At 68.1% G+C, this 205,759-nt stretch carries 191 protein-coding genes, 1 tRNA gene, 1 other RNA gene, 3 pseudogenes and 1 riboswitch; of the genes and pseudogenes, 97 read left to right on the plus strand and 99 right to left on the minus strand.

What is annotated here, in order from left to right; all coding sequences use genetic code 11:
* Positions 1-81 precede the first annotated feature (81 nt).
* From WS61_RS25505 to WS61_RS25525, 5 genes are all read left to right on the plus strand, one after another.
* Positions 82-1,407: a sugar ABC transporter substrate-binding protein gene (locus WS61_RS25505; RefSeq protein ID WP_059504614.1), complete on the plus strand. Its 1,326-nt coding sequence runs from the start codon at positions 82-84 to the stop codon at positions 1,405-1,407.
* Between the two features lie 114 nt (positions 1,408-1,521).
* Positions 1,522-2,469 (plus strand): carbohydrate ABC transporter permease, encoded by a 948-nt coding sequence (locus tag WS61_RS25510; RefSeq protein ID WP_059504615.1) that lies wholly within the window; start codon positions 1,522-1,524, stop codon positions 2,467-2,469.
* Entirely contained in the window at positions 2,466-3,317 is an 852-nt protein-coding gene (locus WS61_RS25515) for a carbohydrate ABC transporter permease (RefSeq protein WP_059504617.1), read from the plus strand. The genes WS61_RS25510 and WS61_RS25515 overlap by 4 nt, the downstream gene beginning before the upstream one ends.
* Positions 3,314-4,012 (plus strand): HAD family phosphatase, encoded by a 699-nt coding sequence (locus tag WS61_RS25520; protein ID WP_059504618.1) that lies wholly within the window; start codon positions 3,314-3,316, stop codon positions 4,010-4,012. Before WS61_RS25515 ends, WS61_RS25520 begins: the two co-directional genes overlap by 4 nt.
* Before the next feature lie 55 nt (positions 4,013-4,067).
* Entirely contained in the window at positions 4,068-5,177 is a 1,110-nt protein-coding gene (locus WS61_RS25525; RefSeq protein WP_034208252.1) for an ABC transporter ATP-binding protein, read from the plus strand.
* A 14-nt stretch (positions 5,178-5,191) separates the two neighbouring features.
* Here the strand turns inward: WS61_RS25525 and WS61_RS25530 are convergent, their stop codons facing one another.
* A complete protein-coding gene (locus WS61_RS25530; RefSeq protein WP_059504621.1) occupies positions 5,192-6,076 on the minus strand; it encodes a LysR family transcriptional regulator in 885 nt (294 codons plus the stop codon).
* Positions 6,077-6,189: 113 nt separating this feature from the next.
* On the opposite strand from WS61_RS25530, the gene WS61_RS25535 reads away from it, so the two are divergent.
* Both WS61_RS25535 and WS61_RS25540 read left to right on the plus strand, forming a co-directional pair.
* Complete coding sequence (locus WS61_RS25535) at positions 6,190-7,386, plus strand: serine hydrolase (protein ID WP_059504623.1); 1,197 nt, start codon at positions 6,190-6,192, stop codon at positions 7,384-7,386.
* On the plus strand, positions 7,383-8,606 hold the full coding sequence (locus tag WS61_RS25540; RefSeq protein ID WP_059504624.1) for an MFS transporter: 1,224 nt from the start codon (positions 7,383-7,385) through the stop codon (positions 8,604-8,606). The genes WS61_RS25535 and WS61_RS25540 overlap by 4 nt, the downstream gene beginning before the upstream one ends.
* A 23-nt stretch (positions 8,607-8,629) precedes the next feature.
* Here the strand turns inward: WS61_RS25540 and WS61_RS25545 are convergent, their stop codons facing one another.
* From WS61_RS25545 to WS61_RS25560, 4 genes and pseudogenes are all read right to left on the minus strand, one after another.
* On the minus strand, positions 8,630-9,586 hold the full coding sequence (locus WS61_RS25545) for a sugar-binding transcriptional regulator (RefSeq protein WP_059504626.1): 957 nt from the start codon (positions 9,584-9,586) through the stop codon (positions 8,630-8,632).
* 121 nt (positions 9,587-9,707) lie between these two features.
* Positions 9,708-11,189 carry a xylulokinase gene (gene xylB / locus WS61_RS25550; protein ID WP_059504628.1) on the minus strand — a complete coding sequence of 494 codons (1,482 nt, stop codon included), beginning with the start codon at positions 11,187-11,189 and terminating at the stop codon, positions 9,708-9,710.
* A gap of 105 nt (positions 11,190-11,294) precedes the next feature.
* Positions 11,295-12,689 carry a D-arabinitol 4-dehydrogenase gene (gene dalD, locus WS61_RS25555; protein ID WP_059504630.1) on the minus strand — a complete coding sequence of 465 codons (1,395 nt, stop codon included), beginning with the start codon at positions 12,687-12,689 and terminating at the stop codon, positions 11,295-11,297.
* 192 nt (positions 12,690-12,881) lie between these two features.
* Positions 12,882-13,238: pseudogene (locus tag WS61_RS25560) on the minus strand (LysR substrate-binding domain-containing protein); the annotation flags it as partial.
* Between WS61_RS25560 and WS61_RS25565 the strand changes: the two are divergent.
* Positions 13,234-13,695 (plus strand): annotated as a pseudogene (locus tag WS61_RS25565) (MFS transporter); the annotation flags it as partial. The pseudogenes WS61_RS25560 and WS61_RS25565 overlap by 5 nt on opposite strands.
* Positions 13,696-13,715: 20 nt before the next feature.
* On the opposite strand, the gene kynA reads toward WS61_RS25565, so the two are convergent.
* From kynA to kynB, 3 genes are all read right to left on the minus strand, one after another.
* A complete protein-coding gene (kynA, locus tag WS61_RS25570) occupies positions 13,716-14,648 on the minus strand; it encodes a tryptophan 2,3-dioxygenase (RefSeq protein WP_059504632.1) in 933 nt (310 codons plus the stop codon).
* 81 nt (positions 14,649-14,729) lie between these two features.
* On the minus strand, positions 14,730-15,983 hold the full coding sequence (gene kynU, locus WS61_RS25575) for a kynureninase (RefSeq protein WP_373557137.1): 1,254 nt from the start codon (positions 15,981-15,983) through the stop codon (positions 14,730-14,732).
* A 26-nt stretch (positions 15,984-16,009) separates the two neighbouring features.
* Positions 16,010-16,663, minus strand: a complete 654-nt coding sequence (gene kynB, locus WS61_RS25580; protein ID WP_059504635.1) for an arylformamidase — start codon at positions 16,661-16,663, stop codon at positions 16,010-16,012.
* 129 nt (positions 16,664-16,792) lie between these two features.
* On the opposite strand from kynB, the gene WS61_RS25585 reads away from it, so the two are divergent.
* Positions 16,793-17,293, plus strand: a complete 501-nt coding sequence (locus WS61_RS25585) for an Lrp/AsnC family transcriptional regulator (protein ID WP_006477992.1) — start codon at positions 16,793-16,795, stop codon at positions 17,291-17,293.
* Here the strand turns inward: WS61_RS25585 and WS61_RS25590 are convergent.
* The 4 genes from WS61_RS25590 to WS61_RS35835 all read right to left on the minus strand — a co-directional run bounded on the left by WS61_RS25590 (position 17,280) and on the right by WS61_RS35835 (position 20,358).
* Positions 17,280-17,789 (minus strand): flavin reductase family protein, encoded by a 510-nt coding sequence (locus WS61_RS25590; protein ID WP_034208238.1) that lies wholly within the window; start codon positions 17,787-17,789, stop codon positions 17,280-17,282. The genes WS61_RS25585 and WS61_RS25590 overlap by 14 nt on opposite strands.
* Positions 17,790-18,072: 283 nt before the next feature.
* Complete coding sequence (locus tag WS61_RS25595) at positions 18,073-18,738, minus strand: hypothetical protein (protein ID WP_059504638.1); 666 nt, start codon at positions 18,736-18,738, stop codon at positions 18,073-18,075.
* On the minus strand, positions 18,735-20,141 hold the full coding sequence (locus WS61_RS25600) for a selenium-binding protein SBP56-related protein (protein ID WP_059504639.1): 1,407 nt from the start codon (positions 20,139-20,141) through the stop codon (positions 18,735-18,737). The genes WS61_RS25595 and WS61_RS25600 overlap by 4 nt, the downstream gene beginning before the upstream one ends.
* A gap of 85 nt (positions 20,142-20,226) precedes the next feature.
* The gene (locus tag WS61_RS35835) at positions 20,227-20,358 is read right to left on the minus strand and encodes a hypothetical protein (protein ID WP_257127360.1); all 132 of its coding nucleotides are present in this window, start codon (positions 20,356-20,358) and stop codon (positions 20,227-20,229) included.
* 343 nt (positions 20,359-20,701) lie between these two features.
* On the opposite strand from WS61_RS35835, the gene msrA reads away from it, so the two are divergent.
* The gene (gene msrA, locus WS61_RS25605; RefSeq protein WP_059504641.1) at positions 20,702-21,262 is read left to right on the plus strand and encodes a peptide-methionine (S)-S-oxide reductase MsrA; all 561 of its coding nucleotides are present in this window, start codon (positions 20,702-20,704) and stop codon (positions 21,260-21,262) included.
* Positions 21,263-21,290: 28 nt separating this feature from the next.
* Here the strand turns inward: msrA and WS61_RS25610 are convergent, their stop codons facing one another.
* The 3 genes from WS61_RS25610 to pdxH all read right to left on the minus strand — a co-directional run bounded on the left by WS61_RS25610 (position 21,291) and on the right by pdxH (position 24,599).
* Positions 21,291-22,589, minus strand: coding sequence for a DUF72 domain-containing protein (locus WS61_RS25610; RefSeq protein ID WP_059504643.1), 1,299 nt, complete (start codon positions 22,587-22,589; stop codon positions 21,291-21,293).
* A 23-nt stretch (positions 22,590-22,612) separates the two neighbouring features.
* A complete protein-coding gene (locus WS61_RS25615) occupies positions 22,613-23,833 on the minus strand; it encodes a cyclopropane-fatty-acyl-phospholipid synthase family protein (protein WP_034208233.1) in 1,221 nt (406 codons plus the stop codon).
* A gap of 121 nt (positions 23,834-23,954) precedes the next feature.
* Positions 23,955-24,599, minus strand: coding sequence for a pyridoxamine 5'-phosphate oxidase (gene pdxH / locus WS61_RS25620; RefSeq protein ID WP_034208232.1), 645 nt, complete (start codon positions 24,597-24,599; stop codon positions 23,955-23,957).
* Positions 24,600-24,727: 128 nt separating this feature from the next.
* On the opposite strand from pdxH, the gene tcdA reads away from it, so the two are divergent.
* On the plus strand, positions 24,728-25,585 hold the full coding sequence (tcdA, locus tag WS61_RS25625) for a tRNA cyclic N6-threonylcarbamoyladenosine(37) synthase TcdA (protein WP_059504645.1): 858 nt from the start codon (positions 24,728-24,730) through the stop codon (positions 25,583-25,585).
* A 107-nt stretch (positions 25,586-25,692) separates the two neighbouring features.
* On the opposite strand, the gene trxA is transcribed toward tcdA, so the two are convergent.
* Positions 25,693-26,541 carry a thioredoxin gene (trxA, locus tag WS61_RS25630; RefSeq protein ID WP_059504648.1) on the minus strand — a complete coding sequence of 283 codons (849 nt, stop codon included), beginning with the start codon at positions 26,539-26,541 and terminating at the stop codon, positions 25,693-25,695.
* 52 nt (positions 26,542-26,593) lie between these two features.
* Positions 26,594-27,475 carry a pirin family protein gene (locus WS61_RS25635; protein ID WP_059504650.1) on the minus strand — a complete coding sequence of 294 codons (882 nt, stop codon included), beginning with the start codon at positions 27,473-27,475 and terminating at the stop codon, positions 26,594-26,596.
* A gap of 277 nt (positions 27,476-27,752) precedes the next feature.
* Between WS61_RS25635 and WS61_RS25640 the strand changes: the two genes are divergently transcribed.
* Positions 27,753-28,631 carry an EamA family transporter gene (locus tag WS61_RS25640; protein ID WP_179949706.1) on the plus strand — a complete coding sequence of 293 codons (879 nt, stop codon included), beginning with the start codon at positions 27,753-27,755 and terminating at the stop codon, positions 28,629-28,631.
* 45 nt (positions 28,632-28,676) lie between these two features.
* On the opposite strand, the gene WS61_RS25645 is transcribed toward WS61_RS25640, so the two are convergent.
* Both WS61_RS25645 and tsaE read right to left on the minus strand, forming a co-directional pair.
* Positions 28,677-30,203 carry an N-acetylmuramoyl-L-alanine amidase gene (locus WS61_RS25645; RefSeq protein ID WP_059504653.1) on the minus strand — a complete coding sequence of 509 codons (1,527 nt, stop codon included), beginning with the start codon at positions 30,201-30,203 and terminating at the stop codon, positions 28,677-28,679.
* Positions 30,185-30,736 (minus strand): tRNA (adenosine(37)-N6)-threonylcarbamoyltransferase complex ATPase subunit type 1 TsaE, encoded by a 552-nt coding sequence (tsaE, locus tag WS61_RS25650; protein ID WP_059504655.1) that lies wholly within the window; start codon positions 30,734-30,736, stop codon positions 30,185-30,187. The genes WS61_RS25645 and tsaE overlap by 19 nt, the downstream gene beginning before the upstream one ends.
* A 17-nt stretch (positions 30,737-30,753) precedes the next feature.
* Here tsaE and queG point away from each other — a divergent pair, with 17 nt between their 5' ends.
* From queG to xerD, 3 genes are all read left to right on the plus strand, one after another.
* Entirely contained in the window at positions 30,754-31,989 is a 1,236-nt protein-coding gene (gene queG, locus WS61_RS25655) for a tRNA epoxyqueuosine(34) reductase QueG (protein WP_059504657.1), read from the plus strand.
* Positions 31,990-32,054: 65 nt separating this feature from the next.
* Positions 32,055-32,525: a methylated-DNA--[protein]-cysteine S-methyltransferase gene (locus WS61_RS25660; protein ID WP_059504659.1), complete on the plus strand. Its 471-nt coding sequence runs from the start codon at positions 32,055-32,057 to the stop codon at positions 32,523-32,525.
* Positions 32,522-33,472, plus strand: coding sequence for a site-specific tyrosine recombinase XerD (gene xerD, locus WS61_RS25665; RefSeq protein ID WP_059504661.1), 951 nt, complete (start codon positions 32,522-32,524; stop codon positions 33,470-33,472). The genes WS61_RS25660 and xerD overlap by 4 nt, the downstream gene beginning before the upstream one ends.
* A 63-nt stretch (positions 33,473-33,535) precedes the next feature.
* Here xerD and WS61_RS25670 read toward each other — a convergent pair whose 3' ends face one another.
* Complete coding sequence (locus WS61_RS25670) at positions 33,536-35,098, minus strand: class I adenylate-forming enzyme family protein (protein WP_059504663.1); 1,563 nt, start codon at positions 35,096-35,098, stop codon at positions 33,536-33,538.
* 240 nt (positions 35,099-35,338) lie between these two features.
* On the opposite strand from WS61_RS25670, the gene ybaK reads away from it, so the two are divergent.
* Both ybaK and plsY read left to right on the plus strand, forming a co-directional pair.
* Positions 35,339-35,830: a Cys-tRNA(Pro) deacylase gene (gene ybaK / locus WS61_RS25675; RefSeq protein ID WP_059504665.1), complete on the plus strand. Its 492-nt coding sequence runs from the start codon at positions 35,339-35,341 to the stop codon at positions 35,828-35,830.
* 116 nt (positions 35,831-35,946) lie between these two features.
* Positions 35,947-36,588 (plus strand): glycerol-3-phosphate 1-O-acyltransferase PlsY, encoded by a 642-nt coding sequence (plsY, locus tag WS61_RS25680; protein ID WP_059504667.1) that lies wholly within the window; start codon positions 35,947-35,949, stop codon positions 36,586-36,588.
* A 79-nt stretch (positions 36,589-36,667) separates the two neighbouring features.
* On the opposite strand, the gene WS61_RS25685 is transcribed toward plsY, so the two are convergent.
* Positions 36,668-37,153 carry a YajQ family cyclic di-GMP-binding protein gene (locus WS61_RS25685; RefSeq protein ID WP_034208219.1) on the minus strand — a complete coding sequence of 162 codons (486 nt, stop codon included), beginning with the start codon at positions 37,151-37,153 and terminating at the stop codon, positions 36,668-36,670.
* A gap of 136 nt (positions 37,154-37,289) precedes the next feature.
* Here WS61_RS25685 and murB point away from each other — a divergent pair, with 136 nt between their 5' ends.
* Entirely contained in the window at positions 37,290-38,339 is a 1,050-nt protein-coding gene (gene murB / locus WS61_RS25690) for a UDP-N-acetylmuramate dehydrogenase (RefSeq protein ID WP_059504669.1), read from the plus strand.
* Positions 38,340-38,427: 88 nt separating this feature from the next.
* Here murB and argF read toward each other — a convergent pair whose 3' ends face one another.
* Positions 38,428-39,357, minus strand: coding sequence for an ornithine carbamoyltransferase (gene argF, locus WS61_RS25695; protein ID WP_059504670.1), 930 nt, complete (start codon positions 39,355-39,357; stop codon positions 38,428-38,430).
* A gap of 412 nt (positions 39,358-39,769) precedes the next feature.
* Between argF and WS61_RS25700 the strand changes: the two genes are divergently transcribed.
* Complete coding sequence (locus WS61_RS25700; RefSeq protein ID WP_011546046.1) at positions 39,770-40,090, plus strand: DUF3579 domain-containing protein; 321 nt, start codon at positions 39,770-39,772, stop codon at positions 40,088-40,090.
* A gap of 155 nt (positions 40,091-40,245) precedes the next feature.
* Here the strand turns inward: WS61_RS25700 and rpsT are convergent, their stop codons facing one another.
* The gene (rpsT, locus tag WS61_RS25705; protein ID WP_006482211.1) at positions 40,246-40,518 is read right to left on the minus strand and encodes a 30S ribosomal protein S20; all 273 of its coding nucleotides are present in this window, start codon (positions 40,516-40,518) and stop codon (positions 40,246-40,248) included.
* A gap of 246 nt (positions 40,519-40,764) precedes the next feature.
* On the opposite strand from rpsT, the gene murJ reads away from it, so the two are divergent.
* The gene (gene murJ, locus WS61_RS25710) at positions 40,765-42,375 is read left to right on the plus strand and encodes a murein biosynthesis integral membrane protein MurJ (RefSeq protein WP_306459582.1); all 1,611 of its coding nucleotides are present in this window, start codon (positions 40,765-40,767) and stop codon (positions 42,373-42,375) included.
* Between the two features lie 8 nt (positions 42,376-42,383).
* Positions 42,384-43,226: a SirB1 family protein gene (locus WS61_RS25715; protein WP_011546044.1), complete on the plus strand. Its 843-nt coding sequence runs from the start codon at positions 42,384-42,386 to the stop codon at positions 43,224-43,226.
* Positions 43,227-43,464: 238 nt separating this feature from the next.
* Here WS61_RS25715 and adk read toward each other — a convergent pair whose 3' ends face one another.
* The 4 genes from adk to lpxK all read right to left on the minus strand — a co-directional run bounded on the left by adk (position 43,465) and on the right by lpxK (position 46,455).
* Positions 43,465-44,127 (minus strand): adenylate kinase, encoded by a 663-nt coding sequence (gene adk / locus WS61_RS25720; protein ID WP_059504675.1) that lies wholly within the window; start codon positions 44,125-44,127, stop codon positions 43,465-43,467.
* 208 nt (positions 44,128-44,335) lie between these two features.
* Positions 44,336-45,127, minus strand: a complete 792-nt coding sequence (kdsB, locus tag WS61_RS25725; RefSeq protein WP_059504676.1) for a 3-deoxy-manno-octulosonate cytidylyltransferase — start codon at positions 45,125-45,127, stop codon at positions 44,336-44,338.
* A gap of 124 nt (positions 45,128-45,251) precedes the next feature.
* Positions 45,252-45,446 carry a Trm112 family protein gene (locus tag WS61_RS25730; RefSeq protein ID WP_059504678.1) on the minus strand — a complete coding sequence of 65 codons (195 nt, stop codon included), beginning with the start codon at positions 45,444-45,446 and terminating at the stop codon, positions 45,252-45,254.
* Positions 45,427-46,455, minus strand: a complete 1,029-nt coding sequence (gene lpxK, locus WS61_RS25735; RefSeq protein ID WP_027812762.1) for a tetraacyldisaccharide 4'-kinase — start codon at positions 46,453-46,455, stop codon at positions 45,427-45,429. The genes WS61_RS25730 and lpxK overlap by 20 nt, the downstream gene beginning before the upstream one ends.
* A 451-nt stretch (positions 46,456-46,906) precedes the next feature.
* On the opposite strand from lpxK, the gene xseA reads away from it, so the two are divergent.
* Both xseA and sodB read left to right on the plus strand, forming a co-directional pair.
* Complete coding sequence (xseA, locus tag WS61_RS25740; RefSeq protein WP_059504680.1) at positions 46,907-48,289, plus strand: exodeoxyribonuclease VII large subunit; 1,383 nt, start codon at positions 46,907-46,909, stop codon at positions 48,287-48,289.
* 230 nt (positions 48,290-48,519) lie between these two features.
* Positions 48,520-49,098 carry a superoxide dismutase [Fe] gene (sodB, locus tag WS61_RS25745; protein ID WP_006489396.1) on the plus strand — a complete coding sequence of 193 codons (579 nt, stop codon included), beginning with the start codon at positions 48,520-48,522 and terminating at the stop codon, positions 49,096-49,098.
* Positions 49,099-49,201: 103 nt separating this feature from the next.
* On the opposite strand, the gene chrA is transcribed toward sodB, so the two are convergent.
* Positions 49,202-50,413: a chromate efflux transporter gene (gene chrA / locus WS61_RS25750; protein ID WP_059504682.1), complete on the minus strand. Its 1,212-nt coding sequence runs from the start codon at positions 50,411-50,413 to the stop codon at positions 49,202-49,204.
* Positions 50,414-50,519: 106 nt separating this feature from the next.
* Positions 50,520-51,227 (minus strand): Crp/Fnr family transcriptional regulator, encoded by a 708-nt coding sequence (locus tag WS61_RS25755; RefSeq protein ID WP_059504684.1) that lies wholly within the window; start codon positions 51,225-51,227, stop codon positions 50,520-50,522.
* 81 nt (positions 51,228-51,308) lie between these two features.
* Between WS61_RS25755 and WS61_RS25760 the strand changes: the two genes are divergently transcribed.
* From WS61_RS25760 to WS61_RS25770, 3 genes and pseudogenes are all read left to right on the plus strand, one after another.
* A complete protein-coding gene (locus tag WS61_RS25760; protein WP_059504686.1) occupies positions 51,309-51,833 on the plus strand; it encodes a DUF962 domain-containing protein in 525 nt (174 codons plus the stop codon).
* Positions 51,834-51,897: 64 nt separating this feature from the next.
* Positions 51,898-52,113 (plus strand): annotated as a pseudogene (locus tag WS61_RS25765) (ketopantoate reductase C-terminal domain-containing protein); the annotation flags it as partial.
* A 91-nt stretch (positions 52,114-52,204) separates the two neighbouring features.
* Positions 52,205-52,810 carry a bifunctional 2-polyprenyl-6-hydroxyphenol methylase/3-demethylubiquinol 3-O-methyltransferase UbiG gene (locus WS61_RS25770; RefSeq protein WP_059504691.1) on the plus strand — a complete coding sequence of 202 codons (606 nt, stop codon included), beginning with the start codon at positions 52,205-52,207 and terminating at the stop codon, positions 52,808-52,810.
* 19 nt (positions 52,811-52,829) lie between these two features.
* On the opposite strand, the gene WS61_RS25775 is transcribed toward WS61_RS25770, so the two are convergent.
* Together WS61_RS25775 and mdtD are read right to left on the minus strand one after the other, a co-directional pair.
* Entirely contained in the window at positions 52,830-54,104 is a 1,275-nt protein-coding gene (locus WS61_RS25775; protein ID WP_034208206.1) for an EAL domain-containing protein, read from the minus strand.
* A gap of 168 nt (positions 54,105-54,272) precedes the next feature.
* Positions 54,273-55,709, minus strand: a complete 1,437-nt coding sequence (gene mdtD / locus WS61_RS25780) for a multidrug transporter subunit MdtD (protein ID WP_034208205.1) — start codon at positions 55,707-55,709, stop codon at positions 54,273-54,275.
* Between the two features lie 226 nt (positions 55,710-55,935).
* Here mdtD and WS61_RS25785 point away from each other — a divergent pair, with 226 nt between their 5' ends.
* The gene (locus tag WS61_RS25785; RefSeq protein WP_059504694.1) at positions 55,936-56,259 is read left to right on the plus strand and encodes a DUF2917 domain-containing protein; all 324 of its coding nucleotides are present in this window, start codon (positions 55,936-55,938) and stop codon (positions 56,257-56,259) included.
* Here the strand turns inward: WS61_RS25785 and WS61_RS25790 are convergent.
* The gene (locus WS61_RS25790; RefSeq protein WP_059504696.1) at positions 56,232-57,464 is read right to left on the minus strand and encodes a citrate/2-methylcitrate synthase; all 1,233 of its coding nucleotides are present in this window, start codon (positions 57,462-57,464) and stop codon (positions 56,232-56,234) included. The genes WS61_RS25785 and WS61_RS25790 overlap by 28 nt on opposite strands.
* 140 nt (positions 57,465-57,604) lie before the next feature.
* On the opposite strand from WS61_RS25790, the gene WS61_RS25795 reads away from it, so the two are divergent.
* The gene (locus WS61_RS25795) at positions 57,605-58,996 is read left to right on the plus strand and encodes a CoA transferase (protein WP_059504698.1); all 1,392 of its coding nucleotides are present in this window, start codon (positions 57,605-57,607) and stop codon (positions 58,994-58,996) included.
* 22 nt (positions 58,997-59,018) lie between these two features.
* Here the strand turns inward: WS61_RS25795 and WS61_RS25800 are convergent, their stop codons facing one another.
* The gene (locus tag WS61_RS25800; protein WP_006489667.1) at positions 59,019-59,765 is read right to left on the minus strand and encodes a GntR family transcriptional regulator; all 747 of its coding nucleotides are present in this window, start codon (positions 59,763-59,765) and stop codon (positions 59,019-59,021) included.
* A gap of 166 nt (positions 59,766-59,931) precedes the next feature.
* On the opposite strand from WS61_RS25800, the gene WS61_RS25805 reads away from it, so the two are divergent.
* Positions 59,932-60,777 (plus strand): aldo/keto reductase, encoded by an 846-nt coding sequence (locus tag WS61_RS25805; protein WP_059504699.1) that lies wholly within the window; start codon positions 59,932-59,934, stop codon positions 60,775-60,777.
* A 30-nt stretch (positions 60,778-60,807) separates the two neighbouring features.
* Here the strand turns inward: WS61_RS25805 and WS61_RS35840 are convergent, their stop codons facing one another.
* The 6 genes from WS61_RS35840 to WS61_RS25830 all read right to left on the minus strand — a co-directional run bounded on the left by WS61_RS35840 (position 60,808) and on the right by WS61_RS25830 (position 67,587).
* On the minus strand, positions 60,808-62,046 hold the full coding sequence (locus WS61_RS35840) for a hypothetical protein (protein ID WP_257127366.1): 1,239 nt from the start codon (positions 62,044-62,046) through the stop codon (positions 60,808-60,810).
* A 291-nt stretch (positions 62,047-62,337) separates the two neighbouring features.
* Positions 62,338-63,348, minus strand: a complete 1,011-nt coding sequence (locus WS61_RS25815; protein WP_179949704.1) for a HoxN/HupN/NixA family nickel/cobalt transporter — start codon at positions 63,346-63,348, stop codon at positions 62,338-62,340.
* Between the two features lie 162 nt (positions 63,349-63,510).
* Positions 63,511-65,622: an elongation factor G gene (gene fusA, locus WS61_RS25820; protein WP_059504705.1), complete on the minus strand. Its 2,112-nt coding sequence runs from the start codon at positions 65,620-65,622 to the stop codon at positions 63,511-63,513.
* A 227-nt stretch (positions 65,623-65,849) separates the two neighbouring features.
* On the minus strand, positions 65,850-66,350 hold the full coding sequence (locus tag WS61_RS25825) for a DUF192 domain-containing protein (RefSeq protein ID WP_059504707.1): 501 nt from the start codon (positions 66,348-66,350) through the stop codon (positions 65,850-65,852).
* Positions 66,351-66,510: 160 nt separating this feature from the next.
* A complete protein-coding gene (locus tag WS61_RS34250; protein WP_011352970.1) occupies positions 66,511-66,726 on the minus strand; it encodes a hypothetical protein in 216 nt (71 codons plus the stop codon).
* A gap of 282 nt (positions 66,727-67,008) precedes the next feature.
* Positions 67,009-67,587, minus strand: a complete 579-nt coding sequence (locus tag WS61_RS25830) for a pseudouridine synthase (protein WP_006490892.1) — start codon at positions 67,585-67,587, stop codon at positions 67,009-67,011.
* Positions 67,588-67,862: 275 nt separating this feature from the next.
* Here WS61_RS25830 and icd point away from each other — a divergent pair, with 275 nt between their 5' ends.
* Together icd and WS61_RS25845 are read left to right on the plus strand one after the other, a co-directional pair.
* Positions 67,863-69,119: an NADP-dependent isocitrate dehydrogenase gene (gene icd / locus WS61_RS25840; RefSeq protein ID WP_059504712.1), complete on the plus strand. Its 1,257-nt coding sequence runs from the start codon at positions 67,863-67,865 to the stop codon at positions 69,117-69,119.
* Between the two features lie 283 nt (positions 69,120-69,402).
* A complete protein-coding gene (locus tag WS61_RS25845; protein WP_059504713.1) occupies positions 69,403-71,631 on the plus strand; it encodes an NADP-dependent isocitrate dehydrogenase in 2,229 nt (742 codons plus the stop codon).
* Positions 71,632-71,754: 123 nt separating this feature from the next.
* On the opposite strand, the gene WS61_RS25850 is transcribed toward WS61_RS25845, so the two are convergent.
* Entirely contained in the window at positions 71,755-71,979 is a 225-nt protein-coding gene (locus WS61_RS25850) for a hypothetical protein (RefSeq protein ID WP_034208193.1), read from the minus strand.
* 613 nt (positions 71,980-72,592) lie between these two features.
* Here WS61_RS25850 and WS61_RS25855 point away from each other — a divergent pair.
* Positions 72,593-74,209, plus strand: a complete 1,617-nt coding sequence (locus WS61_RS25855) for a multicopper oxidase family protein (RefSeq protein ID WP_059504876.1) — start codon at positions 72,593-72,595, stop codon at positions 74,207-74,209.
* Between the two features lie 180 nt (positions 74,210-74,389).
* On the opposite strand, the gene WS61_RS25860 is transcribed toward WS61_RS25855, so the two are convergent.
* Entirely contained in the window at positions 74,390-74,593 is a 204-nt protein-coding gene (locus WS61_RS25860; RefSeq protein ID WP_034208192.1) for a cold-shock protein, read from the minus strand.
* Between the two features lie 545 nt (positions 74,594-75,138).
* Between WS61_RS25860 and clpS the strand changes: the two genes are divergently transcribed.
* From clpS to WS61_RS25875, 3 genes are all read left to right on the plus strand, one after another.
* Positions 75,139-75,453 (plus strand): ATP-dependent Clp protease adapter ClpS, encoded by a 315-nt coding sequence (gene clpS / locus WS61_RS25865; protein ID WP_006398529.1) that lies wholly within the window; start codon positions 75,139-75,141, stop codon positions 75,451-75,453.
* Positions 75,450-77,750 (plus strand): ATP-dependent Clp protease ATP-binding subunit ClpA, encoded by a 2,301-nt coding sequence (gene clpA / locus WS61_RS25870; RefSeq protein WP_059504715.1) that lies wholly within the window; start codon positions 75,450-75,452, stop codon positions 77,748-77,750. The genes clpS and clpA overlap by 4 nt, the downstream gene beginning before the upstream one ends.
* Before the next feature lie 106 nt (positions 77,751-77,856).
* Positions 77,857-79,236 (plus strand): amino acid permease, encoded by a 1,380-nt coding sequence (locus WS61_RS25875; RefSeq protein WP_059504878.1) that lies wholly within the window; start codon positions 77,857-77,859, stop codon positions 79,234-79,236.
* Between the two features lie 212 nt (positions 79,237-79,448).
* Here WS61_RS25875 and dut read toward each other — a convergent pair whose 3' ends face one another.
* From dut to WS61_RS25900, 5 genes are all read right to left on the minus strand, one after another.
* Positions 79,449-79,895 carry a dUTP diphosphatase gene (gene dut / locus WS61_RS25880; protein WP_059504717.1) on the minus strand — a complete coding sequence of 149 codons (447 nt, stop codon included), beginning with the start codon at positions 79,893-79,895 and terminating at the stop codon, positions 79,449-79,451.
* Positions 79,896-79,949: 54 nt separating this feature from the next.
* Positions 79,950-81,161 carry a bifunctional phosphopantothenoylcysteine decarboxylase/phosphopantothenate--cysteine ligase CoaBC gene (gene coaBC / locus WS61_RS25885; RefSeq protein WP_027808191.1) on the minus strand — a complete coding sequence of 404 codons (1,212 nt, stop codon included), beginning with the start codon at positions 81,159-81,161 and terminating at the stop codon, positions 79,950-79,952.
* A 67-nt stretch (positions 81,162-81,228) separates the two neighbouring features.
* On the minus strand, positions 81,229-81,729 hold the full coding sequence (lspA, locus tag WS61_RS25890; protein WP_034208186.1) for a signal peptidase II: 501 nt from the start codon (positions 81,727-81,729) through the stop codon (positions 81,229-81,231).
* Between the two features lie 3 nt (positions 81,730-81,732).
* On the minus strand, positions 81,733-84,570 hold the full coding sequence (ileS, locus tag WS61_RS25895) for an isoleucine--tRNA ligase (RefSeq protein ID WP_059504719.1): 2,838 nt from the start codon (positions 84,568-84,570) through the stop codon (positions 81,733-81,735).
* Positions 84,571-84,672: 102 nt separating this feature from the next.
* Entirely contained in the window at positions 84,673-85,665 is a 993-nt protein-coding gene (locus WS61_RS25900; RefSeq protein ID WP_059504721.1) for a bifunctional riboflavin kinase/FAD synthetase, read from the minus strand.
* A 122-nt stretch (positions 85,666-85,787) separates the two neighbouring features.
* Here WS61_RS25900 and purN point away from each other — a divergent pair, with 122 nt between their 5' ends.
* The 6 genes from purN (at position 85,788) to nadC (ending at position 92,931) form a co-directional block, all read left to right on the plus strand.
* A complete protein-coding gene (purN, locus tag WS61_RS25905; RefSeq protein WP_059504723.1) occupies positions 85,788-86,450 on the plus strand; it encodes a phosphoribosylglycinamide formyltransferase in 663 nt (220 codons plus the stop codon).
* Positions 86,447-87,712: an RsmB/NOP family class I SAM-dependent RNA methyltransferase gene (locus WS61_RS25910; protein WP_059504725.1), complete on the plus strand. Its 1,266-nt coding sequence runs from the start codon at positions 86,447-86,449 to the stop codon at positions 87,710-87,712. The genes purN and WS61_RS25910 overlap by 4 nt, the downstream gene beginning before the upstream one ends.
* A 17-nt stretch (positions 87,713-87,729) precedes the next feature.
* A complete protein-coding gene (locus tag WS61_RS25915) occupies positions 87,730-89,112 on the plus strand; it encodes a mechanosensitive ion channel family protein (RefSeq protein WP_059504727.1) in 1,383 nt (460 codons plus the stop codon).
* A 220-nt stretch (positions 89,113-89,332) separates the two neighbouring features.
* Positions 89,333-90,529: an acyl-CoA desaturase gene (locus WS61_RS25920; protein ID WP_059504729.1), complete on the plus strand. Its 1,197-nt coding sequence runs from the start codon at positions 89,333-89,335 to the stop codon at positions 90,527-90,529.
* 303 nt (positions 90,530-90,832) lie between these two features.
* Positions 90,833-91,969, plus strand: coding sequence for a quinolinate synthase NadA (gene nadA / locus WS61_RS25925; RefSeq protein WP_059504880.1), 1,137 nt, complete (start codon positions 90,833-90,835; stop codon positions 91,967-91,969).
* Positions 91,969-92,931: a carboxylating nicotinate-nucleotide diphosphorylase gene (gene nadC, locus WS61_RS25930; protein ID WP_082742015.1), complete on the plus strand. Its 963-nt coding sequence runs from the start codon at positions 91,969-91,971 to the stop codon at positions 92,929-92,931. The genes nadA and nadC overlap by 1 nt, the downstream gene beginning before the upstream one ends.
* Before the next feature lie 97 nt (positions 92,932-93,028).
* Here nadC and nadB read toward each other — a convergent pair whose 3' ends face one another.
* From nadB to radC, 4 genes are all read right to left on the minus strand, one after another.
* On the minus strand, positions 93,029-94,615 hold the full coding sequence (nadB, locus tag WS61_RS25935) for an L-aspartate oxidase (RefSeq protein WP_059504730.1): 1,587 nt from the start codon (positions 94,613-94,615) through the stop codon (positions 93,029-93,031).
* A 161-nt stretch (positions 94,616-94,776) separates the two neighbouring features.
* Positions 94,777-94,944 carry a 50S ribosomal protein L33 gene (gene rpmG, locus WS61_RS25940; protein WP_006478046.1) on the minus strand — a complete coding sequence of 56 codons (168 nt, stop codon included), beginning with the start codon at positions 94,942-94,944 and terminating at the stop codon, positions 94,777-94,779.
* A gap of 17 nt (positions 94,945-94,961) precedes the next feature.
* Positions 94,962-95,195 carry a 50S ribosomal protein L28 gene (rpmB, locus tag WS61_RS25945; RefSeq protein ID WP_004186391.1) on the minus strand — a complete coding sequence of 78 codons (234 nt, stop codon included), beginning with the start codon at positions 95,193-95,195 and terminating at the stop codon, positions 94,962-94,964.
* Between the two features lie 237 nt (positions 95,196-95,432).
* On the minus strand, positions 95,433-96,206 hold the full coding sequence (radC, locus tag WS61_RS25950) for a DNA repair protein RadC (RefSeq protein ID WP_059504732.1): 774 nt from the start codon (positions 96,204-96,206) through the stop codon (positions 95,433-95,435).
* Between the two features lie 135 nt (positions 96,207-96,341).
* Here radC and WS61_RS25955 point away from each other — a divergent pair, with 135 nt between their 5' ends.
* From WS61_RS25955 to WS61_RS25990, 8 genes are all read left to right on the plus strand, one after another.
* Positions 96,342-96,797 carry a peptidylprolyl isomerase gene (locus WS61_RS25955; protein WP_034208176.1) on the plus strand — a complete coding sequence of 152 codons (456 nt, stop codon included), beginning with the start codon at positions 96,342-96,344 and terminating at the stop codon, positions 96,795-96,797.
* A gap of 2 nt (positions 96,798-96,799) precedes the next feature.
* The gene (gene ispH, locus WS61_RS25960) at positions 96,800-97,780 is read left to right on the plus strand and encodes a 4-hydroxy-3-methylbut-2-enyl diphosphate reductase (RefSeq protein ID WP_059504734.1); all 981 of its coding nucleotides are present in this window, start codon (positions 96,800-96,802) and stop codon (positions 97,778-97,780) included.
* A 268-nt stretch (positions 97,781-98,048) separates the two neighbouring features.
* A complete protein-coding gene (locus WS61_RS25965) occupies positions 98,049-98,693 on the plus strand; it encodes a hypothetical protein (protein WP_059504736.1) in 645 nt (214 codons plus the stop codon).
* Positions 98,694-98,905: 212 nt separating this feature from the next.
* A complete protein-coding gene (locus tag WS61_RS25970; protein WP_034208173.1) occupies positions 98,906-99,856 on the plus strand; it encodes a branched-chain amino acid ABC transporter permease in 951 nt (316 codons plus the stop codon).
* A gap of 19 nt (positions 99,857-99,875) precedes the next feature.
* Positions 99,876-101,045 carry an ABC transporter ATP-binding protein gene (locus tag WS61_RS25975; protein ID WP_059504738.1) on the plus strand — a complete coding sequence of 390 codons (1,170 nt, stop codon included), beginning with the start codon at positions 99,876-99,878 and terminating at the stop codon, positions 101,043-101,045.
* Positions 101,046-101,068: 23 nt separating this feature from the next.
* Entirely contained in the window at positions 101,069-101,845 is a 777-nt protein-coding gene (locus tag WS61_RS25980; protein ID WP_034178806.1) for an ABC transporter ATP-binding protein, read from the plus strand.
* Positions 101,845-102,561, plus strand: coding sequence for an ABC transporter ATP-binding protein (locus WS61_RS25985; RefSeq protein WP_006750046.1), 717 nt, complete (start codon positions 101,845-101,847; stop codon positions 102,559-102,561). The genes WS61_RS25980 and WS61_RS25985 overlap by 1 nt, the downstream gene beginning before the upstream one ends.
* Before the next feature lie 290 nt (positions 102,562-102,851).
* On the plus strand, positions 102,852-103,523 hold the full coding sequence (locus WS61_RS25990) for a DUF2278 family protein (RefSeq protein WP_059504740.1): 672 nt from the start codon (positions 102,852-102,854) through the stop codon (positions 103,521-103,523).
* Between the two features lie 24 nt (positions 103,524-103,547).
* On the opposite strand, the gene WS61_RS25995 is transcribed toward WS61_RS25990, so the two are convergent.
* The 3 genes from WS61_RS25995 to WS61_RS26005 form a co-directional block, all read right to left on the minus strand.
* Entirely contained in the window at positions 103,548-104,003 is a 456-nt protein-coding gene (locus tag WS61_RS25995) for a GNAT family acetyltransferase (RefSeq protein ID WP_034208170.1), read from the minus strand.
* Positions 104,004-104,016: 13 nt separating this feature from the next.
* Positions 104,017-105,201 (minus strand): acetylornithine transaminase, encoded by a 1,185-nt coding sequence (locus tag WS61_RS26000; RefSeq protein WP_059504742.1) that lies wholly within the window; start codon positions 105,199-105,201, stop codon positions 104,017-104,019.
* Between the two features lie 290 nt (positions 105,202-105,491).
* Positions 105,492-106,523 carry a CDP-6-deoxy-delta-3,4-glucoseen reductase gene (locus WS61_RS26005; RefSeq protein ID WP_059504744.1) on the minus strand — a complete coding sequence of 344 codons (1,032 nt, stop codon included), beginning with the start codon at positions 106,521-106,523 and terminating at the stop codon, positions 105,492-105,494.
* A 107-nt stretch (positions 106,524-106,630) separates the two neighbouring features.
* On the opposite strand from WS61_RS26005, the gene WS61_RS26010 reads away from it, so the two are divergent.
* Positions 106,631-107,668, plus strand: coding sequence for an NAD-dependent epimerase/dehydratase family protein (locus WS61_RS26010; protein WP_059504746.1), 1,038 nt, complete (start codon positions 106,631-106,633; stop codon positions 107,666-107,668).
* On the opposite strand, the gene WS61_RS26015 is transcribed toward WS61_RS26010, so the two are convergent.
* Positions 107,651-107,839 carry a hypothetical protein gene (locus WS61_RS26015; protein WP_059504749.1) on the minus strand — a complete coding sequence of 63 codons (189 nt, stop codon included), beginning with the start codon at positions 107,837-107,839 and terminating at the stop codon, positions 107,651-107,653. The genes WS61_RS26010 and WS61_RS26015 overlap by 18 nt on opposite strands.
* A gap of 105 nt (positions 107,840-107,944) precedes the next feature.
* The gene (locus WS61_RS26020; RefSeq protein ID WP_059504751.1) at positions 107,945-108,661 is read right to left on the minus strand and encodes a pseudouridine synthase; all 717 of its coding nucleotides are present in this window, start codon (positions 108,659-108,661) and stop codon (positions 107,945-107,947) included.
* Positions 108,662-108,773: 112 nt separating this feature from the next.
* Between WS61_RS26020 and copC the strand changes: the two genes are divergently transcribed.
* The 4 genes from copC to WS61_RS26040 all read left to right on the plus strand — a co-directional run bounded on the left by copC (position 108,774) and on the right by WS61_RS26040 (position 111,781).
* A complete protein-coding gene (gene copC / locus WS61_RS26025; RefSeq protein WP_059504752.1) occupies positions 108,774-109,148 on the plus strand; it encodes a copper homeostasis periplasmic binding protein CopC in 375 nt (124 codons plus the stop codon).
* A 64-nt stretch (positions 109,149-109,212) separates the two neighbouring features.
* A complete protein-coding gene (locus tag WS61_RS26030) occupies positions 109,213-109,713 on the plus strand; it encodes a DinB family protein (protein ID WP_059504754.1) in 501 nt (166 codons plus the stop codon).
* Positions 109,714-109,892: 179 nt separating this feature from the next.
* On the plus strand, positions 109,893-110,666 hold the full coding sequence (locus WS61_RS26035; protein ID WP_027785181.1) for an SDR family oxidoreductase: 774 nt from the start codon (positions 109,893-109,895) through the stop codon (positions 110,664-110,666).
* 185 nt (positions 110,667-110,851) lie between these two features.
* Complete coding sequence (locus WS61_RS26040; protein WP_059504756.1) at positions 110,852-111,781, plus strand: LysR family transcriptional regulator; 930 nt, start codon at positions 110,852-110,854, stop codon at positions 111,779-111,781.
* Between the two features lie 107 nt (positions 111,782-111,888).
* Here the strand turns inward: WS61_RS26040 and WS61_RS26045 are convergent, their stop codons facing one another.
* Entirely contained in the window at positions 111,889-112,776 is an 888-nt protein-coding gene (locus tag WS61_RS26045) for a LysR family transcriptional regulator (protein WP_059504758.1), read from the minus strand.
* A gap of 112 nt (positions 112,777-112,888) precedes the next feature.
* On the opposite strand from WS61_RS26045, the gene WS61_RS26050 reads away from it, so the two are divergent.
* Positions 112,889-113,779, plus strand: a complete 891-nt coding sequence (locus WS61_RS26050; protein WP_059504883.1) for an alpha/beta fold hydrolase — start codon at positions 112,889-112,891, stop codon at positions 113,777-113,779.
* 35 nt (positions 113,780-113,814) lie between these two features.
* On the opposite strand, the gene WS61_RS26055 is transcribed toward WS61_RS26050, so the two are convergent.
* The gene (locus WS61_RS26055; RefSeq protein ID WP_059504760.1) at positions 113,815-114,714 is read right to left on the minus strand and encodes an SDR family oxidoreductase; all 900 of its coding nucleotides are present in this window, start codon (positions 114,712-114,714) and stop codon (positions 113,815-113,817) included.
* 44 nt (positions 114,715-114,758) lie between these two features.
* Positions 114,759-115,496: an SDR family oxidoreductase gene (locus WS61_RS26060; protein WP_059504762.1), complete on the minus strand. Its 738-nt coding sequence runs from the start codon at positions 115,494-115,496 to the stop codon at positions 114,759-114,761.
* A gap of 120 nt (positions 115,497-115,616) precedes the next feature.
* On the opposite strand from WS61_RS26060, the gene WS61_RS26065 reads away from it, so the two are divergent.
* Complete coding sequence (locus WS61_RS26065) at positions 115,617-116,519, plus strand: LysR family transcriptional regulator (RefSeq protein ID WP_059504764.1); 903 nt, start codon at positions 115,617-115,619, stop codon at positions 116,517-116,519.
* Between the two features lie 345 nt (positions 116,520-116,864).
* Here the strand turns inward: WS61_RS26065 and WS61_RS26075 are convergent.
* The 3 genes from WS61_RS26075 to WS61_RS26085 all read right to left on the minus strand — a co-directional run bounded on the left by WS61_RS26075 (position 116,865) and on the right by WS61_RS26085 (position 119,214).
* Positions 116,865-116,949, minus strand: a tRNA-Leu gene (locus WS61_RS26075).
* Positions 116,950-117,044: 95 nt separating this feature from the next.
* On the minus strand, positions 117,045-118,202 hold the full coding sequence (locus WS61_RS26080; protein ID WP_059504767.1) for an ABC transporter substrate-binding protein: 1,158 nt from the start codon (positions 118,200-118,202) through the stop codon (positions 117,045-117,047).
* Positions 118,203-118,272: 70 nt separating this feature from the next.
* Complete coding sequence (locus WS61_RS26085) at positions 118,273-119,214, minus strand: CysB family HTH-type transcriptional regulator (RefSeq protein ID WP_027785173.1); 942 nt, start codon at positions 119,212-119,214, stop codon at positions 118,273-118,275.
* A 214-nt stretch (positions 119,215-119,428) separates the two neighbouring features.
* Here WS61_RS26085 and WS61_RS26090 point away from each other — a divergent pair, with 214 nt between their 5' ends.
* The 6 genes from WS61_RS26090 (at position 119,429) to cobA (ending at position 125,612) form a co-directional block, all read left to right on the plus strand.
* Complete coding sequence (locus WS61_RS26090) at positions 119,429-121,108, plus strand: nitrite/sulfite reductase (RefSeq protein ID WP_059504769.1); 1,680 nt, start codon at positions 119,429-119,431, stop codon at positions 121,106-121,108.
* A 25-nt stretch (positions 121,109-121,133) separates the two neighbouring features.
* Positions 121,134-121,676 (plus strand): DUF934 domain-containing protein, encoded by a 543-nt coding sequence (locus tag WS61_RS26095; protein WP_059504770.1) that lies wholly within the window; start codon positions 121,134-121,136, stop codon positions 121,674-121,676.
* Positions 121,673-122,425, plus strand: coding sequence for a phosphoadenylyl-sulfate reductase (locus WS61_RS26100; protein ID WP_059504772.1), 753 nt, complete (start codon positions 121,673-121,675; stop codon positions 122,423-122,425). The genes WS61_RS26095 and WS61_RS26100 overlap by 4 nt, the downstream gene beginning before the upstream one ends.
* 75 nt (positions 122,426-122,500) lie before the next feature.
* A complete protein-coding gene (gene cysD, locus WS61_RS26105; protein ID WP_006478076.1) occupies positions 122,501-123,463 on the plus strand; it encodes a sulfate adenylyltransferase subunit CysD in 963 nt (320 codons plus the stop codon).
* 22 nt (positions 123,464-123,485) lie between these two features.
* Entirely contained in the window at positions 123,486-124,802 is a 1,317-nt protein-coding gene (locus WS61_RS26110) for a sulfate adenylyltransferase subunit 1 (RefSeq protein ID WP_059504774.1), read from the plus strand.
* A 60-nt stretch (positions 124,803-124,862) separates the two neighbouring features.
* A complete protein-coding gene (gene cobA / locus WS61_RS26115; RefSeq protein WP_059504776.1) occupies positions 124,863-125,612 on the plus strand; it encodes a uroporphyrinogen-III C-methyltransferase in 750 nt (249 codons plus the stop codon).
* A gap of 81 nt (positions 125,613-125,693) precedes the next feature.
* Here the strand turns inward: cobA and WS61_RS26120 are convergent, their stop codons facing one another.
* The 3 genes from WS61_RS26120 to lptF are packed head-to-tail and all read right to left on the minus strand — an operon-like array spanning position 125,694 to position 128,351.
* Positions 125,694-126,077 carry a sirohydrochlorin chelatase gene (locus tag WS61_RS26120; protein ID WP_027785167.1) on the minus strand — a complete coding sequence of 128 codons (384 nt, stop codon included), beginning with the start codon at positions 126,075-126,077 and terminating at the stop codon, positions 125,694-125,696.
* Positions 126,078-126,104: 27 nt separating this feature from the next.
* Positions 126,105-127,253, minus strand: coding sequence for an LPS export ABC transporter permease LptG (lptG, locus tag WS61_RS26125; protein WP_059504778.1), 1,149 nt, complete (start codon positions 127,251-127,253; stop codon positions 126,105-126,107).
* Between the two features lie 3 nt (positions 127,254-127,256).
* Complete coding sequence (gene lptF / locus WS61_RS26130) at positions 127,257-128,351, minus strand: LPS export ABC transporter permease LptF (RefSeq protein ID WP_059504780.1); 1,095 nt, start codon at positions 128,349-128,351, stop codon at positions 127,257-127,259.
* A gap of 122 nt (positions 128,352-128,473) precedes the next feature.
* Here lptF and WS61_RS26135 point away from each other — a divergent pair, with 122 nt between their 5' ends.
* From WS61_RS26135 to WS61_RS26145, 3 genes are read left to right on the plus strand one after another with little or no spacing between them, the layout of a single operon-like run.
* Positions 128,474-129,985: a leucyl aminopeptidase gene (locus WS61_RS26135; protein WP_059504781.1), complete on the plus strand. Its 1,512-nt coding sequence runs from the start codon at positions 128,474-128,476 to the stop codon at positions 129,983-129,985.
* Between the two features lie 34 nt (positions 129,986-130,019).
* Positions 130,020-130,436, plus strand: a complete 417-nt coding sequence (locus WS61_RS26140) for a DNA polymerase III subunit chi (protein ID WP_006478083.1) — start codon at positions 130,020-130,022, stop codon at positions 130,434-130,436.
* Between the two features lie 25 nt (positions 130,437-130,461).
* Entirely contained in the window at positions 130,462-131,226 is a 765-nt protein-coding gene (locus WS61_RS26145; protein ID WP_059504783.1) for a DUF2486 family protein, read from the plus strand.
* 149 nt (positions 131,227-131,375) lie between these two features.
* Here the strand turns inward: WS61_RS26145 and WS61_RS26150 are convergent, their stop codons facing one another.
* The gene (locus WS61_RS26150; RefSeq protein WP_059504785.1) at positions 131,376-131,702 is read right to left on the minus strand and encodes a c-type cytochrome; all 327 of its coding nucleotides are present in this window, start codon (positions 131,700-131,702) and stop codon (positions 131,376-131,378) included.
* A 128-nt stretch (positions 131,703-131,830) separates the two neighbouring features.
* Entirely contained in the window at positions 131,831-133,504 is a 1,674-nt protein-coding gene (ilvD, locus tag WS61_RS26155) for a dihydroxy-acid dehydratase (protein ID WP_059504787.1), read from the minus strand.
* A 134-nt stretch (positions 133,505-133,638) separates the two neighbouring features.
* Here ilvD and WS61_RS26160 point away from each other — a divergent pair, with 134 nt between their 5' ends.
* Entirely contained in the window at positions 133,639-134,553 is a 915-nt protein-coding gene (locus WS61_RS26160) for a LysR substrate-binding domain-containing protein (RefSeq protein WP_034208142.1), read from the plus strand.
* Between the two features lie 87 nt (positions 134,554-134,640).
* Entirely contained in the window at positions 134,641-135,537 is an 897-nt protein-coding gene (lgt, locus tag WS61_RS26165) for a prolipoprotein diacylglyceryl transferase (protein ID WP_059504789.1), read from the plus strand.
* Positions 135,538-135,661: 124 nt separating this feature from the next.
* Here the strand turns inward: lgt and WS61_RS26170 are convergent, their stop codons facing one another.
* The 5 genes from WS61_RS26170 to WS61_RS26190 form a co-directional block, all read right to left on the minus strand.
* Complete coding sequence (locus WS61_RS26170; protein WP_059504791.1) at positions 135,662-136,402, minus strand: SIMPL domain-containing protein; 741 nt, start codon at positions 136,400-136,402, stop codon at positions 135,662-135,664.
* A 180-nt stretch (positions 136,403-136,582) separates the two neighbouring features.
* Positions 136,583-137,044, minus strand: a complete 462-nt coding sequence (locus WS61_RS26175) for an EVE domain-containing protein (protein WP_006478090.1) — start codon at positions 137,042-137,044, stop codon at positions 136,583-136,585.
* A 69-nt stretch (positions 137,045-137,113) separates the two neighbouring features.
* A non-coding RNA gene (ssrS, locus tag WS61_RS26180) (6S RNA) lies at positions 137,114-137,295 on the minus strand.
* A gap of 81 nt (positions 137,296-137,376) precedes the next feature.
* Complete coding sequence (locus WS61_RS26185; protein ID WP_006478091.1) at positions 137,377-137,691, minus strand: cell division protein ZapA; 315 nt, start codon at positions 137,689-137,691, stop codon at positions 137,377-137,379.
* Positions 137,688-138,038, minus strand: a complete 351-nt coding sequence (locus WS61_RS26190) for a hypothetical protein (RefSeq protein WP_059504792.1) — start codon at positions 138,036-138,038, stop codon at positions 137,688-137,690. Before WS61_RS26190 ends, WS61_RS26185 begins: the two co-directional genes overlap by 4 nt.
* A 154-nt stretch (positions 138,039-138,192) precedes the next feature.
* Positions 138,193-138,442, plus strand: a riboswitch (cobalamin riboswitch).
* A 159-nt stretch (positions 138,443-138,601) separates the two neighbouring features.
* On the opposite strand from WS61_RS26190, the gene WS61_RS26195 reads away from it, so the two are divergent.
* From WS61_RS26195 to cobC, 5 genes are all read left to right on the plus strand, one after another.
* Complete coding sequence (locus tag WS61_RS26195) at positions 138,602-139,600, plus strand: iron ABC transporter permease (RefSeq protein WP_059504887.1); 999 nt, start codon at positions 138,602-138,604, stop codon at positions 139,598-139,600.
* The gene (locus WS61_RS26200; protein WP_059504794.1) at positions 139,597-140,415 is read left to right on the plus strand and encodes an ABC transporter ATP-binding protein; all 819 of its coding nucleotides are present in this window, start codon (positions 139,597-139,599) and stop codon (positions 140,413-140,415) included. Before WS61_RS26195 ends, WS61_RS26200 begins: the two co-directional genes overlap by 4 nt.
* Before the next feature lie 61 nt (positions 140,416-140,476).
* The gene (cobT, locus tag WS61_RS26205; RefSeq protein ID WP_059504796.1) at positions 140,477-141,532 is read left to right on the plus strand and encodes a nicotinate-nucleotide--dimethylbenzimidazole phosphoribosyltransferase; all 1,056 of its coding nucleotides are present in this window, start codon (positions 140,477-140,479) and stop codon (positions 141,530-141,532) included.
* Between the two features lie 13 nt (positions 141,533-141,545).
* Positions 141,546-142,298 carry an adenosylcobinamide-GDP ribazoletransferase gene (locus WS61_RS26210; RefSeq protein ID WP_059504885.1) on the plus strand — a complete coding sequence of 251 codons (753 nt, stop codon included), beginning with the start codon at positions 141,546-141,548 and terminating at the stop codon, positions 142,296-142,298.
* Positions 142,283-142,867 carry an alpha-ribazole phosphatase gene (cobC, locus tag WS61_RS26215; RefSeq protein ID WP_059504798.1) on the plus strand — a complete coding sequence of 195 codons (585 nt, stop codon included), beginning with the start codon at positions 142,283-142,285 and terminating at the stop codon, positions 142,865-142,867. The genes WS61_RS26210 and cobC overlap by 16 nt, the downstream gene beginning before the upstream one ends.
* Positions 142,868-142,970: 103 nt before the next feature.
* On the opposite strand, the gene WS61_RS26220 is transcribed toward cobC, so the two are convergent.
* The 4 genes from WS61_RS26220 to cobU are packed head-to-tail and all read right to left on the minus strand — an operon-like array spanning position 142,971 to position 146,398.
* Positions 142,971-143,897, minus strand: coding sequence for a cobalamin-binding protein (locus tag WS61_RS26220; RefSeq protein WP_059504800.1), 927 nt, complete (start codon positions 143,895-143,897; stop codon positions 142,971-142,973).
* Positions 143,894-144,913, minus strand: coding sequence for a threonine-phosphate decarboxylase CobD (gene cobD, locus WS61_RS26225; RefSeq protein WP_059504802.1), 1,020 nt, complete (start codon positions 144,911-144,913; stop codon positions 143,894-143,896). Before cobD ends, WS61_RS26220 begins: the two co-directional genes overlap by 4 nt.
* Complete coding sequence (cbiB, locus tag WS61_RS26230) at positions 144,906-145,850, minus strand: adenosylcobinamide-phosphate synthase CbiB (protein ID WP_059504804.1); 945 nt, start codon at positions 145,848-145,850, stop codon at positions 144,906-144,908. Before cbiB ends, cobD begins: the two co-directional genes overlap by 8 nt.
* Positions 145,844-146,398 (minus strand): bifunctional adenosylcobinamide kinase/adenosylcobinamide-phosphate guanylyltransferase, encoded by a 555-nt coding sequence (gene cobU / locus WS61_RS26235; protein WP_059504806.1) that lies wholly within the window; start codon positions 146,396-146,398, stop codon positions 145,844-145,846. Before cobU ends, cbiB begins: the two co-directional genes overlap by 7 nt.
* 75 nt (positions 146,399-146,473) lie before the next feature.
* Here cobU and WS61_RS26240 point away from each other — a divergent pair, with 75 nt between their 5' ends.
* The 4 genes from WS61_RS26240 to WS61_RS26250 all read left to right on the plus strand — a co-directional run bounded on the left by WS61_RS26240 (position 146,474) and on the right by WS61_RS26250 (position 149,566).
* On the plus strand, positions 146,474-147,976 hold the full coding sequence (locus WS61_RS26240) for a cobyric acid synthase (protein ID WP_059504808.1): 1,503 nt from the start codon (positions 146,474-146,476) through the stop codon (positions 147,974-147,976).
* Positions 147,977-148,058: 82 nt separating this feature from the next.
* Positions 148,059-148,196 carry a hypothetical protein gene (locus WS61_RS35320; protein ID WP_179949705.1) on the plus strand — a complete coding sequence of 46 codons (138 nt, stop codon included), beginning with the start codon at positions 148,059-148,061 and terminating at the stop codon, positions 148,194-148,196.
* Between the two features lie 149 nt (positions 148,197-148,345).
* Complete coding sequence (locus WS61_RS26245; RefSeq protein ID WP_059504810.1) at positions 148,346-148,759, plus strand: DoxX family protein; 414 nt, start codon at positions 148,346-148,348, stop codon at positions 148,757-148,759.
* A gap of 147 nt (positions 148,760-148,906) precedes the next feature.
* A complete protein-coding gene (locus tag WS61_RS26250; protein WP_059504812.1) occupies positions 148,907-149,566 on the plus strand; it encodes a ParA family protein in 660 nt (219 codons plus the stop codon).
* Positions 149,567-149,755: 189 nt separating this feature from the next.
* Here WS61_RS26250 and panD read toward each other — a convergent pair whose 3' ends face one another.
* From panD to WS61_RS26270, 4 genes are all read right to left on the minus strand, one after another.
* Positions 149,756-150,142 carry an aspartate 1-decarboxylase gene (gene panD / locus WS61_RS26255; RefSeq protein WP_059504814.1) on the minus strand — a complete coding sequence of 129 codons (387 nt, stop codon included), beginning with the start codon at positions 150,140-150,142 and terminating at the stop codon, positions 149,756-149,758.
* 45 nt (positions 150,143-150,187) lie between these two features.
* Positions 150,188-151,027 carry a pantoate--beta-alanine ligase gene (gene panC, locus WS61_RS26260; protein WP_059504816.1) on the minus strand — a complete coding sequence of 280 codons (840 nt, stop codon included), beginning with the start codon at positions 151,025-151,027 and terminating at the stop codon, positions 150,188-150,190.
* A 262-nt stretch (positions 151,028-151,289) separates the two neighbouring features.
* A complete protein-coding gene (locus WS61_RS26265) occupies positions 151,290-152,162 on the minus strand; it encodes a ScpA family protein (protein ID WP_012329011.1) in 873 nt (290 codons plus the stop codon).
* 4 nt (positions 152,163-152,166) lie between these two features.
* Positions 152,167-152,355, minus strand: a complete 189-nt coding sequence (locus WS61_RS26270) for a DUF3460 family protein (RefSeq protein WP_009692996.1) — start codon at positions 152,353-152,355, stop codon at positions 152,167-152,169.
* 247 nt (positions 152,356-152,602) lie between these two features.
* Here WS61_RS26270 and WS61_RS26275 point away from each other — a divergent pair, with 247 nt between their 5' ends.
* Together WS61_RS26275 and WS61_RS26280 are read left to right on the plus strand one after the other, a co-directional pair.
* The gene (locus tag WS61_RS26275) at positions 152,603-154,417 is read left to right on the plus strand and encodes an autotransporter assembly complex family protein (protein WP_059504818.1); all 1,815 of its coding nucleotides are present in this window, start codon (positions 152,603-152,605) and stop codon (positions 154,415-154,417) included.
* Positions 154,418-154,457: 40 nt separating this feature from the next.
* Positions 154,458-158,480 (plus strand): translocation/assembly module TamB domain-containing protein, encoded by a 4,023-nt coding sequence (locus WS61_RS26280; RefSeq protein WP_059504889.1) that lies wholly within the window; start codon positions 154,458-154,460, stop codon positions 158,478-158,480.
* Between the two features lie 92 nt (positions 158,481-158,572).
* Here the strand turns inward: WS61_RS26280 and metG are convergent, their stop codons facing one another.
* Together metG and WS61_RS26290 are read right to left on the minus strand one after the other, a co-directional pair.
* Positions 158,573-160,723 carry a methionine--tRNA ligase gene (gene metG, locus WS61_RS26285; RefSeq protein ID WP_059504820.1) on the minus strand — a complete coding sequence of 717 codons (2,151 nt, stop codon included), beginning with the start codon at positions 160,721-160,723 and terminating at the stop codon, positions 158,573-158,575.
* Between the two features lie 379 nt (positions 160,724-161,102).
* Positions 161,103-161,750 carry an OmpA family protein gene (locus tag WS61_RS26290; RefSeq protein ID WP_006485420.1) on the minus strand — a complete coding sequence of 216 codons (648 nt, stop codon included), beginning with the start codon at positions 161,748-161,750 and terminating at the stop codon, positions 161,103-161,105.
* A gap of 351 nt (positions 161,751-162,101) precedes the next feature.
* Here WS61_RS26290 and apbC point away from each other — a divergent pair, with 351 nt between their 5' ends.
* The 5 genes from apbC to WS61_RS26315 all read left to right on the plus strand — a co-directional run bounded on the left by apbC (position 162,102) and on the right by WS61_RS26315 (position 167,801).
* Positions 162,102-163,193, plus strand: a complete 1,092-nt coding sequence (apbC, locus tag WS61_RS26295) for an iron-sulfur cluster carrier protein ApbC (RefSeq protein ID WP_059504822.1) — start codon at positions 162,102-162,104, stop codon at positions 163,191-163,193.
* Positions 163,194-163,326: 133 nt separating this feature from the next.
* Entirely contained in the window at positions 163,327-163,863 is a 537-nt protein-coding gene (sodC, locus tag WS61_RS26300; RefSeq protein ID WP_034208121.1) for a superoxide dismutase [Cu-Zn], read from the plus strand.
* A gap of 189 nt (positions 163,864-164,052) precedes the next feature.
* A complete protein-coding gene (gene dcd, locus WS61_RS26305; RefSeq protein WP_006398615.1) occupies positions 164,053-164,622 on the plus strand; it encodes a dCTP deaminase in 570 nt (189 codons plus the stop codon).
* Between the two features lie 81 nt (positions 164,623-164,703).
* Positions 164,704-166,983 (plus strand): arginine/lysine/ornithine decarboxylase, encoded by a 2,280-nt coding sequence (locus tag WS61_RS26310; RefSeq protein WP_059504824.1) that lies wholly within the window; start codon positions 164,704-164,706, stop codon positions 166,981-166,983.
* A complete protein-coding gene (locus tag WS61_RS26315) occupies positions 166,983-167,801 on the plus strand; it encodes a lysozyme inhibitor LprI family protein (RefSeq protein WP_059504826.1) in 819 nt (272 codons plus the stop codon). The genes WS61_RS26310 and WS61_RS26315 overlap by 1 nt, the downstream gene beginning before the upstream one ends.
* A gap of 88 nt (positions 167,802-167,889) precedes the next feature.
* Here the strand turns inward: WS61_RS26315 and WS61_RS26320 are convergent, their stop codons facing one another.
* The 3 genes from WS61_RS26320 to WS61_RS26330 all read right to left on the minus strand — a co-directional run bounded on the left by WS61_RS26320 (position 167,890) and on the right by WS61_RS26330 (position 170,992).
* Entirely contained in the window at positions 167,890-168,573 is a 684-nt protein-coding gene (locus WS61_RS26320; protein WP_059504827.1) for an HAD family phosphatase, read from the minus strand.
* A 95-nt stretch (positions 168,574-168,668) separates the two neighbouring features.
* Positions 168,669-170,078: an argininosuccinate lyase gene (gene argH / locus WS61_RS26325; protein ID WP_059504829.1), complete on the minus strand. Its 1,410-nt coding sequence runs from the start codon at positions 170,076-170,078 to the stop codon at positions 168,669-168,671.
* A 104-nt stretch (positions 170,079-170,182) separates the two neighbouring features.
* Positions 170,183-170,992, minus strand: a complete 810-nt coding sequence (locus WS61_RS26330; RefSeq protein ID WP_059504830.1) for a helix-turn-helix transcriptional regulator — start codon at positions 170,990-170,992, stop codon at positions 170,183-170,185.
* Positions 170,993-171,208: 216 nt separating this feature from the next.
* Between WS61_RS26330 and WS61_RS26335 the strand changes: the two genes are divergently transcribed.
* Positions 171,209-171,961 carry a class I SAM-dependent methyltransferase gene (locus WS61_RS26335; protein WP_059504832.1) on the plus strand — a complete coding sequence of 251 codons (753 nt, stop codon included), beginning with the start codon at positions 171,209-171,211 and terminating at the stop codon, positions 171,959-171,961.
* A gap of 118 nt (positions 171,962-172,079) precedes the next feature.
* On the opposite strand, the gene ppc is transcribed toward WS61_RS26335, so the two are convergent.
* The gene (gene ppc, locus WS61_RS26340) at positions 172,080-175,109 is read right to left on the minus strand and encodes a phosphoenolpyruvate carboxylase (RefSeq protein WP_059504834.1); all 3,030 of its coding nucleotides are present in this window, start codon (positions 175,107-175,109) and stop codon (positions 172,080-172,082) included.
* 216 nt (positions 175,110-175,325) lie between these two features.
* Here ppc and hemC point away from each other — a divergent pair, with 216 nt between their 5' ends.
* Genes hemC through WS61_RS26355 form a run of 3 tightly spaced genes read left to right on the plus strand, consistent with a single transcriptional unit; the run spans position 175,326 to position 179,490 of the window.
* The gene (gene hemC, locus WS61_RS26345; RefSeq protein ID WP_059504836.1) at positions 175,326-176,330 is read left to right on the plus strand and encodes a hydroxymethylbilane synthase; all 1,005 of its coding nucleotides are present in this window, start codon (positions 175,326-175,328) and stop codon (positions 176,328-176,330) included.
* Positions 176,330-178,300, plus strand: a complete 1,971-nt coding sequence (hemDX, locus tag WS61_RS26350) for a fused uroporphyrinogen-III synthase HemD/membrane protein HemX (protein ID WP_059504838.1) — start codon at positions 176,330-176,332, stop codon at positions 178,298-178,300. Before hemC ends, hemDX begins: the two co-directional genes overlap by 1 nt.
* A 2-nt stretch (positions 178,301-178,302) precedes the next feature.
* Entirely contained in the window at positions 178,303-179,490 is a 1,188-nt protein-coding gene (locus WS61_RS26355) for a heme biosynthesis protein HemY (protein ID WP_059504839.1), read from the plus strand.
* A gap of 257 nt (positions 179,491-179,747) precedes the next feature.
* On the opposite strand, the gene WS61_RS26360 is transcribed toward WS61_RS26355, so the two are convergent.
* From WS61_RS26360 to WS61_RS26370, 3 genes are all read right to left on the minus strand, one after another.
* On the minus strand, positions 179,748-181,052 hold the full coding sequence (locus WS61_RS26360) for an MFS transporter (protein ID WP_034208110.1): 1,305 nt from the start codon (positions 181,050-181,052) through the stop codon (positions 179,748-179,750).
* A gap of 148 nt (positions 181,053-181,200) precedes the next feature.
* Complete coding sequence (locus WS61_RS26365) at positions 181,201-181,959, minus strand: SDR family oxidoreductase (RefSeq protein ID WP_059504841.1); 759 nt, start codon at positions 181,957-181,959, stop codon at positions 181,201-181,203.
* Between the two features lie 203 nt (positions 181,960-182,162).
* Complete coding sequence (locus WS61_RS26370; protein ID WP_059504843.1) at positions 182,163-183,602, minus strand: aldehyde dehydrogenase family protein; 1,440 nt, start codon at positions 183,600-183,602, stop codon at positions 182,163-182,165.
* Between the two features lie 386 nt (positions 183,603-183,988).
* Between WS61_RS26370 and ppa the strand changes: the two genes are divergently transcribed.
* Entirely contained in the window at positions 183,989-184,516 is a 528-nt protein-coding gene (gene ppa, locus WS61_RS26375) for an inorganic diphosphatase (protein WP_059504845.1), read from the plus strand.
* A 52-nt stretch (positions 184,517-184,568) separates the two neighbouring features.
* Here the strand turns inward: ppa and WS61_RS26380 are convergent, their stop codons facing one another.
* Entirely contained in the window at positions 184,569-185,402 is an 834-nt protein-coding gene (locus WS61_RS26380; RefSeq protein ID WP_059504848.1) for a GIY-YIG nuclease family protein, read from the minus strand.
* 49 nt (positions 185,403-185,451) lie between these two features.
* Complete coding sequence (locus tag WS61_RS26385; protein ID WP_059504849.1) at positions 185,452-186,486, minus strand: AraC family transcriptional regulator; 1,035 nt, start codon at positions 186,484-186,486, stop codon at positions 185,452-185,454.
* A 152-nt stretch (positions 186,487-186,638) separates the two neighbouring features.
* Between WS61_RS26385 and WS61_RS26390 the strand changes: the two genes are divergently transcribed.
* A complete protein-coding gene (locus WS61_RS26390; protein WP_059504852.1) occupies positions 186,639-188,885 on the plus strand; it encodes a glycoside hydrolase family 3 C-terminal domain-containing protein in 2,247 nt (748 codons plus the stop codon).
* Between the two features lie 71 nt (positions 188,886-188,956).
* On the opposite strand, the gene WS61_RS26395 is transcribed toward WS61_RS26390, so the two are convergent.
* Positions 188,957-190,135, minus strand: coding sequence for a GNAT family N-acetyltransferase (locus tag WS61_RS26395; protein WP_059504855.1), 1,179 nt, complete (start codon positions 190,133-190,135; stop codon positions 188,957-188,959).
* A gap of 109 nt (positions 190,136-190,244) precedes the next feature.
* On the opposite strand from WS61_RS26395, the gene WS61_RS26400 reads away from it, so the two are divergent.
* Complete coding sequence (locus tag WS61_RS26400; RefSeq protein WP_059504862.1) at positions 190,245-191,954, plus strand: NAD+ synthase; 1,710 nt, start codon at positions 190,245-190,247, stop codon at positions 191,952-191,954.
* 83 nt (positions 191,955-192,037) lie between these two features.
* Positions 192,038-192,376: a P-II family nitrogen regulator gene (locus tag WS61_RS26405; RefSeq protein WP_006398637.1), complete on the plus strand. Its 339-nt coding sequence runs from the start codon at positions 192,038-192,040 to the stop codon at positions 192,374-192,376.
* A gap of 177 nt (positions 192,377-192,553) precedes the next feature.
* Here WS61_RS26405 and WS61_RS26410 read toward each other — a convergent pair whose 3' ends face one another.
* Together WS61_RS26410 and WS61_RS26415 are read right to left on the minus strand one after the other, a co-directional pair.
* On the minus strand, positions 192,554-193,633 hold the full coding sequence (locus WS61_RS26410; RefSeq protein WP_059504892.1) for a porin: 1,080 nt from the start codon (positions 193,631-193,633) through the stop codon (positions 192,554-192,556).
* A gap of 542 nt (positions 193,634-194,175) precedes the next feature.
* Positions 194,176-195,102 carry a LysR family transcriptional regulator gene (locus tag WS61_RS26415; RefSeq protein WP_059504893.1) on the minus strand — a complete coding sequence of 309 codons (927 nt, stop codon included), beginning with the start codon at positions 195,100-195,102 and terminating at the stop codon, positions 194,176-194,178.
* A gap of 136 nt (positions 195,103-195,238) precedes the next feature.
* Here WS61_RS26415 and WS61_RS26420 point away from each other — a divergent pair, with 136 nt between their 5' ends.
* Complete coding sequence (locus WS61_RS26420) at positions 195,239-195,736, plus strand: GNAT family N-acetyltransferase (protein ID WP_059504864.1); 498 nt, start codon at positions 195,239-195,241, stop codon at positions 195,734-195,736.
* 64 nt (positions 195,737-195,800) lie between these two features.
* Here WS61_RS26420 and WS61_RS26425 read toward each other — a convergent pair whose 3' ends face one another.
* From WS61_RS26425 to WS61_RS26440, 4 genes are all read right to left on the minus strand, one after another.
* Positions 195,801-196,580, minus strand: a complete 780-nt coding sequence (locus WS61_RS26425) for an ABC transporter ATP-binding protein (RefSeq protein WP_059504866.1) — start codon at positions 196,578-196,580, stop codon at positions 195,801-195,803.
* An 18-nt stretch (positions 196,581-196,598) separates the two neighbouring features.
* Positions 196,599-197,312: an ABC transporter permease gene (locus tag WS61_RS26430; protein ID WP_034208097.1), complete on the minus strand. Its 714-nt coding sequence runs from the start codon at positions 197,310-197,312 to the stop codon at positions 196,599-196,601.
* The gene (locus WS61_RS26435; protein ID WP_034208096.1) at positions 197,309-197,998 is read right to left on the minus strand and encodes an ABC transporter permease; all 690 of its coding nucleotides are present in this window, start codon (positions 197,996-197,998) and stop codon (positions 197,309-197,311) included. The genes WS61_RS26430 and WS61_RS26435 overlap by 4 nt, the downstream gene beginning before the upstream one ends.
* Positions 197,999-198,228: 230 nt before the next feature.
* Complete coding sequence (locus WS61_RS26440) at positions 198,229-199,011, minus strand: ABC transporter substrate-binding protein (RefSeq protein ID WP_059504895.1); 783 nt, start codon at positions 199,009-199,011, stop codon at positions 198,229-198,231.
* Between the two features lie 364 nt (positions 199,012-199,375).
* Between WS61_RS26440 and WS61_RS26445 the strand changes: the two genes are divergently transcribed.
* Complete coding sequence (locus WS61_RS26445; RefSeq protein ID WP_059504868.1) at positions 199,376-200,086, plus strand: pirin family protein; 711 nt, start codon at positions 199,376-199,378, stop codon at positions 200,084-200,086.
* 69 nt (positions 200,087-200,155) lie between these two features.
* Here WS61_RS26445 and WS61_RS26450 read toward each other — a convergent pair whose 3' ends face one another.
* Positions 200,156-200,710, minus strand: coding sequence for a Spy/CpxP family protein refolding chaperone (locus WS61_RS26450; RefSeq protein ID WP_059504870.1), 555 nt, complete (start codon positions 200,708-200,710; stop codon positions 200,156-200,158).
* 223 nt (positions 200,711-200,933) lie between these two features.
* Between WS61_RS26450 and WS61_RS26455 the strand changes: the two genes are divergently transcribed.
* Both WS61_RS26455 and WS61_RS26460 read left to right on the plus strand, forming a co-directional pair.
* Complete coding sequence (locus WS61_RS26455; protein ID WP_006493394.1) at positions 200,934-201,659, plus strand: response regulator; 726 nt, start codon at positions 200,934-200,936, stop codon at positions 201,657-201,659.
* Positions 201,643-202,962 (plus strand): ATP-binding protein, encoded by a 1,320-nt coding sequence (locus tag WS61_RS26460; protein ID WP_059504872.1) that lies wholly within the window; start codon positions 201,643-201,645, stop codon positions 202,960-202,962. Before WS61_RS26455 ends, WS61_RS26460 begins: the two co-directional genes overlap by 17 nt.
* A gap of 42 nt (positions 202,963-203,004) precedes the next feature.
* Here WS61_RS26460 and WS61_RS26465 read toward each other — a convergent pair whose 3' ends face one another.
* Positions 203,005-203,271, minus strand: coding sequence for a hypothetical protein (locus tag WS61_RS26465; RefSeq protein ID WP_011545926.1), 267 nt, complete (start codon positions 203,269-203,271; stop codon positions 203,005-203,007).
* Between the two features lie 508 nt (positions 203,272-203,779).
* Here WS61_RS26465 and WS61_RS26470 point away from each other — a divergent pair.
* Together WS61_RS26470 and WS61_RS26475 are read left to right on the plus strand one after the other, a co-directional pair.
* A complete protein-coding gene (locus WS61_RS26470) occupies positions 203,780-205,537 on the plus strand; it encodes an ABC transporter permease subunit (protein ID WP_059504874.1) in 1,758 nt (585 codons plus the stop codon).
* Positions 205,538-205,559: 22 nt separating this feature from the next.
* On the plus strand, positions 205,560-205,759 hold a 200-nt coding region (locus WS61_RS26475), incomplete at its 3' end, for an ATP-binding cassette domain-containing protein (RefSeq protein ID WP_157692784.1).

Raw genomic sequence — 205,759 nt, forward strand, 5'->3', positions numbered from 1 at the left:
CCGCCAACCGGCAAAGCAGCGCGCCAAACGGCGCGCCACCACTGAAGTTTGAAGCAAATCGAAGATATAAGGAGACATGCCATGCAACGAAAGATGCTCGACGCCGCCGCACGCTGTTTCGCCGGAGCCGCGCTCGCGACGGCGGCCTGCGCGGCGTCCGCCGGCACGCTGACGATCGCGACGCTGAACAACCCCGACATGATCGAGTTGAAGAAGCTGTCGCCGGCGTTCGAGAAGGCGAACCCCGACATCAAGCTGAACTGGGTGATCCTCGAGGAGAACGTGCTGCGCCAGCGCGCGACGACCGACATCACGACCGGCAGCGGCCAGTTCGACGTGATGGCGATCGGCACCTATGAAACGCCGCAGTGGGGCAAGCGCGGCTGGCTCGCGCCGATCACGGGGCTGCCCGCCGACTACGACCTGAACGACATCGTGAAGACCGCGCGCGACAGCCTGTCGTACAACGGCCAGCTCTACGCGCTGCCGTTCTACGTGGAAAGCTCGATGACGTTCTACCGCAAGGACCTGTTCGCGGCGAAGGGGCTGAAGATGCCGGACCAGCCGACCTACGACCAGATCGCCGAATTCGCGGACAAGCTCACCGACAAGTCGAAGGGCACCTACGGGATCTGCCTGCGCGGCAAGGCCGGCTGGGGCGAGAACATGGCGTACGTGTCGACGGTCGTGAACACGTTCGGCGGGCGCTGGTTCGACGAGAACTGGAACGCGCAGCTGACGTCGCCCGAATGGAAGAAGGCGATCAATTTCTACGTGAACCTGCTGAAGAAGAACGGCCCGCCGGGAGCGAGCTCGAACGGCTTCAACGAGAACCTGACGCTGACCGCGTCCGGCAAGTGCGCGATGTGGATCGACGCGACGGTCGCGGCCGGGATGCTCTACAACAAGCAGCAGTCGCAGGTGGCCGACAAGATCGGCTTCGCGGCCGCGCCGGTTGCCGTCACGCCGAAGGGCTCGCACTGGCTGTGGGCGTGGGCGCTGGCCGTGCCGAAGACGTCGAAGCAGCAGGATGCCGCGCGCAAGTTCGTCGCGTGGGCGACGTCGAAGCAGTACATCGAGATGGTCGGCAAGGACGAGGGCTGGGCCTCGGTGCCGCCGGGCACGCGCACGTCGACGTATCAGCGCGCCGAGTACAAGGCCGCCGCGCCGTTCTCGGATTTCGTGCTGAAGGCGATCGAGACGGCCGACCCGAACGATCCGTCGCTGAAGAAGGTGCCGTACACGGGCGTGCAGTACGTCGGGATTCCTGAATTCCAGTCGTTCGGCACGGTGGTCGGCCAGTCGATCGCGGGCGCGGTCGCGGGCCAGATGTCGGTCGACCAGGCGCTCGCCGCCGGGCAGGCGGCCGCCGACCGCGCGGTGCGGCAGGCCGGCTACAAGAAGTAACGCGCAAGCCGTCGCGCGGCTCGCATCGTGCGCCGTGGCGCACGGCGCGAGCCGGCGAAGCCGACAGGCGGGCAGGCCGTTCGCGCCCGCGCATCAACCGGAGGGACTCCGATCATGCGTCACCTGCGTCTTCCCCTGAGTCACGCGCCGTCGGTCGGCGACGCGTCGTCGCCGCCCGGCGCGCCGCGCCGTGCGCGCGCCGGCGCGAGCTGGCTCGTGGCGCCGTCCGTCGCGGTGCTGCTGCTGTGGATGTCGATTCCGCTCGCGATGACGATCTGGTATTCGTTCTCGCGCTACAACCTGCTGAACCCGGACGTGAAGGGCTTCGCCGGGCTCGACAACTACCGTTTCCTCGCGACCGATCCGTCGTTCCTGCCCGCGATCTGGCACACGCTCGTGCTGATCGGCGCGGTGCTCGCGATCACCGTGGTCGGCGGCGTGCTGATGGCCGTGCTGTTCGACCGCAAGTTCTACGGGCAGGGCATCGCGCGCCTGCTCGCGATCGCGCCGTTCTTCGTGATGCCGACGGTGTCCGCGCTGATCTGGAAGAACATGATCCTGCATCCGGTGTACGGGCTCGTCGCGAACGCGATGCGCGCGCTCGGGATGACGCCGATCGACTGGTTCGCCGATTACCCGTTGACCGCGGTGATCATCATCGTCGCGTGGCAGTGGCTGCCGTTCGCGTTCCTGATCCTGTTCACCGCGATCCAGTCGCTCGACCAGGAGCAGAAGGAAGCAGCGCGCATCGACGGCGCCGGCCCCGTCGCGATGTTCTTCTACATCACGCTGCCGCACCTCAAGCGCGCGATCGCCGTGGTCGTGATGATGGAGACGATCTTCCTGCTGTCGATCTTCGCGGAAATCTATACGACGACGGGCGGCGGCCCCGGCGACGCGACGACCAACCTGTCTTACCTGATCTACGCGCTCGGCCTGCAGCAGTTCGACGTCGGCCTCGCGTCCGCGGGCGGCATCATCGCCGTCGTGGTCGCGAACGTCGTGTCGTTCTTCCTCGTGCGGATGCTCGCGCGCAACCTGAAGGGAGAGTACGAGAAATGAGCGACCTGACCATCGAAGGCCGGCGCACGCCGGCCGTGTTCGACCTCGTGCGGCGCGCGCTGCCCGGCACGCTCGCATGGCTGATCGCGCTGCTGCTGTTCTTCCCGATCTTCTGGATGGCGATCACCGCGTTCAAGACCGAGCAGCAGGCGTACGCGTCGACGCTGTTGTTCATGCCGACGCTCGACAGCTTCCGCGAGGTGTTCGCGCGCAGCAACTACTTCGCGTTCGCATGGAATTCGGTGCTGATCTCGGCCGGCGTCACGGTGATCTCGCTGCTGTTCGCGGTGCCGGCCGCGTACGCGATGGCGTTCTTCCCGAACCACCGCACGCAGAAGGTGCTGCTGTGGATGCTGTCGACGAAGATGATGCCGTCGGTCGGCGTGCTGGTGCCGATCTACCTGCTGTGGAAGAACTCCGGGCTGCTCGACACGGTGTCGGGGCTCGTGATCGTCTACACGCTGATCAACCTGCCGATCGCGGTATGGATGACCTTCACGTACTTCAACGAGATCCCGAAGGACATCCTCGAGGCCGGGCGCATCGACGGCGCGTCGACGTGGCAGGAGATCGTCTACCTGCTGATGCCGATGGCGCTGCCGGGGCTCGCGTCCACTGCGCTGCTGCTCGTGATCCTGTCGTGGAACGAGGCGTTCTGGAGCATCAACCTGTCGAGCTCGAACGCCGCGCCGCTGACCGTGTTCATCGCGTCGTACTCGAGCCCCGAAGGGCTGTTCTGGGCGAAGCTGTCCGCCGCTTCGCTGCTCGCGGTCGCGCCGATCCTGATCGTCGGCTGGCTGTCGCAGAAGCAGCTCGTGCGGGGGCTCACGTTCGGAGCGGTCAAATGAGGGGGCCAAGCGCAGGGACGAACGTGCTGATCTGCGATTGCGACGGCGTGCTGATCGACAGCGAGGCCGTGGCCGCCGACGTGATCGTGCGCGAGCTCGATGCGCGCTGGCCGGGCGTCGATGCGCGGCCGGCCGTGATGCCGCTGCTCGGGCTGCGCATCGAGCGCGTGCTGGCAGGCGCGAGCGACGCGGTGGGGCGCACGCTGTCGGCCGACGACGTCGACGCGATCCGCCGCGCGGTCGAGGCGGCCGCCGTCAACGCGCCGATGGTCGACGGCATCGATGCGGCACTCGAGGCGATCGAGCTGACGACCGCCTGCGCGAGCAACAGCTATCGCGCGTACGTCGAAGCGGCGCTCGCGCGCACCGGGCTCGCGCGCTTTTTCGGCGACCGGCTGTTCTGCGCCGATTCGGTCGCGCGGCCGAAGCCGGCGCCGGACGTGTATCTGGCGGCCGCGCGCACGCTCGGCGCGGCGCCCGCGAACTGCCTCGTCGTCGAGGACAGCGTGACCGGCATCACCGCGGCGGCCGCGGCCGGCATGACCGTGCTCGGCTTCGTCGGCGGCGGGCACGCGTCGGCCGTGCAGATCGACGCGCTGCGCGGCATCGGCGCGCGCCACGTATTCGACGACATGCACGAGCTGCCCGGCTACGTCGCGCGCTGGCAGGCGACGGGCGCGGTGCTGCCGAACTAGCAACGATCACGCGCCGCCGGCCAGGCGGCGCATCACGAACGAACGGAGACAGATCATGGCAAGCGTGCTCCTGCGCAACATCGCGAAGCGCTACGACGACACCGAAGTGCTGCGCAACGTGAACCTCGACATCGCCGACGGCGAATTCGTCGTATTCGTCGGGCCGAGCGGCTGCGGCAAATCCACGCTGATGCGGATGATCGCCGGCCTCGAAGACATTTCGAGCGGCGACCTGCTGATCGACGGCGCGAAGGTCAACGACGTGCCGAGCGCGAAGCGCGGCATCGCGATGGTGTTCCAGTCGTATGCGCTGTACCCGCACATGACGCTGTACGACAACATGGCGTTCGGCCTCAAGCTCGCGGGCGCGAAGAAGCCCGAGATCGACCAGGCCGTGAAGCAGGCCGCGAAGATCCTGCACATCGATCACCTGCTCGACCGCAAGCCGAAGCAGTTGTCCGGCGGGCAGCGGCAGCGCGTCGCGATCGGCCGCGCGATCACGCGCAAGCCGAAGGTGTTCCTGTTCGACGAACCGCTGTCGAACCTCGACGCCGCGCTGCGCGTGAAGATGCGGCTGGAATTCGCGCGGCTGCATGACGAGCTGAAGACGACGATGATCTACGTGACGCACGACCAGGTCGAGGCGATGACGCTCGCCGACAAGATCGTCGTGCTGTCGGGCGGCGCGGTGCAGCAGGTCGGCACGCCGAACACGCTGTATCACGCGCCGGCGAACCAGTTCGTCGCGGGCTTCATCGGCTCGCCGAAGATGAACTTCTTGAAGGGCACGGTCGAATCGGCCGATGCGACCGGCGTGCTCGTGCGGTTCGACAGCGGCGAGACGCAGCGTGTCGCGGTCGACGCGGCCGGGCTGCAGCGCGGTGCGGCCGTGACCGTCGGCGTGCGGCCCGAGCACCTGCTGGTCGATGCGGCGGCGGCCGGCGTCGCTGCGCGGACGATGGCCGTCGAATCGCTCGGCGACGCCGCGTATCTGTATGCGGAGTCGGCCGTCGCGCCGGACGGGCTGATCGCGCGAATTCCGCCGCTCGACACGTATCGCACCGGCGAGGCGCTGCGCGTGCATGCGCTGCCCGAGCACTGCCATCTGTTCGACGAGCACGGGCAGGCGTTCCGGCGGCTGAGCGCGCACGCGAAGGCGGCTTGACCGCCGCGCGCCGGTTACAGCCGCAAATGCTCGGCCATATAGTCGACGAACGCGCGCAGCTTGGGCATCGGATGGCGGCCTGACGGCCACAGCACATAGAACGGCGTGCGGCTCGCGACGTGGTCGTCGAGCACCGCGCGCAGCCTGCCGTCGGCGAGCGTGTCGCGTACGAAGAACTCGGGCAGGCATGCGATGCCGAGCCCGCGCAGCGCGAAGCACAGGCGCGTCTCGGCGTTGTTGCTGACCATCGAGACGGGTACCTCCGGCGGCGTGCCGGTGCGCGGCGCGCGCAGCGGCCAGATCTCGAGCTTGCCGCTGCTCGGGAAGCGGTAATGCAGGCAGCGATGCTGTGCGAGATCGGCCGGCGTGCGCGGCGCGCCGTGCCGGTCGAGATAGTCGGGCGACGCGACCAGGTGCTGGCGGAAGTGGCCGAGCAGCCGCGACGACAGTCGCGAATCGGTCGGCCGGCCGGTGCGCAGGACCACGTCGAAGCCTTCGTCGATCACGTCGACGATCCGGTCGCTGAAATCGATGTCGAGCTCGATCTCCGGATACGCGGCCATGAAATCGGCGAGCACCGGCAACAGCAGCGTGCCGATCGTCGGCAGGCTCACGCGCAGCCGCCCGCGCGGCGCCTCGACGCTCTGCGTCAATTCCCGCTCGGCCGCATCGATTTCGGCGATCACGCGCCGGCACCGTTCGAGAAAGCGCGCGCCTTCGGCCGTCAGCGTGATGCTGCGCGTGCTGCGGTGAAAGAGCCGCACGTTCAGGCGCGCCTCGAGGCGCGCGATGCGCTTGCCGATCGCCGACGCCGACAATCCGAGCGCGCGGCCGGCCGCGACGAAGCTGCGCGTTTCCGCGACCTGGACGAACACGACGAAACCGCCAAGATTTTCCATGCAGGGCCTCGATTACGGACATCGATGTCCGGAGTGTCCGGAACTCTAACCCGGTTTTTCTTCCGGCGCCGGCTCCTTACGATGGGCGTTCCTTCACTATTCGAGGTCACGCCATGTCATCGCTGCCTGTCACCACGCACCGCAAAGAACCGGACGCCGCGCTGCGCGCGCGGCTCGACGCCGTGCTCGATCGCGCGCTGGCCGACGCGCGCGTGGTCGGCGCGGTCGTGCTGGTCGCGCGCGACGGCGAATTGCGTTATGCACGCGCGGCCGGGCAGGCCGACCGCGAAGCCGGCACGCCGATGCGCGAGGACACGCTGTTCCGGCTCGCGTCGGTATCCAAGCCGATCGTGACGGCCGCCGCGATGCGGCTGGTCGCGGCATCGAAGATCGGGCTCGACGAACCGGTCGCGCGCTGGCTGCCCGCGTTCACGCCGACGCTCGCGGGCGGCGCGCCTGCCGACATCACGCTGCGCCAACTGCTGTCGCACACGGCCGGGCTCGGCTATCGCTTCCTCGAAGCCGACGCCGACGGGCCGTATGCGCGCGCGGGCGTGTCCGACGGCATGGACGGCGCCGGACCGTCGCTCGCGGAGAACGTGCGGCGCATCGGCGGCGTGCCGCTGCGGTTCGCGCCCGGCACGTCGTGGCACTACTCGCTCGCGACCGACGTGGTCGGCGCGCTGATCGAGGCGGTCGACGGCCGGCCGCTCGCCGACGCCGTGGCGGCGCTCGTGACGGCACCGCTCGGGATGACCGACACGGCGTTTTTCACGCATGACGCGGCGCGCCTGGCGACGCCTTACGTCAGTACGCCCGGCGTGCCGCGCCGCATGACCGACGACGATCTCGTCCCGGTGTACGAGGGTACGGTCGGCATCCGTTTCGCACCGGCGCGCGCGTTCGATGCGGCCGCGTGGCCGTCGGGCGGCGCCGGGATGATCGGTACGGCGGCCGACTGCATGACGCTGCTCGATACGTTGCGCACCGGGCGCGACGGTTGGCTCGCGCGCCGCTGGATCGACGAGATGTCGCGCGTTCAGCCGGGCGCGCACGACCTGCCGGACGCGCCGGGGTTCGGCTTCGGACTCGGCTTTTCCGTGCTGCATGACCCGGTGGCCGCGCAATCGCCGGAATCGGTCGGCACGTGGCGCTGGGGCGGCGCCTACGGGCATGCGTGGTTCGTCGACCGGGCGGCCGGGCTGACGGTGGTGGCGCTGACCAATACGTTGTACGAAGGGATGCACGGGCGCATCGTCACCGACGTGCGCGATGCGGTGTATGGCGTCGACGACCGGAGTGCGCAATGAGCGAGTGCGTATCCGTTGCCAGCCGAGCCGTCGATCGGGCTGCCGATCTGTCCACGCCGGCCCGTGCTCACCTGCCCGTCGCGAACCTGCTTGCGCTGGCCACGGCCGGCTTCATCACGGTGCTCACCGAAGCGCTGCCGGCCGGCCTGCTGCCGCCGATGAGCGCCGACCTGCGCGTGACCGAGGCGCTGATCGGCCAACTGGTGACCGCCTACGCGCTCGGCTCGATCGTCGCGGCGATTCCGCTCGTCGCCGCGACGCGCGCGATGCGCCGGCGCCGCCTGCTGCTCGCGGCGCTGGCAGGCTTCGTCGTGTCGAACGCGCTGACGGCCGCGTCGCCGTATTACGCGCTCACGCTTGCGGCACGGTTCGTCGCGGGGATGTCGGCCGGGCTGCTGTGGGCGCTGCTGGCCGGCTATGCGAGCCGGATGGTCGACCCGTCGCTGCGCGGCCGCGCGATCGCGGTTGCGATGCTCGGCATACCGGCGGCGATGTCGATCGGCATTCCGGCCGGCACCGCGCTCGGCGCGACGTTCGGCTGGCGCATCGCGTTCGCCGGTATTTCGGCCGCGGCGCTCGCGCTGATCGGCTGGATCCGCATGCGCGTACCCGACTATCCGGGCCAGCAGGCCGGCGCGCGCGAGCCGGTGCTCGGCGTGATGACGCTGCCCGGCGTGCGCCCGGTGCTGACGGTGATGTTCGCGTACGTGCTCGCGCACAACATGCTGTACACGTACGTCGCGCCGTTCCTCGCGGGTGTGCGGATGGGTACGCAGGTCGATGTGGTGCTGTTCGTGTTCGGCGTCGCGTCGCTCGTCGGCATCGCGCTGACGGGCGCATGGATCGGCGCCGCGCAGCGACGCCTCACGCTCGCGAGCATCGCGCTGTTCGCGCTGGCGGCGGCGATGCTCGGCGCCGGTTCCGGGATGACGACCGTCTATGCGGGCGTCGTGCTGTGGGGGCTCGCGTTCGGCGGCGCGCCGACGCTGTTCCAGACGGCCACCGCGAACGCGGCGGGCGAATCGGCCGACGTCGCGCAGTCGATGCTCGTGACGGTGTGGAATCTGGCGATCGCCGGCGGCGGCATCGCGGGCGGGATGCTGCTCGGCGCGACGGGCGCCGGCGCGATTCCGTGGGTGCTCGTCGCGCTGCTGGCGCTGGCATGGGTCGGCGCGTGGCGTGCGCGCCGGCATGCGTTTCCGGCGCCGCGCGCGGCCTGAGCCGGCGCAGTGCGACGGCGGCGTCAGGCCGCCTTCGCGGCGAGCGCGGCGCGCGCGCAGGTTTCGTCCGTGACGAGCCCCGACAGCCAGCCGCCGCGCAGCGCGGCAATCACCGCGTCGTGTTTCTTCGGGCCGCCGGCGAACGCGATCGTCGGCCGCTTCGGCGGCGTGGCGAGCGCGACGCTCGTCACGCGTGCGCTCGTCGACACGGTGATCTGCGTGCCGTGCGCGTCGATCGGCACGCCGAGCAGTTCGGCCACCGCGCCGAGCGCGGTCATCTCGTCGCGCTCCTGTTCGGTGATGAAGCCGTCTTCGTAGAGCGGGCAGTGCGGACCGATGTTGCCGATCCCGACGAACGCGACGTCGGCCTCGCCCGACAGCGCCTCGACGATCCGGTACAGCCGGTGATTGCACCACTGCGCGCGCTCGGCGTCGCTGTCGGCGAACAGCGGCGCGGGCAGCAGGAAATGCTTGCTGCCGGTTTTCTCGGAGATGTACTGCGCGACGTCGTAGCGGTTCGACGAGCCGTCGGCCGCGATCGCGCCGACCATCGACACGAGCCGGTGCTGCGGGCGGTCGATCTGCGCGATCTGCGCGACCGCGGCCTTCAGCGTCCGGCCGCTGCTGACCGCGATCACCATCGGCCGCGTTTCGTTCAGGTAGCGCTCCATCACCTGAGCGCCGGCGACCGCGAGCTTGCGGTCGATCGCGTCGGGCGCATCGGCGTCGACGGGCACGACTTCGCACATCGCGAGGCCGTAGCGTTTCGACAGCTGCGCGCCGAGATCGAGACAGTCGGCGAGCCGGTGATCGACGCGCACGCGGATCAGGTTCTTCTCGACCGCGAACGCGACGAGGCGCTGCGCGACGGGGCGCGACACCTGCAGCTTTTCGGCGATTTCGTTCTGCGTGTCGCCCGCGACGTAATAGAGCCACGCGGCGCGCGTGGCGAGATCGAGTTTTTCTGAGGACTTGGACACGATAGCGATTCGGTTCGGATCTGGGGGGCCGCCCCGCGGGCCGGCCGGCGGGCCGCATGACGGCATCCACTGTACCGCATGTCGCACGCAGGGCCGGCGGGCGGCCGTGCGTGCGCGGCGCCTACGCGAGCCGTGCGCGCGACGGTTCGTACAACGGCCGCACGTGACGGTACAGCGTGCGGAACGCATCGAGGCGCTCGCGCAGCCGCGCATGGCGGGCGGCGTCCGGTGCGTATTCGGCGCGCACCGGCGGCTTGGTCAGCACCGTCTGCGGATCGCCGCCGACGGCCAGCCAGCCGAGCCGTGCCGCGCCGAGCGCCGCGCCCGTTTCGCCGCCGCCGATCTGGCGCGTGCGCACGTTCAGCGCGTCCGCGATCAGTTGCGCCCAGAACGCGCTGCGCGCGCCGCCGCCGATCAGCGACAACTGGTCGGTTTCGACGCCGGCCGCATGCAGCGCGTCGAGGCCGTCGGCGAGGCCGAGCGTCACGCCTTCGAGCACCGCATAGCCGAGGTGCGCACGCTCGGTCGCGTGCGTCATCCCGAAGAACGCGCCCTGCGCGTACGGATCGTTGTGCGGCGTGCGTTCGCCCGACAGGTAGGGCAGGAACAGCGGCGCCGCGGCGAGCGCGTCGGCGTCGAGCGCCGCGACTTCGGCGAGCAGCGCGGGCTCGTCGGTACCGGTCAGCTTGCAGACCCAGCGCAGGCAGCTCGCGGCCGACAGCACGACGCTCATCAATTGCCAGCGATCGGGAATCGCATGGCAGAACGCATGCACGGCCGAGGCGGGATTCGGCATGAAGCGGTCGCCGACCACGCTCAGCACGCCGGACGTGCCGAGCGACACGAAGCCGTCGCCCGCGTGGATCGCACCGATGCCGAGCGCGCTCGTCGCGTTGTCGCCGCCGCCGCCCGCGACCGGGACGGCTTCCGACAGCCCGAGCTCGCGTGCGACGTCCGCGCGCAGCGTGCCGGACGGCGCGTTGCCCTCGACGATGCGCGGCATCTGCTCGCGGGTCATCCCGCACGCGGCGAGCAGCGCATCGGACCAGTCGCGGCGTGCAACGTCGAGCCACAGCGTGCCGGCCGCGTCCGACGGGTCCGACACTTTCGCGCCGGTCAGCCGGAATCGCAGGTAGTCCTTCGGCATCAGCACGCATGCGGTTGCCGCGAACACGTCGGGTTCGTGCTTCGCGACCCACAGCAGTTTCGGCGCGGTGAAGCCGGGCATCGCGAGGTTGCCGGCCAGCGCATGGAGATCGGGTGCGCGCTCCGTGAGCAGCGCGCATTCGTCGGCGCTGCGCATGTCGTTCCACAGGATCGCGGGGCGCAGCACGCGATCGTCGCGGCCGAGCAGCACCGCGCCGTGCATCTGGCCCGACAGGCCGATGCCGCGCACTTGCGCAAACGCCTGGGGGTGTCGCTCGCGCAGTGTCGCGAGCGCGGCGAGCGTGCCTTGCCACCAGTCGTCCGGATGCTGTTCGGCCCAGCGCGGATGCGGTCGCGACACCGTGAACGGCGAGCCGGCGGTACCGACGACCGCGCCGTCCGGGGCGAGCAGCAGCACCTTCACTTCCGAGGTGCCGAGGTCGATGCCGAGATACATGTGCGATCCGTTCCGTCAGAGAGGAGCCGCTACTTTAGCCGTGCCGCGCGGCATGTGCCAAGCGGGTTCGCCCGGCTGCGCGGCCGGGCGCCGGCGCGCGCGTCGTCAGCGCGTGGCGAGCCATGCGTCGACGCGCGCGAGCCCGGCGCGCAACGCGTCGAGCAGCGCCGCGTTGCCGGCCAGCGACCCCCACAGCGCGCGGTCGGTGCACAGCGCGACGACCGGGTCGTCGGCGTCGACGATCGCACGCGCGGCGCTTTCGTCCATCACGCCGTCCTGGTACGCATACGGCAGCGTGCCGCGTGCCCAGCGCTCGAGAAAGCGCAGGAACAGCGCGGGCAGCATGGCGGTGGCGACCGGCGCGGCGCCGCGCGCGAACGATTCGACGAGCGTCGGCGCGATGAAGCCGGGGATCTTCGAGAAGCCGTCGGCCGCGACGCGCTGGTTCGTGTCGAGCACGTACGGGTTGCCGAAGCGCTCGAGCACGACGTCGCGGTAGCGCGCGAGGTCGAGCGGGCTCGGCGTCAGGCACGGGATCACGTCCTGCGTCACGTAGTCGTGCGCGAAGCGGCGGATCGCCGCGTCGTGCGTGCCTTCGTGGATATACGTATGGCCCGCCAGCGTGCCGGCCCATGCAATGCAGCTGTGCGTCGCGTTGAGGATGCGGATCTTCGCTTCCTCGTACGGATGCACGTCGTCGACGAGTTCCGCGCCGGCTAGCTCCCAGCGCGGCCGGCCGGCCGCGAAACGATCCTCGATCACCCACTGGATGAACGATTCGCCCATCACCGGGCACGCGTCGTCGACGCCGGTGGCCGCGCGCACGCGCTCGCGCACGTCGGCGGTCGGGCGCGGCGTGATGCGGTCGACCATCGCGCTGGGCGTCGCGACGTTCGCATCGAACCACGCGACGAGAGCCGTTTCGCCGCGCCGTTCGAGGAATTCGCGCATCCCCGCGCGAAAGCGTGCGCCGTTGTTGCGCAGGTTGTCGCAGCTTTGCAGCGTGAGCGGGCCGGCGCCGCGCCGCACGCGTTCGGCGAGCAGCGCCGCGAGCGCGCCGTACAGCGTGGTGCGCGCGCCCTGCAGGTCGGCGGCGACATCGGCGTTCGCGAGGTCGAGCCGGTCGTGTTCGTCGAGGTAGTAGCCGCCTTCGGTGACGGTGAACGACACGATCCGGCAAGCCGGATCGGCGCCGGCGTCGATCAGCGCGGCGAGATCGATCGACCACGGCAGCACGCGCGTGATCGAGCGGATCGTCTCGTAGGCGCGCTCGCCTTGCGGCGTGACGGTTTCGAGCGTGTACGCGCCATGTTGCGCGGCGAGCGCGTCCATCGTCGCGCGCATGTCGTCGCGAATGTTGCCGACGGTCAGCGACCAGCGTTCGTCGGCCGGCACGGCCGCGTTCACGCGATGCAGATACCACGCCTGGTGCGCGCGGTGAAACGAGCCCGCGCCGATGTGCAGCAGCACGGGCGTGCGGGCGGAGGGCGAGTCGCTCATGCGGTGTCTCCTGTTCCTGCCTGTCTATCCTGTCGAATACGATCATTTGCTCTTTATGTGAGCGAATGATCGTATTCGGGCGAACGAAAGTCAAGGCGGGGACACGGCATTTCGATGGTGCGCTGCGGCGCGGGTGGGGCGGGCACGCGGGCGGGCATGCGGGCAGGCGCGACGCAGCCGGCGGAAAAAGCGTCAGCGCCCTTCGCGGGTGAGCGCGACGAGTTCGTCGAGCAGCTTGCCGGCCGGCCCCGGCAGGATCCCGTGGCGGCGCCTGAATGCGGTGAGCGTGCGCACCGCGACCACTTCGCGCACCGGCAGCGTGTCGATCGTGCCGGCGCGCCGTTCGGCGCCGTACATTGGCTCGGCCATCCAGCAGAGGAATCCCGCATGCGCGACCAAGCTTTTCAGCGTCGTGACCGAGCGCGTCTCGACCGCGATGTCGGGCAGCGGGAGGCCGTGTGCGTCGAAGGTCGCACGCATATGGTCGAAGGGCGCGGTGCCGCGCGGCGGAATCGCCCAGCGCGCATGCAGCGTATCGGCGAGCGTCGGCGCGCTGCTGTGCGCGTGGGCGATCGCGCATGCGGGGTCGCGCTGGCCGCTCGTGCTGTGCAGCATCGGCGGCGCGGCGAGCGCGGTGTGGCTGATGGGCGTCGATGCGAGCCGCCATACGGGCTGGCTGATCGTCGGGCTCGGCTTGCACGGGCTGTTCGTCAATGCGGTGCAGTCGACGATGTATGCGCTGTGTGCGTACATCTACCCCACGGCCGTACGCGCGACGGGCACCGCGAGTGCGCTCGCGTTCGGCCGGCTCGGCGCGATCCTCAGCGCATTCGCGGGCGCGATCGTGATCACGGCGGGCGGCGCGGGTGCCTACCTGACGATGCTGGCCGTTGCGATGGGCGTGGTCTGCGTCGCGCTGCTCGCGGTGCGGCGGCACATTCCGCGGCTGTCGCGCGCGCATGCGCCGCCGCGCGAAGGGGAGGAGCTCGCTCGGACGTCGTCGTGACGGCGCCCGAGCGACGTGCGTTACAGCGTGGTGCGCACGTGCCAGAGTTCTGGGAACAGCACGACGTCGAGCATCTTGCGCAGGTACGGCGCGCCGCTCGTGCCGCCGGTGCCCTGCTTGAAGCCGATGATGCGTTCCACCGTCGTCACGTGACGGAAGCGCCACTGGCGGAACGCATCCTCGAGATCGACCAGTTCCTCGGCCATCTCGTACAGCTCCCAGTGCTGCTGCGGATGACGATAGACCTCGAGCCACGCGGCTTCGACCGTTTCGTCGTGACGCGTCGGCTGCGTCCAGTCGCGATCGAGCCGCTCGGGCGCGATGGGGAACCCGCGCCGCGCGAGCAGGCGCACGACCTCGTCGTAGAACGACGGCGCCTCGAGCGTCGCGCGCACCTGTTCGAGGATGTCGGGCCGGTGCGCATGCGGCTGCAGCATCCGCGCGTTCTTGTTGCCGAGCAGGAATTCGAGCTGGCGATACTGATACGACTGGAAGCCCGACGACTGGCCGAGATATGGCCGCATCGCCGAATACTCGGACGGCGTCATCGTCGACAGCACGTTCCACGCCTGCACCAGTTGCTCGAGGATGCGCGACACGCGCGCGAGCATCTTGAACGCGGGCGGCAGCGCGTCGGCGCGCACCGCATCGAGCGCGCCGCGCAGCTCGAACAGCGCGAGCTTCATCCACAGCTCGCTCGTCTGATGCTGGATGATGAACAGCATCTCGTTGTGATCGGGCGACAGCGGATGCTGCGCGTCGAGGATCGCATTCAGCGACAGGTAGTCGCCGTAGCTCATCGACTTCGAGAAATCGAGCTGCGCGTCGTGCCAGCCGCCTTCAGCGGCATCGCCCGGCACGTGCGGCGCTTCGTGCGCGGCTTGCGCCGGCTGGGCCGCACGTGCGCCCGAGAACGGACAGCCTGCCGGCGCGTCGCCGCCGGGGGGCTGCATATGACCAGAATTCACGACTTTCTCCAGATTTGAATGACGAACGCGCGGCGCATGCACCTGCGGTGCGCCGCGCAAAACCGCTCAGGTCACCGCGCCGCGTTCGGCGAACTCGGGCGCCTTCCACGCGTCGGTGGCGAGGATGTCGCGCAGCGTCTCGACCGCATCCCATACGTCGGCGAAGCGCGTATAGAGCGGCGTGAAGCCGAAGCGCAGCACGTACGGCTCGCGGTAGTCGCCGATCACGCCGCGCGCGATCAGCGCCTGCATCACTTCGTAGCCGTGCGGATGCTCGAAGCTCGCCTGCGAGCCGCGCTGGTGATGCGCGCGCGGCGTGACGAGCTTCAGCGACAGGCCCGCGCAGCGTTCCTCGACGAGCGCGATGAACGCGTCGGTCAGCGCGAGCGACTTGCGGCGGATCGTCTGCATGTCGGTCTGCAGGAAGACGTCGAGCCCGCATTCGACCATCGACATCGACACGATCGGCTGCGTGCCGCACAGGAAGCGCGCAATGCCCGGATCGGGCGCGAAGCCCGGCTGCATCGCGAACGGTGCACGGTGGCCCCACCAGCCCGACAGCGGCTGCGAGAAATGCGCGAGATGGCGTTGCGGCACCCACACGAACGCGGGCGAGCCGGGGCCGCCGTTCAGGTACTTGTACGTGCAGCCGACCGCGCCGTCCGCGCGTGCGCCGTTCAGGTCGACCGGCACCGCGCCGGCCGAGTGCGCGAGATCCCACAGCATCAGCGCGCCCGCGTCGTGCACGAGCTGCGTGACGGCCGGCATGTCGTGCATGTAGCCGGTGCGGTAGTTCACGTGCGTGATCATCGCGACGGCCGTGTCCGCGCCGAGCGCGTCGGGCAGGTCGGCCGGATCGTCGATCAGGCGCAGCTCGTAGTGGCCGCCGAGCTGCTCGATCAGCCCTTGCGCGATGTACAGGTCGGTCGGGAAGTTCGAGCGTTCCGACACGATCACGCGGCGCTCGGGCGCACGCTCGGCCTGGTGGCGCAGCATCGCCGACAGCAGCTTGAACAGGTTGATCGAGATGGTGTCGGTGACGACCGTCTCGCCGGGCGCGCCGCCGATCAGCGTCGCGAGCTTGTCGCCGAGGCGGCGCGGCAGCGCGAACCAGCCGGCCGTGTTCCAGCTGCGGATCAGGCCTTCGCCCCATTCGGCGCCGATCGCCTGCTGCGCGCGGGCAGCCGACGCGCGCGGCTGCGCGCCGAGCGAGTTGCCGTCGAGGTAGATCACGCCGTCGGGCAGCGAGAACTGGTCGCGCAGCGGGGCGAGCGGGTCGTCGCGGTCGAGCGCGAGCGCGTCTTCACGGGTCTTGATCATCATGATGGGGGTCGTAGGTCGGGTAATCAGGAAGCTTGCGAGGAAGCCCGCGCGGGCAGTGCGCGCAGCACCGCGCGCACGGGGCTCGCGTCGAGCGTCGCGAATTTCAGCGGCAGCGCGATCAGTTCGTAGTCGCCGGCCGGCACGTCGTCGAGCACGATTCCTTCGAGGATCGCCATCCGGTGCGCGCGCACGCGGCGATGCGCATCCATGGTCTTCGATTCCTGCGGATCGAGCGACGGTGTATCGATGCCGATCAGCTTCACGCCGTGCGCGGCGAGCAGGTCGACGGTGTCGGGCGCGACCGCGCAGAAATCGCTGTCCCACTGCTCGACGCTGGCGTGCTCGTACGTGCGCAGCAGCACGCGCGGCGGCACGCCGTCGAGCGCGGCCGCGACGTCGGCCGGCTGTACGACCGGCGATGCGCCGATGCAATGGATCACGCGGCACGGGCCGAGATAGGTGTCGAGCGGCACCGCGCCGATCGGCGCGCCGTCGGCGTCGTAGTGCAGCGGCGCGTCGCAGTGCGCGCCCGTGTGCGGCGACAGCGTCAGGCGTGCGACGTTGACCGGCGAACCGGCCTCCATCCGCCACACGCGTTCGACGGAAACCGGCGTATCGCCCGGCCACACGGGGGTGGCGGGGCTGACGGGCGGCGAGATGTCCCAGAGTGTGTCCATGGCATGACGAATCGTGAGTCGATTCTTCGAATGATAGGTGGACGCTCGCAGAAAGTGCTTGCGAAATAAACATGGACAATCCGCCGGATTGGCAGATAATTCGACTCAGAGGGAAAACGGGGACCAAAAATGCACGCGATCACGCTCGATGCCACCGACTGCCGGATTCTGGCGGTACTGCAGGAGGAGGGCAGAATCAGCAATCTCGACCTGGCCGAACGCATCTCGCTTTCGCCATCCGCCTGCCTGCGCCGCATGCGCCTGCTCGAGGAGCAGGGCGTGATCGAGCACTATCGCGCGTGCCTGAGCCGCGAGAAGCTCGGCTTCGAGCTCGAGGCGTTCGTGCAGGTGTCGATGCGCAACGAAGAGAATCAATGGCACGAGCGCTTCGCGGAAGCGCTGCGCGAATGGCCGGAGGTGGTCGGCGCGTTCGTCGTGACGGGCGAGAGCCACTATCTGCTGCGCGTGCTCGCGCACAACCTCAAGCACTATTCGGATTTCGTGCTGAACCGCCTCTACAAGGCGCCGGGCGTGATGGACATCCGTTCGAACATCGTGCTGCAGACGCTGAAGGACGAAGCCGGCGCGCCGGTCGGCCTGGCGCGCACGGGGGCGATCAAAGCGGTGTGAGGCCGTGGAAGCCGCCGCCGTGGAACACGAGCGGCGGTGCCGTTTCCGATACCGCGCGCACGCCGCAGCGTTCCACTTCGCCGACGAAGATCACGTGGTCGCCTTCGTCGTAGCGGCTGCGGTTGTGGCATTCGAACCACGCGAGCGCGCCGTCGAGCACGGGCATTCCCGAGTTGCCGGCCGCATGCGCGATCCCTTCGAAGCGGTCGCCCTTGTAGGTCGAGAAGCGTTTGCACAGGTCGAGCTGCGACGCCGCGAGCACGTTCACCACGTAATGGCTGTTGCCGCGGAACACGGGCGTCGACGCCGATTTGTGCGCGAGGCTCCACAGCACGAGCGGCGGGTCGAGCGACACCGAATTGAACGAACTGGCGGTGATGCCGATCAGCTGGCCGGACGGTGCCTGCGTCGTGATCACCGTCACGCCCGTCGCGAACTGGCCGAGCGCCTGCCGGAAGGCGGCCGAGTCGAAATCCGGCGGATTGGCGTGGCTCATCGGGCAGCCATCCGGAACGGAACGGGCGGGCGCGACACGCCACGGGTGTGACGGGCGCGGCGGACGAAAGGCGACGAGGCGGTCGATGAAGAAGGGGTACGCATGGCCCGATTTTAGCGGAATCGGGGCCGCCGGGCCTGCTCCGGCGGCGCAGCGCGACGGCAGGGTGACGTAGCGAACACTGCGGCGCGCGGCCGGCGGCGCCGTTCTGTCGCGTTTTTCGACGGTGCGGCCGTTCATGCCGACGCCCGCCGTGCTGTCCCGCCCGGCATCGCCGCCCGTGCTATCGCGCCGTCGCCAGCCCGAGCGACAACGCGCCCGTCACGATCAGGCTCGACGCCCATACCGCATCCAGATTGAACCAGCTCCGCGACACGAACTTCAGCCCGAGATAGCGGTACACGAGCCACGCGAGCCCGCCGCCGGCGGCGATCATCGCGGCCGCGTGCACGGCCGCGACGACGAGCGCCATGCCGAGGTGCGCATCGACGAGCCTCGCGGCCGCGCGATGGCCCGCATCCCGGTCGAGCCCGCAGAGGCCGAGGTAGATCGGCACGAGCATCAGCCCCGCGCCGTGCGCGAGCGCGACCGCGAACGACCACAGGCCGAGCCGCGCCGGCGGAATCCGCGCCAGCGCCCGCGGATGCCGGCGCCGGATCAGCAGCCCTGCGCCGAAGCCGATCACGAGTGCGCTCGCACCGATCCGGATCGCCGACTGCCATGCGAGCAGCGCTGCAAGCAGCCCGAACGGCAGCATCACCGCGAAGACGGCGAGCGCATGACCGAGCGCGAGATAGCCGAGCGCGGCGACGAGCGCGGCGCCGCGGCGCGTCATCAGCGCGTTCGACACCGCGAGCGGCCAGCCCATCGCCGGGTTCAGCCCGTGATACACGCCGCTCGCGAGCACGGCCGCCCACCACGCGAACGGCACGTGAAGGCCGGTGCTCAACGCTTGACCGACGGATAGCAGAACGAATCGGTCGAACAGTCGCCGCCTTCGAGCCGGATCTGGTGCGCGCGGTAACCGTCGGGGAATTCGACCCAGTAGTCGTCGGCGAGCGTCAGCCCGCCGTCCGGCCCCGCGTGCGCGAGCACCTGCGCGGCCGGCACGCCGTCCGGATAGAACTGATCGTCCCACGTCGAATAGAGCGAATTGGTCCAGTACACGCGCCGGCCGTCGCGGCTGATCTCGACCATCTGCGGGCCGCCCGCGAACGTGCGGCCGTTCGGGTGCGGCGCACGGCGCGCGATGCCGCCGATGCGTACCGACCCGGCCAGCACCGGGTTGTGCGGATCCGACACGTCGTACTGGCGCATTTCGCCGGTGCCCCAGCACGACACGTACAGGAACCGGTCGTCGAGCGACAGGTCGATGTCGGTCACGAGCGGCGGCACCGCGCCGAACCCTTGCAGCAGCGGCGGCAACGCGTCGGCCGCGGCCGGCTCGGCCGGGATCGTCGCGGTCTTCTTCGCATGGAACTTGCCGCCTTCGCGCCACCAGGTCCAGATCGAACCTTCGAGGTTGGTCGTATCGACCACGACGCCGACGAATCCGTATTCGCGCACCGGGTCGTGCGCGGGCCGCACCTCCAGCGCCATCTGGTGCTGCGCGCCGAGATCGATCGTCTGCACGTTGCGTCGCGCGCGCAGGTCCCAGAAATGCAGCCGGTGCCCGTACTTGTTCGCGAGCAGATCCTCGGGAACGATCCCGTTCTCGAATTGCGGCGGCAGCGCCCATTCGCTCGACACCATGTAGTTGCGCGGCAGGTTCCACCAGAAGTCGTAGTGCTTGTCCTGCGGGCCGCGGTCGATCTCCCAGCGGCCGAGCACGTCGAAGGTTTCGCAATCCATGATGAAGATGCCGGGCGCGCCGTCGGTGCCGTCCTTGCCTGCGCCGCCGAGCGTGCTCACGTAGATGCCCTCGGGGCCGCAGTGCACGGTGTGCGGCCGCGAATAGCCGGTCTTCGCGAACACTTCCTCGGGCTCGATGATCTTGTGGATCCGTGCCTGTGTCGGATGCGGCTTCGTGTCGATCACGTAGATGCGCGACGAGCGCAGGCCGGGGATGATCAGGAAGCGGCGCTCGAGGAACGCATGGCCGGTGAGCGGCGACAGCGACGACGAACACGCATTCCAGCCGAAGTGGTGAAACTCGTCGCCGGTGTTCGGCATCGTCACCGTATGCACGATCTTGCCGTACGTCGACGAACCGGGCTTCACGTCGATCACGGCGAGCGCGTCGGGTCTGGAAAAATCGGGGCTCAGCAACAACGTATACGCGAATGCTTCGGCCGGCGCCTGCATCGCGAGCTCGGGCGAAGCGTGAAACGTCGGATCGGGCCGCATGCTCATGGTGATGTCCTCTCGATGGTGTCGGATCGCTGACGCACGGCCTTTCTTGGCGGGCGTGCAGGCTGCGGTTGCCGCGCGGCGCGCATCATGCGGGCGAAGCGCTCGGCAGGAGCAGGCACGCGAGGGCGACGCGCGCGATGCCGTGCATCAGGTCGTGAAAGCGGGAAAAGGCGAAGGGTTGCAGCGCGGCGCCCACCGCGAAACGGGCAGGCGCCATCGCGATGGTGCGATCGACGTATCGGCGATCGGGCCTGCGAAGCAGGCGATGTCTGTTAAGGCGTACATATCGATGTTCCGGCAGATGTCGTTGGCATCGGGGGCGGGCATGCATCGGACGCTGTGCGGGCGACGGGTTGGCCGTCGCGTGCGCGTGCCTAAGTGTAGACGAGAAACCCGCGGCGGGTCGCGTGCGGCGCCTGGCCGATCTGCCAGGTTCGCGCGCGAGTGAGATACTTGACGAAGTGCCGTTGCCGTCCGCGTCGCGGGCAGGCCACGGCGACGCGAAACGGTGGCGCCGGCGCCCGCGCGCCGGCTGCCGTCATCCACGAGGGACTGATTTCATGGGGAACGAGATGCTTGAAACCGCGACGCTCGGAGGCGGGTGTTTCTGGTGCACGGAGGCCGTGTTTCTCGACGTCGACGGCGTGACGGCCGTCCAGTCGGGTTACGCGGGCGGCCATACGCGCAATCCCGGCTATCGCGACATCTGCGAGGGCGACACGGGCCACGCGGAAGTCGTCAACGTGACGTTCGATCCGGCGCGCATCGGCTATCGCGAGATCCTCGAGATCTTCTTCGCGACGCACGATCCGACCCAGTTGAACCGGCAGGGCAACGACGTCGGCACGCAGTACCGGTCGGTCGTGTTCACGCATTCGGATGCGCAGCGCGACACCGCGCTCGACGTGATCCGCGAACTCGAGCGCGAACAGGTGTTCGGCCAGCCGATCGTCACGCAGGTCGTGCCGCTCGACGACAACTACTGGCCGGCGGAGGACTATCACCAGAACTATTACGCGCGGAACCCGGGGCAGGGCTATTGCTCGGTCGTGATCGGGCCGAAGCTCGCGAAATTCCGGCAGAAGTTCTCGCATCGGCTGAAGTCGCTGCGCGGCGCGTAAGCGCGGGCATGACCGGCGCAAACCGGCGTCACGCCGCCTCGTTGCGCCACTGCGCGCACGCGGCGGCGATTTCGCGCGCGAGCGCGATGCATGACAGCGGCGCGGAGCCTTCGGCCTTGTTGTTGATGGTGATGATCACCGGCTGCCCGGCCAGCGCATAGCGCGCGGCCAGTTCGGCGAGCGCCGAGCGCGTGGCCGGATCCTCGTCGACGAGCTTGTCGAACGGCTCGTATTTCGCTTTCGCCTGTTCGTACTTGAAGCCGCCGTGCAGGCTCCAGCGCACGATCAGCGGGCCCGGCGCGTCGCCGTCGAGCAGCGCGAGCGCGGCGGCCTGGCGCAGCGGATCGGGCATCCGCGCGTGCAGGCCGACGCAGTAGCGCACGCCGAGCGCGGCCAGCGCACGGATGAAGCGCGGCGTGAGCAGGCTCGCGTCGCGGATCTCGATCGCGTAGCGCGTGCCGTCGGCGTCCGGCGGCAGCGGCGGCAGCGCCGCGAAGAACGCGGCGAGCCGGTCGATCAGCGCGGCCGGTTCCGCGAGCAATTGATCGGGCAGCGGCGAGAACTGGAACACGAGCACGCCGGCTTTGCGGCCGAGCCCATCGAGACAGGGCTGCACGAATTCGCGGGTCGCGAGCGGCGCATCGAGGAAGGTCGGGTTCGGCCCGGACGGCTCGCCGCGCCGGCCGCGGATCACCGCGTCGGTCACCGCGGCCGGCGCCTTCACGACGAAGCGGAAATCGTCAGGCACCTGTTGCGCGTAGCGCAGGTAATCGGCCACCGACAGCGGGCCGTAGAACGACCGGTCGAGGCTCACGCTCTTCAGCAGCGGATGTGCGCCATACGCTTCGAGCCCTTCGCGCGACAGCTTCGTCTGCGCGAAATCGCCGTCGTAGACGATGCCGTTCCAGCCGGGGAAATACCACGACGACGTACCGAGCCGCACGTTCGGCGGCAGCCTGGCCGCGACGTCGGCCACGTCGGCCGGGATCGGTGCGGGCAGCACGCCGCGCTTGCGGCGGCCTTTCTTCGGCGCAGCGGCCGGCGGGGACGGTTCGTCCCACAGCAGGCCGGACGACGGTACGGGCGCGTCGTCGGCGGCGGGGCGGGAAGTCGTACGGGCGGGCGACGCCGGCTGCGCGTCTTTTTGCGCGTCCGGCGTCACGTGCTCATCGGGGCGGGCGGAGCGACCGTCGTTCGCAGGCGACGCGCGTGGGGCGTGCGTCGGCACGCCGAACAGGTCGAATTGTCCGTCGGCGTGCGACCCGTTGGCGTCGTCGTGCTGCTGTCGTTCCGGCGACGCCTTGCGCCGCGTCCTGCCGTCACCCATGCATGCCCAGCGTGAGGCGCCGCCTAGCGCGGCAGCGCGTGTTCGTACATGTAGCGCCGCGACCACGGCAGCGTTTTCGCGCTGCGTCCGGCCTTGCGGCACACGATCTGGAAGATCGACACGTCGTCGTGCTCGAACGCATACGCGCAGCCGGCAAGATACACGCGCCAGATCCGGAATTTCTCGTCGTCGACGAGCTTTCTCGCTTCTTCGGCTTTCGCTTCGAAGTTTTCCGTCCAGATATCGAGCGTGCGCGCATAGTGCCGGCGCAGGCTTTCGACGTCAACCGCTTCGAGTCCGCCGCGCTGCGCCGCTTCGAGCGCAAGGCTGATGTGCGGCAGCTCGCCGTCCGGGAACACGTAGCGATCGATGAATTCGCCGCCGCCGAGCGCCGTTTCGCCGCTTTCCGCGTCGGTCGACGTGATCCCGTGGTTCATCGCGATGCCGTCGTCGGTCAGCAGCTCGCGGATGCGCGAGAAATAGAGCGGCAGGTTCTTGCGGCCGACGTGCTCGAACATCCCGACGCTCGTGATGCGGTCGAACTGGCCTTCGATCTCGCGGTAATCCTGCAGACGAATCTCGATCCGGTCTTCGAGCCCCGCCGCCTTCACGCGCGCGGTCGCGAGGTCGAACTGGTTCTGCGACAGCGTCACGCCGAGACACGTCGCACCGAACTTCTGCGCGGCGCGCAGCACGAGTGCGCCCCAGCCGCAGCCGATGTCGAGCAGGCGCTGGCCGGGCTCGAGCCGGATCTTCGTGAGGATGTGGTCGATCTTCTTGATCTGCGCGGTGGCGAGATCCTCGTCGCCGTTCTCGAAGTACGCGCACGAGTACACCATGTTCTCGTCGAGCCACAGCTGGTAGAACTCGTTCGAGACGTCGTAGTGGTACTGGATCGCCTTCTTGTCGGTGCTCTTCGTGTGATTGAAGTAGCGCTTCACGCGGGCGAGCTTGCTCGCGCTCGTCACGGTGCTGCGAGCGAGCGAGTAGCCGATGTTGATGATGTCCGACAGCTTGCCTTCGATGTCGATCTTGCCCTTCACGTACGCCTCGCCGAGATTGTCGAGGCTCGGTTCGAGCAGCAGCGGCAACGCCGACGCGCTGTTCACCTTCAGCGTGACCTGCGGCGCGCTGAAGGTGCCGAAATCGAGTTGTTCGCCGTTCCACAGCACGAGGCGCGCCGGTATGTTCGCCTTCGCCCGTACTTCGTCCGCCCACTGTGCCAGCTTCTTTTCCCAGAACATTTGGATTCTCCGTTTGTTCGTTGAATCGAATACAGCCAAGTATCTTGACCGGCGCCCGCCGCTTGCCGCGCGGGCGCCCGGATGCAACACGAGACACGGCCGGCACGCGCCGGCGGCGCGCTTACGGCGACAGGCGCGAGATCGTCCAGCCCGACGCCGCCGCGGCGTCGCGCGTATAGAGCAGGCGGTCGTGCAGCCGCGACGGGCGCCCCTGCCAGAACTCGATCGAATCGGGCACGAGGCGGTAGCCGCCCCAGTGCGGCGGGCGCGGCGGGTCGTCGCCGTAGCGCTCGCTGACGGCCCGTTCGCGCGCTTCGAGCGTCGCGCGGCTGTCGATCACGGTGCTCTGCTCCGACGCCCATGCGCCGATGCGCGAGCCGAGCGGGCGCGACGCGAAATAGCGGTCGCTTTCTTCCGCGCTGGTTTTCTCGATCCGGCCTTCGATGCGCACCTGGCGCTCGAGCTCGATCCAGTAGAACAGCAGCGCGGCTTGCGGATGCACGGCGAGATCGTGGCCCTTGCGGCTTTCGTAATTGGTGAAGAAGACGAACCCGCGTTCGTCGACGCCCTTGATGAGCACGATCCGGGCCGACGGCCGGCCGTCGGCGCCGACGGTCGCGAGCGTCATCGTGTTCGGCTCGGGCAGCTTGGCGGCGAGCGCCTCCTTGAACCAGCGATCGAACTGGGCGAAGGGATCGGGGGCGGCATCGGCCTCGTCGAGCGAAGCACGCGAATAGTTGATGCGGAGATCGGCGAGAGTCGTCATGTTATGCAAACGCTTCAATCTGGGGCCAGTATAGCGAACGCGCGGGAATCGTGCGTGCACAGTGGCGCGTGCGAGCGGGGAGTTCAGGCAAAATAGAGGGCTGCACGACTTACGTTTTCCTTGCTGCCATGTCCTCCGCCGACGCTGTCCCGCCCAGTTCTTCCGATCTTACCCCGACCCCGGAAATCCGGCTTGACGTGGATCGCGCGCGGCGTTTCGGCGGCGTCGCGCGCCTGTACGGCGCGCCGGCCGCCGCCGCGTTCGAGCGGGCGCACGTTGCGGTGATCGGAATCGGCGGCGTCGGGTCGTGGGCGGCCGAGGCACTCGCGCGCAACGCGGTCGGCACGCTCACGCTGATCGATCTCGACAACGTCGCGGAAAGCAACACGAACCGGCAGGTCCATGCGCTCGACGGCAATTACGGCAAGCCGAAGGTCGACGCGATGGCCGAGCGGATCGCGCTGATCGATCCCGCGTGCCGCGTGAACCGGATCGAGGATTTCGTCGAGCCCGACAATTTCGACGCGCTGCTCGGCGGCGGCTTCGACTACGTGATCGACGCGATCGACAGCGTGCGCACGAAGGTCGCGCTGATCGCATGGTGCGTCGCGAAGCGGCAACCGTTGATCGTCGTCGGCGGCGCGGGCGGGCAACTCGACCCGACACGCATCCGCATCGACGACCTCGCGCTGACGATCCAGGATCCGCTGTTGTCGAAGGTGCGCGCGCAGTTGCGCAAGCAGCACGGTTTTCCGCGCGGGCCGAAGGCGCGTTTCAAGGTCAGCGCCGTGTATTCGGACGAGCCGCTGATCTATCCGGAAGCGGCGGCCTGCGACATCGAGGACGGCGCGGAGCCGTCCGCGGCCGCGCACGTCGCGGGGCTCAACTGCGCGGGTTTCGGTTCGAGCGTGTGCGTGACCGCGAGCTTCGGGTTCGCGGCCGCCGCGCATGCGCTGCGGGCGATCGCGGCACGGGCGGCCGGCTGAGCCCGCGGCGCGCGGGCGGGCAGGGCAAGATGATGCCGCGGCGCGGGTGACGTGCCGCGAGCGATACGGCGATGCAGCCGGGCCATCGCGGCCCGGCCGGGCGCGCATCAGTTGAGCGCCATGCTCAGCTTGCGTCGCCACGCGGCGACGAGGTCGGGGCGATCGCCGGCCAGTTCGAACACCGAGATCATCGTGCGGCGGCCGAGGTCGTCGCCGTAGGCGCGATCGCGCATCACGATTTCCAGCAACTGTTCCAGCGCGCCTTCGTACGCGCGCCGCGCGATCAGGCTCTGCGCAAGGTCGAAGCGCGCGTCGAGATCGGCCGGGTTCGCTGCGATACGCGCTTCGAGCGCGTCGGTCGGCGGCAGGTCGGCCGTGGCGTCGAGCGCGTCGAAACGGGTCTTGATCGCCTGATAGCGCGGGTCGCCGTTCTGCACGGTTTGCGGCGACAGGCGTTCGGTTTCGGCGCGCGCGGCGTCGACCTCGTTGCGCGCGAGCAGCAGCTCGATCAGGTCGAGACGCGCGTCGTCGTAGCCGGGGTTCAGCGCGAGCGCCGCTTCGAGGTGCGCGAGCGCATCGTCGAAGCGCTGTTCGGCCATCGCATACTGCGCGGCGCGGCGCTCGGCTTCCTCGGCCGCCGGCAGCAGCCGGTCGAGGAACGCGCGCAACTGACCTTCGGGCAGCACGCCGACGAACTGGTCGACCGGGCGCCCGTCGGCGAACGCGATCACGTGCGGGATGCTGCGCGTCTGGAAGTGCGCGGCGAGTTCCTGGTTCTCGTCGACGTTGACCTTCACGAGCTTCCAGCGGCCTGCGTAGTCGGCTTCGAGTTTTTCCAGCAGCGGGCCGAGCGTCTTGCAGGGGCCGCACCACGGCGCCCAGAAGTCGACCAGCACGGGCGTGTCCAGCGACGCCTCGATGACGTCTTTCTCGAATGTGGCAAGCGTGGTGTCCATGTCGTTCTCTTCCGTTCGAATATCGTCAGGATGGGGGTGGCGCGCCGCTTTTTCAACGCGGCTTCGATTCGGGCAGCGGAATCCACTCGGTTTCGCCCGGCACCTTGCCCATCTCCTGGCGCGTCCAGGCCGCTTTCGCACGCTCGATCGCATCGCGGCTGCTCGCGACGAAATTCCATTCGATGAAGCGTTCGCCGTCGATCCGGTCGCCGCCGAGCAGCATCGCGCGTGCGCCGCGGCCGCTCGTCAGCGTGACCGTCGCGCCCGGCGCGAGCACGGCCATCCGTTCGGCCGGCACCGGCGTGCCGTCGATCGCGAGCTCGCCGTCGACCACGTAGACCGCGCGCTCCTCGTGCGACGCATCGAGTTCGAGCCGGCCGCCCGCCGCGAATTCGGCCGCGACGTAGAGCGTGCGCGAGAACGTCGTCACGGGCGAGCGCAGCCCGAACGCGTCGCCGGCGATCACCGTCAGCGCCGCGCCGTGTTCGTCGCGCTTGGGCAGCGTGTCGGCCGCGTGGTGCCCGAACGACGGCTCGGTCGTCTCGTGCGCTTGCGGCAGCGCCACCCAGGTCTGGATCCCGTGCACGGTATGGCCGCTGGCGCGCTGCGCGTCCGGCGTGCGCTCCGAGTGGACGATCCCGCGGCCGGCCGTCATCCAGTTCACGTCGCCCGGCACGATTTCCTGCCGAGAGCCGAGGCTGTCGCGGTGCAGGATCGCGCCGTCGAACAGGTAGGTGACCGTCGCGAGCCCGATGTGCGGATGCGGGCGCACGTCGAGCCCCGTGCCGGCCGGCAGCATGGCGGGCCCCATGTGATCGAAGAAGATGAACGGGCCGACGAGGCGTGCGGCGAGCGCGGGCAGCGTGCGGCGCACCTGCAGGTTGCCGATGTCGCGCACGTGCGGCTTCAGCAGGGCTTTGATCGAGTCGGTCATGGCGGGCCTCGTGGGAACGGCTGGATTGCCGGTCATTGTACTGGCGGCGCGGCGGCGCGCGTGACGGGGAACGCGAAGCGCGCGGTACGCTGCGGCGCGATGCGGCTGCGGCAGGCATGCGTCGTGCGGTATCCCCCGCGTTGCACGAGCCGCTGCGCACGCCGGCGGCGCGCGCGGCCGATTCCACGCACGCAGCGCGGGTATCGGGCCGGGCGCGAAACCCGGTAGACTGACCGGCTTCACGACAATGATTCGACAATCGAAGGAGACGCCGATGATGGCCCCGAAGGACTTGCTGCTCGCGCTGGTCGTGATTCTGGCGTGGGGCGTGAACTTCGTCGTGATCAAGGTCGGCCTGCACGGCATGCCGCCGATGCTGCTCGGCGCGCTGCGCTTCACGCTCGCGGCCGTGCCCGCGGTGTTCTTCGTGCACCGGCCGCAGATTTCGTGGCGTCTGCTGGTGCTGTACGGCGCGACGATCCAGCTCGGCCAGTTCGTGTTCCTGTTCACCGGGATGTACGTCGGCATGCCGGCCGGCCTCGCATCGCTCGTGCTGCAGTCGCAGGCGTTCTTCACGCTGGTGTTCGCGATGCTGTTCCTCGGCGAGCGGCTGCGTGCGCAGAACCTGATCGGGCTGGCGATCGCCGCGGGCGGGCTCGTCGTGATCGCCGCGCAGGGCGGCCGCGCGATGACGCTCGCGGGCTTCCTGCTGACGATCTGCGCGGCCGCGATGTGGGCCGTCGGCAATATCGTCACGAAGAAGGTCGGGAAGGCGAACCTCGTGTCGCTCGTCGTGTGGGCAAGCCTCGTGCCGCCCGTGCCGTTCTTCCTGCTGTCGCTGTGGTTCGAAGGGCCGCAGCGGATCGCGACCGCGCTCGCGGGCCTGGACGGCGCGTCGATCTTCGCGGTCGTCTATCTCGCGTTCGTCGCGACGCTGCTCGGTTACGGGCTGTGGAGCCGCCTGCTGTCGCGCTACCCGGCCGCGCAGGTCGCGCAGTTCTCGCTGCTGGTGCCGATCGTCGGGCTCGCGTCGTCGGCGCTGCTGCTCGACGAGCACCTGACGCAAGCGCAACTGATCGGCGCCGCGCTCGTGATGGGCGGGCTCGCGGTGAACGTGTTCGGCGGGAAACTGCTGAGCCGCGTCGCGGCGCCGTGACGCGCCGGCACGCGCTGCGTGCCGGCGGCAGGGAGCGGGCGGCGCTCAGGCCATCCGGTTCTTCGCGAGCGGCGGATTTGCGGCGAAATAACGCTTGATGCCGCGGAAGATCGCGTCGGCCATCTCGTCGCGATAGCTGTCGTCGTTGAGCCGGCGCTCTTCGTCCGGGTTGCTGATGAATGCGGTTTCGACGAGGATCGATGGAATGTCGGGCGCCTTCAGCACCGCGAACCCGGCCTGCTCGACCGAGCCCTTGTGCAGCTTGTTGATCCCGCCCACTTCCTTCAGCACGTAGTTGCCGTAGCGCAGCGAGTCGCGGATCTGCGCGGTCGTCGACATGTCGAACAGCGCGCGGTTCACTGCCGCGTCCGCCGTCTTGATGTTGATGCCGCCGATCAGGTCCGACGAATTCTCCTTGTTCGCCATCCAGCGCGCCGCGGCGCTCGTCGCGCCGTGGTCGGACAGCGCGAACACCGACGAGCCGCGCGCGGACGGCGTCGTGAACGCGTCCGCGTGGATCGACACGAAGAGATCCGCGCCGACGCGGCGCGCTTTCTGCACGCGCACGTTCAGCGGCACGAAGAAATCGGCGTCGCGCGTCATCATCGCGCGCATGTTCGGTGCAGCGTCGATCTTTGCGCGCAGCTTCTTCGCGATGTCGAGCGCGATGTGCTTCTCGTACGTGCCGGCGCCGCCGATCGCACCCGGATCCTCGCCGCCGTGGCCCGGATCGATCGCGACCGTCAGCAGGCGCACGGTGCCGCCCTTGCCGGATTTCGGCGCGGTGAACTTGTAGGTGTCGCCGTCGTCGTCGTTGTCGTCACGGCGCGCGATGACGGGCGGCGGCTTGACGGCCGGCTTCGCGGGCGTCGACGGCGTGCCGGCGGCCGGCGGCGCATGCGGCGCGGCCGGCGTGTTCTGCGCGAAACGCTGGAAGAATGCGTCGCTGTTGTCGCCCGCGGCGGGCGGCGGCGTGCCCGGGCCGGCCAGCGCGGGCGGCGGCTGCATCTGCTGCGCGCGCGCGGTGTCGTTGAGCGCCTGTTCCTTGCGTTCCGTCTGCGCGATCAGGTCGGACAGCGGATCGGGCGCGACGGCCGGATACAGGTCGAACACGAGCCGGTACTTGTACGTGCCGACGGGCGGCAGCGTGAACACCTGCGGCTTCACCGAGCCTTTCAGGTCGAACACCATCCGCACGACGTGCGGCTGATACTGGCCGACGCGCACCGACTGGATCTGCGGATCGTTCGGCGCGATCTTCGATACGAGGTCGCGCAGCGCCTGGTCCAGGTCGAGGCCGCTCAGGTCGACGACGAGCCGGTCGGGCCCCTGCAGCAACTGTTGGCTATTCTGCAGCGGCTGATCGGATTCGATCGTGACGCGCGTGTAATCGCGCGCGGGCCACACGCGCACGCCGAGCACCGACGACGCGTGCGCGAGCCGCGGCGCGACGAGACCGAGCACCAGCGTCGACGCCCCCGCGCGCAGAATCTGACGGCGCCGCCAGTTGTGCGTCGCGGTGGCCGCCGATTCGATCGAGCGGAACGGTTTGATCAACATCTTTCGAGACATGCCTTTCCTGAAGCGCTGTACGCACGGACGGTGAGGGCGCGGCCGTCGCCGTCCACGTCGAGCGAGAAAACCAGATCGGGCACGCCGAGCAGGGCGCCCGCCTGTTGCGGCCATTCGACGAGGCAGATCGCGCTGGAATTGAAATATTCGCGAAAGCCTGCGTCGGACCATTCGGCCGGATCGTTGAATCGATACAGATCGAAGTGATAGACCTCGAGTTCCCCATCGCTGCGTTCGAGCGCGTACGGCTCGACGAGCGTATAGGTCGGGCTGCGCACGCGCCCCGAGTGGCCGAGGCCGCGCAGGATCGCGCGCACGAGGGTCGTCTTGCCCGCGCCGAGATCGCCGACCAGCTGGATCTGCAGCCCGTCGAACGCATGGGCGCGGTCGAGCGCGATGCGCGCTGCGTCGAGCGCGTGCGCGAAGCGCGTGCCGAAGGCCTCGGTTGCCGCTTCGTCGGCGAGCGCGATCACGCGCTCCGCGAGCGGGGCGGGCAACATGGCATGAGGCGGTTGGCTGGGCGTGGCTGGCATTCTCGTAAAATAGTGCGATGAACCGACTACCGGAACGCACCGCATCCGACAGGCCTTCGACTCGTGACGAAGGCGCGGCGCCGTGCGCGCTCGACGATGCGGCGTTGACTGCGCTCGCCGCTCGCATCAGGGCGTGGGGGCGCGAATTGGGTTTCGGGGCGATCGGCATCAGCGATACCGATCTCTCGGATGCCGAAGCAGGCCTCGCCGCCTGGCTGGAAGCCGGGTACCACGGCGAAATGGATTATATGGCGAAACATGGGATGAAACGCGCGCGGCCGGCCGAACTTGTGGCCGGTACGCGACGCGTGATCTCCGTGCGGCTCGCCTATTTGCCGGCCCAAACGCTCGCTGACGGTGCACCCGGCGGCGCGCCCGATGCGCTCGTCGCGCACGACTGGCGCGCGCGCGAACGGGCGCGGCTCGACGATCCGCAGGCGGCCGTCGTGTCGATCTATGCGCGCGGCCGCGACTATCACAAGGTGCTGCGCAACCGGCTGCAGACGCTCGCGGAACGCATCGAGCACGAGATCGGCGGGTTCGGCCACCGCGTGTTCACCGATTCGGCGCCCGTGCTCGAAGTCGAGCTTGCGCAGAAGGCCGGGGTTGGCTGGCGTGGCAAGCATACGCTGCTGTTGCAGCGCGACGCCGGCTCGCTGTTCTTTCTCGGCGAGATCTACGTCGATCTGCCGCTGCCGACCGATGCGCACACGTCGCCCGACATCGCGCCCGAGACGCCCGGCGCGCATTGCGGCAGTTGCACGCGCTGCCTCGACGCATGCCCGACCGGCGCGATCGTCGAGCCGTACCGCGTCGATGCGCGCCGCTGCATTTCGTATCTGACGATCGAACTGAAAGGCAGCATCCCCGAGCCGCTGCGGCCGATGATCGGCAATCGCGTGTACGGCTGCGACGACTGCCAGCTCGTGTGCCCGTGGAACAAGTTCGCGCAGGCCGCGCCCGTCGCCGATTTCGACGTGCGGCACGGCCTCGACCGCGCGACGCTCGTCGAGCTGTTCGAGTGGGACGCCGACGCGTTCGATACGCGGATGCAGGGCAGCGCGATCCGGCGTATCGGCTACGAAAGCTGGCTGCGCAATCTCGCGGTCGGGCTCGGCAATGCGCTGCGCGCCGGCGCGGGCCGGCTCGACCCCCCCGCGCGCGATGCGATCGTCGCCGCGCTGCGCGCGCGGGCCGACGATCCGTCGCCGGTCGTGCGCGAGCATGTCGAATGGGCGCTGCGAGCCGCGTGAAGGCGGCGTAAAGTGTCGTCGGCGCGCGGGCAGGGCCGCGCGCATCCCCCGGTCAGGAGAAGGCAATGTTCAACGCAGTCATCGACGCGCCGTTCGGCAAGGTCGGCATCCGCACCGATGCCGCGGTGGTGCGCGAGATCGTCTATCTGCCCGAATCGATGAAGTCGGTCGAGCCGGATTCGGCGCTGGCGAAGCGCGCGGTCGAGCAGATCGAACGTTATTTCGAGCGCGCGTCCGCCCGCTTCGACCTGCCGCTCGCCGACGTCGGCAGCGCATTCCAGCACCGCGTGTGGGACGTGATCAGCGATATCCCGCCCGGTACGGTGCTGACCTACGGCCAGGTCGCGAAGCGGATCGGCAGTGCGCCGCGCGCGGTCGGTCAGGCGTGCGGCGCGAACTACTTCCCGCTCGTGATTCCGTGCCATCGCGTCGTCGCGGCGGGCGGCCTCGGCGGGTTCGCGAACCACGACGACAATGGTTATTACCAGCAAGTGAAGCGCTGGCTGCTGACGCACGAGGGCGTGCCGTACCGATGAGCGAACCGCTGATTTCCCCCGAAGCCGACGGCGATGCCGTCGCGGTGTCGCCCGCGCTGCTCGCGAGCCGCGCGTCGATCGACGTGTTCTGCGATGCGCTGTGGCTCGAACACGGGCTCGCGCGCAACACGCTCGATGCGTACCGGCGCGACCTGGCGCTGTTTTCCCAATGGCTGGCCGCGACGCACGACGCGCCGCTCGACTCGGCCGACGAGGCGATGGTGACGGGCTACATCGCCGCGCGCAGCGACGGCAAGGCGACGTCGTCGAACCGGCGACTGTCGGTGTTCCGCCGCTATTACGGCTGGGCCGTGCGCGAGCATCGCGCGAGCGCCGACCCGACGCTGCGGATCACGTCCGCGAAACAGGCGGCCCGGTTTCCGTCGACGCTGTCCGAGGCGCAGGTCGAGGCGCTGCTCGGCGCGCCCGACATCGGCACGCCGCTCGGCCTGCGCGATCGCACGATGCTCGAGCTGATGTATGCGAGCGGGCTGCGCGTGAGCGAGCTCGTGACGCTGAAGACGGTCGAGGTCGGCCTCAACGAAGGCGTCGTGCGCGTGATGGGCAAGGGTTCGAAGGAGCGGCTCGTGCCGTTCGGCGAAGTCGCGCACGGCTGGATCGAACGCTACCTGCGCGACGCGCGGCCGGCGCTGCTCGGCGCGCGCGCGGCCGACGCGCTGTTCGTGACCGCTCGCGGCGACGGGATGACGCGCCAGCAGTTCTGGAACATCATCAAGCGGCACGCGCAGCAGGCCGACGTGCGCGCTCACCTGTCGCCGCACACGCTGCGGCATGCGTTCGCGACGCACCTGCTGAACCACGGCGCCGACCTGCGCGTCGTGCAGCTGCTGCTCGGCCACAGCGACATCTCGACCACGCAGATCTATACGCACGTCGCGCGTGAGCGGCTCAAGACGCTGCACGCGCAGCACCACCCGCGCGGCTGACGCGCGCCCGAGCATGCGGCGCCGCACGCGCCGATGCGGGCTCACGCGTGTGCGGCGGCCGCGTCAGATCAGTTCGCGCAGCCGGTGCTTGAGCACCTTGCCGGTCGACGCGGCCGGCAGGGCAGCGAGCACGCGGATATGCGCAGGGCGTTTGTAAGCCACGAGCCGATCCGCGCACCACGCGTGCAATGCCGCCTCGTCCGCCGTCGCGCCCGGCACCAGCTCGACGAACGCGAGCACTTCCTCGTTGCCTTCGATCGCGCGGCCGATCACGGCCGCCTGCACGACGTCCGGATGCGCGTTCAGCACCTGTTCGACCTCGACCGGATACACGTTGAAGCCCGAGCGGATGATCAGTTCCTTGCTGCGGCCGGCGATCGTCACTGCGCCGTCCGCGTCCTGCCGCGCGAGATCGCCGGTGCTCAGCCAGCCGTCCGGCGACACGGCCGCGCGCGTCGCGTCCGCGTCGCGGTAGTAGCCGAGCATCACGTTCGGCCCGCGCACGCGGATCTCGCCGACTTCGCCGGGCGGCACGTCGGTGCCGTCCGGCGCGACGATCCGCATGTCGACGCCCGGAATCGGCACGCCGACCGAACTGTCCGTGCGCGGCGCGTCGAGCGGCGTCTGCGTGATCGTCGGGCTGCTTTCGGTCATCCCGTAGCCGTTGTGCAGCGGCACGCCGTACAGGCGCTCGACGCGCGCCTTCAGGTTCGCATCGAGCGGCGAGCCGCCCGAATACGCGAAGCGCAGCCGCGGCGCGCGCCATGCGTGGCCGTGCGTGTGCAGGTGTTCGAGCAGCTTCGCGTGCATCGCGGGCACGCCCTGGAAGATCGTGACGCCTTCGTCGGCGAGCGCGACGCGGACGGCTTCCGGCGAGAAGCGCGGCGCGAGCCGCAGCGTCGCGCCCGCGTACAGGCTGCCCAGGCATACCGACGCGAGCCCGTACACGTGGGACACGGGCAGCACCGTGTAGGCGACGTCGTCGGGCGACACGCGGCGCAGCGTGCTCGATGTCGCCGCGATGAACAACAGGTTGCGGTGCGACAGCATCACGCCCTTCGGCATGCCGGTCGTGCCCGTCGTGTAGATCAGCGCCGCGCATTGCTCGGCGCCGTCGGCGGCCACCGGTTCGGCGGGCGCGCCCGCATCGACCCGATACGACCACGTGCCGATGTCGACCGGCAGTGCGCCGGCGGGTGTTGCGCCGAGCCGCTCGGCATGGGTGCGCGCATCGGGGGATACATCTGTCGTGAATGCAATCAGCTTCGGGCGCGCATGCGCGGCGATCGCGTCGAGCTCGGCGGCCGACAGCCGCGCGTTCGACAGGAGCGCCCAGGCGTCGAGGCGGGCGGCCGCGAACAGCAGCACGATCTGCGCGACGCAGTTTTCCGCGACGATCATCACGCGGTCGCCACCTTGCACGCCCAGGCTCGCCAGCCGTGCTGCCGCCGCTTCGATGGCCCGTGCCAGCTCGCCGTACGACAGGCGGCGCGCATCTTCGATCAGCGCCGGATGCGCAGGCGATTGCGCGGCCCGATGGGCGGGCACGTCGGCGATGCGACGCGGCAGCGCGGCGAGCAGCGCATCGACGTCGAGCGATTCGGATGAACGGCGAGGCGAGGACATGGCGTCTCCAGAAGAGGGGCAGGCGGCGGCCGACGATATTTGCGAACGATCGTGCCACGACGGCGCGCGCGCCACAATCGGCCAATCGGGCAATAGCGCATCGCGATGTCCGCAACGATGACGCGTGCAATCGTCGTCAAGAGGCGGCGGGCCACCCGGCGGAAAAACGGGCCGCGAGTATACCGTCGGCGCGGGCATGCCATTGCGCGCGCGCCGATTGTTCGCCATTAAAATGCCGCCATGAGCAAATCCAGACACGTGTCCGAAACCCCCGCGACCCAGTTGCTGCGCCGCCACGGCGTCGCATTCGGCGAGCATCCGTACGAATACGTCGAGCACGGCGGCACCGGCGAATCGGCGCGCCAGCTCGGCGTCGACGAGCATAGCGTCGTGAAGACGCTCGTGATGGAGGACGAACACGCGAAGCCGTTGATCGTACTGATGCACGGCGACCGCACCGTGTCGACGAAGAATCTCGCGCGGCAGATCGGCGCGAAGCGGGTCGAGCCGTGCAAGCCCGAGGTCGCGAACCGCCATTCGGGCTATCTCGTCGGCGGCACGTCGCCGTTCGGCACACGCAAGGCGATGCCCGTCTACGTCGAGGCGACGATCCTCGAATTGCCGACGATCTACCTGAACGGCGGCCGGCGCGGCTACCTCGTCAGCCTCGCGCCGGCGGTGCTCACGTCGCTGCTCCGTGCGCAGCCGGTGCAGTGCGCGAGCGTCGACTGAGGGTTTCACCTTCGTGGCAGTCCGCGCCCGTTCGGTAGAATGGGCGCCGTTTCGGCTTGCCGGCCTGCCGTGCACCGCCGTCCCTTTCCCGATACGTTGAAAGAAGAGTTCCCCGCATGCAGACCCTGCTCGCCGCCCTCGTTGCCTACCTGATCGGTTCGGTGTCGTTCGCCGTCGTCGTCAGTTCCGTGATGGGCCTGGCCGACCCGCGTTCGTATGGATCGAAGAATCCCGGCGCGACCAACGTGCTGCGCAGCGGCAACAAGAAGGCCGCGATCCTGACGCTCGTCGGCGACGCGTTCAAGGGCTGGATCGCCGTCTGGCTCGCCCGGCGCTTCGGCCTGCCCGACGTCGCGGTCGCGTGGGTCGCGATTGCCGTGTTCCTCGGCCACCTGTACCCGGTGTTCTTCCGCTTCCAGGGCGGCAAGGGCGTCGCGACCGCGGCCGGCGTGCTGCTCGCCGTGCACCCGGTGCTCGGGCTCGCGACCGCGTTGACCTGGCTGATCGTCGCGTTCTTCTTCCGCTATTCGTCGCTCGCGGCACTGGTGGCGGCCGTGTTCGCGCCGGTGTTCGACGTGTTCCAGTTCGGCATGCCGGGCCACAACCCGATCGCCTGGGCCGTGCTCGCGATGAGCGTGCTGCTCGTGTGGCGCCACCGCGGCAACATTTCGAAGCTGCTCGCGGGACAGGAGAGCCGGATCGGCGACAAGAAGAAGGCGGCCGCGGACGACGGCGCGCACGACGGCGGGAAAGCCTGAGAAGGCGCGGCGCTTGCCGCGCGCCGGGCGCGCCGCGTATGCGGGGCCCGGCCGGACGACGTGACGGGCCGGCGGCCGGTCAGTCGCGGAAGTTGTTGAAGTCGAGCGGCGTGTCGGTCACGTCCTTGCGCAGCATCGCGATCGTGCTTTGCAGGTCGTCGCGCTTCGCGCCGGAGATGCGCACCGCGTCGCCCTGGATGCTCGCCTGCACCTTGATCTTGCTGTCCTTCACGAGGCGCACGATCTTCTTCGCGAGGTCTCCCGTCACGCCTTTCTTCACGGTGACGATCTGCTTGACCTTGTCGCCGCCGATCTTCTCGACCTTGCCGTAGTCGAGGAAGCGCACGTCGACGTTGCGCTTGGCCAGCTTGCCGATCAGCACGTCCTTCACCTGGCCGAGCTTGAAATCGTCGTCGGCGAACAGCGTCAGCTCGCGTTCCTTCTGCTCGACGCGTGCGTCGGAGCCCTTGAAGTCGAAACGCGTCGAAATTTCCTTGTTCGACTGCTCGATGGCGTTCTTCACTTCGATCATGTTCGCTTCGGAAACGACGTCGAACGATGGCATGGCATTCTCCCTTGAGATGCGGGCGCCCGGCTCGCGCGCGGGCACTCGCTATAATTGCGGACTGTTTGCCATTTTACCGATGCCCCTCCGTTTGCCCAAGGCCGGCCATGCGCCGCCCGGGCCGACGTGACCGCGAATGCCGATGCCTCCTGACGATTCCGCCCTGTCGCTGCTTCCCGACCATCCGCTCGCCGCGCACAACACGTTCGGCATCGCCGCGCGCGCGCGTTTCGCCGCGCGCATCACCCGGGCGGCCCAGTTCGAGGCGCTGCATCGCGACCCGCGGGTCGCGAACCTGCCGCAGCTCGTGCTCGGCGGCGGCAGCAATATCGTGTTCACGCGCGATTTCGACGGCGTCGTGCTGCTCGACGAGATCGCGGGCCGCGGCGTCGTGCGCGAGGACGACGATGCGTGGTACGTCGAGGCCGGCGGCGGCGAGAACTGGCACGCGTTCGTCGCGTGGACGCTCGAGCGCGGGATGCCGGGCCTCGAGAATCTCGCGCTGATCCCGGGCACCGTCGGCGCCGCGCCGATCCAGAACATCGGCGCGTACGGCCTGGAGATGAAGGCGTATTTCGATTCCCTGGTCGCGGTCGAACTGGCGACGGGGCGCCGCGAGCGTTTCGACGCCGCGCGCTGCGCGTTCGGCTATCGCGACAGTTTCTTCAAGCGGGAAGGGCGCGGCCGGTTCGCGATCGTCGCGGTGACGTTCCGGCTGCCGAAGCAATGGGCGCCGCGGCTCGGCTACGCGGACGTCACGCGCGAACTCGACGCGCGCGGCATCGCGCCCGATGCGGCGACGCCGCGCGACGTGTTCGACGCGGTCGTCGCGATCCGCCGCGCGAAGCTGCCCGATCCGCTGGTGCTCGGCAATGCGGGCAGTTTCTTCAAGAATCCGGTGATCGACGCCGCGCAGTTCGATGCATTGCGCGCCCGCGCGCCGGAGATCGTGTCGTATCCGCAGCCGGACGGGCACGTGAAGCTCGCGGCCGGCTGGCTGATCGACCGCTGCGGCTGGAAGGGGCGCGCGCTCGGGGCGGCGGCCGTGCACGACCGCCAGGCGCTCGTGCTCGTCAATCGCGGCGGCGCGACCGGCGCCGACGTGCTTGCGCTGGCGCGGGCGATCCAGGCCGACGTGCGCGCGCGGTTCGGCGTCGAGCTGGAGGCGGAGCCGGTCTGCCTGTAACGCAGTGCGTGCGCCGGTTTTGGCGCATCCAAACGAAAAGCGCCGATCGTCGACCGGCGCTTTTTTTACGCGTGTGCGTTGCGGCGCGTCAGTGCTTGAGGCGGCCGAGCAGCAGGAACTCCATCAGCGCCTTCTGCACGTGCAGGCGGTTTTCCGCTTCGTCCCACACGACGCTCTGCGGGCCGTCGATCACGCCGGCTGTCACTTCCTCGCCGCGGTGCGCGGGCAGGCAGTGCATGAAGAGAGCATCCGGATTCGCATGGCCCATCATTTCCTCGTCGACGCACCAGTCGGCGAATGCCTGCTTGCGCGCCTCGTTCTCGGCCTCGAAACCCATGCTCGTCCATACGTCGGTCGTCACGAGATCGGCGCCCTTGCACGCCTCGTTCGGATCGTCGAACACTTCGTAGAACGGCGCGCTGTCGGGCGACACGAGCTTCATGTCGAGCGCATAGCCGGGCGGCGTCGACAGGCGCAGCTTGAAGCCGAGGATCTGCGCGGCTTCGATCCACGTATACAGCATGTTGTTCGCGTCGCCGACCCACGCGACGGTCTTGCCGGCGATCGGGCCGCGGTGTTCGTAGTACGTGAAGATGTCGGCGAGCACCTGGCACGGGTGGTATTCGTTGGTCAGGCCGTTGATCACCGGCACGCGGGAATTCTGCGCGAAGCGTGTGATCACGTCCTGCTCGAACGTGCGGATCATGATGATGTCGACCATTCGCGAGATGACCTGCGCGGAATCCTCGACAGGCTCGCCGCGGCCGAGCTGCGTGTCGCGCGTGCTCATGAAGACGGCGTGGCCGCCGAGCTGGAAGATCCCGGCCTCGAACGACAGGCGCGTGCGCGTCGAGCTCTTCTCGAAGATCATCGCGAGCGTGCGGTCGTGCAGCGGGTGATAGGTCTCGTAGTTCTTGAACTTGCGCTTCAGGATAGCCGTGCGTTCGAGCACGTACTCGTAGTCTTCCAGCGAGAAATCCTTGAACTGCAGGTAGTGACGAATGGTTTTGGCGGTCATGAAACGAAATACGGCGGGTCTCACCCGGCAGCGAGGCCGGACGGCGCCGCCGTCGGGTGTGGATAACTCAAAGCAGCATAAAGGATTTTCCGTGCTTTGACGAGCCGTGGCGCGACGCGGCGCTGGATCGCCGTGCACGACCGGCGGCGTGGGAGCGGGGGTGTCGGGACGACGCGCGATGGCGCGCTGCGGTATAATTCGAAAGTTTTCTCCAGCCCGGCAGGCAAGGCTTTTCGCGCTCTGCCGGACACAAGCCGTGCGCTGCACACATCCGGTGCAGTCCACCGGCGGCGCGCCTCGACGCCCCGTTTTCGGGATATCGATCGGCTCGTGCCGCCGACCCTCCAGCTTTGTGTTCGCGTACCCAGGCGCCGTTGCCTGGGCATCGCCGGGCCGTCACTTGGGTAACCACATGGCTGAAACCCCTCCGACCGAATTTTTCATCCAGGGCATCACGAAAGACGGGAAAAAGTTTCGCCCGAGCGACTGGTCGGAACGCCTGGCCGGTGTGATGGCCTGCTTCGGGCCGGGGGCGAGCGGGCCGAATGCGCGTCTCAAGTATTCGCTGTACGTGCGCCCGACGATGCTCGGCGACCTGAAATGCGTGATCCTCGATTCGCGGTTGCGCGACATCGAGCCGATGGCTTTCGATTTCGTGCTGAACTTCGCGAAGGACAACAACCTCGTCGTGACCGAGGCGTGCGAGCTGCCCGACTACAACACGAAGAAGTGAGTGATGTCGACGGGCGAGGGCGCGTGCTGCGCCCGCCCGGAAGAATGCCGCCGCCGTGCGTGATGCGTAGGCGACAGGCAACAAAAAGCCCGCCGAGGCGGGCTTTTTTGCGATCGCAGGAAACAGGAGCACCCGCCGAAGCGGGCACACCGGATTTACGCTGCTGCCTGCAGACCCTTGACGGCTGCGGCCAGGCGGCTCTTGCTGCGAGCGGCCTTGTTCTTGTGAACGATCTTCTTGTCGGCGATCGTGTCGATCGTCTTCACGGCAGCCTTGAACAGCTCGGCAGCCTTTGCCTGGTCGCCGGCTTCGACAGCCTTGCGAACCGACTTGATCGCGGTACGGAATTTCGAGCGCAGCGCCGAGTTGTGCGAGTTTGCCTTCGCGGCCTGACGGGCGCGCTTGCGTGCTTGTGCGGAGTTAGCCATGACGGTTCCTTATCCTGTCCTGTTTCCAGAGCTTGGAGCCTGACGGCCAAGCGCTGCTTTTCGATCCGTCCCCTGAGAACGATTGCCCAGGGGCGCATAAAAAAACGGTGATTTTAACCGAGGCCGGGACATGAAAACGGCAGTTGCCGTGCATGTACGAGCCCAGAAACCGGCGATTATAGCAACAAAATCAAGCGAGTGGCAAGTTCGACGTAACGCCCGCCGGGCGGGGCGCCGGCGGCGGGGGTGCGCTTTTCGGCATCGGCCGGTGGCCGGGTCGCGCAACGTCCGTATAATAAGCGCCCCATGAATCTATTCCGAGCCCTGCTGACGGTCAGCGGCTTCACGCTGCTGTCGCGCGTGACCGGACTGGCCCGCGAGACGCTGATCGCCCGTGCGTTCGGCGCCAGTCAATACACCGACGCGTTCTACGTCGCCTTCCGTATCCCGAACCTGCTGCGCCGCCTGTCCGCCGAAGGCGCGTTCTCGCAGGCATTCGTGCCGATCCTCGCCGAGTTCAAGAACCAGCAGGGTCACGATGCGACGAAGGCGCTCGTCGACGCGATGTCCACCGTGCTCGCGTGGGCGCTGGCCGTGCTGTCGGTCGTCGGGATCGCCGGCGCGTCGTGGGTCGTGTTCGCGGTCGCGTCCGGCCTGCACGGCGACGGCCAGGCGTTCCCGCTCGCGGTCACGATGACGCGGATCATGTTCCCGTACATCGTGTTCATTTCGCTGACCACGCTCGCGTCGGGCGTGCTGAACACGTACAAGAGCTTCTCGCTGCCCGCGTTCGCGCCGGTGCTGCTCAACGTCGCGTTCATCGCCGCGGCCGTGTTCGTCGCGCCGCACCTGAAGGTGCCGGTCTACGCGCTCGCGTGGGCCGTCATCGTCGGCGGCGTGCTGCAGTTTCTCGTGCAGTTGCCGGGCCTGAAGAAGATCGACATGGTGCCGCTGATCGGCCTCAACCCGCTGCGTGCGCTGCGTCATCCGGGCGTGAAGCGTGTGCTGGCGAAGATGGTGCCCGCGACGTTCGCTGTGTCGGTCGCGCAATTGTCGCTGATCATCAACACCAACATCGCGTCGCGGCTCGGGCAGGGCGCCGTGTCGTGGATCAATTACGCCGACCGCCTGATGGAATTCCCGACGGCGCTGCTCGGCGTCGCACTTGGCACGATCCTGCTGCCGAGCCTGTCGAAGGCGCACGTCGATGCCGATTCGCACGAATATTCGGCGCTGCTCGACTGGGGGCTGCGCGTCACGTTCCTGCTCGCGGCGCCGAGCGCGCTCGCGCTGTTCTTCTTCGCGACGCCGCTCACCGCGACACTGTTCAACTACGGCAAGTTCGACGCGCATACCGTCACGATGGTCGCGCGCGCGCTCGCCACTTACGGGATCGGCCTCGTCGGCATCATCCTGATCAAGATCCTCGCGCCGGGCTTCTATGCGAAGCAGGACATCAAGACGCCCGTGAAGATCGCCGTCGGCGTGCTGATCGTCACGCAGCTGTCGAACTACGTGTTCGTGCCGCTGATCGGCCATGCCGGCCTCACGCTGAGCATCGGCGTCGGCGCATGCCTGAACTCGCTGCTGCTGTTCCTCGGGCTGCGCAAGCGCGGCATCTACCAGCCGTCGCCGGGCTGGCTGCGCTTCTTCGTGCAGCTCGTCGGCGCGGCGCTCGTGCTCGCGGGCCTGATGCACTGGTGCGCGATCAGTTTCGACTGGACCGGGATGCGCGCGCAGCCGCTCGATCGCATTGCGCTGATGGCGGCGTGCCTCGTGCTGTTTGCTGCACTATATTTCGGTATGTTGTGGGTGATGGGCTTCAAATACGCTTACTTCAGAAGGCGCGCCAAGTGACGACCGCAATGACCCGCGTCCTCGACTACTTCAGCACGCTCGTGGCGGACGACGACAGTCTGCCCGTCACGGAAGCCGCGCTGTCGCTGGCGCAGGACGCGTATCCCGACCTCGACCTGCAGGGTACGCTGGCCGAACTCGACATGCTGGCGGCGCGGCTGCGCCGGCGGCTCGCCGACGATACGGACCTGAAGGGCCGCGTCGCCGCGCTGAACGACTTCTTCTTCCGCGAACTCGGCTTCGCGTGCAATCACAACGATTACTACGACCCCGATAACAGCCACCTGAACGCCGTGCTGAAACGGCGGCGCGGGATCCCGATCTCGCTGTCGGTGCTGTACCTCGAGCTCGCCGAGCAGATCGGCGTGCCGGCGCGCGGCGTGTCGTTCCCCGGACATTTCTTGCTGCGCGTGACGCTGCCGGACGGCGACCTGATCATCGATCCGACCAACGGCCATTCGCTGTCCGAAGCCGAGATGGTCGAGATGCTCGAACCGTACGTCGCGCGTGCGGCCGGTGCGGTCGACAGCGCGTTGCGCGCGCTGCTGCAGCCCGCGACGAGCCGCGAGATCATCGCGCGGATGTTGCGCAACCTGAAGACGATCTACCTGCAGACGGAACGCTGGCAGCGGCTGCTCGCGGTGCAGCAGCGGCTCGTGATCCTGTTGCCCGAGCAACTCGACGAAGTGCGCGACCGCGGCTTCGCGTATGCGCGGCTCGACTACCTGCGTCCCGCGCTCGAGGATCTCGAGCAGTATCTCGGCGAGCGGCCGGAGGCGGAAGACGCGACCGTCGTCGAGTCGCAGGTCAGCGAATTGCGGCAGCGGATGCAGCGCGACGGCGAAGATTGAGTTGAGTTGCCCGCGCGCCGCTGCCGGCACACGAAAAAAACGCCCGCATCGCGGGCGTTTTTCTTGCGCGTGCGGCGACGTCGGCCGCATCCGGATCGCGCCGCCCGCGCAACCCGCGCGTTCGCCCGATCGTACGGGGTGCCACAGCGCAGCGGCGACACGTGCGCGGTCGTGCACATCGCGGCAGGCAAAAAAAAGCCGCCCGGAACGGGCGGCTTGCGGGTGCGCGACGCGCTGCTTACTTCAGTGCGGCAAACGCGCGCTCGCGGATTTCGTCGACGGTGCCGAGGCCCGAGATCTTGCGATACTGCGGCGCCTTCAGGCCGTTCTCCTCGCCGCGCTGCGCCCAATCGCCGTAGTACGTGATCAGCGGCTTGGTCTGCGCTTCGTACACTTCGAGACGCTTCTTGACGGTTTCTTCCTTGTCGTCGTCGCGCTGGATCAGCGGTTCGCCCGTCACGTCGTCGTGGCCTTCGACCTTCGGCGGGTTGAACTTGACGTGGTACGTGCGGCCCGATGCCGGGTGCGTGCGGCGGCCGCTCATGCGTTCGATGATTTCCGAGAACGGGACGTCGATCTCGAGCACGTAGTCGATCGCGACACCGGCTTCCTTCATCGCGTCAGCCTGCGCGATCGTGCGCGGGAAGCCGTCGAACAGATAGCCGTTCGCGCAGTCGGATTCCTTCAGGCGCTCCTTGACGAGGCCGATGATCAGCGCGTCCGGCACGAGCTTGCCGGCATCCATGTAGCTCTTCGCCTCGACGCCGAGCGGCGTGCCGGCCTTCACGGCGGCACGCAGCATGTCGCCCGTCGAGATTTGCGGGATGCCGAATTTTTCCTTGATGAAGTTTGCCTGGGTGCCCTTTCCCGCGCCGGGCGCGCCCAACAGGATCAAACGCATGGTGATATCTCCAAGTATGTAGATTCGTGTGGCGAGACACGAAGGCGTCGGCGACAGCGGGCGCGGGGCTTGCCCGGCGCGCGGCGGATCGGTCTGATGCGGCGCGTCGGCCAGGGCGACGCGCGGCTGCCGGCAAGGCCACGGGCGGGGTCAAGCGAGGACGCGCTGGTCGCGGACGGCTCGCACAATCGCCTGATTATGCCACGGGTTATTTTGAACCCGGCTGAAAAAGGGCCTGCACGCGCGCGAGATCGGCGGGCGTGTCGATGCCGGCTTCGGGCGCGGACTCGGTGATCAGCACGGCGATGCGCTCGCCGTGCCACAGCGCGCGCAGCTGTTCGAGCTGCTCGGCCTGTTCGATCGGCGCCTGCGCGAGCGACGGATAGGTGCGCAGAAAACGCGCGCGATACGCATAGAGGCCGATGTGCCGATAGACCGGGAAGGCCGGTGCCGGCATGGCCGCGACGTTCGGCCAGTGCGGCTGATAGGCGTCGCGGCTCCACGGAATCGGCGCGCGCGAGAAGTACAGCGCGACGCTCTGCGCGTCGAGCGCGACCTTCACGACGTTCGGGTTGAACACGTCGGCCGCGTCGTGGATCGGGTGAGCCGCGGTCGCGATCGCGCACGCCGGATGCGCGGCCAGGTGCGACGCTACGTCGCGCACGAGCACGGGGTCGATCAGCGGTTCGTCGCCCTGTACGTTGACGACGACGGTGTCGTCGCGCCAGCCGAAGGCCGCCGCGACTTCCGCGAGCCGGTCAGTGCCGGACGGATGGTCGGCGCGTGTGAGCACCGCTTCGAAGCCGTGATCGCGCGCCGCGTCGAGCACGCTCTGCGCGTCGGAGGCGACGAGTACCTGCTGCGCGCCCGCCTCGCGCGCGCGCTCGGCGACACGCACGACCATCGGCTTGCCGCCGAGATTGGCGAGCGGCTTGTTCGGGAGCCGCGTCGACGCGAGCCGGGCGGGAATGACGGCGATGAAGGGTTGCGGGTGAGTCATCGGGAAGCGTTGGGAAGAACGGGGCGGGCGACGCCGGAAGCCGGTCGCCCGGCGGAGTGCGGCGACCCGGCCGGGGCTGGGCCGTCGGTTTCGAATCGGTGCGCCGGGCGAGCGGCGCGGCGGTTCAGCGGCCGGTCGGGTCGACCGGCGTGCCTTCGACGGTCTGGCGCGCTTCGTCGACGAGCATCACCGGGATGCCGTCGCGGATCGGGTAGGCGAGCTTGTCCGCGTTGCAGATCAGCTCCTGCGCGGCACGGTCGTAGTGGAGCGGGCCTTTGCAGATAGGGCACACAATGATTTCAAGCAGGCGAGCGTCCACGGAGTTTCTCCACAACGAGGGCAATGAGGCGAGGGTCGAGCGCGGCTTCGACGGGGACCACCCACAGTCGGGCGTCGCGCCAGGAAGCGCCCAATTTTACTGCATCCTTCTCGGTGATCAGGATCGCATCGACGGCGTCGTCGACGAACGGATTGTCGGCGAACGCGTAATGGTCGGGCAGCGCGCGGGTCGCCGGCGCGAGGCCGGCCGCGCGCAGCGTCGCGAAGAAGCGCTCCGGCGCGCCGATGCCGGCCGCGGCGAGCACGCGTTCGTTCGCGAATTGCGACAGCGGGCGGCGCAGCGCGGGCTGGTCGAGGTGCCACGCGGCACCGGGCGTCAGCGCGAGCGCGTAGGTGTCGGGCCACGGCGGCAGCGCACCGCTGTACGGATCGTTGACGAGCGTCGCGTCGCGGTGCCGCGACAGCGGCTCGCGCAGCGGGCCGGCCGGCAGCAGGAAGCCGTTGCCGCCGAGCCGGTGGTCGAATACGACGAGTTCGACGGTGCGCGCGAGACGGTAATGCTGCAGGCCGTCGTCGCTGACGATCACGTCGACGTCCGGATGCGCGGCGCGTAGCGCCTGCGCGGCCGCGACGCGGTCCGGGCACACCCACACGGGCGCGCCGGTGCGGCGCGCGATCAAGAGCGGTTCGTCGCCGGCCGCGCCCGCACGCGACGCCGGCGTGACGGCGGTCGGCGCCTTCACGTTCGCGCCATAGCCGCGCGACACGACGCCGGGCGTGAAGCCGGCCGCGCGCAGCGCGTCGACGAGCGCGATCACGGTCGGCGTCTTGCCGGTGCCGCCGACGGTCACGTTGCCGACCACGACCACCGGCACGCCGACGTCGACCGGCTGCTTCCAGCCTTGCGCGTAAGCGGTGCGCCGCAGCGCCGCGCACAGGCCGAACACGCATGCGAACGGCGTGAGCGCCCACGCGAGCGCGCCGCGCCGCTGCCATTCGCGTGTCAGGCGCGCTTCGAGTCGCGCGAGCGGGCCGCCGGGCGCGCTCATCGGGCCGGGCGCGGCGCGTCGTGCGCCGCGGCGAGGGACGGATTCGTCAAGGCGGATTCTCCGTTGGGCGGCGCATGCCGCAGGGTCCGTGGAAGGCGGCACTCTAGCGCGCCGCACGCGGGCGCGGCAAGCGTGACCGGCCGCCGCGGCGTGCGGGGCCGGATCGGGCCGGCCTGTGGATAACTCTGTGAAAAACTCCCCGGTCGATTGCCTCAAACGCCCGTCCGGCGGGCATCGAATCGGATGGGAATCATTCTGAAAGCTTTAAAAAATTATAAAAATCAACGCGTTACGAAGAATTGTCTGGCTTTTTTAGCGGTTTCCGAGCGTTTTACGCGGACGAATGCCAGAGTGTGGACACCTTTTCCGTGCGCGGCGGCGAATGCGGGGGCGCTGGACGTCGCGTGCATGTCGGACTATCGTGACGCCGCCAGCATTCATCCGACCGCCCATGCTTTCCGATTCTCCTTTTTCCGCACCCGGCGCCACGCGCGGCGGCGACGAAGTGATTCCCGTTTCGGCGCTCAATCGTGCGATTTCGACGATGCTCGAGCGTTCGTTTCCGCTGCTGTGGATTTCCGGCGAAGTGTCGAATTTCACGCGCGCCGCGAGCGGCCACTGGTATTTCTCGATCAAGGACCAGCAGGCGCAGATGCGCTGCGTGATGTTCCGCGGCCGTGCGCAATACGCGGAATTCACGCCGCGCGAAGGCGACCGCATCGAGGTGCGCGCGGTCGTCACGATGTACGAGCCGCGCGGCGAAGTGCAGCTCAATGTCGAAGCGGTGCGGCGCACCGGGCAGGGGCGCCTGTACGAGGCGTTCCTGCGGCTGAAGGCGCAGCTCGAAGGCGAGGGCCTGTTCGCAACCGAGCGCAAGCGGCCGTTGCCGGCGCACCCGCGCGCGATCGGCATCGTCACGTCGCTGCAGGCCGCCGCGCTGCGCGACGTGCTGACCACGCTCGCGCGGCGCGCGCCGCACATTCCGGTGATCGTCTATCCGGCCCCCGTGCAGGGCGCCGGTTCCGCCGAAAAGCTCGTCGCGGCCGTCGCGACCGCGAATGCGCGGCGCGAGGTCGATGTGCTGCTGGTCTGCCGCGGCGGCGGCTCGATCGAGGATTTGTGGTCGTTCAACGACGAAGCGCTGGCGCGCGCGATCGCGGCGAGCGAGTTGCCGGTGGTGAGCGGCGTCGGGCACGAAACCGACTTCACGATCGCGGACTTCGCGGCCGACCTGCGCGCGCCGACGCCGACCGGCGCGGCCGAACTCGCGAGCCCGCAGCGCGCGCTGCTGCTGCGCGAGGTCGACGACCGCCGGCGTGCGCTTGCGCGCGGCATGGCGCGCCGGCTCGAACAGCGTGCGCAGCAGCTCGACTGGCTCGCCCGCCGGCTCGTGAGCCCGGCCGAGCGGCTGCAGCGGCAGCGCACGCACGTCGAGCAGCTTGCGGTGCGGCTGGCATCGGCCGCGGCGCGGCCGGTGCGCGATGCACGTGCGCGTTTCGCGCTCGCGCAGCTGCGCTGGCAGCGCGCACGGCCCGATCCGTCACAGGCGCGCCACGCGCTCGCGGGGCTGTCGCAACGGCTCGCGAGCGCGTTGCAGCGTCGTCATGAACGCGACACGGCGCGTGTGTCAGCCTGTGCGGCGCGGCTCGAGGTGCTGAGCCCGCAGCGCACGCTCGAGCGCGGCTATGCGGCGCTGATCGATGCGCAGACGGGCCGCGCGGTGCGCGCGCCGAATGCGCTGAAGCCGCAGCGGCGGCTGACCGTGCATCTCGCCGAAGGCTCGGCCGACGTGTCGCTCGCCGACGTGCAGCCACGGCTGACCGATACGATCTGACGCAAGCGGCGCGAGCAAAACGCGAGGCACGCCGCAACGCGTGCCGTGCGGCCGGGCACGAATACTGCGCATCGTCGGGTTCGCCCTGCCGGGCGTTGCGCCAGCATCGCTTTTCCGCATACCGCGGATAAATGGCCCGCGAGTTTGCGGGGATATTCGTCCTCGCCTACAATCGGACGCTCGGCAGCATTCAACACAAGCCTCCCTACATACTCAACGAAGGAATCGCCATGGCTCATACGCTCCCGCCGCTCCCGTACGCTGAAGACGCACTCGCGCCGACCATCTCGAAAGAGACGATCGAGTACCACTACGGCAAGCATCATCAGGCTTATGTGACGAACCTGAACAATCTGATCCCCGGCACGGAATTCGAAAACCTGCCGCTGGAAGAGATCGTGAAGAAGTCGTCGGGCGGCATCTTCAACAACGCCGCGCAAATCTGGAACCACACGTTCTTCTGGAACAGCCTGTCGCCGAACGGCGGCGGCGCACCGACGGGCGCGCTGGGCGATGCGATCAACGCGAAGTGGGGTTCGTACGACGCATTCAAGGAAGCGTTTACGAAGGCCGCAGTCGGCACGTTCGGTTCGGGCTGGGCATGGCTCGTGAAGAAGGCCGACGGTTCGCTCGACATCGTGTCGACGAGCAACGCAGCCACGCCGCTGACGACCGCCGACAAGGCGCTGCTGACGATCGACGTGTGGGAACACGCGTACTACATCGACTACCGCAACGCACGTCCGAAGTTCGTCGAAGCGTTCTGGAACATCGTGAACTGGGACTTCGCAGCGAAGAACTTCGCGTAAGTCCGGCGCCTGCGCGCCGCCGCGGCGCGCGGCATCGAAAAAAGCCCTCGTTTCGAGGGCTTTTTGTTTTTTGTCCCGCCCCGAACGCGGCGCGTGGGCCAGATCAGCCGGCCATGCCGAGCAGCCAGCCGAACGCCGCGCTCGCGATCACGACGGCCCACGGCGGCACGCGCCAGAACACCAGCGCGACGAAGGCGACCAGCGCGGCGGCCAGATCGCGCGGCGCGACGATCGTGTCGGTCCAGACGGGGCGATAGAGCGCGGCGAGCAACAGCCCGACGACGGCCGCGTTCACGCCGGCGAGCGCGGCCTGCATCCGCGCGCTGCGGCGCAGGCGCTCCCAGAACGGCGCGGTGCCGGCGATGAGCAGGAACGACGGCGCGAAGATCGACACGAGTGCGATCGTGCCGCCGAGCCAGCCGTTCGGCGCATCGCGCAGCGACGCACCGAGGAATGCCGAGAACGTGAACAGCGGCCCTGGCACGGCCTGCGCGACCCCATACCCGGCGAGAAACGCCGAATCGCCGACCCACCCGGGCGCGACCACCGCCGCCTGCAGCAGCGGCAGCACCACATGGCCGCCGCCGAATACGAGCGCACCCGTGCGGAAGAACGCGTCGACGACGGCGAGCGTGTCGGAGCGCAGCGCGCGGGCCGCGAACGGCAGTGCGACGAGCAGCGTCGCGAACACGGCGAGCCACAGCACGCCTGCCCGCGGCGACACGTGCAGCGGCAACGGTTCATGCGCGTCGCGCCCCGGTTGCGGCAGCAGCACGAGCCCGGCCGCTCCCGCCACGACGATCACCGCGATCTGCGTCCAGGCGGCCGGCGCGAGCAGCGCGACGCACGCGGCCGCAGCCATCAGCGTGACGCGCCGCGCGTCCGGGCACAGCGTACGCGCCATGCCCCACACCGCTTGCGCGATCACCGCGACCGACACGATGCGCAGCCCGTGCAGCGCACCGGCTTCGATCGGCGCGCCCGACGCGTGAACGCCGAGCGCGAACAGCATCATCAGCAGCGCGGACGGCAGCGTGAAACCGAGCCACGCGGCGAACATGCCGGCATAGCCGGCACGCGCGAGACCGATCGCCATCCCGACCTGACTGCTCGCCGGACCCGGCAGGAACTGGCACAGCCCGACGAGATCCGCATAAGTGCGCTCGGTGAGCCAGCCGCGCCGCGTGACGAATTCCGCGCGAAAGTAGCCGAGATGCGCGACCGGCCCGCCGAACGACGTGAGGCCGAGCCGCAGGAACGCGACGAATACGGGCCACGGATGGCGGGCGGGGGCGGGGAGGGTCGACGTGTTCAAGGCGGTGCGCGCGGCGGACGGAACGAGCCGCCACGATAGCGCAACTCGGCGGCCGCGGGCAGCGCATCGAGGCCGATGGAGGCTGATCGAGGCCGTCGTGCGGCGTTCAGTACGTGCCGTCGCCGAGCCCGCTCGCGCGGCGCAACGCGTCGATGTCCACGAGCTCGATCTCGCCGACGTGCAGCCGCACGACGCCGTCGGCCTGCAGCGCCTTCAGCAACTGGTTGGTGGTCTGCCGCGTCAGCGACAGCATCGACGCGAGCGTTTCCTGCGACAGCCGGACGTGCGTGCGCCCGGCGCTGATGCCGCCGTAGCCTTCGGCGATCATCAGCAGTCGCGCGGCGAGCCGTTGCGCGGCCGGCATCACGCTCATCGACTCGACGGTCAGGAAGCTCAGGCGCAGCTTTTGCGCCATCAGCAGCGCGAACTGCCGCCAGTACTGCGGCGTCGTATCGAGGATCGCGAGCAGCGCGGCCTGCGGCACGTGCAGCAGCAGCGCGTCGTCGAGCGCGATGGCGTCGTGCGTGCGCGGCTGGCCGTCGAACAACGCGATCTCGCCGAACCACGTAATCGGCTCGGCCACCGTCAGCAGCGTTTCCTTGCCCTGCGGATCGACCGCACCTATCGTGAGTGAACCGGCCAGCACCGCGTACAGCCCGCACGGCGGGTCGCCGCGCCGGAACAGCGCGTGGCCGGACGGCAGACGGCGCAGCGTCGCGCGGGCGATCAGTTCGGCGCGCAGCGCGGGGGGCAGCGCGGCGAACCACGGGTTCGCTTCGATCTGCGGCAGGTACGGGGCGAGCGAGGAAGGCATGGGCACGCGATGTCGGGTAGCTGACAGAGGTTCTCGGGCGTGACGCGCATCATAGCGCTCGATAGCCGATCAGGAGACGCCATGAAAACCCTCGAAGACCATCTTTCCCAGTATGCGGCCTACCATCGCGACGCGCGCAACATCGCGACGCATCTGGTCGGCATCCCGATGATCGTGTTCGCGGTCGAGGTGCTGCTGTCGCGGCCGGCGATCGGCGCGCTGGCCGGCATTGCGTTGTCGCCGGCGCTGCTGCTCGCCGTCGTGTCCGCGGCGTTCTACCTGCGTCTGGACCTGCGGTTCGGGATCGTGATGACCGTGCTGCTCGCGCTCGGCCTGTGGGCCGCGCAGTCGCTGGCGCTGCTGCCGACCGCGCAATGGCTCGCGATCGGCGTCGGCGCGTTCGTGGTCGGCTGGATCGTGCAGTTCGTCGGGCATTGGTTCGAAGGCCGCAAACCCGCGTTCGTCGACGATCTGGTCGGCCTGATCGTCGGGCCGCTGTTCGTCGTCGCCGAGGTCGCGTTCTTCGCGGGGCTGCGCGGCGACGTGCGCCGCGAAGTCGAGCGGCGCGCGGGCCCGGTGCACGGCGGCGCGCATTCGCATGTCTGACAGGCCGGCCGGGCCGGTCTGCGTGTTCGGCGCAGGCGCGGTCGGCTGCTATCTCGGCGGCCGCCTCGCGGCGGGCCGCGCGACCGAAGTCGACTGGATCAATGGTGAAATCGTGCGGCTGGCCGGGCGCTTCGGTGCGCCGGCGCCGGTCAATGCGCGACGCGGCGCGCTCGTCCACGACGCGGAACACGCGGCGGCGCGCCCGGCGTGGCGCGGCGATGCGCTGTGGGCCGACCTGTCCGCGCAGGCGCCGCGCGTGGGCCATGTACGGGCCGCGTAGGCCGGCGTCGCACCATCCGCCGTCGGCGCGGGCCGTGCGTAACGGCTAAGATGCGGAGTGCGTCATACGACGCCTTTGCGGAGCAATCGCCATGGTGGATCGCCCGACTCTCGATGCCTACGAGACCCATGCCGCGCAATACGCGCAGGACTGGCTCGATCAGGCCGCGCCCGACGACATGTACGCGCTGCTCGAACAGCATTTCTCGCCGGGGCTGACCGCCGACGTCGGCTGCGGCGCGGGGCGCGACACGGCCTGGCTCGCGTCGCGCGGCTTCGACGTGCGCGGCTACGACGCGAGCGCCGCGCTGCTCGACGAGGCGCGACGGCATCATCCGGGTCTGGTTTTCGAGCTGGCCGTGCTGCCGGCGCTGGCCGGCGTACCGTCCGGCGCGTTTCGCAACGTGCTGTGCGAAACGGTCGTCATGCATCTCGAACAGGCGGACGCAGCGGCGGCCGCCGCGCGGCTGGCCGAGCTGCTGATGCCGGGCGGCACGTTGTACCTGAGCTGGCGGGTGGCCGGAAACGGCGTGTTGCGCGACGAGCGCGGCCGCCTCTATACGCCGCTCGACTCAGCGCGGATGCATGCGGCGCTGGGCGCCGGCGTGCATGTGATCGACGAACACGAGGTCGTCAGCGCGTCGTCCGGCAAGCGCGTGCACCGGCTGATCGTGCGCAAGGCGGGCGGCGACGCGTGAACGCAGCGCGCCATCGGGCTCATTCGCGGCTGAGTGCCGCTTCCCAGTTGATGTCGACGCAGAGCACCTGCATGCCCGTCGCGGCCGGTGCGGCGATCGATGCGGTCACGCACAGGTGCGCCTCGTTGATCGACAGGTACGGCGCCGTCAGATGCACGCCGCCCGGCGCGCGCATCGCGTCGATGAAATACGGGCGGCGTTCCCAGCTCGCGCCTTCGGAATGCAGCAGCGGCCGGAAGCGCTTTGCGCGTTGCGACACGCTGCCGCGCGCGAGCACGTTGTCGCCGATCTGGCGGCCCGACGCGTCGAGCAGGAAGCAGCGCGCGGTCTCCGGCAGCCCGAGCACGGCGGCGGCCGCGTCGGTGAGCGATTCGCCCGCGCCGAGCTTGCGGCTCGCTTCCTCGAGCGCGGCGACGTATGGTGCGAGCCGTTCCGCCTGCGTGCGCTCGCGCTGCGCGACGCGCAGCCGCAGCGCGGCCGACAGCGTGTCCATGCAGCCCGCGGCGGCCTGCGGCTGCACGGGATCGACGCTCGGCCCCGCGAAGTACTGGCCCTGCACGAAATCGACGTCGCATTCGAGCGCGATCAGCGCGTCGCGTTCGGTCGCGAGCCCGCCCATCAGCACGAGCTGGCCGGATTCGTGCAGCAGCGACACGAGCCCCGGCAGCACGCGTTCGAGATGCGAGTGCTCGCTCGCCTGCGCGAGGATGCCGCGGTCGAGCGTGACGATGTCCGGATGCAAATGCCACACGCGATCGATGTTCGAATGCTTCGCGCCGAAGCCGACGAGTGCGATCAGGAAGCCGGCCTTGCGCAGCCCGTCGATGATCGCCGCATAGCGCGGCGTCTCGCCGCCAGCCTGTTCGGGCACCTCGAGCACCACGCGGTGCGGCGGCAGCCCGAGCGCCTTCAGGTTCGCGAGCAGCGCGTCGCCGTAGATGGTGTCCATCAGCGCGGCCGGATGCAGGCTCAGGAAGAGCCATTCGTCGTGGCTGTCGAACGCGTGGAAGTTACCGAGATGCAACGATTCGGCGAGCCGGCCGAGCTCCAGCAGGTCGCCGCGCCGCGCCGCCTGCGTGAATACCTCGTGCGACGCCACCTGGCGGCTTTCCTCGTCGTGCGCGCGCAGCGACGCGTGATAGCCGATCGCGCGCCGGTGCGACACCGAGAAAACGGGCTGGAACACGCTGAACACGGTGTAGCCGCCGTACAGCACGGTGCGCCGGTTCCCGTCGTCGCCGGCGACGGGGCGGGGCGGCTGAAAGCCGGGGGGATCGATTTCGATCATGCTCATGATGTCGGCCGAAGGAAGACTGCCAGTTTACCTACAGAATAGGCGAGCAAGAAGCATGCACGGCAGCGCGCCGCGTGCGGCTGCCATTCGCGGTCGGTACGCGCACGCGTGCCCGGCCGCGTTGCACCGCGATGGTGCGCGCGAGCCCGATTCGGCGCGCACCGCGCGTCACGCGCGCTCGGACGGGTCGGTCTTGCGCGCGGTGCTGCGGATCTCGGGCGCGAGCTGCGCGAAGATCCACGCGGACGCGGCCGTGATGATCCCGACGCAGATGAACGTTGCATGGAACGCCGGCAGCGTGTTGCTCGGCGTCACGGTGCGCAGCATGCCGGTGAACGTCGCGAGCAGCGCGCCGGCGACCGTGACGCCGAGGCTCATCGACAGCATCTGCACGAGCGAGAACAGGCTGTTGCCGCTGCTCGCGCCGCCGGTGCCGAGATCCTTCAGCGTCAGCGTGTTCATCGCGGTGAACTGCATCGAGTTGAAGCCGCCGAACAGCGCGAGATGCACGACCTTCACCCACACCGGCACCGTGTCGCGCATCAGCGCGAAGCTCGCCATCATCACGCCGACCATGATCGTGTTCGCGAGCAGCACCTTGCGGTAGCCGTGCCGCGTGATCAGGCGCGTGATGATCCGTTTCGAGAACATGCCGGCCGCCGCGACCGGCAGCATCATCAGCCCGGCCTCGAACGCCGAGTAGCCGAGGCTCACCTGCAGCAGCAGCGGGATCAGGTACGGCATCGCGCCGCTGCCGATCCGCGCGAACAGGTTGCCGAGCAGCCCGACGCTGAACGTGTGGATCTTGAACAACTCCAGCGAGAAGATCGGCTGCGGCGCGCGCACCGCGTACAGCCCGTACGCGACGAAGCACGCGAGGCTCAGGATCAGCAGCACCAGCACGGCCGCGTGCTGCATGCCGAGATCGGCGAGCCCGTCGAGCGACAGCGAGATCGCGACCATCCCGATCGTCAGCAGCAGATAGCCCTTCAGGTCGAAGCGGCCGGCGGCCGGGTTGCGCGAATCGGGCATCGAATAGAAGGTCGCGATGCAGCCCGCGACGCCGACCGGCACGTTGATCAGGAAGATCCAGTGCCACGACGCGATCTTCACGAGCCAGCCGCCGAGCGTCGGGCCGATCAACGGGCCGATCAGGCCCGGAATCGCGACGAACGACAGCGCGGGCAGGTAGCGCTCGGCCGGGAACGTGCGCAGCACCGCGAGCCGCCCGACCGGCAGCAGCATCGCGCCGCCGACGCCCTGCACGACGCGGAACGCGACGAGCTGCGTCAGCGTATGGGCGTTCGCGCACAGCAGCGAGCCGAGCGAGAACACCAGGATCGCGCTGAAGAACACGCGCCGCGTGCCGAACGTGTCGGCAAGCCAGCCCGACACGGGGATCATCACCGCCATCGTCAGCGAGTACGCGATCACGACCGATTGCATCCGCAGCGGCGATTCGCCGAGGCTCGCGGCCATCGACGGCAGCGCCGTGTTGACGATCGTCGCGTCGAGCGTCTGCATGAAGAAGCCCGTCGCAACGAGCCAGAGCATTACGGTGAGGTTCTTTTCGCCGGGAGCGGCGGCGGGTGGGCGTTGGAACATGACGGCGGGGACGGTGGCGCGGGACAGCCGACATTGTAGGGAAAGCCGCCGCGCCGTGCAGTTCGGGGCGCTGTGTCGGGTGGCCCGCCCGGCCCGGCCGCCGGATGCCTGTCTCCGTCGGGCGGCCAGTACAGTTCAGCCGAAAGTGTCTGCGGCCGTATCTGTCCGTGCGCCGCCGCGATCCGAAATACTGGAGGCATCGACCCCGTGCGACCAGGAGGCTGCCATGCGCGAACTGCGACTTTACGTGATGGACGGCGACGAGCCGGCCGGACGGTGGCGGATCGTCGATCGCACGCTGCTCGAGGTGGCCGAAGGCGACGTGTGGGTGACCGTCGAGGGACGGCCCGACGATCACTGGCTGGGCGCGGGCGCATCGCTGACCTTGCTGCCCGGCACGCGCGCGTGGGTCAGCGCCGGGCCGCGCGGCGCGACGTTCGCGTTCGGCCCGCTCGCGGCGCCGGCCGAGCGCGGCGCGTTTGCATGGTGGCGCCCGTTCGCCGCATGGCGCGGCGGCCGGCGTCACGCAGCCGCGTCGCTGCCGACGTAGCGCGCCCGCGGCCGGATCAGCTTTCCGTCCGCGTACTGTTCGAGCGCATGCGCGATCCAGCCGGCCGTGCGGCCGGCCGCGAACAGCGTGAACGCCGCGCCGTCGGGCAGCGCGAGCGTGCGCTCCAGCACCGCGAGCGCGAAATCGATCGTCGGCCGCAGGCCCGTCGCCGCTTCGACGCGCGAAGCGAGCATGCGCGCCATGCGCAGCGCCGGCTGCTCGGGCGTCGAAGCGTGCAGCGCATCGAGCAGCGCCCGTGCGCGCGGGTCGCCGTCGGGGTACAGCGGGTGCGCGAAGCCGGACAGGGCCGTGCGCCCGCCGTCCGCGCGTTCGTCGTGCGCCAGCCGCAGCGCGAGGTAGCGATCGAGATCGGCGGCGCGGGCGGCTTCGTCGAGCAGCGTGCCGGCGCGGAACGTCTCGCCGCCGTGGCGCGGCCCCGACAGCGCCGCGAGCCCGCCCGAGATCGCGCCGAACAGATGGGTGCCGGTCGATGCGATGCAGCGCACCGCGAAGGTCGACGGATTCAGTTCGTGATCGGCGCACAGCACGAGCGCACGCCGCAGCAGGTCGGCTTCGTCGCGCCGCCGCACGCGCCACGCGGCTGCCAACTGGCGGTGCACGGGTGCGTCGCCCGGCGCGATGCCGACGAGCGCCGCCGTCGCGACGCGCAGCAGCAGCGCTGCGGAATCGAGCTGCGCGTTGCGCCCCTGTGCCCACAGGCGCGGCATCGATGCGGCCGCGGCCGGCAGGAGCACCAGCGCCCGTTCGAGCGGTGCGAGATGCGCCCAGCGACGCGCCCAGTCGTCCCACTGCGCCGCATCGAAACCGGTCGATGCGAGCGACGTGGCGGCCAGCCGCGCGGGCGGACAGTCCCACAGCCGTGCGGCCGTTTCTTCGAGCGTCGCTGCGTCGGCCAGTGCGATCGCATCGGCGCCGCGGTACCGCAGGCAGCCGTCGGCGATCTGCGTGATGCGCGATTCCAATACCGGCACGCCCCAGTCGAGCGAACGTTCGGCGACGCCGCCCGCGCGCTTCGCGTCGGCGCGGCGGCGCGCGAGCAGGCGCACCTCGTTCGCGTCGTAGCGGCGGCGCTTGGTCGCGCCGTCGGGCAGCGAGCGCAGCAGGCCGCGGCTCACGTATGCGTAAAGGGTGCTCACGCTGACGCCGAGCATGCCGGCGGCTTCCTGCGCGCTGACGGATGTCATGCCGCTTGCTCCTGTCGCCGCGCATGAAGCGCCGGCTCGCTACAACTATTCGTTATGTATTGATTCGCGCAATCAAGATTGATCGTGCCCGTCGCGAATTCTAGACTCGATTCCGTCTCCCCAACGGCGTCTCCTTCACCATGACACCCGAATTCGCATTGGCGCATCTTTGGCAACTCGCAGACGGCGCGCGCGACGCGCTGGCCCGGACGACCGTGACCGGGCAGGACCCGGCGCTGCCGTCGACGTTTCATGTCGGCACGCTTGCCGCCGCGACGATCGCCGCAGCCGGGCTCGCGGCGGCCGAATGCCATCGGCTGCGAACGGGCGTGGCGCAAACGGTCGACGTGTCGGTGCGCGACGCGCTCGTGGCGTTCCGCAGCGAACGCTACCTGCGCGTGGACGACGGGCCGCCGCCGGAGTTGCGCCATCCGGTGACCGGCTTCTTCGAGACGGGCGACGGACGCTGGATTCAACTGCACGCGAATTTCCCGCATCACCTGCACGGCATTCTCGACGTGCTCGGCTGCGGCTCGCAGCCCGCCGACGTGGCCGCGGCGATCCGTACGTGGGACGGCGCGGCACTCGACACCGCGCTGGCCGAGGCCGGCCTGTGCGCGGCATTGATCAGAACCCCTGACGAATGGGCGGCTCACGAGCAGGCGCGCGCGATCGCGTCGCTGCCGCTGTTCGAGATCGAACGGATCGGCGACGCACCGGCCGAGCCGATCGGCCGCGGCGAGGCCGGCCAGCCGCTGGCGGGCGTGCGCGTGCTCGATCTCACGCGCATCATCGCGGGGCCGGTCGCGGGCCGCACGCTGGCGTCGCACGGCGCGCAGACGCTGCTCGTCAACGGTCCGCACCTGCCGAACATTGCGCCGCTCGTGATCGACAACGGGCGCGGCAAGCGTTCGACGTGGGTCGATCTGCGCGCTGCGGCAGGCGTCGATACGCTGCACGCCCTGGCGCGCGATGCGGACGTGTTTCTGCAATCGTACCGGCCCGGCGCGCTCGCGGCGCGCGGCTTCGCGCCGCAGGCGCTGGCGGCGCGGCGGCCCGGCATCGTCTACGTGTCGGTGTCGGCGTACGGGCATGCAGGACCGTGGGCGGCGCGGCGCGGGTTCGACAGCCTCGTGCAGTCGGCGAGCGGAATCGCCTGGCAGGAGCAGCAGGCCGCGCAGGCGAGCGAGCCGCGCCATCTGCCGTGCCAGGCGCTCGATCATGCAACGGGGTATCTGGCGGCGTTCGGCGCGATGATCGCGCTCGCACGGCGGGCGCGCGAAGGGGGAAGCTGGCACGTGCGGATGTCGCTCGCGCAGACGGGGCGCTGGCTGCAGTCGTTCGGCGTCGTGCCGGACGGGCTGCACGCGCCCGATCTCGCGCTTGCCGACGTGCGGGACCGGATCGACCGCATCGCATCGCCGTTCGGCGTGCTCGACACCGTGCGGCCGGCCGAGCGGTTGTCGGCGACGCCGCCGTCGTTCGCGCGTCCGCCCGTGCCGCTCGGCACCGACGACGCACGCTGGCTGTGAGGGCCGGCGACGCACGCTCGCGTTACTTGCGCAGTTCGACGACGAAATCGTAGTAGTCGTTGCGGCAGTAGGTATCGGTCAGTTCGATCGCGCGCTGGTCGGACGTATAGCCGATCCGCGTGATCAGAAGGAGGGCGTCGTGCGGGGCGATGCCCATCTGCTCGGCGATCTCGTCGGTCGCGTTGACCGCGCGGAAATGCTGCAGCGCGCGCACGATCGGCGTGCCGCGCGCTTCGAGATAGCTGTACAGCGAGCCGACGATCGCCTGCGGGTCGGGAATCAGCGTGGCGGGGAACGTCGAGTTCTCGACGGCCATCACGATGCCGTCGGCGAGACGCAGGCGTTTCAGGCGTGTAACCGATGCGGCCGGCGACAGTCCGAGCTGGATCACTTCGTCGCGGTTCGCGGGCTGGATTTCGCGCGCGAGCCACTGCGAACTCGGCTTGAATCCGCGGCGCTCGAGCATTTCGCTGAAGCTCGACAGCCGCGACAGCGGATCCTCGTAGCGCGGCTGGATGAAGTTGCCCGCGCCCTGTGTGCGGCGGATCAAGCCTTGCTCGACGAGCAGCGCGATCGCCTTGCGCGCGGTGATGCGCGACACGCCTAGCGCTTCGGACAACACACGCTCGGAGGGCAGCGCTTCGCCGGCCGTCCAGCGGTTGTCGTGGATCGCGTCGCCGAGCTTGCGGGCGAGCTGCAGGTAGAGCGGCGTATCGTTGTCGGGGTCGGGGCGCAGGTCCTGCCAGCGGTCGTCCGTGGGTGCCTTCATACAATGGGTATCGATCAGGTTGCGGCCATTCTAAGTCATCATGCCGCGCCGTTATAGCCGGTTTTTGCCGTGTAATAGGCCGGGGGCGCACCGATTGACTACACTGATGCGTCGTATCCGATGCTTCGGCCGCGGTGTGCGGCCACGAATCCGCAACGAGGAACGCATGACAGACACGATCGCCACGGTCGTCTTGCCGAACGGCGAGACGATTCCGAAGCTGGGCCTGGGTACCTGGGAAATGGGCGAGCGGCCGGCGCGGCGCGCGGACGAGATCGCCGCGCTGCGCGAGGGCATCGAACTCGGGATGACGCTGGTCGATACGGCCGAGATGTATGGCGACGGCGCGACCGAGGAGCTCGTCGGCGACGCGCTCGCGGGCCTGCGCGACGACGTGTTTCTCGTCAGCAAGGTCTATCCGCACCATGCGAGCCGGCGCGGTGTCGTCGCCGCGTGCGACGCGAGCCTCAAGCGCCTGCGTACCGACCGCCTCGACCTGTACCTGCTGCACTGGCGCGGCTCGGTGCCGCTCGAAGAAACCGTCGCGGGCTTCGACGCGTTGCAACGTGCGGGCAAGATCCGCCACTGGGGCGTGAGCAATTTCGATACGGCCGACATGGCCGAACTCGTCGGCGAGGTGGGCGGCGGTGCGTGCGCAACCAACCAGATTCTCTACAACATCGCGCGACGCGGCCCGGAATTCGACCTGCTGCCGTGGCTGGCCGACCATCGGATTCCGGCGATGGCGTATAGCCCGGTCGATCACGGGCGGCTGCCCAAACGCTCGCCGCTCGACGAGATCGCGCGGCTGCGCGGCGTGTCGGTGATGCGCGTCGCACTGGCATGGGTGCTCGCGCAGCCGGCTGTATTCGCGATTCCGAAGGCGTCGCGGATCGAACACGTGCGCGACAACCGCGCCGCGCTCGACTTGGTGTTGAGCGATGACGAGCGCGCGCAGCTTGACGCGTATTTCCGTCCGCCGCGCAGCAAGCGCGCGCTCGAGATGCTCTGACCGTATTCGGCCGGGCAACGCTTCGTCGGGTCAGTGATTGCCGCCGGACGATCCGCCGTTGCCGTGACCGCCGCCGTTGCCGTTACCGGCGCCACGGCCGTTGCCGACGCCGTTGGCCCCGCCGTTGCCGGCGCCGCCACTGCCATTGCCGTTACCGTTGCCGCCGCCATTGCCGTGGCCGCCGGTGCCATTGGCGCCGTTGCTCCCGCCGCCGTGACCCGCGCCCCCACCGCCGTTACCGTTTCCGCCACCGTTGCCCGCGCCGCCGCTATTGCCACCATTACCACGGCCGTTGCCGACACCGTTAGCGCCGCCATTGCCGGCTCCGCCACTGCCGTTGCCATTGCCGTTGCCGCCACCATTGCCGTGACCGCCGCCACCGTTGCCACCGCCATTGCCATTGCCATGGCCGCCGCCATTGCCGTGACCGCCACCGCCGTCACCATGGCCGCCACCGTTGCCGTGACCACCACCGCCGTTGCCATTGCCGCCGCCGTTGCCGTGACCACCACCGCCATCGCCATGGCCGCCACCGTGGCCGCCGCCGTCACCATCGCCACCACCACCGTGGCCACCGCCACCCGAAGTACCGCCACCCGAAGTACCGCCACCCGAAGTACCGCCACCCGAAGTACCGCCGCCCGAGGTGCCGCCACCCGAAGTACCGCCACCCGAAGTACCGCCGCCCGAGGTACCACCGCCCGAGGTGCCGCCACCCGAGGTGCCGCCACCCGAAGTACCGCCACCCGAGGTGCCGCCACCCGAAGTACCGCCACCCGAGGTGCCGCCACCCGAAGTACCGCCACCCGAACCACCGTTACCCGAACCACCGTTACCCGACGCATTGCCTCCCCGGCCCGTGCCGCTCGTACTGCCTGAAGTTCCGCCTGTCGTTCCACCGACACCGGCCGGTCCGACGGCCCCGTTCCCGTTATTTCCGCCGCTACCGTTGCCACCGCCACCGCCGCTACCGGTGCCACTGCCGTTTCCATTCCCACTGCCGCTGCCGCTCGCACCGGCACCGCCATTACCGACGCCCCGGCCGGCATAAACGTGCGCCGCGCACGCGGCCGGATTGGCGGCGCACGGCGATGCGTTCTCGACCAGCGTCATGATGGTGTCCGCGCTGGCGTTCGCGTCGGGCGTGGCGTCAGGCGTGGTGTTCTGTGCGACGGCATACGAGCAGCAGCACGCAAACGCGGCCGCGGCCAGCAAGGTTGCACGAGGGCGCCGTCCCGCCGCGCGGAACGGTTGTTTCGTCTTATGCATCATGGCCTCCCCATGCGCGCGATGCCTCGTTGCCGCGCGACGATCTACGTGTGGTGCAGGGGGGCGTAAAAGATTCGTTGTCCTATCGTCGGCCGATGGCCGTCGGGCCGGCGCTCGACGCCAGCCGCGAATGCGAATCGGCACGCGGGCCCGCCGTGCGAATCCCTATCTGCGAGATTCGTGCCATCGGCCGCTTGGGCCCGTGGCGAAAGGCGGGCGTCGTCGCGTGACCACGCCTGCAACGTCGCAGGGGGGCGTTTTGTTTCCGGAATGAAACGTCGGGCGCGTCGTTCAGCGCGCAGGCGCGTCGGCCGCACGTTGCCAGCGGTGGAACAGGATCGACGCGATCCAGCAGACGAGGAACAGCGCGACGATGCCGTAGCCGATCGAGCCGAAGCGTTCGCCGAGCGCATCGAGCGTGTCGCGCACGGGGCCCGTCAGCGACAGCTTGTCGGCCAGCAGGCCGGCCGCCTCGATCCCGCCGATCGCCAGCGCGACGGCCGCCGACACGAACGTGATGCTCGCGTTGTAGAGCAGCTTGCGCTGCGGATCGTCCATTGCCCAGCCGTATGCGTGAATCATCAGGACGTTGTCGGTCGAGTCGATCAGCGTCATGCCGGCGGTGAATAGCGCGGGGAACAGCATGATCGTATAGACCGGCAGCCCCTGGCTGGCCTGCGCGGCGGCGATCGCGAGCAGGCCGATTTCGGTTGCAGTATCGAAACCGAGCCCGAACAGCACGCCGACCGGATACATGTGCCAGCTCTTCGACACGAACCGGAACAACGGGCGCAGCAACCGCGAGACGAGTCCGGCGGGACGATGATCATGCGCGCCGTCGTGCGTGTGCCCGGATGCGCCGCGATAGCGTCGCCACACGTCGCGCAGGATCGCCAGGTTCACGCATGCGAGCACCAGCAGGAACGTGGCCGATACCGCCGTGCCGATCGTGCCGCCGATCTCGCGGAACGCATCGAACCGGTCGCGCAGCGCAAACGCGGCGAGCGCGATGCCGAGCGTCGCGGCGATCACGATCGTCGAATGGCCGAGCGAGAAGAACAGGCCGACGCTCACCGGACGCTGGCCGTCCTGCATCAGCTTGCGCGTCGCGACGTCGATCGCGGCGATGTGATCCGCGTCGACCGCATGACGCAGCCCGAGCCCGTACGCGATCGCCGCGGTGCCGAGCAGCAGCGGATGGTCGCGCAGCACCGCGAGCGCCCACAGCCAGACGGCGACGTTCGCGGCGATCAGGCCGGCATAGAGGGCCAGCAGGTGGCGCAGGGCAGGGGTGGGCGGCATCGGGCGGGTTCCATCTGACGATTCGCCATCCATTGTGGCACGCGAAAAAAAGCTCGGCGTATCGATCAACAAGTCGCGAGCGCGATGCGCCGCGCCGGATGAAAAAAAGCCCGTCCGGAACCGGACGGGCTTCGCGTGCATGCGCCGGGGCGCGCGCGGCGCTTACTTCGTCTTCGCGTTGATCACGGCTTCCGACACGTTCGCCGGCGTTTCCGCGTAATGCTTGAACTCCATCGTGTACGTCGCACGACCCTGCGTCGCCGAGCGCAGCGACGTCGAATAGCCGAACATCTCCGCGAGCGGCACCTCGGCGCGCACCAGCTTGCCGCCGCCGCCCGCGATGTCCTCCATCCCTTGCACGATGCCGCGCCGGCTCGACAGGTCGCCCATCACGTTGCCCATGAAGTCCTCGGGCGTCTCGACCTCGACGGCCATCATCGGCTCGAGCAGCACGGGCTTTGCCTTGCGCATCGCTTCCTTGAACGCCATCGAGCCGGCCATCCGGAACGCGTTTTCGTTCGAGTCGACGTCGTGGTACGAGCCGAACGTCAGGTGCACCTTCACGTCGACGACCGGGTAGCCCGCGAGCACGCCGCTCTTCAGCGTGTCCTGGATGCCCTTGTCGACCGCCGGGATGTACTCGCGCGGAATCACGCCGCCCTTGATCTCGTCGAGGAACTCGTAGCCCTTGCCCGGGTTCGGCTCGAGCGTGATCACCGCATGGCCGTACTGGCCGCGACCGCCCGACTGCTTGACGAACTTCCCTTCGACGTCGGCGGCCGTCGTGCGCACCGTCTCGCGATATGCGACCTGCGGCTTGCCGACCGTCGCTTCGACGCCGAACTCGCGCTTCATCCGGTCGACCAGGATTTCGAGGTGCAGCTCGCCCATCCCCGAAATGATGGTCTGGCCGGACTCTTCGTCGGTCTGCACGCGGAACGACGGATCTTCCTGCGCGAGGCGGTTCAGCGCGAGGCCCATCTTTTCCTGGTCGGCCTTCGTCTTCGGCTCGACGGCCTGCGAGATCACCGGCTCCGGGAATTCCATCTTCTCGAGGATGATCGGCTTGGCCGGATCGCACAGCGTGTCGCCGGTGGTCGCTTCCTTCAGGCCGACGGCCGCCGCGATGTCGCCCGCGCGCACTTCCTTGATTTCCTTGCGCTCGTTCGCGTGCATCTGCAGGATCCGCCCGAGCCGCTCCTTCTTGTCCTTCGTCGCGTTGAGCACCGTGTCGCCCGACTCGACGACGCCCGAATACACGCGGAAGAAGATCAACTGGCCGACGAACGGGTCGGTCATGATCTTGAACGCGAGCGACGAGAACGGCTCGTCGTCGCTCGGATGACGTTCCGCCGGCTTTTCCGGATCGGCGAAATCGTGGCCGAGGATCGCGGGCACGTCGACCGGCGACGGCAGATAGTCGATCACCGCGTCGAGCATCGCCTGCACGCCCTTGTTCTTGAACGCGCTGCCGCATAGCATCGGCACGATCTCGTTCGCGATCGTGCGCTGGCGCAGCGCGGCCTTGATCTCGTCCTCGGTCAGCGATTCATGGTCGTGCAGATACTTCTCGAGCAGTTCCTCGCTCGCTTCGGCCGCGGCCTCGACCATCTTCTCGCGCCATTCGTGCGCGAGCTCGACCAGGTTCGCGGGGATGTCCTCGTACGTGAACTTCACGCCCTGGCTTTCGTCGTCCCACACGATCGCCTTCATCTTCACGAGATCGACGACGCCCTGGAAATGATCTTCGGCGCCGATCGGAATCTGGATCGGCACGGCGACGCCTTTCAGGCGGTCGCCGATCTGCTTCTGCACGCGGAAGAAGTCGGCGCCGATCCGGTCCATCTTGTTGACGAACGCGATGCGCGGCACCTTGTACTTGTTCGCCTGGCGCCACACGGTTTCCGATTGCGGCTGCACGCCGCCGACCGAATCGTAGACCATGCACGCGCCGTCGAGCACGCGCATCGAACGCTCGACTTCGATCGTGAAGTCGACGTGCCCGGGCGTGTCGATGATGTTGATCCGGTGTTCCGGATAGTTGCCGGCCATGCCCTTCCAGAAGGCCGTGGTCGCCGCCGACGTGATCGTGATGCCGCGTTCCTGCTCCTGCTCCATCCAGTCCATCGTGGCCGCACCGTCGTGCACTTCACCGATCTTGTGGCTCACGCCGGTGTAAAACAGGATGCGCTCGGTCGTCGTGGTCTTGCCGGCATCGATGTGAGCGCTGATCCCGATATTTCGATAGCGCTCGATGGGGGTTTTGCGGGGCACGTGAACCTCCTGGTGGTTCGGATCGTAAGCGGGCCGGCTGGAGCCGGCCCGGGCTGGAACAAGCGAGACTTCAAGCATAGCGCTTGCGCGTGGCTTTTGCAGATGCGGCCGGCGCAGGCGGAATCAAGGCGCGCACCGCCGCCGGCGGGCAAAAAAAAGCCGGCGCGCCACGGGCGGCCGGCTTGCGGTCGGTGCGCGGCGCGATGCCGCCGCGCGGGCCGTTGCCGTTACTGGGCCCGCGGCAGGCCGTCGAGCTTCATGCCGGGCTTGATGCCCTTCGCGGCAAACCAGCCCTTGCTCATTTCGAGCGCATAGACGCCGTTGTTGCGCGGACAGTGGTTGTCGGTCGTCTCGGCCTTCATCTCGTCGATGTCGGTGATCGTGCCGTCCGCGCGGATGAACGCGATCGACAGCGGAATCAGCGTGTTCTTCATCCAGAAACAGTGCACGGCGTTCTCGTTGAAGACGAACAGCATGCCTTCGTTCGGCGCGAGCTGCGAACGGTACATCAGCCCCTGTTCGCGATCGGCGTCGTTGGCGGCGACGGCCGCGTCGATCACATACATGCCGGCGCGCAGCTTCACGCGCGGGAACTCGCTCGGCTGCTTGGCGCCAGGCGGCACTTGCGCGCCGGCGGCCTGCATGCCGAGCGCGAGGACGGCGAGGGCGGCGGGAAACACGGCGGCGCGCGCAAGGCGGCCGAGCGACTGGCGCAGGGAGAATGGCACAGCATGGCTCCTGTCTGGAAAACGAGACCCGCATGGTACGCGATGCGCGCCGGCGGGCACAAAAAAGAAAAAGGCAGATCGCCTTGCGGTGATCTGCCTTTCAACGCCGTAAGAACGGCAGAACTGCGTGTTCTTGACTGCGTTATTACAGCTTGCTTACTTAGTTCGAAGCAGCTGCCGGTGCTGCTGCGTCGCTTGCTGCAGCCTTCTTCGATGCCTTGTGGTGCTTCTTGGCAGCGTGGTGCTTCTTGGCAGCGTGCTTAGCCGGTGCCGAAGCAGCTTCTGCTGCTGCCGGAGCAGCTTCCGGAGCCGAAGCTTGTGCGAAAGCAGCCGTTGCGAAGAGGCCAGCGACCAGAGCGGCGATCAGTTTGTTCATGTTGTGTTCCTCAGCTTTAGTTAATTAACCAAATGACCCGGCAATAGGAGTCATGTCGTCTAACGGTGCCATCCACCTTTCGGTTGACAGACGCTTCGAGAAATTTCTCTTTGCGCTGCGGGCGCCGAATCGTATTCGAATAAAACGTCGCTTTCGTGACGCAAACACGGGTTCGGCTGCCAATGCCGGATAGCTAAGGTTGGCATCTGCGTGGTTTAACGCGCGATCTCCGCGGGCGGTTGACGAAAAAGACGACGAAAAAATTCGCGCATCCCGGATGCGTCATCCGGCGGGCGCGAAACCGTCCCACGGCGCGCGCGGCGGCAGGGCGATCGTTTCGCCCGGCGCAATGCCGAGCGCGAATATATCGAGCGCGCCGATGCCGACGCGCACCAGGCGCAACGTCGGGAAGCCGACGGCCGCCGTCATCCGGCGCACCTGCCGGTTCTTGCCCTCGGTGATCGCCAGCTCGATCCAGGTGGTCGGGATCGCGGCGCGGTAGCGGATCGGCGGATTGCGCGGCCACAGCGTGTCGGGCGGCTCGATGAATTCGGCGCGGCACGGGCGCGTCACGTAGTCGCCGAGGTCGACGCCGCGTGCGAGCGCCTTCAGGTCGGCGGGCCCCGGCGCGCCGTCGACTTGCGCCCAGTAGCGTTTCACCAGCTTGTGGCGCGGCTCCGCGATGCGGGCCTGCAGCGCACCGTCGTCGGTGAGCAGCAGCAGCCCCTCGCTGTCCGCGTCGAGCCGGCCGGCCGCGTACACGCCGGGCGTTTTTACCCAGTCGCCGAGCGACGGCCGCGTCTCGTGCGCGGAAAACTGGCAAATCGTGCCGAACGGCTTGTTGAGGGCGATCAGGTTCATGGCGGGGGCCGCCCGGCGCCCCGCGGGAAGCCGGGGCGGGCGGTCTATGGTAAATGGCGGAATCTTAATGCATAATACGGAACGGCAAGTCCTCTGTCTTATATAAGACATAAGTGAGGGCTTGATGCGCAGTGTCGCGGTTCGCGCCGAAGTGCCCGGTTGGGGCGCTAGAATAGCGGCTCGCTGTTGCCGTCGCGGGGTGGCCATGCCGCGCCCCCGCCGCGCGCGCAGTTTCGACCAGCATCACCTGCTCAGCCACGTCACTGGAGTCGATCATGCCGTATCAGCACATCAAGGTTCCGGAGGGCGGTGACAAGATCACCGTCAACAAGGACTTCTCGCTCAACGTTTCCGATCAGCCGATCATTCCCTATATCGAAGGCGACGGTACGGGCTTCGATATCACGCCGGTCATGATCAAGGTCGTCGACGCGGCGGTCGCGCATGCCTACAAGGGCAAGCGCAAGATCCACTGGATGGAGATCTTCGCGGGCGAGAAGGCGACCAAGGTGTACGGTCCGGACGTGTGGCTGCCGGACGAAACGCTGCAGGTGCTGAAGGAATACGTGGTGTCGATCAAGGGGCCGCTCACGACCCCGGTCGGCGGCGGCATCCGTTCGCTGAACGTCGCGCTGCGCCAGGAGCTCGACCTGTACGTGTGCCTGCGTCCGGTCCAGTACTTCAAGGGCGTGCCGTCGCCGGTGCGCGAGCCGCAGAAGATCGACATGGTGATCTTCCGCGAGAACTCGGAGGACATCTACGCGGGCATCGAATGGGCGGCGGGCTCCGAGCAGGCGAAGAAAGTGATCAAGTTCCTGCAGGACGAGATGGGCGTGAAGAAGATCCGTTTCCCGGAAACCTCGGGGATCGGCGTCAAGCCCGTGTCGACCGAAGGCACCGAGCGCCTCGTGCGCAAGGCGATCCAGTACGCGATCGACAACGATCGCAAGTCGGTCACGCTGGTGCACAAGGGCAACATCATGAAGTTCACGGAAGGCCTGTTCCGTGATGCCGGCTACGCGCTCGCGCAAAAGGAATTCGGCGGCGAGCTGATCGACGGCGGCCCGTGGATGCGCGTGAAGAACCCGAAGACGGGCAACGAGATCGTGATCAAGGATTCGATCGCCGATGCGTTCCTGCAGCAGATCCTGCTGCGCCCGGCCGAATACGACGTGATCGCGACGCTGAACCTGAACGGCGACTACATCTCCGACGCGCTGGCCGCGCAGGTCGGCGGCATCGGGATCGCGCCGGGCGCGAACCTGTCGGATTCGGTCGCGATGTTCGAGGCGACGCACGGCACGGCGCCGAAGTACGCAGGCAAGGATTACGTGAACCCGGGTTCCGAGATCCTGTCGGCGGAAATGATGCTGCGCCACCTCGGCTGGACGGAAGCAGCCGATACCATCATCTCCGCGATGGAGAAGTCGATCCTGCAGAAGCGCGTCACGTACGACTTCGCGCGCCTGATGGAAGGTGCGACGCAGGTATCGTGCTCCGGTTTCGGCGAAGTGCTGATCGAGAACATGTAAGACCCCTTCCGGGGTGGGCCGGCAGGTTGCCGGCCGCCCCGGCGCTGACTGCCGGCGCCGGAGCGTTTCGTGGATGGCAGGTTTTGTTGGCAGGGCGGCCCGGCATGCGGGCCGCGGCGCCGCGATGCGGCCCGCAAGCCCTGCAAGGTAGACCATGACGGCCCTCGCAACACCACCGCCCGGCTGAACCGGCGCGCCCCTTTCGCGATCGACCCGGTCGCTCCCCGCCGGTTACCGCCGGCGCTCCTCAGTCCCATCATCACGTAGCAATGCTTTGACCACCATGTCCACTTCGCCCAAGATCATCTACACCCTCACCGACGAAGCGCCGGCGCTCGCGACCTATTCGCTGCTGCCGATCGTCAAGGCCTTCACGCGTTCGTCCGGCGTCGCCGTCGAAACGCGCGACATCTCGCTCGCCGGCCGCATCATCGCGGCATTCGCAGACGTCCTGCCGTCGGAGCAGAAGGGTTCCGACGATCTGGCCGAGCTGGGCCAGCTCACGCTGAAGCCGGAAGCGAACATCATCAAGCTGCCGAACATCAGCGCATCGGTGCCGCAACTGAAGGCCGCGATCGCCGAACTGCAGGCGCAGGGCTACGCGCTGCCGGCCTATCCGGAAGATCCGTCGACGGACGAAGAGAAGGCCGTCAAGGCGCGCTACGACAAGATCAAGGGCAGCGCGGTGAACCCGGTGCTGCGCGAAGGCAACTCCGACCGCCGTGCGCCGCTGTCGGTCAAGAACTACGCACGCAAGCATCCGCACAAGATGGGCGCGTGGAAGCCGACGTCGAAGGCCCACGTCGCGCACATGACCGAGGGCGACTTCTACGGCAGCGAGAAGTCGGCGCTGATCGCCGATGCCGGCAGCGTGAAGATCGAACTCACGACGGCCGACGGCGTGAAGAAGGTGCTGAAGGAAAAGACGGCCGTGAAGGCGGGTGAAGTGATCGACGCTTCGGTGATGAGCCGCAAGGCGCTGCGCAGCTTCATCGAAGCGCAGATCGCCGATGCGAAGGCGCAGGACGTGCTGTTCTCGGTGCACCTGAAGGCGACCATGATGAAGGTCTCGGACCCGATCCTGTTCGGTCACTTCGTGTCGGTGTTCTACCGCGACGCGCTCGCGAAGCACGCGGACGTGCTGGCGAAGGTCGGTTTCAACCCGAACAACGGGATCGGCGATCTGTACGCGCGCCTGAAGGATCTGCCGGCCGACACGCGCGAAGCGATCGAGGCCGACGTCAAGGCCGAATACGCGGTGCGCCCGCGTCTCGCGATGGTCAACTCGGACAAGGGCATCACGAACCTGCACGTGCCGAGCGACGTGATCGTCGACGCATCGATGCCGGCGATGATCCGCGATTCGGGCGGCATGTGGGGCCCGGACGGTCAACTGTACGACGCGAAGGCCGTGATTCCGGACCGCTGCTACGCGGGCGTCTACCAGGCCGTGATCGAGGACTGCAAGCAGCACGGCGCGTTCGATCCGGTCACGATGGGCAGCGTGCCGAACGTCGGCCTGATGGCGCAGGCGGCCGAAGAATACGGTTCGCACGACAAGACGTTCCAGATCCCGGCGGACGGCGTCGTGCGCGTCATCGACGAAGCCGGCAACGTGCTGCTCGAGCACGCAGTCGAGTCGGGCGACATCTGGCGCATGTGCCAGACGAAGGACGCGCCGGTGCAGGACTGGGTCAAGCTGGCCGTCAACCGCGCCCGCGCGACCGGCGCGCCGGCCGTGTTCTGGCTCGATCCGGCGCGCGCGCACGATGCGCAGATCATCGCGAAGGTCGAACGCTACCTGAAGGATCACGACACGAACGGCCTCGACATCCGCATCATGACGCCGGTCGAAGCGACGCGTTTCTCGCTCGAGCGCATTCGCGCGGGCAAGGACACGATTTCGGTCACCGGCAACGTGCTGCGCGACTACCTGACCGACCTGTTCCCGATCATGGAACTCGGCACCAGCGCGAAGATGCTGTCGATCGTGCCGCTGATGGCCGGCGGCGGAATGTTCGAAACGGGGGCGGGCGGCTCCGCACCGAAGCATGTGCAGCAGTTCGTCGAGGAAGGCTTCCTGCGCTGGGATTCGCTCGGCGAATTCCTCGCGCTGGCCGCGTCGCTCGAACATCTCGGCAACGCTTACCGGAACCCGAAGGCGCTCGTCCTCGCGAAGACGCTCGACCAGGCGACCGGCAAGTTCCTCGACGAGAACAAGTCGCCGGCGCGCAAGGTCGGCGGCCTCGACAACCGCGGCAGCCATTTCTACCTGTGCCTGTACTGGGCGCAGGCGCTGGCCGAGCAGACCGACGACGCCGCGCTGAAGGCGCAGTTCGAAGGCGTGGCGAAGGCGCTGTCCGACAGCGAAGCGCGCATCCTGGAAGAGCTGGCGGCCGCGCAAGGCAAGCCGCAGGCGATCGGCGGCTACTACCGTCCGAACGTCGAGCTGACGAGCCAGGCCATGCGCCCGAGCGCGACGCTGAACGGCATCGTCGACGCGGTTGCCTGACGCCGGCCGCGCAATCGCGCGAGCCGATGCATGTGCGGGCGCGGCGGGTTGAACCGTTCGCCGCCCGGCACTCAAGAAAAACGCCCCGGTCGCCCGGGGCGTTTGTCGTTGCAGGCTTGCCATTCAGACGTGAACGATTTCCCATTCCGCGATTTCGTCCGGCACTTCGAGCGTGGCCGTGTCCAGTTCGGACGGTTGCGCGCAGTCGCCGCGGGAGATGTGGTCGGCCGCTGCTTCCGGGCACGAGAATGCGCCGAGCAGGGCGTTGCCGAACGTCGCTTCCCAGCCGCCGTTTGCCGGCAGGATGTAGAACGACCCGAGCGCTGAACCAAAGCGAAATCCCTTCATTTCCGTTCTCCCTTTCTGATCACGAGCGATTCTGGTGTGCCGCCTGCCGGCTCGGCCGGCTGTGGCCCGACTGGCTGCTTGCGCCGCGTTTCGTATCGAACGTCGTGGCGAAGCGTCAGTGCATGGAACAAAGTCTACGTCCGGGACCTGCTCGGATGGTGCAGGTAGAACGGCTTCTCCAAACAAAATTTCTCTTTTAAAAACAAATAATTATTTCTGTTGTTTTGTATTGCGGAACGTTTTTCGGCATCGCGAAACGGGAAATTTGTGCCCTGCACCACGAATTTTTATAACGCAGTGACTTGTTCCGCATCGTGAAAAATTGGCCGGTTTGCGGATCGTCGATGCAGCGGGAGCAAGCGCAGGGTCGAGGCAGAATGCGCCAAGCTCGTTTGCACGGCGGGTGCAAGGCACGGGTGGAGGGCAGCGACGGTTGCCGAAGCGCAGCTCGGCGATGCCAAGCGTGGCGCTTGTGTCCGGCCTGGTCGCGACGCTCTGCTGCGGCGTATCGCCGCCCGCCCGGCGACGGCGTTTTTCGATGAAGGCCTGCGGTTATGATGACGCGACCGCCGCGGCTGCCGCGCGGCGCCGCATGAATAACGAGGATCGATTGATGAGACGGAGAACCTTCCTGTCGCACGCCGTTGGCGTCGCGGCCGCGTCGCTATGCGCACGTATTGCGTGGGCGCAGCATGCCGGTCACGCGGGCATGGCCGGCATGGATTCGATGACCGACATGCCCGGCATGCCGGGCACGTCGGGTATGTCAGGGACGTCAGCGCACGCGCAGCACGGTAAGCCCGCGCCGGTCGCGCTCGCGGCCGCCGACGCGCTGCCGGCCGGCGCGCCGCTGGCGACGTTGCGCACGCTGGCCAACGAAAGTCGCGAGCCCGGCACGTTCCGCGCCACGCTGGTGGCGCAGCCCGTCGCGCGTTCGATGCTGCACGGTGCGCGGCCGACCACCTTCTGGCAGTTCGGCGCGGGCACGCAAGGCCCCGTCGTCGGCCCGCTGATCGACGTGCGGGAGGGCGATACGGTCGAGATCCGGTTCGTGAACAAGCTGCCGCAGCCATCGACGATCCATTGGCACGGCCTGCCCGTGCCGCCCGACCAGGACGGCAACCCGTCCGATCCCGTCGCGCCCGGCGCGTCGCGCGTGTATCGCTTCACGCTGCCGAAGGGCAGCGCCGGCACCTACTGGTACCACCCGCATCCGCACATGATGACCGCCGAGCAGGTGTTCCGCGGGCTGGCCGGCCCGTTCGTCGTGCGCGCCGCCGACGATCCGCTTGCCGGCTGGCCCGAGCGCCACCTGTTCGTGTCGGACCTGAAGCTTGCACGCGACGGCACGATTGCGCCGAACGACATGATGGACTGGATGAACGGCCGTGAAGGCCAGTTCGTGCTGGTCAACGGCGCGCGTCGGCCGCGCATCGACGTCGCGGGCGACGAACGCTGGCGTGCCTGGAACGCGTGCAGCGCCCGCTACTTGCGTATCGCATTCGACGACGGCCGCGCGTTCGAGCACGTGGGCACCGATGGCGGGTTGTTCGACGCGCCGCGGCGCGCGACGTCGCTGCTGATTGCGCCGGGCGAGCGCGCGGAGTTGTTGGTGCGCGCCGGCGAGCGCGCGTCGCGCGCGGTGCTGCAGGCGGCCGAGTACGACCGCCGCAAGATGGCGATGTCGCACGACGACGGCCACGGCAGCCTGCCGCCCGATCCGGCGCTGGCGCTGGCCGATGTCGCGTTTGCGCCCGCCGAGGCCCGTGCGCTGCCTGCCACGCTGCGCGCGGTGCGGCCGCTGGGCGAACCGGTGGCGCACAAGACGGTCGCGTTCGGCGAGGAAATGGACATGGACGCGATGATGAACGGCGCGACGCACGGCCGCCCGGCCGGCATGCGCTTCACGATCAACGGCGACACCTACGCGCCGCACCGCGCGACGCTGACGAGCCGTCGCGGCGACGTCGAGCGCTGGGAGATCCGCAATACGACGGACATGGATCACCCGTTCCATCTGCACGGCACGCAGTTCCAGGTCATCGAGCGGGCGTCGGCCGGTTCGCGCACGAGCGAACCGTTCCGCGCGTGGCGCGATACCGTGAACGTGCGCAGCGGTGAAACCGTGTCGATTCTCGTCACGCAAGACATGCCCGGAGAGCGCATGTTTCACTGCCACATTCTCGAACACGAGGATCTCGGCATGATGGGTACGCTGAAGGTCGTGTAACGAAACCGCGAATGTGTTCCACGTGCGGATTCGATACGCGATCCGCATGCGTGACGAGACAATGTGCGTTCAATTATCGGGATTGAACGAAAAGGCCGGCCAATCGATTATCGATTGGCCGGCCTCAAAAAAGAAACCCGGCGCTGTGCGCCGGGTTTCTTCGTCCGATATCCGATGCCTTTATGCGGCCTGGATGTTCGACGCTTGCTTGCCCTTCGGCCCTTGAACGACGTCAAAGCTCACCTTCTGGCCTTCCTTCAGCGTCTTGAAACCATTCATGCTGATAGCCGAGAAGTGCGCAAACAGATCCTCACCGCCCTCGTCGGGAGTGATGAAGCCGAAGCCCTTCGCGTCGTTGAACCACTTAACGATACCAGTTGCCATTTTCCTACTTCCCCTGTCACACAGTCGCTGCTACTTACCACGAGCACGCTCGAAAAGCTAAACGACTGAAAATACAGCCGTTCCCCCCTCACAAGCTCACCTCGGCCTCTTTCGTTTCGCCAATCGGCGAATTGAAAAAAGTGCCAGCTTGATTGTTGGCGCTCTTTATTGGAGTGTCAAGTGGAATTTTTCGACGTTTAGAGGGTCGTTGTAAAGAACCCATTTTCAGGGTTTTTCCGGCTTTGCTTTGCAGCATGCGGCCAAGCGCGAGGGCTTGAAAAGCCGCATAATCGGCTCATATACCAGGCTCGAGTGACACGCGTTCGAGTCGTCCCGGCTTGTGGGATACTGGATGCGGACACGACGTTCCGGTGCGATTCCCCCTGACGGTTCGTGTTCCGCGCCACGCGTGAAAGCCGGCACCGCAGCCGGCTTTCGTATGGCGCGAGGGCGATCGCGTGTTCCGGGATACCGGGGAGGGCGCCGGCCGGTCGGTCGGGTAATGGCAGGATTGCGGGCCTGTCCGAGTTGTTTAGAATGGGTGTATGGCGATTATCCCGGACAAGCAGGACAGTACCGTCCTGGAACGCAAGCAGCAGAAGCTCAAGCCGCCTTCGATGTACAAGGTGGTGCTGCTGAACGACGACTTCACGCCGATGGAGTTCGTCGTGATGGTGGTCCAGGAGTATTTCAAGAAGGATCGCGAGACGGCCACGCAGATCATGCTGAAGGTCCATCGCGAAGGGCGAGGGGTTTGTGGGGTCTATACGCGGGACATCGCGTCGACCAAGGTTGAGCAAGTCGTTACCCATGCGCGGCAGGCAGGGCATCCGCTGCAGTGCGTGATGGAGGAAGCATGATTGCCCAGGAATTGGAAGTCAGCCTGCACATGGCGTTCATGGAAGCACGCCAGGCGCGCCATGAGTTCATTACGGTCGAGCATCTGCTGCTGGCCCTGCTGGATAATCCGACGGCGGCCGAGGTGTTGCGCGCGTGCGCGGCAAACATCGAGGACCTGCGTCAGAACCTGCGCAATTTCATCCACGACAACACACCTACCGTCCCGGGCACCGACGATGTCGATACCCAGCCGACGCTCGGTTTCCAGCGCGTGATCCAGCGCGCGATCATGCACGTCCAGTCGACGTCGAACGGCAAGAAGGAAGTGACCGGCGCGAACGTGCTGGTCGCGATCTTCGGCGAGAAGGATTCACACGCCGTGTACTACCTGCAGCAGCAGGGCGTCACGCGCCTCGACGTGGTGAACTTCATTTCGCACGGCATCGCGAAGACGAACAGCGGCGAAGCCGCGAAGTCGTCCGACGCGAACGCGGAAAGCGAAGACGCGAACGCGCAGAAGGAAACGCCGCTCGCGCAGTTCACGCAGAACCTGAACCAGATGGCGAAGGACGGCCGCATCGATCCGCTGATCGGCCGCGAGCCCGAGGTCGAGCGCGTCGTGCAGGTGCTGTGCCGCCGCCGCAAGAACAACCCGCTGCTCGTCGGCGAAGCCGGCGTCGGCAAGACCGCGATCGCGGAAGGCCTCGCGTACCGGATCACGCGCGGCGAAGTGCCGGACATCCTCGCGAACGCGCAGGTGTACTCGCTCGACATGGGCGCGCTGCTCGCGGGCACCAAGTATCGCGGCGACTTCGAGCAGCGTCTGAAGACGGTGCTCAAGGAACTGAAGGAGCGTCCGCACGCGATCCTGTTCATCGACGAAATCCACACGCTGATCGGCGCGGGCGCTGCATCGGGCGGCACGCTCGATGCGTCGAACCTGCTGAAGCCCGCGCTGTCGTCGGGCACGCTCAAGTGCATCGGCGCGACCACGTTCACCGAATATCGCGGCATCTTCGAGAAGGACGCGGCGCTGTCGCGGCGCTTCCAGAAGGTCGACGTGACGGAGCCGAGCGTCGAGCAGACGGTCGCGATCCTGCGCGGGCTGAAGTCGCGCTTCGAGGAGCACCACGGCGTCAAGTATTCGTCGGGCGCGCTGTCGGCCGCGGCTGAACTGTCGGCGCGCTTCATCACCGACCGTCACCTGCCGGACAAGGCGATCGACGTGATCGACGAAGCGGGCGCCGCACAGCGCATCCTGCCGAAGTCGAAGCAGAAGAAGACGATCGGCAAGAGCGAGATCGAGGAAATCATCTCTAAGATCGCACGCGTGCCGGCGCAAAGCGTGTCGCAGGACGACCGCAGCAAGCTGCAGACGCTCGATCGCGACCTGAAGAGCGTCGTGTTCGGCCAGGATCCGGCGATCGACGCGCTTGCGGCCTCGATCAAGATGGCGCGCGCGGGCCTCGGCAAGATGGACAAGCCGATCGGCGCGTTCCTGTTCTCCGGCCCGACGGGCGTCGGCAAGACCGAAGTGGCGCGTCAGCTCGCGTTCACGCTCGGCATCGAGCTGATCCGCTTCGACATGTCGGAATACATGGAGCGTCATGCGGTCAGCCGTCTGATCGGCGCGCCGCCGGGCTATGTCGGGTTCGACCAGGGCGGCCTCTTGACCGAAGCAGTCACGAAGAAGCCGCATTGCGTGCTGCTGCTCGACGAAATCGAGAAGGCGCATCCGGACATCTTCAACGTGCTGCTGCAGGTGATGGACCACGGCACGCTGACGGACAACAACGGCCGCAAGGCGGATTTCCGCAACGTCATCATCATCATGACGACGAACGCGGGCGCCGAATCGATGCAGAAGGCGACGATCGGCTTCACGACGCGCCGCGAAACCGGCGACGAGATGACCGACATCAAGCGGCTGTTCACGCCGGAGTTCCGCAACCGCCTCGATGCGATCATCAGCTTCCGTTCGCTCGATGAGGAAATCATCATGCGCGTGGTCGACAAGTTCCTGATCCAGCTCGAGGAGCAGCTGCACGAGAAGAAGGTCGACGCGCTCTTCACCGACGCGTTGCGCAAGCATCTCGCGAAGCACGGTTTCGACCCGCTGATGGGCGCGCGGCCGATGCAGCGGCTCATCCAGGACACGATCCGGCGCGCGCTGGCCGACGAACTGCTGTTCGGCAAGCTGCTGAACGGCGGCCACGTGACGGTCGACGTCGACGAGGCCGACAAGGTGCAGTTGTCGTTCGACAAGCTGGCGAATCCGCCGCACAAGCCGAACGAAGAGACGGTCGAAGTCGAGTAAGCGATAATTCGTTGTTCATGCGAACGGCGCGGGAAGTTCTCCGCGCCGTTTCGTTTTATCAGGCGCCGGCGGCGCGATGGTGGTGGTGCAGGGGAGTGGTGACGCAGTGACACAACAACAACGGTCGTTCGACGATATCGTCGCGCGCGAACAAGGGTTGCGCCATGCGCTGACGTCGGGGCAGATGGCGATGATCGCGATCGGCGGCGCGATCGGCACGGGGCTGTTCCTCGGCAGCGGGTTCGCGATCGGGCTCGCCGGCCCGAGCGTGCTGGTTTCCTATGCGATCGGCGCGCTGATCGCGCTGCTGCTGATGGGCGCGCTCGCGGAAATGACCGTCGCGCATCCGACGGCCGGCTCGTTCGGCGCGTACGCCGAGCATTACGTCGGCCCGCTCGCGGGTTTTCTCGTGCGTTATGCGTACTGGTTCGCGGTCGTGTTCGCGATCGGCACCGAGATCAGCGCGATCGCGGTGTTCATGAAGTACTGGTTCCCGGCCGTGCCCGGCTGGTATTGGGTGATCGGCTTCTCCGCGCTGCTGATCGCGGTGAACCTCGCGAGCGTGACGTTGTACGGGACGGTCGAATACGCGTTTTCGCTGCTGAAGATCGCGGCGATCGTCGTGTTCATCGTGCTCGGCGGCTATCTCGTCTGGTCGGCGCCGGCCGCAGCGGGCATCGGTTTCGCGAACTACACCGCGCACGGCGGCTTTATGCCGAAGGGGCGGTGGGGGACGTGGGTCGCGGTGATCGTCGCGATCTTCAGCTACATGAGCATCGAAGCCGTCGCGATCGCGGCCGGCGAGGCGCGCGATCCGCAGCACGCGGTCACGCGCGCATTCCGCTCGACCGTGTTGCGGCTCGTGCTGTTCTACCTGCTGACACTCGCGCTGATGCTCGCGATCGTGCCGTGGACGCAGGCCGGCACCGACGAAAGCCCGTTCGTGAAGGTGATGGCCGCGACGCGCGTGCCGTACGCGGCGGGCGTGATCAACTTCGTGCTGTTGATCGCGGCGCTATCGGCGATGAACAGCCAGCTCTACGTGACGACGCGGATGATGTTCAGCCTGTCGCGCGCGCGCCTCGCGCCCGCGGTGTTCGGCCGGCTCGGCGCGAACGGCGTGCCGCGCGCGGCGCTGTGGATCTCGACGAGCGGCGTCGCGGTGGCGGCCGTGCTGGTCGCGCTCGCGCCCGACACCGCGTTCACGGTGATGATGGCGATCGCGATGTTCGGCGCGCTGTTCACATGGCTGATGATCTTCGTGACGCATCTGCGGTTCCGTTCGCGGTATCGCGGCCCCGCGCTCGCGTTCCGGATGTGGGGGCACCCGTTCGGCAGCCTGCTCGGCGCCGGGCTCGTGGCCGCGATCCTGCTGACGACCGCTTTCACGCGCGAATTCCGGATGACGATGGCGGTCGGCGTCGTATTCGTCGTGCTGCTGACGCTCGCCTACACACTGCATTACCGGCACCAACACGCGCGTTGACCGCGCCGCCGCGGCGGCCGATGCCATTCTTCACACTTACTAAGGTTCCGTTGTGCTGCTCGGCGTGCTGGTCGCGATGGTCGTCTATGCCAGCATCGCGCAGGCGCGGCGGCGTGAGCCGGCGCTCGCGCGAAGCGCGCAACTGACCGGCAAGTGACGGCGCATGAAAAGGAAAAGGGGCCGCGAGGCCCCATCTTTTCGTGCTGCGTGGCTCAGTGGCGACCGGTGCTGCCGAAGCCGCCGGCGCCGCGGTCGCTCGCGGGGAATTCGTCGACGATGTTGAACTGCGCCTGCACGACCGGCACGATCACGAGTTGCGCGAGCCGTTCGAACGGGTTCAGCACGAACTCGGTCTGGCCGCGGTTCCACGTCGAGACCATCAACTGGCCCTGGTAGTCGGAGTCGATCAGGCCGACGAGGTTGCCGAGCACGATTCCGTGCTTGTGGCCAAGGCCCGAGCGCGGCAGGATCAGCGCCGCATAGCCGGGATCGGCGAGGTGGATCGCGAGGCCGGTCGGCACGAGCGTGGTTTCGCCCGGCTGCAGCGTGACCGGTGCGTCGAGGCAGGCGCGCAGGTCGAGGCCGGCGCTGCCGGTGGTCGCGTAGGCGGGCAGGTAGTCGCGCATGCGCGCGTCGAGAATCTTCAGGTCGAGTTTCATGCGGTCGTCGAATCGGTCGGGAAGGGCGCGGCGGCAAGGGCCGCCTCGCGGGGATCAGATCAGGCGGTTGTCGGGCAGGCGCTTCGCGATTTCCGCGACGAGCGCATGCGCGAGTTCGTCCTTGGGCGCGCGCGGCAGGCGCGTGAGGCCGGCGGCCTCGAACAGCACGACTTCGTTGTCGTCGCGGCCGAACGTCAGCGGGCCGAGGTTGCCGACGAGCAGCGGCACGTTCTTGCGCTTGCGCTTCTCGTCGCCGTGCACGTCGAGGTCGCCGCTTTCGGCCGCGAAACCGACGCAGAACGGCGCATCGGGCAGCGCCGCGACCGACGCGAGGATGTCGGGGTTCTCGACGAACGCGAGCGCCGGCATCTTGCGGTCGGCCGTCTTCTTCATCTTGTGCTCGGCCGGCTGATCGACGCGCCAGTCGGCGACCGCGGCCACCGCGATGAAGATGTCGGCGTCGGCGACCGCATGCATCACCGCGTCGTACATCTGCTGCGCGGTCTGCACGTCCTGACGGTAGACGCCCCACGGCGTGTCGAGCGCGACCGGCCCGGCGACGAGATGCACGTCGGCGCCGGCCTGCTGCGCGGCCCGGGCGAGCGCGAACCCCATCTTGCCGCTGGAGCGGTTCGTCAGGCCGCGCACGGGGTCGAGCGGTTCGAACGTCGGCCCGGCCGTGATCAGCACGCGACGGTGCGCGAGCACCTTCGGCGCGAAGTGCGCGACGATCGCTTCATAGATCGCCTCGGGTTCGAGCATGCGGCCGTCGCCGACTTCGCCGCACGCCTGCGCGCCCGAATCCGGGCCGAGCACCGACACGCCGTCGGCGCGCAGTTGCGCGGCATTGCGTTGCGTGGCCGGGTTCTGCCACATCTGGCGGTTCATCGCGGGGACGACGAGCAGCGGACAGTCGCGCGCGATGCACAGCGTCGACAGCAGATCGTCGGCGAACCCATGCGCGAGCTTGGCGAGGAAATCCGTCGACGCGGGCGCGATCACGATCGCGTCGGCTTCGCGCGACAGGTCGATGTGCGCCATGTTGTTGTCGATGCGCGCATCCCACTGGCTCGTATAGACGGGCCGGCCCGACAGCGCCTGCATCGTGACGGGCGTGATGAACTGGGTGGCCGCGTCGGTCATCGCGACCTGCACGGTCGCGCCGGCCTTCACGAGCAGGCGCGTGAGCTCGGCGATCTTGTAGCAGGCGATGCCGCCCGTCAGGCCGAGAACGAGGTGTTTTCCTGCGAGTTCTGCGTGTGCCAACTCAGGCCTCCTGGGGTCAAACGGAACGGCCGGCGCGAAGCCGGCCGTCGACACGGAGTATGCGCGCTCAGCGCGAGCCGCGCACGCGCCGTAGCTCGTCGTAGATCAGCAGCACCGCACCGACCGTGATCGCGGAATCGGCGAGGTTGAACGCCGGGAAGTGCCACGCGCCGAGATGGAAATCGAGGAAGTCGATCACGTGGCCGTAGACGAGCCGGTCGATCACATTACCGAGCGCGCCGCCGAGGATCAGCGCGAGCGACAGGCTGAACAGCCGCTGCTGGCCGTGACGGCGCAGCAGGAAGCAGATCACGAGCGTCGCACCGACGCCGAGTGCGGTGAACGCCCAGCGCTGCCAGCCGCTCGCGGTCGACAGGAAGCCGAACGCGGCGCCGCGGTTGTATACCAGCACGAGGTTGAAGAACGACGTCAGCGCATGCTGCGCGCCGTACGCGAACGTTTTCAGGATCGCGATCTTCGACAGTTGATCGAACAGGATCACGATCAGCGAAATACCGAGCCAGGGCGCGAGCGCGCCGCTGGCCGGTTTCGACAGGGTCTTCGCCATGGTTTAAGCAGCGCTCCGGATTTCGCCGTTTTCAAACAGGTTCGAGAAGCAGCGGCCGCACAGCGTCGGATGCTCGGCGTGCGCGCCGACGTCTTCGCGGTAGTGCCAGCAGCGCTCGCACTTCTGGTACTTCGACGCGGCCACGTCGACGCTTTCCTGTGCTTCGTCGTCGACCTTGACGACCGTCGCGGCCGACGTGATCAGCACGAACTTCAGGTCGTCGCCGAGGCTCGTGAGCGCGTCGTAGCGCGCGCCGCTCGCGTGCACGGCCACTTCGGCCTGCAGCGACGAACCGATGCGGTTCGCGGTGCGCGCTTCCTCGAGCGCCTTGGTCACGTTGCCGCGCACGTCGCGCAGCAGCGCCCACTTCTCGATCAGCGCGGCCGAGCCGGCGACTTCCGGATACGCATAGTAGGTTTCCGTGAAGATCGTGTCGCTGGCCGGCTGGAATACCTTCCACGCTTCTTCTGCCGTGAACGACAGGAACGGCGCGAGCACGCGCAAGAGGCCGTGCGTCAGGTGGTACAGCGCGGTCTGCGCGGAGCGGCGTGCGCGCGAATCGGCGGCGCTCGTGTACAGGCGATCCTTCAGCACGTCGAGGTAGAAGCCGCCGAGGTCTTCCGAGCAGTACGTCTGTAGCTTCGCGACGACCGGGTGGAATTCGTACTTCTCGTAGTGGCCGAGCAGTTCCGTCTGCAATTGCTGCGAGAACGCGACCGCATAGCGGTCGATCTCGAGCCATTCGTCGACCGGCACCGCGTGCTGCGCGAAGTCGAAATCCGACAGGTTCGCGAGCAGGAAGCGCAGCGTGTTGCGGATGCGGCGATAGCCTTCGGTCACGCGCTTCAGGATTTCCTCGGAAATCGCGAGCTCGCCCGAGTAGTCGGTCGACGCGATCCACAGGCGGATGATTTCCGCGCCGAGGCGGTTCGCGACTTCGTGCGGGTCGATGCCGTTGCCGAGCGACTTGCTCATCTTGCGGCCTTCGCCGTCGACGGTGAAGCCGTGCGTGAGCAGGCCCTTGTACGGCGCGCGGCCGTCGAGCATCGATGCCGTGAGCAGCGACGAATGGAACCAGCCGCGATGCTGGTCCGAGCCTTCGAGGTACAGGTCGGCCGGGAACTGCAGCTGATCCTTGTGCGAGCCGCGCAGCACGTGCCAGTGCGTCGTGCCCGAGTCGAACCACACGTCGAGCGTGTCGCGGTTTTTTTCGTACAGGTTCGCATCGTCGCCGATCAGCTCGCGCGGGTCGAGCGACTGCCACGCCTCGATGCCCGATTGCTCGACGCGCTTCGCGACTTCCTCGAGCAGCTCGAGCGTGCGCGGGTGCAGCTCGCCGGTTTCCTTGTGCACGAAGAACGCCATCGGCACGCCCCACTGGCGCTGGCGCGACAGCGTCCAGTCCGGACGGTTCGCGATCATGCTGAACAGACGCTGCTTGCCCCAGGACGGGTAGAACGCGGTCGCGTCGACGCCTTCGAGCGCGGTTTCGCGCAGCGTCTTGCCGCCGTCGTGCGGCTTCACGTCCATGCCGGCGAACCACTGCGACGTCGCGCGGTAGATGATCGGCGTCTTGTGGCGCCAGCAGTGCATGTAGCTGTGCGTGTACTTCTCGCTGCGCAGCAGGGAGCCCGCCGCGTTCAACGCGTCGACGATCTTCGGGTTCGCATCCCAGATCGACAGGCCGCCGAACAGCGGCAGCGATTCGATATAGCGGCCGTCGCCCATCACCGGGTTGATGAAGTCGGAATCGGTCATTCCGTGCGCCTTGCACGACATGAAGTCCTCGATACCGTACGCGGGCGACGAGTGCACGACGCCGGTACCGGTGTCGGTCGTCACGTAGTCGCCGAGGTAGACGGGCGCGGTGCGCTTGTAGCCGGGGTGGGCCGACGCGAGCGGGTGGTGGAAGCGCAGGTTCGCGAGCTTCACGCCGGGCGCGGTCGCGACGACGCGGCCGGTCAGCTTGAAGTCGGTCATGCAGGCTTCGACGCGCTCTTCCGCGATGATCAGCAGCCCGCGCTCGGTGTCGACCAGCGCGTAGACGATTTCCGGATGGAGGTTCAGCGCCTGGTTGGCGGGAATCGTCCACGGCGTGGTCGTCCAGATCACGATGCCGCCCTCGGCGCGCGGCAGCGCCGCCAGGCCGAACGCCTGCGCGGTCTTTTCGGGTTCCGCGAACGCGAACATCACGTCGATCGTCGGATCGGTGCGGTCCTTGTACTCGACTTCCGCTTCCGCGAGCGCCGAGCCGCAGTCGAAGCACCAGTTGACCGGCTTCAGCCCGCGGTACACGTAGCCCTTCTCGATGATCTTGCCGAGCGCGCGAATTTCTTCCGCCTCGTTCACGAAGTTCATCGTCTTGTACGGGTTGGCCCAGTCGCCGAGCACGCCCAGGCGCTTGAAGCCGACCTTCTGCTTCTCGATCTGCTCGGTTGCGTACGCGCGCGCCTTGCTCATCACTTCGGCCGCCGGCAGCGACTTGCCGAACTGCTTCTCGATCTGGATCTCGATCGGCATCCCGTGGCAATCCCAGCCCGGCACGTACGGTGCGTCGAAGCCGGCCATGTTGCGCGACTTGACGACGATGTCCTTCAGGATCTTGTTGACCGCGTGGCCGAGGTGGATGTCGCCGTTCGCATACGGCGGGCCGTCGTGCAGGATGAACTTCGGCCGGCCCTTGCTGGCCGCGCGGATCTTGTCGTAGATGCCACGCTCTTCCCACTCCTTGACCCACTGCGGCTCGCGCTTGGGCAGGTCGCCGCGCATCGGGAACGGCGTGTCGAGCAGGTTGACCGGATACTTGGCCTGCGGTTTCGAATCGGCTTTCTTGTTGCTCATGATGGGATCGCTATCTAAATCGGGGGACGCTCGTGCGTCGTGAATCGGGGATGCGCGCGCGTCGGCGGCGCGAGGGTGCGGCGCGGTGCGCCGCCGGCCGGATCAGCTAATTCGGTCGGTGGCCGACGTCGCGAAGCCGGTCGCGCGGCTGCCCGGCGCACGGTCGCGCTCGGCGAAGTACGCGCGCGCATTCGCGACGTCGAGCGCGATCGCCCGCGACAGCGCCTCGAGATCGTCGAACTTCGCCTCGTCGCGCAGCTTCTTCAGAAATTCGACGCGGATCAGTTTGCCGTATGCGTCGCCGTGCCAGTCGAGCAGATGGACTTCGAGCAGCGTGCGGCCGGAATCGTCGACCGTCGGGCGCAGCCCGAGGCTCGCGACGCCCGGCAGCGGGGTGGGGCCGAGGCCGTGCACCTGCACGACGAAGATGCCCTTGAGCGCCGGCCGCTTGTGCGCGATCGGCAGGTTCAGCGTCGGAAAGCCGAGATCGCGGCCGAGCTTCAGCCCGTGCGCGACGTGGCCGCTGATCAAGTAGCCGTGGCCGAGCGCCTGCGCGGCCGCGTCGAGATCGCCGGCGGTGAGCGCCGCGCGCACACCGGAGCTGGAAATGCGCGTGCCGTCGCTGCCGGCGACCGTGCCCATCTGCTCGACTTCGAAGCCGTACTGCTCGCCGGCTGCCTTCAGCGTGTCGAAGGTGCCCGCGCGTTTCGCGCCGTAGCAGAAATCGTCGCCGACCATCATCCAGCGCGTGTGCAGCCCGTTCACCAGCGTGCGCTCGACGAACGCCTGCGGCGACTGGCTCGCGAAGGTGTGATTGAAGTGCTCGACGACGACGCGGTCGACCCCGTGGTCGCGCAGCGCCTCGAGCTTGTCGCGCAGCATCGCGATGCGCGGCGGCGCGCCGGCCGGGTTGAAGAATTCGCGCGGGTGCGGCTCGAACGTCATCACGCACACGGGCAGGCCGCGCGCGTCCGCTGCCGCGCGCACGCGCGCGAGCAAGGCCTGGTGGCCGCGATGGACACCGTCGAAGTTGCCGATCGTCAGCGCGCACGGGGCGCGGCTCTCGGCGTTGGGCAGGCCGCGGAAGACTTTCACGATAGCGGATGCAGCGTCGGGGAATGGGCGGTGGGATGCCGCAAAGCAGAAGATTATAAACGTTCGGGCGGGCCGGCGGCCGAGAAGGCGGGAAACGCGAGGGCGAATGGTAAAATTCGCGGATGAAAAAACTCGTGATCCTGATTTCCGGTCGCGGCAGCAACATGGAGGCCATCGTCCGCGCGTGCGCGCAGGAACGCTGGCCGGCCGAGGTCGCCGCCGTGATCGCCAACCGGCCCGACGCGGCCGGCCTGGCTTTTGCCGCGTCGCACGGGGTGGCGACGGCGGTGGTCGACCACCGGTCGTTCGACGGCCGCGACAGCTTCGACGCGGCGCTCGCCGCGGAGATCGATCGTTTCTCGCCCGATCTCGTCGTTCTCGCCGGCTTCATGCGCATCCTCACGCCCGCTTTCGTCAGACGTTACGAGGGCCGGCTGCTGAATATCCATCCGTCGCTGCTGCCGAGCTTCAAGGGCATCCACACGCACCAGCAGGCGCTGGATGCCGGCGTCGCGCTGCATGGCGCGAGCGTGCATTTCGTCATTCCCGAGCTCGACAGCGGCGCGATCGTCGCGCAGGGCGCGGTGCCCGTGCGCACCGGCGACGACGCAGCGGCACTCGCGCGGCGCGTGCTGGCGGTCGAGCACGTGCTGTATCCGCGCGCGGTGCGCTGGTTCGTCGACGGCCGGTTGCGCCTCGAGAACGGCCGTGCAGTGGTGGCGCCCGACGAGGCGCGCTGGATTTTCGCGGATGAACCGCATACCGAAACGAGTGAGGGCGTATGAAGCTGCACGGATTCCTGATCGGCCAGACCGAGACTTTGCTGGCCGAGGTGCTGAAGTTCGCCGGCCCCGCCGACGCGACGACGAGCCGGTTCTTCCGCGCGCACCCGAAGCTCGGGCATGCCGAGCGCGGTGTGATCGCCGAGGCCGTGTTCGCGGTGCTGCGCCGGAAGATGGAGTTTTCGCATCTGGCCGAAAGCGGCACGGGCACGCCCGCGCGACGCCTCACGCTGCTCGGCCTGATGCAGACGGTCGGTCGCAATGCGCTGAAGCCGTTCCTGTCCGACACCGAGTCCGCATGGCTCGAGCACGTGTCGAAGATCGATCCGGCGAGCCTGCCCGTGCGCATTCGCACGAATCTGCCCGACTGGATTCACCAGGCGCTGTCGGCCCGTTTCGACGCCGACGAGCTCGCGCAACTCGCCGCCGCGCTGAACTACCCGGCGCCGCTCGACCTGCGTGCCAACGCGCAGAAGGCGAGCCGCGACCAGGTGATCGAAGCGCTGCGCGTGAGCGGCATCGACGCGGGCGCGACGCCGTTCGCGCCGTTCGGGGTGCGCGTGGTCGGCAAGCCGGCGCTGACGCGCCTGAAGCTGTTCGAGGAAGGGGCGATCGAGGTGCAGGACGAAGGCAGCCAGCTGCTGTGCTCGCTGGTCGCGCCGCGGCGCGGCGAGATGGTCGTCGATTTCTGCGCGGGCGCGGGCGGCAAGACGCTCGCGCTCGGCGCGATGATGCGCTCGACCGGGCGCCTGTATGCGTTCGACATCTCGGAAAAGCGCCTCGCGAAGCTGAAGCCGCGCCTTGCGCGCAGCGGGCTGTCGAACGTGAACCCGGTGCTGATCGACAGCGAGCACGACGCGAAGATCAAGCGGCTCGCGGGCAAGATCGACCGCGTGCTGGTCGACGCGCCGTGCAGCGGCCTCGGCACGTTGCGCCGCAATCCGGACCTGAAGTGGCGCCAGACGCGCACCGCGATCGACGAGCTGACGCCCAAGCAGGCGTCGATCCTCGCGAGCGCCGCGCGGCTCGTGAAGAAGGGCGGCCGGCTCGTCTACGCGACCTGCAGCGTGCTCGACGCCGAGAACGAGCGCATCGTCGAACAGTTCCTGGCCGATCATCCCGACTTCGTGCTGGTGCCGGCGCAGCAGGTGCTGGCCGACCAGCGCATCGCGCTCGAGACGGGCGATTACCTGTCGCTGTGGCCGCATCGTCACGCGACTGACGGCTTCTTCGCCGCGGTGCTCGAACGCCGCGCCGCGCAGTAACGACGCCCGGACGGACGATGGAGAATCTGCAGAGCCGCCTGCTGTCGCACCGGCTGGCGTCGGTGATTCGCGATTTCCACCAGCCGGTGATGATCTGGCAGGCGGCGATCCTCGTCGGGGCGCTGTGTTTCGCGTGGGTAGCCGCGCGCTTCGTGCACGGCCGGATCGACGCTCGGCGCCGGGCCGCTGGACGCGCACCGGGCGCGGGCGCGCAAAGCCTGAAGCGGGCGCTGTTTCCGCTGTTCGGCAGCGTGTTCGTCGGCGGCGCGCAGCTCGCGTTCGACCCGTTCATGTCGACGTCGCTGCTGTCGCTCGCGCTCGTGCCGCTGTTCGGCATCGGGCTGATCTACGTGCTGTTCTTCTTCGCGCGACGCGTGTTCGCGCGCGACGGCCACACGCACGCATGGCTGTCGATCGTCGAGAAGATCGTGTCGACCGTCGTGTGGGCCGCGATGGTGATGACCGTGCTCGGCATCCAGCACGACGTGCTCGGCTGGCTCGACAGCGTGCAGTTCCGGGTCGCGACCGCGCACCTCACGCTGCTGTCGGTGATTTCCGGCGCGCTGTGGGTCTGCGTGACGCTGATGGTCGCGATGTGGCTCGGCTCGGTGCTCGAGGATCGCCTGTCGCGCGCGAGCACGCTCGACGCGAACCTGAAGGTCGTGCTGTCGCGGGTCGGCCGCGCGCTGCTCGTGTTCGCGGCGATCCTGATCGGGCTGTCGCTCGTCGGCATCGACGTGACGGTGCTCGGCGTGTTCGGCGGCGCGGTGGGCGTCGGCCTCGGTTTCGGGTTGCAGAAGATCGCGAGCAACTACGTGTCGGGCTTCATCATCCTGCTCGACCGCTCGCTGCGGCTCGGCGATGCGATCAGCGTCGGCGGGCTGCAGGGCGTCGTCACGCAGATCCGCACGCGCTACACGGTCGTGCGCGGCCTCGACGGCAACGAGACGCTGATCCCGAACGAGAAGCTGATCACCGACGTCGTGCAGAACCAGTCGTCGTACCTGACGCGCGGCTACGCGAAAGTCGCGGTGCAGGTCGCGTACACGAGCGACGTCGAGCGGGCGCTCACGTTGCTCGCCGACGCCGCGAAGGACGTGCCGCGCGTGCTGGCCGAGCCGGCGCCGACTCCGTATCTCGTGAGTTTCGGCGCGGACGGGATCGACCTGGAGCTCGGCTTCTGGATCGAGGATGCGGCGAAAGGCACGTCGGGCGTGCGCTCGAGCGTGAACCGCAACATCTGGCGGCTGTTCAGCGAGCACGGGATTTCGATTCCGTTTCCCCAGCGCGAAGTGCGCGTGGTCGGGCTGCCGGACGGCTTTCCCGCGCCGGGCGTGGCGGCCGGGGTCGATCCGGCGGCTGCCAATGGTGCGCTGGACGCGCGCACACCGGCGGCGTAGCGGGCGGGTGCGGTCGATCGTACCGATTCCGCGGTCGAAACCGGATCGTAGGCCTTTTCCAGTCCGCCCGTGGACCGCGCGGATTGCGTCAAGGCAAGAAAATATTCATTTTTTACAAAGACTTGGAACGGTTGAAGTAAAATTCTGGTCTACACGCGGTATGCTTTCATTTTTCTGACGCTGGCGTGAGCCGGCGTCGCTCTCATCACAGGTAACTGCCTTGTTGAATTCCCTGCTCGATTTTCTTTCCCACGGGCTTCTGCATTTTTCGTGGTGGCAGGTCGCGCTGTTCGCGCTCGCCGTCACGCACGTCACGATCATCGGCGTAACGGTCTACCTGCACCGCTGCCAGGCGCACCGCGCGCTGGAGCTGCATCCGATCGCGAGCCATTTCTTCCGTTTCTGGCTGTGGATGACGACCGGGATGCTGACCGGCCAGTGGGCCGCGATCCATCGCAAGCACCACGCGAAGTGCGAAACCGAGGAAGATCCGCACAGCCCGCAGACGCGCGGCATCTGGAAGGTGTTCCTCGAGGGCGCCGAGCTGTATCGCGCGGAAGCGAAGAACGAGGAGACGATGCGCAAGTTCAGCCACGGCACGCCGAACGACTGGCTCGAGCGCAATCTCTACTCGAAGTACCCGATCCTCGGCATCAGCATGATGATGGTGATCGACGTCGCGCTGTTCGGCGTGCTCGGCCTGACCGTGTGGGCCGTGCAGATGGTGTGGATCCCGTTCTGGGCGGCGGGCGTCGTCAACGGCTTCGGTCACTTCTGGGGCTATCGCAACTTCAACTCGGCCGACGCGAGCACGAACCTGTTCCCGTGGGGCATCGTGATCGGCGGCGAAGAGCTGCACAACAACCACCACACGTTCGCGACGTCGGCGAAGCTGTCGAACAAGTGGTACGAGTTCGACATCGGCTGGATGTACATCCGGATCATGTCGGCATTCGGTCTCGCCAAGGTCAAGAAGGTTGCGCCCACGCCGCGCCTGAACAAGCCGAAGACGGTGCTCGACCAGGAAACGCTGCAGGCCGTGCTGTCGAACCGCTACGAAGTGATGGCGCGCTACGGCAAGGCCGTGAAGCGTGCGTACCGCCAGGAGCTCGCGCACCTGAAGGAGCTCGGTTCGAGCGAGAAGTACCAGTTGATGCGCAGCGCGCGCAAGTGGTTCCACAAGGATGCCGACGGCCTCGACGAGCCGCAGAAAAAGCTGCTGCCGGAAATCTTCGCGAACAGCCAGAAGCTGCATACGTACTTCCAGCTGCGCCAGGATCTCGCCGCGATCTGGGATCGTTCGACCGCGTCGCGCGAACAACTTCTCGCGCAATTGCAGGATTGGTGCCATCGTGCAGAACAAAGCGGCATCAAGGCGCTGCAGGAATTCGCGATGCGCCTGCGTCGCTACGCCTGATTCGAAATCGATTAGAATCTCAGGACGTCACAAACCCCGCGTTGGCGGGGTTTTTTCATTTGGGCCACCGGTTTTTGACGGATCGGCAGCGCCTGAATGGGTATGAGGCTTGGGGAGATGGCGAGTGGGCGCCCCGGGCGAGTGCAAGGGATGGGATCGGGGCAGGGCGCCGAAGCGCCCACGCTGATCGACCGCGAAGCATGGGATCGGAGTAAGTGCTGAAGCGCTAACGCTGATCGACCGCGAAGCATGGGATCAGAGTAAGCGCTGAAGCGCTAACTCTGATCGACAGGAGATATGGAGATGCAATCGACGATCAAACCCGTCGAGTACGACCGGCCCGTCGCCGCAGGGACCGTATGCGGCGTGGGACAGGCATGGGCCAAGGTGCCCGAGGCGCCGTCCGCCGAGGAGCGCGTTGCGCTGAAGGCGCGCATCAAGGCGTTGCTCGCCCGTGAAAAGGCCGTGCTGGTCGCCCACTACTACGTGGATGCCGAACTGCAGGAACTGGCCGACGAAACCGGCGGCTGCGTGGCCGATTCGCTCGAAATGGCTCGCTTCGGCCGCGATCACGACGCGCAGACGCTGGTCGTCGCCGGCGTGCGCTTCATGGGCGAAACCGCGAAGATCCTGAGCCCGAACAAACGGATCCTGATGCCCGATCTCGACGCGACCTGTTCGCTCGACCTCGGCTGCCCGGTCGACGAATTCTCGGCCTTCTGCGATGCGCATCCGGACCGTACCGTCGTCGTCTACGCGAACACCAGTGCGGCCGTGAAGGCGCGCGCGGACTGGATGGTCACGTCGTCGATCGGTCTCGAGATCGTGGCCGACCTGCACGCGCGCGGCGAAAAGATCATCTGGGCGCCCGACCGCCATCTGGGCAGCTATATCCAGAAGAAGACCGGCGCGGACATGCTGCTGTGGCAGGGCTCGTGCCTCGTCCACGACGAGTTCAAGGGCATCGAGCTCGACCTGCTGCGCGCCGAATATCCGGACGCGAAGGTGCTCGTCCATCCCGAGTCGCCGGAAAACGTCGTGGCGCAGGCCGATGTCGTCGGTTCGACCACGCAACTGATCGACGCGGCCGTCAAGTTCGACGCGAAGCGCTTCATCGTCGCCACCGATCTCGGCATCCTGCACAAGATGCAGCTTGCGGCGCCCGGCAAGACCTTCATTGCGGCGCCGACGGCCGGCAACAGCGCGACCTGCAAGAGCTGCGCGCACTGCCCGTGGATGGCGATGAACGGCCTCACGAACCTGGCCGACGTGCTCGAACGCGGCCACAACGAGATTTTCGTCGATCCCGCGATCGGGGAGCGCGCGCGTTTGCCGATCGACCGGATGCTCGAATTCGCGGCCGCGCACAAGAAGCGCGTGCAGGCGAGCGGCGACTTGCAGCGCGACCAGCAACTGTTTGCGAACGTGGGGGCGGCGTAATGAACGGCCCCCACGCTCACATTCGTTCGGCTCCCCCCGAGGGGGCGGCCGCCTTCCCTGGGGGCGGCCCGGCGGAAGGCGCCGCGACTGCAGTCTCCCCGCTGTTCGAAGCCGTCCGCGCGCAATACGGCGCGGCATTCGACGCAGCGATCGCACGCAACGTGGCCGATGCGATCGCCGAAGATGTCGGCACCGGCGACCAGACCGGGCGGCTCGTGCCGGCCGGCGAGCGCCGCCGTGCACGGATCATCGTGCGCGAGGAAGCCGTGCTGTGCGGCGTACCGTGGTTCGACGCCGTGATCGCCCGGATCGATCCGTCGATCGTCGTGCAATGGCGCTATCGCGAAGGCGACCGGATGACGGCGGATTCGACCGTGTGCGAACTCGAAGGGCCGGCGCGCGCGCTGCTGACCGCCGAGCGCAACGGGCTGAACTTCCTGCAACTGCTGTCGGGCGTCGCGACCGCGACGCGACGTTACGTCGATCGCGTCGAAGGCACGCGCGCGAAGATCCTCGATACGCGCAAGACGCTGCCGGGGCTACGGCTCGCGCAGAAGTACGCCGTGCGCGTGGGCGGCGGCGAGAACCAGCGTCTCGCGCTGTACGACGGCATCCTGATCAAGGAGAACCACATCGCGGCGGCTGGCGGTGTCGGCGAGGCGCTCGATGCGGCGTTCGCGCTGGAGTCGGGCGTGCCCGTGCAGGTCGAGGTCGAGACGCTCGCGCAGCTCGACACGGCGCTCGCGCATGGCGCGCAGTCGGTGCTGCTCGACAACTTCACGCTCGACATGATGCGCGAAGCGGTGCGTGTGGCGAATGGCAAGGCCGTGCTCGAAGTATCGGGCGGCGTCAATTTCGATACGGTGCGCACGTTCGCGGAGACGGGCGTCGATCGCATCTCGATCGGTGCGCTGACGAAGGACGTGCGGGCGACGGACTATTCGATGCGGATTGTCGACTGATCGAACGTCGTTCGATCAGACAAAAGCCGTTGGCGCGCAAACGCCAGCGGCTTTTTTTCTTCTGCTGCGGACGCGACGGGGAAGGGCGGCGCGCCGCTCAGCGGCGTACGCGCGGCGTGAGCACGCTCGGCAATGCCTTCGGCAGCGTATGCGGCCAGTCGCGGCTGTAGTGCAGCCCGCGGCTTTCGCGGCGCGAGTGCGCGCTCTTCACGATCAGCGTCGCCACGTCGACGAGGTTGCGCAGTTCGAGCAGATCGCGCGTCACGCGGAAATTCGCGTAGTACTCGTGGATCTCGTCGCGCAGCAGCGACAGCCGGTGCTTCGCCCGCTCGAGGCGCTTGTCGGTGCGCACGATGCCGACGTAGTTCCACATCAGGCGGCGCAGTTCGTCCCAGTTGTGTGCAACGACGACTTCCTCGTCCGCATCCGACACGCGGCTTTCGTCCCAAGCGGGCAGCGCGGCGGGTGCGTCGGCGTCGAAGCCGGCCGCCTCGATCGCCCCGGCCGCCGCGCGGCCGATCACGAGGCATTCGAGCAGCGAGTTGCTCGCGAGCCGGTTCGCGCCGTGCAACCCCGTGTACGACGTTTCGCCGACCGCATACAGGCCGGCGAGATCGGTGCGACCGGCGAGATCGGTGACGACGCCGCCGCACGTATAGTGCGCGGCCGGCACGACGGGGATCGGCTGTTTCGCGATGTCGATGCCGAATTCGAGGCAGCGCGCATGGATCGTCGGGAAATGTTCGCGGAGGAACGCTTCCGGCTGGTGGCTGATGTCGAGATACACGCAGTCGATCCCGCGCTTCTTGATCTCGAAGTCGATCGCGCGTGCGACGATGTCGCGCGGCGCGAGTTCGGCGCGCGGATCGTGCGCGGGCATGAAGCGTGTGCCGTCGGGCAGCTTCAGGAGGCCGCCTTCGCCGCGCACGGCTTCCGAAATCAGGAACGACTTCGCGTACGGATGAAACAGGCAGGTCGGGTGGAACTGGATGAATTCCATGTTCGACACGCGACAGCCGGCACGCCACGCCATCGCGATGCCGTCGCCGGTCGCGGTGTCGGGATTCGTCGTATACAGATAGACCTTGCCGGCGCCGCCGGTGGCGAGCACCGTATGCGGTGCCTCGATCGTGATCGTCCGGTCGTTGTCGACGTCGAGCGCATACAGGCCGTGACAGCGGCGGCCGGGCAGGCCGAGCCGGTCCGACGTGATCAGGTCGATCGCATGGTGGTTTTCGAAGAACGTGATGTTCGGATGCTGGCGCGCGCGCGCCGACAGCGTCGCCAGCACCGCATGGCCGGTCGCATCGGCCGCATGGATGATCCGGCGGTGACTGTGGCCACCTTCGCGCGTCAGGTGAAAGCCGAGTTCGGCCGCGTCGTCCTTCGTGAACGGCACGCCTTGCGAGATCAGCCATTCGATCGCTTCGCGGCCGTGCTCGACGATGTAGCGCGTCGCGCCTTCGTCGCACAAGCCGCCACCGGCGACCAGCGTGTCGTCGACGTGGTTCTCGATGCTGTCCGCCGAGTCGAGGACCGCCGCGATGCCGCCCTGCGCGTTATCGCTCGCCCCCTCCATCATCGAACGTTTCGCGATCAACGCGACACGTCGCGTGCTGGCCAGGTTGAGTGCGACCGACAGCCCTGCCAGGCCGCTGCCGACGATCGCCACGTCGAATTTCATGCTGCATCTCCATCGTTACGCTTTTTGATCTTGCGTTCCGTCGGCTGTCGCCGCGGAAAGGGGAGAGCATACCGCGTCGGGCGCGAGCGCGCGCGCCAAAACAAAAAGCCCCGCAGATGCGGGGCTTTTCGGTCGCCGTCAGGCTGGCAGAAACCGGAAGATTACTTGATCTTGGTTTCTTTGTATTCCACATGCTTGCGGACGACGGGATCGAACTTCTTGATCGCCATCTTTTCCGGCATGTTGCGCTTGTTCTTCGTGGTCGTGTAGAAGTGACCCGTACCAGCGGTCGACTCGAGCTTGATCTTGTCGCGGGCGCCTTTTGCCATGATTGTGCTCCTTGGGCTTAGGCTTCGCCGCGTGCGCGCAGGTCAGCGAGCACGGAATCGATGCCGTTCTTGTCGATCAGGCGCAGGCCGGCGTTCGAGACGCGCAGGCGCACCCAGCGGTTTTCGCTCTCTACCCAGAACCGGCGGTTTTGCAGGTTCGGCAGGAAGCGACGCTTCGTCTTGTTGTTGGCGTGGGAAACGTTGTTGCCGCTCATCGGCGCTTTCCCAGTTACTTGGCATACGCGTGCCATGAGAGCACTCCTAATACGCTAAATTCGGGGTTCGATCGCCGGTGAAGGTTCCATCGCACCGCCACGTGATCCATGGCTGCACTCAGAACGCCGTAGCCCTTACAGACAAGGCCCTTCGATGGCTAGAACTGGTTGGAAAAAAGACAGACGGCGATTCTAGCAGAAAAAGTTCAGAAAAATCAAACCTAATTTCGCTTCGCCGTTGCGGCGCCTTGGGATGGGCCGCCGCGCCACAGTCTACAGCCAACCGGCCCGCGCGAACGAAAAAGTATCGCTGACGCCGACGACGATGTGATCGAGCAGCCGCACGTCGACGAGCTCGAGCGCGTCTTTCAGCACGCGGGTCAGGCGGCGGTCTTCCGCGCTCGGCTGCACCGCGCCCGACGGATGGTTGTGCGCGACGATCAGCGCCGCGGCGTTGTGTTTCATCGCGCGGCGCACGATTTCGCGCGGATAGACGGCCATGCGCGTGAGCGAGCCGCGCGCGATTTCCTCCATGTCGATCAGGCAGTTGCGCGCGTCCAGGTAGACCGCGATGAATACTTCGTACTGGCGCGTGCCGATCTTCAGTCGCAAACAATCCTCGACGGCACTGGGCGAGTCGATCTGCATCCGTTCTTCCGCTTTCTCCACCAGCATGCGCCGCGCGATCTCGGTGACCGCGACGAGGCGCGCGGAGCGCGCGGGGCCGATGCCGGGATGCGCCTCGAAATCGTCGGTGGTCGCTTCGAGCAGCCCGTGCAACGTGCCGAACTGCTCGACCAGTCCGCGGGCGGTGACGAATACGTCGTGCCCGGGCTTGCCGGTGCCGAGCAGCAGCGCGATCAGCTCGTCGTCGGTCAGCGCGGCCGGCCCGCGTTCCACCAGCCGTTCGCGCGGCCGCTCGGGCCGCCAGTCGCCCGTGCGGCGCCTGCGCCGGTTGATCGGGATGACGCGGCCGGGCGGATCGGCCGGCGCGTCGGCGGTGTCGCGGCATTCGGCCGACGGCAGGATGGGGCGGGGTGACGGCATGATCGGAACTCCATTGGCGGCAGGCGGCGTGCGCAACGTCGTCGCACTTTCCGCCTTGCACGCTCAGGTGACTTACAATATTGGCTTTGCGCCGGGCCATTCGGCCGTATCGGGCGCCGACTGAACGAGTAATTCATGAGCCTCATCGATCTATCCGAAGTGAAGCCCGGTTCCCACGTCACGTTGCATTACCGGCTGGCACTGGCCGACGGCGCCGACATCGTCAACACCTTCTCGGACAAGCCGGCCACGCTGTTGCTGGGCGCGGGGCAACTGGCGCCGTCGCTGGAACAGATTCTGCTCGGGCTCAGGGTCGGCGACCACTCGACTTTTCAGCTAGCCCCCGATCAGGGGTTCGGCCCCCGGAATCCCGACATGCTCCAGCGCGTGACGCTGTCGACGCTGCGCGAGAACGGAATGGTCGGCGACGATTTCACGCCGGGCGAACTCATCGAGTTCAATGCGCCGGATGGCGGGCGCTACGCGGGGGTGCTGAAGGAAGTCGGCGAGACCTCGGCACTGTTCGACTTCAATCATCCGCTCGCGGGCCAGGCGCTCACGTTCGAAGTGAAAATCATCGGAATCCTGTAACCATGAGTACCACCGATATGCTGTCCGGGCAGACCGTCGCCGCCGACGCCGAAATCCTGCTGGCCCAGCCGCGCGGCTTCTGTGCGGGCGTCGACCGCGCGATCGAGATCGTCGAGCGCGCCATCGCGATGCACGGTGCGCCGATCTACGTTCGTCACGAAATCGTCCACAACAAGTACGTGGTCGAGGATCTGAAGAAGAAGGGCGCGATCTTCGTCGAAGAGCTCGAGGAAGTGCCGGCCGGCAATACCGTGATCTTCAGTGCGCACGGCGTGTCGAAAGCCGTGCGCGACGAGGCCGACGTACGCGGGCTGCGCATTTACGACGCAACCTGCCCGCTCGTCACGAAGGTGCACGTCGAGGTCGCGAAGATGCGCCAGGACGGCGTCGACATCGTCATGATCGGGCACAAGGGCCATCCCGAAGTCGAAGGCACGATGGGCCAGGTCGAGCGCGGCATGCACCTCGTCGAAAGCGTCGAGGACGTGCAGAAGCTCGAGCTCGCCGATCCCGAGCGCATCGCGCTCGTCACGCAGACGACGCTGTCCGTCGACGACGCGGCCGAAATCATCGGCGCGCTGAAGGCGAAGTATCCGAAGATCCGCGAACCGAAGAAGCAGGACATCTGCTATGCGACGCAGAACCGCCAGGACGCGGTGAAGTTCATGGCACCGCAATGCGATGTCGTGATCGTGGTCGGGAGCCCGAACAGTTCGAACTCGAGCCGGCTGCGCGAAGTGGCGGAAAAGCGCGGCGTGGCCGCGTACATGGTCGACGCGCCCGACCAGATCGATCCGGCATGGGTCGCCGGCAAGCGCCGCATCGGCGTGACGGCCGGCGCGTCGGCGCCCGAGGTGCTCGCCCAGGCCGTGATCGCACGGCTGCGCGAACTCGGCGTGCGCAACGTCCGCGCACTCGACGGCATCGAGGAAAACGTGTCGTTTCCGCTGCCGCGCGGGTTGAACCTGCCGCCCGCCACTTGATTGCCGCATCGCACCCGCGGAATACCGAAGCGCGCCTCCCGGCGCGCTTTTTTTGTGTGTCGAAATTGCGATCGCAACCATGATTGCCAATCGTGGTGCAACCCGGTTGCTCCCGGCGTGCTCAATCGTGTCTCAAAATTGGTTGCAATGCAGGAAAACCCCATCGAATCAGGAATATTGGCGTCCTGTAAATGGAGTTACAATGCGCCCGTTTTCAAGCCGGAATGGCTTTGAAATCGGGTTTTGGCAAGGCGCGGGAGACCATTCAATGCATGTGAAGTTGGCTTACGCCGTGTCCGTCGCCGCACCGGTTGCAATCCTTGCCGGCTGCAGCAAAAAGAGCGACGACGGGGCGGGCAGGGAAGCTGCGGGGTTCGCGGCGCCATCGGCCAGCGGCGGGCGCGTCGCCGGAAGCGGACGTGCGGCGCCATCGGCGCGCCGTCTCGCGCAACTGGGCAGGGACAAGGAATACGGGGCACGTTTGACGATCGAGGAAATCAACGCGCTTGGCCCGACGAGCGGGCCGGCAGCGGGCATGCAGGCTGCGTCGCGGCAAGCGGCCGGTCGACGGATGCCGGACGATCGCGGCGTTGCCCGCAGCGTGCCGAGGCCACTGTCCCCCCTTCGATTCGATTCGACGAAACGGCATGCCGCCGCGACCGCCCGTGTCGGGGCGCGCAGCCTGGTTCGTACGATGGATTCCGATGCAGTCCTGACGGAAGTCGGGCGCGATTGCCGCAACGCCTTGCCGGGCGACGCGGCGCGGAATCCGCTCCGTCCGGGCGCGATGTTTGCGTGGCACCGGACGGGCCAAGGCACGGATGCCGGGCAACCGGACGACGGCCGTCTCGGCATGCTGCCCCACGACTTCAAGGAGGCCACGAACACCGTCCTCGATGTCGTGACGATTTAGCGACGGGACTCATGACGGCACCGAAACAGTGCGGTGCCGTTTTCGTATCCGCTCCGGCGGCAGGCCCGGCCGTACAGGCCGGGCGGCGCGCGCCGGGACGATCCACCCTTACCGGTATCGAACTAGTACCCGCAGTGTCGCCGAGAAGGCGCGATTCCTCGCTTACCGGCGGGGCGCAACGTCCTCCGGCAGCATGGGCCAAGGAGCTTTAAATGGATATTTTCGTCCAGCAGGTTCTCAACGGGCTGGTGCTCGGCAGTGTGTACGCCATCATCGCGTTGGGTTACACGATGGTGTACGGCATTCTCGGCATCATCAACTTCGCGCACGGCGACGTGCTGATGATCGGCGCGATGGTCGCGCTGTCGGCCATCACCGTGCTGCAGAACCACTTTCCCGGACTCGGCAACGTCGCGACGCTGACGATCGGCCTGGGCATCGCCGCGGTCGTTTGTGCGTTCGTCGGCTTCACGATCGAGCGCGTCGCGTACCGGCCGCTGCGCCGCGCGCCGCGCCTCGCGCCGCTGATCACCGCGATCGGCGTGTCGATCCTGCTGCAGACGGCCGCGATGATCATCTGGTCGCGCAATCCGCTGCCGTTCCCGCAATTGCTGCCGACCGACCCGATCAACGTGATCAAGGCGACCGACACGACGCCCGGCGCCGTGATCTCGGTCACTGAAATCGTGATCATCGCCGTCGCGTTCATCGTGATGGGCGGCCTGCTGCTGCTCGTGCACAAGACCAAGCTCGGCCGCGCGATGCGCGCGATCGCCGAAAGCCCGAATACGGCAAGCCTGATGGGCGTGAACCCGAACTTCGTGATCTCCGCGACGTTCATGATCGGCTCCGCGCTCGCCGCGTTGGCCGGCGTGATGATCGCGTCCGAATACGGCAACGTGCACTTCTACATGGGCTTCATCCCCGGCATGAAGGCGTTCACCGCGGCGGTGCTCGGCGGGATCGGCAACCTCGGCGGCGCGATGGTCGGCGGCGTGCTGCTCGGCCTGATCGAGCAGCTCGGGGCCGGCTACATCGGCAACCTCACGGGCGGCGTATTCGGCAGCAACTACCAGGACGTGTTCGCCTTCATCGTGCTGATCGTCGTGCTGGTGTTCCGTCCGTCGGGCCTGCTGGGCGAACGGGTCGCGGATCGCGCGTAACGGAAGGGGAGCAAACAACATGACATCCATTCAACCGATCGAATCGTCGACGTCGCTCGTCGAAGAGCGCAACACCGCCAAGACCGTCGTCATCGGCCTCCTCACCGCGGTCCTCGTGATCGCCGCGCCGATCGTGATCGGCTCGGCCGGCGGCAACTACTGGGTGCGCGTGCTCGACTTCGCGATGCTGTACGTGATGCTCGCGCTGGGCCTGAACGTGGTGGTCGGCTTCGCCGGCCTGCTCGACCTCGGCTACATCGCGTTCTACGCGGTGGGCGCGTACACGGCGGCACTGCTGAGCTCGCCGCACCTGACCTCGCAATTCGAGTGGATCGCGGCGCTCGCGCCGAACGGCCTGCACGTGCCGTTCCTGATCATCGTGCCGATCGCGATGGCGCTGGCGGCGACTTTCGGGATCCTGCTCGGGGCACCGACGCTGCGCCTGCGCGGCGACTATCTGGCGATCGTGACGCTCGGCTTCGGTGAAATCGTCCGGATCTTCATGAACAACCTCGACCGTCCGGTGAACATCACCAACGGCCCGAAGGGGATCACGGGCATCGATCCGGTGCACGTCGGCGGCTTCAACCTGTCGCAGACGCACACGCTGTTCGGCTTCCAGCTGCCGTCGGTCTACATGTACTACTACCTGTTCGTGCTCTGCTCGCTGCTGGTGATCTGGGTGTGTACGCGTCTGCAGCACTCGCGTATCGGCCGTGCATGGGCAGCGATCCGCGAAGACGAGATCGCGGCGAAGGCGATGGGCATCAACACCCGTAACGTGAAGCTGCTGGCGTTCGCGATGGGCGCATCGTTCGGCGGCCTGTCGGGCTCGATGTTCGGCGCGTTCCAGGGCTTCGTGTCGCCGGAGTCGTTCACGTTCTGGGAATCGATCGTCGTGCTCGCCTGCGTGGTGCTCGGCGGCATGGGCCACATCCCGGGCGTGATCCTGGGCGCGGTGCTGCTCGCGATCTTCCCGGAATTCCTGCGCTCGACGATGAGCCCGCTGCAGCATGCACTGTTCGGTCATGACGTCGTCGATACCGAAGTGATCCGTCAGGCGCTGTACGGCCTCGCGATGGTGATCATCATGCTGTACCGCTCGGAAGGCCTGTGGCCCGCGCCGAAGCATGAGGACAAGATCGCGAAACTGGCGAAGCGCAACAGCAAGAAGCCGGTGCGCGCTTAACCAACGGACAAGGGGATACACACATGAGCGACAAGCAAATCCGACTGTCCGTGCAGGGCGTGAACAAGCGTTTCGGCGGCCTGCAGGCGCTGTCCGACGTCGGCCTCCAGATCAAGGAAGGCGAGATCTACGGCCTGATCGGCCCGAACGGCGCCGGCAAGACGACGTTCTTCAACGTGATCACGGGCCTCTACACGCCGGACTCCGGCGACTTCAAGCTGGACGGCCAGAACTACACGCCGACGGCCGTGCACCAGGTGGCCAAGGCCGGCATCGCGCGCACGTTCCAGAACATCCGCCTGTTCGGGGGGATGACGGCGCTCGAGAACGTGATGGTGGGCCGCCACGTGCGCACCAAGCACGGGCTGCTCGGCGCGGTGTTCCAGACGCCGGCCGAACGCCAGGAAGAGCGCGAGATCAAGGAACGCGCGATCGAGCTGCTCGAATACGTCGGCGTGCTGCAGTATGCCGACTACACGTCGCGCAACCTGTCGTACGGTCACCAGCGTCGTCTGGAAATCGCACGGGCCCTTGCGACCGATCCGAAGCTGCTCGCACTCGACGAGCCGGCCGCCGGGATGAACGCGACCGAGAAGGTCGAACTCACGCGCCTGCTCGACAAGATCCGCTCGGACGGCCGCACGATCCTGCTGATCGAGCACGACGTGAAGCTCGTGATGGGGCTGTGCAACCGGATGACGGTGCTCGATTACGGCAAGGTGATCGCCGAGGGTCTGCCGCAGGACGTGCAGAAGAATCCGAAGGTGATTGAGGCATATCTCGGCGCAGGGGTGCACTGATGGCAGCGGCAATGTTGAAAATCAAGGGCTTGCAGGTCAACTACGGCGGCATCCAGGCCGTCAAGGGCGTTGACATGGAAGTCCGTCAGGGCGAGCTCGTGACGCTGATCGGCGCGAACGGCGCCGGCAAGACCACGACGATGAAGGCGATCACCGGCCTGAAGCCGTACTCGGCAGGCGACATCGAGTACGACGGCAAGTCGATCAAGGGCGTGCCGTCGCACGAACTGCTCAAGCGCGGGCTCGCGATGGTGCCGGAAGGCCGCGGGATCTTCGCGCGGATGTCGATCATCGAGAACATGCAGATGGGCGCGTACCTGCGCAACGACAACGAGCAGATCAAGAAGGACGTCGACCGGATGTTCGGCTTTTTCCCGCGCCTGAAGGAACGGGCGACGCAGCTCGCGGGCACGCTGTCGGGCGGCGAGCAGCAGATGCTGGCGATGTCGCGCGCGATTCTGAGCAAGCCGAAGTTGCTGCTGCTCGACGAGCCGTCGATGGGTCTGTCGCCGATCATGGTCGAGAAGATCTTCGAAGTGGTGCGCGAGATTTCGAAGGAAGGCATCACGGTGCTGCTGGTCGAGCAGAACGCACGCCTCGCGCTGCAGGCGGCCGACCGCGGCTACGTGATGGATTCGGGCACGGTCACGATGGAAGGCGATGCGAAGCAGATGCTCGACGATCCGAAGGTGCGGGCTGCGTATCTCGGTGAATGAATGAGCGGGCCCGGCGCGGCGGCGGTTGCCGGCGCGTCGCGCAAGGGCTTTCGAAAAGCTGTCGCGGGATGCCGTGACAGCTTTTTTTTCGTCCGGCGTGTCCGGCGGCGAACTGTGCTCGCGGGTGCGACGCCATTCATCGGGTAGCGAGGCCGGCCACGCGGTGCGGGACACGGCGGCGTGTCGGTTTGCCGGCAGCCGTCCGCCACCGGCCCTCCGCCACCGGCCCTCCGCAAACCGACACGCGGGAGGCGTAGCATGGCCGATCCATCGCGATACGGAGAGCACGCATGAGTCTGGACTACGGTTTCGTGAAGGCGAAGGTGACGTCGGTGGCGCAGCTGAAGGGCTCACCGCACGGCAGCGAGATCCAGTATCACATCCATCTGACGCTCGCGTTGCCGAGCGGCGACTGGGATGTCGCGGTCAATGTCGGCACCAACGATGCGGATGACCTGCTGAACTACAAGCTCGTCTACGATTTCCATCATCCGATCACGGCGACGCTGGCGGCCGCAGCCGAAGGCTATACGGACCTCACCGGGCACGCCGCGCTACCTGCGCTCGACTATCTGCGCAGCGATATCCTGAACGAGACGGGGGCGTGGCGCGCGAGCGCCGTGATGGACGGCACCGAGCACGCGGAGCCGATTCCGTCGCTGCTGCGGCTCGTCAATGCTGCCCAGTCGCAAGGGCTCGATGTGGTCGTTTTCGGCCGCACGTATGCGCAAGGCAACGGCATCCACGACACGCACATGAACCAGGGCTCGACAGGCTCGAACTACCTGCACCGCGCGGGCAACGACCGCAACGACCACAACGACGTGTGGCAGGACGGCGCGCTGATCGTGCGCGTGAGCGACACGCAGTGGGCCGCGTATTTCGCGGCGTTCGAGCAGCAGGCCGTGCCGACCGACGCGCTCGGCAATCCGCTGCCGGGCGCGGGGCCGATCACGCGCTGAACCGTGTAGCAGCCGGCGGCCGCGTTACGCGGCGGGCAGCGTCTTGCCGAACGAGATGCGTTCCTCGACGCGATAGCCGAGCGCCGCGTAGAAGCGGCATGCATCGTCGTTGCCGGGCAGCACCTGCAGGTTGATCTTCAGGCAGCCGCGCGCGGCGAGCGCGCGCTCCGCATGTGCGATCAGCGCGCGGCCGACGCCGAGCCGGCGTACGTCGTTCGCGACGCCGAACGAATAGAGCCAGCCGCGATGTCCGTCGAAACCGGCCATCAGCGTGCCGACGACGCGCGCCCCGCTGGTCGCGACGAAGAACAGCTCCGGCTGCGTCGCGAGCTTCAGCTCGATCGATCGTAGCGGATCGCGGTGCGGCGGCGCACCGGCTTCGTCGTACTGCGGGAACGCGTCCCGCCATACCGCGAGGACGGCATCGGTGTCGGCGCGTTCGAACGGGCGGATCACGACAGCATCGGCGGCGGCATCCATCGCGGCGGCTCCCTTACAGCGTGTCGAGGATCGACCGCAGCATCGCCATCATCCGGTCGATTTCTTCGGTCGTCACGTTCAGCGCGGGCATGAAGCGCAGCAGGTTCGGCCGCGCGGCATTCAGCAGCAGGCCGTCGGGCTGCATGTCGCGCGCCTTCTCGACGATCTGCGGGCCGATGTCCTTGCCGAGCAGCAGCGCGCGCAGCAGGCCTTCGCCGCGTTCGCCCTCGAAGCCGCGCTCCTCCGACAGCTCGAGCAGCTTGCGCTTCAGGTATTCGCCGCGCTCGCGCACGCCTTCGAGGAAGCCGGGCGCGACGAGCTGCGAGATGACCGAATAACCGACCGCCGTCATCAGCGGGTTGCCGTTGTACGTGCCGCCCTGGTCGCCGGCCTCGAACACCGCGACATCGGCCTTCGACAGCAGCGCCGCGAGCGGCACGCCGCTGCCGATGCCCTTGCCGAGCGTCATGACGTCCGGCTCGATATCGGCGAGTTCGTACGCGAACAGCGTGCCCGCGCGACCGCAGCCGCTCTGCACTTCGTCGACGATCAGCAGCAGGTTGTGCTGTTTCGTCAGTGCGCGCAACTCGCGCATGAATTCGCGCGTGGCCGGAATCACGCCGCCTTCGCCCTGGATCGGTTCGAGCATCACCGCGACGGTCTTGTCGGTGATCAGCTTCTCGACCGAGTTGATGTTGTTCAGTTCGGCCTTCGGGAAGCCCGGCACCTGCGGCGCGTAGATCGTGTCCCAGCCCGGCTTGCCGCTGGCCGACATCGTCGCGAGCGTGCGGCCGTGGAAGCTGTGATCGAACGTGATGATCTCGTACGCGCCGTTCCTGAACTTGCGGCCCCACTTGCGCGCGAGCTTGATCGCGCCTTCGTTCGCCTCGGCGCCGCTGTTCGTGAAGAACACCTTGTCGAACACGCTGTGCTGCGTGAGCAGCGCTGCGAGCTTCGCCATCGGCTCGTTGTAGAACGCCGGCGACGGGTTCAGCAGCTTGTCGGCCTGCGTTTTCAGTGCTTCGACGACACCGTCGTTGCAGTGACCGAGGCTGTTGACGGCCCAGCCCTGGATGAAGTCCAGATAGCGCTTGCCCGTGTGATCGTAGAGCCACGAACCCTTGCCGTGCGTAAACACGATGTCGGGGCGGTTCGTGATGTACATCAGCGAGTCGATCGGATAATCGTTCAGGGGCATGGCGGCAGACTCCAGCGGGCGTTGAAAGGAAACGGGCAATAAAAAAGCCACGGAAGGCCGTGGCTGGTGGGTCGAACAGCTTGTGCGTAACCGGTGAAGCGGAGGAGGGTTACGCGCGAGTCCGTGACGAGCCGGCGGCATCCGGGCGGAGCGGCGAGCGGCGACGTCGGAGAGCGGACAGGAAGCGGTTCATGTGCGCAAGCATAAGGCATCCCGCGCCCCACTGTAAACCGCCGCGATGCCACGAATGTGACACGGGCGGCGCGCAGCAGGGCGCGGGCGCCCGGCGCTCAGACCGGATGCGCGAGATCGGCGGCGCTCGTAAACGAGTCCGCGTAGAACTCGTCGGCCGGCAGCGCGTGGTGCTGCGTGAAGTCGCGCTGCGCGGATTCGACCATCACCGGCGCGCCGCACGCGTACACCTGATGGCCCGACAGATCGGGCAGGTCCTCGATCACCGCGCGATGGACGAAGCCCGTGCGGCCCGTCCACTGGTCGGCGTCGTCCGGCTCGGAGAGCACCGGCACGTACTTGAAGTTCGGGATGTCGCGCGCCCACTGCTCGGCGAGTTCGGCGAGGTAGATGTCCTTCTTGCGGCGCGCGCCCCAGTAGAGCGTCATCGGGCGCGTGATGCCCGAGTGCTTCACGTGCTCGATGATCGCCTTGATCGGCGCGAAGCCGGTGCCCGACGCGAGCAGCACGATCGGCTTGTCGGAGTCCTCGCGCAGGAAGAACGTGCCGAGCGGGCCTTCGAAGCGCAGGATGTCGCGCTCCTTCATCGCGCCGAACACGTGGTCGGTGAACTTGCCGCCCGGCATGTGGCGGATGTGCAGCTCGATCGGGCCTTCCTCGTGCGGCGCGTTCGCCATCGAGTAGCTGCGGCGCGAGCCGTCCTTCAGGATGAATTCGACGTACTGGCCCGCGAGGTACTGCAGGCGTTCGTTGGCAGGCAACTGCAGCTTCACGACCATCACGTCGTCCGCCTTGCGTTCGAGCGCGGCGATCCGGCACGGCAGCTTCTTGACCTGCACGCCGTCGACGCCGGCGATCTCGCGCACGTCGATCTCGAGATCGCATTGCGCCTTCGAGCAGCACAGCAGCGCGAGGCCGCGCGTGCGTTCGTCGTTGGACAGCGCCGACGCGGCGTGCGGACCCTGTTCGATCTGGCCCGACACTATCTGGCCCTTGCAGGAGCCGCACGCGCCGTTCTTGCAGCCGTACGGCAGATGGACGTTCTGGCGCAGCGCGGCCGCCAGCACGGTTTCGTCCGACTCGACCTGGAATTGCCGGCCGCTTTGCTTGAGAGTGACGTTGAATGCCATAGAACCAAACTAGAACAAAATGGGAGGACCGTGCGTGTCGCGCACGGCAGCTACAATGCAAAACCGTTGCGCGTCGCGCAACGGCGGCTACTGATTTCGCAACCAACATGATCGCGACACGAATCCTGCGCCGGCCGCGCGTACTGATCGTCGGCTGCGGCGACGTCGGCATGCGCTGCGTCGCGCAATGGCGTGACGCGCGCCGCAATCTGCGCATCTTCGCGCTGACGAGCCACCCGGCCCGCCGCGACGAACTGCGCGCCGTGGGCGCGACGCCGATCGTCGGCGATCTCGATCGCCCGGCGACGCTCGGCCGCCTCGCGGGCCTCGCCCGCACGATCCTGCATCTCGCGCCGCCGCAATCCGACGGCCGCGACGACCGGCGCACGCGTGCGCTGATCGCCGCAACGTCCATGCCCGCGCGTCGGCCGGCGGCGCCGCCGGCACCGGCGGCTGGCCGGCTCCGAACGCTGCGCAGCGCGGCGCGACAGGCCGGCGCGCCCGTTCGGGCAGCGCGTATTGTACCCGACGGTCTTCGCGCGCCGAGGCTCGTCTACGCCAGTACGACGGGCGTCTACGGCGATTGCGGCGGCGCGCGTATCGACGAAACGCACCCGCTGCGCCCTGCGAACCCGCGCGCGTTCCGGCGCGTGTCGGCCGAGCGGCAACTGCGCGCGGCGACGGTGCGCGGCGCGTTGTCCGCGCGCATCGTGCGCATTCCCGGCATCTATGCGGCGAACCGCTTGCCGCTCGCGCGGCTCGAGCGCGGCACGCCGGCGCTCGAGCCGGCCGACGACGTGTACACGAACCACATCCACGCGGACGATCTCGCGGCGATCCTGCGCCGGGCGGCCGAGCGCGGCAAGCCGGCGCGCGTCGTGCACGCGTCGGACGACACCGAACTGCGGATGGGGGAGTATTTCGACCGGGTCGCGCAGGCACTCGGCCTGCCGAGGCCGCCGCGCGTCAGCCGCGCGGACGCGGAGCGCCTGCTCGAGCCGACGCTGCTGTCGTTCATGCGCGAGTCGCGGCGCCTGTCCAACGCACGGCTCAAAGCCGAATTGTGCGTGACGTTGCGCTATCCGACCGTAGACGATTTCCTTCAAACGCTCGCGCCGGGCAGCGCGTCAGGTGAGCGCCGGTAACGCCTCGATCAGCAGGAAGCACAGCAGCGCACCGATCAGCGCGCCGATCAGGTTCGGATGATATTTGTGCCTCAGATGCATCGTGACCAGCAGGCCGCCGATCGCGATGACGCCGATGACCGCGAACGCGATCATCACCGACGACAGTTCGAAAGAATGGTTGATGTTCATGACGTCCCCCCTGCATCGCTGCTCTTGCAGCTTGTGATTTCAGTATAGCGGGGGAACCTGCGGTGCAGGGGCGGCCGAATGCCGAACGGTCGTGCGGATTTTCCCTTACAGGGTTTGGACGGGATTGCGCAGCGCGGCAAGGTCGGCTTCGTCGAGCCACCGCCATGCGCCGGGTGCGAGATCGCCCGGCAGCGCGAAGCCGCCGATGCTTTCGCGATGCAGCGACTCGACGCGGTTGCTCGCCGCCGCGACCATCCGCTTGACCTGGTGGTACTTGCCTTCGAGCACGGTCAGCGCGAGTGCGTGCGTGTCGCGGGCGGCGGCGGCGACGGCCGCGATCGGCTTCGGCTCGCCATGCAATTGCACGCCGGTGCGCAGCGCCCGCAGTTGCGTGTCGTCGAGCGGGTGGCGTACGGTCGCGACGTAGGTCTTCGGCACCTTGCGCTTCGGCGACGTGTACGCGTGCACGAACTGGCCGTCGTCGGACAGCAGCAGCAGGCCGGTCGTGTCCTGGTCGAGCCGGCCGACGCACTGCACGCCGCGTGCGACGAGCGGCGCGGGCAACAGGCTGAACACGCTCGCATGGTGCTGCGGATCGCGCGAACACTCGTAGCCGGCCGGCTTGTTGAGCGCGAGATATGCGCGCGCATGGAACGGCCATGCCGTATCGTCGACCGAGAACACGAGGCCGTCGGTATCGAAGATGGCGTCCGGGTCGGTCGAGGTCGCGCCCGCGACGGCGACGCGGCCTGCTTCGATCAGGCCGCGGCACTGGCGGCGCGAGCCGAAGCCCTGGGTGTAGAGAATGCTTTCGAGATCCATAGCGCGCGCATTCTATCAAGCACCGGCGCAGGGCCGGCATGGACGCGCATGCTGGTAAGCTGCCGGAACGCTGCGCGGCGCGCGGCGCCCGTTCATTCTTCACGGAACGCTCATGCCTTTCGATTCATTCCCGTTCGGCCGCCGTGCTGCCGCCGTCATCGTCGCCGCGACCGTTTCGTCGACCGCGTTCGCGCACGCGCATCTCGCGAAAAGCGACCCGCCGGCGGGCGCCGCGCTGGCAGCCGCACCGGCGGCCGTCACGATCGACTTCACCGAGCCGCTGGAGCCGGCATTCAGCTCGATCGTCGTCGTCGACGGCGACGGCAAGACGGTGTCGAGCGGCCGCGCGCGTATCGACGCGTCGAACCGCAAGCGGATGACGGTGCCGCTCGCGGCGCTCGGCCCGGGCGCGTATACGGTGAAGTGGGCGGCCGTCGCGACCGACGGGCATCGCACGCAGGGCGCGTACGGCTTCGGCGTGAAGTGACGCAACGGCGGCGGCAAGCCCGTGCCAGGATTGCCGCCGCCTTTATCCGACAGGAGTCTCCGGCATGAATCCGACGACGCTCGACGCACTCGCCGATTTCCCCCGCCAGCTCGAAGCGCATTTCGCGGCCGTCCCCGACGGCTATGCGCGCTGGACCCCGGACGACTGGGCCGGCATGCCGAGCGAGCATTTCTCGCCGCTCGGGCAGCTCTGCCATGTGCGCGACATCGAGATCGACGGCTATCACGTGCGGCTGCGCCGCATGCTCGACGAAGACCGGCCGCGGCTCGTCTCGATCGACGGCGACGCGCTCGCGATCGAGCGGCGCTACAACGACGCGTATGCGTCCGACGTGCTCGCGGCGATTCGCGACGCGCGGCGCGAGACGCTGGAGCTGCTGTCGCGCCTCACGCCCGAACAGTTCGAGCGTACCGGCGAGTTCGAGGGCTACGGTGCGCTGACCGTGCGCGGGCTCGTCCACTACCTGTGCAGCCACGATCAGCAGCATCTGGCCGGCATGCAGTGGCTGCTCGGCAAGATCGACGCAGCGCTGCACGCGCGCTGAGCCGGCCGGCGGCCGCGCAGTCGATCGCAGAGTCCGGTGCCGCCGTCGGTGCGGCCGGCCACCTTGCATGGCTTCGATTGGATAGTATTTCTGGATAATCCATCCAGCCGCGGCCGGCTGACCGGCGGCTCGTGCATGCCTACACTCCTAGCTTCGTCCAATGAAAAAAGGAGTCAACCGTGGCAACTCATACGCTCGCAGACAAGGTCGTCCTGATCGCAGGCGGCGCAAAGAATCTCGGCGGCCTGATCGCCCGGGATCTGGCAGGCCACGGCGCGAAGGCGGTGGCGATTCACTACAACAGCGCGGCATCGCAGGCGCAGGCCGAGGAGACGGCCGCCGCGGTGCGCGCGGCCGGCGCGCAAGCCGCGACGTTCCAGGCGGACCTGACGACGGCTGCCGCGGTCGAGAAGCTGTTCGACGACGCAAAGCAGCGCTTCGGCAAGATCGACATCGCGATCAACACGGTCGGCAAGGTGTTGAAGAAGCCGTTCACCGAGATCAGCGAGGCCGAGTACGACGAGATGTTCGCGGTCAACAGCAAGTCGGCGTTCTTCTTCATCAAGGAAGCCGGGCGGCACCTCGAGGATCACGGCAAGCTCGTCACGCTCGTGACGTCGCTGCTCGGCGCGTTCACGCCGTTCTACGCGGCGTACGAAGGGTCGAAGGCGCCGGTCGAGCACTTCACGCGCGCGGCGTCGAAGGAATACGGCGCGCGCGGCATCTCGGTGACGGCCGTCGGGCCGGGCCCGATGGACACGCCGTTCTTCTATCCGGCCGAAGGCGCCGATGCGGTCGCGTACCACAAGACGGCCGCCGCGCTGTCGCCGTTCAGCAAGACGGGGCTGACCGACATCGAGGACGTCGTGCCGTTCATCCGCCATCTCGTGACCGATGGCTGGTGGATCACGGGCCAGACGATCCTGATCAACGGCGGCTATACGACCAAGTAACCGGGGCCGCTCACGGGCCGTGCCGGCGGCCGTAGCGGCACCGGCGCCCCGCAATGGCGCGTTTGCATGGACAATGGACGGGCGCGCGGCACGAGGCCGCGCGCCCGTTTTCCCTGTGTCGCCGAAGCCGGCCGCGATGCGCGGCAGCCGGCGGCGGCGGCCGTTCGAACCCGGGTTTCCCGCCGATGGACAAGCTGGATCAGGTCAGGATCTTCCTGCAGGTTGCAGAGATGGGCAGCTTCATCAAGGCCGCGCATGCGCTCGACGTTCCGCGCGCGACCGTGTCGGCGGCCGTCCAGCAGCTCGAGACGGCGCTCGGCACGCGCCTGTTGCACCGCACGACGCGCCAGGTGCAGCTGACCGCCGACGGCGCGCTGCTGCTCGAACGCGGCCGGCGCCTGCTCGCGGAAGCCGACGAACTCGACCGCCTGTTTCGGCGTCGCGACCGCGACGTGGTCGGGCGGCTGAACGTCGACGTGCCGAGCCGGATCGCGCGCCGCGTCGTGGCGCCCGCGCTGCCGTCGCTGTTTCGTCGCCACCCGAAGCTGCAACTGTCGCTCGGCTCGACGGATCGCACGATCGACCTCGTGCAGGAGGGTGTCGATTGCGCGATCCGCGTCGGGCGGCTCGCGGACAGCAGCCTCGTCGTGCGGCCGCTCGGGCAGTTCGCGCTGATCAACTGCGCGAGCCCCGACTACCTGCGCGAATGCGGCGTGCCCGAGCATCCGGATGCGCTCGCGCACGGGCACTGGGCGATCGGCTATGCGTCGCCGACGACGGGGCGCGAGCTCGGTTGGGAATACTGCGCGGACGGACAGCGGCACGAGCTGACGCTGCCGAGCCGCGTGATCGTCAACAACGCCGAAACCTATATCGCCAGCTGCATCGCGGGAATGGGGCTGATCCAGATTCCGCGCTTCGACGTCGAGCATCTGCTGGCAAGCGGCGCACTCGTCGACGTGATGCCCGGCCACCGCGCCGAGCCGATGGACGTGGCGGCCGTGTATCCGCACCGCCGGCATCGCTCGAGGCGGCTCAACGCGTTCATCGAGTGGTTCGGCGAGTTGATGGCCGATGCGTTGAACGACGCAGGCGCGAGCGGCAGCGGCGACTGAAGGCGGCATCGTGCCGGTATCCGCGGGCCGTCCCGCCGTTCGCCGGCTCGGGGTGAGCCGATCGGCATCGGCGCGCTGTGGCCGTGCGGCGACTGCGCCGCGCATGCTCAAGCGGCGAACTGCCGGGTGCGCCCGGTGGCCCGTACCGCGTCGACCAGTGCGGCGCCGACGCCCGCGGGCTTCGACGCGAATGCGTAAAAGCGTGCGGCCGGCAGCGCCGGCAGGCCGTCGTGCGGCCCGCATTCGCGCAGGCCGTCGCGCAACTGGCTGCGCGCGAGCGCCGTGACCGCGAAACCGGCGAGCGCGGCCGACATGCAGCCGGCCATGCTCCCGCTTTCGAACAGCACGCGAAACGGCCGCAGCGCCGCGGCGAGCGCGGAAACCGCGGCTTGCCGATACACGCACGGCTCCGGAAACAGCGCGAGCGGCACGCCTTCTTCGGCGTCGAGCGCCGTATCGGCCGCGAATGCCCACACGAGCGGCTCCTCCCACAGCAGTTCGCCGGGCGTGTCGACCTGTCGGCACTGCTTGCCGAACACGACGTCGAGCCGGCCCAGGGATTGCTCTTGCAACAGCGACGCGGTGATGCCGACCTTCAGTTCGATCGAGGTGCGCGGATGGCTGTCGCGGAACGTGCGCAGCACCTGCGGCAGCCACGTGCCCGCGAAATCCTCCGACGCGCCGACCCGCAGCGGCCCGTGCGCCGGCGCGCCGCGCAGCCGCGCGCGCACTTCGCGCTCCATGTCGACGATGTTGCGCGCGTACGCGTACAGCGTGTCCCCGGCCGGCGTCAGCGCGATACGGCGTGTCGTGCGCGCGAGCAGCACGGTGCCGGCCGCCTGTTCCAGCCGTTTGATGTGGCCGCTGACGGCGGACGGCGTCAGCGCGAGGCGCTCGGCGGCCGGGGCGAATCCGCGGCTGTCGACCACTTCGAGAAAGGTGCGCAGCAGCGCGATGTCGAGCGCGGTCGATGCGGGGTCGGTCGGCGGTTCCATGGATCGATTCAACGCGATATTTGAAGAGTAAATCATGATACTCCGCGAATCGTGATGAAAGGCCGGCCTACCATCGTACGTTCATGCCGACCTTGACCTGATGGAGGACCCGATGACGACCTATGCGCATGCGACGACCGCGTCGCTCGACATTGCCTATCTCGAATGGAACCCGCGCGGCGAACGCGTCGCCGTGCTGCTGCACGGCTGGCCGGACAGTCCGGTCGGCTGGGAGGCGGTGGCGGCGGCACTCGTCCCGCGCGGCTACCGCGTGCTCGCGCCCGCATTGCGCGGTTTTGCGCCCACGCGCTTTCGCGACGCGTCCGTGCCGCGCAGCGGCCAGCTCGCGGCGCTCGGGCGCGACCTGCTCGAATTCGTCGACGCGCTCGGTATCGAGCGGCCCGTGCTGGTCGGGCACGACTGGGGCGCCCGAGCGGCCGCGAACGCCTGCGGGCTGCGCGGTGGGGCCGCATCGCATCTCGTGATGCTGTCGGTCGGGTACGGCACCAACGATCCCGCTCAGCCGCTGTCGCTGCAGCAGGCGCGCAACTACTGGTATCACTGGTTCATGGCGACGCCGCGCGGCGAGCAGGCGCTGCGCGACGACCGCCGTGCGTTCGCGCGCCTGATGTGGGATACGTGGTCGCCGCCGGGCTGGTATCGCGACGGCGATTTCGACGCGGCGGCCGCTGCGTTCGACGGACCCGACTGGATCGACGTCGTGCTGCATTCGTACCGGCAGCGCTGGGGCTTCGCGCCGGGCACGCCGGCCTATGCGGACGACGACGCGCGGCTGAACCCGGCGCCCGTGCTGGCGGTGCCGACGCTCGTGCTGCACGGCGGCGCGGACGCCTGCAATCATCCGGACAGCTCGGCCGGGCGCGAGCGGTTCTTCGCCGGACGGTACGAGCGGCAGGTGCTCGACGGCGTCGGGCACTTCCCGCAGCGCGAATCCGCGGCGGCGGTCGCGGACGCGATTCTCGGGTTCTGCGAGCGGGGGTGACGCGCGCCGGCCGGCCCGACCCGGCGCGGGAAGGATCAGTCGTGCACGCGCGGCGCGAGCAGGTCGGCGAGGCCGATGTTTCTGAACATCTCGCGGCGGATGCGATCGCCGACGCGGAACACTTCTTCGGCGCCGTCCTGCGACGGGTCGACGAACACGCGGTAGGGGCGCTTGCCGGCCGGCGCCGCGACGAGCGCGGCAATCGCCGTGGCGACGGCGCCCGCATCGGCGTCCGCCGGCTCGAGCGCGGCGAGGCCCTTCAATGCCTGATCGGCGACGCCCGCGTACGGCCCGCCGTCGTACGCGGCCTGTACGACGGTATCGGCCGGCTTGCCCGCGTGGAGGAAGTGATTCGTACCCCGGGTGAACGCGCCCGGCACGACGATCGACGTTTCGATGCCCCAGCGCGCGAGTTCGGCTGCGTAGGACACTGCGAGCGAGTCCATCGCGGCTTTCGCGGCGAAGTAGGGCGCGAGGAACGGCGGAGTACCGCCGCGCGCCGACGAGGACGACACCCAGACGAGCAGGCCGCGGCCTTGGCGGCGCAGGTGCGGCAGCGCCGCGCGGTTCACGCGCTGGGTCGACACGACGTTGACGTCGTAGAGCTGCGCGAGCTGCTCGGGCGTGAACGCTTCGGCCGGCCCGAACACCATGTGACCGGCGTTGTGGACGACGACGTCCAGACGGCCGTGGTCGGCGATCACGCGATCGATTGCGGCGTCGACCGAGGCATCGTCGCCGACGTCGAGCTCGAGGCTGCGCAGGTCGACGCCGTGTTCTTGCGCATAGGCGGCGACGGCGGCGACGCGCGGCGCGTTGCGCCCGGCGCTTTCGCGCATCGATGCGTAGACCGTGTGACCGGCGCGGGCGAGCGCCTGGGCCGTCAGCAGGCCGAAGCCGCTGGACGCGCCGGTGACGAGGATGACTTCCTTCATGAGCGATCTCCTGGCGGAAAGACGAGTGGGCGGCGGGCGGTCCGTCAGCACATGCCGCCGTTGGCGCGCAGGATCTGGCCGTTGATCCACGCGCCGTCCGGGCCGGCGAGGAACGCGACGACGCGCGCGATGTCGTCGGGCTGGCCGAGCCGTTCGAGCGGGTTCAGCTTCGCGAGCCGATCGACGAGTTCGGCGCTCTTGCCCTGCAGGAACAACTCGGTCGCGACCGGCCCCGGCGCGACGGCGTTCACGCGGACGCCGCGCCCGCGCATTTCCTGCGCGAGCACCTGCGTGAGGCTTTCGACCGCCGCCTTGCTCGCGACGTACACGCCGTAAGTCGGCATGCGCATGCCGATCACGCTGGTCGACAGGTTGATGATGCGTCCCCCGTCGCGCACCCGGTTTGCCGCTTCGCGGCATACGTTGAATGTGCCTTTCACGTTGATGGCGATCGTTTCGTCGAACAGCGCGTCGTCGCAGTCGGCGATCGCCGCCAGCTTCATCACGCCCGCTGAATTGACCACCACGTCGATGCCGCCGAATGCATCGCGGGCGGCGTCGAACAGCGCGGCCACGGCCGCCGGGTCGGCGACGTTCGCCTGCACCGCGACGGCACGGCCGCCGTCGGCGACGATCGCATCGACCACGTCGCGGGCCGGGCCGGCGCTGCCGGCATAGTTGACGACGACCCGGAAACCGTCCCGGGCGAGCTGGCGCGCGATTTCCGCGCCGATGCCGCGCGACGAACCCGTGACGAGGGCGACCTGTTCCGATGTGCTCATGTCCTGCTCCTGGTGAATGGATGAATGCCGTTCGATCCGGCGACAGGACAACTGTAGGCTTCTTCGACAAATAAAAATAATGAATAATGATCAGTCGATGAATGACTGAAAGTACGTCTCATGGGATTCGACAGCAGGCTGCTCAGCGGTATCGGGGTGCTCTCCGCGGTGATCGAGGCCGGCACCTTCGCGCGCGCGGGCGAGGCGATGGGACTGACTCAACCGGCGGTGAGCCGCGCCGTCGCCCGGCTGGAACAGCGCGTCGGCATCCGGATCTTCAATCGGACGGCGCGCGCGATCACGTTGACCGACGAAGGACGACGCTTTTACGAGGCGGTCGCGCCGCTGCTGGCCGGCATCGAGGAGGCGGCGCTCGACGCCGGCCGGTCGAAGGCACGCGTGAGGGGCCGATTGCGGGTCAACGTGGACGGCACGTTCGGTCACTACGTGCTGGCGCCGCGGATGACGGAATTTCTCGACCGCTTTCCGGACCTGTCGGTCGAGATCAGCGTGCGCGACCGGATGGGCGACCTCGTCGCCGACGGCTTCGACGTGGCCGTGCGCTTCGGCATCCCGGAGCCGTCGTCATATCGGGCGCGCCTGCTGGTCGAGACGCGCGTGCTGACCTGCGCGTCGGCGGCCTACGTCGCGCGTCATGGCGAACCGCGGCACCCGCGGGATCTCGCGGACGGTCACCGGTGCGTGCTGATCCGCAATCCGGTGACGGGGCGGCCGTACGAATGGGAATTTCATCGCGGCAAGGAAGTCGTGCCGGTCGACGCCGCCGGCAGGCTGACGGTCAACGATACGGGCGGGCTGCTCGGCGCGTGCCTGGGCGGCGTCGGCATCGCGCAGCTGCTGGAACTCTATGCGCGGGACGTCCTGGCCGACGGGCGATTGGTGCAGTTGTTGCCCGAGTGGGCGGACGAGACTTTCCCGCTTTACGCGTATCACCACGCGTCGAATCTCGTTTCGGCGAAGGTGAGGGTGTTTCTCGACTTCGTCCGCGAGCTGATGGCCTGAGTGAGGTGGCCGCACGACGAAGGGCTGCCGTCAGGTCATTCGGTGCGATGGGGAAGGTTGTCCGGGAACGGATAGGACGCATGCGGCCCGGGCCAGTCGGGTACGGGCGGCGCGCTCGGTATGTCGCAACCGCCGAGCATGAGCGCCAGCCCGGTGGCGAGCACGGTGCGGCAGATTCGGCGTGAAATCTTGCGCGTGGACGCGGCCTCCGTGATCGGCATCTTCCTGATGCTTGGACTGCCGGGCGGGGCGCCTGTCGCGGCGATGCGGCCAAAAACAAAAAAACCCGCGAAGCGGCGAGCTTGCGCGGGTTTCGACGGTTGCAGCGCGGACGCTGCGAAATACTGGTGCCCAGGGCCGGAATCGAACCGGCACGCCTTGCGGCGGGGGATTTTGAGTCCCCTGCGTCTACCAATTTCACCACCTGGGCTTGATCGTGGCCGCGCATGCGGTGGTGCGCGGCGAAACGCGGATTATGGCGGAAATCCGGGCGCCGGGCAAGCTACCCGGCATCCGGCGTACAAGTCACTGGCTCAGATAGACGAAGCGGCCCTGTTTCACGATCCCCATCACGCTCGCGCGCTGGTCGAGCCCCACGTGATCCTTGTCGCTCGTATTGACGACGCCGTTCGGCACGACGAGCTCGTGCGCGCGTTCGAGTTCGCGCCGCAGCGCCGCGCGGAACGCGGGCGTGCCGGGCTGCGCGACCTTCAGCGCGCGGCCGACCGCGTCGGCGAGGCGCGGATAGACGCCCGCCGCATCGCCCGCGAACTGCGTGACGGTGCCGGCGCCGTATTTCGCGTCGTACGCATCGACGAACGCGAGCGCGGCGCGGCGGGCCGGGTGGTCGGCCGGCAGCGTGCGCGCGACGACCACCGGCTGGGTCGGGAACAGCGTGCCGTCGACGTCCTTGCCGCCGAGCTTGATGAATTCCGGCGTCGCGATCCCGTGGGTCTGGTAGACCGCACCCTTGTAGCCGCGCTCGATCAGCGTGCGCTGCGGCAGCACGGCCGGCGTGCCGGAGCCCGCGATCAGGATCGCATCGGGTTTCGCCGCGATCAGCTTCAGCGCCTGGCCCGTGACGCTCGCGTCGGTGCGATTGAAGCGCTCGGTCGCGACCACGCGGATCTTGCGCAGGTCCGCGAAGCGCGTGAATTCGTTGAGCCAGCTGTCGCCGTAGCTGTCCGCGAAGCCGATGAAGCCGACCGTCTTCACGCCGTGGTTGGTCATGTAGCGCGTCATTACGTCGGCCATCGCGCGGTCGCTCTGCGCCATCTTGAACGCCCAGGTCCGCGCGCCTTCCTGCGGCTCGACGATCGCACCCGAGCCGACCAGCGTGATCATCGGCGTCTGTGCGGCCGCCACCGCGTCGAGCGCCGTGAGCGCGGCCGGCGTGATGTTCGGCCCGACCACGACGTCGACGTGATCCTCGTCCACCAGCTTGCGGATGTTGCGCACCGCGGTGCCCGGGTCGGAGGCGTCGTCGAGCACCGTGACCTGCACGGGTTGCCCGGCGATCGTCTTCGGCCACATCAGGATCGCGTTCTTGCTCGTGATGCCGATCGCGGCGGCCGGGCCGGTCGACGACAGGTCGACGCCGACCTTCAGGTCGGCATGCGCGGCCGCGCAGGCGAGCAGGAGGGCGGCGCCGGCGGCGCGGCGCAACAGGGCGGGAAGCGTCATGCGGGAATCTCCATTTCCGTCGGGCAACGAAAAGGGGCGCAATGCGCGCCCCTGTGTTCATACCTGTCCGTCAAAGCTCGTACGATTCGGATTCGCCTTTGAGCGCCTGCTCGATCAGCTTGCGGTTCAGCGTCGGCGACAGCAGTTCGACCAGCGTATACACATAGCTGCGCAGGTAGGCGCCCTGCTTGAGCGCGACGCGCGTCACGTTGCTGCCGAACAGATGGCCGACCGGGATCAGCCGCAGGCCGCGATCGCGCTCGGGATTGAACGCGATGTCGGCCATGATGCCGACGCCGAGGCCGAGTTCGACATAGGTCTTGATCACGTCGGCGTCGATCGCCTCGAGCACGATGTCCGGCGACAGCCCGCGCAGCGCGAACGCATGATTGATCTTCTTGCGGCCCGCGAACGCGTCGTCGTACGTGATCAGCGGATATTGCGCGAGATCGTCCAGCGTGACCGGCTTGCGTTCGAGCAGCGGATGGTCGGCCGGCACGACGGCCGCGTGATGCCACTGGAAGCAGGGCAGCGACACGAGCTCCTTGTAGTCGGAGATCGCCTCGGTCGCGATCGCGAGATCGGCCTGATCGTGGATCACCATCTCGGCCACCTGCGTCGGGCTGCCCTGCAGGATCGACAGGTGGACCTTCGGGAAGCGCTTCTTGAACTCGGCGATCGCGGCCGGCAGCGAGTAGCGGGCCTGCGTGTGGGTGGCCGCGATGGTCAGGTTGCCCTGATCCTGCGCCGCATAATCTTTCCCGACCCTCTTTAAGCTTTCAACTTCCTGGAGAATCCGCTCGACCGATGCGAGGATGATCCGGCCCGGCTCGGTGAGCGAGCGCACGCGCTTGCCATGCCGCGTGAAGATCTCGACACCCAGCTCGTCCTCGAGCTCGATGATTGCCTTCGATACTCCCGGTTGCGACGTGTAGAGCGCCTTGGCGGCCTCGGTGAGGTTGAAATTCTGCCGGACGGCCTCGCGCACGAAGCGAAATTGGTGCAGGTTCATTTATAACCCTTCCGCATATCAACAGAATTTTTTAGTCGTTTGAAATATAAGGCGAGTTTATTACGATTCACCCGAGTTTTTCAAATATGGATATCTGTTTTCGTCATTAGCAATCCAGCCCGCAGCGGATGGCGGCGGTGACGACGGAACGGAGATTCGGGCGCGACGTGGCTAGGACGTCGCGCGGTCAACACGAAAACCCTGGGGTCCCCGAATGTATCAGTACGACCAATACGACCAGACGATCGTCGACGAGCGAGTCGCGCAGTATCGCGACCAGGTGCGCCGCCGGCTGTCGGGCGAGTTGAGCGAAGACGAATTCCGTCCGCTGCGTCTGCAGAACGGCCTGTACATGCAGCGCCACGCGTACATGCACCGCATCGCGATTCCGTACGGCAACCTGCGCAGCGACCAGCTCCGGATGCTGGCCCGCATCGCCCGCGAACACGACCGCGGCTACGGCCACTTCTCGACGCGCTCGAACATCCAGTTCAACTGGATCGAACTGGAAGAGACGCCCGAGATCCTCGCGAAGCTCGCGTCGGTGCAGATGCATGGCATCCAGACGTCGGGCAACTGCATCCGCAACATCACGGCCGACCAGTTCGCCGGCGTCGCGCAGGACGAAGAGATCGATCCGCGCCCGTGGGCCGAGATCCTGCGCCAGTGGTCGACGTTTCACCCGGAATTCGCATGGCTGCCGCGCAAGTTCAAGATCGCGGTGTCGGGCTCGAAGCACGACCGCGCGGCCGTGCAGATCCACGACCTCGGCGTGTACCTGAAGAAGAACGCGCAGGGCGAGGTGGTCGCGAGCATCCTCGCGGGCGGCGGCCTCGGCCGTACGCCGATCGTCGGCGCGGTGATCAAGGAAGACCTGCCGTGGCAGCACCTGCTCACGTACTGCGAGGCCGTGCTGCGCGTGTACAACCGCTACGGCCGCCGCGACAACCTGTACAAGGCGCGGATCAAGATCCTCGTGAAGGCGCTGTCGCCGGCGAAGTTCGCGCAGCAGGTCGAGGAAGAATGGCAGCACCTGAAGGACGGCCCGTCGACGCTCACGCAGGCCGAAATCGACCGCGTGTCGCAGTACTTCCAGCCGCCGGTCTACGAGAAGCTCGCCGACACCGACGCGTCGTTCGAACAGCATCTGCTCGAGAACAAGGCATTCGCGCGCTGGGTCGAGCGTAACGTCGCACCGCACAAGGTGCCGGGCTATGCGGCCGTCACGCTGTCGCTGAAGGATCACCGCGTGGCCCCGGGCGACGCCACCGACGCGCAGATGGATCTGGTCGCCGACTGGGCCGACGCATACTCGCTCGGCGAACTGCGCGTGTCGCACGAGCAGAACCTGATTCTGGCGAACGTGAAGAAGCGCGACCTGTTCGCGTTGTGGGAAAAGGCGAAGGCGGCCGGTTTCGCGACGCCGAACATCGGCCTGCTGACCGACATCATCGCGTGCCCGGGCGGCGACTTCTGCTCGCTCGCGAACGCGAAGTCGATCCCGATCGCACTCGCGATCCAGCAGCGTTTCGACGATCTGGATTACGTGTACGACCTCGGCGACCTGTCGCTGAACATTTCCGGTTGCATGAACTCGTGCGGCCATCACCACGTCGGCAACATCGGCATCCTCGGCGTCGACAAGGATGGCGCCGAGTGGTACCAGGTGTCGCTCGGCGGCGAGCAGGGCACGGGCCGCAACGGCGCGCGCCTCGGCCGCGTGATCGGGCCGTCGTTCTCCGCGCAAGAAGTGCCGGACGTGATCGCGAAGCTGATCGACACGTTCGTCGAAGCGCGCATCGACGGCGAGCGCTTCATCGACACGTACGACCGCATCGGCATCGCGCCGTTCAAGGAGCGCGTGTATGCGGCGCGCCAGGCAGTGAACGCGTAACCAACCGGGTAGAAGGAATTTGCAGATGGCTTCGATTATCAAGAACCGCGCAGTGATCGACGACGCATGGCAGGTCGTGCGCGCGGCGGAAGACGGCGCGCTGCCCGCGGTCGACGCGTTGCCGGCCGGCAAGGTGCTGGTGCCGTTCGCGTTGTGGCAGGCCGAGCGTGCGGCGCTCATCGCCGCGAAGACGAAGGACGAACTCGGCGTGTGGCTCGCGCCGGACAGCGAACCGGCCGATCTCGTGGCCGACTTCGGCGCGATCTCGCTGGTCGCCGTCGATTTCCCGCGCTTCGCGGACGGCCGCGGCTACAGCATCGCGCGCCTGCTGCGCGAACGTCATGGCTGGACGGGCGAGCTGCGCGCGATCGGCGACGTGCTGCGCGACCAACTGCTGTACATGTCACGTTGCGGCTTCGACGCGTTCGCGGTGCGCGCCGACAAGGACATCCACGACGCGCTGAATGCGTTCACGGAATTCACGCAGCGTTACCAGGGCGCATTCGACGAGCCGGCGCCGCTGTTCCGCCGCCGCGAGGCTGCGGCCGACACCAAGGTGAGCGCATGAGCACCGCGACCGCCACCGAACTGACGCCGGAACTCGCCGCGAAGGTCGAGCGCCTCGACGCGCTGCTCGCGCGGATCGGCGCCCGTCACGACAAGGTGAAATTCGCGAGCAGCCTCGCCGCGGAAGACATGCTGCTCACGCACGCGATCCTGTCGAAGGGCGTGCCGATCGGCATCTTCTCGCTGAATACGGGCCGCCTGCACGCCGAAACGCTCGGCATGATCGATCGCGTGCGCGAGCGCTACGGCTACGAGATCGAGCAGTTCCATCCGCAGCAGGACGCGGTGGACCAGTACGTCGCCGAGCATGGCCTGAACGCGTTCTACGAGAGCGTCGAGCTGCGCAAGTCGTGCTGCCATATCCGCAAGGTCGAGCCGCTGAACCGCGCGCTGGCCGACGTCGGCGCGTGGGTGACGGGCCAGCGCCGCGAGCAATCGGTCACGCGCGCGGAGCTGCACGAGGAAGAACGGGACGAAGCGCGCGGGATCGCGAAGTACAACCCGCTCGCCGACTGGACGGAAGCCGACGTGTGGGCGTACCTTAACGCGTTCGACGTGCCGGTCAACCCGCTGCATGCGCGCGGCTATCCGAGCATCGGCTGCGAGCCGTGCACGCGCGCGATCCGTCCCGGCGAGGACAGCCGCGCGGGCCGCTGGTGGTGGGAGTCGCGCGACACGAAGGAATGCGGGCTGCACATCACCACGATCACGCCGATTCCCGCGAATGCCGATGCCGGCGCCGCGCACTGAAAGCCGACAAGACACTGAATATTGCGCCGCCTGCGACAGCGGGCGGCACGAACCCGGAAGAGAAGGACTGAAATCATGAGCACGACGCTCGAGCAATCCGCCTTTGCCCCGCCCACCGGCGCCGACAGCCGCATGGGCCATCTCGACTGGCTCGAAGCCGAGTCGATCCACATCCTGCGCGAACTCGTCGCCGAATGCAGCAAGCCGGCGCTGTTGTTCTCGGGCGGCAAGGATTCGGTCGTCGTGCTGCATCTGGCGCTGAAGGCGTTCGGCCTCGGCGCGAACCGCAAGACGACGCTGCCGTTCCCGCTCGTGCATATCGACACGGGCCACAACTACGAGGAAGTGATCGACTTCCGCGACCGCCGTGCGCAGGAGCTCGGCGCCGAGCTGGTGGTCGGCCACGTCGAGGACTCGATCAAGCGCGGCACGGTCGTACTGCGCCGCGAAACCGATTCGCGTAACGCCGCGCAGGCCGTCACGCTGCTCGAGACGATCGAGCAGCACGGCTATACGGCGCTGATCGGCGGCGCGCGCCGCGACGAAGAGAAGGCGCGCGCGAAGGAGCGCATCTTCTCGTTCCGCGACGAATTCGGCCAGTGGGACCCGAAGGCGCAGCGCCCGGAACTGTGGAGCCTGTACAACGCCCGCCTGCACAAGGGCGAGCATCTGCGCGTGTTCCCGATCTCGAACTGGACCGAGCTCGACGTGTGGCAGTACATCGCGCGCGAGAACCTCGAACTGCCGTCGATCTACTACGCGCATCAGCGCGAGATCGTGCGCCGCAACGGGCTGCTCGTGCCGGTCACGCCGCTTACGCCGATGCGTGACGGCGAGACGAGCGAGCTGGCGCAGGTGCGCTTCCGCACGGTCGGCGACATCAGCTGCACGTGCCCGGTCGAAAGCGACGCGGACGACGTCGAGAAGATCATCGCCGAGACGGCGGTGACCGAGATCACCGAGCGCGGTGCGACCCGGATGGACGACCAGGCGTCCGAAGCCGCGATGGAACAGCGCAAGAAGCAAGGTTATTTCTGAAGCACACGAGGACATTCACATCATGAGCATCATCGAGAACACCGAAGACCTCGGCGTGTTGCGCTTCATCACCGCGGGCAGCGTCGACGACGGCAAGAGCACGCTGATCGGCCGCCTGCTGTACGACAGCAAGGCCGTGCTGTCCGACCAGCTGTCCGCGCTGTCGCGCGCGAAGAACAAGCGCACGGTCGGCGACGAGCTCGATCTCGCGCTGCTGACGGACGGGCTGGAAGCCGAGCGCGAGCAGGGCATCACGATCGACGTCGCGTACCGCTATTTCGCGACCGCGAAGCGCAAGTTCATCATCGCCGACACGCCGGGCCACGAGCAGTACACGCGCAACATGGTGACGGGCGCGTCGACCGCGCACGCGTCGATCATCCTGATCGACGCGACGCGCATCACGGTCGAGAACGGCGTCGTGCAACTCCTGCCGCAGACCAAGCGCCACAGCGCGATCGTCAAGCTGCTCGGGCTGCAGCACGTGATCGTCGCGATCAACAAGATGGACCTCGTCGACTACAGCGAGGCGCGCTTCAACGAGATCCGCGACGCGTACGTCGCGCTCGCGAAGCAGCTCGGCCTGACCGACGTGCGCTTCGTGCCGGTGTCGGCGCTGAAGGGCGACAACATCGTCGGCGCGAGCGAGCGCATGCCGTGGTACGCGGGCGAGCCGCTGCTCGACGTGCTCGAGTCGCTGCCGGTCGAGACGCAGGCGCACGACGCGCTGCGCTTCCCGGTGCAGTGGGTCGCGCGCCAGGACGGCAGCTCGGCCGACGATTTCCGCGGCTACATGGGCCGGATCGAGTCGGGCGAAGTGAAGGTCGGCGACGCGATCGTCGTGCTGCCGTCGAACCGCACCGCGACGGTCGCCGAGATCGTCGCGCCGGTGCCGGGCGGCACCGCATCGGTCGCGCACGCGTTCGCGGGCCAGACGGTGACGATCCGTCTCGAAGAGGATGTCGACGTGTCGCGCGGCGACATGTTCGTCACGGCCGCCGAGCCGGTCGAGCCGGCGAAGAAGCTCGAGGCGGACCTGTGCTGGTTCGACGAGACGCCGCTGTCGCCGCAGCGCAAGTACCTGCTGAAGCAGACCACCAGCACGGTGTTCGCGAAGATCGGCGGCGTCAAGCAGGTGCTCGACGTGCATACGCTGTCGCACGCGACCGATCGCCAGGACCTGAAGATGAACGACATCGGCCGCGTGGCGCTGACGCTGCAAAAGCCGATCGTGTGCGACACGTACGATGCGCACCCCGGTACGGGCGCGTTCGTGCTGATCGACGAGGCGACGCACCACACGGTCGCCGCCGGGATGATCCGCGCGTTCTCGGCGTAATCGTCAATCTGCGCGGCGGCGAACCGGCCGCCGCGGCAGGACCCTAGCGAAGCGACAAACATGGGCAAGGTATATCTGATCGGAGCAGGGCCGGGCGCCGCGGACCTCATCACGGTGCGTGGCATGCGGCTGCTCGAGCAGGCCGACGTCGTGCTGCACGACGCGCTCGTCGAGCCCGCGATGCTCGACTATGCGCCGAACGCGCGGAAGATCGCGGTCGGCAAGCGCTGCGGGCAGCGCTCGACCGCGCAGCATTTCATCAACAAGCAGATCGTCGACGCCGCGCGCGAGCATGCGTGCGTCGTGCGGTTGAAGGGCGGCGATCCGATGCTGTTCGGTCGCGCCGAAGAGGAAATGCGCGCGCTCGACGCGGCCGGCATCGACTACGAGGTCGTGCCGGGCATCACCGCGGCGCTGGCCGGCGCGGCGACGCTGAAGCGTTCGCTCACGTTGCGCGGCGTATCGCGCAGCGTCGCGTTCGCGACGCACAGCCGCGCACCGGGCAGCGACGAGATTCGCGAAGCCGCACGCGCCGATTCGATCGTCTACTACATGGGCCGCGACAGCGCGCCCGGCATCGCGCAGGAATTGATCGACGCCGGCCGTGCGCCGGCGACGCCGGTGGCGATCGTCGAGGCATGCAGCACCGCGCGCGAACGCACGCTGACGCTGACGCTCGCCCGGATGGCGGCCGGCGATGCGCAGGCGTGGCTCGATCCCGCGGAACCGAGCCTGCTGATGATCGGCGATGCATTCGCCGAACGCACACGGCAGGCGCAGGCGGGCGATCCGGTGCGCAATGCCGCCTGAGCGCGGCTCGCGCGCGATTCCAAACGCAAAAAGCGCCGGCAGATGCCGGCGCTTTTTCTTTGGGCGTGGCGAAGACGTGGCCTACGCGTCGTCGCCGAGCTGGTCGACGCAATAGCGCGCGACCGCGTCGAGCACGCCGTCGTCTTCGCCGACGGCCGTCGCGCAGCGGATCTCGACGCCCGGATGCGCGGCGCGGCATGCGTCGACGAGCTGCGGCAGGTCGCGGCGGACATGGCCGCCCTGGCCGAAGAACACGGGCACCACGGTGATGCGCGCGCAGCCGGCCGCGACTTGCGCGGCCACGGCCTCAGCGAGCGACGGCGTCATCAGTTCGAGGAACGCGAGCGACACCTGCGCGGCAGGGGAGCCGGCGCCGCGCAGCCGCGCGGCGAGCCGCTCGAACGGCTCGGCCCAGCGCGGGTCGCGGGCGCCGTGGCCGAACAGGACGATACCGTGCGAATGCATGTCGAAGCCTCCGTCGCGACGCGGCGCTCAGTGCCGGTCGACCCACTTGAGCGCGAACAGGCCGAGCGCGAGATAGATGAGACCCGGCGTCGCGGCGGTGAGCGGCGCGGGCCACGTGTTCAGCGTGCCGATGTGCGAGAACAGCGTGTTGAGCAGCTGGAAGCTCATGCCGAGCATGATGCCGCCGAACACCTTCACGCCGACCACGCCCGCCCGCGTGTGCAGGTAGGCGAACGGCAGCGACAGCACGAGCATCACGAATACCGCGAACGGATACAACAGCTTGCGCCACAGCGCGATGTCGTAGCGCTGCGTATCCTGCTGGTTCTCGCGCAAGTGCTGGATGTAGCGGAACAGGTTGATGAGCGACATGCGCTCCGGCGACACGAGCAGCACCGACAGGATCTGCGGCGTCAGGTCGGACCGCAGCCGGTATTCGGGCAGCGACACCTGCTGCGACCGGTACACGGGGTTCAGCGCATCGGCCGGCTGGCCGCTGACCGGCTTGATCGGCGTCAGCTCCGTTTCGGTGACGCCTTTCAGCAGCCAGTGGCCGGGCGGCTCGTAGCGGCCGGTTTGCGCGATCCGCACGTTCTGCAGCTGGAATTTCGAGTCGAACTCGTAGATGCGCACGTTGCTGATCGTCGAGTCGGGCGACAGGCTGCCGACGTTGACGAAGCGCGTGACCTGCTCGCCGTTCTCGCGGGCCGCGAGCGTGTCCTTCACCCACACGCCCGACTGGAAGTTCGACGACACCGATGCACCGAGCGCCTGCAGCCGCACGCGTTCGGACAACTGGTCGGCGTACGGGCCGACGAATTCGCCGATCAGGTAGGTGACGATCACGAGCGGCACGCCGATCTTCAGCAGCGAACGCAGCGCCTGGTTGGTCGCGAGGCCCGACACGCGGAAGATCGTGAATTCCGAGTTCGCGGCCATCTGCGCGAATACGTAGATCGCGCTGATCAGCGCGGCGACCGGGATGATCTCGTAGAAGCGCGACGGCGTCTGCAGCGCGACGCGCAGCACCGCGTAGCCGAACTTGTAATTGCCGTGCCCGACCGAGTTCAGCTCGCTGATCAGGTCGAAGAAGAAGAACAGACCGGAGAACGCGAACAGGATGAAGATGAACGTGATGTAGATCTGCCGCGCGAAGTATTTTTCATAGAGCCGCATCGATCATGCTCCCGAGCGGCCGAACAGCGCGCGTGACAACAACGGACGATTGCGCACGCGCAACCAGAAAATGAACGCGACGATCGCCGCGACGAGCACGTGCAGCCCGACGAGACCGACGCCGAACGACATCTTGCCCTGCTCGATCTGCGCCTGCACGACGTTCAACAGGTTCGAATACGTGAGGTAGATCAGCACGGCCATCACGAGGTTGATCGTGCGGCTGCGGCGCGGGTTCTGGTACGCGAGCGGGATGCCGAGCACCATCAGGTTCAGCGCGATCAGCGGCAGCCCCGCGCGCCACGCGAATTCCGCGAGATTGTCGCGCGTCGGGTTGCGCAGCAGGTCGGGCGTGGGCGTGCTGTTGGTGGTCTGAACGTTGACGACCGGCTTGCTGGTGATCTTCACGCCGTAGCGCTCGAACTCCATGATCTTGAAGTTCGGCTGGCCGGGCGTGCCGTCGTAGCGGCGGCCGTCTTCGAGGACGACGAAACGATCGCCGTCCTTCGAGGTTTCCGTGTGGCCCGTCTGCGACACGACCACGTTGAGCTTGCCGTTTTCCGTCGACGTGACGAATACGTTCTGGACCTTGCTCTGGTCGGGCGACATCTTCTCGATGAAGAACACGCGATGGTTCGCGGCCGATTCGCGGAACTGGCCGGGCGCGAGCAGCGAGATTTCGTCGCGCTGCTGGAAGCGCGCCTTGATCATCTTGCTCTGCTGGTTCGACCACGGCCAGCCGACGAACGCGAAGAAGGCGATCAGCAGGACGATCGGCGTGGCGAACACGCCGATTGGCTTGATGAGACGCGTGAGGCTCACGCCCGACGCGAGCCACACCACCATTTCGGAGTCCCGGTACCACCGGGTCAGCACGAACAGGATCGACACGAACAGCGTGACGACGAGCATCACGGCGAGGTAGCCGATCACGGTCAGGCCGATCAGCACGAGCACGTCCCGCGGATCGATTTCGCCGGACGCGGCGTAGCCGACGATGCGAATCATCATCGTCGTGAGCATGATCGTGAGCAGCACCATGAACACGGCGCCAGCCGTATACGCAAGCTCGCGCTGGAGGGAGCGTTCGAAGATCATTCTTGATGAGAAGAGGGCGGGAGGCTGCGCACGCGTGGTGGAGCGCTCGCGCCGCCACGGGAAAAATAGCGGATAATTGCGGCTTTCATCCTTAGCCCAGATTTTATCCGAGGACAAGCGCGATGGACTTTAGCATAAAAGGCTGTGATTGGAGCAAAGGCGAGGCCAAGGGGTTCCTGACCGGGAAGTCCGACTGCATCGTGCTCGGCATCTTCGAGGCGCAGACCCTGTCGGGCGCGGCGCTCGACATCGACACGGCCACCAAGGGGCTGATCTCGCGCGTGGTGAAGGCCGGCGACATGGACGGCAAGCGCGGCAAGACGCTGTTCCTGCATGAAGTGTCGGGCATCGGCGCGTCGCGCGTGCTGCTCGTCGGGCTCGGCAAGCAGGATGCTTTCAATCAGAAAGCCTATAACGACGCGGTGACCGCCGCCTGGCGCGCGCTGCTGGCGACCAAGGTCGTCCAGGTCACGTTCTCGCTCGCGCAACTGCCGGTCGACGAGCGCAGCTCCGACTGGGGCGTGCGCGCCGCGATCCTCGCGCTGCGCAACGAGACCTACCGCTTCACGCAGATGAAGAGCAAGCCGGAACCGGCGTCGCACACGCTCAAGCGCGTCGTGTTCAGCGTCGATCCGGCGGACGAAAAGGCCGCGAAGGTCGCGGTCAAGCAGGCCGTCGCGCTCGCGAACGGGATGGATCTGACCCGCGACCTCGGCAACCTGCCGGGCAACGTCTGCACGCCGACCTATCTCGGCAACACCGCGAAGAAGATCGCGAAGGATTGGGGCCTGAAGGCCGAGGTCCTCGGGCTCAAGCAGATCCAGGCGCTGAAGATGGGGTCGTTCCTGTCGGTCGCGCGCGCGTCGGTCGAGCCGCCGCAGTTCATCGTGCTGCACTACCAGGGCGCCGCCGCGAAGGCCGCGCCGGTCGTGCTGGTCGGCAAGGGCATCACGTTCGATACGGGCGGCATCTCGCTGAAGCCGGGCGAAGGCATGGATGAGATGAAGTACGACATGTGCGGCGCGGGCTCGGTGCTCGGCACGATCCGCGCGGTCGCCGAGATGGGCCTGAAGATCAACGTCGTCGCGATCGTGCCGACCTGCGAGAACATGCCGGGCGGCAACGCGACGAAGCCGGGCGACATCGTCACCAGCATGAAGGGGCTGACGATCGAGGTGCTGAACACCGACGCCGAAGGCCGCCTGATCCTGTGCGACGCGCTCACGTATGCCGAGCGCTTCAAGCCGGCCGCGGTGATCGACGTCGCGACGTTGACGGGCGCGTGCGTGATCGCGCTGGGCGGCCACAACAGCGGGCTGTTCTCGACGAACGACGCGCTCGCGGGCGAGCTGCTCGACGCGTCGCGCGAGGCGAACGACCCGGCATGGCGCATGCCGCTCGACGACGAGTACCAGGAACAGCTGAAGTCGAATTTCGCGGATCTCGCGAACATCGGCGGGCGTCCGGCCGGCGCCGTGACGGCCGCGTGCTTCCTGTCGCGCTTCACCGAGAGCTATCCGTGGGCTCACCTCGACATCGCGGGCACCGCATGGAAGGGCGGTGCGGCGAAGGGCGCGACGGGCCGTCCGGTGCCGTTGCTCGCGCAGTTCCTGATTGACCGCGCCGGCCAGTGATGGCGGGGCCGACGACGCTGCGGGTGCGCGGGCAATGACGCGGATCGATTTCCACTCGAACGTCGGCGATTCGCTCGCGTACGCGTGCCGGCTGCTGCGCAAGGCCTATCAGGCCGGGCAGCCGGTCGTCGTGCTCGCGGAGCCTGCGCGCCTGCGTGCGCTCGACGAGCGGCTCTGGACGTTCTCGCCGCTCGATTTCATCCCGCATTGCGGTGTCGACAGCGAGCACGCGGCCGGCACGCCGATCGTGCTGGCCGCCGATCTCGACCGCGCGCCGCATCATCACGTGCTGCTGAACCTCGGCGCGACCGTGCCCGCGCAGTTCGCCCGCTTCGAGCGCCTGCTCGAAGTGGTCGGCAACGCGCCGGAGGAGCTGGCCGCAGGCCGCGACCGCTACCGGTTCTACCGCGACCGCGGCTATGCGCTGAACAACTACAAGCAGGGCGGCTAGCCGCAACCGTCGACGGAGTGTTCCCGTGACCGAAGCCGATTCATCCTCGATTCCGACACTGACCGACGTGCTGGTGCCGGGCAAGCCGGCGCCGGCGCGCTCGCCCGCGTCCGCGTCCGCCGCGCCCCGCCCGCACGACGACGCGGCGATTCCGGTGCTCACCGACGTGATCGTGCCGGCCGCCGCGGGTGTGGCTGCGCCGGCCGGATCGAATAAAACCGAAGCCGACCCCGATTCCGTCGTGGTCGAACCCGTGCCGACGCCGCATGTGCCGGCGGTCGAGCTGCCGGGCGACGCGGCGACGGCCGCCGCCGTGGGCGAGACCGATGCGCCGGCCGAGCCCGGCGCCGCCGAGCACGTGGTCGCGGAGGACGCGGCGGCGATGACGGCGCCGCTGCGCTCGTCGCTGGTCGATGACGACCTGCCGCAACACACGTTCGCGGCGATGGCGCGCGACGCGGCCGCGCACGCGCCCGACCCGGCGATCCCGGAGGTGGCCCTGCCGAGCGCGGCGGCGCAGCGCGATGCGCAGGCCGCAGTCGCACTGACGCCGGAAGATGGGCAGCACGTCGCCGAACGGCTTCGCAATCGCCTGACGAACTATCTGACCGGGGCGGGGCGCGAGGCCATCGAAGCGCGTTGTCGCGATGCGCTGCACGAGCATTCGGCCTGGCTGGTCGGCCAGGTCACACGCGAAGTCGCACTCGCCCTGGAAACCGAGGTGATGGACTGGGTGCGCGAAGCGGTCGATGAAGAGATCGCCCGTCGTCGCGCCGGTCATTCCGGCTGAACGAGCAATCGCTCGCGACGGCGAAAAAAAGAGAATGCAGGTTTGGTAGGCGCCTGCGAAGCCGCCGGCGACGCACAGGTCGGCAGTACTCGGCCTTCCTCAGCGACGCCCTGCGTACGATGTGGGTACGCCGAGCGGCGTATTCGCTTTCAGCGTACCGACAGCACCCACTGGGCGAGCGTGTGGGCCTCGGTGCTCGTCAATTGCGTATTGGCGGGCATCGGCACGCTGCCCCATACGCCGACGCTGCCTTTCACGATCGATTGCGCCAGGTAATCGACACCGTCGCCGCGCGCCGCGTACTTGCCGGCGATGTCGCGGAACGACGGACCCATCAGCGGCTTGCCGATCGCATGGCAGGCCATGCAGTTCTTGCGCTGCGCCAGCGCGAGCCCGTCGGCTTGGTCGGCACGCGCCGCCGCCGCGCTGCCGGTCAGCAGCATGGCGAGCAGCACGCGCAATATCGTCTGTTTCATGCGGTTCTCCGCCGGCGGGGACGGCCGGCTTCATGGTCCGCGCATTATAGAAGCAAAGGGAAAGCACGTTTTGCGCGTTCCCCGGGCGGGCCCCTTTTATCGGGGTCGCATGCGCCGGCGCCTCTGCATCAACCCGTGACCGCCCCCTGGTTCGCCGGCCGGGCGAGCGCCGCGAATTTGGCGAGCACGCCACGCGTATAGCGGGGCGCCGGCTGTCGCCACGCAGCGCGGCGGCGCGCGAGTTCCGCGTCGTCGACGTTCAGTTGCAGCAGTAGCCGGTGCGCGTCGATCGTGATCGAGTCGCCTTCTTGCACCAGCGCGATCGTGCCGCCGACGAACGCCTCCGGCGCGACGTGGCCGACCACCATGCCCCAGGTGCCGCCCGAGAAGCGGCCGTCCGTGATGAAACCGACCGATTCGCCGAGCCCCTTGCCGATGATCGCGGACGTCGGTGCGAGCATTTCCGGCATGCCGGGGCCGCCCTGCGGGCCGAGGTAGCGCAGCACGAGGATGTCGCCCGCGCGGATCCGGTCGCCGAGGATCGCATCCATCGCGCTCTGCTCGTCGTCGAACACGCGTGCCGGGCCCGTGATCACCGGGTTCTTCAGGCCGGTGATCTTCGCGACCGCGCCGTCCTGCGCGAGATTGCCCTTCAGGATCGCGAGATGGCCTTCCTGGTACAGTGCGCGGTCGATCGGGAAGATCACGTCCTGGTCCGCGCGCGGCACGCTCGGCACGTCCTTCAACTCGTCGGCGAGCGTGCGGCCCGTGATCGTCAGACAGTCGCCGTGCAGCAGCCCCGCGTCGAGCAGGATCTTCAGCACCTGCGGAATCCCGCCGGCCCGGTGCAGGTCGGTCGCGACGTACTGCCCCGACGGCTTCAGGTCGCAGATCACCGGTACGCGCTTGCGGATGCGCTCGAAGTCGTCGATCGTCCAGTCCACTTCGGCCGCGTGCGCGATCGCGAGATAGTGCAGCACCGCATTGGTCGAGCCGCCGGTGGCCATGATCACCGATACTGCGTTCTCGATCGACGCCTTCGTGATGATGTCGCGCGGTTTCAGGTCGCGCTTCACGGCCTCGACCAGCACACGCGCCGATTCGGCGGCCGAATCGACCTTCTCCCGATCGGGGTTCGCCATCGTCGACGAATACAGCAGCGACATGCCGAGCGCCTCGAACGACGAACTCATCGTGTTCGCGGTGTACATGCCGCCGCACGAACCGGACGTCGGGCACGCGTTTTTCTCGACGCCTTCGAAATCCTCCTGCGACATCCGGCCCGCGGTGAATTCGCCGACGGCTTCGAACGACGACACGATCGTCAGGTCGCGGCCCTTCCAGTTGCCCGGGCGGATCGTGCCGCCGTAGACGTAGATGCCCGGCACGTTCAGGCGCGCGAGCGCGATCATGCCGCCGGGCATGTTCTTGTCGCAGCCGCCGACCACCACGACGCCGTCCATCCACTGGCCCTGCACGCAGGTCTCGATGCAGTCGGCGATCACTTCGCGCGACACGAGCGAGTACTTCATCCCTTCGGTGCCCATCGACATGCCGTCCGAAATCGTCGGCGTGCCGAAGATCTGCGGGTTCGCGCCGGCGGCCTTGACGGCGTCGACGGCCGCGTCCGACAGGCGCTGCAAACCGGAATTGCACGGCGTGATCGTCGAATGGCCGTTCGCGATGCCGATCATCGGCTTGTCGAAATCGTCCTTCTGGTAGCCGAGGGCGTAATACATCGAGCGGTTCGGCGAACGGGCCACGCCTTGCGTGATGTGCTTCGAGCGACGGTTGTACGACATGGGGGACTCCATCGTTGTGTGGGCGTCGCTCGCGAGGGCGCGCCGGTTCGGATCGAACAAGCATGGAGTTTCCCGATTGGGATGTCCAATATATTATTTGTCGCCTATTAAGTCGTTTTGCGAATGAGTCGAACATGGCCGATCCGATCCCCGACCTGCGCCAGTGGCGCTATTTCGCGACCGTCGCCGACGAGCGCCATTTCGGCCGCGCGGCCGAGCGCCTGTCGATGACGCAGCCGCCGCTGTCGCAGGCGATTCGCGCGCTGGAGGACGCGCTGGGGGTGGCGCTGTTCGTGCGCACCAAGCGCTCGGTGGCGCTGACGGCGGTCGGCGCTGCGCTGCTGCCCGACGTGCGCCGGCTGCTGGCGTCGGCCGATGCGCTGCCGCCGCTGGCGCGGCGGCTCGCGCGCGGCGAGGCCGGTTCGCTGTCGCTCGCGTTCGTGTCGACCGCCGATTACGGGCTGTTGCCGTCGTTGCTGCGTGCGTTCGGCGCGCGTTATCCGCAGGTGCGGCTGCAGCTCGCGGAAGCGACGAGCGACGTGCAGATCGACGAACTCGTCGCCGGGCGCATCGACGCCGGGCTCGTCATCCCGCCCGTGCCGCCGCGTCACGCGGCCGGGTTGTCGTACTTGCCCGTCGTGCGCGAGCCGCTGGTGGTCGCGATGCCGAGTACGGCATCCGACGCGCCCGAGGACGAGCCGGTGCAGCTTGCCGACGTCGCCGCGTTGCCGCTCGTGATCTTTCCGCGTCGTTTGGCGCCCGGCTTTTATGACATCATTACGGGCTGCTACGGCGCGGCGGGGGAAACCCCGCGCATCGGTCAGGAGGCAATCCAGATGCAGACCATCGTCAGCCTCGTGTCGGCCGGCATGGGCGTCGCACTGGTGCCGCAATCGCTGCGTAACCTGCGGCGCACCGGCGTGGTCTACCGGCCGCTCGCCGGCCACGCGCCGCTCGTCGAGACGGGCCTCGTGTGGCGTACCGACGACGTGAGCCCTGTGCTTGCCGGGTTCATCGACGTCGTGCGCGCGCAGGGGCTTGCCGCGTGACGTGAACGATGGCGTGCGGGCGCCGTCCAACGCGCGGTGCTGCGCGTGCGACGGCCGTACCGTATTCGAAAACTTCTTCGCTAACCCATGATCATTCACCCGAATTTCGACCCCGTTGCGATCCATCTCGGGCCGCTGGCCGTGCGCTGGTACGGCCTCATGTATCTCGTCGGCTTCATCGCGGCGATCGTCGTCGGCCGGGTCCGCCTGAAGCTGCCGCATGTCGCGGCGCAGGGCTGGACCGCGAAGGACATCGACGACATGATGTTCTACGGCGTGCTCGGCACCGTGCTCGGCGGCCGGCTCGGCTATGTGCTGTTCTACAAGGCCGGTTTCTACTTCTCTCATCCGCTCGACGTGTTCAAGGTGTGGGAAGGCGGCATGTCGTTTCACGGCGGCTTCCTCGGCGTGACGCTCGCGATGATGCTGTTCGCGTGGCAGCGCAAGCGGCACTGGCTCCAGGTGACTGATTTCGTCGCGCCGATGGTGCCGACGGGGCTGGCAGCCGGGCGCCTCGGCAATTTCATCAACGGCGAACTGTGGGGCCGCGTGACCGATCCGACGGCGCCTTGGGCGATGCTGTTCCCGGGTGCGATGCGCGACGACGCGGCATGGTTGCCGAAACATCCGGAGCTCGTCGAGAAGTGGCATCTCGCCGACGTGTTCATGCAATACCAGATGCTGCCGCGCCATCCTTCGCAGCTCTATGAAATCGCGCTCGAAGGGATCGCGCTGTTCTTCGTGCTGTTCTTGTTCGCGCGCAAGCCGCGGCCGATGGGCGCGATATCCGCGCTGTTCCTGATCGGTTATGGCCTCGCACGTTTCACGGTCGAGTTCGCGCGCGAGCCGGACGACTTCCTCGGGCTGCTCGCGCTCGGCCTGTCGATGGGGCAGTGGCTGTCGCTGCCGATGATTCTCGCGGGTATCGCGCTGATGGCCTGGGCGTATCGCCGCCGCGCGGCGAACGCGAATGCGGCTGCGTGACGTGGCTGCATGACGTGGTAACGATGTACGCGTGATCGGCGCGTGCATCGGCTACCCGGACATGCATGAAAAACGCCGGCCCTCGGGCCGGCGTTTTTCGTTTCCGACAGCTGCGCGATGCGCGTTACTTCATCTGCACCGAACCGTTGACGGTGACCGACACGGTGGCCTTGCCGCCTTCGACCGCGATCGGCGCGCTCATCTTCGCGCTGTCCATCGGCGCCGCGGCCATCGCCATCATGCGCGTGTACGGCTGCACGTTGCGGCCGCTGCCGACGTTCACGTCGCGGATCGTGTAGCTGCTGTAGCCGAACGCCTTCGCGGCTTCGTCCGCGCGGGCGCGGAACGACTTGATCGCTTCGGTCGTGAGCTTCTGCTCGGCCGTGCGCTGCGCTTCCGGCGACAGCGAGAACTCGACGTTCGCGACCTGCATCAGGTTCGACAACTGGCCCGCCAGCTTCGACGCTGCGGCGAAATCGCGCGATTCGAGCGCGACCTCGGTGCGGCCGCGCCATGCGGAGATCTTCCCGTCGCGATCGGTGCTCGGATACACGGAGAACGCGCCCGTGTGCGCGGTGACGCCCGACACGCCCTTCGCCTGCGACAGGGCCGCGTCCGCGCGCTGGTTCAGCTGAGCGGTGAGGCTGCCCGGATCCTTGGCCTGTTGCTCGTAGAACAGCGTGATGTGGATGATGTCCTGCGGCACGTCGGCACTGGCCTGCGACGAAAGCGACAGCACGCCGGCCGGCTCCGGAAAGTGCGGGTTCGCCGCCTGGGCGTGCGCGGCGGGCGACGCGAGCGCCAGCGCGACGGGAACGGCGGCGGCGAGGGCGAGCGACAGCGCGAGTGCGGATTTCTTGGTCATTGTTGGATTCCTTGTACGAGGGCGCGCACGCGGGTCACGCGCGCGCGACGCGGGCGTACCGCGCGACGAAAAAACGACGGCCGGCCCGTTCGGCCGACTGCGGTTGCTTAGGCTGCGCGAAAGTGCCGCGAGTTCCGTTACGGTCGCGCGTACTGACCGGATTTGACCTTTGGCGCGCGCCTACTTCATCAGCTTTTCGGTGATGAATCGCCATTCCGCACGCGTGACGGGCGTGATCGACAGCCGGTTGCCGCGCGCGAGCACGCGCATGTCGGCGAGCTCGTCGTGCTCGCGCAGCGCGGCGAGCGGCACGAGCGGCGACTTCTTCACGAAGCGCACGTCGACGAGCAGCCAGCGTGGCGCTTCCTGCGTCGATTTCGGGTCGTAATAGGGGCTTTTCGGATCGAACTGCGTGGGATCGGGGTAGGGCGTCGACGAGACTTCGGCGAGCCCGGCGATGCCCGGCTCGGGGCAGCTCGAGTGATAGAACAGCACGCCGTCGCCGATCTTCATCGTGTCGCGCATGAAATTGCGCGCCTGATAGTTGCGCACGCCGGTCCACGGCAGCGAGCGCTGCGGTGCGTTGGCGAGATCGTCGATGCTTGCTTCGTCCGGTTCGGACTTCATCAGCCAGTATTGCATGGTCGTGGTCGACGCAGAAAAGGCTGCTACAAAAGAAAACGGCACCGGGACTTGCCCGATGCCGTTGGATAGGCCCCCACCTTGGCCGCTAGGCCGGCATCCTGAACCTGAGGTTCAGAATTGGTCGCAGTTAGCAGCACTTCGGGTACATCAGACAGAGTGACGCGCGCGCCCGTGCTACAAATTTCCGCAACCGTGCACATGGCATTGGTTCAAGGAATATATGACCTTGGCGAACCAGGCAGGGAAGCTGACTGAACTGTGATTCGATGCGCCAATTTGACCACCGTTGACCGTCGAGATCAAGGGGAATCGACGCATCGTTTGAAACGTTACTGCGTCTCGTGCTGTGCGAGCACCGCGCCGAGCTGTTCGTTCATCTGGTGCATTGTACGACGGATTTCCTCCGCCGGAAATGCTTCACCATGCCGCACGCTCGTTTGCAGCCGCAGCAATTCCGATGCAAGCGACAGCGCCGCCATCACCGCGATGCGATCGGTGCCGCGCACCGAGCTGTTCGAGCGGATTTTCGACATTTCGGCGTCGACGCGCGCGACCGCTTCGAGCAGCGCCGCTTCGGTCTCGGCCGAACAGGCGAGCCGATAGGGCTGACCGAGAATCGAGACTTCGATCTGCTTGGTGCTCATGCATGTTCTCCGTGGCTGGCCGCGTCATCGCCATCCGTGCGCGCCTGCGCATCCAGCAGGTCGAGCTGGTTGTCGGCTTGCTCCGCGCCCTTCGAGCGCGGCAGCTTTTCGAGGATCGCGTTCAGTTTCACCTGGGCGTCGTCGATCTTCGCCGACAACGTGTCGCGCTCGGCCGCGAGCGCATTGCGTTCGTCGCGCAGCTGCGCGAGTTCCGCGCGGACCGTGTCCGCTTCCGCGCGCAATTGCGCGACCTGCTCCTCGAGCGCGAGCCGTTCCGAGTGATAGCGCTTGTTCAGCGAAATCAGACGGCCAATATTTTGAGATAGGGTTTCGAGTTCGTTGAGCATTTGCTGCGTCCTCTAAAGACCCAGCATTTTAGCGCGGAATAACGCGCAATCCGACATCTGTAACGTTTCCAGTCGTAACACCCCTGCTTCTTGCCGCGAATAGGCGCGTCTCGCGCGGGTCCGGACGCTTCCTTGACGCTCGCGCGACCGGCTCCTAAACTGGCGCCGCCTCGGTGCTCGCGCGCAGGACGCGCGGTTAAACGGGAAGCAGGATGCGGGCTCCACGAGCGCGCCGACCTGCGCTGCCCCCGCAACGGTAAGCGGCCGCGTCGTGTGACGCAGGCCGGCTCGGGCGCGTTCCGCGTGCAGGTCGCATGCGGGCGCGGGCCACTGCGCGTCATCGCGCGGGAAGGCGAGCCGGACCGCCGCCAGCCCGGATACCGGCCGAGACGGGGAGCCCGCACGGGTTCCATGACGCGCGACCTGCGGGGAAGCGGGGCGCGTAATGCTTCACGGAACGTTTCTTCGATGCCGACCCCAATCGTCCGCCACGCGCCCCTGTCGCGCCCGGCCGGCTCCCGCAAGCGGATGTGCCGCGCGTCGTGCGTGCGGCCGTGCGCGGCATGAGCGCCGCGCGCGCCGCCGCGATCTGGGCCGCGCTGGCCGTCGTGGTCGCACTGCTGTTCGTCGCGTCGCTGTCGATCGGCAGCGTGCCGATGTCGCCGTGGCAGGCACTCGCGTCGCTCGTGCCGCACGGCGGCGACACCCTGTTTGCCGATATCGTCCGGACGCTGCGCCTGCCGCGCGCGCTCGCGGGTTTCGCGTGCGGCGCGCTGCTCGCGCTGGCCGGCGCGCTGTTGCAGGTGCTGCTGCGCAATCCGCTTGCGGAGCCGTACGTGCTGGGCGTGTCCGGCGGCGCGGCCGGCTTCGCGCTCGTCGCGATGATCGCGGGCGGCGCATGGTGGCTCGTCGACGCGTCGGCGTTCACCGGTTCGCTCGTATCGGTCGCGCTCGTGCTCGGTCTCGCGAGGCGCGAGCTGTGGCGCGGCGAATCGCGCGACGCATCGCCGCGGCTGCTGCTCACGGGCGTCGTGATCGCGGCGGGGTGGGGCGCGCTCGTCACGCTGTTGCTGTCGCTCGCGCCCGACGCGCGGCTGCGCGGCATCATCTTCTGGCTGACGGGCGACCTGAGCGGCGCGACGGCGCCGTGGTTCGCGTGGGGTGCGCTGTTGCTCAGCGCATGCGTCGCGCTGCCCGCCGCGCCGCAACTGAACGTGCTGCTGCGCGGCGACGCGACCGCGCTCGCGCTCGGCGTGCCGGTCGCGCGCCTGCGCGTGCGGATCTATCTCGTCGCGTCGCTGGCCGCCGCGGCCGCCGTGACGACGGCCGGCACGATCGGCTTCGTCGGGCTCGTCGTGCCGCATGCGTTGCGGCTCGCGTTCGGCAACGACCAGCGGATGCTGCTGCCGGCCGCGATGCTTGCGGGCGGCGGCGGCGTGATGGCGGCCGACCTGCTGGCGCGCACCGCGATCGCGCCCGCGCAATTGCCGGTGGGCGCGATGACCGCGTTGATCGGCGTGCCGATGTTCCTGTGGATGTTGCTGAGGAGGCCGATGCGATGACGGGCACCGCCGCACCGCATGCCGCTGCCCGCGACATGCGCTACATGGCCGTCGATCTGACGCTGAAGGCCGGCGCCCGCACGCTGCTCGAGCGCTTCACGCAGGCGTTCCGCCCCGGCGAGATCTGGTGCGTGGCCGGACCGAACGGCGTGGGCAAGACGACGCTGCTCGCCACGCTCGCGGGATTGCAGCTGCCGGCCGGCGGACACGTCGAGATCGACGGCCGGCCGTTTGCCGCGTGGCGTCCCGAGCAACTCGCGCGGCGCCGCGCGCTGATGCCGCAGCAATTGCACGATGCGTTCAGCGCGACCGTGTTCGACACGGTGTTGCTGAACCGCTTTCCGTATCTCGGCGGCTGGGGCTGGGAGCGCGACGGCGACCGCACGGCCGTGCGCGATGCGCTCGCGACGTTCGGCCTGAGCGCGCTCGCGTCGCGCGACGTGATGTCGCTGTCGGGCGGCGAGCGGCAGCGCGTCGCGCTGGCCGCGACGCTGTGCCAGGATGCGCCGCTGATGCTGCTCGACGAACCGCTCGCGCATCTCGACCTGCATCACCAGATCGACTGCCTGACCGCGCTGGCCGCCTGGCTCGCGGCAGGCCCGCGCACGGTGATGTTTTCGTGTCACGACCTGAACCTCGCGCGGCGTTTCGCGACGCATGCGCTGTTGCTCGACGGCCGCGGCCATGCGTGGGCCGGCCCCGTGCACGACGTGCTGACGCCCGAGCGCGCGAGCGACGCGTTCGGCTATCCGCTCGTGCTGATCCGCGAGAACGGCCGCGATGCGCTGCTGCCGGCATGGCCTGCGCGACAATGACCGTTCCTGTTCCGATTTTTCCGATGCGCGGCGCATGCCGCGCCCACGACACGGCTCCTCGATGACGACTCCGACCCATTTCCCGCCCGCGATCGCGCCGCTCGACGACGCACTGCGCACGCGCCTGCAACATGTGATCGACCACAAGACCAAGCCGCCCGGCAGCCTCGGCCAGCTCGAGGCGCTCGCGCTGCAGATCGGGCTGATCCAGCGCACCGAGCGGCCGGTCGTGCAGCGTCCCGTGACGATCGTGTTCGCGGGCGACCACGGAATCGCGGCCGAAGGCGTCAGTCCTTATCCGCAAACGGTGACCGCGCAGATGGTCGCGAACTTCCTGACCGGCGGTGCGGCGATCAACGCGTTCTCGGGCGTCGCGCAGAGCACGCTCGAGATCGTCGATGCGGGCGTCGCGTCGCCGCTGCCGCCGTCGGACCGGCTGGTGTCGCTGCCGGTCGCGCGCGGTACGCGCAACTTCGCGACGGAACCGGCGATGACGCGCGAAGAAGCGATGACGGCGCTGGCCGCCGGCGCGGCCCGCGTCCGCCTGCACGCGTCGCTTGGCACGAACACGATCGGTTTCGGCGAGATGGGGATCGCGAACACGTCGTCGGCCGCCTGCCTGATGAGCCGCCTGCTCGACGTGCCGATCGATGCATGCGTCGGTCGCGGCACGGGGCTCGACGATCAGGGTCTCGCACACAAGCGCGCGGTGCTCGGCCGCGCACTCGTCAAGCACGCGCATGCGATCGCACCGCTCGACGTGCTCGCGACGTTCGGCGGCTTCGAGATCGCGATGATGACGGGCGCGTACCTCGCGGCCGCGAGCGAGCGGATGACGATCCTCGTCGACGGCTTCATCGCGACCGCCGCGCTGCTCGTCGCCGAGCGCATCGCGACCGGCGTGCGCGACTACTGCGTGTTCTCGCATACGTCGCACGAGGCCGGCCACCGGCGCATGCTCGAGCATTTCGGCGCGAAGCCGCTGCTCGCGCTCGACCTGCGGCTCGGCGAAGGCACGGGCGCCGCGCTCGCGCTGCCGCTCGTGCGCGCGGCGGCCGCGTTCCTCGGCGAGATGGCGAGTTTCGAGTCCGCCGGCGTCGACGATCGTGACGCCTGAGCGCGCGCGCGGCATGCGGGCCGAACTGCGCTACTTCTTCGTCGCGCTCGGCTATTTCACGCGCGTGCCCGTGCCGCGCTCGATCGGCTACGCGGCCGGCGACCTCGACCAGGCCGCGCGTTATTTCCCGCTCGTCGGCGCGTGCGTGGGCGCATGGGGCGCGCTGGTCTATCTCGTCGCACTGCGCGCGCTGCCCGCGTCTATCGCGGTCGGGCTGTCGATGGCCGCGACGCTGCTCGCGACCGGCGCATTCCACGAAGACGGCCTTGCCGACAGTTGCGATGCGTTCGGCGGCGGCTACACGCGCGACGACGTGCTGCGCATCATGCACGATTCGCGGATCGGCACGTTCGGCGCGGTCGCGCTCGTGATCGCGCTCGAGCTGAAATGGCAGGCGCTGACGTCGATGCTGCCGTTGCGCGCCGCATGGACGATGATCGCCGCGCATGCGGCGAGCCGCGCGATGGCCGTGAGCCTGCTGATGTCGCTCGACTACGTGCGAGCCGAAGGCAAGGCGAAGCCGGTGGCGCAACGCATGGGCGCCCGCGCAGCATGCATCGCGGCGGCGTTCGGGATGCCGTGGCTGTTCTGGCCGGACTGGCGCATGGGCGTCGCCGCGTGCGTGGTGCTCGTGCTCGTGCGTGCATGGCTCGCGCGCTATTTCGTGAAGCGGATCGGCGGTTATACGGGCGACTGTCTCGGTTTCGCGCAGCAACTGGGCGAACTGGCGATCTATCTCGTGGTGCTCGGATGGACGTCGTCCTGATCCGTCATCCGGCCGTCGGCATCGAGCCGGGCATCTGCTACGGGCGCAGCGACGTGCCGCTCGCCGCATCGGCCGACGGCGGCGCGCAGGCCGTGCGTGCGCATCTGTCGACACTCGGCGCGCCGTTACCCGAACGGGTCTGGACGAGCCCGCTCGCGCGTTGCGCGTCGATTGCCGAACGGCTCGCGCGGGCATTCGACGTGCCGCTGCGGCGCGATGCCGACTGGCAGGAAATGGATTTCGGCGCATGGGAGATGCAGCGCTGGGACGATATCGACCGCGCGGCACTCGATGCGTGGGCGGCCGACCTGATGCATGCCTGCGCGCACGGCGGAGAAAGCGTGGCGCGATTCGTCGAACGGGTCGCGCGGCAGGCCGATACGATTGCGGCGCTCGGCGGCGCGCATTGGGTCGTCACGCATGCGGGCGTGATCCGCGCGTTCGCGTCGCATGTCTTGCGCGTGCCGCTCGACACGCTGCTGTCGCGGCCCGTGTCGACGGGCGGGGCCGTCTGGCTGCGCATGAACGACGACGCGCAAGCATGGGAAGTCGTGCACTGGGACGCATAGGCGCACGTGCGTTCGCAGTGAACGACGCCGCGCACGTTCGATCCGTCTCGGGCGCCGCACGCATCCGGCATCGGTGCGCGACGAATGCGCCAGCCGCTGGCAATCAGCGCGCCGGCCGCCGCGCACGCGCGGCATCCAGATCCTCGCACAGCGCGGCTGCGCCCTGCACGATCCGCGGCGACGGCCGCGTCAGCAGATCGCCGTCGATCGCGAACAGGTTGTGGCGCGCCACGGCCGTCAGCGCGGGCCACGCACGCCACCGCGCGAGGCTCGGCAGCGGTTCGGTCGAACGGGTCGCCCCCGCGCTCGTCGTCACGATCGCTTCCGGATTCGCCGCGAGCACGGCCTCGTCGGTGACGGTCGGCACGAGCGGCTTGAGCGATGCGAATACGTTGCGGCCGCCGCATAGTTCGAATACTTCGTCGATCAGGTGCGTGCCGTTGAGCGTCGTCAGCGGACGGTCCCACACCTGGAAGAACAGCGTGACGGGCGGGCGTGCCGAGTAGCGTGCGCGTAGTGCCGCGAGGTCGCGCACAAAGGCCGCAGCGGCGGCATCGGCGGTCGGTTGCGTGCCGAGCAGCGTGCCGAGCCGGCGCAGCGACGACGGCACGTCGTCGAGATGCTTCGGTTCGCTGAAGAACAGCGGGATGTGCAGCGCGCGCAGTGCATCGGTCTGCCGCTCGGCGTTGCCGTGCCGCCAGACGACGATCAGGTCGGGCTTCAACGCGGCGATTCGTTCGAGATCGAGCGCCTTGTTGTCGCCGACGCGCGGCACCGCTTGCGCGGCGGCCGGATAGTCGCTGTACGTGACGGTGCCGACGAGCTTCGCGCCGCCGCCGGCCGCGTAGACGAGCTCGGTCGCGTGCGGCGCGAGGCTGATCACGCGCTGCGCGGCCGCGGGCAGCGTGACCGTATTGCCGGCGTCGTCGCGCGTCGCGACATCGGCGTGGACGAGCGGCGCGTGAGCGAGCGCCGCCAGCAGTGCGGCCGGTGCGAGCCGGCGGAACGGGCGGAACAGGCGTGGCCTCATGCCGAGGCCTGCTGCAGCAGCGGCACGCAATGCGCGAGCGCGTCGCCGAGGCGCCGCCATTCGGCTTCGCTGCCCGGCAGGCCGACGCGCACGCTCGACGGGCTCGGGAAGTGCCGCGTCCAGATCCCGCGCGCCGCGAGCGCCGCATGCAGCGCCGCTGCCCGCGGATCGTCGGTCCAGCTGAAGAGCGGCGTCGCGCGAACCGCGAAGCCGTGTGCGCGCAGCAGCGCGGCCAGTCGTTCGCCGTCGGCCGCGAGCCGCTCGCGGGCAGCAGCTTGCCATGCGCGATCGGCGAACGCCGCGGCAACCGCGTGGCGTGCGGGGCCGCTGACCGTCCACGCGCCGAGCCTGTCGCGCAACGCGACGACGTGGTCGGGGCATGCGAGCACGAAGCCCGCGCGAATTCCGGCGAGCCCGAAGAACTTGCCGACCGAGCGCAGCACGACGAGGCCCGGACGATCGACCTGTGGCGCGAGCGATGGCGTCGCGCCCGTATCGGCGAACGCTTCGTCGACGATCAGCGTTCCGCCGCGTGTCGCCAGTTGCGCATGCCAGCCGAGCAGGCGCGCGGTCGGCACGAACTCGGCGGTCGGATTGTTCGGATTCCCGACGATGACGTGGCGCAGCGTCGCGGGCAGCGTATCGGCGCGGATGTCCAGCGCGACGACACGATGGCCGTGGCGCGCGAACGCGGGCGCATATTCGCCGTACGCGAGCGCCGCGACGCCGGCGTCGCCGGCCGGCAGCAACCCGGGCAACGCGCGGATCGCGGCCTGGCTGCCGGCGACCGGCAGCACGTGCGCGGCATCGGGCGCGTGGTAGTACTGCGCGGCGCAGGCCGCGAGGCCGTCGCCGTCGTCGGGCAGCCGGCGCCACGCGTCGGCCGGGACGGGCGGCACCGGGAAGCCCGCCGGATTGATGCCGGTCGATAGGTCGAGCCACGCGTCGTACGGAATGCCGTGACGGCGGGCGGCTTCGTGCAGGTTGCCGCCGTGCGCGATGGATGAATCAGACATGATGGGTGGCCATGACGAGTGCGCCGCTCGCGACCAGCAGCGCGAGCCACAGGGCGAGCGTGCGCGTGACGAGCGACAGCGCGGCGACGATGTGGACGGCAGTCGCCGTGGCGCCGGTGCCGAGCATCGGACGATTCTCGAGCTCGCCGTGATAGACGGCCGGGCCGCCGAGCTGCACGTTCAGGCTGCCGGCGCCCGCGGCCATGACGGGGCCTGCGTTCGGGCTGTCCCAGTGGCGCGCCTGCGTGCGCCAGCAGCGCCACGCGGCGGCGGTGTCGCCGAGCAGCGCGTAGCTTGCGGCGGTGAGGCGTGCGGGCATCCAGTTCAGCGCGTCGTCGATGCGTGCGGCGGCCCAGCCGAAGGTCAGGAAGCGCGGCGTGCGATAGCCCCACATCGCGTCGAGCGTGTTCGCGAGCCGGAACAGCAACGCGCCGGGACCGCCCGCGACGACGAACCAGAAGAGCGCGCCGAAGATCGCGTCGTTGCCGTTCTCGAGCGCCGATTCGACGGCCGCGCGCGACAGCGCGCCTTCGTCCGCGCTGCCGGTGTCGCGCGACACGATGCGTGCGGTCAGCGTGCGCGCCGCGTCGAGATCGCGCCGCAGCAGCGCGGCGGCGATCGGCGCGACGTGGTCGGCGAGGCTCTTCGCGCCGAGCGCGAACCATAGCAGCGCGACGTGCAGCGCAGCCGCGAACGGCCACGGCAGCAAGCAGACGAGCCATGCCGCGACGGCCACCGGCGGCACGACCGCCGTGAGCCATGCGGCGACGCCGACGAGGCGGCCGCGCCGGCCCGTGTTCAGCGCGGCTTCGATGCGCGCGGCGACGCGGCCGAACGCGACGAGCGGATGCCAGCCGGCCGGCTCGCCGATTGCGCGGTCGACGATCGCGGCCGCGACCGCGAGCATCGCGACGACGGGCAGCGACAACATCAGCATGGCTGCGCGCCCGTCTTGAGGTCGAGCGGCAGCCCCGCAACCAGCAGCGTGACGCGCGTCGCGAGCGCGGCGACGCGCTGGTTCAGGCGCCCGAGCTCGTCGACGTAGCGGCGCGTGACCGACCCGAGCGGCACGACGCCGAGCCCGATCTCGTTGCTGACGACGATCACCTTCGCGCGTGCGCCGCGCAACGCGTGCTCGAGCCGTTCAACGTGCGCCGCGTACTGCGCGTCGTCGAGCGGTTCACCTTCGGCGGGACACAGCAGGTTCGTGAGCCACAGCGTCAGGCAGTCGACGAGCAGGCACGCGTGCGGATCGTCGAGCCGCGCGAGCGTGCCGGCGAGATCGACGGGTGCGTCGGCGAACCCCCAGGCGGCCGGCCGGCGTGCGCGATGATGCGCGATGCGCTGCGCGAATTCGGCATCGGCGGCGGTCGCGGTCGCGATGTAGGTGACGGGGCGGCCGCTGTCGGCGGCGAGCCGCTCGGCATGCGCGCTCTTGCCCGAGCGCGCGCCGCCGAGGACGAAGGTGAGGTCGTGCGGAATCATCGCGTGATTGTAACGGCGCGCGCGACCCGCCGCGGGCGATAATGCCGCCTTTGCTTCGCGACGACCTTTGACACGATGAATGCACCCGAGCCGCGGCCGCGCGGCACGCTGATGATCCAGGGCACCACGTCCGACGCGGGCAAGAGCACGCTCGTCGCGGGCCTGTGCCGCCTCGCGCGCCGCGGCGGCGCACGCGTGGCGCCGTTCAAGCCGCAGAACATGGCGCTCAACAGCGCGGTGACGGTCGACGGCGGCGAGATCGGCCGCGCGCAGGCGTTGCAGGCGCTGGCCGCCGGCGTCGCGCCGCATACGGATTTCAATCCGGTGCTGCTGAAGCCGACGAGCGACCGCGGCGCGCAGGTGATCATTCACGGCAAGGCGCGCATGAACCTCGACGCGCGGGCGTATCACGACTACAAGCCGGTCGCGTTCGATGCGGTACTCGAATCGTATGCGCGCCTGCGGGCGGGGTACGACACGGTGATCGTCGAAGGCGCCGGCAGCCCGGCCGAGATCAACCTGCGCGACGGCGACATCGCGAACATGGGGTTTGCCGAGCGCGTCGACTGCCCGGTCGTGCTCGTGGCCGACATCGATCGCGGCGGCGTGTTCGCGCATCTGGTCGGCACGCTCGCCTGCCTGTCGGACAGCGAGCGCGCGCGTGTGCGCGGCTTCGTGATCAACCGCTTCCGCGGCGACCTCGCGCTGCTCGAACCCGGGCTCGACTGGCTGCGCGCCCGGACGGGCAAGCCGGTGTTCGGCGTGCTGCCGTACCTGCACGGGCTGCTGCTCGACGCGGAGGACATGCTGCCCGCGCAGGCGCGCAGCGCCGCCGCACGCGGCGATGCCGGCGTGTTGCGCGTCGTCGTGCCCGCGCTGCCGCGCATCAGCAACCACACCGATTTCGACCCGCTGCGCGCGCATCCGCAGGTCGAGTTCACGTACTGGAAGAGCGGCCCCGTGCCCGACGCCGACCTGCTGATCCTGCCGGGTTCGAAGAGCGTGCAGCGCGACCTCGCGTGGTTGCGCGACGCGGGCTGGGAAGCGCTGATCCGGCGTCATCTGCGCTACGGCGGCAAGGTGATCGGCATCTGCGGCGGCATGCAGATGCTCGGCCGCACGCTCGACGATCCGCTCGGCCTGGAGGGCGCGCCCGGCAGCGTGCCGGGGTTCGGGCTGCTCGATTTCGACACGACGCTGCAACCCGACAAGACGCTGAAGAACGTGACCGGGCAACTCGCGCTGCCGGGCGAAGCGGCCGTGCGCGGTTACGAGATCCACATGGGCGACACGCGCGGGCCGGCGCTCGCGACGCCCGCGCTGACGCTGGCCGCCGATGCCGCGCAGGATGGCGTGCGTCCCGACGGCGCGATGTCGGCCGACGGCCAGATCCTCGCGACCTATGTGCACGGGCTGTTCGACGCGCCCGACGCCTGCACGGCGCTGCTCGCCTGGGCGGGGCTCGACGGGGCGGCGCGCATCGACTACCCGGCGCTGCGCGAGGCTTCCCTCGAGCGGCTGGCCGACACGTTCGCCGCGCATCTCGACCTCGACGCGCTGTACGCCGAGTTTCGGTGACGGCGAGCCGGTCCGCCCTCGCTTTTTCCGTCCGATCGCGTACAACGGAGGAGGGCGGAGGTCCGCCCGAAGGAGGGCGACGATGAAGGTTCGGTGGTGGTGGAGCGTGCTGCTTGCGGCGCTGCTGGGCGCGTCGTCGGCGGCGCATGCGTGCGATTCGTATGCGCCGCGCGGCGGCCAGTCCGGCGGCGATGCAACGCAAGGCAAGAGCGGTTACTGAGCAGGACGGAGGGCATGATCGGTCATGCCCTTTTTTTTGCTTCGATTCGTTCCGAAATGGAATCAATTTAAGCGACATGGCGTGTTTATCGGTCGAATCGATTCGAATAGAGTGCGATCCATTCCCATCCACTCCCGAAGGAAGCCGTCATGAACGCCAACCGCCTGAACGATTTCGCCGCGACGCTGCTGCGCGTCGCCCTCGGCGTGCTGTACCTCGCGCACGTCGCGCAGAAAGTATTCGTCTTCACGCTGCCCGGCACCGCGCAGTTCTTCGCGTCGATCGGCCTGCCGGGCTGGCTCGCGTACCTGACCACGTTCGTCGAACTGGCGGGCGGGCTGGCGCTGCTCGCGGGGTTCCGCGTGCGCATCGCCGCGCTGGTGCTGCTGCCGTTCATGCTCGGCGCGCTCGCCGCGCATCTGCCGAACGGCTGGAGCTTCTCGTCGCCGCACGGCGGCTGGGAATATCCGGCGTTCTGGGCCGTCACGCTGGCCGTGCAGGCCCTGCTGGGCGGCGGCGCGTTCGCGATCGGCGCGGCGGAGGCCGCGGACCGGCCCGCGTAGTGTGAACGAACGCGCACGAAAGCGGTTCGCGGTTCGCTGCGACCGGTTCCGGTGACACCCCGTTTGCCGATATCATCGCTCCCTGTATCCGCAATCGAGCGGCGCCTGCCATGCGGCCGGCGCCGCGCGGCTTTTTCGGGGGAATTCATGACGGTCATCGTGGTGGCGAATCCGAAGGGCGGCGTGGGGAAGAGCACGCTGTCCACCAATCTGGCCGGCTATTTCGCGGCGCAGGGCGCGTGGGTCGCGCTGGCCGACCTGGACCGGCAGCAGTCCGCGCATGCGTGGCTCGACCTGCGGCCGGCCGGCTTGCCGACGATCGAGGCGTGGGATCTCGATCCGGACGCGCCGTCGAAGCCGCCGCGCGGCCTCGAATATGCGGTGATCGATACGCCGGCCGGCCTGCACGGCACGCGGCTCAACGTCGCGCTGCAACTGGCCGACAAGGTGATCGTGCCGCTGCAGCCGTCGATGTTCGATATTCTCGCGACCCAGCAGTTTCTGGAGCGCCTCGCGGGCGAGAAGGCCGTGCGCAAGGGCGGCGTCGAGGTCGGGATCGTCGGGATGCGGGTCGACGCCCGCACGCGCTCGTCCGATCAACTGCACCGGTTCGTCGAAGGGCTCGGCCTGCCGGTGCTCGGCTACGTGCGCGACACGCAGAACTACGTGCAGATCGCCGCGCACGGCCTGACGCTGTGGGATGTCGCGAAAAGCCGCGTCGAGAAGGATCTCGAACAGTGGCGGCCGATCGTCGAATGGGCCGAGCGCCGCATGCCGAAGGCCGAGAAGGCCGCGAAAGCGTCCTGACCCGCTCGCGCGCGGGCCGCGCCGCAGACGGCGAGCGCGGCGGATTCCGTCAAACGGACAAAGGGCCTGATCCGGCATCGCGCCGAATCAGGCCCTCCGTACGTATGTGGCGGCTCGGTGTCGGCCGCCGGGCGCCCGCCGCATCGCGGCGACACCCGGCGTGTCACGACACGCCGGCGGCCGCGCGGATCAGCTCCAGCTCTGCGTCGGCACGTGGTCCCGATGGCCCTTGATCCGGTTGCCGTCGTCGATGAACACGAGCTTCGGCTTCCAGCCGGCCTGCAGTTCGGCTTCGTCGACCATCGCGAACGCCGCGATGATCACGAGGTCGCCGAGCTGCGCGCGGCGCGCGGCCGAGCCGTTCAGCGAGATCATCCCGCTGCCGCGCTCGCCCTTGATCGCGTACGTCGAGAAGCGTTCGCCGTTGTTGATGTTCCAGATGTCGATCCGTTCGTTTTCGATCAGGCCCGCCGCTTCGAGCAGGTCTTCGTCGATCGCGCACGAACCTTCGTAATGCAGTTCGCAGTGCGTGACCGCCGCACGGTGGATCTTCGATTTGAGCATGTGGCGCTGCATGGTGTCTCCGGTGAGGCGTCGTGAGAGGCGCGGGCGGGCCGCCCGTCAGATTTCCAGGTTGTCGATGAGGCGCGTCGCGCCGAGCTTCGCGGCCGCGAGCACGACGAGCGGCTCGCCGGCTTCGAGTTCGGCGGCGCTCGGTGCGATCAGGTTCGCGCGGCGGCGGATCGCGATGTAGTCGGGCAGCCAGCCGCGTTCGGCCAGGTGCGTGTGCGCGTGCCGCTCGAGCTTGCCGAGATCGCGTTCGCCGCCGAGCACGCTGTCGCGCACGCGCTGCAGCGTTTTCGCCAGTTCGGGCGCTTCCTTGCGCTCGTCGATCGTCAGGTAGCGGTTGCGCGACGACAGCGCAAGGCCGTCGTCGTCGCGCACGGTTTCGGCCGCAATGATGTCGACCGGCAGCGCGAGCTGCTGGCACATCCGGCGCACGATCATCAACTGCTGGTAGTCCTTCTTGCCGAACACGGCGACGCGCGGCTGCACGCAGGACATCAGCTTCGTGACCACCGTGCACACGCCGGCGAAGAAGCCCGGACGGAATTCGCCTTCGAGAATCCCGCCGAGATCGTCCGGCGGCAACACGCGGTATTCCTGCGGCTCGGGGTACATGTCGCGCTCGGTCGGCGCGAACAGCACGTACACGTTTTCCTGCTGCAGCTTCTCGATATCGTCCTGGAGCGTGCGCGGATACTTGTCGAAATCCTCGTTCGGGCCGAATTGCAGCCGGTTGACGAAGATGCTCGCCACGACCGGGTCGCCGTGCTGGCGCGCGAGACGCATCAGCGACAGGTGCCCTTCGTGCAGGTTGCCCATCGTCGGCACGAACGCCGTGCGGTTCTGTCCGCGCAGCTGGTCGCGCAGTTCCTGGATCGAGCTGATGACTTTCATGATCGGGTAACGGGTTCCTCGCGCAGGCGCGCGTTGACGCCGCGGCAGCGGCGTCGGGGTCGAAGCGGAGAACGCCGGCGCGCGGGCGGCGCATCGGGCGTCGGCGGATTGTAGAGGATTTGGCCGCGGCACGCACCGATAAAAGAACGATCGTTCACTTTTTATCGGGGTGTGCCAAACACCCGCCGGACGGTCGCCCGCCGCGGCGCAGCGGCGAGCGTCGGAACGAACCGGGAACGGGAAGCGGCGGGGGGGGCGGCCCTTACGCAGGCAGGTACGCGAGGCGCACGTAGATCGGCGCGAACGGCTCGGCCTGCGTGATCTCGAGCAGCGATTCGCGCGCGAGTTCGAGCATCGCGATGAAGTTCACGACGACGACCGGCACGCCGCGCGACGTGTCGAACAGGTCGGCAAACTCCATGAAGCGCGCGTTCTGCAGCCGGCGCAGGATCAGGCTCATGTGTTCGCGCACCGACAACTCCTCGCGGGAGATCTTGTGATGCTGGACGAGCTTCGCGCGCTTGAGCACGTCCGCCCACGCGGCGCGCAGATCGTCCGAATTCACGTCGGGAAAGCGCGGCGTGACGCTTTGCTCGATATATACCTCGGCGCGCAGGAAATCGCGGCCGAGTTGCGGCAACTGGTCGAGCCGCTGCGCGGCGAGCTTCATCTGCTCGTACTCGAGCAGCCGGCGCACGAGTTCGGCGCGCGGATCCTCGGCTTCCTCGCCGGTGTCGGCCTTCTTGACCGGCAGCAGCATCCGCGACTTGATTTCGATCAGCATCGCGGCCATCAGCAGGTATTCGGCCGCCAGCTCGAGATTCGACGTGCGGATCTGGTCGACGTAGCCCAGATACTGCGCGGTGACCTGCGCCATCGGGATGTCGAGCACGTTGAAGTTCTGCTTGCGGATCAGGTACAGCAGCAGGTCGAGCGGGCCTTCGAACGTCTCGAGGAACACTTCGAGCGCGTCGGGCGGGATGTAGAGATCCTGCGGCAGCTTGAAGAGCGGCTCGCCGTACAGGCGAGCGAAGGCCGCGACACCGTCGACCGTGTCGGGCGTCGAATCGGCGCCCGCGGGCGCGGCGATCGCGTCGTCCTGCCGGGCGGCGCTGGCCTCGTCGGCGGCGCTCACGTCGTCAGAAGTTCTGGTAGTAGACGTACGGCGTTTGCTTCACGCGCGATTCCTGCTGCTCGGCGCGCTCGTCGAGATCGATCGGCTGCTTGTCCCACAACAGGGAACGGCCCTTGCGTTGCTCTTCCTCGAGCGTCGGCTTCTGCTGCTTGAGCTGGTTCAGGAACTGCGTGACGTCGGACTGGTACGGCATGGCTGGATCTTCCGTTTCGGGCGGCGCACGATGCGCCGGATTCGCGATGGCGGGATTTTACCGCATCGCGGGGAACAGCCGGCGCCAATCGCGCGTCGAAACCGCGGGCGGTGCCGGCGAGCATTGGGCGGCAGCCCTCTCGGGCGCTGGCATTCTTTCACAATCGTTTGGCTGCGACGCCCGCGCCCTGTGGTCAAATACAGGGTTTTCCACGAAACCGTAACGATCCAGGACGGCGAGGTCATATTTGGCGGGGCAGTCGAACCAGCAAGCACACACGGCGCATGACGCGGGCCCGCGCGCGGCACGCGATCGCGCCGGCGCCGCGGCCCGCGTCGCGCGGGCGGCCCTCGCGGGTTGCCTGGCCGCGTGCTTCGCGCTGCCGGCCCATGCGAAGTACGACGTCGACATCGACGCGCCGCGCTCGATCCGCAAGCTCCTCAAGACCCATCTCGATATCGCCCGCTTCGCCAAGCGCGACGACATCAGCGACGACCAGTTCGACTTCCTCGTGACCGCCACGCCGCAGCAGGTGCGCGACCTGGCCGCGACGGCCGGCTATTTCTCGCCGGTCGTGCGTACCGACGTGCGCACCCGCGACGGCAAGCGCGACGTGCGCATCGCGGTCGACCCGGGGAAGCAGACCGTCGTGTCGACGGTCGACCTGGCGTTCAAGGGGCCCGTCGAAACGGAGGATCCGGTGCAGGAGACGGCCACCCGTTTCGCGTTCTCGATGAAGCCGGGCGACCCGTTCACGCAGTCCGACTGGGACGACGCGAAGAATGCGGCGCTCCGGCAATTGCAGGCGCGCCGCTATCTCGGCGCGAAGATCGCGTCGTCCGAGGCGCGCATCGATCCGCGCACGCGGCGCGCGACGCTCGCGGTCACGTTCGACAGCGGCCCGACGTTCACGATCGGCAAGGTCGACGTCGACGGCGTGCGCCGTTATCCGGAAAAGATCGTCACGAACGTCAATCCGCTGTCGGAAGGCGAGATCTACGACGTGCGGCGGATCAACGAATTGCAGCGGCAGTTGCAGAACACGCCGTACTACGCGAGCGTCGCGATCGACGTCGGCGACGATACGTCGAAGCCCGAGCGCACGCCCGTGCACGTGAAGGTCAGCGAGTTCCCGTACAACAACATCCGCGGCGGCGTCGGCTTCGCCACCGATACGGGGCCGCACGTGCAAGGCTCCTATACGTATCTCGACACCTTCGGCGCCGCGTGGCCGCTGACCGTGTCGGGCCGGCTCGACCAGATTCAGCAGTACGGGCAGGTCCAGCTGTCGATGCCGCCGGGCGAGAAGGGCTGGACCAACAGCGTGCTCGCGTCGTACACGAACACCAACGTGTCCGACACGCGTATCTACAGCGCGCGGGTCGGCGTGCAGCGCACGCGCACCGGCCAGTTCATCGACTATTCGTATTCGCTGATGTATTACCAGGACCGGCTCGACCAGAACGGCGCGGGGCCGACCACGAGCCGCGCACTCGTGCCGCAATGGGCGTGGACCCGCCGCAACGTCGACGATCCGCTGTTTCCGCGCTCGGGCAACCTGATTCACGCGGAGGCCGGCTTCGCGGTCAAGGGCGCGCTGGCCGACGAAACCTTCATCCGCGGCTATGCGCGCGGGCAGCAGTACCTGCCGATCGGCAAGCGCGACCTGTTCGTGTTCCGCGCGGAGCTCGGCGGCGTGTTTACCAGCGGCAGCTCGACCGGCGTGCCGGCGTCGCTGCTGTTCCGCGCCGGCGGCTCGAATTCGGTGCGCGGCTACGGCTACCAGAGCATCGGCAACAGCGTCGACGGCTCCGTTCTGCCGACCAAGTACCTGGTGACGGGCACGGCCGAATACCAGCACTGGTTCAACCGCGACTGGGGCGCCGCGACGTTCTTCGACATCGGCACCGCGACCGATGCGTGGGGCGAGCGCGTGTTTTACCCGGGCGTGGGCGTCGGTGCGCGCTGGCGCAGCCCGGTCGGCCCGATCAACGTCGACGTCGCGTACGGGTTGCGCAACCACAGCGTGCGCCCGTATTTGACGCTCGGCATCGCTTTCTGAACCCGCCGTCCTATTGACGACGACCCGCACGACGAACCGCATGACGAAGGACCCGAACGACACGCCGCCGCCTCACGATCCGGATTCGCCCGACGGCGCGCCCGACACGCCGCCGCGCGCGCCGCGCCGCTGCCGCGCGTGGCGTGTCGTCGCGTGGACGCTCGCGACGGTCGTGCTGCTCGTCGTGCTGGCGGCGGGGCTCGTGCTGGGCGCGGTGACGACCGAACGCGGGACGCGGCTCGCGTGGCAGGCGGCCGGCAAGGTGCTCGGCGCGCGGCTCGCGGGCACGCTCGAAGGGGGCTCGCTCGCGACCGGCGTGCGCCTGCGCGGGTTCGCGTGGATCAGCCCCGACGGCACCGGCACCGAGGTTCGCATCGACCGGCTCGATGGCCGCTGGACACTGACGCGCGCGCCGTGGCGGCTGTCCGTCGCGTATCTGCGCGCCGGCACGATCGACGTGCGGATCGCGCCGGGGCCGTCGACGCCGAGTACGATGCCGCAGGACCTGAGCCTGCCGCTGCAGGTGCGGATCGACGACCTGCGCGTCGACCGCCTCGCCATTCACGAAGGCGGTTCGACGACGCAGCTCGACCATCTCGCGCTGAACGGCCGCAGCGACGGCCGTCACCATGAACTCGTGCTCGACGGCGTCGACACGCCGTACGGCGCGCTGACCGCGCGTGCGAAGCTCGACGGCGTGAAGCCGTTCGCGCTGACGGGCGAAGCCACCTATGCAGGCAAGCTGTCCGACGAAGCGGTCGACGCGCGGGCCCGCGTGTCGGGCTCGCTCGAGGCGCTCGTCGCCGAGGTCGATGCGAGCGGGATGAAGCTGAACGGGCGCGCGCACGTCGAGGCCGCGCCGTTCGGCGCCGTGCCGCTCACGCGCGCGACGCTCGCGTTCGATCACGTGAACCCGCAGGCGCTTTCGCCCGGCGCTCCGGCGGCCGATCTCGCGGTGCGCGCGGAACTCGCACCGGTGACCGCGCCAGCAGGTTCGTCTCCGGCGAAAGGGTTCGCGGTGACGGGCCCGGTGTCGATCGTCAATGCGAAGCCGGGCACGCTCGGCGATCATCTGCTGCCGCTGATCGACGCGCATGCGACCGTGCATCTCGACGCGCACGCGCAACGGATCGACGGCCTCGCGCTGAAGCTGATCCGCGACGGCAGCGTGACGGGCGGCGGCACGCTCGCGGGCGGCAAGGGCCGCTTCGACCTGAAGGTCGCGAACCTCGACCTGAACGCGTTCGTCGCCGAACTGCGACCGATGCGCCTCGGCGGCCCGCTCGGCGTCACGCTTGCGGGCGACGTGACGACCGTCGATTTCGACCTGAACGACCCGAAGCTCGCGCTCGGCGCGCGCGCCAAGGTCGCGCTGACGCAGAAGCAGACCGTGCTGACCGACACGCGCGTGACTGCGGCCAAGGGGCGCATCGACCTGACCGGCGTATTCCGCCACGACGCGCATTCGAGCTACGACGCGAAGGCGACGCTCACCGCCTTCGATCCGCTGCTGCTCGCCGCGACGGGCGCACCGAAGGCGGGCGGCGGCAAGGCGTCGGCCAAGCGCGGCGAGACGCGCGTGTCGGGCACGCTGACGGCGTCGGGCGCGTTCGCGCCGCAGGTCTCGACGAAGGCGACCTTCAAGCTCGCCGACAGCCTGTACGACGGCGTGCCGCTGACCGGCGCCGGCGTCGTGCAGCTCGCCGGCTCGCGGATCCTGCCGAGCAACGCGACCCTGTCGATCGCCGGCAACCACGTCGACCTGCGCGGCAGCTTCGGCGCGCCCGGCGACCGGCTGCGCTTCGTCGTCGACGCGCCGCAGCTCGACCGGCTCGGCTTCGGCGTCGAAGGGCTCGTGCAGGCGCAGGGCGACCTGACCGGCAGTTTCGCGCATCCGAACGTGACGGCCACCTACAAGGCCGAGCACGTCGTCGTCGGTTCGAACCGGATCGGCACCGCGCAGGGCCGCGCGGACATCCGCGACGGAGCACACGGCGCACTCGTGTTCACGGCCGACGCGGCCGACATCGCGCTCGGCTCGTTCAAGCTGAAGTCGTTGCGCGCGAACCTCGACGGCACGCGCGCGAAGCACACGCTCGACGCAGCGGCGCTCGGGGTGGCCGGCGGCCGCGTGATCGACCTGACGCTCGCGGCGAACGGCGGCGTGGTCGAGAACCGCGACGGCATGCGCTGGGACGGCACCGTCACGCGTCTCGCGAATCGCGGCACGCCGGCGCTCGCGCTGCAGGCGCCGCTGACGATCTCGGCCGGCGCCGGGCGCGTGACGCTCGGCGCGACGCGGCTCACGCTCGAAGGCGCGGCGATCGACCTGAAATCGTTCGTGTTCGATCGCGGCCAGATGCGCTCGGCGGGCGCCGTGACCGGTGCGTCGGTCGCGCGTTTCCTCGAGGTTCGCCAGGCGCTGACCGGCCAGCGGCCGCCGGTGCGGACCGACGTCGTGCTCGATGCCGACTGGGACTTCTCGCTCGGCGCGAACGCGACGGGGTACGTGCAGGCGAAGCGCCGCGGCGGCGACGTGACGATCGAGACCGGGCGCGGCATCGCGTCGCTCGGCCTGACCGATCTGTCCGCACGCGCGAGCTTCGCGCCCGGCAACCGGCTCAACGTGACGGCGCTCGCGAAGGCGAGCCGGATCGGCACGCTCGACGCGAACGTCGCGGTGCCGTTCGCGCTGCGCGACGGCGTGTTCGGCATCGTCGACGACGGTCCGCTGTCGGGCCGCATCGACGCCGACATCCCCGCGCTGAAGACCACCGGCAACCTGTTCGGGCCGAGCTACCTGCTCGGTGGGCGTGCGGCGCTGAAGCTGACGGTCTCCGGCACGCCGGTGAAACCGAACCTGTCGGGGACGCTGACGGGCGACGATCTTTCCGCGACGCTCATCGACCAAGGCGTGCAGCTGAAGGACGGCATCGTTCGCGTGAAGCTGTCGGACAACCTCGTCGAATTCGAGCAGGTCGAATTTCACGGCGGCGACGGCACGCTGCGCGCGCTCGGCCGCGTGCGCCTCGACGGCGAGGCGCCCGACCTGACCGCCAGCATCGTCGCGGACAAGCTCGAACTGTTCGCGGCGCCGGACCGCAAGCTGTCGCTGTCGGGCAAGGCCACCGTCGCGAACGACGGGCCGCGCGGCGCGCTGTCGATCGACGGCAAGTTCGTGGTCGACCGCGCGCTGTTCGACCTGCCCGAGCAATCGGCGCCGCACCTGTCCGACGACGTCGTGATCGTGCAGCCGGACGGCACGGTACGCGGCGAGACGCCGACCGGCACCGCGGCCGCGAAGCCGAAGCCGGTCGAAAACAAGCCGGCGCCGTCGCTGGCGCCGCGCGCGAACATCGACGTCGGTCTCGGCAACAACTTCCGCTTCAAGGGCCACGGCGCGGATCTCGGGCTGCGCGGCACGATCACCGTGATGAGCGCGCCGGGCGTGCCGCTGCGAGCGGTCGGCAACGTGCGCGTGACCGAAGGCTCGACGTACACGACGTTCGGCCGCAAGCTCGCGGTCGAGAACGGCTTCTTCACGTTCAACGGCCCCGTGTCGAACCCGGGCGTCAACATCCTCGCGATGCGGCGTAACCAGGAGGTCGAGGCCGGCGTGCAGGTGACGGGCACGATCCAGTCGCCGACGGCCAAGCTGGTGTCGGAGCCGAACGTCACGGACAACGAAAAGCTGTCGTGGCTGCTGTTCGGGCACGGCACCGATCAGGGCAACAACGTCGGCCAGCAGGGGGCGATGACGGCCGCGCTCGGGCTGCTTGGCAGCGTGACCGGCAAGCGCGTCGCGCAGACCTTCGGACTCGACGAGGTGTCGGTCGGCCGCAGCGAAGTCGGCCTGACCGATCCGCAGGTCGTGCTGGTGTCGAAGGCGATCAACGAGCGGTTCGTGCTCGGCTTCGAGCAGGGGCTGCAATCGGCGAGCAACGCGTTCAAGGCGACGATCAACCTGACGCGCTTCTGGTCGGTGTCCGCGTACGGCGGCACGTTCCAGGGCGTCGATCTGAACTACACGCGGCGCTTCGATCGCTGGTTCGGGCAGCGCTGAGCGCGGGCGCGGCGTACCGGGCGGCAATGAAAAAGCCCCGCACGATTCGACATCGTGCGGGGCTTTTTTGCGCAGGCAGCAGCGCGTTCGGCTTACTTCACGCGCATGCCGGGCTTCGCGCCGCTGTGCGGTTCGAGGATGTAGAGGCCCGGTTCCGCCTTTTCGTCGGCGGCCGACGCGGCGAGCACCATCCCTTCGGACAGGCCGAACTTCATCTTGCGCGGCGCGAGGTTCGCGACCATCACCGTCAGCTTGCCGACGAGCTGCTCCGGCTGGTACGCGGACTTGATGCCCGAGAACACGTTGCGGGTCTTTTCCTCGCCGACGTCGAGCGTGAGCTGCAGCAGCTTGTCCGAGCCTTCGACGGCCTGGCACGCGACGATCTTCGCGATGCGCAGGTCGATCTTCGCGAAATCGTCGATCGAGATCGGCGCGTCGTCGGCACCGTTCGCGGCGGCCGGCTTCGCGTCGGCATTGCGCTTCGCATTCTTCGCGGCGTTCGCGCTCGCGGCGGCTGCACCCGTCGCTTCGGCCTGCAGCGAATCGCGGTTCGCGGCGAGCAGCGCTTCGATCTGCTTCGCATCGACGCGCGTCATCAGGTGCTGGTACGCCTTGATCGGCTGCGCCGACGACAGCGGCTTCGCGGCATCGGCCCACACGAGCGGCGGGATCCCGAAGAACGCCTCGACCGCTTCGGCGACGCGCGGGATCACCGGCTTCAGCGCGAGCGACAGCAGGCGGAAGGCTTCGAGGCTCACGCTGCAGGTTTCGTGCAGCGCGACCGCGTTGGCCGGATCCTTTGCGAGATCCCATGGCTTCGCGCCGTCGACGTACGCGTTCACTTCGTCCGCGAGCTCCATCGTGTGGCGCAGCGCGCGGCCGTATTCGCGTGCTTCGTAGTTCGCGGCGATCTGCGCAATCGCATCGCGCAGCTTCGCGACGAGCGGATGATTCATCGCGCTGTCCTGCACGCGGCCGTCGAAACGCTTGATCAGGAAGCCTGCCGCGCGACTCGCGATGTTCACGTACTTGCCGACGAGATCGCTGTTCACGCGCGCCTGGAAGTCGTCGAGGTTCAGGTCGATGTCTTCCATCGTCGCGTTCAGCTTCGCGGCGAAGTAGTAGCGCAGCCACTCGGGGTTCAGGCCCGTGTCGATGTAGCTCCGCGCGGTGATGAACGTGCCGCGCGATTTCGACATCTTCGCGCCGTCGACCGTCAGGAAGCCGTGCGCGAACACGTTGGTCGGCGTGCGGTGGCCCGAGAACTCGAGCATCGCCGGCCAGAACAGCGTGTGGAAGTACAGGATGTCCTTGCCGATGAAGTGATACTGCTCGGCCTTCGAGCCCGGGCGGATCCACGCATCGAAATCGATGCCGTTGCGGTCGCACAGATTCTTGAAGCTCGCGTAGTAGCCGACCGGCGCGTCGAGCCACACGTAGAAATACTTGCCGGGCGCGCCGGGGATCTCGAAGCCGAAGTACGGCGCGTCGCGCGAGATGTCCCAGTCGGCGAGCTTGGCTTCGCCGGCATCGCCGAGCCATTCGCGCATCTTGTTGGTCGCTTCGGGCTGCGCGAGGCCGCTCACCCATTCACGCAGGAACGATTCACAACGCGGGTCGGACAGGCGGAAGAAGTAGTGCTTCGAGGTCTTGCGCACCGGCGTCGCGCCCGACACGACCGAATACGGGTTCAGCAGTTCGGTCGGCAGGTAGGTCGAGCCGCACACCTCGCAGCTGTCGCCGTACTGGTCCTTCGCGTGGCACTTCGGGCACTCGCCCTTGATGAAGCGGTCCGGCAGGAACATTTCCTTGACCGGATCGTACGCTTGCTCGATTTCGCGTTCGGCGATCAGGCCGGCTTCCTGCAGCGCCAGATAGATCTTCTCGCTCAGCACGCGGTTCTCGTCCGAATCGGTCGAGTAGAAGTTGTCGAACGACACGCCGAAGCTGTCGAAGTCGCGCTTGTGCTCGGTCCACACGCGGTCGATCAGCTGCTTCGGCGTCAGGCCTTCCTGCTCCGCGCGCAGCATGATCGGCGTGCCGTGCGTATCGTCGGCGCCGATGTAGTAGACCTCGTGGCCATGCATTCGCAGCGCCCGCACCCAGATGTCGGTCTGGATGTACTCGACCAGGTGGCCGATGTGGATCTGCCCGTTGGCATAGGGCAGTGCGGACGTAACGAGGATCTGGCGGCCACCTTGCGGCGCCGCAGCCTGCACGGAAGTGAGGTCGGATGCGGACATAGGGTCTGGAGAAGAACAGCGGGAAAAACGACGGGAAACCGCGATTCTAGCAGGGGGACGGGCCGGCGCGGCGGGCACGCGCCGCGGACCGGGCGGCGAAAGGGGCGCGGCCGCGCATGCGGCGCGCCCGACAGCGTCGTGCTGCATTGCAGCACGAATTTCGCGGGCAAAAAAAACCGGGGCGGATACGGCCCCGGAGCAACAACGACAAGAGGAGAATGGTGACGCGCCGGCAACACCAGCCGCGTACCGTAAATACTGACCACGGCCTGCGACAGAAGTTCGAAAAATTTTTCGATTTGTTACCGGCCCCGCCGAACGCCTTGTGAGGCGGGGCTGTGCGGGCAGGGCGCCCGCACGTTTCCTCTCGTGGTCGCGCTTACTGATGCTGTTGCGGCGCGCGCAGGTAGATCTCGACGCGGCGGTTTTGTGCGCGGCCGGCTTCGGTCGCGTTGTCCGCGATCGGGTTCGATGCGCCCATGCCTTGCGCCGACAGACGGCCGCCGTTCACGCCGCGCTGCACGAGCGCGTTCACGACGCTTTGCGCGCGGTTCTGCGACAGCGTCTGGTTCAACTGCGCCGAGCCCGTGCTGTCCGTGTAGCCGACGATCGACGCCGTCACTTGCGGGTTCTGGTTCAGCGTCGTCGCCAGGTCGTTCAGCAGCGGCGTGAACGCCGGCGTGATCGCGTACTGGTTCGTCGCGAACGTGACCGAGCTCGGCACGTTCAGCTTCAGCGAGCCGTCCGGCTGTTCGGTGACCTGCGTACCCGTCTGCGCTGCCGACGGCGCGAGCTTGTTCTTGATCGCTTGCCAGTTGTAACCCGTCACGCCGCCGACCAGTGCACCGACGCCCGCGCCGATCGCCGCGCCCTTGCCGCCGCCGGCCAGTGCGCCGATCCCTGCGCCCAGCGCCGCACCCGTGCCGGTGCCGACGGCCGTATTGTTGCCCTGCTGCGTGGCGCAGCCTGCCAGCAGCGCGCCGGCGAGTGCGAAGACGGACAGGCGAGTCGCGATTTTCATGTTCATGTTGGATTCCTCTCTTGGTTGAACGAGTCGACAACGACGACAAACAACAGCTACGGCTCCCTGCGCGGGCCCGCCGAAAAAGGAAGGCCGGCCTGCGCTCGCGGCAGCCGCCGAGGCGGTCGCATGCCCTGTCCGTCAGCGTGGCTGTTCGGACAGTGCGACGCGTCAGCCTCTACAATATAGGCGTAAGCGGCCGATTTGGCCCTATAGCGTGCCGCACGCGAAGAGTGCGCCGGGTCGCGCGTTCGCGCAATGGCGTGCAACAGATTCTTTCACTTTTCCCGATTTTCGCAGCGTAATTTGATATTTTTTGACGTTTGCGCGCGCGAAAAACGTTTTCACGGAGTTTCGATGAGCATTGACCGGGCACAAGTCGACGCCGCACTGGCGGCAGTCGTCGACCCCAATACCGGCCGCCCGTACGCGGCGAACAAGGGCGTGCGCAACGTCGCGATCGACGGCGATGTCGTGGCGCTCGACGTGGTGCTCGGTTATCCGGCGCGCAGCCAGCACGACGACGTGCGCGCACGCGTCGCCGCGGCGCTGCAGGCCGTGCCGGGCGTGCGCGACGCGCGCGTCGCCGTGTCGCAGGAGATCGTCGCGCATACGGTGCAGCGCGGCGTGAAGTTGTTGCCGAACGTGAAGAACATCGTCGCGGTCGCGTCGGGCAAGGGCGGCGTCGGCAAGAGCACGACGGCCGTGAACCTCGCGCTCGCGCTCGCCGCAGAAGGCGCGGCGGTCGGCATCCTCGACGCCGACATCTACGGCCCGTCGCTGCCGACGATGCTCGGCATCCACGGCCAGCGCCCCGAGTCGCCGGACAACCAGTCGATGAACCCGCTCGTCGGCCATGGGCTGCAGGCGAACTCGATCGGCTTCCTGATCGAGGAAGACAACCCGATGGTGTGGCGCGGCCCGATGGCGACGTCCGCACTCGAGCAACTGCTGCGCCAGACCAACTGGCGCGAGCTCGACTACCTGATCGTCGACATGCCGCCCGGTACGGGCGACATCCAGCTCACGCTCGCGCAGCGCGTGCCCGTCACCGGCGCGGTGATCGTCACCACGCCGCAGGACATCGCGCTGCTCGACGCGAAGAAGGGGCTGAAGATGTTCGAGAAGGTCGGGATTCCGATCCTCGGCATCGTCGAGAACATGAGCATCCACATCTGCTCGAACTGCGGCCACGAGGAGCACATCTTCGGCGCGGGCGGCGCGGAGCGGATGGCGAAGGATTACGGCGTGAACGTGCTGGGCAGCCTGCCGCTCGACATCGCGATTCGCGAGCGTGCCGACAGCGGCGCGCCGACGGTTGCGGCCGAGCCGGACGGCGCGCTGGCGCGGCGCTACCGCGATATCGCGCGCGGCGTCGCGCTGGCGATCGCCGAGCGATCGCGCGACATGACGTCGAAGTTCCCGTCGATCGTTGTTCAAAATACGTAAAACCCTTGCGGGGCGGGGCCTCACGCTGTTTACGGCGCCGCGAGGCGCGGTATCATGGCGACTTTTCCCGGGTCCCTTTACCCACCCGGCGCGGCCGTCGTCTCACACGGCCGCCAGCCGGTATGAGGATCGAATGAAACAACGACATCACGGCGTGCGCGCCGGCCGCGCGCGGCGCGCGCTGCTGGCCGCCGCCGCGCTGGGCCTGCTGGCCGGCTGTACCTCCTTTTCCTCGTCGCACGAAAAACGGGCCGACGCGCAACTGCAGCCGACGGTCGGCTCGCAGGCGCGCGGCGCGGTGACGTTCGTCGAGCGCCCGGACGGCGTGCAGGTCACCTACAACCTGGTCGGCCTGCCGCCGAACAGCGATCACGCGCTGCAGGTGCACGAACGCGGCGACTGCAACGCGGGCGACGGCTCGAGCGCCGGCCAGGTGTTCGCGCCGGCCGCCGACCGGCTGCGCGCGGGTGCGCGCGTCGCCGGCGATCTCGGCAACATCCATGCGGATGCGAACGGCGTCGCGGCCGGCTTCATCGTCGCGCCCGACCTGGCCCTCGATGGCGTGCGCTCGGCGATGAACCGCGCGGCGCTGGTGCACCGCGACTCGAGCGACCCGGCGTTTCCGCAGCATGGCGCGGGGCCCGCGCTGGCTTGCGGGGTGATCCGTTGACGGCCGCCGCATGCGCGGGCCGACGATCGCGTAAAATGTGCGCCTTTCCCGGCCGCCGCCTGGCGCGAGCGGCCCTTCCCGACTGTCACGCAGCGTTTCCTGGCGCCCCGATATGAAACGACCCCAACGCTCACTTCGTTCGCTCGGGGGGATGCAGTCCCCCCGTTCCCGCCATGCGCGGAGGCCGGCATGAGCATCAAGTCCGACAAATGGATTCGGCGCATGGCCGAAGAGCACAAGATGATCGAGCCGTTCGTGCCCGATCAGGTCCGCGCGTCCGAGGACGGCCGCCGGATCGTCAGCTACGGCACGTCGAGCTACGGCTACGATATCCGCTGCGCGGACGAATTCAAGATCTTCACGAACATCAACTCGACGATCGTCGATCCGAAGAACTTCGACGAGGGTTCGTTTGTCGATTTCAAGGGCGACGTGTGCATCATCCCGCCGAATTCGTTCGCGCTGGCCCGCACCGTCGAATATTTCCGCATCCCGCGCACCGTGCTGACGGTCTGCCTCGGCAAGTCGACCTACGCGCGCTGCGGGATCATCGTCAACGTGACGCCGTTCGAACCCGAGTGGGAAGGCTACGTCACGCTGGAATTCTCGAATACCACGCCGCTGCCCGCGAAGATCTACGCGAACGAAGGCGTCGCGCAGGTCTTGTTCTTCGAGAGCGACGAAGTGTGCGACGTGTCGTACGCCGATCGCGGCGGCAAGTATCAGGGTCAGCGCGGTGTCACGCTGCCGAAAACCTGATCTGGTTGCATAACGTCTCACCAGTTTCCGGGTGACCGCTGCGCGTGACGCGCCGCGGTCGTTCTTTTTGGAGAATCGCCCATGAAGTTTCGTTTTCCCGTCGTCATCATCGACGAAGATTTCCGCTCCGAGAACATCTCGGGCTCCGGCATCCGGGCGTTGGCCGAAGCGATCGAGAAGGAGGGCGTCGAAGTCCTCGGCCTCACGAGCTACGGCGATCTGACGTCGTTCGCGCAGCAATCGAGCCGCGCGTCGTGCTTCATCCTGTCGATCGACGACGACGAACTCATGCTCGGCGAAACCGGGCCGGACGGCGAGCTGCCCGAGCTCGCGACCGCGATCATCGAGCTGCGCGCGTTCGTCACCGAAGTGCGCCGCCGCAACGCGGACATCCCGATCTTCCTGTACGGCGAGACGCGCACGTCGCGGCATCTGCCGAACGACATCCTGCGCGAGCTGCACGGCTTCATCCACATGTTCGAGGACACGCCGGAGTTCGTCGCGCGCCACATCATCCGCGAAGCGAAGGTCTATCTCGATTCGCTCGCGCCGCCGTTCTTCAAGGAGCTCGTCAAGTACGCGGACGAAGGCTCGTACTCGTGGCACTGCCCCGGTCACTCGGGCGGCGTCGCGTTCCTGAAGAACCCGCTCGGCCAGATGTTCCACCAGTTCTTCGGCGAGAACATGCTGCGCGCGGACGTCTGCAACGCGGTGGACGAACTCGGCCAGCTGCTCGATCACACGGGCCCGGTCGCGGCGTCCGAGCGCAACGCGGCGCGCATCTTCAGCGCGGATCACCTGTTCTTCGTGACCAACGGCACGTCGACGTCGAACAAGATCGTCTGGCACGCGACGGTCGCGCCCGGCGACATCGTGCTGGTCGACCGCAACTGCCACAAGTCGATCCTGCACGCGATCACGATGACGGGTGCGATCCCGGTGTTCCTCACGCCGACGCGCAACCATTTCGGCATCATCGGGCCGATCCCGCGCGACGAGTTCAAGCCGGAGAACATCCGCAAGAAGATCGAGGCGAACCCGTTCGCGCGCGAGGCGATGCGCCAGAACCCGGACATGAAGCCGCGGATCCTGACGATCACGCAGAGCACGTACGACGGCGTCGTCTACAACGTCGAGATGATCAAGGACCTGCTCGGCGACCTGCTCGACACGCTGCACTTCGACGAAGCGTGGCTGCCGCACGCGACGTTCCACGATTTCTACCGCGACATGCACGCGATCGGCGACGGGCGGCCGCGCACGGGCGCACTCGTGTTCGCGACGCACTCGACGCACAAGCTGCTCGCCGGTATCTCGCAGGCCTCGCAGATCGTCGTGCAGGATTCGGAGAACCGCACGTTCGACAAGCACCGCTTCAACGAGGCGTACCTGATGCACACGTCGACGAGCCCGCAGTACGCGATCATCGCGTCGTGCGACGTCGCGGCCGCGATGATGGAGCCGCCGGGCGGCACCGCGCTCGTCGAGGAATCGATCGCCGAGGCGATCGACTTCCGCCGCGCGATGCGCAAGGTCGACGCCGAATACGGCGACGACTGGTTCTTCAGCGTGTGGGGGCCGGACAACCTGTCCGAGGAAGGCATCGGTTCGCGCGAAGACTGGATGCTGAAGCCGAACGACCACTGGCACGGCTTCGGCCCGCTCGCGGAAGGCTTCAACATGCTCGACCCGATCAAGGCGACGATCATCACGCCGGGGCTCGACGTCGACGGTGAGTTCGGCGAGACCGGCATTCCAGCCGCGATCGTCACGAAGTATCTGGCCGAGCACGGGATCATCGTCGAGAAGACGGGCCTGTATTCGTTCTTCATCATGTTCACGATCGGCATCACGAAGGGCCGCTGGAACTCGATGGTGACCGAGCTGCAGCAGTTCAAGGACGATTACGACAACAACCAGCCGCTGTGGCGCGTGCTGCCGGAATTCGTCGCGCAGCATCCGCGCTACGAGCGCGTCGGCCTGCGCGACCTGTGCACGCAGATCCACGACGTGTACCGCGCGAACGACATCGCCCGTCTGACGACCGAGATGTACCTGTCGGACATGGAGCCGGCGATGAAGCCGTCGGACGCGTTCGCGAAGCTCGCGCACCGCAAGATCGACCGCGTGCCGCTCGACGAGCTCGAAGGCCGCGTGACGAGCATCCTGCTCACGCCGTACCCGCCGGGCATTCCGCTGCTGATCCCGGGCGAGCGCTTCAACAAGACGATCGTGAACTACCTGCGGTTCGCGCGCGACTTCAACGAGCGTTTCCCGGGCTTCCACACCGACATCCACGGCCTCGTCGCGGAAGAGGTGAACGGCCGCGTCGAGTACTTCGTCGACTGCGTGCGCGACTGATGGCGACGCACGGACGATTCCGGACGATGCGCGCGGCGCTGGCCGCGCTCGTCGTCTGGGCGGCAGGATTGACGGGGCTCGCAGGCGCGGGTGCCGTTCACGCGGAAGTCGCGGCGGCCGACCCGATCGACGTCGCGATGCGGCAATGTCTCGCGCGGCGCGACCGGTCGTCGCCGGCCGGCCAGATCCAGTGCATGGGCGAAGCGCAGCAGCAGTGGCAGGCAGTGATGGACGGCGCGTACCAGCGCCTGTCGAAGGATGCGCCGGCCGACGCGAAGCGCGGCTGGCAGGAGAGCCAGCGCCGCTGGCTCACGTGGCGCAAGGACGAAGTGCAACTGCTGAAGGCCGTGTACGACACGACGCGCGGCACCGCGTATGCGATGTCGAGCGCCGACCTGCAACTGCAGCCGGTGCGCGATCGCGCGCTGGCGCTGCGCGGGGCGGCCGATCGCTATGCACCGCCGCCCGCCGCCGTGCCGGTCGCGGCGACGAGCGGTGCGCAGGGCGGTGCGGCTGCGGCTGCACCGGCCGGCGCCAAGCCGGCGAACGCGCCGCGCGATCCGGCGATCCGCCGCGTGCGGCCGTGCGCGCAGGACGCCGCGTGCGAACACGCGCTGTTCGACCTGAACCGCTATTACCAGAAGCTGCGCCGCAAGATGCCCGCGCATTCGGCCGCGACGCTCGTGCGCGCGCAGCGCGCGTGGGTGGCGTTCCGCGATGCGACGGCGCCGCTCGTCGGCGAGGACGGCCGCGTCGACCTGATCGGTGCGCGCATCGCGACGATGAAGCGGCTGTCGGAGACGGCCGGCAATCGGTAGGAATCGCGGCGAGGCCGATGATCCGGCTCGGCAACGCAAAACGGGCACCCTCGGGTGCCCGTTGGCATTGGCGGGCCGTGTGCGCCGCTTACGCGCTCTGCTGCGTGTCCAGCCGGCCGAACCACGTCGGCACGAGCGAGACCGCGTCGTCGAGCGACGCGAGCACGTGCAGGCTCAGCGCGACGATGTCGGGCGTCGGCGCCTTCAGGTCGGGCACGGTGACGACCGCGGCGCCCGCGCCGGCGGCCGACAGCGCGCCGAAGTCGCTGTCCTCGAACGCGACACACGCGTGGGCCGGCACGCCGAGGCGCTCGGCCGCGAGCCGGTAGACGGCCGGGTCGGGCTTGCCGCGCGCGACTTCGTCGCCGCCCGCGATCGCGCGGAAGAACGGCAGCACGCCGACGGCGTCGAGCCGCGCGCGGATCACGTCGCGCGCGGATGACGACGCGACCGCGCACGGAATGCCGGCCTGCGCGAGTGTGTCGAGCAGCGCAAGCGCGCCCGACTTCAGCGGAAACTTCGGATGGGGTTCGGGTGCGGCGAGTTGCTCGCGCACGCGGATGCGCACCGCGTCGAACGTGTCGGGGTCGCCGATCAGTCGCGCGAGGATCACCTGGCCTTCGGCGAACGAGCGGCCGACGATCTGCAGATAATCGATCTCGGTCAGCGCGACGCCGTGCGCGTTCGACACGTCGATCCACGTGTTCATGATGGTCCGCTCGGAATCGACGAGCAGGCCGTCCATGTCGAAGAGCGCGGCGGAAAAGGTCATCGGGGCATCCGTGAAGCGGGGGAGGCGGCGGGCGGCGCGTCGGCCGCCCGAATGAAAAACGGACGCCGAAGGCGTCCGTCGGAGACTGCGGGTCGTTACTTGCCCAGCGCGGCGCGGGCAGCGTTGACGGCCGCACGCACCTGGTCGGGCGCGGTGCCGCCCGGATGGTTGCGGCTCGCGACCGACCCTTCGAGCGTCAGGTAGCCGAACACGTCGTCGCCGATCAGGTGCGCGACGTTCGGCAGTTCCCGCTTCATCTCGTCGAGCGTCAGGTCGGCGAGGTCGATGCCGCGGTCGTCGCAGATCTTGACCGCGTGTGCGACGGCTTCGTGCGCGTCGCGGAACGGCAGGCCGCGCTTCACGAGGTAGTCGGCGAGGTCGGTGGCGGTCGAGAAGCCCTGCAGCGCGGCCGCGCGCATCGCGTCCGGCTTCACGGTGATGCCCGCGACCATCTCGGCGAAGATCCGCAGCGTGTCGGCGACCGTGTCGACCGTGTCGAACAGCGGTTCCTTGTCTTCCTGGTTGTCCTTGTTGTAGGCGAGCGGCTGGCCCTTCATCAGCGTGAGCAGCGCCATCAGGTGGCCGTTCACGCGGCCGGTCTTGCCGCGCGCGAGTTCCGGCACGTCGGGGTTCTTCTTCTGCGGCATGATCGAGCTGCCGGTGCAGAAGCGGTCGGCGATGTCGATGAAGCCGACGCGCGGGCTCATCCACAGCACGAGCTCTTCGGAGAAGCGCGACACGTGCGTCATCACGAGCGCGGCCGCCGCGGTGAATTCGATCGCGAAGTCGCGATCCGACACCGCGTCGAGCGAGTTCGCGCAGATGCCGTCGAAGCCGAGCGTCTTCGCGACCGCGTGACGGTCGATCGGGTAGCTGGTGCCCGCGAGCGCGGCCGCGCCGAGCGGCAGGCGGTTCACGCGGGTGCGGCAGTCGCGCATGCGTTCCGCGTCGCGCGTGAACATCTCGACGTACGCGAGCAGGTGATGGCCGAATGTGACCGGCTGCGCGACCTGCAGATGCGTGAAGCCCGGCATGATCGTGTCGGCGTTCTGTTCCGCGAGGTCGATCAGTGCGCCGCGCAGGTCGTTCAGCAGGCCGCCGATGCGGTCGATCTCGCCGCGCAGCCACAGGCGGATGTCGGTCGCGACCTGGTCGTTGCGCGAGCGGCCCGTGTGCAGGCGCTTGCCGGCATCGCCGATCAGCGCGGTCAGGCGCGCCTCGATGTTCAGGTGGACGTCTTCCAGGTCGAGCTGCCATTCGAATTCGCCGCGCTCGATTTCGCCCTTGATCTGCGCCATCCCGCGTTCGATCGCGGCCAGGTCGTCGGCGCTGATGATCTTCTGCGCAGCGAGCATGTTCGCGTGCGCGAGCGAGCCGGCGATGTCGACGAGCGCGAGGCGCTTGTCGAAAAACACCGACGACGTGTAGCGCTTGACCAGCTCCGACATCGGTTCCGAGAAGCGGGCCGACCAGGCCTCGCCCTTTTTGTGCAGTTGGGACGTCATGGCGATTCTTCGAAGGGGAGTTGGGCGGCGTGCGCCGCCGAGGGAATCCCGCGATTCTAACATTCGCGGGCCGGCCCACCGGCCTTTGCCGGCGCGGCCTGTGCTCAGTCGCGTACCAGCACGACGAGCTTCAGGTCCTCGCGGTGCGCGGGCTTCAGCGTGATCTGCTGGTACACGAGGCGGCCGTCGGCCGGGTGGTCGAATTCGCGCAGCCCGCCTTCGCGCTCGAACACGTCCTGGGATGCCCAGTACTGCGCGAACGCGTCGCTGCCGGCCGTCAGCGCGTCGATCAGCGCGCGCGTCGGCGCATCGGTCAGGTGGCGGATCGCATCGGCGCGGAATTCGGCCGCGAGCCGCCGCGCGCGGGTTTCCCAGTCGACGATCAGCGTGCGGGCGTCCGGCGACATGAACGTGAAGCGCAGCAGGTTGCGGTCGTGCTCGCCGTCGAGCCAGCCGGAAAAGAGCGCGGCGGCCGGCGCATTCCACGCGAGCGCGTTCCATTGGCGGTCGAGCACGTAGGCGGGCGTCGCGATCGCCGCGACGGTCGCGGCGAGCGTCGGCGGCAGGTCGCCGCCCGCGACATCGGGCTCGGCTGGGTCGCGCTGCGCGGCCAGCTCGAACAGGTACGCGCGCTCGGCCTTCGACAGTTGCAGCGCGACGGCGATCCGGGCGAGCGCGTCGGCCGACGCCGACACGGGCCGGCCCTGTTCGATCCACGTGTACCAGGTCGGGCTGACGCCGCACAGTTGCGCGACTTCCTCGCGCCGCAGCCCCGGCGTGCGGCGGCGCGGGCCGGGCGGCAGGCCGACGGCCTGCGGCGACAGCCGCTCGCGATGGGCGCGGATGAATTCGCCGAGCGCGCGAGCGGGCGTGGCGTCGAGCGGCGGGACGGGAGCGGAGGACGGCTGGTTCATGCGGAAACGGCGAAATGGAGACGAAGACGCGGCAACGATCAGACAGGTGGATCGAATACCAGAATAACTGCTTAACTTGTACTGGTACACGTGCGGGCCTATTGTAGCGGCTCGCGCGCTGGCAGGGCAGCGGGCGTCCCACAATACGTTGCACGGGGCCGGATCGCGCGCGGGAGCGCCGGGTTCGGCCGGCTGCATCAAGAAAAGGAGCGAACGATGAAACACCACGACCAGGTCGCCGACGCATTCGGCACGACGGCCGCCGCCTATCTGACGAGCACGGTTCATGCGACGGGCGCCGACCTGCAGGCGCTCGCCGACGCGGTGAGTGCGACGCCCGATGCGGCGGTGCTCGACCTCGGTTGCGGCGCCGGCCACGCGAGCTTCGCGGTCGCGCCGCACGTGCGCGACGTGGTCGCGTACGATCTCGCCGCGCCGATGCTCGCGACCGTCGACGCGGCCGCACGCGAGCGCGGGCTCGCGAATATCCGCACGCAGCAGGGCCCGGCCGAACGGCTGCCGTTCGACACAGCGACGTTCGACTGGGTCGTGAGCCGGATGAGCGCGCACCACTGGCACGACATGCGCGCGGCGCTCGCCGAGGTGCGTCGCGTGCTGAAGCCGGGCGGCCGCGTGTTGATGATCGACATCGCCGGCAACGATCATCCGCTCCTCGATACGTACCTGCAGGCCGCGGAAGTGCTGCGCGACGCGTCGCACGTGCGCGACTATCGCGCGGACGAATGGCTCGCGATGTTTCGCGCAGCCGGTTTCGATGCGCAGGTGCACAGCCGCTGGCGGTTGCCGATCGATTTCGACACGTGGGTCGCGCGCATCCGCACGCCGGCCGACAGCGTCGCCGGCATTCGCGCGCTGTGGGCGCATGCGCCGGACGAGGTGCGCGGCTATTACGCGGTGCAGCCCGACGGTTCGTTCGAGCACGATGCGTTGCTGATCGACGCGCACTGAGCGTGCGGCGCGCGCCGCGCCGTTTCTCGTCGCATGAAAAAAGCCGCGATACGCATGGGCGCGTATCGCGGCTTTCGTTGTCCCGGGCGGCGCGGAATGCACCCGCGCCGCGCGCGGATCAGCCGGTGTTGCGCAGGCCGGCCGCGATCCCGTTGATCGTCAGGTGAATCCCGCGGCGCAGCCGCGCGTTCGTGTCGCCCGCGCGGTGACGCTTGATCAGCTCGACCTGCAGGTGGTTCAACGGATCGAGATACGGGAAGCGGTTCTTGATCGAGCGCGCGAGCAGCGGGTTGGTCGCGAGGCGGCTTTCGTGCCCGGTGATTTCCGCGAGCGCCTGCGACGTGCGCTCCCATTCCGCGACGATCCGCTCGAACACGTGCTTGCGCAGCTTGCGGTCGGGCACGAGTTGCGCATAGCGCGACGCGACCGCGAGATCGGTCTTTGCGAGCACCATGTCCATGTTCGACAGCAGGTTCGAGAAGAACGGCCAGGTCTTGTTCATCTTCTTGAGCAGCGCGACGCGTTTCGCGCGTTCGGCGTCGTCGGGCGCGCCGTCGAGATACGCGCTCACCGCGCTGCCGAAGCCGTACCAGCCGGTCAGCAGCAGCCGGCACTGACCCCACGAGAAGCCCCACGGAATCGCGCGCAGATCCTCGATCTTGCGCTGCTTCGGATCCTGCAGCTTGCGCGACGCGGGGCGGCTGCCGATGTTCAGCTCGGCGATCTCGGTAATCGGCGTCGACGCGAAGAAGTAGTCGGTGAAGCCCGGGGTTTCGTAGACGAGCGCGCGATACGCGGCCATCGCCGAGTCGGACAGCGTCTGCATCGCGGCTTCGAACGCGGGCAGTTGCGCCGGTGCGTTCGACTGCGGCAGCAGCGACGCCTCGAGCGTCGCGGCGACGACCGTCTCGAGGTTGCGCCGGCCGATCGACGGGTTCGAGAACTTGCTCGCGATCACCTCGCCCTGTTCGGTCAGGCGGATCTGGCCGTTCACGGTGCCGGGCGGCTGCGACAGGATCGCCTGGTAGGTCGGGCCGCCCCCGCGGCCGACCGTGCCGCCGCGGCCGTGGAACAGTCGCAGCGTGATCTTGCGCTCGCGGAACAGGTCGACGAGCGCGAGTTCCGCGCGATACAGCTCCCAGTTCGACGTGAGGAAGCCGCCGTCCTTGTTGCTGTCGGAGTAGCCGAGCATCACTTCCTGTTCGGCGCCCTGGTGCGCGATCAATGCGTCGATGCCCGGCAGCGCGAAGTATTCGCGCATGATGCGCGACGCGTCGCGCAGGTCGGGGATCGTCTCGAACAGCGGGATCACCATCAGGCTGTTGCGCGCGTCGCCGCCCGGTACGCCGAGCGTGCCTTCGAGCAGGCCCGTCTCCTTCTGCAGCAGCAGTACTTCGACGAGGTCGCTGACGGTTTCCGTGTGCGAAATGATGTAGTTGCGCACCGCGCGCGCGCCGAATTGCGCGCGGACCTCGCGCGCCTTCTCGAACACGCCGAGCTCGCTCTGCGCGAGCGCCGAGTATTCGAGGTACGGCGAGCGCAGCGGGCGCGGATCGGCGAGCGCGGCGAGCAGCACGCGCAGCTTGTCTTCCTCGGCGAGCGCCGCATAGTCGGCCTCGACGCCCGCGCGCGCGAACAGCTCGGCGACCACCGCCTCGTGGATGTCGGAACTCTGGCGCAGGTCGATGCTCGCCAGATGGAAGCCGAATACTTCGGCCGCGCGTACGAGCGGCGCGAGGCGCGGCGCGGCGAGCGACGTGCCGTGGTGTTCGTCGAGCGACGCGGTCAGCACCTTCAGATCGGCGACGAACGCTTCGGAATCCTCGTACGGAATCGCGCGCACCGGCGGCGCGCCGCGGCCCGCGCTGCGCACGGGCACCGTGCCTTCGCCGACGCGCACGCGCGCGCTCGCGGCGAGCCGCGTGTAGATGCCGATCAGCGCGCGGCGATACGGTTCGTCGACGCGGTGCGGCGACTGGTCGGGCGACGCTGCCGCGAGCGCCTTCACCGCGTCGTTGGCGCCGACCAGCAGGTTCGACACCGACAGCTCGGCGCCGAGCTTGTGCACCTGTTCCAGATAGTGTTCGAGGATCACCGCGGCCTGGCGGTTGATCGCCTCGTCGAGCGTCGACGCGGTCACGTTCGGGTTGCCGTCGCGGTCGCCGCCGATCCAGCTGCCCATCTGGAAGAACGCGGGCACGCGGGCCGACAGGCCGTGCTCGGCGAGCGCGGCCTCGATGTCGCCGTACAGCGCGGGCAGCTCGTCGAGGAAGGTCGCGCGGTAGTACGACAGCGCGTTCTCGATTTCGTCGCCGACCGTGAGGCGCGAGTCGCGCAGCATGCGCGTCTGCCACAGCGCGGTCACGCGCGCGCGCAGCATCGCTTCGTTGTACTGGCGCTCGCGCGCGGTCAGTTCCTGGTCGCGCTCGGCGAGCAGGCGCGCGATGTCGTGTTGCGCGTCGAGGATGCTCTTGCGCTGCACTTCGGTCGGGTGCGCGGTCAGCACCGGCACGATCAGCGCATCGTCGAAGAAGCGTTGCAGCAGGCGCTTCGACGCGTTGCCGGTGGTTTTCAATTGATCGAGCGCGTACGCGACCGTGCCGGGCTGCGGCGCGGAGCCGGCCAGCGCGTGGATGCGGCGGCGGCGGTTGTGATGGCGGTCTTCCGCGATGTTCGCGAGGTGCGAGAAATAGCTGAACGCGCGCACGACGCTCACCGTCTGCTCCGGCGTCAGCTTGCGCAGCTTCTTCTCGAGCGTCTGCGCGGCTTCGCTGTCGTCCTCGCGGCGGAACTTGACCGCGGTCTGGCGGATCGCCTCGACCACGTCGAACACGGTATCGCCTTCCTGTTCGCGCACGACGTCGCCGAGCAGGCGGCCGAGGAAGCGGATGTCTTCGAACAGCGGGCGGTCCTTGTCGTCGCGCGCGCGGGTGCCGGCCTTCGTCGCGACGGCCTGGCGGGCGGCTGCGCCGGCGGCCTTCGGCGCCGTTTTTGTCTGACGTATCGGGTCTTTCGGTTTCGTTGCCGTGGGTTTCGTTGCCGTTTTCGCACGGCCGTTCGCGGCAGTGGCGAGCGTGCCCGTCGGGGCGTCGGAGGAGGGCAAGGCAGCATTGCGGCGCGCCGTACGCGCCGATCCGGAAGACTTCACGATGGGTTTCCTTGGGAAAGCTCGAGTCAAAAGGAACTGCGGAAACTGCGGAAACTGCGGAAACTGCGGTCAAGCAACCAGCTACGTGCGGCACATCCGCACAACGGCGCCGCGACCCGCACGGAAGCAGGCCGGGCGCAGGCTCCGGGCTCGGGCCGCCGGGGCGTGCGTGCTACCATTGTTCGGTCTTCAATCCCGTCCTTCGATGTTCCAGCAATGAATTCCGAGACCCCCGCGGCCGGGCCGCAACAGGCACGGCCGCCCGCGACGTTGACGATCGCTTCGCGCGAGAGCCGCCTGGCGATGTGGCAAGCCGAACATGTGCGTGATGCGCTGCGCAAATTATATCCAGCTTGTGACGTGAAAATCCTCGGGATGACGACGCGCGGCGATCAGATTCTCGATCGCACGCTGTCGAAGGTCGGCGGCAAGGGCCTGTTCGTGAAGGAACTGGAGAGCGCGCTGGCCGACGGCCGCGCCGATCTCGCGGTGCACTCGCTGAAGGACGTGCCGATGGCGCTGCCCGACGGCTTCTCGCTCGCCGCGATCATGGAACGCGAGGACCCGCGCGATGCGTTCGTGTCGAACGACTACGCGTCGCTCGATGCGTTGCCGGCCGGCGCGGTCGTCGGCACGTCGAGCCTGCGTCGCGAAGCGATGCTGCGTTCGCGTTATCCGCATCTCGAGGTCCTGCCGCTGCGCGGCAACCTCGACACGCGTCTCGCGAAACTCGACCGCGGCGACTACGCGGCGATCATCCTTGCGGCGGCGGGGCTGAAACGCCTCGGTCTCGAAGCGCGGATCCGCACGCTGCTCGACGTCGAGGCCAGCCCGCCCGCAGCCGGCCAGGGCGCGCTCGGCATCGAGATCGCCGCGCACCGCGACGACGTCGCCGCGTGGCTCGCGCCGCTGCACGACCCGCAGACCGCGCTCGCGGTCGAGGCCGAGCGGATGGTGTCGCGCGCGCTCGGCGGCAGTTGCGAGGTGCCGCTCGCCGCGCACGCGGTGTGGCGAGCGGGCGAGCTGTACCTGACGGGCCGCGTGTCGACCACCGACGGCAAGCGCGTGCTGACGGCCGAGGAGTGCGGGGCCGTCGTGACCGTCGCCGATGCGCTCGCGCTCGGCCGCGCGGTATCCGACGAGCTCGAGGCGCAAGGCGCGCTCGACATCGTCCAGGCGCTGCTCGCGGGCTCGCAGGCCGCGGGCAAGGGCGACGCCTGATGGCGGGCGGCGCGCGCGCGTTCACCGCTGTCCTGACGCGTCCGGACGGCCAGTCCGACGCGCTTGCGTCGCAACTGGCCGATGCCGGTTGCGACGTGCTCGAATTCCCGCTGATCGACATCGCGCCGGTCGACGATCCGGCGCCGCTCGACGCCGCGTTCGCGGCGCTGGCCGACTACGCGCTGGTGATTTTCGTGTCGCCGAACGCGATCGATCGCGCGCTCGCGCGGTACGGCGCGATCTGGCCGAACGCGCTGCCGGTCGGCGTGGTCGGGCCCGGCAGCGTCGCGGCGCTCGAGCGTCACGGCATCGCGGCGCCCGCGCATCGCGTGATCGCGCCGCAGCCCCCGCACGACGGCGGCGTGCCCCATTACGATTCGGAAAGCCTGTTCGCGAGCATCGAGGCCGCGTTCGGCGGCGCGCAGGCGCTGGCGGGCAAGCGCGTGCTGATCGTGCGCGGCGACGGCGGACGCGAATGGCTTGCCGACCGCCTGCGCGAGGCCGGTGCGGACGTCACGCTCGTCGCCGCGTACCGGCGCGTCGTGCCGGAGCCGCGCGTCGGCGCGTGGGAGCGCGTGCACGCGCTGCTCGACGGCCAGCCGCACGCGTGGCTGATCACGAGCTCGGAAGGCGTGCGCAATCTGCACGAGCTCGCGCGCGTCCACCTGAACGACGCCGAGATCGACGCGCTGAAGCATGCGCCGCTCGTGACGCCGCACCCGCGGATCGAGCAGACCGCGCGCGCATTGGGTTTTGATAGGATTACGCTGACCGGCGCGGGCGATGAGCGCATCGTCCGCGCGTTTCGAACGATGGCCGACGAGGCCGTCCAACCGGCGACAGCCGCACCGGTGACTAAACGCATGACAGATACCAACGATTCCAAAAGCGTCGCTTCCCAGCCGGCCGCTGCATCCGCACCGCCGTCCAGCCCTCCTTATCTCGCGCCCGAGCCGCGTGCGCGCCGCGGCGGCAGCGCGGTGCTGTGGTTCGTCGTCGTCGTGCTCGGCTGCGCGGCGGGTGTCGGCGGCTACGCACTGAACCGCAAGATCGATCGGCTCGACGGTACGTTCGTCGCGCGCCAGAAGGCGCTCGACGCGCAAGCGGCCGAAACGCGGATGAAGACCGAGCAGGCGCTCGCCGGCACGCACCAGGTCGACACGCAGCTCGCGCAGCTCGACGGCAAGCTCGCCGATGCGCAGAGCGCGCAGCAGGCGCTGCAGCAGCAATACCAGGACCTGTCGCGCAACCGCGATGCGTGGATGCTCGAGGAAGTCGACCAGATGCTGTCGAGCGCGAGCCAGCAGCTTCAGCTGACCGGCAACACGCAGCTCGCGCTGATCGCGCTGCAGAACGCCGACGCGCGTCTCGCGACGTCGCAGAGCGCACAGGCCGTCACGGTGCGCAAGGCGCTCGCGCAGGACATCGAGAAGCTGAAGGCCGCGCCGGCAGCCGATCTCACCGGCCTTGCGATCAAGCTCGACGATGCGATCGGCAAGATCGACGCGCTGCCGCTGTCGGGCGAGGCGATCGTGCCGCACGCGGCGCCGAAGGCCGCGCCGGCCGACGCCGCTTCGTCGATCGCTGCCGGCGAGCCGCGCTGGAAGGTGTGGTGGCACGACTTCTCGGCCGGTCTCGGTCAGCAACTGAAGGGCCTCGTGCAGGTGCGCCGGATCGACCACGCGGATGCGATGCTCGCGTCGCCCGACCAGGGTTACTTCGTGCGCGAGAACGTGAAGTTGCGTCTGCTCACCGCGCGGCTGTCGCTGCTGGCGCGCAACGACAGCGCGATGAAGGCCGACCTGCACGCCGCCCAGGCGTCGCTCGGCAAGTATTTCGATCAGGCGTCGAAGGACACGCAGACCGTCGAGGATCTGCTCAAGCAGGTTGACGGCGCATCGCTGACCGTCGCGGTGCCGAACCTGAACACGAGCCTGAACGCCGTTCAGCAGTTCAAGAGCCGGGGGTAACGATGACGCTTCGAGGAATCGTCTGGCTCGCGGTCCTGTTCGCGCTCGCCGCCGCGCTCGCCACCGTCGGCCGTTTCGACGCGGGGCAGGTGCTGCTCGTCTATCCGCCGTACCGGGTCGACGTGTCGCTGAATCTGTTCGTGATCGCCATCGTCGTGCTGTTCATCGTCGTGTACGCGCTGCTGCGCATCGTGCGCAACATCTGGCGCATGCCGCAGCGGGTCGCCGCCTATCGCGCGCGTTCGCGCAACGAGAAGGCGCAGGCGTCGCTGCGCGATGCGATCGCGAACCTGTACGCGGGCCGCTTCTCGCGTGCGGAGAAGGCCGCGCGCGAAGCGCTGTCGGTCGACGCGAACCTGGGCGCCGCGAGCCTCGTCGCGGCCACCGCCGCGCATCGGATGCACGAGTACACGCGCCGCGACGACTGGTTGTCGAAGATCGACGCGCCCGAATGGCAGGATGCACGGCTGCTTGCCGCCGCCGACATGCGCGCGGATGCCCGCGATGCCGACGGTGCGCTCGCCGCGCTGGCCGACATGCAGGCCGGCGGCAAGCGGATCCACGCGCAGCAGGTCGCGTTGCGTGCGCAGCAGCAACTGAAGAACTGGGCCGAGGTGCTGAAGCTTGCGAAGGCGCTCGAAAAGCGCGAGGCGCTGCATCCGGCCGCAGCCGTGCGGCTGCGCCAGCAGGCGGCGGAAAACCTGCTGCGCGAACGCCGGCACGACCCGGACGCGCTGCTCGAAGTGTGGCAGTCGCTGTCGCCGGTCGAGCGCCAGTCGCCGCGTCTGGCCGATCTCGCGGCCGAGTTGCTCGTGCCGCTCGAGCGCCGCAACGAAGCGCGCCGCATCGTCGAGGACGCGCTCGCGCACAACTGGGATGCGCGCCTGCTGCGCCGTTATCCGGACACGGCCGGCGCCGATGCGCTGCCGCTGATCCAGAAGGCCGAAGGCTGGAAGAAGGATCATCCGGAAGATGCCGACCTGCTGTTCGCACTCGGCCGTCTCTGCCAGCAGCAGCAGTTGTGGGGCAAGGCGCAGTCGTTCCTCGAATCGGCGCTGAAGCTGGCCGACAACGAGGCGCTGAAGGTGCGGGCGCATCGTGCGCTCGCCCGTCTGTTCGAGCATCTCGGCGAAACCGACAAGGCCGCGAAGCACTACCGCGAAAGCGCGCTCGCGATCACCGTGGTGTGACGCGGTGCCGCGGTAAAAGCCCCGAACGCCGATCGGCCTTCGGGGCTTTTTTCGTTCGTCGCGAGGCCGTGCGGACGTATGGCGGCGTCATCCGGTCGGCGAAGCATCCGGCCGGCGCGGTCTTGCCCGTCCGGAATCGAAAACGCCCCGGCGGCCGGGCAGTGCCGGGCGTCGGGGCGTTTCGTGGGGGCGGCCGTCGACCGGCGTGTTCGGTGCTTGGTGCTCGGCGCGTCCGGCGCGCCTTTACGCGCCGCGCGTCACTTGTCGACGAGCCGCTTCGGCACCGACAGCGCGAGCAGCCCGCCGAGCACGAGGAACCCGGCCAGCATGTACATGCCCGCATCGTTGGCACCCGTCGCCTGCTTGAGCCAGCCCATCAGGTACGGGCTCAGGAAGCCGGCGAGGTTGCCGATCGAGTTGATCATCGCGATGCCGGCCGCGGCGGCCGTGCCGCCGAGGAACGCGGTCGGCAGGCTCCAGAACAGCGGCAGCGTCGTCAGGATGCCGATCGTCGCGAGCGTGAGGCCGAGCATCGCGAGCGCAGTCTGGTGCGCCCAGATCACCGACAGCACGAGGCCGAGCGCGCCGATCGCGGCCGGAATCGCGAGGTGCCAGCGGCGTTCGCGGCGCTTGTCCGCGCTGCGCGCGATCAGGATCATCGCGACCACCGCAGCCGCATACGGAATCGCCGACAGCAGGCCGATCACGATCGTATCGGTCACGCCCGTCGCCTTGATGATCGTCGGCAGCCAGAAGCCGACGCCGTAGAGCCCCATCACGAACGAGAAATAGATCAGCGCCATCAGCCACACGCGCGGGCTCGACATCACCGCGCCGAGCGGCAGGTCTTCCTTGGTGGCTTCCTCGGCGTCGACGTTGCGGGCGAGCAGCGCCTTTTCTTCATCGGTCAGCCACGTCGCCTTCGCGATCCGCTCGTCGAGCGTGAAGAACACGAGCACGCCGGCGAGCACCGACGGAATGCCTTCGAGCAGGAACAGCCATTGCCAGCCGTGCCAGCCGCTCACGCCGTCGAACGCCTTCAGGATGAAGCCCGAGATCGGCCCGCCGATCACGCCGGACAGCGCGACGGCCGTCATGAAGAACGTCGTCATCCGGCCGCGCCGGTGCGCGGGATACCAGTAGGTGAGGTAGAGGATCACGCCGGGAAAGAAGCCCGCTTCGGCGACGCCGAGCAGGAAGCGCATCACGTAGAACATCGCGGGCGTCGTGACGAACATCGTCAGGATCGAGATCACGCCCCACGTCGCCATGATGCGGGCGATCCAGACGCGTGCGCCGACGCGGTGCAGGATGATGTTGCTCGGCACCTCGAACAGGAAATAGCCGAAGAAGAAGATCCCGGCGCCGAGCCCGTACACGGTATCGCTCAGGTTCAGGTCGCTCGCCATCTGCAGCTTCGCGAACCCGACGTTCACGCGGTCGAGATACGCGACCACGTAGCACAGCAGCAGGAGCGGCACGAGTCGCCACGACACCTTGCGGTAGGTTGCTTCCTCGAATGCGCCGGACGAGCCCGGCAGCGACTGCGTCGATGTTGCCATGTTGTCTCCTGTCGATCAGAGTGGGCGCTCGAGCGGTTATCCGGATCCCGTGCGCCACCGTCGTTGTAGTTGGCCGGCGCAGACGCAGCGGCGCGTCCAAGCCGGTTTCGTGCGAAGCAAGACGGAATAACCGTGATGCCCGGTACGGCTAGATGCAACGCCCGCCGTCGACTTCGAGGCAGACGCCCGTGATGAATTCGGCTTCGTCGGACGCAAGGTACAGCGCGGCGTTCGCGATGTCCTGCGGCGTCGAGAAGCGGCCGAGCGGGATCGTCGCGAGGAAGCGGCGGCGATTTTCCGGGGTGTCCTCGCAGCCCATGAATTCCGTCATCAACGCGGTTTCGCCGAGTACCGGGTTGATGCAGTTCACGCGGATGCGGTCGGCGCCGAGCTCGGCCGCGAGCGACTTGCTCGCGGTGATCATCGCGCCCTTCGTGCTGTTGTACCAGACGAGGCCCGGGCGCGGCCGCACGCCGGCCGTCGACGCGACGTTCACGAGCACGCCGCCGCCCTGTGCGCGGAAGTACGGCACGAAGGTCTGCACGCACCAGAACAGGCTCTTCATGTTGACCGCGTACACGCGGTCGAATTCGGCTTCCGTCACGTCGAGCACGGGCTTGTTGCGGTGCGTGGTGCCGGCGTTGTTCACGACGATCTGCACCGCATGGAAATCGTCGAGCGCCGCCTGCAGCAGCGCGCGCCAGTCGTCCTCTTTCGATACGTCGCCGGCCGCCGCGATCGCCTTGCCGCCCGCGAGCGCGATCTCGCTCGCGACGCGCTCGGCCGCCGCGCCGTTCAGGTCGTTGACGACGACGTTCGCGCCTTCGCGCGCATACGTCTTCGCGATGCCTTCGCCGAACCCCGAGCCGCCGCCCGTGACGATGGCCGTCTTGCCGCTCAACCGCATGGTGTGTCTCCTTATATCTTCGATTTGCTTCGAACTTCAGTTGTGGCCGCCGTGAGGCGGGCTGCCTGACCGGTTGGCGGCCATGGCACAGCGTGTGTCTCCTGCGAGCCATCGAGCTCGAATCGCAGCTGTGCTGGTCATGAGAGTCGTCGTGCGTCGGCAGGCGGCCGGGCGCTGCCTGCCGGCTGTCGCGCGCCGTGCGTTCAGCCGTGCCGGATCGCGATCGTCTTGAGCGCGGTGAAGCCGTAAAGCGCCTCGAAACCTTTCTCGCGGCCGTGGCCCGAATGGCCGACGCCGCCGAACGGCAACTCGACGCCGCCGCCCGCGCCATAGTTGTTGATGAACACCTGGCCCGCGCGCAGGCGCCGCGCAAGCCGCATCTGGCGTGCGCCGTCGCGTGTCCAGATGCCCGCGACGAGGCCGTACGGCGTGCCGTTCGCGAGCGCGACGGCTTCGTCCTCGTCGACGAAACGCATCGCCGCGAGCACGGGGCCGAACACTTCCTCCTGCGCGAGCCGATGCGACGGCGGCACGTCGCGCAACAGCGCGGGCGCCTGGTAGAAGCCGCTTTCGGGCGCGTCGGCGACGACCTGCCCGTGCGCGGCCATCGGAATGCCGTCGTGCTGCGCGTCGGACAGGAAATCCCACACGCGTTGCTGCTGCTTCGCGTTGATCAGCGGGCCGCAGTCGAGATCGGCGCGGCTCGGGCCGACGCGCAGCCCGTTGAACGCGGTGGCGAGGCGCTCGACGAGCGGCTCGTACACCGCGCGCTCGATCAGCACGCGGCTGCCGGCCGAGCAGGTTTGCCCGCCGTTCTGCACGATCGCGGACACGAGTACGGGCAGCGCCGCGTCGAGATCGGCATCGGCGAACACGATCTGCGGCGACTTGCCGCCGAGTTCGAGCGTGACCGGCACGTGGTTCTCGGCCGCCATCTGCGTGACCAGCTTGCCGGTGGCTGGGGAGCCCGTAAACGAGATGTGGTCGATGCCCGGATGGCGTGCGAGCGCGGCGCCCGCTTCATGGCCGTAGCCGGTGACGACGTTGAGCGCGCCGGCCGGCAGCCCGGCTTCGGCGGCCAGCTCGGCGACGCGCAGCACGGACAGGCACGCGTCCTCGGCCGGCTTGACCACGCAGGCGTTGCCGGCTGCGAGCGCCGCGCCGACGCTGCGCCCGAAGATCTGCATCGGGTAGTTCCACGGCACGATATGGCCCGTGACGCCGTGCGGCTCGCGCACCGTCAGCACCGTGTATCCGGCCTGATAGGGGAGGGTTTCGCCATGCAGCTTGTCGGCGGCGCCCGCGTAGAACTCGAAGTAGCGCGCGAGCGCGGCTGCATCGGCGCGCGCCTGCTTCAGCGGCTTGCCGGTGTCGCGCGCCTCGATCGCGGCGAGTTCGTCGAGATGGTCGGCCACGCGAGCCGACAGCCGCATCAGCACGCGGCCGCGTTCGGCGGCGCTCGCGGCGCCCCACGGGCCTGCGAATGCGTCGCGCGCCGCGGCGACCGCGCGTTCGATGTCGGGCGCCGTGCCGCGCGCGATCGTCGCGAACGGCTGGCCGTCGGACGGATCGATGACCGCGATGGTTTCCAGTTGCGCGGGCAACGTCCATTCGCCCGCGATGAAGTGCTTCGCCTCTTCCATGCCTGCTCCTGTCGACCCAAGTTAGCGCTTTAGCGCTTACTTGGGTCCCATGCATCGCGGTCGACCCAAGTTAGCGCATTAGCGCTTACTTGGGTCCCATGCAACGCGGTCGACTCAAGTTAGCGCTTTAGCGCTTGGTTGGGCGTCATGCAACGCGGTCGACCCGAACTGGCGCTGTGGCGCTTGCCCGGATCCCGTGCTTTATCGTCGACGTGCAACGCCGCCGGTTCGACGGCCGGACATCCGGAACGATTATCGCGCCGATCGTCATCCGGACGCCACCGGTCGATTGGCTATAATGGCGCATTCCTTTTGGGGGACGCCCGTGGCGGTGCATCGGCCAAGGCGCCCTGTCCCGAATTCCCATCGACCTACAGAGAGTGCTCATGAGCTTCAATCATGTTCCGGCCGGCAAGGACCTGCCGCAAGATTTCAACGTGATCATCGAGATTCCCGCGCAAAGCGATCCGGTGAAGTACGAGGCGGACAAGGAACTGGGCCTTCTCGTCGTCGACCGCTTCATCGGCACGGGCATGCGCTATCCGGTGAACTACGGCTACATCCCGCAGACGCTGTCGGGCGACGGCGATCCGGTCGACGTGCTGGTGATCACGCCGTTCCCGCTGCTGGCCGGCTCGATCGTGCGTTCGCGCGTGCTCGGCATGCTGCAGATGACGGACGAATCGGGCGTCGACGCGAAGCTGATCGCGGTGCCGCACGACAAGATCTGCCCGATGACGGCGAACCTGAAGACGATCGACGACGTGCCCGAGTACCTGAAGGACCAGATCAAGCACTTCTTCGAGCAATACAAGGCGCTCGAGAAGGGCAAGTGGGTGAAGGTCGAAGGCTGGGCCGGCATCGAAGCCGCGCACAAGGAAATCGCCGACGGCGCCGCGAACTACAAGAAGTAAGCGGCGTGCCGGCCGACGGCCGGCGCGTACGGAACGAACCGCGCGTGTCTCTTCAGGAGACCGCGCGGTTTTGTTTTGCGCGCACGGTTTTCCTGCGGGTGGACGGGGAGACGGGCGGCAGTGGGGTGGCCGGTGCCGGCTTCGCGCGTTTCGCGCGCGGCGGGGCAACGGCTGGAGCGATCGCCGCGGCGGCTTTCGTGGCCGCCGGTCGGCGCCGGCCCGATGCGCAAGCGGCGTCTTCGCGTACGTTCGCGGCCGCTGCGGCGGCAGCCGGGGCCTTTCTTTTCGACTGCGTGGACGAGGGCGAGCGTGCCTTTTTTACCGGTGTGCCACGCGACGCGGTCTTTTTTGCGGCGGCATCGCCGTCGGTTTTTGCATGTTTCGCGTCCGGCGCGGCTTTATTTGCCTTCGTCGACTTCGACGCTTGTTTGCCCTTCGCAGGCTTCGCGGCCGTTGCGGATCCGGCACGTTTCCCGGTTTTCGCCCTTTTCGCGGTGGCCGCCTCCGTTGCGGCCGTCTTCTGCGCATCGTCGACGTTTTCCGCCTTCCTTTTCTTCCGCCCGCGCCCCATCGCGTTCGTCCCGGCCGTGTCGCCGCTTTCGTCGAGCGCGATCGCCGCCGGCAACACCGATTCCAGCGTCCGCAAACCGGCCGCCAGCTCGCGCTTTTTCGCGGGCGTGAGCCGCTTCACCCAGTATTCGGCGCGCGACGCGCTCGACCGGTCGGGCAGCGGAAACGACGCGAGCACCGCGCGCGGCTTGCGCGAGCGCGTGTAGCGCGCGCCCTTGCCGGACGCGTGTTCGTCGAAGCGCGCGGCGACATCGGTCGTGATGCCCGTGTAGACGCTGTCGTCGGCGCATTCGATCAGATACAGGAACCAGGACATGGCAGAGCGGCGGAATGCGAAGCCGCCAGTGTCTCAGAAAAAATGCGCATCAACGCCACCGGTCGCCATGCCCGTCGCGAAAGCGGCTCGGCGCCGCACCGAGTTCGCGCGTGAAGAAGCGCGTGAACGCGCTCGTCGAACGGAAGCCGACGCGCACGCCGATCTCGCCGATCGGCAACCGCGTGTTGAGCAGCAGGTCGCGTGCCTCGCCGAGCCGCGCCTGCGCGACGAGCGCGTGAAAACCGACCGCTTCGCGATGCAGGCGCCGGCGCAACGTCCAGCGCGACATCGCGAAGCGCGTGCATACGTGCTGCATCAGCGTATCGGTCGGCACGTCGGTGTCGTCGGACGTGCGCAGCCAGTCGCGCACGCATTGCTCGACCGACGCGCCGAACGTCGAACGTGCGCGCACGCGCTCGCGTGCGGCGTCGGCCGCATGACGCTGGATGCCGGCGAGCGGCGCGTTGTAGCGCTCGAACGGCGTGTCGAAGTGCGCGGAGCGCAGCACGATGCGGTTGTGCGCGGCATCGAACGACACCGGTGCGCCGAGCATGTCGCGCAACGCGGCAACGGGCGCGAACGCGCGGCCGGCGAATGCGGCGTCGTCGACGTGCACGTGCGGATCGTACAGGCGCGCGAGCGCCGCGAGGATCGCGAGGTTCGCGAACGCGCTGCCCGCGTGCCGGCCGTTGCCTTCGTTCACGTACTCGAGCGCGATCGCGTCGCCGTTCTCGTGCGCGAATACCCAGTCGACGTTGCCGATCAGCTCGCGATAGTACAGGTAGCCGTGCAGCGCGTCGCGCAGCGTCGCCGCATTGCACGTGATGCCCGCGAGTTCGGGAAACGGCACGAGCCACAGCACGACCTGCGGCGGCGGGCGATGCCACGACAGCGGCCAGCCGCTCGTCAGCTGCATCGCGGCCACGTGCCGGTCGCCCGCGATGCGGCGCGTGTCGTCGGCGAGCTCGGCCGGCCCGATGCCGAGCGTTTCGTAAAGCGGTGCGGGATCGATGCCGTTCGCACGCGCGTCTTCGCACAGCCAGCGGTAGATCCGGACGGATACCGATTTCCGTTGCAACTCCATGTCTGTCTCCCTGTCGTCATGCCGTTCGGGTTTGTCCCCGCTGCGAGAGGTCAACGCATGCTCCTGCCGGTCAAGCGTGGTGACCGGTCGATTTTTAGACTTGGACGCTGGAGTGAGACGACAAGTACTAACAGAACGATTCTGGAGGATCAATGAAAACTTCGCTGTTCCGGTATTCGACGATTGCGTGCGCATGCGCGCTCACGGTGTTGCTCGCATCGTGCGGCGGCGACGACATTCACGCCCCGACCGACCCCGACGCGGCAGCCGACCAGCGCGCGGCGGCCCTCGTCGCGCAACTGACGACCGACGAAAAGCTGCAGCTCGTGCATGGCACCGGCATGCCGGCGCTCGGCCTGGGCGGCCCGTTTCCGGCCGATGCGCTGAACGGCGCGAGCTATATCCCGGGCGTGCCGCGGCTCGGCATTCCGGCGGTCAGCAGCGCCGATTCGGCGGGCGGCGTGAACGTGAAGAACGCACGCGTCACCGCGCTGCCCGCGCCGGTCGCGCTTGCGGCGACGTGGGACCCGGCGCTCGCGGGCGCCTACGGCACGCGCATCGCGCTCGAGCTGCGTGCGCTCGGTTTCGCGGAGGGGCTCGGCGGGGGCGTGAACCTCGCGCGCGAGCCGCGCAACGGCCGCACCTTCGAATACATGGGCGAGGATCCGGTGCTCGCGGGCACGCTGAGCGCCGCGCGCACGCAGGCCACGCAGGCGCAGAAGGTGATCGCGACGATCAAGCATTTCGCGTTCAACGACCAGGAAACCAACCGGATGACGGTCGATTCGGTCGTCGACGAGCGAACCATGCGCGAGGCGGAACTGCTCGCGTTCGAGATCGGCGTGAAGGACGGCCAGCCGGGCAACGTGATGTGCTCGTACAACAAGCTGAACGGCGTATATGCGTGCGAGAACCCGTATTTGCTGACGACGGTGCTGAAGAACGAGTGGGGTTTCAAGGGCGTCGTGCAGTCCGACTGGGGCGCGACGCACTCGACGGTCGCGGCCGTGCAGGCCGGGCTGGACGAAGAGCAGCCGGGCGCGGCCGACGACGGCAACGCGCCGCTCGGCTCGTACTTCAATTCGAAGCTGCGCGCGGCGCTGCAGGCCGGCAGCGTGTCGGTCGCGCGGCTGAACGACATGGTGCAGCGCAAGCTGCGCACGCTGATCCGTATCGGCGTGATGGACGCGCCGCCGAAGCCGGGCGGCGCGATCGACGAAGCCGCCGGCAATGCCGATGCGCTCGCGATCGCACGGCAGGCGGCGGTGCTGCTGAAGAACGCGGCCGCGCCGGGCGACACGCAGCCGGTGCTGCCGCTCGCCGCCGGTGCGCTCAAGTCGGTCGTCGTGATTGGCGGCCATGCGGACGCGGGCGTGCTGTCGGGCGGCGGCTCCGGGGCGGTGCCGGCGATCGACGGCAACGCGGTGACGTCCTGCCAACAACCGGCCGACATGCTGTTCGGCGGCTGCGCGACCTGGTACAAGTCCGCGCCGCTCGCGGCGATTCGCGCGAAGGCGCCGAGCGCGTCGGTCAGCTATCTCGACGGCACCGACGCGAATGCCGCGGCGAGCGCGGCCGCACAGGCCGATGTCGCGATCGTGTTCGCCACGCAGTGGCAGACGGAAGGGCTCGACCTTGCGAGCCTGTCGCTGCCCGATGCGAAGGCGGACCCGTACAACCAGCAATACGACCAGAACGCACTGATCGCCGCGGTCGCCGCGAAGGCCAGGCGCGTGATCGTCGTGCTCGAGAACGGCAGCCCGGTGCTGATGCCGTGGCTCGCGAACGTGCATGGCGTGCTGGACGTGTGGTATCCGGGCGCGCAAGGCGGCCAGGCGATCGCCGATCTGCTGTTCGGCGACGCGAATCCGTCGGGCCGGCTGCCGCTGACGTTCCCGAAGCAGGAGGCCGATCTGCCGCAGCCGACGATCGATCCGTCGAACCTGCAGAACGTTTATGCGGAAGGGCTCGCGTACGGCTATCGCTGGTTCGACGCGAAGGCGATCGAGCCGCTGTTCCCGTTCGGCTACGGGCTGTCGTACACGACGTATGCGTTGTCGGCGATGTCCGCGCAGGCCGACGCCGCCGGCAACGTGACGGTCGGCGTGACGGTGACGAATACCGGGGCGCGCGCCGGTACGCATACGGTGCAGATCTACGCGGCGCTGCCCGCGTCGCTCGGCGAGCCGCCGAAGCGGCTCGTCGGCTGGACCAAGGTCGCGCTGCAGCCGGGCGAGGCGCGCACGGTCAGCGTCGCGGTGCCGGCGCAGCGCTTCGCGGTGTGGGATGCGAGCGCGCACGCATGGCGGATCGGCGCGGGCAGCTACGGGCTGTCGGCGGCCGCGTCGTCGCGCGACCCGCAGGCGCTGTCGCAGACGGTGACGCTCGCCGCGCACTGAGCCGGCGGCGGCCGTGCGGCATGCGGCGAGCCCATGCGTGGCTTCGCCGCATGCCGGTGCGCGGGATGACGCTAGCCGGCGCCGCGCCGAAACGGATCGTGCTCGCGCAGTTCGTCGACGTACGCGTGGATATGCTCGGTCTCGCGTTCGAGAAAGCGCGCGACCGCGTCGGAAAAAGCCGGATGCGCGAGCCAGTGCGCGGAGTGCGTGACGGTCGGCAGGAAACCGCGAGCGAGCTTGTGCTCGCCCTGCGCGCCGCCCTCGAACGTGTCGAGCCCGGCCTCGATGCAGAACTCGAGCAACTGGTAGTAGGCCGTTTCGAAATGCAGGCAGGGCACGTGCTCGATCGCCCCCCAGTAGCGGCCGTACAGCGTGCCGCCGCCGCGTTCGCCGCGCCGGTACACGGCGAGCGCGCTCGCGATCGGCCGGCCGTCGGCTTCCGCGATCACGAGCAGCAGGTTCTCCGGCATCGTCGCGCCGATCGTGCGGAAGAAGTCGAGGTTCAGGTACGGGCTCGAATAGTGCTCGCGGTAGGTCTGTCGATAGCAGCGCGAGAAGAAGCGCCAGTCGGCGTCGGTGATTCGATCGCCGGTGAGCCGCCGGAAGGTCACGCCCGCGTCGTGCACCTTGCGCCGCTCCGCGCGGATGTTCTTGCGCTTCTTCTGCTCGAGCGTGCCGAGGAAATCGTCGAAGTGGCGGTAGCCGTCGTTGAGCCAGTGGAACTGCACGCCTTCGCGCAGCATCATGCCCATCGATTCGAGGAGCCGCGCTTCGTCGCCGGTCGGGAACAGCACGTGCAGCGACGACACGTCGCTCTGCTCGGCGAACGCGAGCAGCGTGGCCGCGAGCCGGCGGCGCGCGTCGTCGTCGGCCGCGAGCAGCCGCGTGCCCTGCACCGGTGTGAACGGCACCGCGCACAGCAGCTTCGGGTAATAGGGCAGGTCGTTGCGCTGGTACGCGTCGGCCCACGCCCAGTCGAACACGTATTCGCCGTACGAATGCTGTTTCGCATAGACGGGGGCGGCGGCCGCGAGGCGGCCGGTGCGCGGGTCGGTCAGCGTGACGAAGTGCGGCGACCAGCCGGTGTCGTCCACCGCGCAGCGCGCGACGTGCAGTGCGTCGAGGAATTCGTGGCGCAGGAACGGCGTGGGCTGCGCGTCGCGCGCGAGCAGCGCGTTCCATTCGTCGGCCGGCACCTCGGCGGGGGACGACAGGATGCCCGTGCGATAATCGATGCGTTCGTGTTTCAAGCGTGAATCCGTACCGTTGGATGTTGCCGGGTGCGGGCCGCCATGGCCCGCGCCCGGGTCGATTTCGTCAGCCGTTCAAGGCGCGCCGCCGGGTTGCGCCGATCCCGCCATGAAGACCCGACTCGCTCTCGCCCAGATCAACGCCACCGTCGGCGATTTCGCCGGCAACGTCGCGCGCATCGTCGCGGCCGCGCGTGCCGCGCACAACGATGGTGCGCAATTGATGGTCGCACCCGAACTCGTGCTGTCCGGCTATCCGCCCGAAGACCTGCTGCTGCGGCCCGCGTTCTACGCGGCGGCGGCCGCCGCGCTCGACGCGCTCGCCGACGCACTGAAGGCGTTCGACGGGCTCGCGGTGCTGGTCGGCCATCCGTTGCGGGGGCCGGGCGGCGGTGCGGGCAGCGCGTCAGCCGTCGATGGTAATGCAAACCGCCCGATCGAGCGCGGCGTGCCGCCCACCGACACCTTCAACGCGGTGTCGCTGATCGTCGGCGGCGAGATCGTCGGCACCTACCGCAAGCAGGATCTGCCGAACGCCGAGGTGTTCGACGAGAAGCGCTATTTCGCGACCGACACCGAGCCGCTCGTGTTCGAGCTGAACGGCGTGAAATACGGCGTGATCATCTGCGAGGACGCGTGGCATGCGTCGGCCGCGCAGATCGCGAAGGCGGCCGGCGCGCAGGTGCTGCTGATCCCGAACGGCTCGCCGTATCACATGAACAAGGAAGCGGTGCGCATCGACATCCTGCGCGCGCGGATTCGCGAGACCGGGCTGCCGATGGTGTACGTGAACCTCGTCGGCGGCCAGGACGAACTCGTGTTCGACGGCGGTTCGTTCGTGCTCGACGCGCAGGGTGCGCTCGTCGCGAGGATGCCGCAGTTCGACGAAGGGCACGCGATCGTCGAATTCGACGGCGCCCGGCCGCTGCCTGGTGTGATCGCGCCCGAGCTGTCGACTCACGCGCAGGTGTATCGCGCGCTCGTCACCGGCGTGCGCGACTACATCGGCAAGAACGGCTTTCCCGGCGTGTTGATCGGGCTGTCGGGCGGCGTCGATTCGGCGCTGGTGCTGGCCGTCGCGTGCGATGCGCTCGGGCCCGAGCGCGTGCGCGCGGTGATGATGCCGTCGCGCTTCACGGCCGACATCTCGACGACGGACGCGGCGGAGATGGCGCGGCGCGTCGGCGTGCGCTACGACGAGATCGCGATCGCGCCGATGTTCGATGCCTTCCGCGCCGCGCTCGCGGGCGAGTTCGCGGGCCGCGCGGAAGATGCGACGGAGGAGAACATCCAGGCACGCATCCGCGGCACGCTGCTGATGGCGCTGTCGAACAAGTTCGGCTCGATCGTGCTGACGACCGGCAACAAGAGCGAGATGGCGGTCGGCTACTGCACGCTGTACGGCGACATGGCCGGCGGTTTCGCGGTGATCAAGGACATCGCGAAGACGCTCGTGTGCCGGCTGTGCCGCTATCGCAACGAAACGGCCGATTACGGGCTGCGCGACGTGATTCCCGAACGGATCCTGACGCGCGCGCCGTCGGCCGAGTTGCGCGAGAACCAGACCGACCAGGATAGCCTGCCGCCGTACGACGTGCTCGACGCGATCATGCGGATGTACATGGAAGAGGACCGGCCGCTCGCCGAGATCGTCGCGGCCGGCTACGCGCGGGCCGACGTCGAGCGTGTGACGCGGCTCATCAAGATCAACGAATACAAGCGCCGCCAGGCGCCGATCGGCATCCGCGTCACGCATCGCGCATTCGGGCGCGACTGGCGCTACCCGATTACATCACGCTTTACCGAACGGCTCGATTGAGCGATGCTGGGCCGGATGCGGCCCGCCGGCTTACAATCGGGAACGCGATTTTTCATCCAAACGAGCATTGAGGGACACCCATCATGAAACGCATCACCGCCATCATCAAGCCGTTCAAGCTGGACGAAGTCCGCGAAGCGCTCGCCGAAGTGGGTCTCACGGGCCTGACCGTGACGGAAGTGAAGGGCTTCGGTCGCCAGAAGGGCCATACGGAGCTGTATCGCGGCGCCGAATACGTCGTCGACTTCCTGCCGAAGATGAAGATCGAGGTGGTCGTCGCCGAAGCGCAGGTCGATCAGGTGATCGACGCGGTGATCGGTGCGGCGCGCACCGGCAAGATCGGCGACGGCAAGATCTTCGTGTCGGACGTCGAGCGCGTGATCCGCATTCGCACCGGCGAGGAGAACGAAGCGGCCGTCTGAGCGCCGCGTTCGCGCCGTTCGGTCACGCGCGGCCGCTTCGGCCGAGCGCGCGCCGCGGTCGCACGAACCCGCCGCCCAAGAAAAAACGGTGCGGATACCCGGTTGGGTACCGCACCGATACGCGCCTCTCGCAGCAGCGTGGAAAGTGTTGTCGAATCGTTCTTTGACGGCGTCTGATCAGAACAGGTGCTGGATGCCGGCGTAGACGCCGGTCTGGCTGCCGCCCGGATTCGGGTTGCCCGTCGACACGGCCGTACCGGCGCCGTTCGCGTTCAGGCCGAAGTTCGCGTTCTTGCTGTTGCGCACCGTCGCGACCTGCAGGTCGAACAGCGTGCGCTTCGAGATGTTGTACGAGCCGCCGACCGTGTAGATGTTCGCGTTGCCGCCGCCGTGGTTCGCATTCACGTGATACACGGCTGCGATCAGCGCCGCTGCCGGCGTTGCTTGCCACGTCACGCCGCCCCACACCTGTTGCGTACCCGTCACGCCGGCGTTCACTGCCGGGCCACCGCTGCCGTCGGCGCGCGATGCCTGGTAGGCCGCCTGAACCTTGAACTGGCCGAGGAACACGTTCACGCCCGCGAAGTATTCACGCGAGTAGTTGAACACGTCCGAGAAGCGGCCGTTGCTGTCGCGCGTTTCGTCGTAGATGCCGCGCAACTGGAACAGCGAGTTCGTGTAGGTGACCTGCGCGCCCATTGCACGGCCCGGTTGGCCGGCCGTCGTGTTGCCGTTGAAGCTGGTCGAGTTCGAGAACGAGAACTGGCCGTAGAAGTCGAGGCCGTAGAGCGACGGCGACTGGTACGACACGTTGTTGCTGGTCTTGTTCCAGTTACGGCCGCGCACCAGCGAGGCCGTCGACCATGCCGACTGGCCGAACGGGTCGAAGTCCCACACGCCGTTGGCGATCGCGAGTTCGCGACCCAACAGCAGCGTACCGTAACGGTCGTTGGAGATACCGACGGTCGCGAAACGATCCCAGATCGAGCCGCTGAAGCCGCCCGTCATCGTGTTGAACGCGCCTTCGAGGTGGAACAGGATCTTGTTGCCGCCGCCGATGTCTTCGCTGCCCTTCAAGCCCCACAGGCTCGTGCCCCAGTCGCCGCTTTCCGCGCGCACTTGGTGGCCGTTCTGCAGGCCGTTCATGTACTCGATGCCTGCATCCAGGCGGCCATACAGCGTGACGCTGCTCTGCGCGTGCGCCGTCACCACCCCAGCAGCCATCAGCGCGGCCGCGACCAAAGCTTTCTTCATCATCTCCTCCATACCCTGTCAAAAAGTCAACCCAGACTGCACGAGATGCCCGGAGCGCGAGCGCCGGGCAAAAGCGGGATAACCAGGGAGACCTCGTGCAGGGCCGGTAAGCGCAGCACGCGGGCAAGCAGACGGAAAACCGTTGAGCGGTCCCGCGCAGCCGGGTCGGCCTGCGGGGTCTCCTTGTTGTGTCGTGAAGCTAAACTACATTTCACGAACTTCGTTTTGCTACTTTGGTTACTAATTTAGCAAAAATACAATTTTGTGGCGACGGAAATCGTTGTTTGACTAACCGCTGTCGCCAAATTGCCATGCAACACGCTGCGCAACAGGGGGCGCAAGGGTGCTCGATTGCCGGAAAACCCTTGTCCCACAAGGGAGACATGGATTCCGCGGGCATGGGTCAAGGATTGCCACTATTGACGTTGCCGAGGCGCCGGCGTAAGCGCGAAAGTCGCGAAATTGGTAAGTATTTCGTAATGATTCGGGCGATTGCCGCCATCGTCGATCGACGCCTGAAACGCCCGTCGTGCAACGCGCCGCGCTTAGCCTGGGCCCGGTCGCGCGTCGAGCAACTGGGCGCGAATCCAGCGATGCGCATCGGTGCGCGCGTGCTTCGCATGCGAGTAGACCTTCACCGTGTAGCGCGGGATCTCGAATGGCGCGGGGAAGATGCGGATCGGCGCCGCGTGGCGCAGCGCCTGCGCGGCGCGGTTCGGCACGGTCATCAGGAGTGCCGACTCCGCGATCACGAACGGCGCGGCGAGCACGGTCGGCAACTGCACGGCCACATGGCGCGAGAGGCCGAGCCGGTCGAGCACGTGATCGACGACGCCGCGCGCTTCGTTCCACGGCGTGACGACCACGTGGCGGGCCGCCAGATACTGGTCGAGCGTCAGCCGCCGACGGACGTCAGGATGCGTGGCGCTCGCGATCACGACATAGTCGTCGGAGAACCAGTCGAAATCCTCGATGCCGGGCGCGTCGGCCGCCGATTCCTCGTGGTAGCCGAGCGCGAAGTCGATGCGGCCGGCCGCGAGCTCGTCGACGGAAATCTTGCGGTCCGAATGGACGACGCGGATCCGCAGGTGCGGCGCCACGTGCTGGATGTGGGCCAGAAACGCAGGCAGCACCGCGAACGCCGTGTAGTCGGTCGCGGCGAACACGAACGTACGGTCGCTTTGCGCGGGATCGAAGCGGCGCGCGCGGGCGAGCCCCTTCGACATCGCGTCGAGTGCGTCGCCGGCCCACGTGGCGATGTCGTCGGCGCGTACGGTCGGCTGCATCTCGTTGCCGAGGCGCACGAACAGCGCATCGCCGATCGCGTCGCGCAGCCGGGCGAGCGCATGGCTCAACGCCGACGGGCTCAGCGCGAGCTCATGCGCGGCCGCCGCGACCGACCGGTGGCGATACAACGCGTCGAACACGAGCAACAGGTTCAGGTCGAGGCGGCGCAGGTCGGGATGCATCATGTTCATGTCCGGATGAAGAAACTGCACTTTCTGCAGTAGCGCCGTGAACGTAGCATGTCGATCTCACCGGCGCCAGATGCGAGAGCGCCGGCGCCGTATTCCGTTTTCCGTCCGGGCCGAAGGAGGGCTCACCACCGTGCAAATCGATATCCGTTCCGCCACCGTCGCCGACGTGCCGCTGATCCTGCGCTTCATCACCGAACTGGCCGTCTACGAGAAGGCCGAGCACGAAGTCGTCGCGACGCCGGAATCGCTCGAGCGCAGCCTGTTCGGCGAGGGCTCGCCCGCGCGTGCGCTGATGTGCGAGGTCGACGGCGAGCCGGCCGGCTTCGCCGTGTATTTCTTCTCGTATTCGACGTGGCTCGCGCGGCAGGGGCTGTATCTGGAGGATCTGTACGTGTCGCCGCGTTTTCGCGGCGCCGGCGCGGGGCTGCGGCTGCTGAAGGCGCTCGCGCGGATCGCGGTCGAGTCGGGCTGCGGGCGTTTCGAATGGAGCGTGCTCGACTGGAACGAGCCGGCGATCCGCTTCTACGAGCGCGTCGGCGCGGCGCCGCAGAGCGAGTGGGTGCGTTACCGGCTGGCGGGCGACGAACTGCGCGCGTTCGCCGACGGCGCGCCGGTGAGCGCCGCGTAAACGCAAAACGGGCGCCGCACGGCGAACCGCGGGGCGCCCGTTCGGGCGTGGCGGGTGACGGGCGTTACTTGAGGCTGCCGGACAGGAAGCCGCGCAGGCGTTCGCTTTTCGGGTTCGCGAACACCTCGGCCGGCACGCCTTCTTCCTCGACGCGGCCCTGGTGCAGGAACATCACGTGATTCGACACGTTGCGCGCGAAACCCATCTCGTGCGTGACGACGATCATCGTGCGACCTTCCTCGGCCAGCTTCTGCATCACCTTCAGCACTTCGCCCACGAGTTCCGGATCGAGCGCGGAGGTCGGCTCGTCGAACAGCATCACGTCCGGATGCATCGCCAGCGCCCGCGCGATCGCCACGCGCTGCTGCTGACCGCCGGACAGATGCGACGGATACTGCTTCTCGACGCGCGGCGCGAGCCCGACCTTCTCGAGGTATTCGCGCGCGCGCTCCTCGGCTTCCTTCTTCGGGATGCCGAGCACGTTCACCGGCGCTTCCATCACGTTCTCGATCACGTTCATGTGCGACCAGAGGTTGAAGTGCTGGAACACCATCGACAGCTTGGTGCGCACGCGCTGAAGCTGCTTCGAATCGGCCGCGCGCAGCGCGCCCGTCTTGTCGAGCGCGGTGCGCACTTCCTCGCCGTCGACGAAGATGCGGCCCGCGTTCGGCTGCTCGAGGAAGTTGATACAGCGCAGCATCGTGCTCTTGCCGGAACCGGACGAGCCGATCACGCTGATCACGTCGCCCGAGTTCGCCTTCAGCGACACGCCCTTGAGCACCTCGTTGTCGCCGTACCGCTTGTGGAGATCGTCGACGAAAAGCTTTTGAGTCTGGGAATTCATCAATATTCCTGCGGAAACTTACTTGCCTTGAGGGCGCAGATACGCGAGCCAGCGGCGCTCGGCTTGGCGGAACAGCCACACGAGCGTGAACGAGATCACGAGATAGAGCAGGGCGGCGATGCCGAACGCGTGGAACGACATGTAGGTCGCCGAGTTCACGTCGCGCGCGATCTTCAGGATGTCCGGCACGGTCGCGGTGAAGGCCACCGTCGTCGCGTGCAGCATCAGGATCACTTCGTTGCTGTACAGCGGCAGCGCGCGGCGCAGCGCCGACGGCAGGATCACGCGGCGGTACATCGTGAACGTGGACATCCCGTATGCGCGCGCGGCTTCGATCTCGCCGTACGATGTCGCCTTGATCGCACCCGCGAAGATTTCGGTGGTGTACGCGCAGGTGTTCAGCGTGAACGCGAGCAGTGTGCAGTGCATCCCGTCGCGGAAGAATGCGTCGAGCATCGGCGTGCCGCGCACGACCTGCAGGCTGTAGAGGCCCGTGTAGCAGAGCAGCAACTGCACGTAGAGCGGCGTGCCGCGGAACACGTACGTGTACAGCCACACGGCGCCCGACAGCCACTTCTTCTTCGACACGCGCGCCACGGCGAGCGGCACCGACAGGCAGAAGCCGAGGCCGATCGACACGACCAGCAGCCACAGCGTGATCGCGACACCGGTGATGCGATAGCCGTCGGTGTAGAGATAGTTGCGCCAGTATTCTTGGATGAGTTCGATCATAGGTCAGCCTTGCGGACGCCGGTCGAGTAGCGCTTTTCGAGCCACATCAGCACGAAGTTCGAGATCGTCGTGATGGCGAGGTAGACGGCACCCGCGATCAGCGTGAAGAAGAAGAACCGCAGCGTGCCCTTGCCGGCGTCCTGCGACGCCTTCACGACGTCGGCCAGGCCGATGATCGACACGAGCGCGGTCGACTTCACGAGCACCTGCCAGTTGTTGCCGATGCCGGGCAGCGCGAAGCGCATCATCTGCGGGAACATGATCCGCGTGAACACCTGCCAGTTCGTCATCCCGTAGGCGCTGCCGGCCTCGAGCTGGCCGCGCGGCACCGACAGGAACGCGCCACGGAACGTCTCGGTGAAGTACGCGCCGTAGATGAAGCCGAGCACGAGCACGCCGGCGAGGAACGGATCGATGTCGATCTGGTCCCAGCCGAGCGCGTCGGTCGCCATGTTCAGCCAGATCTGCAGGCTGTAGAACAGCAGCAGCATCAGCACGAGATCGGGTACGCCGCGGATCAGCGTCGTGTAGAGGGTGCCGACGCCGTTCGTCACGCGATTGCGCGACAGTTTCGCGCCGGCGCCGAGCAGCCCCAGCAGGAACGACAGCGCAAGCGAAAGCACCGCCAGTTTGACGGTTTGCCAGGTGCCGGCGAGGATCAGCGGGCCGTAGCCTTGTAGAAACATATGGGGTCCCTGGTGTGGTCCCTGAGGGCGCACGCAGTGCGCCGCGAAAGACGCGCCCGCCAAGCTGCGCGGAACGCCCCGTGCGTATCAATGACCGTCCGCCCCGGCAACGGTGCCGGGCCCGCCCGTCGCGCGAGCGGCGGGCAAGGGAGCGGGCGGCGCGTGGTTGACTGCCTGTACTGCCCGGACGCGGGGCCGCCCCCGCATCCGCTGCTTCTTCTTGTCGGCGCTCAGCGAGCCGACGCCGAATAGACGCTGAACGAGAAGTACTTGTGCGACAGCCGGTCGTACGTGCCGTCCTTGTGCATGTCGGCCAGCGCCTGGTTGATCTTGCGCTTCAGGTCGGTATCTTCCTTGCGCAGGCCGATCGCGGTGCCGTCGCCGATCGTCTTCGGATCCTTCACCTCCGGCCCGGCGAACGCGAAGCCCTTGCCGCGCGGCGTGCGCAGGAAGCCGTAATCGGCCTGCAGCTCATCCTGCAGCGTCGCGTCGAGGCGGCCCGAGCCGAGATCGGTATAGACCTGGTCCTGATTCTGGTAAGGAACGATCGTCACGCCCTGCGGTTCCCAGTACGCCTTCGCGTAGGTTTCCTGCGTCGAGCCCTGCTCGACGCCGACGCGCTTGCCTTTCAGCGACGCGACCGTCGGCAGCAGCGGCGAGCCGGCCTTCGCGATCATTCGCGCGGGCGCGTCGTACACCTTGTCGGAGAAGTCGATCTGCTCGCGGCGCTTGTCCGTGACGGTCAGCGACGACACGATGACGTCGTACTTCTTCGCCTTCAGCGCCGGAATGATCCCGTCGAGATCCTGCGCCACCCACACGCATTTCACGTTGATCCGCTTGCAGATTTCCTTGGTGAGATCCACGTCGAAACCGACGATCTCGCCGCTCGGCGCGGTCGACTCGAACGGCGGGTAACTGGCATCGACACCGATCCGCACGGTCTTCCACTCCTTCGCGAAGGCGCTGCCCGCCACGAGGGCGAGGGCGGCGCACAGGGCGGCCTTCTTCATTTCCATCCTTCTGTTGCTGACTTTCCGGGGGCGCTCGCGGCCGGTCGGACCGGGCGCCGCGGCGTATTCTAGACGGCCAAAAATCGCCGATCGGCGCTCTGGCGTTGGCGGCTGCCGGAACGGCGAACGCCAAAAGGGCGGTATTTTACCCGAACGCGATACCCGGAAAACGGCAATCCGGCACGGTCGACCGATTCCTCGATTCGGCTGTTGCGGTAATCGTGGTATTCGCAGCGAACATTTCGGCAATTGACTACGCGAATGCAACGATGCGGTGCGCGGGCGACGGATTGTGGCGCGTTCGACCCCACCCTACAGTGGAGGTAAACCCGAACAGACAATCTGCGTCCCGAACGTCCACCCCATGTTCCAGATCCTGCGCGCCGAAGACCGCTGCCACACGCGCCACGGCTGGCTCGAATCGAGCCACAGTTTTTCGCCCGGCTGCCGCACCGCGCCCACGCATGCGCCGGTGCGTCCGCCCGTCGGCGCGCTGTGCGTGCTGAGCGAGGACCTGATCGCGCCGACGCGCGGGTTCGGGATGCAGCCGCGCCGCGACGTGGAGATCGTCACTTACGTGCTGGACGGCGCGCTCGCGCACCGCGACAGCCTCGGCTGCGGCGCGATCGTCCGTGCCGGCGGCATCCAGCGGATGAGCGCCGGCACGGGGCTCGTGCATAGTGAAACCAACGCGTCGCGCGATCGGCCACTGCACCTGTTGCAGATCTGGCTGCAGCCGGCCGAGCGGGGCGGGCGGCCCGGCTACGAGGAACGGCGTTTCGCCGACGACGAGAAGCGCGGCCGGTTGCGGCTCGTCGCGGCGCCCGACGGCGGCGAAGGCGCGCTGTCGATACGGGCGGACGCCCGCATCTTCGCGGGGCTGATCGACGGCGACGAGACGACCGCATTCGACGTGCCGGCCGGGCGCAGCGTCTACGTGCACGTGGCGCGCGGCGAGGTCGAGATCAACGGCCGCGCGCTGGCCGTCGGCGACGGCGCGCGGATCGGCGGCGTGGACGCGGTGGCGTTCGCGCGCGGCCGGACGGCCGAGGTGCTGCTGTTCGACGTCGCCTGAAACAAAAAGGGGAACGCAGGCAGGTGCCTGCGTTCCCCTTCCGCGCCGCTGCGGGAGCGGCCCGCCGGCTTACTGCGCCGGCGCCGACGCGCCCTTGGCGGCCGCGCGATGCTGCTCCCAGCGCTCCTTCATCTTCTCGTGGCGCTGCTCCATCTTCGCGAACTGCTGCTTGAGCGCCGTGCTGACCATCGTCTTCTGCGAGTCGTTCAGCCCGTTGTAGAACGCGAGCCACGCGGCGGACGTCTGCTCGCGCAGTTGCGCGTTTTGCGCCTCCGCCTGCTGGCGTGCCGAATGCATCGCGCTCAGGTCGAGGATCGGCTGGTTCTGCTGCGCCTTGAACTGCTCGCGCATCTGCTCGTGGCTCTTGCGCATCGCGTCACGGTTCTGCTTCATCGTGTTGACGGCCGCCTGCCATTGCTGCTCCTGCGACGCGTTGAGCTTCAGCTGATCGTGCAGTTTCATGATCGCGCCGAACGGGCCGCCTTCGTGGCCGTCATGCATCCGGTGCATGCCGGGGCCGCCCGGCGGCGGCATGTCGTTGGGCTGCGCGGCATGCGCGGTGCCGAATGCGAGAGCGAGCACGGTGGCGGCCGCGATGGCCACGCGGGATGTCTTCTTATACATTTCAGAAACTCCTTGTATCCAAAGGGTCCGGCGATGCGGTGCCGGAAAGCCGGGTACCGCATCCGGTAAGACGCAGGTTAGCGATCCGGGCCCCGGCGGGTGTTACGCGGGGTGGCGGCCCGGTTACCGTGCATTACAGTTCCCTTGCGCGGTAACCCGCAGTAACCCTTTCGCCCCTTTGTTTCGTTCTTCCACTCCGCCCTCGCGCGATAAACTTCGAGCCATGACTACCCAGATCCTCATCGTCGACGACGACCAAGAACTCCGAGACCTGCTGCGCGACTATCTCGTGCGGCAGGGGATGGAAGTGTCCGTGCTGCACGACGCGGCGACGCTCGAGAAACGCCTCGAGCGCGAACGGCCCGACCTGATCGTGCTGGACCTGATGATGCCGGGCGTGGACGGCCTGACCGCGCTGCGCCAGTTGCGCGCGGCCGGCGACGACATCCCCGTGATCATGCTGACCGCGCGGGCGGACGACGTCGACCGCATCGTCGGGCTCGAGCTCGGCGCGGACGACTACCTCGGCAAGCCGTTCAACCCGCGCGAGCTGCTCGCACGCGTGCAGGCCGTGCTGCGCCGCCGCCGCGCGACGCCGTCGGCGGCGGCGCCCGAGCAGCGCGAGCCGTTCGCGTTCGGCCGCTTCCTGCTCGACTTCCAGGCGCGCACGCTGTCGGTCGACGGCAAGCCGGCCACGCTGTCGAGCAGCGAATTCGCGCTGCTGAAGATCTTCGTGAACCACGCGCTGCGCACGCTCACGCGCGAGCGGCTGCTCGAGTTGCTGCACGGGCCCGAGTACGACGGCACCGACCGCGGCATCGACGTCCAGGTGTGGCGCCTGCGCCGCATCCTCGAAACGGATCCGTCGACGCCGCGCTTCATCCAGACGGTCCGCGGGCGCGGCTACGTGTTCGTGCCCGACGGCGAGGCCCATGCGCAAACCCATTGATTCGCTGTTCGGGCGGCTGGCGCTGCTCGTCGTCGGCGTCCTGCTCCTGTCGCACTTCGCGTGGTTCTTCGCGATGCGGCTCGAGCGCAACCAGATGCAGACGCGTTATGCGGTCGAGGAGGCCGCGTTCCTCGTCGATGCGGTGCGCCAGCACGTGGCGCGCACGCCCGACCAGCCGCTGCCGTCGCGCGTGCGGCTCGTGTCGCCGGACAGCGCCGACGTGCCGAAGGGCGGCGATGCGGGGCTGCCGCCGCCGCTGAAGCGGTTCCGCGACGACGTGAGCGACCGCATGCCGCCCGGCACGCAGGTCGAGATCGGCACGCCCGGCCATCCGCCGGTGCTGTGGGTGAAGGAGCCGGCCGATCGCAACTGGATCGTGGTGCCCGTGCAGCCGCTGCGGCCGCCGCGCTCGCTCGACCGGATGCTGCTGTGGCTCGGCACGATCTTCTCGGCCGGCGTGATCGCCGCGCTGTTCGCGGCCTGGCAGCTGCAGCAGCCGCTGCGCTCGCTCGCGCGCGCGGTCGCGCGTTTCGGCCGCGGGCAGCCGGTGCCGCCGCTGCGCGAACGCGGGCCGCGCGAGCTGCGCCAGCTCACGCGCGGCTTCAATCAGATGGTGGAGCAGGTGTCGCAGGCCGAGAGCGATCGCGCGGTGATGCTGGCCGGCGTCGCCCACGACCTGCGCACGCCGCTCGCCCGGATGCGCCTGCGGGCGGAAATGATGGACGACGCGCGGCTGCGCGACGGCGTCGTGCGCGACGTCGACTCGATGTCGCACATCGTCGACCAGTTCCTGGTATTTGCGCATGGCGGAGCCGATCGCAGCGAGCCGGTGCCGGTCGACCAGGCGTGCGAGCGGATCGCACGCAGTTACCGCGCGGTCGCGCCGAACGCGCCGACGGTCCAGACGCGGCTGGAGGCCGATCCCGGCTTCCGGCTGCCGACGGCGACGCTCGACCGGATCCTGTCGAACCTGCTGGACAACGCACATGCGTACGGCGCACCGCCCGTGCTCGTCGAGACGGCGCGCACGCCGACCGGCTACGTGCTGTCGGTCAGCGACAGCGGCGGTGGCATCGCGCCGCGCGACCTCGCGGCCGCCACGCGGCCGTTCGTGCGGCTCGATCCCGCGCGCGGCGGGAACGGCCACAGCGGGCTCGGGCTCGCGATCGTCGAGCGGCTCGTGCTCAGGCTCGGGGGCGCGTGCGACATCGGCAATCGCCCCGAAGGCGGCCTGCGCGTGTCGATGACGTTCCCGTTCGAGGTCGTGCCGAAGGACGACGAACGTCACGCACAGGCCGCCTGAGCGGCCGCGGCGCCTGCCCCACCGGGCAGGCGCCGCGCGGCGTCATTCGCCGAACAGCGTGCCGAGCGTCTCGGCCGCGTTGCTGTCGATCGTGTTGTAGGTCACCGTGGTGGCCTCGAAGATGTAGACGGTCGTATACCGGCCGAGACGCTCCAGGATTTCCTCCTGCAGCGATTCCGGCACGACGTTCATGTTCAGGTACCACGCCGTGGACGACAGCCGCGTCTGGAACGACCCGTACTCCTGCATGAGTTCATAGAACGCATCGGCATCCTGATCGCGACAGACGATCACCAAGTTTCCTGCCATTCCCTTCCTCCCGCTCGTCGGTCGATCCCCGGGCCTGTCGACACGAAGCGCGTGCGCATTGCCGCGGCACGGCCGAAACGACCCCCGGGGGCTAGCCCCGATCATACCTGCTTCGTCGTCTCCGGCTGCTGATGCCGGACACGGTTTGTGCCCGCGTGCGGGTGGCGGGTTCACGGCCGGCCCGGATCACGGCATAATTCGGGCCTGCGTGCCGGCCGCAGGACTGCGGCCAGGCTGTTCCGTACCGCGCGCCCGCCATCCGCCCACGCGCCGGGTACGATCCCTGCGCTGCCTGCGCCGTCCGGGGACGGTTGTACCTGAAATACAGGTTGGTGTAGTGTCGTGCCGTCGCGGCCCGGCTCGACCGGCCGCGGCTGCGCATGCGTGCGTGCCCGGCGCGCCGCGCGTGCACGAGATCGCCAGTCAATCGAATTACCGCGCCCGTGCGCTTTGCCATGAATCAACATCGACTGCCGGCTTCGATCGGCCTTACCGGGGAGGGCGCCTGATGAACGTCGGATTCTTCAATCCGAACCGGACCGCCAACGCATCCGCGTGGCGCGTGTTGCCGAACCGGTGGGACTTCATCGCATTTCCGCTGATCATCTGCCTGATCGCGATGGCGGTGGTCGGCTTTCACGAAACGATGGCGCCGATCGGCGTGCTGCAGACGCAGAAGATCTCGCTCGATCCGTCGAACCTGCCCGAATATGCGCTGCGCACCACGCTGCGGATGCTCGCCGCGATGGTCGCGTCGCTCGTGTTCACGCTCGTCTACGGCACGCTCGCCGCGAAAAGCCGCCGCGCGGGCATGGTGCTGATCCCGATCCTCGACATCCTGCAGTCGGTGCCGGTGCTCGGCTTCATCTCGTTTACGGTCACGTTCTTCCTTGCGCTGTTCCCGAGCCGCGTGCTCGGCGCCGAGCTGGCCGCGATCTTCGCGATCTTCACGAGCCAGGCATGGAACATGACGTTCAGCTTCTACCAGTCGCTGCGCACGGTGCCGCGCGACCTGGACGAAGTGTCGCGCGGCTTCCACCTGACGTCCTGGCAACGCTTCTGGAAGCTCGAAGTGCCGTTTTCGATGCCGGGCCTGATCTGGAACATGATGATGTCGATGTCGGGCGGCTGGTTCTTCGTCGTCGCGTCGGAGGCGATCACCGTCGGCAACCAGACGATCACGCTGCCGGGCATCGGCGCGTATCTCGCGCAGGCGATCTCGGACAAGAACTTCGGCGCGATCGGCTGGGTGATCCTGACGATGACGGTCGTGATCCTCGCGTATGACCAATTCCTGTTCCGCCCGCTCATCGCGTGGGCCGACAAGTTCCGGATGGAGAACACCGCGTCGGGCGACGCGCCGCAATCGTGGCTGCTCGACCTCGTGCGCCGCACGCGGCTGATCCATCAGCTGCTCGTACCGGCCGGCTGGTTTTTCGCGAAGGCCGCGCGGATCCCGCTGCGCCTGCCGCTGTCCGGTGCGATGCGCTTCACGTTGCCGAAAGTCGAGAAGAAGGCGTCGCGCACGGTCGACATCGCGTGGGCGGGGCTCGTGCTGATCGGCACGGCCTATATCGTCTGGCGCGTCGTCAGCTTCGTCGCGACCGGCGTGACGATGGCCGAGGTCGGCCACGTGCTCGTGCTCGGGCTCATCACGCTGCTGCGCGTGGTCGTGCTGATCTCGATCGCCTCCGTGATCTGGGTGCCGATCGGCGTGTGGGTCGGGCTGCGCCCGAAGCTGGCCGAGAAGCTGCAGCCGCTCGCGCAGTTCCTCGCCGCGTTCCCGGCGAACCTGCTGTTCCCGGTGTTCGTGATCGTGATCGCGCGCTTCCACCTGAACGCGGATATCTGGCTGTCGCCGCTGATCGTGCTCGGCACGCAGTGGTATATCCTGTTCAACGTGATCGCCGGCGCAACGTCCTACCCGAACGACTATCGCGAAGCGGCGACCAACTTCCGCATTCGCGGCTGGCAGTGGTGGCGTCAGGCGATTCTGCCCGGCATCTTCCCGTACTACGTGACGGGCGCGATCACCGCATCGGGCGGCGCGTGGAACGCGAGCATCGTGTCGGAAGCCGTGCAGTGGGGCAGCACCAGGATCGAGGCGCACGGCCTCGGCGCCTACATCGCGCAGACCACCGCCGCCGGCGATTTTCCGAAGATCATCCTGGGCATCGCCGTGATGTCCCTGTTCGTCACCTTGTTCAACCGCCTGCTGTGGCGCCCGCTGTATGCCTTCGCCGAAGCGAAGCTGCGGCTCGACTGAGACCGATTGAGAGCGAAACGCGATGCACAATCCGAATGCTGTAAACGCCCCCGTCCAGACGTCCCAGCCGCCGCGCCTCGGTGAAGAGATCCTGCGCGTCGATCACGTCTGTCGCGGCTTCAACAAGACGCAGGGCGAACTGCTGGTGCTCGACGACGCGAACCTGTCGCTGCGCGAAGGCGAGATCGTCGGCCTGCTCGGCCGCTCGGGCTCGGGCAAGTC

The organism is Burkholderia sp. ABCPW 11 (assembly GCF_001523445.1).
In the GTDB taxonomy this organism is placed as follows: Bacteria; Pseudomonadota; Gammaproteobacteria; order Burkholderiales; family Burkholderiaceae; genus Burkholderia.

What these genes read in the sequence shown, in the direction of transcription:
- WS61_RS25505 (WP_059504614.1), top strand. Translation starts at nt 82, where the DNA reads ATGCAACGAAAGATGCTCGACGCCGCCGCACGCTGTTTCGCCGGAGCC.
- WS61_RS25510 (WP_059504615.1), top strand. Translation starts at nt 1,522, where the DNA reads ATGCGTCACCTGCGTCTTCCCCTGAGTCACGCGCCGTCGGTCGGCGAC.
- WS61_RS25515 (WP_059504617.1), top strand. Translation starts at nt 2,466, where the DNA reads ATGAGCGACCTGACCATCGAAGGCCGGCGCACGCCGGCCGTGTTCGAC.
- WS61_RS25520 (WP_059504618.1), top strand. Translation starts at nt 3,314, where the DNA reads ATGAGGGGGCCAAGCGCAGGGACGAACGTGCTGATCTGCGATTGCGAC.
- WS61_RS25525 (WP_034208252.1), top strand. Translation starts at nt 4,068, where the DNA reads ATGGCAAGCGTGCTCCTGCGCAACATCGCGAAGCGCTACGACGACACC.
- WS61_RS25530 (WP_059504621.1), bottom strand. Translation starts at nt 6,076, where the DNA reads ATGGAAAATCTTGGCGGTTTCGTCGTGTTCGTCCAGGTCGCGGAAACG.
- WS61_RS25535 (WP_059504623.1), top strand. Translation starts at nt 6,190, where the DNA reads ATGTCATCGCTGCCTGTCACCACGCACCGCAAAGAACCGGACGCCGCG.
- WS61_RS25540 (WP_059504624.1), top strand. Translation starts at nt 7,383, where the DNA reads ATGAGCGAGTGCGTATCCGTTGCCAGCCGAGCCGTCGATCGGGCTGCC.
- xylB (WP_059504628.1), bottom strand. Translation starts at nt 11,189, where the DNA reads ATGTATCTCGGCATCGACCTCGGCACCTCGGAAGTGAAGGTGCTGCTG.
- dalD (WP_059504630.1), bottom strand. Translation starts at nt 12,689, where the DNA reads ATGAGCGACTCGCCCTCCGCCCGCACGCCCGTGCTGCTGCACATCGGC.
- kynA (WP_059504632.1), bottom strand. Translation starts at nt 14,648, where the DNA reads ATGCAGCCCCCCGGCGGCGACGCGCCGGCAGGCTGTCCGTTCTCGGGC.
- kynU (WP_373557137.1), bottom strand. Translation starts at nt 15,983, where the DNA reads ATGATCAAGACCCGTGAAGACGCGCTCGCGCTCGACCGCGACGACCCG.
- kynB (WP_059504635.1), bottom strand. Translation starts at nt 16,663, where the DNA reads ATGGACACACTCTGGGACATCTCGCCGCCCGTCAGCCCCGCCACCCCC.
- WS61_RS25585 (WP_006477992.1), top strand. Translation starts at nt 16,793, where the DNA reads ATGCACGCGATCACGCTCGATGCCACCGACTGCCGGATTCTGGCGGTA.
- WS61_RS25590 (WP_034208238.1), bottom strand. Translation starts at nt 17,789, where the DNA reads ATGAGCCACGCCAATCCGCCGGATTTCGACTCGGCCGCCTTCCGGCAG.
- WS61_RS25600 (WP_059504639.1), bottom strand. Translation starts at nt 20,141, where the DNA reads ATGAGCATGCGGCCCGATCCGACGTTTCACGCTTCGCCCGAGCTCGCG.
- WS61_RS35835 (WP_257127360.1), bottom strand. Translation starts at nt 20,358, where the DNA reads ATGGCGCCTGCCCGTTTCGCGGTGGGCGCCGCGCTGCAACCCTTCGCC.
- msrA (WP_059504641.1), top strand. Translation starts at nt 20,702, where the DNA reads ATGGGGAACGAGATGCTTGAAACCGCGACGCTCGGAGGCGGGTGTTTC.
- WS61_RS25610 (WP_059504643.1), bottom strand. Translation starts at nt 22,589, where the DNA reads ATGGGTGACGGCAGGACGCGGCGCAAGGCGTCGCCGGAACGACAGCAG.
- WS61_RS25615 (WP_034208233.1), bottom strand. Translation starts at nt 23,833, where the DNA reads ATGTTCTGGGAAAAGAAGCTGGCACAGTGGGCGGACGAAGTACGGGCG.
- pdxH (WP_034208232.1), bottom strand. Translation starts at nt 24,599, where the DNA reads ATGACGACTCTCGCCGATCTCCGCATCAACTATTCGCGTGCTTCGCTC.
- tcdA (WP_059504645.1), top strand. Translation starts at nt 24,728, where the DNA reads ATGTCCTCCGCCGACGCTGTCCCGCCCAGTTCTTCCGATCTTACCCCG.
- trxA (WP_059504648.1), bottom strand. Translation starts at nt 26,541, where the DNA reads ATGGACACCACGCTTGCCACATTCGAGAAAGACGTCATCGAGGCGTCG.
- WS61_RS25635 (WP_059504650.1), bottom strand. Translation starts at nt 27,475, where the DNA reads ATGACCGACTCGATCAAAGCCCTGCTGAAGCCGCACGTGCGCGACATC.
- WS61_RS25640 (WP_179949706.1), top strand. Translation starts at nt 27,753, where the DNA reads ATGGCCCCGAAGGACTTGCTGCTCGCGCTGGTCGTGATTCTGGCGTGG.
- WS61_RS25645 (WP_059504653.1), bottom strand. Translation starts at nt 30,203, where the DNA reads ATGTCTCGAAAGATGTTGATCAAACCGTTCCGCTCGATCGAATCGGCG.
- tsaE (WP_059504655.1), bottom strand. Translation starts at nt 30,736, where the DNA reads ATGCCAGCCACGCCCAGCCAACCGCCTCATGCCATGTTGCCCGCCCCG.
- queG (WP_059504657.1), top strand. Translation starts at nt 30,754, where the DNA reads ATGAACCGACTACCGGAACGCACCGCATCCGACAGGCCTTCGACTCGT.
- WS61_RS25660 (WP_059504659.1), top strand. Translation starts at nt 32,055, where the DNA reads ATGTTCAACGCAGTCATCGACGCGCCGTTCGGCAAGGTCGGCATCCGC.
- xerD (WP_059504661.1), top strand. Translation starts at nt 32,522, where the DNA reads ATGAGCGAACCGCTGATTTCCCCCGAAGCCGACGGCGATGCCGTCGCG.
- WS61_RS25670 (WP_059504663.1), bottom strand. Translation starts at nt 35,098, where the DNA reads ATGTCCTCGCCTCGCCGTTCATCCGAATCGCTCGACGTCGATGCGCTG.
- ybaK (WP_059504665.1), top strand. Translation starts at nt 35,339, where the DNA reads ATGAGCAAATCCAGACACGTGTCCGAAACCCCCGCGACCCAGTTGCTG.
- plsY (WP_059504667.1), top strand. Translation starts at nt 35,947, where the DNA reads ATGCAGACCCTGCTCGCCGCCCTCGTTGCCTACCTGATCGGTTCGGTG.
- WS61_RS25685 (WP_034208219.1), bottom strand. Translation starts at nt 37,153, where the DNA reads ATGCCATCGTTCGACGTCGTTTCCGAAGCGAACATGATCGAAGTGAAG.
- murB (WP_059504669.1), top strand. Translation starts at nt 37,290, where the DNA reads ATGCCGATGCCTCCTGACGATTCCGCCCTGTCGCTGCTTCCCGACCAT.
- argF (WP_059504670.1), bottom strand. Translation starts at nt 39,357, where the DNA reads ATGACCGCCAAAACCATTCGTCACTACCTGCAGTTCAAGGATTTCTCG.
- WS61_RS25700 (WP_011546046.1), top strand. Translation starts at nt 39,770, where the DNA reads ATGGCTGAAACCCCTCCGACCGAATTTTTCATCCAGGGCATCACGAAA.
- rpsT (WP_006482211.1), bottom strand. Translation starts at nt 40,518, where the DNA reads ATGGCTAACTCCGCACAAGCACGCAAGCGCGCCCGTCAGGCCGCGAAG.
- WS61_RS25715 (WP_011546044.1), top strand. Translation starts at nt 42,384, where the DNA reads ATGACCCGCGTCCTCGACTACTTCAGCACGCTCGTGGCGGACGACGAC.
- adk (WP_059504675.1), bottom strand. Translation starts at nt 44,127, where the DNA reads ATGCGTTTGATCCTGTTGGGCGCGCCCGGCGCGGGAAAGGGCACCCAG.
- kdsB (WP_059504676.1), bottom strand. Translation starts at nt 45,127, where the DNA reads ATGACTCACCCGCAACCCTTCATCGCCGTCATTCCCGCCCGGCTCGCG.
- lpxK (WP_027812762.1), bottom strand. Translation starts at nt 46,455, where the DNA reads ATGAGCGCGCCCGGCGGCCCGCTCGCGCGACTCGAAGCGCGCCTGACA.
- xseA (WP_059504680.1), top strand. Translation starts at nt 46,907, where the DNA reads ATGCTTTCCGATTCTCCTTTTTCCGCACCCGGCGCCACGCGCGGCGGC.
- sodB (WP_006489396.1), top strand. Translation starts at nt 48,520, where the DNA reads ATGGCTCATACGCTCCCGCCGCTCCCGTACGCTGAAGACGCACTCGCG.
- WS61_RS25755 (WP_059504684.1), bottom strand. Translation starts at nt 51,227, where the DNA reads ATGCCTTCCTCGCTCGCCCCGTACCTGCCGCAGATCGAAGCGAACCCG.
- WS61_RS25760 (WP_059504686.1), top strand. Translation starts at nt 51,309, where the DNA reads ATGAAAACCCTCGAAGACCATCTTTCCCAGTATGCGGCCTACCATCGC.
- WS61_RS25770 (WP_059504691.1), top strand. Translation starts at nt 52,205, where the DNA reads ATGGTGGATCGCCCGACTCTCGATGCCTACGAGACCCATGCCGCGCAA.
- WS61_RS25775 (WP_034208206.1), bottom strand. Translation starts at nt 54,104, where the DNA reads ATGAGCATGATCGAAATCGATCCCCCCGGCTTTCAGCCGCCCCGCCCC.
- mdtD (WP_034208205.1), bottom strand. Translation starts at nt 55,709, where the DNA reads ATGTTCCAACGCCCACCCGCCGCCGCTCCCGGCGAAAAGAACCTCACC.
- WS61_RS25785 (WP_059504694.1), top strand. Translation starts at nt 55,936, where the DNA reads ATGCGCGAACTGCGACTTTACGTGATGGACGGCGACGAGCCGGCCGGA.
- WS61_RS25790 (WP_059504696.1), bottom strand. Translation starts at nt 57,464, where the DNA reads ATGACATCCGTCAGCGCGCAGGAAGCCGCCGGCATGCTCGGCGTCAGC.
- WS61_RS25795 (WP_059504698.1), top strand. Translation starts at nt 57,605, where the DNA reads ATGACACCCGAATTCGCATTGGCGCATCTTTGGCAACTCGCAGACGGC.
- WS61_RS25800 (WP_006489667.1), bottom strand. Translation starts at nt 59,765, where the DNA reads ATGAAGGCACCCACGGACGACCGCTGGCAGGACCTGCGCCCCGACCCC.
- WS61_RS25805 (WP_059504699.1), top strand. Translation starts at nt 59,932, where the DNA reads ATGACAGACACGATCGCCACGGTCGTCTTGCCGAACGGCGAGACGATT.
- WS61_RS35840 (WP_257127366.1), bottom strand. Translation starts at nt 62,046, where the DNA reads ATGCATAAGACGAAACAACCGTTCCGCGCGGCGGGACGGCGCCCTCGT.
- WS61_RS25815 (WP_179949704.1), bottom strand. Translation starts at nt 63,348, where the DNA reads ATGCCGCCCACCCCTGCCCTGCGCCACCTGCTGGCCCTCTATGCCGGC.
- WS61_RS34250 (WP_011352970.1), bottom strand. Translation starts at nt 66,726, where the DNA reads ATGAACAAACTGATCGCCGCTCTGGTCGCTGGCCTCTTCGCAACGGCT.
- WS61_RS25830 (WP_006490892.1), bottom strand. Translation starts at nt 67,587, where the DNA reads ATGAACCTGATCGCCCTCAACAAGCCGTTCGGCACGATTTGCCAGTTT.
- icd (WP_059504712.1), top strand. Translation starts at nt 67,863, where the DNA reads ATGCCGTATCAGCACATCAAGGTTCCGGAGGGCGGTGACAAGATCACC.
- WS61_RS25845 (WP_059504713.1), top strand. Translation starts at nt 69,403, where the DNA reads ATGTCCACTTCGCCCAAGATCATCTACACCCTCACCGACGAAGCGCCG.
- WS61_RS25850 (WP_034208193.1), bottom strand. Translation starts at nt 71,979, where the DNA reads ATGAAGGGATTTCGCTTTGGTTCAGCGCTCGGGTCGTTCTACATCCTG.
- WS61_RS25855 (WP_059504876.1), top strand. Translation starts at nt 72,593, where the DNA reads ATGAGACGGAGAACCTTCCTGTCGCACGCCGTTGGCGTCGCGGCCGCG.
- WS61_RS25860 (WP_034208192.1), bottom strand. Translation starts at nt 74,593, where the DNA reads ATGGCAACTGGTATCGTTAAGTGGTTCAACGACGCGAAGGGCTTCGGC.
- clpS (WP_006398529.1), top strand. Translation starts at nt 75,139, where the DNA reads ATGGCGATTATCCCGGACAAGCAGGACAGTACCGTCCTGGAACGCAAG.
- clpA (WP_059504715.1), top strand. Translation starts at nt 75,450, where the DNA reads ATGATTGCCCAGGAATTGGAAGTCAGCCTGCACATGGCGTTCATGGAA.
- dut (WP_059504717.1), bottom strand. Translation starts at nt 79,895, where the DNA reads ATGAAACTCGACCTGAAGATTCTCGACGCGCGCATGCGCGACTACCTG.
- lspA (WP_034208186.1), bottom strand. Translation starts at nt 81,729, where the DNA reads ATGGCGAAGACCCTGTCGAAACCGGCCAGCGGCGCGCTCGCGCCCTGG.
- ileS (WP_059504719.1), bottom strand. Translation starts at nt 84,570, where the DNA reads ATGAGCAACAAGAAAGCCGATTCGAAACCGCAGGCCAAGTATCCGGTC.
- purN (WP_059504723.1), top strand. Translation starts at nt 85,788, where the DNA reads ATGAAAAAACTCGTGATCCTGATTTCCGGTCGCGGCAGCAACATGGAG.
- WS61_RS25910 (WP_059504725.1), top strand. Translation starts at nt 86,447, where the DNA reads ATGAAGCTGCACGGATTCCTGATCGGCCAGACCGAGACTTTGCTGGCC.
- WS61_RS25915 (WP_059504727.1), top strand. Translation starts at nt 87,730, where the DNA reads ATGGAGAATCTGCAGAGCCGCCTGCTGTCGCACCGGCTGGCGTCGGTG.
- nadA (WP_059504880.1), top strand. Translation starts at nt 90,833, where the DNA reads ATGCAATCGACGATCAAACCCGTCGAGTACGACCGGCCCGTCGCCGCA.
- nadC (WP_082742015.1), top strand. Translation starts at nt 91,969, where the DNA reads ATGAACGGCCCCCACGCTCACATTCGTTCGGCTCCCCCCGAGGGGGCG.
- nadB (WP_059504730.1), bottom strand. Translation starts at nt 94,615, where the DNA reads ATGAAATTCGACGTGGCGATCGTCGGCAGCGGCCTGGCAGGGCTGTCG.
- rpmG (WP_006478046.1), bottom strand. Translation starts at nt 94,944, where the DNA reads ATGGCAAAAGGCGCCCGCGACAAGATCAAGCTCGAGTCGACCGCTGGT.
- rpmB (WP_004186391.1), bottom strand. Translation starts at nt 95,195, where the DNA reads ATGGCACGCGTATGCCAAGTAACTGGGAAAGCGCCGATGAGCGGCAAC.
- radC (WP_059504732.1), bottom strand. Translation starts at nt 96,206, where the DNA reads ATGCCGTCACCCCGCCCCATCCTGCCGTCGGCCGAATGCCGCGACACC.
- WS61_RS25955 (WP_034208176.1), top strand. Translation starts at nt 96,342, where the DNA reads ATGAGCCTCATCGATCTATCCGAAGTGAAGCCCGGTTCCCACGTCACG.
- ispH (WP_059504734.1), top strand. Translation starts at nt 96,800, where the DNA reads ATGAGTACCACCGATATGCTGTCCGGGCAGACCGTCGCCGCCGACGCC.
- WS61_RS25965 (WP_059504736.1), top strand. Translation starts at nt 98,049, where the DNA reads ATGCATGTGAAGTTGGCTTACGCCGTGTCCGTCGCCGCACCGGTTGCA.
- WS61_RS25970 (WP_034208173.1), top strand. Translation starts at nt 98,906, where the DNA reads ATGGATATTTTCGTCCAGCAGGTTCTCAACGGGCTGGTGCTCGGCAGT.
- WS61_RS25975 (WP_059504738.1), top strand. Translation starts at nt 99,876, where the DNA reads ATGACATCCATTCAACCGATCGAATCGTCGACGTCGCTCGTCGAAGAG.
- WS61_RS25980 (WP_034178806.1), top strand. Translation starts at nt 101,069, where the DNA reads ATGAGCGACAAGCAAATCCGACTGTCCGTGCAGGGCGTGAACAAGCGT.
- WS61_RS25985 (WP_006750046.1), top strand. Translation starts at nt 101,845, where the DNA reads ATGGCAGCGGCAATGTTGAAAATCAAGGGCTTGCAGGTCAACTACGGC.
- WS61_RS25990 (WP_059504740.1), top strand. Translation starts at nt 102,852, where the DNA reads ATGAGTCTGGACTACGGTTTCGTGAAGGCGAAGGTGACGTCGGTGGCG.
- WS61_RS25995 (WP_034208170.1), bottom strand. Translation starts at nt 104,003, where the DNA reads ATGGATGCCGCCGCCGATGCTGTCGTGATCCGCCCGTTCGAACGCGCC.
- WS61_RS26000 (WP_059504742.1), bottom strand. Translation starts at nt 105,201, where the DNA reads ATGCCCCTGAACGATTATCCGATCGACTCGCTGATGTACATCACGAAC.
- WS61_RS26005 (WP_059504744.1), bottom strand. Translation starts at nt 106,523, where the DNA reads ATGGCATTCAACGTCACTCTCAAGCAAAGCGGCCGGCAATTCCAGGTC.
- WS61_RS26010 (WP_059504746.1), top strand. Translation starts at nt 106,631, where the DNA reads ATGATCGCGACACGAATCCTGCGCCGGCCGCGCGTACTGATCGTCGGC.
- WS61_RS26015 (WP_059504749.1), bottom strand. Translation starts at nt 107,839, where the DNA reads ATGAACATCAACCATTCTTTCGAACTGTCGTCGGTGATGATCGCGTTC.
- WS61_RS26020 (WP_059504751.1), bottom strand. Translation starts at nt 108,661, where the DNA reads ATGGATCTCGAAAGCATTCTCTACACCCAGGGCTTCGGCTCGCGCCGC.
- copC (WP_059504752.1), top strand. Translation starts at nt 108,774, where the DNA reads ATGCCTTTCGATTCATTCCCGTTCGGCCGCCGTGCTGCCGCCGTCATC.
- WS61_RS26030 (WP_059504754.1), top strand. Translation starts at nt 109,213, where the DNA reads ATGAATCCGACGACGCTCGACGCACTCGCCGATTTCCCCCGCCAGCTC.
- WS61_RS26040 (WP_059504756.1), top strand. Translation starts at nt 110,852, where the DNA reads ATGGACAAGCTGGATCAGGTCAGGATCTTCCTGCAGGTTGCAGAGATG.
- WS61_RS26045 (WP_059504758.1), bottom strand. Translation starts at nt 112,776, where the DNA reads ATGGAACCGCCGACCGACCCCGCATCGACCGCGCTCGACATCGCGCTG.
- WS61_RS26050 (WP_059504883.1), top strand. Translation starts at nt 112,889, where the DNA reads ATGACGACCTATGCGCATGCGACGACCGCGTCGCTCGACATTGCCTAT.
- WS61_RS26055 (WP_059504760.1), bottom strand. Translation starts at nt 114,714, where the DNA reads ATGAAGGAAGTCATCCTCGTCACCGGCGCGTCCAGCGGCTTCGGCCTG.
- WS61_RS26060 (WP_059504762.1), bottom strand. Translation starts at nt 115,496, where the DNA reads ATGAGCACATCGGAACAGGTCGCCCTCGTCACGGGTTCGTCGCGCGGC.
- WS61_RS26065 (WP_059504764.1), top strand. Translation starts at nt 115,617, where the DNA reads ATGGGATTCGACAGCAGGCTGCTCAGCGGTATCGGGGTGCTCTCCGCG.
- WS61_RS26080 (WP_059504767.1), bottom strand. Translation starts at nt 118,202, where the DNA reads ATGACGCTTCCCGCCCTGTTGCGCCGCGCCGCCGGCGCCGCCCTCCTG.
- WS61_RS26085 (WP_027785173.1), bottom strand. Translation starts at nt 119,214, where the DNA reads ATGAACCTGCACCAATTTCGCTTCGTGCGCGAGGCCGTCCGGCAGAAT.
- WS61_RS26090 (WP_059504769.1), top strand. Translation starts at nt 119,429, where the DNA reads ATGTATCAGTACGACCAATACGACCAGACGATCGTCGACGAGCGAGTC.
- WS61_RS26095 (WP_059504770.1), top strand. Translation starts at nt 121,134, where the DNA reads ATGGCTTCGATTATCAAGAACCGCGCAGTGATCGACGACGCATGGCAG.
- WS61_RS26100 (WP_059504772.1), top strand. Translation starts at nt 121,673, where the DNA reads ATGAGCACCGCGACCGCCACCGAACTGACGCCGGAACTCGCCGCGAAG.
- cysD (WP_006478076.1), top strand. Translation starts at nt 122,501, where the DNA reads ATGAGCACGACGCTCGAGCAATCCGCCTTTGCCCCGCCCACCGGCGCC.
- WS61_RS26110 (WP_059504774.1), top strand. Translation starts at nt 123,486, where the DNA reads ATGAGCATCATCGAGAACACCGAAGACCTCGGCGTGTTGCGCTTCATC.
- cobA (WP_059504776.1), top strand. Translation starts at nt 124,863, where the DNA reads ATGGGCAAGGTATATCTGATCGGAGCAGGGCCGGGCGCCGCGGACCTC.
- WS61_RS26120 (WP_027785167.1), bottom strand. Translation starts at nt 126,077, where the DNA reads ATGCATTCGCACGGTATCGTCCTGTTCGGCCACGGCGCCCGCGACCCG.
- lptG (WP_059504778.1), bottom strand. Translation starts at nt 127,253, where the DNA reads ATGCGGCTCTATGAAAAATACTTCGCGCGGCAGATCTACATCACGTTC.
- lptF (WP_059504780.1), bottom strand. Translation starts at nt 128,351, where the DNA reads ATGATCTTCGAACGCTCCCTCCAGCGCGAGCTTGCGTATACGGCTGGC.
- WS61_RS26135 (WP_059504781.1), top strand. Translation starts at nt 128,474, where the DNA reads ATGGACTTTAGCATAAAAGGCTGTGATTGGAGCAAAGGCGAGGCCAAG.
- WS61_RS26140 (WP_006478083.1), top strand. Translation starts at nt 130,020, where the DNA reads ATGACGCGGATCGATTTCCACTCGAACGTCGGCGATTCGCTCGCGTAC.
- WS61_RS26150 (WP_059504785.1), bottom strand. Translation starts at nt 131,702, where the DNA reads ATGAAACAGACGATATTGCGCGTGCTGCTCGCCATGCTGCTGACCGGC.
- ilvD (WP_059504787.1), bottom strand. Translation starts at nt 133,504, where the DNA reads ATGTCGTACAACCGTCGCTCGAAGCACATCACGCAAGGCGTGGCCCGT.
- WS61_RS26160 (WP_034208142.1), top strand. Translation starts at nt 133,639, where the DNA reads ATGGCCGATCCGATCCCCGACCTGCGCCAGTGGCGCTATTTCGCGACC.
- lgt (WP_059504789.1), top strand. Translation starts at nt 134,641, where the DNA reads ATGATCATTCACCCGAATTTCGACCCCGTTGCGATCCATCTCGGGCCG.
- WS61_RS26170 (WP_059504791.1), bottom strand. Translation starts at nt 136,402, where the DNA reads ATGACCAAGAAATCCGCACTCGCGCTGTCGCTCGCCCTCGCCGCCGCC.
- WS61_RS26175 (WP_006478090.1), bottom strand. Translation starts at nt 137,044, where the DNA reads ATGCAATACTGGCTGATGAAGTCCGAACCGGACGAAGCAAGCATCGAC.
- WS61_RS26185 (WP_006478091.1), bottom strand. Translation starts at nt 137,691, where the DNA reads ATGAGCACCAAGCAGATCGAAGTCTCGATTCTCGGTCAGCCCTATCGG.
- WS61_RS26190 (WP_059504792.1), bottom strand. Translation starts at nt 138,038, where the DNA reads ATGCTCAACGAACTCGAAACCCTATCTCAAAATATTGGCCGTCTGATT.
- WS61_RS26195 (WP_059504887.1), top strand. Translation starts at nt 138,602, where the DNA reads ATGAGCGCCGCGCGCGCCGCCGCGATCTGGGCCGCGCTGGCCGTCGTG.
- WS61_RS26200 (WP_059504794.1), top strand. Translation starts at nt 139,597, where the DNA reads ATGACGGGCACCGCCGCACCGCATGCCGCTGCCCGCGACATGCGCTAC.
- cobT (WP_059504796.1), top strand. Translation starts at nt 140,477, where the DNA reads ATGACGACTCCGACCCATTTCCCGCCCGCGATCGCGCCGCTCGACGAC.
- WS61_RS26210 (WP_059504885.1), top strand. Translation starts at nt 141,546, where the DNA reads ATGCGGGCCGAACTGCGCTACTTCTTCGTCGCGCTCGGCTATTTCACG.
- cobC (WP_059504798.1), top strand. Translation starts at nt 142,283, where the DNA reads ATGGACGTCGTCCTGATCCGTCATCCGGCCGTCGGCATCGAGCCGGGC.
- WS61_RS26220 (WP_059504800.1), bottom strand. Translation starts at nt 143,897, where the DNA reads ATGAGGCCACGCCTGTTCCGCCCGTTCCGCCGGCTCGCACCGGCCGCA.
- cobD (WP_059504802.1), bottom strand. Translation starts at nt 144,913, where the DNA reads ATGTCTGATTCATCCATCGCGCACGGCGGCAACCTGCACGAAGCCGCC.
- cbiB (WP_059504804.1), bottom strand. Translation starts at nt 145,850, where the DNA reads ATGCTGATGTTGTCGCTGCCCGTCGTCGCGATGCTCGCGGTCGCGGCC.
- cobU (WP_059504806.1), bottom strand. Translation starts at nt 146,398, where the DNA reads ATGATTCCGCACGACCTCACCTTCGTCCTCGGCGGCGCGCGCTCGGGC.
- WS61_RS26240 (WP_059504808.1), top strand. Translation starts at nt 146,474, where the DNA reads ATGAATGCACCCGAGCCGCGGCCGCGCGGCACGCTGATGATCCAGGGC.
- WS61_RS35320 (WP_179949705.1), top strand. Translation starts at nt 148,059, where the DNA reads ATGAAGGTTCGGTGGTGGTGGAGCGTGCTGCTTGCGGCGCTGCTGGGC.
- WS61_RS26245 (WP_059504810.1), top strand. Translation starts at nt 148,346, where the DNA reads ATGAACGCCAACCGCCTGAACGATTTCGCCGCGACGCTGCTGCGCGTC.
- WS61_RS26250 (WP_059504812.1), top strand. Translation starts at nt 148,907, where the DNA reads ATGACGGTCATCGTGGTGGCGAATCCGAAGGGCGGCGTGGGGAAGAGC.
- panD (WP_059504814.1), bottom strand. Translation starts at nt 150,142, where the DNA reads ATGCAGCGCCACATGCTCAAATCGAAGATCCACCGTGCGGCGGTCACG.
- panC (WP_059504816.1), bottom strand. Translation starts at nt 151,027, where the DNA reads ATGAAAGTCATCAGCTCGATCCAGGAACTGCGCGACCAGCTGCGCGGA.
- WS61_RS26270 (WP_009692996.1), bottom strand. Translation starts at nt 152,355, where the DNA reads ATGCCGTACCAGTCCGACGTCACGCAGTTCCTGAACCAGCTCAAGCAG.
- WS61_RS26280 (WP_059504889.1), top strand. Translation starts at nt 154,458, where the DNA reads ATGACGAAGGACCCGAACGACACGCCGCCGCCTCACGATCCGGATTCG.
- metG (WP_059504820.1), bottom strand. Translation starts at nt 160,723, where the DNA reads ATGTCCGCATCCGACCTCACTTCCGTGCAGGCTGCGGCGCCGCAAGGT.
- WS61_RS26290 (WP_006485420.1), bottom strand. Translation starts at nt 161,750, where the DNA reads ATGAACATGAAAATCGCGACTCGCCTGTCCGTCTTCGCACTCGCCGGC.
- apbC (WP_059504822.1), top strand. Translation starts at nt 162,102, where the DNA reads ATGAGCATTGACCGGGCACAAGTCGACGCCGCACTGGCGGCAGTCGTC.
- sodC (WP_034208121.1), top strand. Translation starts at nt 163,327, where the DNA reads ATGAAACAACGACATCACGGCGTGCGCGCCGGCCGCGCGCGGCGCGCG.
- dcd (WP_006398615.1), top strand. Translation starts at nt 164,053, where the DNA reads ATGAGCATCAAGTCCGACAAATGGATTCGGCGCATGGCCGAAGAGCAC.
- WS61_RS26310 (WP_059504824.1), top strand. Translation starts at nt 164,704, where the DNA reads ATGAAGTTTCGTTTTCCCGTCGTCATCATCGACGAAGATTTCCGCTCC.
- WS61_RS26315 (WP_059504826.1), top strand. Translation starts at nt 166,983, where the DNA reads ATGGCGACGCACGGACGATTCCGGACGATGCGCGCGGCGCTGGCCGCG.
- WS61_RS26320 (WP_059504827.1), bottom strand. Translation starts at nt 168,573, where the DNA reads ATGACCTTTTCCGCCGCGCTCTTCGACATGGACGGCCTGCTCGTCGAT.
- argH (WP_059504829.1), bottom strand. Translation starts at nt 170,078, where the DNA reads ATGACGTCCCAACTGCACAAAAAGGGCGAGGCCTGGTCGGCCCGCTTC.
- WS61_RS26330 (WP_059504830.1), bottom strand. Translation starts at nt 170,992, where the DNA reads ATGAACCAGCCGTCCTCCGCTCCCGTCCCGCCGCTCGACGCCACGCCC.
- WS61_RS26335 (WP_059504832.1), top strand. Translation starts at nt 171,209, where the DNA reads ATGAAACACCACGACCAGGTCGCCGACGCATTCGGCACGACGGCCGCC.
- hemC (WP_059504836.1), top strand. Translation starts at nt 175,326, where the DNA reads ATGAATTCCGAGACCCCCGCGGCCGGGCCGCAACAGGCACGGCCGCCC.
- hemDX (WP_059504838.1), top strand. Translation starts at nt 176,330, where the DNA reads ATGGCGGGCGGCGCGCGCGCGTTCACCGCTGTCCTGACGCGTCCGGAC.
- WS61_RS26355 (WP_059504839.1), top strand. Translation starts at nt 178,303, where the DNA reads ATGACGCTTCGAGGAATCGTCTGGCTCGCGGTCCTGTTCGCGCTCGCC.
- WS61_RS26360 (WP_034208110.1), bottom strand. Translation starts at nt 181,052, where the DNA reads ATGGCAACATCGACGCAGTCGCTGCCGGGCTCGTCCGGCGCATTCGAG.
- WS61_RS26365 (WP_059504841.1), bottom strand. Translation starts at nt 181,959, where the DNA reads ATGCGGTTGAGCGGCAAGACGGCCATCGTCACGGGCGGCGGCTCGGGG.
- WS61_RS26370 (WP_059504843.1), bottom strand. Translation starts at nt 183,602, where the DNA reads ATGGAAGAGGCGAAGCACTTCATCGCGGGCGAATGGACGTTGCCCGCG.
- ppa (WP_059504845.1), top strand. Translation starts at nt 183,989, where the DNA reads ATGAGCTTCAATCATGTTCCGGCCGGCAAGGACCTGCCGCAAGATTTC.
- WS61_RS26380 (WP_059504848.1), bottom strand. Translation starts at nt 185,402, where the DNA reads ATGTCCTGGTTCCTGTATCTGATCGAATGCGCCGACGACAGCGTCTAC.
- WS61_RS26385 (WP_059504849.1), bottom strand. Translation starts at nt 186,486, where the DNA reads ATGGAGTTGCAACGGAAATCGGTATCCGTCCGGATCTACCGCTGGCTG.
- WS61_RS26390 (WP_059504852.1), top strand. Translation starts at nt 186,639, where the DNA reads ATGAAAACTTCGCTGTTCCGGTATTCGACGATTGCGTGCGCATGCGCG.
- WS61_RS26400 (WP_059504862.1), top strand. Translation starts at nt 190,245, where the DNA reads ATGAAGACCCGACTCGCTCTCGCCCAGATCAACGCCACCGTCGGCGAT.
- WS61_RS26405 (WP_006398637.1), top strand. Translation starts at nt 192,038, where the DNA reads ATGAAACGCATCACCGCCATCATCAAGCCGTTCAAGCTGGACGAAGTC.
- WS61_RS26410 (WP_059504892.1), bottom strand. Translation starts at nt 193,633, where the DNA reads ATGATGAAGAAAGCTTTGGTCGCGGCCGCGCTGATGGCTGCTGGGGTG.
- WS61_RS26415 (WP_059504893.1), bottom strand. Translation starts at nt 195,102, where the DNA reads ATGATGCATCCCGACCTGCGCCGCCTCGACCTGAACCTGTTGCTCGTG.
- WS61_RS26425 (WP_059504866.1), bottom strand. Translation starts at nt 196,580, where the DNA reads ATGAATTCCCAGACTCAAAAGCTTTTCGTCGACGATCTCCACAAGCGG.
- WS61_RS26430 (WP_034208097.1), bottom strand. Translation starts at nt 197,312, where the DNA reads ATGATCGAACTCATCCAAGAATACTGGCGCAACTATCTCTACACCGAC.
- WS61_RS26435 (WP_034208096.1), bottom strand. Translation starts at nt 197,998, where the DNA reads ATGTTTCTACAAGGCTACGGCCCGCTGATCCTCGCCGGCACCTGGCAA.
- WS61_RS26440 (WP_059504895.1), bottom strand. Translation starts at nt 199,011, where the DNA reads ATGAAGAAGGCCGCCCTGTGCGCCGCCCTCGCCCTCGTGGCGGGCAGC.
- WS61_RS26445 (WP_059504868.1), top strand. Translation starts at nt 199,376, where the DNA reads ATGTTCCAGATCCTGCGCGCCGAAGACCGCTGCCACACGCGCCACGGC.
- WS61_RS26450 (WP_059504870.1), bottom strand. Translation starts at nt 200,710, where the DNA reads ATGTATAAGAAGACATCCCGCGTGGCCATCGCGGCCGCCACCGTGCTC.
- WS61_RS26455 (WP_006493394.1), top strand. Translation starts at nt 200,934, where the DNA reads ATGACTACCCAGATCCTCATCGTCGACGACGACCAAGAACTCCGAGAC.
- WS61_RS26460 (WP_059504872.1), top strand. Translation starts at nt 201,643, where the DNA reads ATGCGCAAACCCATTGATTCGCTGTTCGGGCGGCTGGCGCTGCTCGTC.
- WS61_RS26465 (WP_011545926.1), bottom strand. Translation starts at nt 203,271, where the DNA reads ATGGCAGGAAACTTGGTGATCGTCTGTCGCGATCAGGATGCCGATGCG.
- WS61_RS26470 (WP_059504874.1), top strand. Translation starts at nt 203,780, where the DNA reads ATGAACGTCGGATTCTTCAATCCGAACCGGACCGCCAACGCATCCGCG.